We start from the raw sequence: 224,037 nt of genomic DNA, 5'->3' as shown, positions 1-224,037 counted from the left end.
CGGTACCGGCGCCACCTGGTTGCCAGGCCTTGAGCTTGAAGCCGTCGCGCATACCGCCGGCGTAGTCTTCGAACAACTCGCGACCGGTGACGCCGAATGGCAGCTCCCACAGGCCCGGATTCTTGACCTTGCCGGAGAAGCCCATGAGCTTGGTGCCCATGTCTTCGCTGCCTTCGCGGGCCAACGATTTGTACCAGTCAACGCCGTCGGCAATGATCGCCGGCACGTTGCACAGGGTTTCGACGTTGTTCACGCAGGTCGGCTTGCCCCACACGCCGACGGCGGCAGGGAAGGGCGGCTTGGAGCGCGGGTTGGCGCGGCGGCCTTCGAGGGAGTTGATCAGTGCGGTTTCTTCACCGCAGATATAACGCCCGGCGCCGGTGTGGACGAACAGCTCGAAATCGAAGCCGCTGCCGAGAATGTTCTTGCCCAGCAGGCCCGCAGCCTTGGCTTCTTCCACGGCACGGTTGAGGTGCTTGGCGGCGGTGGTGTATTCGCCACGCAGGAAGATGTAGCCACGGTAGGTTTTCAGCGCGCGAGCACTGATCAGCATGCCTTCGATCAGCAGATGGGGCAGTTGCTCCATCAGCATGCGGTCTTTCCAGGTGTTCGGCTCCATTTCATCCGCGTTGCACAGCAGGTAGCGGATGTTGATGGATTCGTCTTTGGGCATCAGGCCCCACTTCACGCCAGTGGGGAAGCCTGCACCGCCGCGACCTTTAAGGCCTGCGTCTTTCACGGTCTGGACGATGGCGTCCTGATCCATGTCGGCGAAGGCTTTGCGCGCAGCGGCGTAACCGTTCTTGGCCTGGTACTCGTCGAGCCACACGGCTTCGCCGTCATCACGCAGACGCCAGGTCAGCGGGTGAGTTTCGGCCGAACGCTGAATGCGGTTGGCCGGGCCGAAAGATGTCAGGGTCATACGTAGCCCTCGAGCAGTTTGGCGACGCCAGCAGGCTGCACATCACCAAAGGTGTCGTCGTCGATCATCAGCGCCGGTGCCTTGTCGCAGTTGCCGAGGCAGCAGACCGGCAGCAGGGTGAAACGACCGTCGGTGGTGGTTTGACCCAGGCCGATGCCCAGATTGTTCTGGATTTCGCTGACCACCGACTCGTGGCCGCCGATGTAGCAGACCATGCTGTCGCAGACGCGAATGATGTGACGGCCAACCGGCTGACGGAAAATCTGGCTATAGAACGTCGCCACACCTTCGACGTCGCTGGCCGGGATGCCGAGGATCTCGCCGATCGCGTACAAGGCGCCATCCGGCACCCAGCCGCGTTCTTTCTGAACGATCTTCAGGGCTTCGATCGACGCCGCGCGCGGGTCTTCGTAGTGATGCAGCTCGTGCTCGATGGCCGAGCGCTCGGTTTCACTGAGGGTGAAACGGTCTGTCTGGATAAGCGTGCTGTTCATGCTTAGCGGTCCACGTCGGCCATAACGAAATCGATACTACCCAGGTACGCAATCATGTCCGCGACCATGCTGCCTTTGATCACCGAAGGGATCTGTTGCAGATGCGGGAAGCTTGGAGTGCGGATCCGGGTACGGTAGCTCATGGTGCCGCCGTCGCTCGTCAGGTAATAACTGTTGATGCCCTTGGTCGCTTCGATCATCTGGAAGGATTCGTTGGCCGGCATCACCGGGCCCCACGAAACTTGCAGGAAGTGCGTGATCAAGGTTTCGATGTGCTGCAGCGTGCGCTCTTTCGGCGGCGGCGTGGTCAGCGGGTGATCCGCCTTGTACGGGCCTTCCGGCATGTTGCGCATGCACTGGTCGATGATCTTGATGCTCTGGCGCATTTCTTCGACGCGAACCATGCAGCGGTCGTAGGCATCGCCGTTGGCAGCCAGCGGTACTTCGAACTCGAAGTTCTCGTAGCCGGAGTACGGACGCGCCTTACGCAGGTCGAAATCGCAACCGGTCGAACGCAGGCCAGCACCGGTGACACCCCATTCCAGGGCTTCTTTGGTGTTGTACTGGGCGACGCCGATGGTACGACCCTTGAGGATGCTGTTCTGCAGGGCAGCCTTGGTGTATTCGTCGAGGCGTTTTGGCAGCCATTCAACGAAGTCTTTCACCAGTTTTTCCCAGCCGCGCGGCAGGTCGTGGGCAACACCACCGATGCGGTACCAGGCCGGGTGCAGACGGAAACCGGTAATGGCTTCAATCACCGTGTACGCCTTCTGGCGGTCGGTGAAGGTGAAGAACACCGGGGTCATGGCGCCGACGTCCTGGATGTAAGTCCCGAGGAACAGCAGGTGGCTGGTGATCCGGAAGAACTCGGCCATCATGATGCGGATGACGTCGACCTTCTCAGGCACCTTGATGCCGGCCAGCTTCTCGACCGAGAGCACGTACGGCAGGTTGTTCATCACGCCGCCGAGGTAGTCGATACGGTCGGTGTACGGGATGAAACTGTGCCACGACTGACGCTCGGCCATCTTCTCGGCACCACGGTGGTGGTAACCGATGTCCGGCACGCAGTCGACGATCTCTTCACCGTCCAGTTGCAGGATGATGCGGAACGCACCGTGCGCCGAAGGGTGGTTCGGGCCGAGGTTGAGGAACATGTAGTCCTCGTTCGGGCCGGAGCGCTTCATGCCCCAGTCTTCCGGACGGAAACGCGCGGCTTCTTCCTCAAGCTGTTGCTTGGCGAGGTTGAGGCTGTACGGATCGAATTCGGTGGCGCGCGCAGGGAAGTCCTTGCGCAGCGGGTGACCTTCCCAGGTCGGCGGCATCATGATGCGCGACAGGTGCGGGTGACCTTTGAAGTCGATACCGAACATGTCCCAGACTTCACGCTCGTACCAGTTGGCGTTCGGCCAGATGCTGGTGACGGTCGGCAAGCTGAGGTCGTTCTCGGACAAGGCGACCTTGATCATCACGTCACTATTACGCTCCAGCGACATGAGGTGATAGAACACGGTGAACTCAGCGTCACTCGGCAGCCCTTGACGCTTGGTGCGCAGACGCTCGTCCACGCCGTGCAGGTCATAGAGCATGACGTACGGCTTGGGCAGGTTGCGCAGGAAAGTCAGGACTTCAACGAGCCTGGCGCGCGCGACCCACAGTACCGGCATGCCGGTACGGGTCGACTGAGCGGTGAACGCTTCGGCGCCAAAACGGTTGTTCAATTCAACGACCACATCCTGGTCGTCTGCCTTATAAGGCGGGATGTACAGAGCACTGCCTGTAGTCATGGTTATTTTTTCGCTTTCGGTCAACGTAAAGAATGAAGCCAGCTTCTCGTTTCTTTTGTAAGAACAGATCTGGATCAGACTTCGTCAGGGCTGCGCAGGTTGGTGACTGCGATTCGCTGTTCGCGGCGCTCTTCTTTTTGCGAAGGCATGTCGGCGCGATAAACGCCTTGATCGCCAACGACCCAGGAAAGCGGACGACGCTCCTTGCCGATCGATTCCTGCAACAGCATCAAGCCTTGCAGAAATGCTTCCGGACGAGGAGGGCAGCCAGGTACGTAGACGTCCACGGGCAGGAACTTGTCCACCCCTTGAACCACAGAGTAGATGTCGTACATGCCACCGGAGTTAGCGCACGAACCCATGGAGATAACCCATTTCGGCTCGAGCATCTGCTCGTAGAGACGCTGGATGATCGGCGCCATCTTGATGAAGCAGGTACCGGCGATAACCATGAAGTCGGCCTGACGCGGCGATGCCCGGATCACTTCGGCGCCAAAGCGCGCGATGTCGTGGGGCGCCGTGAAGGCGGTGGTCATTTCCACGTAGCAGCACGACAAGCCGAAGTTGTACGGCCACAGGGAGTTCTTACGTCCCCAGTTGACCGCGCCACTCAGCACGTCTTCCAGCTTGCCCATGAAAATGTTTTTGTGGACTTGATCTTCTAACGGATCGGAAACGGTTTCCCGTTCGCCAATCGGATATTGCTCGTTAGGAGCATCGGGGTCGATCCTGGTGAGATTGTATTGCATTGCCAAAGCCTCATTGTTTCAGCTTCGCCTGCCGCTTGCGACGAGCTTCCGGAGCCCAGTCAAGGGCGCCCACTCGGAACAGGTAGACAAGACCTGCCAACAGAATTGCTATGAAAACGAGAGCTTCGACGAATCCGGTCCAGCCGCTTTCGCGGACGGACACAGACCATGCAAAGAGAAAGAGGGCTTCGATATCGAAGATCACGAAGAGCATCGCGACCAGATAGAATTTGGCTGAGAGCCGCAAGCGGGCGCCACCGGTAGGTAGCATGCCGGACTCGAACGGTTCGTTTTTGCTGCGACCCCAGGCTTTTGACCCAAGGAGGCTGGAGACGCCAAGCATGAAGGCACACAGGCCGACGACACCCAGAAGGAAAATGGCAAAGCCCCAGTTGTGGGCCATGAGTCCTGTCGCTTCGGGCATGCTGGTAATCCTTAACAGAGAGCAAAGGTCTCTGAGCTTGATAAAGAAATAGGCAGTGACGATATGTCGCAGCAATCAATCGCGCTGATTTTATGGCTAAACACCCTGCAAGTAAAATTCCTATAGCGAAATTATTTATTGGAATAAGGACATGGCGCATCTCCAATGCCCTGCAGCCCATGCGTTGCGGGCATTAGGCGGGTTTATGCAAATAATGTTTTGTAGGGAATGTAACGAACATAGTTGCGGCTAAATGATAATTGATATCGTTTGCAGGGGTTTTGTAACTGTTTAACGGGATGTCAGTTGGGAAGTTGTCTTACTTGCACGTTACTGCAAGTAGCGACGGCGCCCGTTTTAGCGGATTTTTCTGACGGATGTACCGCGCTGGATCAATGTTTTGGCCGAACGACGCCGATCCCTGTAGGAGTTGCCGAAGGCTGCGATCTTTTGATCCTGCTTTTGATTCTGAAAAAACAAAGTCAAAAGATCGCAGCCTTCGGCAGCTCCTACAGTGGAGGGTGTGTTTTCCGGGGGCAAAAAAAACGCCCCGAACCAGTCGGGGCGTCAGTTTTGCGGCTCTGCGGTTAGCTTTCTATACGATCCGCAAAGGCCGTTTGCTCAGCGAAGCCGAATCAGTGGAACTGTTCTTCTTCAGTCGAACCGGTCAGTGCGGTTACCGAGGACGAGCCACCCTGGATCACAGTGGTCATGTCGTCGAAGTAGCCGGTGCCCACTTCCTGCTGGTGAGCCACGAAGGTGTAACCCTTGGCGGCGTCAGCGAACTCCTGCTCTTGCAGTTTCACGTAGGCAGTCATGTCGTTGCGGGCGTAGTCGTGCGCCAGGTTGAACATGCTGTGCCACATGTTGTGAATGCCGGCCAGGGTGATGAACTGGTGCTTGTAACCCATGGCGGACAATTCGCGCTGGAACTTGGCGATGGTCGCGTCGTCCAGGTTTTTCTTCCAGTTGAAGGAAGGCGAGCAGTTGTACGACAGCAGTTGGTCCGGGTATTCCTTTTTGATCGCTTCGGCGAAGCGACGAGCCTCGTCCAGATCCGGCTTGGCGGTTTCGCACCAGATCAGGTCGGCGTATGGAGCGTAAGCCAGGCCACGAGCGATGGCTTGATCGAGGCCGGCACGGACCTTGTAGAAACCTTCCTGAGTGCGCTCGCCAGTCACGAACGGCTGGTCGTACGGGTCGCAATCGGAGGTCAGCAGGTCAGCAGCGTTGGCGTCGGTACGGGCCAGGATGATGGTCGGGGTGCCGGCAACGTCAGCAGCCAGACGCGCAGCGGTCAGCTTCTGTACGGCTTCCTGAGTCGGAACCAGTACTTTGCCGCCCATGTGACCACACTTCTTCACGGAAGCCAGTTGGTCTTCGAAGTGAACGCCGGCGGCGCCTGCTTCGATCATGCTCTTCATCAGCTCGTAGGCGTTCAGCACGCCGCCGAAACCGGCTTCAGCGTCAGCCACGATCGGTGCGAAGTAGTCGATGTAGCCATCGTCGCCCGGGTTCTTGCCGGCTTTCCACTGGATCTGGTCAGCACGACGGAACGAGTTGTTGATGCGCTTGACCACGGTTGGAACCGAATCCACCGGGTACAGCGACTGGTCCGGGTACATGGATTCTGCGGAGTTGTTGTCCGCAGCCACTTGCCAGCCCGACAGGTAGATTGCCTGGATACCGGCTTTAACCTGTTGAACAGCCTGGCCGCCGGTCAGGGCGCCCATGCAGTTGACGAAATCTTTCTCAGGACGGAAGGACGGCTTGGCACCCTGGGTGACCAGGTTCCACAGCTTGTCGGCGCCCATTTTTGCAAAGGTGTGCTCAGGTTGAACCGAGCCACGCAGACGGACGACGTCAGCAGCGGAGTAAGTGCGTGTCACGCCTTTCCAGCGCGGGTTTTCAGCCCAGTCTTTTTCGAGGGCTGCAATTTGCTGTTCGCGTGTCAGTGCCATGGAGATAAACCTCGTCGCGTCTTTATGAAAAGTTGTTCTGCGGTGGAAAATTCCTGCGCTCGCTGACCAGAAGCTTAGGTGGTCAAGTCAGATTCGGCGGGGTAGGCGACGGGATGAACGATGGGCTCGAGGGGAAGTGAGCAGGTAGTGGCGGACTGCGGGCGCATTCGGGCGTCGTGGGCCTTTATACGGTCTACAGTGTGAAGCCGGGTTACCTAAATACGCTTCCGTCCCTCGGGACAACTTCGTTCCAGTCGGCAACCTCGTCAAACACACCTTGTGGGCGGTACAGACACGAAGCGGTTCGCGGGGTAGGTGCGAACGTCGCTTCGAAGGCCCTTGCCAGGGCCTCTGATTAGCGGGAGCGAGGCCATCATGCCTTCGCTTTTTTACCCCGTCAAACGTTTTGTAGTGCTTTTTTTAAAGCACTACATCTTTCGTCTAATACGACTAATCAGTCAGTTTTCGGTGCTTTAGTCCAAGGCGTCGACTTTCACCCGCAAGGTCATGTCATCCCGGCCTTGAGTCGAGTAGCTGCGGGTCAGGCCCTGTTTGTCGGCCTGGGTCTGGCGATTGACGCCGGCAAGGGTGATCCATTCGCCGAGACGTCCGCTGACAGTTGTGTCGGTGCTTTGCACGTTCACTACATCGGGACGTTCCTGGCTCATACGGTCACGGTTGGTACTGATCGCCAGGTGAACGATGTCGCCGGTGACGCTGGCGGTGACGTAGAAACCCTGGGTGACGTTGCGGTATTGCGTCTGGCTGTTGTAACCGCCGTAGGAATCGCTCTGAACATTGGTGAGCGGCACGCTTTGGCCGACTTGAATCAGCGCCGGCATGCCGTCAGTGGCTTGCACCTGTTGCACGCCGCCTTCACGGCTGGTGGTGCTGCGGCTGATGATGCGGGTCTGGTTCGGCTGGGCGCCGTTGACCGAATAGCCTTCGTCGCCACGGCCATTGTTTTCATTGGTGTCGACGGTGATCAGCAAGCGTTTGGGCGCAGTATCCAACTGTGTGATCAGTGCCTTGAGTTCCTGAATCTTGTCCGGCTCGGCCTTGATGATCAGTTGGTTGCCGTAGGCGCTGACCTGACCGTCCTTGCCGAGGAAGTCTTGCGCCATCGGCAGCATGTCGGTGCTGGTGCGGTAATTGAGGGGCACGATTTCTGTGGCTGCCATCACCGAAAAACTGCAACCGAGCAGCAGGGTGGTGAGCAGGGTGCGTAGGGACATGTCCGTTATCTCCGCTTTCGAAAGGCTTGATATTGCCAGTTTGTCGGCCTTGGGTGGGGCAAGTTGAATCGTAGACAGCAAAACGCCCCGGCATCGGCGGATGTCGGGGCGTTTTGTGGTGTTCTTGCGGGCGCCATCGCGAGCAGGCTCACTCCTACAGGGAATCGCATTTCAATTGTAGGAGTGAGCCTGCTCGCGATCGCCGCGCCGCGGTCTTAAGCCGAATGGCGAACCATATCGACATGCGGAATCCCGGCTTCGAGGAATTCCTCGCTGACCAGACTGAAACCCAAGCGCTCATAGAACGCCGTGGCTTGAACCTGAGCACTGAGCATCTGCTGCTTCAACCCACGTTCTTCAGCTTCGGCGATCACCGCTTGCATCAGCGCATCACCGACCTTCATCCCGCGCCAGTCTTTCAGCACCGAAACCCGGCCGATGTGCCCGTCAGGCAGTAGGCGCGCAGTGCCGATCGGAAAGTCGCCTTCAAACGCCAGAAAATGCACGGCGGTCGCGTCGTCCGCGTCCCATTCCAGCTCAGGTGGCACCGATTGCTCGGCGATAAACACCGTTTCACGAATGCGCCGGATCTCGGCGATGTCCTTCTGCCAGTCTGCGACACGTACGCGAATCTTATTCATCGGCGAACCCCAGGCTCCCTTGCTTGACCAGTTGGCACAGCAGGCCGCAGGCGTCTTCGTCGTTCAGCCACTCACCGAGGTTGTCGGTGTGCAGGGCGTCAGCGGCGCAGATCAGCTTCAGCAGTTCGCGCAGCTTGCCCGGCAGGTAACGGCTCTGGCCGCTGGCGAACAGCAGCAGGTCGTCATCGACCTCCGACCAGGCCAGGCGCGCACTCGGGTTGCGGATCAGGATGGCGCCATCCTGCAGGGCGGCGAGGAAGTCTTCTTCTTCGATTTCTTCCGGGCCAGCCACCAGCTCCGGATAACGCGGCTCGGTCATGTACTGGCCGAACCAGGTCAGCAGCAGGCGCTCGTCGCTCATGTGCTCGGCGAGCAGCGCTTTCAGGCGATCCAGTGCGTCGTGTTGAATCTGGTGCGGATCGGCTGCTGGCTGTGCGTCGGCATCGGTGTAGCGCTCTTCGTCTGTCAGGAACTGGCTGAGGAAGTCGGTGAAGTGAGTTAGCACTTCGGAAGCGCTTGGCGCACGGAAACCGACCGAGTAGGTCATGCAGTTGTCGACCGCGACACCGCAGTGAGCCAGGCGCGGCGGCAGGTAGAGCATGTCGCCCGGTTCCAGTACCCACTCTTCGGTCTCGTGGAATTCAGCGAGGATGCGCAGGTCCGCGTGTTGCAGCAGCGGGCTCTCGGAGTCGCACATCTGGCCGATTTTCCAGTTGCGCTTGCCGTGGCCTTGCAGCAGGAACACGTCGTAGTTGTCGAAGTGCGGACCAACGCTGCCACCCGGGGCGGCGAAGCTGATCATCACGTCATCGACGCGCCAGCTCGGCAGGAAGCGGAAGTTTTCCAGCAACTCGCTGACTTCCGGGACGAATTGGTCGACCGCTTGCACCAGCAAGGTCCACTCTTTTTCCGGCAATTTGCTGAATTCGTCTTCAGCGAACGGGCCGCGACGCAGTTCCCAAGGGCGCTCGCCGTGCTCAATCACCAGGCGCGATTCGACTTCTTCTTCCAGGGCCAGGCCGGCCAGTTCGTCGGCGTCGATCGGGCTTTCGAAGTCAGGAATCGCCTGACGGATCAGCAGTGGCTTTTTCTGCCAGTAGTCGCGCAGGAATTCGCGTGCAGTGAGGCCGCCCAGAAGTTGAAGAGGAATATCGGAATTCATATGTAACCTATTGAAAAAAAGCACTTTTCAGACGGGAATAAAAACGCCCGGCGCGGCCGGGCGTCTCAAACGGATCAAGCGGTCGATCAGATGCGTTTGGCTTGCGCTACAGCGTTGCCGATGTAGTTGGCCGGGGTCAGTTGCTTGAGCTCGGCTTTCGCTTCGGCAGGCATGTCCAGACCATCGATGAAAGTCTGCAACGCTTCCGGGCTGATGCCCTTGCCGCGGGTCAGTTCTTTCAGCTTCTCGTACGGGTTTTCGATGTTGTAGCGGCGCATCACGGTCTGGATCGGCTCAGCCAACACTTCCCAGCAAGCGTCGAGGTCAGCGGCAATCTTCTGCTCGTTGAGCTCCAGTTTGCTGATGCCTTTGAGGCTGGCTTCGTAGGCGATCACGCTATGGGCGAAGCCAACACCGAGGTTGCGCAGTACGGTGGAGTCGGTCAGGTCGCGCTGCCAGCGGGAGATCGGCAGTTTGCTCGCCAGGTGCTGGAACAGCGCGTTGGCGATGCCCAGGTTGCCTTCGGAGTTTTCGAAGTCGATCGGGTTGACCTTGTGCGGCATGGTCGACGAACCGATTTCGCCAGCGATGGTGCGCTGCTTGAAATAACCCAGGGAGATATAGCCCCAGATGTCACGGTCGAAGTCGATCAGGATGGTGTTGAAGCGCGCGATCGCGTCGAACAGTTCGGCGATGTAGTCGTGCGGTTCGATCTGCGTGGTGTACGGGTTGAAGCCCAGGCCCAGCTCGTCTTCGATGAAGGCGCGGGCGTTGGCTTCCCAGTCGATCTGCGGATAGGCCGACAGGTGTGCGTTGTAGTTGCCGACGGCGCCGTTGATTTTGCCCAGCAGCGGCACGGCAGCGACTTGAGCGATCTGACGCTCGAGACGGTAAACCACGTTCGCCAGCTCTTTACCCAAAGTCGTCGGGGAGGCTGGTTGGCCGTGGGTGCGCGACAGCATCGGCACGTCAGCGAAACGGATGGCCAGTTCGCGGATGGCGTTGGCGGTCTGACGCATCAGCGGCAGCATCACGTCGTCACGGCCTTCGCGCAGCATCAGGGCGTGGGACAGGTTGTTGATGTCTTCGCTGGTGCAGGCAAAGTGGATGAACTCGCTGACCTTGGCCAGTTCCGGCAACTTGGCCGCCTGCTCTTTGAGCAGGTATTCGATCGCTTTGACGTCGTGGTTGGTGGTGCGCTCGATCTCTTTGACGCGCTCGGCGTGCTCCAGCGAGAAGTTTTCAGCCAGTTCATTGAGAACGGCGTTGGCCTCGGCGGAGAAGGCTGGCACTTCAGGGATACCCGCGTGGGCGGCCAGGCGCTGGAGCCAGCGCACTTCAACCAGAACACGGGCACGGATCAAACCGTACTCGCTGAAAATCGGGCGCAGGGCCTGGGTTTTGCCGGCGTAGCGGCCGTCAACAGGGGAAACCGCAGTGAGCGAAGAAAGCTGCATGGGGTGTTCTCGGACAGTCGGGCAACGAAATGGGGCGCGTATCATACATGAAAAAATCCGCCGGTCCGTTGCCAACTGACCGGCGTATTACGCGTTACAGACTACAAAGCTTTTATTGCGCGGCGTTTTACTCGCTGCGCATCAACGGATACAGCTCTTTGAGCAGCTTGCGTCGGCTGATCACCAACTGCCAGCGATGGCCGCCGAGCTGCCGCCACAGACGTGCCGAACGGATACCGGCAAGGAGCAGGGCGCGGATTTTCGAGGCATTGCTCGGCTGCTGCAGGTTGCGCATGTCGCCGTGCACCTGAATACGTTGGCGCAGGGTGCTCAGGGTGTCCTGATACAGCGCGCCGCAAGCCGCGACCACGTTTTCGTGGGCCGGGCCGAAATGCTCGACCTGCGACTGGATCTGCGGCAAGCGCTTGCCGATGGTGTCGAGCATGTCGTCGCGCTTGGCCAGTTGACGTTCCAGGCCGAGCATCGACAGGGCGTAGCGCAATGGCTCGCGTTGCAGCGTGCTTGGGTCGCGTTCCAGTGCACCGATCAGCGCTCGATAGCCTTCGCGCAGATTGAGGTCATCGCCGCCGTAGACGTCCAGCGTGTCTTTCGGGTCGCGCACCAACAGGCTGCCGAGCATGCAGGTCAGGCCGGCCTCGCTGGTCTGCCCGGTCTTGGCGATCCGGTCGACCAGTACGGCGGCGAGAAACACACCGCCCAGCGCCGTCAGTTGCTCCTGAGTCGGGCTCATGCCTGGCCGCTCCACGGTTCGGCCACTTCGATCACGCCGCCACCGAGGCAGATTTCACCGTCATAGAACACCACGGATTGGCCCGGCGTCACCGCGCGTTGCGGCTCGTCAAACACAGCGCGGTAGCCGCTGGCGGTTTTTTCCAGAGTGCAGGCCTGGTCGCTCTGGCGATAACGCACTTTCGCGGTCAGGCGCAGCGGCTGGCTCAGGTCGATCGGGTTGACCCAATAGATTTCCGAAGCGAGCAGGGCGCTGGAGAACAGCCATGGATGGTTGTTGCCCTGGCCGACGATCAGCTCGTTGCTGTCGAGATCCTTGCGCAGCACGTACCACGGCTCATCGCCGGCGTCTTTCAAACCGCCGATGCCGAGGCCCTGGCGCTGACCGATGGTGTGGTACATCAAGCCGTGGTGACGGCCAATGACTTCACCTTCGGTGGTTTTGATTTCGCCCGGTTGCGCCGGCAGGTATTGCTTGAGGAAGTCGCTGAAGCGACGCTCGCCGATAAAGCAGATCCCGGTGGAATCCTTCTTCTTGGCGGTCGCCAGCTCGTACTTCTCGGCAATTGCGCGCACTTCCGGCTTTTCCAGTTCGCCGACCGGGAACAGGGTCTTGGCAATCTGTTCGCCGCCAACGGCGTGCAGGAAGTAGCTCTGATCCTTGTTCGGATCGAGGCCCTTGAGCAGTTCGGTGCGGCCATCGATGTCGCGGCGGCGCACGTAGTGACCGGTGGCGATCAGGTCGGCGCCGAGCATCATGGCGTAGTCGAGGAACGCTTTGAACTTGATCTCGCGGTTGCAGAGGATGTCCGGGTTCGGCGTACGGCCGGCCTTGTATTCGGCCAGGAAGTGCTCGAACACGTTGTCCCAGTATTCAGCAGCGAAGTTGGCGGTGTGCAGCTTGATGCCGATCTTGTCGCAGACAGCCTGAGCATCCGCCAGGTCGTCCATGGCGGTGCAGTATTCCGTTCCGTCGTCTTCTTCCCAGTTCTTCATGAACAGGCCTTCCACCTCGTAACCCTGCTCGATCAGCAGGAGAGCGGAAACGGAAGAGTCCACGCCGCCGGACATGCCGACAATGACGCGCTTCTTGGATGTGTCAGAAGGGGCTGGATCACGCATAGGGATTCAATGAGTGTCTTGAAAAAGGACGCGATTCTAGCAGGCTCGCGGCCTCAAGGCTAAAGAGAAGGGCGGATCAGTTCGAGGCTGAAGTGATGGCCGGCCAGATAATCGTCGATGCAGCGGATGATCAGCTCGCTGCGCCAGTTGTCGCGCTGAGCAATTAATTCGTCGCGGGTCAGCCACTTGGCGCCGACGATACCGTCGTCGAGTTGGTAATCAGCGTGATGTTGCACGGCTTTGGCGCTGAAGCACACGCGCTGATAGGTCACGCCGTTGCTTGGGGCGGTATACAGATAAATGCCAATGACGCCGGTGGGCTCGACGTCCCAGCCGGTTTCTTCGAGAGTTTCGCGGATGGCAGCGTCGATCAGGGTTTCGTCTGGGTCGAGATGGCCGGCGGGCTGGTTGAGCACATTACGCCCGGCCTTGTGTTCCTCGACCATCAGGAAGCGGCCGTTGTCCTCGACGATGGTGGCGACGGTGATGTGGGGGAGCCATTCCATAATACCTTCCTCAATTCTGGGATTGAAATGCAATCCAATGTAGGAGTGAGCCTGCTCGCGATAGCGCATTGTCAGTCACCATAATTGTTGAATGGTATACCGCTATCGCGAGCAGGCTCACTCCTACAAGGGAATTGTGTGAACTCTGGAAACACAAACCCCGGCACGAGGCCGGGGTTTGTGATGTTCCCTTTACAACCTTAAACCAGCGCAGCAATCGCCGCGTTGAGGGTTGCGCTTGGGCGCATGGCCTTGCTGATCAGCTCGGCATTGGCGTGGTAGTAACCGCCGATGTCGACTGGCTTGCCCTGAACGGCGTTGAGCTCGGCAACGATGGTTGCTTCGTTCTCGGTCAGGGTTTTTGCCAGGGTCGCGAACTGCGCTTGCAGTGCAGCGTCTTCAGTCTGGGCAGCGAGGGCCTGAGCCCAGTACATCGCCAGGTAGAAGTGGCTGCCGCGGTTGTCGATGTTGCCGACTTTACGCGATGGCGACTTGTTGTTGTCGAGGAACTGGCCAGTGGCCTGGTCCAGGGTTTTCGACAGCACCAGTGCTTTCGGGTTGTTGTAGTTCACGCCCAGATGCTCAAGGGACGCTGCCAGTGCGAGGAACTCGCCCAGCGAATCCCAGCGCAGGAAGTTTTCTTCAACCAGTTGCTGCACGTGCTTCGGAGCCGAACCGCCGGCGCCGGTTTCGAACAGGCCGCCGCCGTTCATCAGCGGCACGATCGACAGCATCTTGGCGCTGGTGCCCAGTTCCATGATCGGGAACAGGTCGGTCAGGTAGTCACGCAGTACGTTGCCGGTCACCGAAATGGTGTCCTTGCCTTCGCGGGTGCGCTGCAGGGTGTACTTCATCGCGTCGACCGGCGCCATGATCTGGATGTCCAGACCGGCAGTGTCGTGATCCTTCAGGTAAGCCTGAACCTTCTCGATCACTACGCCGTCGTGAGCGCGCATCGGGTCCAGCCAGAAGATTGCTGGAGTTGCGCTTGCGCGAGCACGGTTGACGGCCAGTTTGACCCAGTCCTGGATCGGCGCGTCTTTGGTCTGGCACATGCGGAAGATGTCGCCGGCTTCAACAGCCTGTTCCATCAGCAGCTTGCCCTTGCTGTCGGTGACGCGAACAACGCCGTCAGCCTTGATCTGGAAAGTCTTGTCGTGCGAGCCGTACTCTTCGGCTTTCTTCGCCATCAGGCCAACGTTTGGCACGCTGCCCATGGTGGTCGGATCGAAAGCACCATTGGCTTTGCAATCTTCGATCACAGCCTGGTAGATGGTCGCGTAGCAACGATCCGGGATCACCGCCTTGGTGTCGTGCAGCTGACCGTCGGTGCCCCACATCTTGCCGGAGTCACGGATCATCGCTGGCATCGAGGCGTCGACGATAACGTCGCTCGGCACGTGCAGGTTGGTGATGCCTTTGTCGGAGTTGACCATCGCCAGCGATGGACGAGCGGCGTAGACGGCGGCCATGTCAGCTTCGATCTGCGCTTGCTGCTCGGCCGGCAGGGCCTTGATGCGCGCGTACAGATCGCCGATGCCGTTGTTCAGGTTGAAGCCGATCTCGGCCAGCACGTCAGCGTGCTTGGTCAGGGCGTCTTTATAGAACTCGGCAACGATCTGGCCGAACATGATCGGGTCGGAGACCTTCATCATGGTCGCTTTCAGGTGCACCGAGAGCAGCACGCCCTGGGCCTTGGCGCTTTCGATTTCAGCTGCGATGAACGCGCGCAGGGCGTTTTTGCTCATCACGGCGCAGTCGAGGATCTCGCCAGCCTGAACGGTGGTTTTTTCTTTCAGAACGGTTGCGGTGCCGTCTTTGGCGATCAGCTCGATCTTCACGGCGTCAGCGGCGTCGATCAGGGCAGCTTTTTCGCTGCCGTAGAAATCGCCGGTGCTCATGTGAGCGACGTGGGACTTGGAGTCTTTGGCCCAGGCGCCCATTTTGTGCGGGTGCTTGCGCGCGTAGTTCTTCACCGACAGCGGAGCGCGACGGTCAGAGTTGCCTTCGCGCAGAACCGGGTTCACGGCGCTGCCCTTGACCTTGTCGTAACGCGCCTTGGCGTCTTTGTCGGCGTCGCTGGTCACGGTTTCCGGGTAGTCCGGCAGGTTGTAACCCTGAGCTTGCAGCTCTTTGATCGCGGCTTGCAGCTGTGGCACCGAAGCGCTGATGTTCGGCAGCTTGATGATGTTGGCTTCAGGCGTAACGGCCAGGTCGCCCAGTTCGGCGAGGTGGTCGGCTACGGCTTTGTCGCCCAGTTGCTCGGGGAAGCTGGCCAGAATGCGCGCTGCAAGAGAGATATCGCGGGTTTCCACGGCGATATCGGCCGAGGCGGTGTACGCCTCGATGATCGGCAGCAGGGAATAGGTGGCGAGGGCTGGAGCTTCGTCGGTGAAGGTATAGATGATCTTCGAGCGGGTGGGCATATTCGGATTAACTCTCTCTTCTTTGCTAAAGCGTGCGCAGAAACTCGAGGGGCGCCGGGTAAGCGCGTTCGTTCAAAGTCATCCATGAACCGAATGTCGAGATTCTTCGCGGTGATGTTGGGTGCATCAGTAGAGCGTCAAGCAGTCGGACTGCGGTAACAACCCGACCAATCAGGCGGAAAGTCTCGTGCTAGAGAGGCCAGCCGTCGTGACCCTGTGGTCAGCGGGCGGCATTATACATAGGTAGCTGGCAATCTGCCGATGGTTCATATGCAACGATTCTCGTCCATTGGTCTAAAGGTCGCAGGGCGGGGTGGGGCGTAGAGTCGTCGCGAATGCTTGAGTTTGGCGCTTTTCCCTTTGCTTTCAGGCTTGTACGAAACGAGATGTAGCCGCGCCACGAACAGAGGGTTTGCGTGTTGATTTAACTGGGTTACGCTCGAACCAAGCCAGATGTTCAATCCAAACAATGGAGTTCAGCATGGGTTACAAGAAGATTCAGGTTCCAGCCGTCGGCGACAAAATCACCGTCAATGCAGACCATTCTCTCAATGTTCCTGATAACCCGATCATCCCCTTCATCGAAGGTGACGGCATTGGTGTCGACATCAGCCCGGTGATGATCAAGGTTGTCGATGCTGCAGTTCAAAAGGCATACGGCGGTAAACGCAAGATTTCCTGGATGGAAGTCTACGCCGGGGAAAAAGCCACTCAGGTTTACGATCAGGACACCTGGCTGCCTCAGGAAACTCTCGATGCAGTCAAGGATTATGTGGTTTCCATCAAAGGCCCGCTGACCACGCCGGTCGGTGGCGGCATCCGCTCGCTGAACGTGGCCCTGCGTCAGCAACTCGACCTGTACGTCTGCCTGCGCCCGGTGCGCTGGTTCGAAGGCGTGCCAAGCCCGGTGAAAAAGCCTGGCGACGTCGACATGACCATCTTCCGCGAGAACTCCGAAGACATCTATGCCGGCATTGAGTGGAAGGCCGGTTCGCCGGAAGCCACCAAAGTCATCAAATTCCTTAAAGAAGAAATGGGCGTCACCAAAATCCGTTTCGACGAAAACTGCGGCATCGGCGTCAAGCCGGTTTCGCTGGAAGGCACCAAGCGTCTGGCGCGCAAGGCTCTGCAATATGTGGTCGATAACGACCGCGATTCGCTGACCATCGTGCACAAAGGCAACATCATGAAGTTCACCGAAGGTGCCTTCAAAGAGTGGGCCTACGAAGTGGCCGCCGAAGAATTCGGCGCGACCCTGCTCGACGGTGGCCCGTGGATGCAGTTCAAAAACCCGAAAACCGGCAAGAATGTTGTGGTCAAGGATGCCATCGCCGACGCCATGCTCCAGCAGATCCTGCTGCGCCCGGCCGAATACGATGTGATCGCGACCCTCAACCTCAACGGCGACTACCTCTCCGACGCTTTGGCGGCGGAAGTGGGCGGTATCGGTATCGCGCCGGGCGCCAACCTGTCCGACACCGTGGCGATGTTCGAAGCGACCCACGGTACGGCGCCGAAGTACGCCGGCAAGGATCAGGTCAACCCGGGTTCGCTGATTCTCTCGGCAGAAATGATGCTGCGGCACATGGGCTGGACTGAGGCGGCGGATCTGATCATCAAGGGCACCAACGGCGCTATTTCGGCCAAGACTGTGACCTATGACTTTGAGCGTCTGATGGACGGGGCCAAGCTGGTTTCGTCTTCGGGCTTTGGCGATGCGCTGATTTCGCATATGTAAAACGCGGGCACATAAAACCGCCTGATTCTTCATTGAGTCAGGTGGTTTTTTATTGCTTGGGATATTCAGGTGAAGATCAGTCAGCTCACGCTTTGGCAATTGCGGCAGCGGCAGCAGCGCTGACAGCTGCACTATCAATGGCACTGGATGGTTCGACTGACTGGATGTTTACGGCATGCAGCCCCTTGGGGCCTTGGATAATGCTGAAAACCACCGCCTGCCCGGCCTTAAGGGTTTTGTATCCGTCCATCTTAATCTGAGAAAAATGAGCAAAAAAGTCGATCTCTTTGCCATCCTCATCGCGGCCTTCACGGGCGTCGGTATTGATAAAGCCGAATCCCTTGGCATTGTTGAACCATTTCACCTTGCCGACAGCCATGCTCAAATCCCTCTGCAACAGACTCCATCGCTGGAGTATCATCCAATTCATCCGCAATCTAATCCGTTAAAAGGATTGACTCCGCGGATCTTTTTTACCCACTGTGGGCTCTATTGGTTGTAACACCGTTTTCCCGATAGTCAAGGTGACCGGGCAGTCGGAGTTGAAAACGCGTACAACCGCCCCCACCACTGTATTTGCACAACTGACGAACCTTTCTTTCCATGCATGCAATCAGCCAGATTCGACTAACATTCAATCAGGATCGCCCGCTTCTCCAAAAGGATCTTCCACAGGAGCACGACGACGATTCGGCAGGCGTTGCTGTTCAGGAAGCAAAGCCTGCGTTACAGGCGCCGCCGATGTACAAGGTGGTTTTGTTCAACGATGACTACACACCGATGGATTTCGTCGTCGAAGTGCTCGAGGTGTTTTTTAACCTGAATCGCGAGCTGGCGACCAAGGTCATGCTGGCCGTCCACACAGAAGGACGGGCAGTATGTGGAGTGTTTACCCGCGACATCGCCGAGACAAAGGCCATGCAGGTCAACCAGTACGCCAGGGAAAGCCAGCATCCGCTACTCTGTGAAATCGAGAAGGACGGTTAATCGCCGACCACTTGGGTATGAGGTGAAGCTATGTTAAACCGCGAGCTCGAAGTCACCCTCAATCTAGCCTTCAAGGAGGCTCGTTCGAAACGTCATGAATTCATGACCGTCGAACACCTTTTGCTGGCCCTATTGGACAATGAGGCTGCCGCCACCGTTTTGCGTGCCTGCGGCGCAAACCTCGACAAACTCAAGCATGACCTGCAGGAGTTCATCGACTCCACCACGCCATTGATCCCCGTTCATGACGAAGATCGCGAAACCCAGCCAACCCTGGGCTTCCAGCGTGTACTGCAACGTGCTGTTTTCCACGTACAGAGCTCGGGCAAACGCGAAGTAACCGGCGCCAACGTGCTGGTTGCCATCTTCAGTGAGCAAGAGAGTCAGGCGGTATTTCTGCTGAAACAGCAGAGCGTTGCGCGCATCGATGTCGTCAATTACATCGCACACGGCATTTCCAAAGTGCCGGGGCATGGCGATCACTCTGAAGGTGAACAAGATATGCAGGACGACGAGGGCGGTGAGTCTTCTTCTTCAGGCAATCCTCTGGATGCTTATGCCAGCAACCTCAACGAACTCGCGCGCCAGGGTCGTATCGATCCGCTGGTCGGTCGTGAATCGGAAGTCGAACGTGTCGCGCAGATTCTCGCGCGTCGGCGCAAAAACAATCCGCTGCTGGTCGGTGAAGCAGGCGTGGGTAAAACCGCGATTGCCGAAGGTCTGGCCAAGCGCATTGTCGACAACCAGGTGCCGGATCTGCTGGCCGGTAGTGTTGTTTATTCGCTCGATCTCGGTGCTCTGCTCGCGGGCACCAAGTATCGTGGTGATTTCGAGAAGCGCTTCAAGGCGTTGCTCAATGAATTGAAAAAACGTCCGCAAGCCATTCTGTTTATCGACGAGATCCACACCATTATTGGTGCGGGCGCTGCGTCGGGCGGAGTCATGGACGCTTCGAATCTGCTTAAGCCGCTACTGTCGTCTGGCGACATTCGCTGCATCGGTTCGACCACGTTCCAGGAGTTTCGCGGCATCTTCGAGAAGGATCGTGCCTTGGCGCGTCGCTTCCAGAAGGTCGATGTCGTCGAGCCATCGGTGGAAGACACCATTGGTATCCTGCGCGGCCTGAAAGGGCGTTTCGAACAGCACCACAACATCGAATACAGCGACGAAGCGCTGCGTGCCGCTGCTGAACTGGCGTCGCGCTATATCAATGACCGGCATATGCCGGACAAAGCCATTGATGTTATTGACGAGGCGGGCGCCTATCAGCGTCTGCAACCGGTCGAGAAGCGCGCCAAGCGTATCGAGGTGCCGCACGTCGAAGACATCGTCGCGAAAATCGCGCGGATTCCGCCTAAGCACGTCACCAGCTCCGACAAGGAGTTGCTGCGTAACCTTGAGCGTGACCTGAAGCTGACGGTGTTTGGTCAGGACGCGGCGATCGATTCGCTGTCAACCGCGATCAAGCTGTCTCGTGCCGGCCTCAAGTCGCCTGACAAGCCAGTCGGTTCGTTCCTGTTCGCAGGCCCGACCGGTGTCGGTAAAACCGAGGCCGCACGACAACTGGCCAAGGCGTTGGGGATCGAGTTGGTGCGTTTCGACATGTCCGAGTACATGGAGCGTCACACCGTATCGCGTCTGATCGGTGCGCCTCCAGGTTATGTCGGTTTCGATCAGGGCGGTCTGTTGACCGAAGCGATCACCAAGCAGCCGCACTGCGTATTGCTGCTCGATGAAATCGAGAAAGCGCATCCGGAAGTCTTCAACCTGCTGCTGCAGGTGATGGACCACGGTACGCTGACTGACAACAACGGGCGCAAGGCGGACTTCCGCAACGTGATCGTGATCATGACCACCAACGCCGGTGCCGAAACGGCTGCGCGGGCTTCGATCGGTTTCACCCATCAGGACCACTCGTCTGATGCGATGGAAGTGATCAAGAAGAGCTTCACGCCGGAGTTCCGTAACCGTCTGGACACCATTATCCAGTTTGGTCGCCTCAGCCATGAGGTCATCAAAAGTGTGGTGGACAAGTTCCTTACCGAGCTTCAGGCGCAGCTGGAAGACAAGCGCGTGCTGCTTGAGGTCACTGATGCCGCGCGGAGTTGGCTGGCGGCGGGTGGTTATGACTCGGCAATGGGCGCACGTCCGATGGCGCGTCTGATTCAGGACAAGATCAAGCGTCCGTTGGCGGAGGAGATTCTGTTTGGCGAGCTGGCCGAGCATGGCGGTGTGGTGCACATCGACATCAAGGATGGTGAGTTGACATTTGACTTCGAGACTACCGCAGAAATGGCCTGATGGCCTTGGATCAAGAGGGCGCCTTCGGGCGCCTTTTTGTTATTTGTCGTTTGGGGTTTTTGGGTGAATATCCGTTGCTGCGGTGATGGCTTATTACGGTTTCGCCCTTACGGCGACTCACTTTTTTTCAAACGCCAAAAAAAGTAAGCAAAAAACGCTTGCTCCTACGTGCGGCCCGCTCGCTGGGGCTCGGGGTTCCTTCGCTCCGGGATCGATCCGGGCGCAGCGCCTACGGTTTGCTTCGCTGCACCTCCTCTCGCTGTGTTTGGCTGCGCCAAACGGTCGCTGCGCTCCCACGCCCGGATCAATCCCTCCACTCAGCCTTCCGACGTCGCCCGTGGATCAAGATCAAAAGCAGGCGAGCTGACACTCGGCCTTGAGTGGTGAAGAGCGGGTGTTCGGCTTTTGATTTGTGGTGTGTTTGCCCCTCACCCCAGCCCTCTCCCGAGGGAGAGGGGGCCGATTTTTGGGCGTTTCAAAACCTGAGTTCGCCGCGGTATCGCATGTCGGCGTACCTCGCCCAAACACCACGGTCAGTTCCCTCTCCCTTCGGGAGAGGGCTAGGGTGAGGGGCTCTTGATCTGGCTCTGGCTCTGGCTCTTGATCTGGCTCTGGCTCTGGCTCTGGCTCTTGATCTTGCTTTGGCTTTTGATCTTTTGCCCCTTCGGCAGGCCGAGCGTAGGTGTCCATCCGGGGGTTAGGCGCGCAGCGCCGTGCGGCGAAGCCGCATACATCGAGAGGAGGTGCAGCGAAGCAAACCGTAGGCGATGCCCCCGGATGGACACCGTAGCGAGGGAACACTGAGCCTCAGCGAAGTGCCGTACGCCGGGGCAAAGCCTTTTGGGTTACCTTTTCGGCGTTTGGAAAAGGTGACTCGCTGTAAGAGCGAAACCGCCAGCGGCAGCACCCGCAGCAACGGATATGCCCCCAAACCCAAACCAACCCCCAAAACGCACAAACAAAAACGCCCGGCATAAACCGGGCGTTTTGTATTGACTTGATTAACGAGCGCGGTAAGTGATGCGCCCTTTGCTCAAGTCATAGGGCGTCAGCTCGACGCGCACTTTGTCACCGGTAAGAATACGAATGTAGTTCTTGCGCATCTTGCCGGAAATATGCGCGGTTACGACGTGCCCATTTTCCAACTCCACACGAAACATGGTGTTGGGCAGGGTGTCGACGACAGTGCCTTCCATTTCGAAGCTGTCTTCTTTCGACATGCAGTAAAGCCCTCGGTATCCAATGAATGGCCCGGTGCAACTGCGCCAGGCAAAAGCGGCGTGCATTGTGCCCGAAAAATGGGGTTTACGCCAAGGGGTTTACGGCTTGGGTTTAGTTGAGGATGACCCAGCGCTGATTAATCAGCAATTCGATGGGGCGATATTGCGTCTTGTAGTTCATCTTTTTGCAGTTCTTGATCCAGTAACCGAGGTACACCGCCTCAAGTCCGAGGCGCTGTGCCTCGGCGATTTGCCAGAGGATGGCAAATCGGCCAAGGCTACGGCGTTCCTCGGCCGGTTCGTAGAAGGTGTACACCGCCGACAAACCGTTCGGCAGTAAGTCGGTCACAGCCACGGCTAGCAACCGTCCGTCGAGTCGGAACTCATAGAAGCGCGAGAAGGGCAGATCGCGCACCAGAAAAGTCGAGAATTGATCGCGGCTCGGCGGGTACATATCGCCGTCGGCGTGGCGTTGTTCGATATAGCGCTGGTACAGATCGAAATATTCTTCGCTGAACTGCGGTTTGGCCGGGCGCACCTGCAAATCCGTGTTGCGTTTGAAAATCCGCTTCTGCTGACGATTGGGTGTGAACTGCGCCACCGGAATGCGCGCAGGCACGCACGCATTGCAGTTCTGGCAATGCGGGCGGTACAGATGATCGCCGCTGCGACGAAAGCCCATTTCCGACAGGTCTGCGTAGACATGCACATCCATGGGCTGACTCGGATCGAGAAACAGGGTCGTGGCCTGCTCCTCGGGCAGATAACTGCAAGAGTGAGGCTGAGTGGCATAGAACTTCAAACGCGCCAACTCGGTCATGATCAACCCTCGGGATAAGCTGGTGAATTAAGTGTAAGCCACGCGCGCAAAAGTCGCTCAGCAAACCCAGTTGGCACGATTGGGTTGATCCAGGTGATGTGCCAGATAATCGGCGAATTGCTGACGAGGAATTGCCCGCGCGCCGAGGCTGTGCAGATGATCGGTCGGCATCTGGCAATCGATCAGCACGAATCCCGAGTCTTTCAGATGGCGCACCAGGGTGGCAAAGCCGAATTTGGAGGCATTGTCGGCGCGGCTGAACATCGATTCGCCGAAGAACAGTTGGCCCATCGCCAGGCCGTACAGGCCGCCGACCAGTTCGTCTTGATCCCAGACCTCGACCGAATGCGCGAAGCCGCGGCGATGCAGTTCAACGTAGGCGTCCTGCATGGCTTGGGTGATCCAGGTGCCGTCGGCGTAATCCCGTGGTGCAGCGCAGGCGCGGATCACTGCGTCGAAGTCCTGATCAAAGGTCACTTGATAGCGTTGTTGGCGCAGCAATTTGCCGAGGCTGCGCGAGACATGCAGTTCGTCGGGAAACAACACCGTGCGCGGATCCGGCGACCACCAGAGAATCGGCTGGCCTTCGGAAAACCATGGAAAGCAGCCATGGCGATAAGCCTGAATCAGTCGATCGGCCGACAGATCGCCACCGGCGGCGAGCAATCCGTTGGGGTCGCGCATGGCCTTTTCCAGTGGTGGAAAAGTCAGGGAATTACGTTGTAACCAAGTCAGCATGGCATCCAGGCTTGCAGAAGGGGAGGGCGGTGCGGGCTGTTCGCCCGCGATAAAGTGTGCCGTTAAATGACCGGAATGTCGTCCAGATACTTCTCGGCATCGAGTGCGGCCATGCAGCCAGCACCTGCCGACGTTACCGCCTGGCGGTAAACGTGGTCGGCCACGTCGCCGGCGGCAAACACCCCGGGAATCTCGGTGGACGTAGCATCACCGTCGCTGCCGCCCTTGACCAGTAAGTAACCGTCGCGCATCGGCAGTTGCCCTTGAAACAGATCGGTGTTGGGTTTGTGGCCGATAGCGATGAACACGCCGGCCAGCGGCAGTTCAGCGGTTTCACCCGTGTGGCTGTCACGCAGTCGCGCGCCGGTGACACCGCTAGCATCGCCCAGCACTTCGTCGAGATTCTGATTCCAGTGCAGACGCACATTGCCTGTGGCGGCTTTCTCGAACAGTTTGTCCTGAAGGATTTTCTCCGAACGCAGTTTGTCGCGGCGATGGATCAGGTGTACCTCTTTGGCGATGTTCGACAGGTACAGTGCTTCCTCGACGGCGGTATTGCCGCCGCCCACGACCGCGACCACCTGATTGCGATAGAAAAAGCCGTCACAGGTCGCGCAAGCAGAAACACCTCGGCCGGCAAAGGCTTCTTCCGAGGGCAGGCCCAGGTATTGCGCCGAGGCGCCTGTGGCAATGATCAGCGCGTCGCAGGTGTAAGTGCCGCTGTCGCCAGTGAGCTCGAACGGTCGCTGCTGCAACTTGGCGGTGTGGATGTGGTCGTAAACGATCTCTGTGGCAAAGCGTTCGGCGTGTTTCTGCATGCGCTCCATCAGTACCGGGCCGGTGAGGCCTTCGATGTCGCCGGGCCAGTTGTCGACTTCGACGGTAGTGGTGAGCTGGCCACCAGCCTGCAGGCCGGTAATGACCACGGGTTTGAGGTTGGCGCGGGCGGCATACACGGCAGCGCTGTAACCGGCCGGACCGGAGCCGAGGATGATCAGGCGTGAATGCTTCGCTACGTTCATCAAATACACCTCATAAGCCTTTGTCACAAAAGGTAATGCATGCTCAAATTGAGTCGCGGCTTCTGTGTGCTTGACTATGCTCAATCCTGGGGCTTGAAGCATGGCATCAGACGCACAAACCCGTACAATGCCGGGCTGTTACAGAATATTCGCGCTGCGCTGTGTTTATAAAATGCGCGACGCAGTGTTAAAAGTAGTCTCAGTTGCGCTCGTTCACTTTTTTACCTGCCTGGATTGGGCAGTTTTTTATCGTCATTCAATAGATGGACGCGCCTTGGGCGCAGGAAAAGAAGCGTTTTGAAGAAATCCACCGAAGCACCAAAAACAGTCGTTCCGCTCTGGCGCCAACAGTTGCACTACCGGCTCAAGGAAGGTGCATTGATCGCCATCGGTGCCTTGTGCCTGTTCCTGATGATGGCTTTGCTGACCTACGGCAAGGACGATCCAGGCTGGAGCCACAACAGCAAGATCGACGACGTACAGAATTTCGGCGGCCCGGCGGGCTCCTACAGCGCCGATATATTGTTTATGGTGCTGGGTTACTTCGCCTACATATTCCCGCTGCTGTTGGCGATCAAGGCCTACCAGATCTTCCGTCAGCGCCACGAACCGTGGCAGTGGAGCGGCTGGCTGTTCTCCTGGCGTCTGATCGGTCTGGTGTTTCTGGTGCTGTCCGGCGCGGCGCTGGCGCATCTGCATTTCCACGCAGCGTCGGGTCTGCCGGCAGGTGCGGGCGGCGCGCTGGGCGAAAGTCTCGGCAATCTGGCGAAGAATGCGCTGAACATTCAGGGCAGCACGCTGTTGTTCATTGCGTTGTTCCTGTTTGGCCTGACGGTGTTCACTGACCTGTCGTGGTTCAAAGTGATGGACATCACCGGCAAGATCACCCTTGATCTGTTCGAACTGTTTCAAGGCGCGCTCAATCGCTGGTGGTCGGCACGTACCGAACGCAAACAACTGGTTGCGCAACTGCGTGAAGTCGACGATCGCGTCCACGACGTGGTCGCGCCGACGGTGACCGACAAACGTGAGCAGGCCAAAGTCAAAGAACGCCTGATCGAACGTGAGCAAGCCCTGAGCAAGCACATGTCCGATCGCGAGAAACAAGTGCCGCCGGTGATCGCCCCGGCTCCGGCCAAGGCGCCCGAGCCAAGCAAGCGCGTACAGAAAGAAAAACAGGTGCCGTTGTTCGTCGACAGCGCCGTGGAAGGCACCTTGCCGCCGATCTCGATTCTTGATCCGGCGGAAAAGAAACAACTCAATTACTCACCGGAATCCCTGGCGGCGGTCGGCCACTTGCTGGAGATCAAGCTGAAGGAGTTCGGGGTCGAGGTCACGGTGGATTCGATCCACCCAGGCCCGGTGATTACCCGTTACGAAATCCAGCCGGCTGCCGGCGTCAAAGTCAGCCGTATCGCCAACCTCGCCAAAGACCTTGCGCGTTCCCTGGCCGTGACCAGTGTGCGTGTGGTCGAGGTGATTCCGGGCAAGACCACCGTCGGTATCGAGATCCCCAACGAAGACCGGCAGATCGTACGTTTCTCCGAGGTGCTGTCGACGCCCGAGTACGACAACTTCAAATCGCCGGTCACCCTGGCACTCGGTCATGACATTGGTGGCAAGCCGGTCATCACCGACCTGGCGAAGATGCCGCACTTGCTGGTGGCCGGTACGACCGGTTCCGGTAAGTCGGTGGGTGTGAACGCGATGATTCTGTCGATCCTGTTCAAGTCCGGCCCGGAAGACGCCAAGCTGATCATGATCGACCCGAAAATGCTGGAACTGTCGATCTACGAAGGCATTCCGCACCTGCTGTGCCCGGTCGTCACCGACATGAAGGATGCCGCCAATGCCCTGCGCTGGAGCGTCGCCGAGATGGAGCGCCGCTACAAGCTGATGGCGAAGATGGGTGTCCGAAACCTGTCCGGCTTCAACGCCAAGGTCAAGGAGGCCCAGGACGCCGGCGAGCCGTTGAGCGATCCGCTGTACAAGCGTGAAAGCATCCACGACGAAGCGCCATTGCTGCAAAAGCTGCCGACCATCGTGGTGGTGGTCGACGAATTCGCCGACATGATGATGATCGTCGGCAAGAAAGTTGAAGAACTGATCGCCCGTATCGCCCAGAAGGCCCGTGCCGCCGGTATTCACTTGATCCTTGCAACCCAGCGGCCGTCGGTGGACGTGATCACCGGTCTGATCAAGGCCAACATTCCGACCCGTATGGCATTCCAGGTATCGAGCAAGATCGACTCGCGGACCATCATCGACCAGGGCGGCGCCGAACAATTGCTCGGCCACGGTGACATGCTCTACATGCCGCCGGGCACCAGTCTGCCGATCCGGGTTCACGGTGCATTCGTTTCCGATGACGAAGTCCATCGTGTGGTCGAGGCGTGGAAACTGCGCGGCGCGCCGGAATATAACGACGACATCCTCAACGGTGTCGAAGAAGCCGGCAGCGGTTTTGAAGGCAGCAGCGGTGGCGGTGATGGCGATGATCCGGAAGCCGACGCGCTGTATGACGAAGCCGTGCAGTTCGTACTCGAAAGCCGTCGCGCCTCGATTTCCGCTGTACAGCGCAAGCTGAAGATCGGCTACAACCGCGCCGCACGGATGATCGAAGCCATGGAAATGGCCGGGGTCGTCACCTCGATGAACACCAACGGTTCCCGTGAAGTCCTGGCCCCGGGCCCGGTACGCGACTGATTGCAAACGCAAGAGGCGGGACAATGATGTGCCGCCGCTCTCCCAACGAGTATTCAAGAGGACTCCCATGCGTCTTATCCGCATGCTGTTGCCAGTACTGGCGCTGACCACGCTCACGGCCCACGCCGATGACAAGGACGTGGCGCGTCTGACCCAATTGCTGGAAACATCCAAGACCCTGAGCGCGAACTTCTCGCAGCTGACCCTCGACGGCAGCGGCACGCAGTTGCAGGAAACCACCGGCGACATGACCCTGCAGCGTCCGGGCCTGTTCTACTGGCACACCAATGCGCCGGCCGAGCAGACCATGGTCTCCGACGGCAAGAAAGTCACCCTGTGGGACCCGGATCTGGAACAGGCGACCATCAAAAAGCTCGACGAGCGTCTGACCCAGACCCCGGCGCTGCTGTTGTCCGGTGATGTGTCGAAGATCAGCCAGAGCTTTGATATCACCGCGAAAGAGGCGGGCGGCGTGATCGACTTCACTCTGAAGCCGAAAACCAAGGACACCTTGTTCGATAATCTGCGCCTGTCCTTCCGCAATAATCTGCTTAACGATATGCAACTGATCGACAGCGTCGGCCAGCGCACCAATATCCTGTTTACCGGGGTGAAGGCCAATGAGCCGGTTCCAGCGTCGAAGTTCAAGTTCGACATCCCCAAGGGTGCCGACGTAATCCAGGAATAAACCCAAAACCCTTTGTAGGAGTGAGCCTGCTCGCGATTCGATTTGTCAGTCACATCTTCATCGTCTGACCCACCGCTATCGCGAGCAGGCTCACTCCTACAGGGTCAATGATCGGCAAAATAGAGGTTTCAACGCTACGTGATGGATCTGTTTCGCAGTGCACCGATTGCCCAGCCACTGGCCGCGCGTTTGCGTGCGATCAATCTGGATGAGTACGTCGGTCAGGAGCACGTGCTCGCTCGCGGCAAACCTCTGCGTGAGGCGCTGGAGCAGGGTGCCCTGCATTCGATGATCTTCTGGGGCCCGCCGGGCGTGGGTAAAACCACCTTGGCGCGGTTGCTTGCGGAAGTCTCCGATGCGCACTTCGAAACGGTCTCGGCGGTGCTCGCCGGGGTCAAGGAGATCCGTCAGGCCGTTGAAATCGCCAAGCAGCAGGCCGGCCAGTACGGCAAGCGCACAATTCTGTTCGTCGATGAAGTGCACCGCTTCAACAAGTCCCAGCAGGACGCATTCCTGCCGTACGTTGAAGACGGCACGCTGATCTTCATCGGCGCCACCACCGAAAACCCTTCGTTTGAACTAAACAACGCTCTGTTGTCGCGCGCCCGCGTCTACGTGCTAAAGAGCCTCGACGAAGCGGCGCTGCGCAAACTGGTGCACCGCGCGCTCACCGAAGAGCGCGGGCTGGGCAAACGTAACTTGACCCTCAGCGATGAGGGTTTTCAGATGCTGCTATCGGCCGCCGATGGCGATGGCCGGCGTCTGCTCAATCTGCTGGAGAATGCCTCCGATCTGGCCGATGACAACAGCGAGATGGGCATCGATCTGCTGCAAAGCCTGCTCGGCGACACGCGCCGGCGTTTCGACAAGGGCGGCGAAGCGTTCTACGACCAGATCTCGGCGCTGCACAAATCCGTGCGCGGCTCCAACCCCGATGGCGCGCTGTACTGGTTTGCGCGGATGATCGACGGCGGTTGCGATCCGCTGTACCTGGCCCGACGCGTAGTGCGCATGGCCAGCGAAGACATCGGCAACGCCGACCCGCGCGCATTGAGCCTGTGCCTCGCCGCGTGGGAAGTGCAGGAACGCCTCGGCAGCCCCGAAGGTGAGTTGGCGGTGGCTCAAGCCATTACTTATCTGGCCTGTGCGCCAAAAAGCAACGCGGTATACATGGGCTTCAAAACCGCGCTGCGTGCCGCCGCCGAAAACGGCTCGCTGGAAGTGCCGCTGCACCTGCGCAACGCGCCGACCAAACTGATGAAACAATTGGGCTACGGCGACGAATACCGCTACGCCCATGACGAACCAGACGCCTACGCCGCCGGCGAAGACTATTTCCCGGAAGAACTCGAGCCGATACCGTTTTACCAACCGGTGCCGCGCGGCCTGGAGTTGAAGATCGGTGAGAAGCTCAACCACCTCGCTCAACTTGATCGTTTAAGCCCTCGGCAACGGAGAAAATAGTGCTTCCATTGATCATTGCGGTCTCCGCCGGCGGGGTTGCCGGCACCTTGTTGCGCTTCGCTACCGGCAATTGGGTCAACGCCAATTGGCCGCGGCACTTCTATACCGCGACGCTGGCCGTTAATATCGTGGGCTGTCTGCTGATTGGCGTGTTGTACGGCCTGTTTTTGATACGCCCGGAAGTGCCGATCGAGGTGCGTGCCGGGTTGATGGTCGGCTTCCTCGGGGGGCTGACGACTTTTTCATCCTTTTCACTGGATACGGTGCGCCTGCTGGAAAGCGGGCAAGTGCCGCTGGCCCTGGGCTATGCGGCGCTCAGCGTATTCGGCGGGCTGCTCGCGACGTGGGCTGGCCTGTCTTTGACCAAACTTTGATAACGAGAAACCGACATGCTCGATTCCAAACTGTTACGTAGCAACCTTCAGGACGTAGCGGACCGCCTGGCTTCCCGTGGCTTTGCCCTGGATACCGCGCGCATCGAAGCGCTGGAAGAACAGCGCAAGACCGTCCAGACCCGCACCGAAGCACTGCAGGCTGAGCGTAACGCGCGTTCCAAATCCATCGGTCAGGCCAAGCAGCGCGGCGAAGACATCGCGCCGTTGATGGCGGACGTCGAGCGCATGGCGGGCGAACTGAGTGCCGGTAAAGTCGAACTGGACGCGATCCAGACCGAACTGGACTCGATCCTGCTCGGTATCCCGAACCTGCCACACGAATCCGTTCCGGTCGGCAAAGACGAAGACGACAACGTTGAAGTCCGCCGCTGGGGCACGCCGACTGCATTCGATTTCGAAGTGAAAGACCACGTGGCGCTGGGCGAGAAGTTCGGCTGGCTGGATTTCGAAACCGCCGCCAAGCTGTCCGGCGCCCGTTTTGCCCTGCTGCGTGGCCCGATCGCCCGTCTGCACCGCGCACTGGCGCAGTTCATGATCAACCTGCACGTCAACGAGCACGGCTACGAAGAGGCGTACACGCCTTATCTGGTTCAGGCCCCGGCACTGCAAGGCACCGGTCAACTGCCGAAGTTCGAAGAAGACCTGTTCAAGATCGCTCGCGAAGGCGAAGCCGATCTGTATTTGATCCCGACAGCCGAAGTATCGCTGACCAACATCGTGGCAGGTGAAATCGTCGATTCGAAACTGCTGCCGATCAAGTTCGTCGCGCATACTCCGTGCTTCCGCAGCGAAGCCGGCGCGTCGGGTCGCGACACGCGCGGCATGATCCGTCAGCACCAGTTCGACAAAGTTGAAATGGTCCAGATCGTTGAGCCATCGACTTCGATGGAAGCGCTGGAAGGTCTGACTGCCAACGCTGAAAAGGTGCTGCAATTGCTCGGTCTGCCTTATCGCACCCTGGCACTGTGCACCGGCGACATGGGCTTCAGCGCGGTCAAGACTTACGATCTGGAAGTGTGGATCCCGAGCCAGGACAAGTACCGCGAAATCTCCTCGTGCTCGAACTGCGGCGATTTCCAGGCCCGTCGCATGCAGGCGCGCTTCCGTAACCCGGAAACCGGCAAGCCTGAGCTGGTGCACACCTTGAACGGTTCCGGTCTGGCTGTTGGCCGTACGCTGGTTGCTGTGCTGGAAAACTACCAGCAGGCCGATGGTTCGATCCGTGTGCCGGACGTGCTGAAGCCGTACATGGGTGGCCTTGAGGTCATCGGCTAAATGAAATATCTGCCGCTGTTTCACAACCTGCGCGGCAGTCGTGTGTTGGTCGTCGGTGGGGGGGAAATTGCCTTGCGCAAATCCCGCCTGCTGGCCGATGCCGGTGCGCTGCTGCGGGTGGTCGCACCTGAAATCGAAACGCAACTGCGTGAGCTGGTCGCTGCTTCTGGCGGTGAATGCCTGTTGCGTGGTTACGTCGAGGCAGATCTGGACGGTTGCGGGCTGATTATTGCCGCTACCGACGATGAGACACTGAACGCACAAGTCTCCACCGATGCTCATAAGCGCTGCGTGCCGGTCAACGTGGTCGACGCGCCGGCCTTGTGCAGCGTGATCTTCCCGGCGATCGTCGATCGCTCGCCGCTGATCATTGCCGTGTCCAGCGGCGGCGATGCACCGGTGCTGGCGCGTTTGATCCGCGCCAAGATCGAAACCTGGATTCCGTCGACATACGGCCAATTGGCCGGGCTCGCCGCGCGTTTCCGTAATCAGGTGAAAGGCCTGTTTCCGGATGTGCAGCAGCGTCGTGGTTTCTGGGAAGACGTCTTTCAGGGACCGATTGCCGATCGGCAACTGGCCGGGCAGGGCGCCGAGGCCGAACGTCTGCTGCAAGCCAAGATCGATGGCGAAGCCATGGTCACCACCGGTGAGGTGTATCTGGTCGGCGCGGGCCCGGGCGATCCGGACCTGCTGACCTTCAAGGCCTTGCGCCTGATGCAGCAAGCCGACGTGGTGCTGTACGACCGTTTGGTTGCACCTGCGATTCTTGAGCTATGCCGTCGCGATGCCGAGCGGGTTTATGTCGGCAAACGTCGTGCTGATCACGCCGTGCCGCAGGATCAGATCAACCAGCAACTGGTCGATCTGGCCAAGGCCGGCAAACGTGTGGTGCGGTTGAAGGGCGGTGATCCGTTTATCTTCGGCCGTGGCGGCGAAGAGATCGAAGAACTGGCCGCTCACGGCATTCCGTTTCAGGTGGTGCCGGGTATCACCGCAGCCAGCGGTTGTGCGGCGTATGCAGGGATTCCGCTGACGCATCGTGATTACGCGCAGTCGGTGCGCTTTGTCACCGGGCATTTGAAGGACGGTTCCACCGATCTGCCATGGGCCGACCTCGTCGCCCCGGCGCAGACGCTGGTGTTCTACATGGGCCTGGTCGGCTTGCCGGTCATTTGTGAACAACTGATCAAGCATGGTCGTTCAGCAGATACCCCGGCGGCGTTGATTCAGCAGGGCACCACGGTCAATCAGCGGGTCTTTACCGGCACGCTGGCCGATCTGCCGCGATTGGTGGCGGAGCATGAAGTGCATGCGCCGACACTGGTGATCGTTGGTGAAGTGGTGCAACTGCGCGAGAAACTGGCGTGGTTCGAAGGGGCTCAGGCGCAGGTCTGAGTCAGATCAAAAGATCGCAGCCTTCGGCAGCTCCTACATGAGAATGCGTTCCCTGTAGGAGCTGCCGAAGGCTGCGATCTTTTGCTTTTTGCTATTAACCCTTCAACCAAACCCCTTTCCCAGCCAACCGCGCCCGATCATGCGCCACGGTGAAATCCTGCTCCGGCCCCTTCGGCACAACCCCCGTCGGGTTGATCGTCTTGTGACTGCCGTAGTAGTGATTCTTGATGTGCTGGAAATCCACCGTCTCGGCAATCCCCGGCAACTGATACATCTCCCGCAGCCAGTTCGACAGGTTCGGATAATCGGCAATGCGCCGCAGATTGCACTTGAAGTGCCCGTGATACACCGCATCAAACCGGATGATCGTAGTGAACAGGCGCACGTCAGCTTCAGTGAGGTATTCGCCGCTCAGATAGCGGTTTGCGCTTAAAACGCCTTCAAGGTGATCGAGTTCGGCAAACACCTCATCGAACGCTTCTTCATAAGCCTGTTGCGACGTTGCAAAACCTGCGCGGTACACGCCGTTGTTCACCGCCGGATAAATCCGCTCGTTCAGCGCATCGATTTCACCGCGCAACGGCGCCGGGTAGAAATCCAGATCATTGCCGGTCAGATCATCAAACGCGCTGTTGAACATGCGGATGATCTCCGCTGATTCGTTGCTGACGATGCGTTTGAGCTTCTTGTCCCACAGCACCGGCACAGTAACGCGGCCGGTGTAATCGGCCGTGTCGGCGGTATAGCGCTGGTGCATGAAGTCGAAGCCATCGAGCTTGTCGCCGGTTGAGCCGAGTACCGTGTCGAAGGTCCAGCCGTTTTCCAGCATCAGCCAACTGACCACCGAGACGTCGATCAGACTTTCCAGGCCTTTGAGCTTGCGCAGGATTAGCGTGCGATGCGCCCATGGACAGGCGAGGGAAACGTAGAGGTGATAGCGCCCGGCTTCAGCGGCAAAACCGCCTTCACCGCTGGGGCCGGGTTCACCGTTGGCGGTGACCCAGTTGCGGCGTTTGGCCTGTTCACGCTGGAACGCGCCGTCCTTGCTGCTTTCGTACCACTTGTCCTGCCAGTGGCCATCGACGAGTAAACCCATGATCAAGACTCCGTAAACCAATAATCGTTGGAGTCGAGTCTATTCCGATGAGTTCGAACAAAAAGCGCAAAGATCGGGCGTGAATGATCGGTTAAATCGATTTGTTCCGCGCGGCCCAGTACTGCTCGGCGGTTGCGAAGGCTTGTTCGCGGTTTTGACCGAGGCCGCGCAAGGCCAGGGCCATGGTCGCAATCAGGGCCATTTGTGGGTAGCTGTCGACCACGTCGCCACGCCACACGGCTTTCAGATGTTCAACGTCCAAAGTTGCCGGTTTGACGTGGCGTTGCGCCGACAATTGCGGCCATTCCTCGTCCCAGCTCTCGCCGCCAGTGGTGCCGTACAAGTGACTGTCGGCATCCGGGTTGATCTCGATTTCGCCACCGTCACCCTTGACCACAATCGCGGTGTCGCCGAGCAGACCGCTGGCATCGCGATGCACCGCCTGATAGCCGGGGTGGAAGATGCTTTGCAGGCCGCAGCGTGCGCCCAGCGGATTGAGAATCCGCGCCAGGGAATGAATCGGCGAACGCAGGCCAAGGGTGTTGCGCAGGTCGATCATCTTCTGCAGTTGTGGCGCCCAGTCCACCAGCGGCATGAACGCCAGTCCGCCGTTGTCCAGCGCCGTGCCGGTCTGCTGCCAGGTCCGGCACAACGGGATGTTCAATTCGCCGAGCAATTGCTCGCTGTACAGCCGCCCGGCCGTGTGCGCGCCGCCGCCGTGCATAAAGATGCGCACTCCGTTCTGTGCCAGACACTTGGCTGCCAGCAGGTACCACGGCAGATGGCGCTTTTTGCCGGCATAGGTCGGCCAGTCCAGATCGACGTTCAGCTTGGGGGCCTGCAAGCGCTCGCGCAGGGCTTCGGTGAAACCGGCCATCTCCTCGGCGCTTTCTTCTTTGTGCCGCAGCAACATCAGGAACGCGCCGAGCTGGGTGTCTTCGACCTTGTCGTCGAGCACCAGGCCCATCGCTTCGCGGGCTTCTTCACGGGTCAGGTCGCGGGCGCCGCGTTTGCCCTTGCCGAGGATGCGCACGAATTGAGCGAACGGATGTTCGGCTGGCGTTTCGAGGGTCAGCGCTGGAAAGTCGGTCATAAGCAATTCGTCGGTTTGGGCAGGCCCGCCAGTTTCGCGGCGAGTTTGGCGGGGGTGCCTTTGAACAGTCGGTTCAGGTGCAGGCTGTTGCCTTTGTCCGGGCCGAGTTTCAACGCGGTGTACTTGATCAACGGCCGGGTGGCCGGTGACAGCTGGAATTCGGCGTAGAAGCTGCGCAGCAGCTCGAGGACTTCCCAGTGCTCCGGAGTCAGCTCGATCTCTTCGGCAGCGGCGAGGGCGCTGGCGACATCAGCCGACCAGTCGCTGAGGTCGACGAGAAAGCCATCCTTGTCCAGTTCGATGGCGCGGGCGCCGACGGTCATGGAATTCATAGCCAGCTGTTGACCTTGTCGTGGTGTATCGACAGTTCGACGAAGGCCGGGTAATCGATCGCTTCGGCCCAGTCCGGGACTTCGATGGCGCGAGCCTGTGCATCTTCGGCCAGAACCCACAGTTTGATCTGGCGGCTTTGCAGATCGGTGAATGGCGCTGTGCCCGGTTGCAATGCATAGACGGCATCGCCGGACAGCAGCAGGGCATCAGCGCTGCCGATCAGGCGCAGGCAACTGCTCAGGCGATCGTCGCCGAACGGGGAATGAGACAACACATGCAAAGTCGACATCAGAGGGTGATCACCTGGTCGTAACGGTCAATAAGGGCGGTGATTTGTTCGGCGGCCAGCGGCTGCGCTTCGGCCAGCGACAGATTGCCGAGACCGCGTGTGCTGGCGCTGTCGGCGCAGTAAAACAGTTCTTCTACGCCGAACATCGGCAGCGCCTGCAGGTTGGCGCTGAGGTCTTTCTGTTGCAGGGCCTTGGCGTTTTGCCCGGCGGCGAGTTGCAGCACGCCATCATCCAGAAACAGCAAGCCAACGGGCAGATCGAAGGCGCCACCGGCCAGCACGATGTCCAGCGCTTCGCGAGCGCCGGGGCCAGACCACGGCGACTGGCGGCTGATGATCAACAGGGACTTGGCCATCTCACGCACCTCCAAAGCAGATCAAACGGTCGGCGTCTTGCACCGCGTCATGCAACTGACCGAGGCCGGACAATTCCCACGGCGCGCTGACTGAGACGGCGTCACGTTGATAGCGTTTGGCTTCTTCAGCGTTGAGCGCACCGCGACGCAGGGCGGCGGCGATACACACCACGCCATCCAGATTCTGCTCGGTTATGAAGCTGCGCCATTGTTTGGGCAAATCCAGTTCGTCCTGCGGAGTGACGAGCGCATCCGAGGCGTTATAAACGCCGTCCTGATAGAAAAACAGCCGGACGATCTCATGCCCGCCGGCCAGCGCAGCCTGCGCAAACAGCAGGGCGCGGCGCGAGGAGGGCGCATGGGCGGCGGAAAACAGCGCGATGGCAAACTTCATGACGGACTCGATCAGCAAAACTGCGGCCATGATAAAGCATTGCAGGCCGCAAAGGATCGCAGCGCTTACAGGGAAACACGATCTCTGTAGGAGCTGCGGCACGCTGCGATCTGTTGATTTTGATTTTGAAAAACAAGATCAAAAGATCGCAGCCTCGTTTCACTCGACAGCTCCTACAGGGAGCACGGGGCGGGCGTTGATTAGCGAGGCATGTAGCCCAGTTGCCAGCGCCGCGGAATTTTCAGGGAGAGCAGCCCGATCATCGCGGCCAGCAACCCGCTGACGAACATCGCCTTGAGTCCAAGATGATGCTCCAGCACTGCGCCCAGAATCGCGCCGAGAAACATTCCGCTCCAGGGCACCAGCTGCACCCGCCAGCCGCTGCGCCGTTCGCCAAGCATCCAGCGGCCCAATCCACGGCCGAACCGCGACAACGCGCCAGTCACGTAAGTCAGCCCGACCGGCAAGCCATTCACTTCTTCGACCGCCGCGTTGAGCATGCCCATCGCTATGATCGCCGCCAGCAGCGCTGGCAGTTGCGTGTCGAATGGCCAGGCCGCCGCCGCGCACAGCAGGGTGGCGATACACAGCAGCAGAGGCAGCGCCCGGCGTCCGCCAAAACGTGCGACGACAACCCCCAAGGCATTGCCGACAATAAATGTTGCGACGAGGATCAACAATCGCGCAGTCAGCCCGACATCGCCATCGCTGATTGCCACGGCAAGTCGGGTGGTGTTGCCGCTCATGAACGAGACGAAGTCGCCGCTGGCCATAAAGCCAATGGCGTCGGTCATTCCGGCCAGTACCGAGAGGCTGGCCACCAGCGCCAGACCAATCCGCCCGCGCCACTTCTGTGTGTGCAGGTGGCCGGGGCTGGCGCGGTGAGTCGAGGCGGATGGCAGCATGAGTGGCGGTGTCCTTAGGCGGAGGTTACGGCTCTATGCCATACAGATCGCAATATTCCAGCCAATCCATTCCGGCCATTTCCGCGACTTCGCGATGCACTTCCAGACGCTGCGCCTGGTATTCCTCAGACGAATCAGCGGTCAGTTGCAAGGTGAGCTCCCAGGCAAACAGCCCGAGACTTTCCGCTTCAGCCTCAAACGCTTCATGCAGTCGCTCTTCGCGATACTGCGCTTGAGTTTCGCCTTTGGCCTGGGCCAGCAACGGGTTGAGGTGATCGAGGGTTTCGCGCAGTTCGGGACGCGCGTCGAGAAACACTTTCAGGGCATGTTCATGTCGCTGGTCGGTAGGCGCCATGTGTTTTCCTTGTGAGGCTGATGAGCTTAGGTTGCCGCAGCGACCTGCGCGTGTCGCGCTATAAATGCAGTAAAGCAGAACGATTCCTGCTGCTGCGATGATACAGTCCGCTTTTTTCTGAATGAGCGAATGCAATGCGAATTCTGATGGTAGCGCTGGCCGCGACATTGCTGGCCGGTTGCGCAGGCTCGGTGATGGACGATGCTCGCACGAAAACCCCGTACAAGGTGTTGACGTCGGACAAGGCTGAAAAAGTCGTGGCGCAGTGTGTGCAGTTTGGTTGGCAGGACGAAGCGGTGTTCGGTGTGGATGCGGCGGCGTATCTGGAACCGCGCAAGTCCGGCGGGACGACGGTGTACACCCGTTCGGCAGAGTCGTTTGTCGACGTGATTACCCAGGCATCGGGCACGACGTTGAATTACTACGCGCAGAAGGATGACTTTGTCGCCAAGCGCCGGTTGGCGGCTTTAGCGACTTGCCTGTAGGGGCAATTGTCGCAGTGATGCTCAACCCGCCTTCGTCGGAAGGCCGCCCGGAGCAGGCTCGCTCCGGGTGGCCTTCCGACGAAGGGGCCGCAACATTCAACCGATCAATCGCTTCTGGAAGAAATGCCGCTTATGCCCCAGTGGATAATCCAGAATCTCTCCGCATTCGCTAAATCCAAGCTTCTTGTAAAACTCCGGTGCCTGGAAGGAGAAGGTGTCGAGCCAGATGCCAACGCAGTCTTTTTCCCGTGCCAGATCTTCCGCCCTCTGCATCAACTGCGAGCCGATACCCTTGCCGCGACCTTGCTCCGGCACGGCCAGTAACTCAATGAACAGCCAACGATAGAACGTGTGGGCATACAAACCTCCGAGGATCGCGTCGTGTTCATCACGCACTAACAGAGCGATCGGCTCGAAGGTCGACGGTCCGGCGTTGGCAACGTTGTGCGCACGCAGCGGCGCGAGGATGGCTGTGCGTTCTTCTTCGGTCGGGTTTTGTGACAGCTCGATGCGCAAGTTCATGCATGACTTCCTTGTTGTTTGAATTCGCAGCCTATCCTGCCCCGCGGCCATCTTCCAAGCCCTTCTTCAACCCGGTGGAACTGCCGCTCTCGCCTCGGGGTCTAGGCTTTACAGCGTCATTCCAGCACGCGGTTGATGAGGAACCCCCATGAATATTTTCGAAGCCCTTCGCGAAAGCCATGACCGCCAGCGTACTTACGCCAAGACCTTGATCGAAACCAGCGGCGATACGCCGGAGCGGGTCGAAGCCTACAAACAGCTCAAGGCAGAACTCCAGGCCCATGAAACCGCCGAAGAGCGCCATTTCTACATTCCGTTGATGGAGCTTGATGACGGTGTCGATTTGAGCCGCCATGCCATCGCGGAACATCATGAAATGGACGAGATGATGGAAGAACTCGATGAGACCGAGATGTCCAGCCCGGCCTGGCTGGCCACCGCCAAAAAGCTCTCTGACAAAGTTCACCATCACCTGAAGGAAGAGGAACAGAAGTTCTTCCAGATGGCTGGCAAATTGCTCAGCGAAAAACAGAAAGAACAACTCGCCGGGCAATACGAAAAGGAGTTTCAGGAACAATTGCCGTAATCACTGAATGGCAGTCTTTGTAGCATTGGCGTGTAATCTTTTGTTGTCATCTCTGGTGGGCGTTGTCGCAAAAGACTGTATATGCATCCAGTGTTTGCGCTGTTTTTACGGTTCAAGGCTGCTGACTGCGACAAAACCGCCGATGGACAAAAAATCCGTCTCCGTTAGCTTGAAGGCCTCTCCTCGGAAAGGAGAGTTCTTAAATCAACGGAGTGAAAAACATGAATCAACCACAAACCCAACTGCGACACGGTCGTGTCATTTCCCCTGCAAGCCGCGGTGCGGTAGCGATTGAGCAAGGATTGCTCGGCGCCTGGCAGGTCAACGAAATGGAAGGCGGCAAGAACTTCCCGGCGCTGGCGGCGGGGCCATTTCCGGCGCCTTACCAGAGCGACTCGGACAGCGTCACGCCACCGGCCGATGGCTACATCCTCAGCGGCGGCAAGACCGATGCCCGCGACTGTGTGAACTTCACCAATGACGAAATGAGCAAGAAACTCGCTCGTCCGTTCACTTGGCCGCTGCTCAATGTCACCCCGGGACAAACCCTCGAAATCAAGTGGGAATACACCGCACCGCACACCACCCGCGGCTACCGCTGGCTGATCACCAAGGACGGCTGGGACCCGAAACAGCGCATTACCCGTGCGCAACTGGAAGCCCAACCGTTCTTCGAGGACTTCTACACTCAGGTGCCTTATTACAGCTACCCGAATGAGTTGAAGGCCAAGGTCAATCACGCGGTGAAACTGCCGGCCAACAAAAGAGGCCATCACGTGATCGTGCTGATGTGGATCGTCGCCAACACCGGCAACGCCTTCTATCAGGCTTTCGACGTCGACTTCAAATAACGGCGCAGCGTCGCCAAACCCACACGTTCTGAAGGATTAGAACATGTCAAAAATCGATTTCTCTTTAGTGCAAAACGCGGCGAGCGATGCCGCCTCGCTGATGCCGAGCATTGCCGGCAAAAAGGTCCTTATGGGCTTCTGGCACAACTGGCCCGCAGGCCCGAGCGATGGTTACCGCCAGGGCCGCTTTGCCAGCCTCTCGCTGGAGGACGTACCCAAGGAGTACAACGTGGTTGCGGTCGCTTTTATGAAGGGCAGCGGGATTCCGACCTTCAAACCGTTCAACGTTTCCGATGCCGAGTTCCGCCGCCAGGTCGGCGTACTCAACAGCCAGGGACGGGCCGTGTTGATTTCCCTCGGCGGCGCCGATGCGCACATCGAATTGCGCAGCGGTCAGGAACAACCGCTGGCCAATGAAATCATTCGTCTGGTGGAAACCTACGGCTTCGACGGTCTGGACATCGATCTTGAACAGAGCGCGATTGATTTCGCTGCCAACAAGACAGTTCTGCCGGCCGCACTGAAACTGGTCAAGGATCACTACGCAGGCCAGGGCAAGCACTTCATCATCAGCATGGCTCCGGAGTTTCCGTACCTGACCAGCACCGGGAAATACATCAGCTATTTGCAGGCACTGGAAGGCTACTACGACTTCATCGCCCCACAGTTCTACAACCAGGGCGGTGACGGCGTTTGGGTACCGGAGGCGAACAACGGCGCGGGTGCGTGGATTGCGCAGAACAACGATGCGCTGAAGGAGGATTTCCTTTACTACCTGACCGAAAGTCTGGTGACCGGCACACGTGGCTTCACGCGGATCCCGGCGGACAAGTTCGTCATCGGTCTGCCGGCCAATAACGATGCGGCAGCCACCGGTTATGTGATCGACAAAACCGTGGTCGGGAATGTCCTCAAGCGTCTGGCGATCAAGGGGATACCGATCAAAGGCCTGATGACCTGGTCGGTGAATTGGGATAACGGTACCAGCAAGGATGGCGTGCCATACAACTGGGAGTTCAGCCGGCGTTATGGGCCGTTGATTCACGGGGTACCCGCCGCAGGGCAAGCTTTCGATGATAAGCAATCGTTTATCGCTCGTTAGTTGCAAATGAAGAAGCCCGGTAGCGCTGCCGGGCTTTTTTTGTTTGCGCAATTATTCGACCATGGCGACTTACTCAGGAACAGGATCAGGCGTCATGTCCAACACAGCCGAGCGGGTCAACATTGTCGACACTCAAGTGTTGTCCCATGACTGGTATCTACTGAAGAAAATCACCTTCGACTATCACCGCAACAATGGCGAGTGGCAGCGTCAGACCCGTGAGGTCTACGACCGTGGCAATGGCGCTGCGATTCTGTTGTTCAACCGCGAGCAGCGCACGGTGGTGCTGACCCGGCAGTTTCGTTTGCCGGTATTCGTCAATGGCCACGATGGTTTGTTGATCGAGGTGGCGGCCGGGTTGCTCGAAGGTGCAGCGCCGGAGCAACGGATTCGCGATGAAGCCGAAGAGGAAACCGGGTATCGCGTGCACGATGTGACGAAGGTGTTCGAGGCTTACATGAGCCCTGGCTCGGTGACCGAGAAACTGCATTTTTTCATTGCCGAATACGACGCCGCATCGAAGGTTAGCGACGGTGGTGGTCTGGAAGAGGAGACCGAAGAACTGGAAGTGCTGGAGTGGCGATTCGACGACGCGTTGGCGGCGTTTCAGCGCGGCGAGATCTGCGACGCCAAGACCATCATGCTGTTGCAATATGCGGCGATGAATAACCTTTTTGCCCAATAAATCAAAAGATCGCAGCCTTCGGCAGCTCCTACAGGAAAACGCATTCCAGGTAGGAGCTGCCGAAGGCTGCGATCTCTTGATCTGTATTGACTGACTAAAACAAATCCCCGGTTTTGCCAATCTGCGACCAGTCGCCACCTTCAAGTGTCAGCAGGCGCTCTTTCGCCTCTAGCCCACCGGCAAACCCGGTGAGCTTCCCCGACGCGCCGATCACTCGATGACACGGCGCGACAATGGAGATCGGGTTGCGTCCGTTCGCTGCGCCCACTGCCCGCACGGCGCTGGGATTGCCTATCTGTTCGGCAATCTGGCTGTAGGTCCGCGTCTCGCCGAATGGAATGGTCAGCAGCGCCGCCCAGACCTTTTTCTGAAAGTCGGTGCCAGCGAAATCCAGTTCCAGATCAAAACAGTCACGCGTCCCGGAAAAATATTCTTCAAGTTGTCGAGCCGTTCGAATCAGGATCGGATTGTCGGGGGCCTCACTCATCGGCCCGAGGCGCACGCGATTCGGTTTGTCGTTTTCCCAGAGGATGGCCGCCAGTCGTGAACCGTTCGCGACCAGCTTCAGCTCGCCGACGGGCGAGGGCAGGGTGATGAACGTGTAAGGCATGACGGCAGACTCCGGATCAGGGCGGCAACAGCGGCCAGCATACTGCCTGATCGGGGAGGCGCAATACGCAAAGCCGACCATACTGCTTGGTGCTCTTGCAGCGTTCCCCCTCTGTTTTGCACAGACCCTGAAAACAACAAAAAAGAGATCGACTCATGAAGTACGAACCTTTGGCCAAGTCGCTGATAGCGACCTCACTGGCACTCAGCTGTCTCATGGCTCACGCGGCGTCAGTCGCTCCGGTTGCCGCCGAAAACGGCATGGTGGTCACCGCGCAACATCTGGCCACCCATGTCGGCGTCGACGTACTGAAAAGTGGCGGCAATGCCGTCGACGCGGCGGTCGCCGTGGGTTACGCGCTGGCGGTGGTTTACCCCGCAGCGGGCAACCTCGGTGGAGGCGGCTTCATGACCATTCAACTGGCGGACGGGCGTAAGACCTTCCTCGATTTCCGCGAAAAAGCGCCGCTGGCGGCCACCGCCAACATGTACCTCGACAAGGAAGGCAACGTAATTCCCGATCTCAGCACCCGTGGACATTTGGCGGTGGGCGTACCGGGCACGGTGTCCGGCATGGAACTGGCGCTGAGCAAATACGGGACCAAGCCACGCAAGGAAATGATTGCACCGGCGATCAAACTGGCGGAAGACGGTTTCGAACTGGAGCAGGGTGACGTCGAGCTGCTGGAGTACGCCACCGACGTGTTCAAGAAGGACATGCGCGATTCCGGCTCGATCTTCCTCAGCAAAGGCGAGCCGATGCAGGTCGGGCAGAAACTGGTGCAAAAGGACCTCGGCAAGACCCTGCGGACCATTTCCGAGAAAGGCGCCGATGGCTTCTATAAAGGCTGGGTAGCGGATGCCATCGTGACGTCGAGTCAGGCCAACAAAGGCATCATCACTCAAGCTGACCTCGACAAATACAAGACCCGCGAACTGGCACCGGTGGAGTGTGATTACCGTGGTTACCACGTGGTCTCGGCGCCGCCGCCAAGCTCTGGCGGGGTGGTGATCTGCCAGATCATGAACATCCTCGAAGGCTATCCGATGAAGGACCTGGGCTTCCATTCCGCTCAGGGCATGCACTACCAGATCGAAGCGATGCGTCACGCGTATGTCGATCGCAACAGCTATCTCGGCGATCCGGATTTCGTCAAAAATCCGATCGAGCACCTGCTGGACAAGAACTACGCGACCAAACTGCGCGATGCCATCCAGCCGCAAAAGGCCGGCGTGTCGGCTGAGCTCAAGCCTGGTGTAGCGCCCCATGAAGGCAGCAACACCACCCACTATTCGATCGTCGACAAGTGGGGCAATGCAGTGTCGGTCACCTACACCCTCAACGATTGGTTCGGCGCCGGCGTGATGGCAAGCAAGACCGGGGTGATCCTCAACGATGAAATGGACGACTTCACCTCCAAGGTCGGCGTGCCGAACATGTACGGTCTGGTGCAGGGTGAAGCCAATGCGATTGCCCCGGGCAAGGCACCGCTGTCATCGATGAGCCCGACCATTGTCACCAAGGACGGCAAAGTGGTGATGGTGGTCGGCACGCCGGGCGGGAGCCGCATCATCACCGCGACGTTGCTGACCATGCTCAATGTCATCGACTACGGCATGGGCTTGCAGGAGGCGGTCGACGCGCCACGCTTCCACCAGCAGTGGATGCCGGAAGAAACCAACCTCGAAGACTTCGCCGCCAGCCCCGACACGAAGAAGCTCCTCGAAAGCTGGGGCCACAAATTCGCCGGGCCGCAGGACGCCAATCACATCGCCGCGATTCTGGTCGGCGCACCGTCGCTGGGGGGTAAACCCGTCGGGAAAAACCGTTTCTACGGCGCCAACGATCCACGCCGCAACACTGGCTTGTCACTGGGTTACTAAGAAGCGTAAAAAAGGGGGCGGGCTCACATCCGCCCCCGTCTCAAGGACTGATCAAGGAAGGCTCATCATGACCACCGCATTGCTGATCATCGACGTCCAGCGCGCCCTCTGCTCGGGCGAATACCAGTGCCATGACATTCACCGTGTAATCGACACCATCAACGGCCTCAGCGCCCGCGCGCGCAAGGCAGGTGTGCCAGTGGTGCTGATCCAGCATGAAGAAAAGGACAGCCCGTTGGCCCATGGTGCCGAAGGCTGGCAGCTGGCCGAAGGGCTTGATACATCGCCGAAAGACTTGCGCGTACGCAAGACCACCCCGGATTCGTTCTACCAGACTGACTTGCGCAAACTGTTGCCGAGCGAAGATTTCGAAAAACTGCTCATCTGCGGTCTGCAAACCGATTACTGCGTCAATGCCACCGTGCGCCAGGCCCATCAACTGGGTTATGACGTGGTGCTCGCCGCCGACGCGCATTCCACCGTCGACAACGGCAACATGAGCGCCGAAGACATCATCACCGAGCACAACAAGGATCTGGCGCACCTGACCGGCTCCGTGGCGCGCATCGACGTCAAACCCGCCGCCGACATCAGGTTCTGACTACCCACTCCTACAGTGATTGCGAAACCCTGATTGCTATGTACATCAGGGATTTCCGCTGGCAGCACTGGCATACTGCGCGCCGTCCGAAGAATGGAATCTCTCGATGTTCGCGATCTCCCTGCGTTATGCCTTGCTGCTGACGTCCCTTGCGTTTGCCTCTGTTACCCACGCCAGCAGTTTCGATTGCTCCACGGCCAACAACAAAACCGAAAAAGCCGTTTGTGGCGACCCGCAGATTTCGCTGCTCGACGAGAAGCTGGGCAAGCTCTGGCATTCGACATTGGCCAGTGTCCCCGATGCCAAAGCCCTCAAGGCTGACCAGCGGCAGTGGCTGAAAAGTCGCAACGCCTGCGGCGATCAGACGGCCTGTTTGCGCCGCGAGTATTTGATGCGGCTGAGCGAGCTCGAACACGCTACCCAGCCGTTCAGTTGGGACGCAACCTGGCAACTCATACCGCCGGGGACTTCAACCTCGGCAACGGTGATAACCCAGCGCCGCGATGCCACGCACATCAGCATCGACATCACGGCGGCTGAGGGTGCCAACTCCGGTGATCTGGATGGCGTTGCCACACTCAACGACGGTAAAGCCGTTTACTCGGAAGATGAGTGCACCCTGTTGTTCACTCCCATCAACGGTGTGCTGGATATTTCGCTTGCAGGGGAAGGCGGGTATTGCAGTGCCGGATTGGGCGTCTACTACACCGGCCGTTTTGTCGCCTCGGAGCACCCGCTGACACTGGATTACGACATGCTCAGCCTGGGCCTGGCACAAACACCGGAAGAGAACCAGGCACTGCACACCTTGCTCAAAGGTGATTATCAGACACTGGTGGAAAAGTCCGGCTCCCTGATGACGGGTGAGCCAGGCACCGATGTGCCGGGCAGTCAGGTCTGGGAGATGTGGATGCGCGGTCTGGGTGGCACCGGCATCGTGATGCGCTCATCCGATGGCCATTTCTGGGTGTTGTTGGTGACCTACGACAGTTCCGGCCATTCGCGTCTGCGCTACTACACCAACGTGGCGAAATGGAAAAAAGTTCTACCCGATGCCTTGCACGACTGGAATGAGCGCATGAAAGCTCATCTGGAGCTGCCCGTAGACTTCATGCCCTGATCTGCGCGGTAGCCCATCCGCTCACGTCGCAAACAAAACCCCACGAATCCCGCCCACCCGCGGCGTCACCACGACACCCTCCAGCACCATTCGCGTAATCGTCTGCGCCGCCGTTTGATAATCCTCATCCTGCGGCACTTCGCGCCCCATGATCCGACCCATCTGCCAGCCAATGTTGGTGTACGTGCGCGTCGCCGACCAAATGAACAGCATCAGATGCTCAGGATCCACCGGCGCCAGCAAGCCGCGCTCAATCCAGCTGCGCAGGCATTCAACGTTACGCCGCGCTTCGGCATACAACAGATCGCGGCACTCATCCGGCAGCTGTCGACCGCCCAGCAGCAGCTCGCCACTGAATACCTTGGCAATCGCCGGATGCTCGCGAGCAATACGAATCCGCGCGGCAACGTAAGCACGCAGCCCCGTCAGCGGATCATCGCTTTCACGCAGCGCCGCTGAAGCTTCCAACAGTGGCTCGACAAACCCCAGCAGTACTTTGCAGTAGAGGTTTTCCTTGGTCTGAAAGTAATAATACAGATTGGCCTTGGGCACCCCGGCACGCGCCGCAATATCGCGAGTCTGGGTGGCGTCGAAGCCGTTGGCGGCGAACTCTTCGCGGGCAGCGGCGAGGATCAACTGCTCGTTGCGGACGCGGATGGCACTCATGGCAATACAGGTTGGCTGGACGGCATGGATAGATTCTGGCGATTTCGGTCTCGCAATATACAAAACTATATAGCGATGAGGCCAGCACACTCGAAGGACAGCGCTATGCTGTTTCGATCAACGAGTGGAAACGGAGCGGGCACATGACCCTTCAGGCAGTGCGAGCCGACGCGACACATTTGGATGCGGTGGCGCCGTTGTTCGACGCTTACCGTGGTTTTTACCAACAGCCGTCGAATCTCGAGCAATCGCGAACCTTCATCGCTGAACGCATGGCTGCCAGCGAATCGGCGATATTTCTCGCGCAGGATGAACACGGCGAGGCGCTGGGATTCGTGCAGTTGTACCCGACGTTCTCGTCCATCGATGCCCACTGCACCTGGCTGCTCAGCGACCTGTTCACCACGCCCGCCGCACGTGGACGCGGGGTGGGTCGATTGCTGATGAACACGGCGCGTGACTTTGCCTTGGCGAGCGGTGCCAAGGGGCTGGTGCTGGAAACCGCCACCGACAACCTTATGGCGCAAGGTTTGTACGAATCCCTCGGCTACGTGCGTGACAGCGGTTATTACACCTACATCCTCGACTTGCGGCAGGGTTGAGCAAATTTTTTTGCGATTTCCCGAATTCAGGCTTTCGCCCGACCGCCGCTCTCTCTAGAATCCGCCCGGCCTTCAAAATGAAGGCGCAATGCCATCATCTGGATGTGTATACATAGGGACGGATCATCATGCAATTCGGGAAAATTCTGGCGCTGGGGCTGGTACTTGCGCTGGGCGGTTGTGCCAGTTTCACCAAAGACGAAGTGGCGCCGGTGACCATGCCGTCGATGGCCAGCTACACCAATAAGCCAAACGTATACGTCGATTTCGATTTCTATCAGGGCGAGCCGAAAAGTGGTTCCGCCGTGGAAGTGCCGCAAGCACGTGATCAACTGAAACCACAGCTGCAAAAAATCCTCACTGACTCGGGTCTGTTCGGCCGTGTCACCCTGGACGAGTTCCAGAAGCAGCCGGGGGACTACAGCCTGCGTCTGAAAATGTACAACCATCCGCCGAATGCCGGTTCCATGGTACTGGGCTTTATTAGTGGTTTCAGCCTGGGGGTGATCCCGGCGTACGGCACCGATCAGTACTCCATGAGCCTGGAAGGCATGGATGGCCAGGGTCAGGCCCTGACCACCGCGAGCAATCATGATGCGATCGGGACCTGGATCGGTATCTGGTTCATCCCGCTGATGGCCAACACACCGAAAGACGCGGTGAATGACACTTTCACCCGTCAGGTCAACGCGCTGCTCAAGCAACTGGTCGATAGCAAAAACCTGAAGTACTCGGCACTCGAAACCGCTATTCCAATGGCCTGAAGAAAAAAAGAGCCGCAATCGCGGCTCTTTTTTTGCCCTTACTTCAGGGCCTGAATGAACTGTGGATCGCTGTACAGTTCCTTCAGCAGGTCACGCACCATCGGGTTGTAAGCGTTGACCGCGTTCGGAATCGCAATGAAGCCGAAAAAGCTGCTGCTCCACTGGCTGCTGACATTCTTGGTGGCGTCGTACACCACATCGTTGCCGTTGAGCAGGGTGAAGCGAGCGGCGAGTTTGCCGTCGCCCGTGCCCATGCCTGCGGACAGTTCGTTCTTCACCACCAACACTTTCAACTGACGCTGCGCCTGCGGATCGAGCAGGCCGGCCTTGCGCAGTTCTTCAGTGATCGCATCCTGAATGTGCGCCGGGATGCTGCCGGACGGCGAGCGAACCGGGTTGGCGCGAACCACCAGCGAACCTTCACCGGATTCGGCCGTGACCTGAGGATTGCTGATCGCGTGGAGCGGCGGGGTTTGCTTGAGCTTCTGCACGTTCTCGAAGCTTGGCTCGTAACGAGTCATGGTCATGCCACAGCCTTGCAGTAGCAGGGCCAGCATCGGGATCAACAACAGCGACTTCTTCACGGCAGTTCCTTGCGTGGGAATAGAGGAGGGCGCGAATTATGGGCAGAGTGCCATCATTGGGCAACCTCGTTCGTCTGCGTGTTGAGCAATCGCTCGATCTGCGCCAATTCCCAGGTACTGAGTAAACTTACCGGATCGGTGCCATAACGCTGCCAACTGTCCAGCGCACCTTCCTGCCCATCACCATTGCGGGCGAATTCACAGTGATGTAACCGGCTACCTTCAAAGTCCAGCAGCAGGTGCCAGCCCTCGATATCGACCGCGACCCGCCCCGCCTCGTCAGGCATCTCGCAGACTTTGAAAGTGAGGACACCCAGCGCCGCTTCACGCAAACGCTGGCACACCTCGCGGGCGCTCAGAAAGGCAGACATGTTCAACTCAATGGATACAGGAACGCGCCAGCATAAAGCCCGAGCCGACAAGTGTCAGCGTTCACTGGCCCGATCCCGGACAATTCCGTAACATCCGCAACCCTCTTTTCTCCGAACACCTGCAGTCGCGCTCGACGGCTGCTCAATCAGGTAAGCCATGAAACCGATTCGTCTGCGCGCCGATGTCCTGGCCGGACTCACCACCTCGTTTGCCCTGTTGCCCGAATGCATTGCGTTCGCGCTGGTGGCGCACCTCAATCCGCTGATGGGTCTGTATGGCGCCTTCATCATTTGTACACTGACGGCGTTGTTCGGCGGCCGGCCAGGCATGGTCTCCGGTGCGGCGGGTTCGATGGCCGTGGTCATCGTCGCGCTGGTGGTGCAACACGGCGTGCAGTATTTGCTGGCGACGGTGTTGCTCGGCGGTCTGATCATGATGGCGTTCGGGCTGCTGCGCCTGGGCAAACTGGTGCGCATGGTGCCGCACCCGGTGATGCTCGGCTTCGTCAACGGCTTGGCGATCATCATTGCATTGGCGCAACTGGAGCATTTCAAGAGCGGTGAGGACTGGCTCAGCGGTACGCCGCTGTACCTGATGACCGGGCTGGTTGCGCTGACCATGGCCATCGTCTACATCCTGCCGCGTCTGACGAAAGCGGTGCCGCCGGCACTGGTGGCGATTCTCGGCGTCGGTCTGCTGGTCTACCTGTTCGGCCTGCCGACCCGCACCCTTGGCGACATGGCACACATCGCCGGCGGCTTGCCGACGTTCGCCTTGCCGGACATCCCGTGGAGTCTGGAAACCCTGCGCATCATCGCGCCTTACGCAATCCTGATGGCGCTGGTCGGTCTGCTGGAAACCTTGCTGACCCTCAACCTCACCGACGAAATCACCGAAACCCGTGGCTACCCGGATCGCGAGTGCGTGGCGCTCGGCGCGGCCAACATGGTCAGCGGCGCGTTCGGTGGCATGGGCGGGTGCGCGATGATCGGCCAGACCGTGATCAACCTCAGTTCCGGCGGGCGCGGGCGCTTGTCCGGCGTGGTTGCTGGCGTGCTGATTCTGTTGTTCATTCTGTTCCTGTCGCCGCTGATCGAGCGTATTCCGCTGGCGGCGCTGGTCGGCGTGATGTTCGTGGTGTCGCAGCAGACCTTCGCCTGGGCGTCGTTGCGGGTGGTGAATAAAGTGCCGCTCAATGATGTGCTGGTGATCATCGCCGTGACCACCATCACCGTGTTTACCGATCTGGCCACTGCGGTGCTGTGCGGCATCATTATTGCGGCGCTCAACTTTGCCTGGCAGCAGGCCCGTGAGCTGTATGCCGATGAGCATCTGGAGGCTGACGGCAGCAAGCTCTATCGTCTGCACGGCACGCTGTTTTTCGCCTCGACCACGCCGTTCCTCAATCAGTTCGATCCGGCCAATGATCCGGCTCGGGTGACGCTGGATTGTCGGCATTTGAGTTTTGTCGATTACTCGGCGATTGCGGCGTTGAAGACTTTGCGCGAGCGATATGCCAAGGCGGGTAAGCATTTGCAGGTGTTTCATTTGTCTGAGCGCTGCAAAAAATTACTCAAGCGTGCCGGTGTCGACCACGACTGAAGGCGCTGGCGCTGACGCCTTCAACCAGATCTTGCTGAGAATCCGCGAGACCTGATCGGCTGAGTAGGGCTTGGCGAGAAACTCGAAACCCTCGTGACCGTAGCGCGCCAGTTCTTCGCTGTAGCCGGAGGTCAGTATCACGGGCAGATCCGGGCGGCGACGGCGCAATTCCCTGGCGAGCGCGACTCCCGTGATACCGGGCATGACGACATCGGAAAACACTGCGTCGAAAGCCCTTGCGTCTTCGCCTGCCAACTTCAAGGCTTCTTCGGCGTTGGTGGCCCACGTCGTGTCATAGCCCAGATCCTGCAGGATCTGATTGGCGAAGCGGCCAACGTCCAGATTGTCCTCGACCACCAGCACCCGGCGCTTTTCATGCGGCGCCTGCAGTTCGCCTTCGTCCGACGTCTCGCTGGCCTGCGGCGCAACCGCCGGTACCTGGGGCAGGTACAGCGTAAACTGCGTTCCGTGACCGACCAGGCTGGACACATCGACATTACCGCCCGATTGCTTGGCAAAGCCGAACACTTGCGATAACCCGAGCCCTGTGCCTTTGCCGACATCTTTAGTGGTGAAGAACGGTTCGAAAATATGCTCAAGAGTATGCGCATCGATACCGCCGCCGGTGTCCGACAGTGCGATGGACACAAACGGGCCGCTGGCGCCGGCATGGCCGCGTATCGCTGGCAGTGGTTTGTCGCACTCAAGGCGCAATTTCAGCAGGCCTTGGCCATTCATCGCGTCACGGGCGTTGAGCGCGATATTGATCACTGCGGTTTCGAACTGACTCAGATCGACGCGGATGTAGCAGGGTTGGTCCGGCCGTTCGACGCTGACATGAATTTGCGCGCCCGTGACAGACTCGAGCATTTCACCGATGTTCGCCAACCGTTCGCCCGCATCGACCACTTGCGGGTTGAGCGGCTGACGCCGGGCAAAAGCAAGTAATTGGCTGGTCAGCTTGGAGGCGCGCTCGACGGTGTCGGAAACCGCGCGCATATAGCGCTGACGACGCTCCTGCGGCAGGTTGGGCTGGCGCAGGAAATCCACTGACGAGCGAATGATAGTCAGCAGATTGTTGAAATCATGGGCCACACCGCCGGTCAACTGGCCGATGGCTTCAAGCTTTTGTGACTGGCGCAGCGCCGACTCCGTTTCGGCCAGACGCAAGCTGCGTTCCTCGACCCGTTGTTCCAGCGTGGCATTCAGTTCCGCCAGCGCCAGCAGGCCTTCACGCACGTTGGCATCGGCGCGGACCCGTTCGATGTGCGCCCAGCAACGCTCGGTGACTTCGCTCAGCAGTGACTGTTCGAAGCGCGACCAGGCTCGCGGCACATTGTCGTGCACCGCCATCAGTGCGGTCAGTCGTCCTTGCTTGATCAACGGCACGCAAATGGTTGCAGTGATGCCGATGGCCTGGAAGGTTGCCGATTCTTCAGGGGCGAGTTCGCTGCGGTTGTCATGGATGATCAGCGGTTCGCCGGCACGTAGCAAGGTCACGGCTTTCTCACCGAAGTCGCGCAGTCGATAGTGGCCGACGATGCTTGGCGAGCCGGGCGCCGCCCAATCGCCGCGAATGGTGAAACCGTCCTCATCGGCGTCCATGTCGGCGTAGGCACAGTTTGATAGCTGCAGATGTTCGACCATCAGACGCGTGGTGATGGCGAGAATGGCTTGGGCATCGGTCGCGTTGGCAACGGCGTTGCCGAGCGCCTCAAGCACGGCCAGACGCTGGTTGAGAAAAACCGTCTGGGTGGTTTCCGTGACGGTATCGAGCATGCCGACCACGTTGCCGAGCGAATCGCGGATCGGGCTGTAGCAGAAGGTAAAAAACGCCTGCTCCGGTCCGCTGCCTCGCTCGATGGTCAGCGCAAAGTTTTCGATGTAAGTGGCTTGCCCGGCGTACGCCGCATCGGCAATCGGGCTGATCTCGCTCCAGGCTTCTTCCCAGATCTTGCTGAAAGGTCTTCCCAGAGCGTTCGGTTTAGCGCCGAGAATCGGCAGGAAGGCGTCGTTGAACAAGGTGATCAGTTCTGGCCCCCAAACGATGGCTTGAGGAAAGTGCGAGGCAAGACTGAGCGAGACCGTGGTCTTGAGCACATCGGGCCAGTTTTGCAACGGACCCAGCGGGGTGCTTGCCCAATCATGGCGTCGAATCTGCTCGGCCATCTCACCGTTGTCTTGCAACCAGTCTGTCATGGGAATCGTGTCTTTCCGGGCATCTGCGTGTGAAGAAAGACCTTTGCGCGCGGTGTTTGGTTTCAGCACGCCCGCTCGCAGTGAAACTGTTTTTTCAGGTCTGCGCACATCATTGCACGATGCGTGAGACAAAACGATTTGTGACAAGGGCGCCGGCTCCCGCCGGAGACGAGACGCCCCACAAAATATTGAGGGGCTGCTGCGCATTCCGGCGGGAGCAAGCGCCCTCGCCACAGTGTTTGTCAGGTTTTGATCAGGCATCGATGGCCGGGAAATCGATATCCGTCAGCGCCGCGTTGTTCAGGTAGTTGGTCAGGCTCTGCACGGCCACCAGTGCAATCACTTCAATGATCTTCACATCGTCGATACCGGCAGTGCGGGCGGCGGCGATCTGTTCGTCACTCAAATGGCCGCGGCTTTCGGTCAACTGACGGGCGAGGGTGGCGTAGGCGTTGAGTTCGCCCTGACGTGCGGCGACGATGTCCTGCGCCGAGAGCCCGGCCTTGCCGGCAAACAAAGTGTGCGCCGCCAGGCAGTAATCGCAACCGTTGACCTGCGAGGTGGCGAGGTAAACGGCTTCTTTTTCCTGGGCGCTCAGCGAAGTCTTGCCGAGGATTGCCGAGGCTTGCACGTAGGTTTCGAGGGCCACTGGCGCTTTCGCCAGGGTGGTGAACACGTTGGGCAGGAAACCGATTTTCTTTTTCACGCCTTCCAGCACTGGGCGGCTGGCGTCGGCGGCGGTTTCGAGGCTGATAGCGTGGATGCGGCTCATGGTGATTCTCCGAAAGTCCGGTGCGAAGTGCGCCGGGGATGGAGGTCATGTTATGGAACCGGGCTGGTGGATTGGCGGCAAATCGTCGAGGATATGCGGCAGATCGTCCAGACTTACCCTTGGAGTCGTCCATGGATCGCCTTTCCACGTTGCTCAGCCATTTCGGCGTGTCTGCCGGGACCTTTCACAGCGGCACGTTTTGCGGCCTCAGCGTTCACGACGGCGAGCCATGCGGCCATGTGCATTTGTTGCAGGCCGGTGAGTTGCTGCTCAAGCCGGGCAGTGAGCGTGAAATTCGTCTCTGTGAACCGTCGCTGATCTTCTTCCCCCGGCCCTTTGCCCATCGCATGTTCGCCGACGAGGCGATGGACACCCGAGTGGTCTGCGCCACGCTGACGTTTGACGGCGGCTCCGGCAATGCACTGGCGGCGGCACTGCCGGATTATTTGGTGCTGAAGCTGACGGACATCCCGGAATTGGGCAGCACCGTGGAATGGCTGTTCAAGGAAGCCTTCGAAGGGCATTGCGGGCGGGTGGCGGTGATGGATCGCCTGTTCGAACTGCTGGTGATTCTGCTGTTGCGGCACTTGATCAGCAGCCGCGAGCAACAACCGGGGATGATCTCCGGGCTAGCTGATCCGCGTCTTTCGCGCGCCTTGAACCTGATGCACGAGCAACCGCAAAAACCGTGGAGCGTGGCGGATCTGGCCGCTGTCGCCAACCTGTCCCGCGCCGGGTTTGCCGAGCAGTTTCGCCGGGTCGTCGGGCAGACACCGGCCGATTATCTGCTGAGCTGGCGCGTCAGCCTGGCGCAGAAACGCTTGCGCGAAGGCAAGCCGATTGCGCTGATTGCCGAGGAGGTCGGTTACGAAAGCCCCTCGGCGCTAGCCCGGGCGTTTCGGCGCAAGACCGGGCTCAGCCCGCGCGAGTGGAAGGCGGGCGCCTGAGGATCATTTGGCGAATTTCTTCGCCCCGGCCACGCACAGAATCACGCCCAGCGTCACCGCGAGCATGCCGATGCTGACGTGTTCATGCAGCAGCGTCGCCGCCAACGCCAAGCCGAAAAACGGTTGGAGCAATTGCAACTGACCGACCGCGGCAATCCCGCCCTGGGCCAGGCCGCGATACCAGAACACAAAACCGATCAGCATGCTGAACAGCGACACGTAGCCCAGGCAAAGCCACGCCGACAGACTGATCGTGCTGAACGAGGCGGGCGCCAAGCACAGACTCAACACCGCCATGAGCGGTAGCGACAGCACCAGCGCCCAGCAAATCACCTGCCAGCCACCGAGGGTGCGCGACAGCTTCGCGCCTTCGGCATAGCCGAGGCCGCAGGCCAGAATGGCGGCGAGCATCAGCAGGTCACCGGTGGGCGAGGCCGTCAGACCTTGTGCCAGGGCGAACCCGACGACCAAAGCGCTGCCGAGAATCGAGAAAATCCAGAACACCGGTCGCGGCCGCTCACCGCCGCGCAGCACGGCAAAAATCGCCGTGGCCAGTGGCAGTAATCCGACAAACACAATCGAATGTGCTGACGTCACGTGTTGCAGCGCCAGGGCGGTCAGCAGCGGGAAGCCGAGCACCACGCCCATCGCGACTATCAACAGCGACAGCCACTGATTGCGCGCCGGGCGCCGTTCGCGAAACAACCACAACAGCGCCACCGCCAACACCCCGGCGATGGCGGCGCGGACCACGGTGAGAAACACCGGATCGAACTCCAGCACCGCCACACGCGTGGCCGGCAGTGAACCGCTGAAAATCACCACGCCGATAAAACCGTTGATCCAGCCGCTGGTTTTTTCCAGTGCCGGGGTCGTCAGATTCGAGGTCCGTTCCATCACCGTTCACGCTCAGAAGTGGGTTGCGTTGCGGTCATGCTAGAGCTGAGAATCAGCACAATCAAAAAATTGTCATGGATACATCCGGCATGCCCCGTTCGCGCTACAAGACACTGGTTGACGCCTTTGCCGCAGACATTCGCTCGGGCCAATTGCCGCCGGGTACGCGGTTGCCGACTCATCGGCAATTAGCGGCTCAAGAAGGGTTAGCGCTGGTCACGGCCTCGCGGGTGTACGCGGAGCTGGAGGCGATGGGCCTGGTCAGCGGCGAGACCGGGCGCGGCACGTTTGTCCGCGAAACCTCGCTGTCGCCGGGGCAGGGCATCGATCAGAAACAGGTGGCGGTCGGCATGATCGACCTTAACTTCAACTACCCGTCGCTGCCCGGTCAGGCCGATTTGTTGCGCAGCGCGTTGCGCCAACTGGCGTTGTCGGGTGATCTGGAGGCGTTGCTGCGCTACCAGCCGCACGCCGGTCGTACCCACGAGCGTGCGTCCGTCGCTCGGCATCTGCTGACGCGCGGCGTGCAGGTCGAGGCCGAGCAAGTGCTGATCGTCAACGGCGCCCAGCAAGGTCTTGCGGTGACGCTGATGGCGCTGCTCAAACCCGGTGATGTGATTGCCGCCGATGCGCTGACCTATTCCGGGTTCAAGGTGCTGGCCGAAGCGCTGCACCTGGAGGTCGTGGCGATTGCATTCAACGAGCATGGGCCGGATCTCGCCGCGCTGGACAAACTCTGTCGCAGCCGCTCGGTGCGCGCCGTGTACAGCATGCCGACGTTGCACAATCCGCTGGGCTGGGTGATGCCTCCGGCGCAGCGCGAGCAGTTGGTGGCGATTGCCCGTCAGCATGATCTGACGATCATTGAGGACGCAGCCTACGCATTTCTGGTGGACAACCCACCGCGTACGTTGATCGATCTGGCGCCGGAGCGCACGGTGTACGTGTCGGGCCTGTCGAAAAACATCGCCACGGGCCTGCGCGTCGGTTTCATCGCTGCACCGACAGAGACCGTGCCGGCGCTGGAACGCATCATTCGCGCCACGACCTGGAATACGCCGGGCATCATGACTGCCATCGCCTGTGGCTGGCTCGATGACGGCACGGTGACGCTGCTGGAGGAACAGAAGCGCAACGACGCCAAGGCGCGTCAGGCGCTGGCGGCCGAAGTGTTGAAAGGACTGCCGAGCCTTGGCCATCCGGCGTCGTATTTTTTGTGGCTACCGTTGCCGGAGGATGTGCGCGCCGATCAGATTGTCGTCGAGCTGATGCACGAACAGATTTCCGTCACCACCGCCGAGCCGTTTTCGGTGTCGGGCCATGCGCCGCATGCGATTCGTCTGGCATTAGGCTCGGTGGACATGGACGTGTTGCGTCACGCATTGATTAGAATCAGAAAGGTCGTTGGCGCTTACCGGTAAAAACAAAATGCTACCCTTGCGCCGCCCGATGCAGACCGACCCGGAACCCTCGATGAAAAACACCGCAGCACTGTCACTCGCCCTGATGCTCGGCACCAGCCTGTTCAGTACGCTCTCCCACGCCGCGGGCGACCCCGAGGCCGGCGCGAAAATCTTCCCGCGTTTGTGCGGCGGCTGCCATCAGGTCGGCGAATCGGCCCGTCCCGGATTCGGCCCGCAGCTCAATGGCATCATTGGTCGGCCTGCCGGGACGTCAGAGAATTACGTGTATTCCGATGCGATGAAGAACTCGGGGGTGACTTGGGATCGTGAGACGCTTATCGCTTATCTGAAGGATCCGAAAGGTGTGGTGCCGGGTACGCGGATGATTTTCTGGGGGCTGAGCGACGAAGAGAAACTCGACAATCTGCTGGCATACCTCCAGACCTTCACGCAATAACGGCAGGAGCTGGCGCAGGCTGCGATTGATTGTTCCCATGCTCTGCGTGGGAATGCAGCCCACAGGGGTCATAACCGTCACGGCCACGCCTTGTTCGCGATTCAAGTTGGTGTGTTCGGGCGATATGCCGGGCACCCAAGTCCCTGATTGAAAAATGACATGCAAAAGCTATTCGGTGTTTTTGCCGCCTTCAAGGAACCCACCATGAAATCTTTGCTATTGGCAGCGCCGCTGTTGTTTGCCACCGGACTGGCCCACGCTGGCATCCCCCTGCTCAACGCTACGTGCCCGGGCAAGATCGAAGTGCACGCCGATGAGGGTGGCCCGATTTATATCAATGGCAAGGAAGGCCAGTTGAAGAAATTCAACGACAACTACTTCGAAGCCAAAGGCGCGGGCGTGACCATTTCCCTGAGTATCAATCCCGATGGTTCGCCTGCTGTGTCCTACACCGGGAAGAACAAGGCCAACGGGATTTGCGAAGTGAAGAAGGCCTGATTACGCCACTTGGTTACGGCCCGCTGCTTTGGCTTGATAGAGCTGCTGATCAGCGCGTTTGATCAGAGCACTGTGGCTGTTGTCGGCCGGATCCGCCAGGCCGACGCCGATGCTCACCGTCACATTCCCGACCACAGGAAAATCGGCCTCGGCAACCGCCGCGCGAATTTTCTCGGCGACAACTTCCGGGGTGTCGGGTTTGGCGATTTCCGGCAACAGCACAGCGAACTCTTCGCCGCCGTAACGGGCGACGAAGTCGGTGGTGCGCAAGCTGCTCTGAATCAGTTGCGCCAACTGCTGTAGTACCTCATCCCCCACCGCGTGACCGTGCGTGTCATTGATTCGTTTGAAGTGGTCGGCATCGATCAGCAGCAGGGAAAACGGGCGTCCGGTGCGGCGGAACAGCAGTGTGTACTCGGTGAGCTTCTCATCGAAACGGCGACGGTTGTATACGCCGGTCAAGGCATCGTGGGTCGCCAGATTCAGCAGTTCGGCGTTGGCCAGTGTCAGGGCTGCGGTGCGTTGTGCCACGGTGGCTTCCAGCGAGGCATTGGCCTCTTGCAGTTCGCGCTCTTTACCGAGCAGCGATTGCGTCATTGCATCAATGGATTGCCCGAGCTGGGCAATTTCCAGCACCGGGTGCTGCAGTGGGAATTGTGCGCCGGGCTGCTGGTTTTGCACCTGTCGGGCTGAGCGCGCGAGTTGTTCGATCGGTCGGCTCAGGTACAGCGCCAGATAGTAGGCCACCAGCCCGAACAACACCGCTGCGACGACACCCAGTATCAGCAATTTGTACATCAGCAGGCGCGCCGGTTGCAGCGCGGTTTCCAATGGCTGGCGCACGGCAATCGACCACGACAGCGCCGTACTCGATGGCGTCGGGACGGTGACCATGCTGGTGAGGAAGCCGTTACCCGCGGTCCAGCCCTGCAACTTCGAATCAGTCGCCGCCAGTTGCTGGCCCATCAGTGCTTCGGGATAGAGAATCTTGCCATCGTGATCGATGATCAACGCTTCGATATCCGGCATTGAGTTTTTATGCGAAAACGCCGCCGACTCAACAATGCGCGTGACCCAGCTCCAGTGTGCATGGGCGCCCAGGACACCAATCACCTGACCGTCGGCGTTATGGATCGGCGCGGCGAAATCGATGAAACGCAGCGGTTCACCGTTCGGCAGCCCCGGCAGCAATTTCGCCAGTAACACCGCTTCGTGAGGGTCGCCGGTGTACTCACTGCGTAAACCGGCCTGGAACCACGGCCGTTGTTGCACTGATTGACCGACCAGCAACTCGTTGACGGCCTGATGCACCTTGCCCTCGGCATCGGTGACGCCCATCCACGCATACTCAGCGCGGGCCTGGGTGCGCAGTTGCATCGATTTCAGAATCGCCGGGTTGTCCAGATCGCCACGCTCAAGATGCGGCGCGCGGCTGAGCAGATAAACCTCCAACTGGCGTTCGCGCAGTTGTTCACCCAGCAACGATGCGGCCGAGCGCGCGGTGTTGAGCAAGGCATTGCCGCTGGCCTGCTTCATCTGTTCCGTGGCGATGTGACCGACATAGAAGCCAACGCTGAGCAGTGTCAGCAGAGATAAACCGGCAAACCAAAGGGTGAGGTGGCTACGCAGACTGGCTTTGAGCATGGGCAGGCGAGGTCTGTTTTGGAGTTGTGCCCGCATGGTATGCGCAATGGGCGGTGGGTGGCCAGTCGGGGAATGGATGGCGGCGGACGTGAAAAAGCCCGGCTGATCAGGCCGGGCTTTTATTGCGATTGTGATGAAGCCGCAGCGTTAAGCGACGCGGCGTTCGATCAGACGATCGGAACCACCTTCGGCAACACGGCGTTCGAGCAGGCGATCGGAACCACCTTCGGCAACGCGGCGTTCGATCAGACGATCGGAACCACCTTCGGCAACACGGCGTTCGAGCAGGCGATCGGAACCACCTTCGGCAACGCGGCGTTCGAGCAGACGATCGGAACCGCCTTCGGCAACGCGGCGTTCGATCAGACGATCAGCGCCACCTTCGGCAACACGGCGTTCAAGCAGACGATCAGCGCCACCTTCGGCAACGCGACGTTCGAGCAGACGATCGGAACCGCCCTCGGCAACACGACTTTCAATCAGCTTGTCCGAGCCGCCTTCAGCGACCTGGGTGTGTGCCGCAGTGGCGGCAAAAGCGTTAATGGCGAAAACCGAGAAAGCGATGCCGAGAAGGGTTTGGCGTTTCATGATCGTGTGCTCCAAGGGGTAGTTGTTTGTCTGGAGCCGATGTTACGCCGTGGATTATTTATGAGAACTTCATTGACGTGATGGTGACTATCGACGCCAGCAATGTATGCCCGAACCCCCGTTTCATGGGGCTGTTGATCGCACACACAGCTCACCGGTCGCCCGCGTCAGGGCCAGTTCATGCAACGCATCGTGGGCCAGGCCACTGCGCGCCTTGGCCAGCCACGCCGGGCAATTGGCGTCATGGCGATACGGCGTGAAGGCGGCGTATTGCTGCAGCAGGCGGGTTTGCAGTTCATCCAGGCGCGGGCGGATCTGCTTGCCCAGGTCGGGGCGCGGGGTGTCCGGCGCGCTACCGGCCGCCTGCCACTGTGCGAGCAAACCGTACTGCACCAGTTTGTTCGCCTCCATTTGCGCAGCAATCAGTTGCGCCACGTCCTCCGGGTCGAGTTGGCGCTCGGTGGCCAGCGTACGGGCATTGGCGATGACCTGCGCCTCGCGAGGGCTGTCCTGAATCGGCTTGCCGCTGTCCCATTTGGTCAGCGCGACGAGGTCGCCGATGTTCAGACGTTCGTTGAGTGTTTCCAGCAACGGCTTCAACGATTCGGCGGGCGCGGCGGCGTGAGCGCTGGTGGCGAGCAGGGCGAGGAGGGTGCCGGTCAACAGATTGGCAAAGTGCGGCATGAACAGAGCCTCAATGAGAGAGATGAAAGTGGGCAGTTGTTTACCACAGCCCTGAACCGGGGCCTACAGATGCGTGGCAATTACACAGGCACGGGCACCGCTGATAAACACCGATTTGAAATGTTAATTGCGCCCCGCGTGCAACTCATCGAAGCTATCCTCCATCAGCCCTCCCGCCGTCGAGATGGACCTCTATTCAATGCAAGCCGTCGCCCAACGCCCACTCTGGCACGCCTACCTGCTGTTCCTCGCGCCGATGGTGCTGTCCAATTTTCTGCAATCGATGTCGGGCACGGTCAACAGCATCTACATCGGCCAGATGCTCGGCACCCAGGCGTTGGCAGCGGTGTCGGGGATGTTTCCCATCGTGTTCTTCTTTATCGCACTGGTGATCGGCCTCGGCGCGGGCGCCGGGGTGTTGATCGGTCAGGCATGGGGCGCGCGTGAGCCGCACATGGTCAAGGCGATTGCCGGGGCGACGCTGTTGCTCGGGGTGTTGATCGGTCTGGTGGCTGCGGTGCTGGGCAGCGTGTTCGCGCGACAGGCGCTGACCGGGCTGGGCACGCCGGCAGATGTGCTCGACGATGCGGTGGCGTATGCCCATGTGATGATGTGGATCTTGCCGTCGCTGCTGGTGTTTGTGTTATTCACGCAGCTGTTGCGCGGGGTCAGCGATACGCTGTCGCCATTGCTGGCGCTGATGGTCTCGACCTGCGTCGGGCTGGCCCTGACACCGGCGCTGATTCGCGGCTGGTTCGGCTTGCCGCAACTGGGCATTCAGAGCGCGGCGTATGCGGGGCTGGCCGGTAACCTGGCGGCGATGGCATGGCTGGCGTGGCGCCTTATTCGCAAGGGCCATCCACTGGCGCCGGACCGCGAGTTCTTTGCTGCGTTGCGCCTCGACGGGGTGATTCTCGGCAAGGTGTTGCGCATCGGCCTGCCGACCGGCGTGCAGATGATTGTACTGTCGCTGTCGGAGTTGGTGATTCTGGCGCTGGTCAACCAGCACGGCTCGCAAGCGACGGCGGCGTATGGCGCGGTGACGCAGATCGTCAACTATGTGCAGTTCCCGGCGTTGTCGATTGCAATCACCGCGTCGATCCTCGGTGCACAGGCCATCGGCGCCGGGCGGCTGGAGCGCATGGGGCCGATCCTGCGCACCGGGCTGTTGATCAACGTATGCCTGACCGGCGGCCTGATCGTGCTCGGTTACCTGTTGTCGCACTGGTTGCTGGGACTGTTCCTGACCGAGGATTCGACCCGGGCAATGGCTGAGCATCTGCTGCACATCATGCTGTGGAGCCTGTTGGTCTTTGGCTTCCAGGCCATCATCGGCGGGATCATGCGCGCCAGCGGCACGGTGTTGGTGCCGGTGATCATTGCGATCATTTGCGTTGTCGGTGTGCAACTGCCGGCGGCGTACTGGCTGGACGGCCAATATGGTTTGCAGGGCGTGTGGATGGCGTTTCCGGTGGCGTATCTGAGCATGCTGGTGTTGCAGACCCTGTATTACAAACTGGTCTGGCAACATCAGAAGATCGAGCGTTTGGTGTAGGCGCTGGCGTAACAGTCGGATGTTTGCTTAAGTCAATCGAGGCCCTCGACGGCAAGCCCCGCCTGGAGAATCCGATGTCGATCCGATTGCTGCTGGCTGCCGCGAGTTCGCTGTGCGTCGTCTCTGTCGCACAAGCTGTCGAATACACCCGGGTCAACACCACCGCCAGCCAGATCAGTTTTACCTACAACCAGATGGGCTCGCGGATGTACGGCACCTTCGGCAAGTTCGAGGCGACGCTGGACTTTGACACCGACAACCTTGCCAACGCCCACACCACGTTGCATATCGACCTCACCAGCATCGATGCCGGCAGCGAAGACGCCAACACCGAGCTGGTGAAACCGGCGTGGTTCGACACTGAAAAATTCCCGGTCGCGGTGTTCGAATCCAAGCGTTTTACCCAAGATCCAAAAATCAAATATCTTTACTTGATCTACGGCCAGCTCACCCTCAAAGGCATCACCCGTGAGGTTCAGGTACCGGTGGAATTGAAACCGGACAGCGCCATCGGCGTTTTCGACGGTGAGCTGGTGCTCCACCGCGATGAGTTCGGCCTCGGCGCGGGGGAGTGGGCGGACACCGTGGTGTCCAAGGACATCGCCATCAAATTCAAAGTGGTGGCGCCACAGCAGTGACGCTACCGGTTCCACTTCATGCGCATTGGCTGCGAGATTGGACGATCGTGACCGGTGACGTAAACATCGGTGTACCAGCAAGTGCTGCGAAGTTCAAAACCACGTCAAAACTTTCCATACCCCCCACACATACATTGCGAAAGCCACGAGGCTGGTCCAATGGGCATGACTCAGGGACAGCAGCGGCGCCAATAGGATGTAACCGCCCCACAACACCAGAAACAGCGCCAGCAGCACTAGCTGCGGCGCATAATTGCCTAATTGAACCGTCCATGACTGGCGCTTGTGCGCCAAGTCAGGTTCTGCCGGTTTACTGCCATCGAGAATGAACGTCGCAATCACGTCCCAGTTTTCCTCGCGTAATGCTGCGCCATGACCGCCTTTCACGTACTCGGATTTGAACAGTGCGGCGTTTTCCTGTTGGAATCCATCGTGTCCGGCGCTCCCCAGATCCTGGAGTTCAAGCATCTGAAAGGTGCGCGGAAAAACGGCGACGACCCAGTCGGCACTGGCAACAAAGTTGACGACACTTTTTACTCGGCCGAGGCTGATCAGAGTGCTCCAGTCATATCGCGTGCTGACAACACTGCCAGCGAACGCAATATGTTTGAAGCGAAGGCAAGCATAATCATCAAGTGCTTTGGCCAGCATGTAGGTCCCGTGGCTGTGGCCTACATAGGAAAATTGTGCATCCGGATAAAGGGCCCTGTTTTCAGCATAACGATCCATCAGCCATTCCACACGTTTGCGGCGGATGTGGGGTAATAGAAAGGGCAGCATGGCGAAATACCCATAACTGGATGTCTCGGTTTTGATGATCTGTTTTTTTTCCGTCTTGGTGGTATCCGGCGCCTTCTGGCGATCGATAAACTTGTTGCGCTGGCGAGCCATGGCAACCACCCGGCGCGCTATTTTTTGAGTCCAGTAGCCTTGATCGCGTATGCCGTGAATGACAAAGACCACATCGGTTACATCACTTTCGGCTTTGGGCAGATCCTGATCGGTCGGTAAGATCGACCCCTCTTTCAGGCTGTCAGGCGTGCCAGTGAGTGCCAGAGATATGACACGTGAACGCTTTTGGCCCGCTTCGCTCCCATCTGTCTCGACGACATTCACATGGCCGGACATGGGGACGTCGAGGTAATAAAAATCATCCCCCGCCACCAGGTCGATATTGTCTTCGGGAGAGACCAGATCGTCAGTGGACCCAAGCAACTGGATGGTGATGACCGGATCACAGGACCTGGCTTTGAATGACCTGCGCATTGCCATCCACTGCAAACGCAAGTTGGTCAGAAAAGGCGCGCCATAGTGAATATGAAAAACCAGTGGAGTGTATCGCCCCAGTGTCAGCGCCATGATGGTGTTGCCAAGGAGAACGCCCGCGCCCCAACGAAGAAAATTGCTGATCGACAGATGGGGGGACAGGCGCCAGCCGCGATTGATAGCGGCGAGCAGGACTATGCGCTTTACTCGATTGGCCCAGATTCGCGGCGATTGCCCGCTGAGCTGAGGCTCGAATGGAGCCTCTGGCGTTTCCCCGCAAGCACACACATATACCTTGCGTGCAAGCAGGGCACCCATGCTGTGCCCCACCAGATATATCCCCGAGTACGCACCGTTTGATGTTTGCCAAATCTCATCAATCTGACGCATCACCGATAGCGTGATGTCGCAGGGATCGGCGAACGACATCATGCTGGTGTCGAGGGTAGGGTAGAAAAAGTCAGGAACTGATTGGTTGTTTTCGATGCAGGCGCTCAATACGGTAGCTTCAAGATCGGCCAGCTTAGCCTGGGATCCTCCGATTGAATGGAACAGGATGACTAATTCCTTTGAAGACGTATGCGTATGCGCTTGCCTGGTCATTCAAACGGTGCTCCTTGGGATTACTAAGTTGTAGTCTGTCCTTTGGTCAGGCACTGATTTAATCAGCATAAATAATATAGCCAACAGATAATGAATGGCGGCGAGCTCATTGAGCTTAAATCTCCCCATGGATGCCCCGTAGGGGCGGATTATGCTTTTGGCAGACAGTCGACGGTGGCACGGTATGATGTCGCTGTTCACCGATTGCAGTCGTCGGGGACGTGTTTTTTCTGCCGGAGTTTGCCCGCCATGCCACGCATCACCCACTACAAAACCCCATGCCCCGAAGGCGTCAACAGCCAGATCCTGCAAATGGTCGTCGATTACCTGACCGACATCAGCGCGGTCGGTCTCGGCCCGAGCAACCTGCTGTACAACGTCTATCAGTACGCGGTCGGCTATGAGGTGCATCTGTATCTGGAAGCGTTGAATGGCGAGAAGGGCACCGACGTCGAGTTGCTGGTCGCCACCGACGAGGATGATCCAGAGCAAGTGATCGGTTTTCTGTTGTACCTGCCGGTGCAGGGCGATTGGGAAGCCTGCAGCGTGGCTTATATGGCCGTGCGCGAAGGGCATCGGCGTCAGGGCGTGGCGCGGGCGCTGATCGGCGAAATGCTCGGGCGTTATCCCCACGCGGAACTGGCCTGCACCGTGGGTAAAGTCCCGTACTTCGAAGCCTTGGGTTTTGAAGTGATCGGTTCACGGGAAACGCAGGTATTGATGAGCACCCGGCATTACCGCAGCAACGGCCTGCGCGGATTTATCGACACCACGCCGATTTACCGGTCGCTGGAAGTCCAGCAGATCCACACCTATCTGCTGCAGAAAAACGGCAAGCGGGCGATGCTCGATGCTGAGAAACAGCGCGATCGACACCTCGATCAGACCACCCGCCACACCGAAGAATTTGTCCGGCAACGCCTGACCGTACACTGAACTCACATCGCTGAAAAAGCCCTTGCTGTGAATGGCGCAGCAAGGGCTTTTTTGTGCGCGTCATTCAGCCGAGTTTGACGTTCATGGTGATCCGCGCCGTGAACACGTGCTTGCCCTCGGTATCGCGAATATCCACGGTGACGATCTTGTCGCCCTCGCTCTGCCAATCAACGCCCTCACCACTGGCCACCGCCGTTACATCAGTTTTCGCCTTGGCCAGATATTCCACGGTCATGCCTTTGGGGATCCAGCGTGCGCCGCCCGGGATCGATACATCGGTCATCATCCCGGCGGCGAGTTCTGCGGCGTTGCACATGGCAATGGCATGCACGGTGCCGAGGTGATTGGTGATCTCTCGACGGAACGGCACTTGCACCGTCGCCGCATTGGCGCGCAACTCGGTCACCAGCGGGTTGATGGTGCTGAAGTACGGCGCGACCTGGCAGGCCATCTGGCTGAAGGCTTGCGGACCTGCGCTGTTGAACATGCTGAGAAACTGACTCATGGAAACGCCTCGCGAAAAGTGAATTTGCAGAATTATGTTCCGTTACAGAATAATATTCTGTAACGGAACGGTATTCGGTCTGCGGGAAATCTGTCAACCTGTGCGTGTTTTTTTCATGGGCACGACGTGTGCCTTTCAATCCGATTTTCAGGCAGTCAGCCGCATGGACACCGCAGATCTACTGGAACGCAGTTACCCCGGCCGTCGCGCCGAACTCAAGCGCGATATCTTTCGCAAGGCGCTGAGCCTGTTCAATGAACAGGGGATCGAGGCCACCACCATCGACATGATTCGCGCCGAGTGCGACACCAGCGTCGGGGCGATCTATCACCATTTCGGTAACAAGGAGGGCTTGGTCGCCGCATTGTTTTTCACCGCGCTGGAGGATCAGGCGCGCCTGCGCGATGCCTATCTGGAGGCTGCGAAAACCACCGAGGAAGGTGTGCAGGCGCTGGTGTTCAGCTACGTCGATTGGGTCGAACGTCAACCGCAGTGGGCGCGCTTCCAGTACCACGCACGATTTGCCGTGACCAAAGGGCCGTTCAAAGACGAACTGACCGAGCGCAACAAGACCCGCAATCTGCGTCTGCGCGACTGGCTGGCCGAATCGGGACGCGCTGCCGAAATCAAGGCGCTGCCCGCCGAACTGTTGCCGTCGTTGATCATCGGCCAGGCCGACAGTTACTGCCGCGCCTGGTTGGCCGGACGAGTGAAGGGCAGCCCGGCGGACTATCGCGAGTTGCTGGCACAAGCGGCCTGGCGCTCGATTTGCGCCGACGCACCGCCGGACTGCTGATTTACGCAGACAAAAAAAGAGCCTCAAAGCTCTTTGATGGGGAGGAAGTGGAGCCCGTGAGGCTCAAGGTGCGCATGAAGCAAGGCACGGGCTTGATTGGGGTTCAGAGCACCCGTGCCTACGCAGTGCTCGAAGAGCGGAGCTACTGCGTGATTCCATCGTAGGAGTGTGCAAGTGGCGGCTCAAGTACCGCCAGTCGCCCGGGCGGCGGCGCGTTCGACCATGGCCAGGAGGGTCGCAAACAGTTCGTCGCTGGCCTCTTGCGCGCTGATTTCACCGTTGGCCGCCGCGTGCGACAGCGCTTCGGCGGCGCCGAGCATCGCCCGCAATGCGGCCTGGCTGATCTGCCCGCCGCTCGCGTGCGGCGCCAGATCGCGGCGGCATTTTTCAAGGAAGATTGCTTCATATTCGCGCTTTATCTTCTCCAGTTCCGGGGTGCTCGCCAGCGCGGCGATGATCCCGGGTATCTCGTTGCCCTGCAGCATCACGCAATCAACGTACGCGGTGGCAATCACCGCAGCGATGCCGGTCAGTGTCGGCTCGCTTTGGGCGACGGCGGCGTCCATCAGCAACGTTTGTCGTGCATCGAAATCCCGATAGAGCGCTGCGAGCAATCCGGAGCGCGTGACGAAATGATCGTACACCACCGGTTTAGTCACCCCGGCCATTTCGGCGAGATAGCCGAGGGTCAGGGCGTCGGTGCCTTCGGCGCGGATGATTTGCCAGCCGACATCGAGCAATTGGCGCAGGCGATCTTCACGGGACAGGCGACGCCGCGGAGCGGGGGGGACGGGTTGGCTGATTTCAGTGGTTGACATCGTTTATATACCAAACGTAACTTACTGTTCGTAACTTACCAAGAGTATATAAGCCTTGGTGAGCAATCACCAACCGGAGAATTGCCATGCACGCCTTGATCGTCGTCGCGCATCACGACCCACGCTCGCTGACCCACAGCGCCGCCGCGCAAATTGCCGAAAGCCTTGTTCAGGCTAACCCGGCCAACACTTTTGAAATCGCCGATCTCTTTGCCGAAGGCTTCGAACCACGTTTCGGCGCGGCCGATTTCGCCGTACATCACCGTGAGTCCGCGCCGCCCGCCGATGTTCTGGCCGAGCAGGCACGCATCGACCGCGCCGATACCTTGGTGCTGGTGTACCCGGTGTACTGGTGGTCGATGCCGGCATTGCTCAAAGGCTGGATTGATCGGGTGTTCAGCAATGGCTGGGCTTTTGATTTCAGTGGTGACCTCAAGCATGTGAAGCTGCTGCAGCGCCTGCGTGTGCACCTGGTCGGCCTCGCCGGCGCGGATGCGCGCACCTATGAACGCCATGGCTATGGCGCGGCGATGAAAGCGCAGATTGAACACGGGATTTTCGATTACTGCGGGGCGACAGTGCTGAGTTCGACGTTGCTGCCGGAATCGGAGTTGCGCGATCCACGGGAGCAGTTGGCGGTTGCAAGGGAACTCGGCAGCCAAATCTTCACATAACCCCTGTAGGAGCTGCCGAAGGCTGCGATCTTTTGATCTTGTCTTTTAAAAGCAAAATCAAAAGATCGCAGCCTTCGGCAACTCCTACAGTGTTTTTACGGTGTCAGCGGGCGCCGGGCCAGCCTGATTTTTCGAGGGCAGCGAGCAGGGTTTCGGCATCCAGTCCCGGCACCGAATGGCCGTTGCCCTCGGTGCTGTCGCTGGTCAGCAACGCATTGATGATCGCTTCTTCAACCGCTTCGGTCGCGGCCAGGAACAGCTCGCTGATGTGGTCATTGTTGACCATGCGCAAACCATCGCAGGTCGGCGCGCCTTTGCCTTCGTAGGCCGCGGGCGGCACGTGAGCGTTGCCGGTGGCGAAGGCGATGAAGATGTCGCCGCTGTGATCCTCGTTACCGCCGCCGGTGCGCGCCAGGCCCAGGCTCGCGCGTTGCGCCAGACGTGTGCACTGGTGCGGCAACAGCGGCGCATCGGTGGCCAGGCAGACGACGATCGAACCCATGCCCGGATGCGGTAATGAGGCGCGCAAGAACGGCGAATCTTTCTGCTCCATGTAACGTCCGACCGGGTAGCCGTCGACCCGCAACTCACTGCGAATACCGTGGTTGGCCTGTACGATTGCGCCGACAGTCCAGCCGCCCTGAGCACTGCTCAAACGGCGCGACGCGGTGCCGATGCCTCCCTTGAATTCATGGCAGATCATGCCGCTGCCGCCGCCGACGGCGCCTTCCGTGACGGGACCATCCACGGCGGCGAAGAGCGCTTCGGCGACGTGTTCAGGCTGGACGTGAAAACCGTTGATGTCATTGAGCAAGCCGTCAAAGGTTTCCAGCACCACCGGCATGTTCCAGTAGAGGCGACCGTCGTCCGGTTGTTGCTGGCGATCCAGTGCAATCAATGCATCGCGCACCACACCGAGGCTGTGGGTGTTGGTGAACGCAATCGGGCTGGTCAGCAGACCCGCCTCGCGAATCCACTCAAGTCCGGTGGCGTCACCATTGCCGTTGAGCACATGCACGCCGGCAAAACACGGTTGCTGATTGGTCGAACCCGGACGCGGTTCGATCAGCGTGACGCCGGTGCAGATGTCGCGTCCGGCACTGCTGCTTCCGCGCACATTGCTGTGGCCGACGCGCACGCCGGGGACATCGGTGATGGCGTTGAGCGGGCCGGGAGGTAGTTGGCCAATGCGGATGTTGAGGTCACGGGCACGAGGTTTCATTGATTTCTGTCTCTCTAAAAAATGTCTGGTGAATCACAAAACCTGTAGGAGTGAGCCTGCTCGCGATAGCGGTTTGTCCGGCAAAACAGTGTTATCAGGCAGACCGCTATCGTGAGCAGGCTCGCTCCTACAGGGGGAATGCGTTGTTCTTACTGGCCGTTCTTGACCTTGCTCCACACCCGCGTGCGCACTCGTTCGCTGGCTTTCGGCAGGGGTTCAAGGGTGTACAGCGTGGCCATCGCTGCAGCGGAGGGATACACCGCCGGATTGTCCCGAGTCGCGGCGGCCACCAGCGCTGTCGCCGCACGATTGCCATTGGGATAAGACAGATGATCACTGACCGGCGCGATCACTTCGGGGCGCAGCAGATAGTCGATAAAGGCCAGACCCTGAGGACGATTCGGCGCGTCCTTGAGCAGCACCAGCGTGTCGAACCACACCGGCGCACCTTCCTTGGGCAGGCTGTAGGCGATTTTCACGCCGTTGTTGGCTTGCTCGGCATTGGTCTTGGCTTCCAGCATCGCGCCCGACCAACCGACCGCTACACAAATGTTGCCGTTGGACAGGTCGCTGATGAATTTCGACGAGTTGAAGTAGGCAATGTGCGGGCGCAGTTTCAGCAGCAACACTTCGGCTTTTTTATAGTCTTCAGGATCGGTGCTGTTCGGTGGCAGACCGAGATAGTGCAGGGCGACCGGCAGCATTTCCGACGGTGAATCGAGCATCGCCACGCCGCATTGGCCGAGTTTGGCGAGGTTGTCTTCGTTGAACACCAGATCCCACGAATCCACCGGCGCCTTGTCGCCTAACGCCGCGCGCACTTTGTCGACGTTGTAACCGATGCCGTTGGTGCCCCACAGGTACGGCACCGCGTACTGATTGCCGGGATCGTTGTTGGCCAGTTTCGCCAGCAAGTCGCTGTCGAGATTCTTCCAGCCCGGCAGTTGCTCGCGCGGCAGCGGGGCGAGGGCGCCGGCCTTGATCAGCGTCGGCAGGCTGAAGTTGCTCGCCACCACCACGTCATAGCCGCTGCGGCTGGTCATCAGTTTGCCTTCAAGGACTTCGGCACTGTCGAAGGTGTCGTAGACCGGCTGGATACCGCTGTCGCGCTGGAAATCGTGCAGGGTGTTCGGGCCGATGTAGTCGTACCAGTTGTAGACATGCACGCTTGGTGCGTCGGCGGCCATGGCAATTGAGCTGGCGCTGAGACCGGCCAGCAGGCCCAGTTTTATGCTGAGGTTGATACAGCCTCGGTGACGACGCATGATGCGGCACTCCTGGCCTGTGCAGGCCGGTGATGAACAGGAGTGCTCAGCCTATCGGGCCGGTCACGCCTGACCCATTCCCATCATGGGTTACTCAAAAGGGGTAGTGCGTGGACGCGTTACTGCAGGAACTGCCGGTGCATCAAAGTCTGGCGCGGGTATTCGCCGGTGTTGGCCAAGAGGGTTTCTGGCGTGCGCTGGTGGACACGTTGCGTTTGCTGGTGCCGCTGGACAACGCGCTGGTGGCGCTGATGAAAGCCGGGCAGGCGCCGCAGTTGCTGATCGACTTCGACAGCCAGGGCCGCGCCGACGAGCAGGAAGAACTGGCCAGTTACAGCGCCGGCATGTACCTGCTCGATCCGTTTTACCAGGTCGCATCGACCGGCATTGCCGACGGCTTGCACAGCCTCGCCTCGGTGGCGCCGGACCAGTTTCTGCACAGCGAGTACTACCAGAGCTATTTTCGTTCAGTGGTGGGCGAGGACGAGTTGCAGTTCATGATCAATGTCGAGGGCGGCGTGCTCGGTTTGTCCTTGGGCCGTTCGACGCCGTTCGGCATGGCCGAGCAGGGTCGACTGCTGTGCGTGCGTGACTGGGTGTTGGCGGCGATGCGTCGGCATGTGCAGTTGCTGCCGCCGCAGGGCGCGGTGGCGGAAACGCCGGTCGGTGATCTGGCAACGTTGCTTGATCGTTTCGATGCGCGGCTGACGGTGCGCGAGGTCGATACGGCGCGGCTGATCTTGCAGGGATTCTCCAGCAAGGCGATGGCCCAGCAAATGGGCATCTCGCCGGAGACGGTCAAGGTGCATCGGCGCAATCTGTATCACAAGCTCAATGTCACCGGGCATGGTGAGTTGTTTGCGCTGGTGTTGCGCCCGCCAACTCCCTGATTCACCACAATCCCCTTGTAGGAGTGAGCCTGCTCGCGATAGCGGTCTATCAGTAAAATAGGTGATATCTGACACACCGCTATCGCGAGCAGGCTCACTCCTACAAGGGATCTTCGGGGGTGTCAGGGGGTGCGCTGGAAGACCAAAGCCTTGAGTCCGCTTTCAGGATCAATGTCCGGAAACTCCGGCGGATTCTCCAGCCGCTCTACAAAACGCAGACTCGGCGCTTCCTGCGTCACGCCATCAATCAGAAAGTCCGAACCGAACGCCGGGTCATTCATGCACGCCAGTACCGTGCCCTGCGCGGTGAGCAATTCCGGCAAACGGCGCAGCACGCGCTGGTAATCCTTGGTCAGCAGGAAACTGCCTTTCTGGAACGACGGCGGATCGATGATCACCAGATCATACGGGCCGCTGTTGATCACCTTGCCCCAGGACTTGAACAGGTCGTGGCCGAGGAAACTGACTTTGCTCAGGTCATGGCCGTTCAAGCGATGGTTGTCGCGGCCACGGCTCAGCGCGGCGCGGGACATGTCCAGATTGACCACATGGCTCGCGCCACCCTCGATGGCGGCCACGGAAAAACCGCAGGTGTAGGCAAACAGGTTGAGCACGCGTTTGCCGCTGGCCTGTTCGCGCACCCAGTTGCGCCCGTAACGCATGTCGAGAAACAACCCGGTGTTTTGCTTGCGGCCCAGGTCGACGCGGTATTGCAAGCCGCCCTCGACGATGCTCATTTCGTCGATCTCATCACCCAGCAGCCATTCGGCAGTGCTCTGCGGCAAGTAGCGATGCTGGATCAGCAAGGTGTGCGCGCCAGACTGTTTCCATTCGGCGGAACCGGTGAGCTCCAGCAGCAACGCCTTGAGATTGTCCAGTTGCTCAGGCGCTGGTTCCTTGAACAGCGACACCAGCACCACGCCTTGCAGCCAGTCCACGGTCAACTGCTCCAGCCCGGCCCAGCAGCGTCCGCGCCCGTGGAACAGGCGACGGGTTTCGCTCGGTGCTGCAGCGAGGGCCGGCAGCAGATGGGCGTGGAGAATGGCGAGGGCTTCAGGGTTCATCAGTCAGGATCGGCAAGCAAAAGGGCCGGCATTTTAACCACAAATACGCCGTCGCGAACGATTGCCGGCGACGGGCAAAAATGGCCTTTCGCAAAAGACCTGTATCAAAAATGAATTTCTGCAGAGCCCGCTGCTCATACCAGTTAAGCAGCGGATTCAAGCCGCTAAATCGTTAATGCAATTCAGGGAGTGCAGTTCCATGTGCCCAACACCGACGGCGAGCGCGCACCTTCCTGACGGATTGATTCTGGTGGTTGAGGACGATCCGTTGATTCTGGAGTTTCTCTGCGAAATTCTTCAGGAGGAAGGTTTCAAGGTCGAGCCGCAGACCAGTGCCGACGCCGCATCACTTTACCTTGAGCAAAACGCCCCGAACGTGGCGTTGCTGCTGACTGACATCACCATGCCCGGCACCCTTAATGGCGCGGATCTGGCCAACCTGGTCGGCGACCGCTGGCCGGACAAACCGGTGATGGTCATGTCCGGCTATGAAACGCCCGAGACCTCCGGGGTCAAGCATCCGGTGGCGTTCATCAAAAAGCCGTGGGCCATTGGGCAGTTGCTCGACTGCGTCGACAGCGCCTTCAAATCCAAGGCACCGCGCCTGCACTGACACGCTGGGTGAATCGGCCGGGCAAGTGCTACATTGCCCGCCCGGTCTTTTGCCAGAGGATGCGAACCTTTGTCTGCTCACGATGCTGTATTCGATCGCGCGTTCGGCGCGTTTCTGTTCGACATGGACGGCACTGTCCTCAACTCCATTGCCGCCGCTGAGCGAATCTGGTCAGCCTGGGCCGTGCGCCATGGCGTCGATGTGGAGACCTTTTTGCCGACCATTCATGGCGTGCGCGCCATCGACACCATCACCCGTCTGAACCTGCCGGGGGTGGATGCTGATGCCCAAGCGGCGTTCATTACCGAGGCGGAAATCGGAGACGTTGAAGGCATTGTCGAGATTCCCGGCGCGGCGAAGTTTCTCAACAGCCTGCCCAAAGATCGCTGGGCGATGGTGACCTCGGCGCCACGGGATCTGGCCTTGCGGCGCATGGCGGCGGCGGGGATTCCAGAGCCTGCGGTGATGATCACCGCTGAAGATGTGAAGGCGGGTAAGCCCGACCCGGCCGGCTATTTACTGGCGGCCAAACGACTGGGCCTGGAGCCGCATGATTGCCTGATCTTTGAAGACGCCACCGTCGGTATTCAGGCTGCCGAAGCGGCCGGTGCACCGCTGATGATCATCACCACCACGCATCAGCATCCGCTGGAAACGGCCCATACGACGTTGGCCAGTTATGCTGCGGTGCAGGTCAAGGTCGACAACGACGGCAAACTTCACCTGCAAAAAAACTGACACAACACAGTCCCTTGTAGGAGTGAGCCTGCTCGCGATAGCGGTGTGTCAGACACACAGATTTGACTGACACACCGCTATCGCGAGCAGGCTCACTCCTACAGGGGGACTGTGTTCGCAAATCAATAAACGCCGGGCAGCAACCGCCAACTGCGCGCGCAATAAGCGTCGTACTCCGCCCCAAACTGCGCTCGCAGCAGCGCCTCCTCCGAATGAATCCGGGCAATCAGCGGAATCAACGTCAGCGCCGCCAGCATCAAGCCGACCACCGAGCGAAATGCCAGCGCCCAGCCCACGGCATTGACCACCAGCCCCAGATAACTCGGATTACGCAGGTGTTGATAAATGCCATCGGTGACCAACCGATGCCCCGGCTGAATCGCCACCAATCCACTAAACCGCCGCCCCAGCACAAACACCGGCCACAATCGCAGCGCGCCGCCGATGATGAACAGCAAAGTGCCGAGCCAGCGCACGCCTTCGCCGCCCACCGTCCAGAAGTTCACCCGGTCGCAGTAGGCCGGCAAGAAACCACTGACCAGTCCGATCACCCCAAACGCCGGAATCACCCAGCGATTGGCGCGATCTTCACGCTCACCGGAGCTGAGGTTGACCTCGCTGAACAGTGAGGCGATCACCATGGCCACCGTCGCCAGTGCGACGATCACCAGCGAGCCATGGGAAAAGAACATCGCCACACCGCCAATGCCCCACACGGCCAGACCCAGATAAGCGAGGGTGGCGAGTACCGCGACGACGGTCATTTGTGCGGACATTTTCATGGTCAACTCACGGCTGGGTGCGTATCCGCTGAGTGTAGAACGCCCGAGGGCAATGGTTGTGGCTGCTGGCCTCATCGCGGGCAAGCCCGCTCCCACAGGGATTTGCGGCGTACACAAAGTTCAGGCTCACCCATGAACCTGTGGGAGCGGGCTTGCCCGCGATGAGGCCCGTTCAGTCAGCGGAAATCTCATTACCTGTCAAAACGGTGCGGAAAGTCTCGACCAATGGCCGCAAATTGATCCGGTGCCACGCCGCCCACAATGGCGTGGTCAAGGTCAGCCACGGCAGCTCGCGCAACACCACGCCCGGCGGCGCGTTATGGCTCAAACCCTTCTGAATCATCGCAATCCCCAACCCCGACGCCACCAACCCCAGCGCGGTAAACGGTTCGGTCGCCTGCATGCGCACATCCGGGGTGAAGCCGGCGCGGATGCAGGCGCTGACGAACTCATCATTGGCATCCTGACGCGGCTGCACGCCGATCCATTCCTGATCAGCCAGATCATCGGGACTCAACGCCGCTTGTTGCGCCAATGGATGGTGTTCCGGCAACGCCAGCAGCATCGGATCATCCAGCACCTGAAAGCCCAACAGATCAGGGTCGTCATCGGTCGGCGGCTCACTCACCAAGGCGATATCGAGACTACGCTGTCGCAAGCCTTCCAATTGCTCGGCGGAGCTGAGGTTGTACAGCGCGACATGGACGTTGGGACGATCCGCACGCAACACGCGCAAGGCATTGGGCAGGACGCCGGCGTGCATGGCGTTCTCGATATAGCCGATGCACAAACCGCCTTCTTCACCGCGACCGAGGCGTTTGCCGAGGGACTCGAGGCGATTGGCGTGGGTGAGCAGGGCGCGGGTTTCGGCAAGAAAAGTCTGGCCGTCGCGAGTCAGGCGAATACGTTGCTGGCTGCGCTCGAACAGCGTCAGACCCAGGCGCTCTTCGAGCTGGGCGATCTGCCGGCTCAGTGGCGACTGGGAAATATGCAGCCGTTCGGCGGCGCGACCGACGTGTTCTTCCTCGGCGACGACAACGAAGTAGCGCAATTGGCGGATGTCGATCATGTCAGACCTTTAGGGACTCAAGTGCTGCGCATTATGTCTTGGACGGTCTCGGTGTCGCAATCTAGGATCTGCTCAACGGTCACACAGACCCAGAACCTATTGAGGAAAAACCCATGAGCTTGAAAGACAAACTGCCCGGCCAACTGGGCTTCGGCACCGCGCCACTGGGCAACATGTTCCGCGCCATCCCCGAAGACGAAGCGCAAGCTACCGTGCATGCCGCGTGGGATGCCGGCGTGCGTTACTTCGACACCGCGCCGTTCTACGGCTCCGGGCTGTCGGAGATCCGCCTCGGCGAAGCGCTGAAGCAATACAAGCGCGACGACTACGTGCTGAGCAGCAAGGTCGGTCGGGTCATCCTCGATGAAGTCGAAGACGCCGCCGCCCGCGATCTCGGCGAAAAAAGCGGGGTTTTCGAACACGGTCGTCCGAACAAGATCGTCAATGACTACAGCGCCGACGCGACTATGCGTTCGATCGAAGACAGCCTCAAACGCCTGCAAACCGATCGCCTCGACATTGTCTGGGTGCACGACATCGCGCAGGACTTTTACGGTGATCAATGGCTGGAATACTTCAATCAGGCCCGCACCGGCGCGTTCAAAGTCCTTACCCGCTTGCGCGAAGAAGGCGTGATCAAAGGCTGGGGCCTGGGCGTGAACAAAGTCGAGCCGTGCGAACTGACCCTCGACCTCAGCGAAGCGCAGCCGGATGGCTTCCTGTTGGCCGGCCGCTACACGCTGCTGGATCACGAGCGCCCGTTGCAACGCTTGATGGATTCGGCGCTGGCGCAGAACGTTGAAATCGTTGTCGGTGGCCCTTACAGCTCGGGCATTCTGGCCGGTGGCTCGCACTTCGAATACCAGCAGGCCAGCCCTGAGGTCATCGCCAAGGTCGAGCAGATCAAGCGCATCGCCGCCGCTTACAACGTCGATATCAAAGCCGCTGCGCTGCAGTTTTCGCTGGCCAATCCGGCGGTCGCTGCAGTGATTCCCGGCGCTAGCAAACCCGGTCGTATCGCTGAGGATGTCGGCGCATTGTCAGCCGTTATTCCTGCCGGTTTCTGGCAGGCGATGCGCGACGCCAAACTGGTTTCCGAACGTGCACCATTGCCAATCGATGAGGTGAAAGCATGAAGATTGATCTGAGTGGAAAACTGGCCATCGTCAGCGGCAGCACCGCTGGCATTGGCCTGGGCATCAGCCAGTCGCTGGCCGAATGCGGCGCCACGGTAGTGGTGATCGGTCGCGATACCGGCAAGGTCGAGCAAGCGCTGGCGAGCATTCGCGAGAAGGTGCCGGGCGCGCAATTACGTGGTTTGACGGCCGATCTGGGCACCGCCGAAGGCGCGCAGAAACTGTTCGCCGCCGAACCGCGTGCCGACATTCTGGTGAACAATCTCGGCATCTTCGACGCCGTGGATTTCTTCGAAGCGCCGGACAGCGAGTGGACGCGCTTCTATGAGGTCAACGTGATTTCCGGCGTGCGCCTGTCTCGGCATTACGTGCCGGCGATGGTCGAGCAGGGCTGGGGCCGGGTGATTTTCCTGTCCTCGGAATCCGGCGTCGCCACACCGGCCGACATGATCAATTACGGCGTGACCAAAAGCGCCAATCTGGCGGTGTCGCACGGTCTGGCCAAACGTCTGGCTGGCACCGGGGTGACGGTCAATGCGATCCTGCCGGGGCCGACCTTCACCGATGGCCTCGAAGACATGCTCAAGGATGCCGCTGCCGAATCCGGGCGTAACCTGCGCGATGAAGCCGACGCCTTTGTACGCAAGGCCCGCCCGACCTCGATCATCCAGCGCGTAGCGGATGTCGAAGAGGTCGCGCATCTGGTGACCTACATTGCTTCGCCGCTGTCGTCGGCCACCACTGGCGCCGCTTTGCGCGTCGATGGCGGCGTGGTCGACAGCCTGACTATCTGAATTCTGGAGAGACGTTTATTTATGCCAACAGCATCTGCAACCATCGATATTCCGGCTTCGGCCGATCAGGTCTGGCAATTGATCGGCGGCTTTAACACGCTGCCCGATTGGCTGCCCTTTATACCCAACAGTGAACTGAGCGACGGCGGCCGCGTGCGCACCTTGCAAACCGCTGACGGCGCTGTGGTGGTCGAGCGTCTGCAAGCGTTCGATAACGCGGCGAAGACTTACAGCTATTCGATTGAACAGGCACCGTTCCCGGCGACTGACTATCTGGCGACGATCAAGGTTGAAGCACAGGGGCAGGGCGCACGGGTGACGTGGTCGGGGCGCTTCAATGCCAAAGGCGTGAGCGATGAGGAGGTGGTGGCGCTGTTCAGCGGTATCTATCAGGGTGGCCTCGAGGCACTGCGAGCCAATTACCCAGCCTGAGTTGATGATCGTTCCCACGCTCTGCGTGGGAATGCAGCCCGGGACGCTCTGCGTCCCTTTCGCAAGCTGGAACGCGGAGCGTCCCTTGAGGCGTTCCCACGCAGAGCGTGGGAACGCTCATGTCAGGGATCAGGAATTCTCGATCAGGCTCTGCCGGCAATCGAGCAGCAGTTTCGCCCCGCCCAGATCGCTGCTGCCGACTTCAAGACTGAAGCCATGCAAGCTGACAATCGCCGCCACAATCGACAGCCCCAAGCCAAAGCCACCCTGCGGTTGCCCACCCTCGGCGCGATAGAAACGCTGGAACACCGCCTCACGCTCAGCCTCGGGAATTCCCGGTCCTGAGTCATGCACTTCAATGCGCGTCTGCCCACCTGCGTTCACCCCGCGCAGCATCACCGTACCGCCCGGCGGGGTGAACTTGATCGAGTTGCTCAGCAGATTCGCCAGCGCCTCGAACAGCAACGCCCGATCGCCATTGAGCGGCGGCAACGTCTCCGGCATGTTCAGCTCGAAACGCAGTTCGCCTTCCTCAGCCAGTGGCAGATAAAACTCATGCAGTTCTTCCAGCAACTGCACCGGGTCGAGTTCGACAAAACCTGAGCGGCGCTGGCGATCTTCCAGTTCGGAAATCCGCAGCAAACCGCGAAACCGCGCCATCAGCGTGTCGGCTTCGGCCAGCACCAGATCCAGTTGCGCTGCTTCCTGCGAGCCTTCGCCGGCCTGCTGCTGCATGCGATACAACTGCGCGCGCAGGCGCGTCAGCGGGGTGCGCAAATCATGGGCGATGTTATCGCAGACGCCTTTGACTTCATTCATCAAACGCTCGATGCGCTCCAGCATGGCGTTGACGATGGCCGCGAGCATGTCCAGTTCATCGCGGCGATTGGACAGTGGCAGGCGATGGGTCAGGTCGCCGGCCACGATCGCCTGGGCGCTGTCCTGAATGGCTCTGATCCGCCGCAGTGGCCGACGCCGGAGCAAATGCCAACCGGCGATTCCAGGCAGAATCGTCAGCGATACGCCCCAGAACAACGCATGCAAAATGATCCGCGTGACGGCGAACAGCGAGCCGTTGTCGCGCAGCAGCACCAGCCAGCGGCCGTCGCGGGTTTGCGTGGCCACCGCGTCGCAGCTGTCATTGGGCAGGGTCGGGTCGTCGGAGTCGGCGCATTCGGCAAGCATGTGGATCTTGCCGTCCAGCGGCAGGCCTTCGGGGATCTGCTGGAGCGCACCGCCGAGGTAAACGCCGTTGGCATCGAACAGGCCATAAGCGTCGATGCCACGAATGTCGAAGGTCATGCTGGCGGCGAGGGCGTCTTCCAGCTGTTCGCCGCGAAAGTGCGAAAACAGGTGCTGGCGTTGCATCAGCGAGTGTTTGGCGAGGTTATCGAGGTAGCCGGAGACCTCGTAATACATGACCCCCATAAGGATCGCGCTCCAGGCCACGAACAGCGAACTGTACAGCGCCAGCAAGCGGCTGCTGGAGGAACGCCAGCCGTCAGACGGGTTCGGCAATGACATAACCCGAACCCCGTACCGTGCGGATCAGCGGCACATGGCCGGCGGCATCGATCTTCTTGCGCAGACGGCCGATGTGCACGTCGATCAGGTTGGTGCCGGGGTCGAAGTGATAGCCCCAGACCTCTTCGAAAATCATCATGCGCGAGAGGATCTGGCCACTGTTGCGCATGAGGAATTCGAGCAATTTGTATTCGGTCGGCAGCAGCGTCAGCACCTGTTCGGCACGTCGCGCTTCGTGGCTGATCAAGTCGAGTTCGAGGTCGGCGACCTGCAGCGTCGTGGCCTGAGTGGCGCCGCTGTTCTGCCGACGCAGCAACACTTCAACCCGCGCGGCCATTTCATCGGTGGCGAACGGTTTGGTCAGGTAGTCATCGCCGCCGGCGCGCAAGCCGCGTACGCGCTCGTCGACATCGGAGAGCGCGCTGATCATCAGAATCGGCGTGGCCACGCCCATGGTGCGCAGGGTAGTGACGATGGCTAGGCCATCGAGTTCGGGCAACATGCGGTCGAGGGTGATCAGGTCGTAGTTGCCGCTCACGGCGCGGTCGAGGCCTTCGCGGCCATTGTCGACCCAGTCGACTTCCAGCCCGTGGCTGCTCAGTTCGGCGACGATTTCCCGGGCGGTCACGGCGTCGTCTTCGATGGTCAAGATACGAGTCATAGGCAGGCCTGCTGATCGGTTCAAACGGAATGGCAGCATTTTGCCAAGAAATTCCGGCGACGCTTTAAATTAACTTTCATGTTGTAGCTGTCATTTGCGCGCTTTGGGGATTAATTTGCCGGAACGTTGATATCATCTGGCCATAATTCTCTACAGGAGTTGTCCCGTGCGTATTTCCATTCGCCGTGGCTGGATGCCAATTACCGGTCTGTTGCTGGTGCTGTTCAGCGCTTCGGCATGGGCGGCCAATACGCCGTGTTCCGGCAAAAAAGGCGGGATCGCTCGCTGCGATGGCGACCTGTTCCTGTGCAATGACGGTTCCATCAGCGGCTCGAAGAAAAGCTGCGCGGCGATGTTTGGCGAGCCCCAGCAGGCCCGTCCACAAAACCTCCTGCAAAGTGATGATGGTTGCGCCTGCGGCACGGGTTCGTTTTGTACTGGCCCACGTGGCGGGGTGTATTGCCTGACGCCTAGCGGCAACAAAAGCTACAAACGTAAATAACTGGCATTTGTGCCAATGCATAAAACCCGCTGTTATTCGGCCCTTGTTGCAATTTGCATGGTCCGAGGAAGTTCATTCTTTCTAACTGATTGAAAATAAAAGATTTATTTATTTCTCGCGACTGGCACGGTCACTGCAATTCATCTGCTGACGAGTTGTAACACCATTTTTCATGCCTGGAGCAGAACAACAATGAATAGATCCCCTGATGGGTTTTATCCCGCCGTTGAAGAGTCGAGCAGCGTTTCGGGCGTGTCCTGGGGCGCGATTTTCGCCGGTGCTGCGGCTGCCGCTGCACTGTCGATGATTTTAGTCCTGCTCGGGTTTGGTTTGGGTTTCTCTGCCGTTTCACCGTGGGCCGGAGAGGGCGTCAGCGCCAAGGGCCTGGGCATTTCGACAATCGTCTGGCTGGCGGCGACGCAAATCATCGCTTCCGGCATGGGTGGCTACATCGCCGGTCGCCTGCGGGTGAAGTGGGCGAACATGCACGGTGACGAAGTGTATTTCCGTGACACCGCGCACGGCTTCCTTGCCTGGTGTGTGGCGACGTTGGTCACCGCGGTGCTGGTGGTCGGCTCGGTCAGCAGCGTGATCAGTGGTGGTGTGCAGGCCGGTGCCAGTGTCGCTGGCGGTGCTGCCAGCGCCATGACCCAAGCGGCCGGTTCTGCGGCGGCCAACACCGACAGCAACCAGTACGGTTACTACATCGACAGCCTGTTCCGCGATGACCGTCCAGCCTCGGTCAGCGATGACGCAGCGCATGGCGCCGTGGCGCGGATCTTTGCACAGAGCCTGGCCAACGGTCAGATGAGTGCCGAAGACCGTACCTACCTGGCGCAACTGGTCGCCCAACGGACCAACCTGACTCAGGCCGATGCCGAGCGCCGCGTCGATGAAATCTACGCCCGCACTCAGAAAGCCCTGGCCGACGCCAAACTGAAAGCTCAACAAGCCGCCGACACCGCTGCGAAAGTCGCTGCCTGGACCTCGCTGTGGATGTTCATCTCGCTGTTGGCCGGTGCGTTCTTCGCCAGCCTCGCGGCCACCTACGGCGGTCGTCGTCGGGATGCCGTTGAGTACGTAGAAGTCGACACCTACACCACGACCACTCCAGTCCGTTAAACAAGGAGCATGACCATGCGCTCATTACTGCTGTTTTTCCTCGGTGTACCGATCCCGATCATCATCCTGATCGCCCTGTTCGTGCACTGATTGCTCCATTGAGGCCCATGCCTCGGCCGTTTCCACCTTCGGGTGGAAGCGGCTTTTTGCTTTCTGACGGGCAACAAGGGGAAAATCCGCGTCGGCAACGGGGCGGCCGTTGCGCGCACGTTTAAGGATGAATACGTTGAACAAGCAAGCAATCAAACGAAAAGTCGTCGAAATGCTCGATAGCGGGCATTCCAGGGCCGAAACCTTCAAGGCGTTTTCGGGTGGCAAGGTCAAGGATCGAGTGCTGGCGGGCTGGATCGGGGCGCATCCGGATCCCGCCCTGAGAAAACGACACGCCGTTAAAGTCAACATTCTGGTCGCACTGATGGGTATCTGGGGACTTCTCGGGGCGATAGCCGGGCTGCTTCAAATCAATGACGGTGGCATCGCTATGGCATTGACCATGGTCTTGATTATTGGCGTGATTCCGCTCTTGTTTGCGTGGGGCTTTTACAAGGGCATCGCGGTGATTTACACAATCTATGTCACCTTCACGATCAGCCAGATTCCTCGTGAATTCTACGGCTTCAGTGAAGAACCCGTGTCGACTCTGCTCGGCGTGGCGTTCATTCTGGCCATGGTGTTCTACGCCGCCTGGGTCAAATCGCTGCTGTTTCCGGACCTCGCTTTGGTCGGTACAAGGAAGATCAAAGGGCAGTACGTCTTCTCCAATTGATCGTTGGACAATCCAGCCGCTTTCACTGGCCTGGATCAATATTTCGCCGGGCGAGATCGCCTAACGTAAATGATCCAGGCCTTTGCTGAGGTATGAACTACAGTGCTTCACGCGCACCTTGTTGCGCTGACGGAGTACCCGTGTCGACGCCCCAATCACAGCAACAATAAACGCGTCGACCCGGTGTAGTGCAGCAAGGAGCTGACACCACCTCAACCGAACTTTCACGGATGAACATCGCAATGCACTGCCAAGAAAGAACTTTCGATATCCAGCCGTTGGCGCAGGCGGATATGACCGTCCATATCAACGGCCAAGCGGTCACCGCCGCCATTGGTGAAACCGTCCTCAGCGTTATCCAGTCCCTCGGCGTTCGCCAGATTGCCCGTAATGATCACGACCAGATCACCGGCGCCTACTGCGGCATGGGCGTGTGCCAGTGCTGCCTGGTGAAAATCAATGGCCGGCACAAACGCCGTGCCTGTCAGACCGTCGTGCGTGACGGCATGCAGATTGAAACCCAAGTCAACCGCATCACCGCGCAGGAGGTCGTATGAGCCTGCAACCGGTAATTGTCGGCGGTGGCCCGGCGGGGATGGCAGCAGCCATCGAACTGGCGCGCCACGGCGTGCGCTGCACCCTGCTCGAAGAAGCATCGCGCCTTGGTGGCGTGGTGTATCGCGGGCCGTTGCGTGACGGTGTGCAACTGGATTATCTCGGCCCGCGTTATTCCGAAGCCCTGGGCAAACTGCACGGTGATTTTCAGGAGCAGGCCGGGCTGATCGATGTGCGCCTCAACCATCGCGTGGTTGGCGCCGAAGGCACTCGCGCGCTGGTGGTGCTCGATGGCGACGAGCAACTGCACGAAATCGAGTACCCGCAATTGCTGTTGTCCGCCGGATGCCACGAACGCAGCGTGCCGTTTCCGGGCTGGACCGTGCCGGGAGTGATCATGCTCGGCGGCCTGCAACTGCAAATCAAAAGTGGCGTGGTCAAGCCGCAGGGGCCGGTGATCATCGCCGGCACCGGGCCGTTGTTGCCGTTGGTGGCGACGCAGTTGCATGCCTCGGGCGTCAGCGTCGCGGGCGTGTATGAGGCTTGCGCGTTCGGCAAGATCGCCCGTGAGAGCCTGGCGCTGCTGAACAAGCCACAACTGTTCCTCGATGGCTTGAGCATGCTCGCCTACCTGAAACTGCACGGTATCCCGATGAATTACGGCTGGGGCGTGGTCGAAGCCCACGGCGAGGACGAACTGAAAAGCGTCAGCGTCGCGCCGTACTCGGCCACGTGGGAACCGGACATGAGCCGCGTCGAGCGCTTCGAGGCCAAGACCCTCGCGGTCGGTTACGGCTTTATTCCGCGCACCCAACTGAGTCAGCAGATGGGCCTGGATCACGGCTTCAGCGACGACGGTTATCTGCGCGCCAACGCCAATCTCTGGCAGCAAAGCAACGAAGCCCACGTGCATCTGGCCGGCGACATGGGCGGGATTCGCGGTGGTGAAGCGGCAATGCTCGCCGGCAAGATCGCGGCGACCTCGATTCTGCTGCAGCGCGGAGTGCTCGAAGAGGAATTGGCGCGTGTGCGTCGCGACCGCTACTTGAGCAAACTCAAAGCCATCGTGCGATTTCGCGCCGCTGTGGATCGCTACACCGAACGCGGCGTTGGCCAGACTGCATTGCCTGCTGCCGATACGGTGATTTGCCGTTGCGAACACGCCACCCGCGCCGACATCGACCTGGCGCTGGAGCAGGGCGTGCAAGACATCGCCAGCCTGAAAATGCGTACCCGCGTGAGCATGGGCGATTGTCAGGGCCGGATGTGCGTCGGCTACTGCAGCGACCGCCTGCGCCAGGCCACCGGACGCAAGGACGTTGGTTGGCTGCGCCCGCGTTTCCCGATCGATCCGATTCCCTTTTCCGCGTTCCAGTCCATCGGCACGGAGGCCGCTGCCCATGAGTAAGTTCTACGACGTGGTCATCGCCGGTGGTGGCGTGATCGGGGCGTCCTGCGCCTATCAACTGTCCAAGCGCAAAAACCTCAAGGTCGCACTGATCGACGCCAAGCGCCCGGGCAACGCGACCCGGGCCTCGGCCGGCGGTTTGTGGGCGATCGGTGAGTCGGTCGGCCTCGGTTGCGGGGTGATTTTCTTCCGCATGATGTCGGCCAACCGCAAACGCGAAACCCAGGGCGCGGCGGTCGCCGTGGACGCGAGCACGCCGCACATTCTGCCGGAGTCGTTTTTCGATTTTGCCTTGCAGTCCAACGCGTTGTACCCGGCGCTGCACCGTGAGCTGAAAGACAATCACGGGATGGATTTCAAGTTCGAAAAGACCGGGCTGAAATTCGTCATCTACGACGACGAAGACCGGCTCTACGCCGAGCACATCGTCGGCTGCATTCCGCACCTGGCCGACCAGGTGCGCTGGCTTGATCAGGCGGCGCTGCGCGAGGCTGAACCGAGCGTCAGCCATGAAGCACGCGGGGCACTGGAATTTCTCTGCGATCACCAGGTCAGCCCGTTCCGCCTCGCCGATGCCTACATGGAAGGCGCGCGGCAGAACGGCGTCGACATTTTCGTCAACACCAACGTCACCGGCGTGTTGCACCACGGTAGCCGCGTCACCGGTGTGCAGACGGCTGAGGAGGGCGTATTCCACTGCAAGACGCTGATCAACGCCGGCGGTGCCTGGGCGGCGGATCTGAGCGAATGGGCGACGGGGATTCGCATCCCGGTGAAACCGGTGAAAGGCCAGATTCTGCTCACCGAGCGCATGCCGAAAATCCTCAACGGCTGCCTGACCACCAGCGACTGCTACGTGGCGCAAAAGGACAACGGCGAGATCCTGATCGGCAGCACCACTGAAGACAAAGGCTTCGACGTCACCACCACCTACCCGGAAATCGCCGGGCTGGTGCAGGGCGCGGTGCGCTGTTTACCGGAGCTGAAAGACGTCAACCTCAAGCGTACGTGGGCGGGGTTGCGCCCGGGTTCGCCGGATGAGTTGCCGATTCTCGGGCCGATGCGCGAGGTGGAGGGTTATCTGAATGCCTGCGGGCATTTCCGCACCGGGATTCTGACGTCGGCGATTACCGGCGTGCTGCTGGACAAACTGGTCAACGATGAACCGCTGCCGCTGGATATCACACCGTTTCTGGCGGATCGGTTTGAAGTCGCGCCGGTCAAACAGGAGCTGGAACTGGAACTGGTCTGACCTTGGCAAGATGATCATTCCCACGCTCCGCGTGGGAATGCCTCAAGGGACGCTCCGCGTTCCAGCTTGCGAATTGGAACGCAGAGCGTCCCGGGCTGTATTCCCACGCGGAGCGTGGGAACAATCGGGTGTGGCTCAGGTTTTGCGGGATTCTTCTTCGAGCTGATCCGATTCGAACAACCGCGCCAGTTCCGCCCGGGCTTCCTGGGCGGTTTGCAGGACTTTGGCCGCGTCGTCGTAGATCGCGTGCTGTGCCTCCAGCACCTGTTCGTCGTGGTGCTTGAAGCGCTTGATCCGTGCATCGGCCTGGGCCTGGGTCAAACCGAGGCCGACCAAGGTGCGTCGACTCATTTCCAGACTCGAGTAATAGGTTTCACGAATCGCTTCCGCGCCGACATCGACCAAGCGGTGCACATGCTGACGGTTACGTGCCCGAGCGATGATCTTCATGTGCGGATACAGCTTGCGCACCACCTCGGCGGTCTTGATGTTGGTGTCCGGGTCGTCCGTGGCAATCACGAAATACTCCGCCTCGCCAACCTTGGCCGCATTGAGGATTTCCGGGCGCATCGGGTCGCCGTAGAACACCGGCACACCGCCAAAGCTGCGCGACAGTTCAATGGTTTCCACCGAGGTGTCCAGCGCGACGAACTTGATGTTCTGCGCACGCAGAATCCGCGCCACAATCTGACCCATCCGGCCCATGCCGGCGATCACCACACGGGGGGTGTCAGTGTCGATCTCACGATATTTCTCCGGCACTTCCACCGGCTGCACTTTCGGGCTGACCAGCCGCGCGCAGATCAGCAGCAACAATGGCGTCACCGCCATCGACAGCGTGATGGTCAGCACTAGCAAGTCATACAAGCGCGGTTCGAACAGACCCTGATCACGACCGATCTTGAACACCACAAAGGCGAATTCACCACCCGCCGCCAAGACGATACCGAGGCGAATCGCACTGACCTTGTTCAAGCCACCGGCCAGACGCCCGACGACAAACAGCAACGGCAATTTCAGACCGATCAACAGCAGCGTCAGCCCCAACACGGTGATCGGCGCACTCAGCAGCAGGCTGAGATTGGCGCCCATGCCGACACTGATAAAAAACAACCCGAGCAGCAGCCCCTTGAACGGCTCGATCTGCGCTTCCAGCTCATGGCGATATTCCGAATCCGCCAACAGCAAACCGGCAAGAAACGCACCCAGCGCCATCGACACACCGACCAGATCCATCAACCACGCCGTGCCGATCACCACCAGCAACGCCGTGGCCGTCGACACTTCCGGCAGACCGGTTTTCGCCACCACGCGGAACACCGGACGCAGCAGATAACGCCCACCGACCACGACCACCGCGATACCGCCGAGCACTTGCAGTGCGTGATTCAGACTCTCGGCGTTGCTGGTGTCGTGCGCACCACCGGCCAGCATCGGCACCAGCGCAATCAACGGGATCGCGGCGATGTCCTGGAACAGCAGAATCGCAAATGCCAGCCGCCCGTGGGGGCTGGTCAGTTCCTTGCGTTCGGCCAGACTTTGCAGACCGAATGCCGTGGATGAGAGCGCCAGACCGAGGCCAAGCACAATCGCACTGTTCAGCGGTTGGCCAAACACCGACAACGCCAGCACGCCGATCACCGAAGCGGTCAGCAGCACTTGCGCCAGGCCGACGCCGAACACTGATTTGCGCATCACCCACAAGCGTCGCGGCGACAACTCAAGGCCAATTATGAACAACAGCAACACCACACCGAGTTCGGAAATATGCGCGACGCTTTGCGGATTGCCGATCAGGCCGAGCACCGACGGGCCGATGATCACCCCGGCAAACAGATAACCGAGCACGGCACCCAATTGCAGACGTTTGGCCAAAGGCACGGTGAGCACGGCCGCGAACAGAAAGACGACGGCGGCTTGCAACAGATTGCCTTCATGGGGCATGGGGGGTTACTCCTGACAACGGTACGGCGGGGGTGACAAGGATAAGGGCTACAGCGACTTTTCATCCACCGAAGATCCCCTGTAGGAGCTGTCGAGTGCAACGAGGCTGCGATCTTTTGATCTCGCTTTTGCCTTCGAAGAATCAAGATCAAAAGATCGCAGCCTGCGGCAGCTCCTACAGGAGATCTTCATGTGGCCTGTAATAATATGCATCAATTGGTTACATTTATAACCCAAGCGAATCAATCCCCCGAGTCCCTCCATGGCCATCAACTTCGACCTCAACGACCTGCAAGCCTTCCGCGCCGTGGTCGAGCAGGGCAGTTTTCGCAAGGCCGCTGACACCGTGCGCCTGTCGCAACCCGCATTGAGCCGGCGCATAGAAAAGCTCGAAGACGCCCTCGGCGTTAAACTCTTCGAGCGCACCACACGCAAGGTCAGCCTGACCCAGGCCGGGCGCGGTTTCATGCCCAGTGTCGAGCGTTTGCTCGATGATCTCGATGTCGCGTTGCTGGGCATCAGCGAAGTCGCTTCGACCCGTTTAGGCCACGTCACCGTCGCCTGCGTGCCCTCGGCGGCGTACTACTTCATGCCCCGCGTGATCGCGCGCTATCACCAGCAATTTCCACGGATCAAAGTCAAAGTGCTCGACTCCAGTGCGCACGATGTCTTGAGTGCGGTGGTCAATGGCGAGGCGGATTTCGGCTTGAGTTTTCTCGGTACGCAGGATGCCAAAGTCGAGTTCGAACCGCTTGTGCAGGAGTGCTACGTCGTCGCCTGTCGCCGCGATCACCCGTTGGCCGGGCGCAGCAGCGTGAGCTGGGACGAGTTCTATCAGCAGGATTACATCTCGCTCGACAAGACCTCCGGCAACCGCTTTCTGCTCGATCAGGCGTTGAGCACGGTGGTGCCGCAGCGCTCGAGCATCTGCGAAACCCGCCATGTCACGACGATGATCGGTCTGGTGGAAGCGGGGTTGGGCGTGGCGGCGGTGCCGCTGATGGCGATGCCCGGGCCGGATCATCCGATCCTGACGCGAGTGCCGCTGACCGATCCGCAAGTGATGCGCAGTGTCGGCATCATCAAGCGCCGGGGTCGCACGTTGACCCCGGCGGCACTGGAACTGGAGCGGCTGGTGGTGGAAATGAAGGTCCAGCCGCCGATTGTCATTGCTTGACCGAGTCCAGTCCGGTGGCCTGCACATCAGCTTGTGCGGCCGGCGCGGCGAGGTAGGCGAGCAGGGCTTTGGCTTCTTCAGGATGCTGCGCGCCGACCGGAATCCCGGCGGCAAAGCGCGTCACCGACTGCACCGATTCCGGGATCTTCGCGACGAAACTCACGCCCGGCACTGGCAGTAATTCGCTGACCTGCTGGAAGCCCAATTGATAGTCGCCGGTGGCAACCACCGAGCCGACCGGGATTTTCGGGATCATTTTTGCCTTCGGTTTCAGTTGCTCTTCGATGCCCAGTTTCTTGAACAACTGCTGCTCGATGTACACGCCGCTGGCGCTGTCGGAGTAGGCCACGGACTGCGCGTCAAGCAAGGTTTTCTTCAGGCTGTCGACACTGCTGATGTCCGGTTTTGGCGCACCTTCGCGCACCACCAGGCCGATCCGCGAGTCCGCCAGCTCAACGCGCGAGGCCGGGTCGACCTTGCCTTGTTTGATCAAGTCGTCGAGGGCATAGCCGACCATGATCACCACGTCGGCGTGTTCACCGCGGGCGAGGCGATTGGGGATCGCCTCGGGTGCTTTGCCCATCGACGGACCGAGGCTGGTGGTCAATGTGTTGCCGCTGGTGGCAGCGAATTTCGGCCCGAGAATCTTGTAGGCGGCAGTGAAGCCCCCGGAGGTCATCACGCTCAATTCTTCGGCCTGGGCCGCGAGGTTGAACGCGAGACCGGCGAGCAGGGCGGTGACAGTAAACAGTTTTTTCATGGCGAGTTTTCCTCAGGCCGCGACAGGTTGCAGACGACCACCGGCACGGCGGTACAGATAAAGAGTGGCGCACAAGGCACACAGCGCACCGATGCTCATCCAGTAACCCGGCGCGGCTTTGTCGCCGGTGTACTGAATCAGGAAGGTCGACATCGCCGGGGTGAAACCGCCGAAAATCGCCGTGGCCAGGCTGTAGGCGAGGGAGAAACCGGCAACCCGCACTTCAACCGGCATGATCTCGGTGAGCGCTGGAATCATTGCGCCGTTGTACAAGCCGTAGATAAACGACAGCCACAACAGCGACAACAACATGTGGCTGAAGCTCGGCGCCTGCACCAGATACGACAGCGCCGGATAGGTGGTGGCCAGGGCCAGCAGCGACATGGCGATCAACACCGGACGACGGCCGATACGGTCGGACAACATGCCACCAATCGGCAACCAGAAGAAGTTCGACACGCCGACCAGCAGCGTCACCAACAGTGCATCGGAGGTGCTCAGGTGCAGCACGGTTTTGCCGAAGGTCGGCGCGTACACGGTGATCAGGTAAAACGCGGTGGTGGTCAGCGCGACCATCAACATGCCGCCGAGTACCACGCCCCAGTTCTGGCCGAGAGTGCGGAACACTTCGCCCATGCTCGGGCGGTGTTTGCGTGCGGCGAACTCTTCGGTTTCCGCCAGGTTACGGCGCAGAAAAAAGATGAACGGCACGATCATGCAACCGACGAAAAACGGAATCCGCCAGCCCCAATCGGCCACCACATCCGGCGCCATCCACGCGTTCAGCGCATAGCCCAAAGCAGCGGCGACAATGATCGCCACTTGCTGACTGGCCGACTGCCACGCGGTGAAGAAACCTTTGCGACCCGGCGTGGCGATCTCGGCGAGATACACCGACACACCGCCCAGTTCCGCCCCGGCCGAGAAGCCTTGCAGCAAGCGCCCGATCAACACCAGTGCGGGGGCAAACAGGCCGATGCTTTCGTAACCGGGCACCAGCACAATCAATATCGTGCCGCTGGCCATGATCGACAGCGTGACGATCAAACCTTTGCGTCGGCCGACATCATCGATGTACGCACCGAGCACGATGGCGCCCAGTGGACGCATCAAGAAGCCTGCGCCGAATACCGCAAAGGTCATCATCAGGGAAGCGAACTCACTGCTCGCCGGAAAGAACACTGCCGCGATCTGCGTGGCGTAGAAGCCGAACAGGAAGAAGTCGAACTGTTCGAGGAAGTTGCCCGAGGTCACCCGGAAAATGGCACCGGCCCGCGAGCCGTTGTGTGGGATTGAGGCTGTCATAGAAAAGTACTCCACCGCTTTTATGACGTGCGCGACGGGAGGGCGGCGCACGGTTTTTATTGAGGTGGATGGTGGCGCAGGTGTAACTGGATGTTAATTGCATTGTTGGCATGGATTGATGTGCAAAGTGGATCAATCATTTCAGGTTATTGATAAACCTGGGGAGCCAGCCTGCTGGCGATAGCGGTTTGTCAGTCAATGAAGATGTTGAATGTGCCGACGCCATCGCTGGCAAGCCAGCTCCCACAGTTTTTGCGGTGTACCTACTGTTTCTGCAACACCAAGAAACCTTGTGGGAGCTGGCTTGCCAGCGATGGCGGCCTCACAGACAACTACAATCCCCCAGCCTGCTCACGGAAAAAACAAGGAATGTTTCCCGAACCCGGCAGTCCGAGTTCAGGTAGCACACATCACAGGAGGTTCACCGATGAACAGCAAAACCCTAATCGCCAGCCTGGCCCTCGTCGCCGGCATTGCCGGGATCAGCCCACTTGTTCAAGCGGCGCAAACCTCAAATGAACAGGCCGTGCAATCCCCGGTCAGCGATCGCGAACTGAAGGTCAACGACCGCGCCCCGGATATTTATCAGCGCAGTGAAAAAGCCATCGACTGGAAAACCAAGGGCCTGAAAAAGCCTGTTGATCAGGCGCAATGGGTACAGATCAATGACCAGTACGTCATGGTGATGATCACCAACGGGACGATTGTCGAGATGAAACCGGTCCCGCGTTAAATCTCCGGCAATAATCAGCCATGGACGGTTGATTGCAATCGAGCGCCGTTCGGGTAAAACCCGTGGGGCGTTTCGAGTGAAGGGAAGTCAGGAGCAACAGGTTGGAAAAGAAACCGCTGTATCGCAAAGAAAACACGACCGCCCATAACGTCTGGCGCAACAACCCAGGCGGGCACTACCGCGATCAACGAAACACCAAAGCGCAGAGCCGCAGCGAGGCCATGCGTGGCTCGATGCACGGCATCAAACACCACGGCTATGACTACACGCCGTTGTTTCGTTTTCTGTTATCCCGCGTCGGTGGTCATTGGGATGAGATTTTCAGCGAAGCGGTATCTCGCCTTGATCGGCCAGAGCCGGTGTTCTGGATGGTTGCCATCCACGAAGAGGATCGCGAGGACATTGTGCGACTGGGCGAGTCGGCCTACTTCAACGGCCTGTTCGTCGATGGGCAAAAGCAGTTGCAAATCGTCAACCCGCAGTTGACTGCCGAGGATATGAAACCTCATTGCCGTTGCTGCACGCATACCTTCAATGGTGTTCCGTTTGGCCTGCCCGCAGACTGATCGAGCTAATCGACCCGAACCTGATTCATCACCTGCCCACCCCCCAGCCGATACTGATTATTGCCACTGCGCTTGGCCTCATACATCGCCAGATCTGCGACGTGCAGCAAGCGATCCATGGCTGTCGCATGGTCCGGAAACACCGCCACGCCAAGGCTGGTGCCGATGTGGCGCTGGTCGTTGCCGATGCTGATCGGTGGCGACAGTTCGATGAAGATTTTCTGGCAGATGCTGCGGGCTTCGTCCTGCAAACTCAGGCTCGGCGACAGGCCTTGCAGGATCACCACAAACTCATCGCCGCCAATGCGCGCGACGGTGTCGGTGGCACGCAGGATGCGTTTCAGCCGCGTGGCCATGGTGATCAGCACCCGGTCGCCGGCGGCATGGCCGTAGCGGTCGTTGATGGTTTTGAAACCGTTGAGGTCGACGAACACCAGTGCGACACGAGTCTCGGTCTGGCGAGCTTGATCCAGCGCTTCGGACAAACGTTGTTCCAGCACCAGGCGATTGGGCAGGCCGGTCAGCGGATCGAAGTGAGCGAGGTGTTGCAGGTAGCTGGCCGAGGCTTTTTCTTCGGTGATGTCGCGCACCACACCCATCATTTTCACCACCGCGTCGTGGTCGTTGCGCACCACGTTGCCGGTTTCCCGTAACCAACGAATGGTGCCGTCGGGCCACACCACGCGGTATTCCTCATCGTGATTTTCGCCGGTCTCCAGGCAGCGTAGTTCGCCTTCGCGCACCTTGGTGCGGTCGTCTGGATGGACACAAGAACAGAACAACGCGTAGGACGGCATGATCTCGCCGATCTTGAAGCCGAACATGCCGTAAATCGCATCCGACCAGTACAGCCGATCCGTGTCGACTTCCCAGTCCCAAGTGCCGATGCGCGCAAAGTACTGGCTGCGTTTGAAGCGCTCGACGTCGCCGTCTTGCTGAATGTGTTGGCCATCGGCGGCCCGTCTCAGCAGATCCCGATACTGCGCGAGCTGCCTGCGCAAATCGCGTTCGCGCCACAGCAGCAATGCGATGACGGTCAGCATGATCACGCCCACGGCGAGGCTGATCCAGAACAGAGTCATTCGGGTGCTGCCAGCATGGCGAATCGATCCGTAGAGTAGTGGCGGTTGGCTATGTTAATGCTTCAATACTCGGTTCGGATACATGTTGATCTGCGCTGGCAGGTTGCCAATCCCCGGCATTTCTGGGAAAACGGCGGCCGGCTGAACAATAGAGTGAATGTTATGAATGATGAACTGCAGGTAATCGACCTTCAGGTCGGCGAAGGCAAAGCCGCCGTCAAAGGCGCGCTGATCACCACCCAATACACCGGATGGCTGGAAGACGGCAGCGAGTTCGATTCTTCCTACAGCCGTGGCAAACCTTTTCAGTGCGTGATTGGCACGGGGCGGGTGATCAAGGGTTGGGATCAAGGTTTGATGGGGATGCAAGTGGGTGGCAAGCGTAAATTGCTGGTGCCGGCGCATCTGGGCTATGGCGAGCGGACGATGGGCAAGATCCCGCCGGGTTCGAATCTGGTGTTTGAGATTGAGTTGTTGGAAGTGTTGACGCGGGAGGATTGAGGTAGGGGACGTCGATTTGGATGAAGTCCGTTACTTCATCCAAATGCCGTCAGGGTGGATCAGGTGAATACGTCTATATCGTCAAGCGTGTCTTCGATGATTCCTTGCAGTGAAGGGTGCATTTGCTTGGCTGATTCGAGTGCCGCAAAAACTGTTTCAGTATCCAGCTCGCCATGTCCGCGAGCGATGTGCCCGAGTGCAGTAGCCGCAGCGGCCACAATTGCTTCGGTTTTGCTGGTGAGGTATTTCAGGCAGATGTCCTGAGCCCAATTTCTGTCGGTTTCATTTAGGCCAATGGATACGAGTGCGGCGATTACGTTTGCATCTATGCCGCTGGAAAGTAGGCGGACGGCCTCATCGTGGTTTATCGATGGGTTTTGGTAGATGAGGCTCATTGCCGAAGTTAACCCCTGATGCCGATAAAAAGATCGAGTTCCGCTGGCAGTTGTTCGTTAACCGCCATGCCGATTTTTTGAGCTTGATCCAGTGTCAGCAGCCACTCGCCGTCGGGACTTTCGTCAAGGCTTTTCCAACCCATTGCAGCCAGAACTGCCGGTTCAAATTTCGGCCCAACTGTAAGTTGGTATTTTAAGGTGTCGTCTTCGTCGTCACCCTTTAAGAAACCGCTAATCCATAAAAACATCTGTAGCCTCCTGTTTACTTCGGGGTTGATCTTTCGGGGTCTGCGGGATCGATTTGTTCCCCGGTCTCGTGGTTAAACTCGCCAAGATGCTTGCCTTGCTTGTTATAAAGCTCGATAGCACCGGTTTTACTGTCCCATTCAAAGATCCGGCCTTTTCTATCCTTCCATCGGCTGCGTCTACCGCCTCCACCTTGAACACTGCTTTTGGATTTGACAGGAAAAGCATCCGGGAATGCGGGAAGTGTTGCGGGAGGTCTGTGGTACTTGATATCGCCGCCGAGAGCGCGCCTTGAAATCACAACATACAGGGGCGACACCCCGGAGTCAGCCGGAAAAACCAGGATGAAATCGTGGTATTCAGGCGGGTAAACCGGATTAACGATGATCTTGTCTGCTTGCTCAGTCGGCGGGTAAATCCAGATCTGGGGTATTTGCGGTGCGCCTTCCAGCGGTGGAATTACCGTTGTCTTGGTGGGGTCTACGGCGGGTGTCCAGATCAATTTTGCGCCATTACCGAAATCTGCGACTTGCTGGGTGCCTTGCTTCACGAACCGTACGACAGGAATCATCTCCCAATCGCTGCGCGTCTGGGTGTTGTACCCATATCCTTTCAAGGTGCCGTCGGCTTGTTGTTCTAAACGCAATCGGACACGAGTGCGACCTTTCTCAAGCGATTTAAGTTGTTCTTCTGTGTATAGCGAGCTGTCGCCCAAACTCGAAGGCCAAAGCAGAGCAACCATGCCGAGCAATGCACCAGCGACAACACCTCCCGTCACTGCACTTGCACCACTCACCGCACTTGCGCCTGGGCTTGCAGTGGTAGTCGTAGCTAATAGAAGCGTTCCTGCCTCAGCAGGAAAATTACGGCCTCCTACTTTTTTTAGCGGAATGTTCCCAGCAGTGTCTCGCTCGCGGCCGCCCAACAAAGACAACTCTCCAAAATCAGCCAACTTCTCGACCGGAATAAATCCGGTACTACTGACATGGTTGATTACACCATCCGGAAGCTGGCAGCTTTTAGCGAACACGCAACCTTTTGCATCGGGCATAGGCTGTTGTGGTTGTTTGATTAGGCTATTTTCGTAGGCTTGCTGTCTGGCAAGCATATCGTCATAGGCGGTTTGTCTAGCTTCCCGCTCTGCCAACTCGCTGTCGGTCATATAGCGGCTAGTGATGTGGTGTCCGTCACCGGCCGGTGGGTTTTGAACCCGAGGTCTGTCTGTCTTTCGCGCCATGAGCGTCCTTGTTCTTTCGTCAGAAAACGATGCGGACGCTAAATGAATGGACGTTTGATGGATGTAGGACGGGTCTGAAATTTCGACAGTTGTTACAAGTGTAAAAAATCAGGATTGGTACATCGGCAGGTACGCCAACTCGCTCGGGCCTTCCTATGGTCTGGTTTTCAGATATTTGTTAGCAGAAAGAAAGCCATCGCGAGCAGGCTCACTCCTACTGTTGATCGCGGATGCTCATGGGATTTGAGTGCACCACCGATCTAGTGTGGGAGCGAGCCTGCTCGCGAAGAACGATCACGCGGTCAATCAGGCTGCGTGGGCCATTTCGGCCAGTGTGTCGGCCACGGTTTTTTGCAGTGAGGGGAACCGGCGGGTTACGCGGCGCAGAGCGGGTAGAACGGCGTCGATTTCCAGTTCATCGAGTTGGGGAAGGACGGTGACGGCGGAGGCGACGATGGTTTCGCGTTCGCTTTCGAACAGCACCAGGCAGGCGTTCTGTGCCCAGCGTCCGTCCCGTTCGTTGAAACCCATCGCCACCAGTGCCGCGACGACTTGTGCATCGGTTTTGTTGGACATGATTATTGCCTCAGTGCGGGGTCGATTTTGTCGAGGGCGCGGTTGACCGCGAGTTCGCCGAGCATGACCACTTGTTGAATGCCGAGCACGGTGTTGCGGTAGGGCGAGTCGAGCAGGGCGGCGAAGTCGCTGAGCATGATGCTGGCCGAAGCCATGGATTCGCAGGCGTGGGCCATGAGGTCTTCGGCGCCGGTGTTGGGGTCGACGAGGAACATGGTGCTGGGTCTGCGCGGTGGTGAAGGCGGTGTGGGTTTCAGGTAGTGGTCGAGGGCGCGTTCGGCGGCTTCGTGGAGTTTTCTGGAGCCCGGTGCGGAGTAGGGGGATGTTGGGTTTGGATCGACTTCCGCTTCTGTTTCAGGTGGATTCGGCGTGACTTTGAACATTGTGTAGGTTTCCAAATTGATGCCGACACCACCTCGCGACTAAACGAAAAGGTGGCAGCTGTACACAGGTTAGTCGACCGGTAAACCCACCAAAACCGGCGCACCCGAAGGCGCCCTGCGCACAGCTACCATTGAGTGAGGTATCGAAATACCTACTGTCTGGAACGTTGTGCAGTTTAAGTGGATTACCGAGCGACTAAACCCGATCACTGAACATTCAGTGACGCGAACCAAGTTACCGGCAGCCCCCAAGCCGCACAAGCCGGCGGATTCTGGCGTAGTTGTAGGCAAAGGCGCAAGGCGCTGTAGCCTCATGGCTGATGTCTAAATAATGCTGCGTTTGACTGGGCGCCTACGCGAGCAGGCTCGCTCCCACCTTTGAAATGCGTACCCCCTGTGGGAGCGAGCTTGCCCGCGAAGGCGCCTTCAAAATCACCTCAGGATTCAACCCTCACGCCGCGCCCAAACCGCTCCCTATAAACAGAAGGCGGCACCCCCACCACCCCACGAAACGCCACACGAAAACTCTCCACCGACCGATAACCGCAACGCTCGGCAATCTGCTCGGTGTTATGCGGCGTACTCTCCAGCAACTCCCGCGCCCGCGCTAACCGTTCATGCTGCAACCACGCCTTCGGCGACTGCCCACTGGCCTCGGTAAAACGCCGCAGAAACGTGCGCTCACTCATCGCCGCTTCACTGGCCAGATCACGCACTTCCAGCGGTTCATGCAAGCGCTCGCGCGCCCATTGCATCACCCGCGACAGATCGTTGCGCGGTGTCGGGCTGACCGGGGTCGGAATGAACTGCGCCTGACCGCCGGTGCGTTGCGGTGACATCACCAGACGCCGCGCCACCGAGTTGGCGACTTGCGTGCCGAAGTCCCGCGCCACCAGATGCAGGCAGGCATCGATTCCGGCAGCGCTGCCGGCCGAGGTGATCAACTGGCCGGAATCGACGTAAAGCACATCGGCATCGACGGCAATCGCCGGGAAGCGCTGCGCCAGTTCCGCCGTGTAACGCCAATGCGTCGTCGCGCCATGCCCGTCAAGCAGGCCGGTGGCCGCCAGCACAAATACACCGGAGCAAATCGACAGCAACCGCGCACCCCGGGCATGGGCCTGACGCAATGCATCGAGCAGTTCATTCGGCACCGCCGCGTTACGGTCGCGCCAGCCGGGAATGATGATGGTGCGCGCCTCGGCCAACAATTCCAGGCCGCCATCGGCCAGCACCTGAATCCCGCCCAAGGCACGCATCGGGCCTTGATCGACCGCCGCGATGGCGTGGGTGTACCACGGGAAATCGAACTCCGGCCGGGTCAGGCCAAAGACCTCCACGGCGATGCCGAACTCGAATGTGCAGAGGCCGTCGTAGGCCAGAATCGCGACCAGACCTGGTGATGTCGGCATTTGGCGGAAAATTCCCGGTGAGTGTCTTGTGCGCCACTGTAGCCGCAAGCGGCCGCTCGATAAAGTCTGTTCACACCCGTTCAGATAAAGGAGCAACACCCATGACCAGCCTGGTTCGCGACATCCCTGCGGCGCCGTCGGCGATCGCCCTGATGCACTTCAGCAATCGTCTGACCTTCGAAACTGATTGTTCCGACGTCTTCAGTAGCCAGGAGGCTGGCGAGATTGATTTTGTTCTGGTCGATGTCCGTGGACCACTGGCCTATGAGCGCGGGCATGTGCCGGGCGCGATCAATATCCCGAACCGTTTGCTGACGGCGGCGGAGTTGGCGAGTTACCCGAAAACCACGCTGTTCGTGGTCTATTGCGCCGGCCCGCACTGCAACGGCGCGAACAAGGCGGCGGTAAAACTGGCGGCGCTGGGTTACCCGGTCAAGGAGATGATCGGTGGCGTGACCGGATGGCTGGATGAAGGTTTTCAACTGAGCGTTGAACAAGCCGCCAAAACCGCCATCGGCTGCGAATGCTGATCCCCTTGTAGGAGCAGCCGCAGGTTGCGATCTTTTGATCTTGATGTTTAAAAAGCCAGATCAAAAGATCGCAGCCTGCGGCAGCTCCTACAGGAAAGTCAGCGTTTTTCTGCGCTGGAAAAGCACTTGTCCTACAGCCCTTGCACCACGACGGCGCACCCGTTGACCCCGGTCAATCGGTGCGCCGATCTTTCATAAGTATTTGTCGCTTAAACACAATTTACCCTGTGCGCGCCGCCATAGACTGCCGGCCACTTCGGTTTTTGTAGCCAATTGGCCATGACCGAACGCTGAATCGAAAGCTGCCAATAAAAGCCTCCGCACACAGGAGTTATAAATGAAGAAGCTAGTGATGTTCGGTGCCCTGGCACTGTCGATGTTGTCCCTGACCGCCGTGGCCGAAGACGCCAAGCCGATCCGCATCGGTATCGAAGCCGGTTACCCGCCATTCTCGATGAAAACCCCTGACGGCAAACTGACCGGTTTCGACGTTGATATCGGCGATGCGCTGTGCGCGCAGATGAAAGTCAAATGCACTTGGGTCGAGCAGGAATTCGATGGCCTGATCCCGGCGCTGAAAGTGAAGAAGATCGACGCGATCCTGTCGTCGATGACCATCACCGACGACCGCAAAAAGAACGTCGATTTCACCATCAAGTACTACCACACCCCGGCGCGCTTCGTGATGAAGGAAGGCTCCGGTGTCAAAGACCCGCTGACCGAGCTCAAAGGCAAGAAAGTCGGCGTGCTGCGTGCCAGTACTCACGACCGTTACGCCACCGAAGTACTGGTGCCGGCCGGTATCGACCTGGTGCGTTACGGCTCGCAACAGGAAGCCAACCTCGACATGGTTTCCGGGCGTATCGACGCGATGCTGGCCGACTCGGTCAACCTCAGCGACGGTTTCCTGAAAACCGACGCCGGCAAAGGCTTCGAATTTGTTGGCCCAACCTATGAAGACGCCAAGTACTTCGGCGGCGGCGCCGGCATTGCGGTGCGCAAGGGCGATACCGCGCTGGCCGAGCAATTCAACAAAGCCATCAGCGAAATCCGCGCCAATGGCGAGTACAAGAAAGTCCAGGACAAGTACTTCGACTTTGACGTGTATGGCCATTAATACGCCGTAGAAAAAAGTGGCCCCGTTTGCGCGGTGGCCACTTTTTTTGCGCCCATGATTTATCCTGTTTCACACATTTCCCATGTAGGAGTTGCCGAAGGCTGCGATCTTTTGACTTTGCTTGTGAAAAACAAGATCAAAAGATCGCAGCCTTCGGCAGCTCCTACAGAAACATCGGAGTCTTCCCATGCAACGCATCGACCATGTTCTGCCTTGGAGCCACTTGGGCAGCGAGCGCTCGCTCAGCGTGTTCCGCTATGGCGCGGGCGCCCGCAAGGTGTACATCCAGGCCAGCCTGCACGCCGATGAACTGCCGGGCATGCGCACCGCGTGGGAACTCAAGCAACGCCTCAATGAGTTAGAGCAGCAAGGCCGTTTGCAGGGCGTGATCGAATTGGTGCCGGTGGCCAACCCGATCGGCCTCAATCAACACGTGCAAGGTGCGCACATGGGCCGTTTCGAACTCGGCAGCGGCAAAAACTTCAACCGCGCCTTCGTCGAACTCAGCGCGCCGGTCGGGGCGTTGATCGGTGAACGATTGGGCACTGATGCCGAGGCCAACGTTGCACTGATCCGCCAAGCCATGGGTCAAGTGTTCGAAGACCTGCCGGCCCCGGCGTCGCAACTGGAAGCGTTGCATCGTTTGTTGCTGCGCCATGCCTGCGATGCCGACATCACCCTCGATCTGCATTGTGATTTCGACGCGGCGATTCATTTGTACGCGCTGCCGCAGCACTGGCCACAGTGGCAATCATTGGCGGCACGTTTGCAGGCCGGCGTGGCGCTGTTGTGTGAAGACTCCGGCGGCAGTTCGTTCGATGAATCCTGCTCGACACCGTGGCTGCGTCTGGCGCGGGCGTTCCCCAACGCCGCGATTCCGGCGGCGAATCTGGCGACCACGCTGGAACTGGGCAGCATGGGCGACACTCGAGTCGATCAGGCGCAGGCCAATTGTGAGGCGATTCTCGGTTTCCTTGCTGAGCAGGGTTTTATCAGCGGCGAATGGCCGGCGGCGCCAAGCGAGTGCTGTGAAGGTCTGCCGTTCGAGGGCACCGAATACCTGTTCGCGCCGCACCATGGCGTGGTGAGTTTTCTGCGCAATGCTGGCGAATGGGTGGAGAAGGGCGATGCGCTGTTTGAGGTGGTCGATCCGTTGCAGGATCGCGTGACCACCGTGCGCGCGGGCACCAGTGGCGTGCTGTTTGCGCTGGATCGCGGGCGCTACACCGAGCCGGGGATCTGGCAGGCGAAAGTGGCGGGGCGGGTGGCGTTTCGGACGGGCAAGTTGACCAACGACTGATGGATCTACGCTGGGTTCACTGGCCTCATCGCTGGCAAGCCAGCTCCCACAGTGATTGAAGGTGTTCACAAACATTGTGTTCACACAAATCCTGTGGGAGCTGGCTTGCCAGCGATGGCGGCATCGACATCACCACCGAATTTGGATCCTCGCCGCAGGATGTTAGGCTCCCCCCCGAACCCGACACTCCGTGAAGGAAGGCTCTATGTTGAAGGTCTTTGCTCTCTTGACCCTGCTGGCGTCCACTGCTGTGCAGGCGCAAACCACGCTGCAATCCGATCTGCCGCTCAAGTACCTCGAACTGGTTCACGCCGATGCCGAACCGCGGCCGCTGGTGATTTTTCTGCACGGCTACGGCAGTAACGAAGCCGATCTGATCGGCATGAAATTTCAGCTGCCGGCGCAATACAACTACTTGTCGGTGCAGGCGCCGCTGTCGCTCGGTGAAGGACGTTTCCAGTGGTTTCGCAAGAAAGGCGAAGGCGCCTACAACGGCGAGACCGATGATCTGAAGGTCAGTGGCCAGAAGCTGCGCGACTTTATCGCGCAAGCAGCGAAGAAATATCACACCACACCGGACAAGGTGTACCTGATCGGTTTCAGCCAGGGCGCGATGATGACCTACGAGGTCGGGCTGCGGCCGCCAGTGGCGGTCGGTGGGATCGCGGCGTTGAGCGGGCGTTTATTGCCAGTGTTGAAGGCTGAACTTAAAAGCGAACAGCAGCCGTTGCCGCTGAACATCTTTATCGGCCACGGCACCGCCGATGATCCGGTGCCGTATAAGAACGGCACCGAGGCCAACGCTCAGTTACAGAAACTCGGTTATAAACCGCAGTTCCATGCCTATCCCGGCGTCGGCCACAGCATCAGTGCGGCCGAGCTGCGCGACTTGAACGGCTGGTTGCAGCAGCTCAATCCTTGAGGATGGTTTTCACCAGGGCATCGTGACCCTTCTTGTCGCTGGCGCGGGAGATCACCTGCACCAGCGCCATCTTTGTGCCGGAGCCGGCCATCAGCGTGGTGTTGAGGGTCTGGCCGCCGCCCTGGGTGGCGGTGCTGTCGACCTGACGCAAGCCAAGGCCGGTGCCTTTCTGGGTCAGGCTCTTTTCGCTGAGCTTGTTGAAGTCCGGCAGCGCTTTGCGCTGGTCTTCGATGAAGCTCGACACGCTGCCGTCGAGGAACTGCCCGTCGTTGTCCTTGACGTGCTGGCCTTCGGGAATCTTGTTCTCAGCGGTAATGACCACGGTTTTTGTGGCCTCGTTGGTGTACATCGTGCCCGTGGTCCCGCTCGGGCTGGTCGGCAGCGGGTCGGCGACGAAACCTTTAGGTAGCACGAAAGTAAACTTGCCCTCGAGCATCGAGACTTTCTCGGTGCCGGCATTTTTCTTGGCCGCTTGCGCGTGGAGGGCGCCGAAACCGGCGAGGGCCGCCACCAGCAGAACGACGGCTTTTTTGCTCAACAATGACATGTGAATCTCCGGTGGATGGTCGCGCGAGGCGGGCGATCATCCCACGGAGGGGGCCGGGCGTTCCAGCGCGAATCATCCGAGTGGTTATTGCGCCTGCGCTTTCGCCAGCGGACGGGCCAACAGGCGTTTGGTCACGCCGAGCATGGCCACCGACACTGCGACACCGACGGCGAATCCACTCAGCCCCATGCTTGGCAAGGTCAGCGCCGAGACCAGACAAAACGCCGAAAACGAATACATGCCGGTCGCCGTCGCCCGTAACAATGCAGCGGTAAATGCCGGGCCGCGCGTTTGTTGCGAGAACACCGCCATGACACTGCCGAGCACCGGAAACACCGCGAGCAAACCGCTCCAGCGCTCGCCGACGGTACTGGCGAGCATCGTCACCACCAGGGTCAACGCGGCGCCGGCGATCATCCGCCAGATCAGTTTGTCCGACTTCGGCGCCGTGCCGCTGAGCACCGGTTGCACTGTGGGAAACAGATACGGCGATGCCAGCAACGCAATCGCCGCCGCCGCCACGGAAAACGGCAGCGACGCCGGAATCAGTGACAACACCCCAGCGATCACGGCCCACACCGACAGCGACGCGGCCAACGCCAACGGCCAGTTCGCCCGCTGCGCGACTTGCGCGTAGGTAATGCAGAACGCAATCATCGCGAACATCGCCGATAACGCCGCTACCGCCGACTGCGCGGCAAAGCCCGGACCCTGCTCGATGGCGAGGAAAAACAGAATCGGCCCGACCACCACCGGCAACCCCGACAGCCACCCGGCCACGCTCGGCCCCCAGCGTTTGCCCGCCAGGGAAATGAGCAGCAGAAAACCGGGAATCAGCAGCAGTTTGAGGATCAGCACGCAGGAGTCTCCATCCGTTGAAGGTTCGCCACGTTAGCATTGTCGATCGGCGATTGCTGCCTATGTGCGCAGTTTTTGTATACAAAGTGTCGGGAGCAATACCCGACTATGCTCTGATTATCAGGGCTTGCCGGAGTCGATAACGCGATGAACAGAACACCGAAGGTGTTGCGCGGATGTTGCGGCATCGGTTTGTGGGCGTTGTTGCTGACGCCGACCTGGGCCAATTGGCAGGACGCGGTGCCCGGCGCGCAGATCATCGGTACCGGCGATTTCAGTGTGTTCGGTTTCGATGTCTACAACGCGCGCCTGTGGAGTGCCGCGCGGCCCCTGGTCGACGGCCAGCCGTTTGCGTTGGAGTTGATTTACCGCCGTAACATTTCCCGCGACGATCTGGTCAAGGCCAGCGTCGATGAAATCAAACGTCTGGCCGGTGCCCGCGTCAGCCCGGCGCAATTGGCCGGGTGGCAGGTACAGATGCAGCAATCGTTCGTCGATGTGCAGGCTGGCACGCGGATTACCGGCGTGTATTTGCCGGGGCAGGGCGCGCGGTTTTTTGTCGGCCAGCAATTGCAGCACGAGATTGATGATCCGCTGTTTGCCCGGGCGTTTTTCGATATCTGGCTCGATCCGCGCACACGCAATCCTGAGCTGCGCGAGCAGTTGTTGGGGGTGAGTCGATAGATTCTTTTGCGCTTCAAGGCTGTGGCGGAAACCTCTAAGCTGCGTCTTTCGACTTGTTTCTGGATGTGTGCGTGAAATTCAGCTTGCCCAAAATCGCCACCGCGCCGTTTTGCCCGCCGGAAGTGGCCGGCAGTGTTGCGGTTGATCCCAATGCCTCATTCTTCAAACGCGTGCTGCGTTTCGCCGGCCCCGGGTTGCTGGTGTCGATCGGTTACATGGATCCGGGCAACTGGGCCACCGCCATCGAGGCCGGTTCACGCTTCGGTTACAGCCTGTTGTTTGTGGTATTGCTGGCGAGTCTGGCGGGCATGGTCGTGCAGTGCCTGTGCTCGCGACTGGGCATCGCCACCGGGCGCGATCTGGCGCAGCTGTCCCGCGAGCGCTACAGCACACCGACCGCGCGCCTGCAGTGGGTGTTGGCGGAAATCTCGATCATCGCCACCGATCTGGCCGAAGTGCTCGGCTGCGCATTGGCGTTCCACTTGCTGCTTGGTTGTTCGTTGACCTTCGGCATTGCCCTGACGGCGTTCGACACCTTGCTGGTGCTGGCCCTGCAAAATCGCGGTTTCCGCAGACTGGAAGCGATCATGCTGGTGCTGGTTGCAACCATCGGCGTGTGTTTTTTCGTTGAACTGTTGCTGATCAAACCGTACTGGCCCGACGTCGCCCAGGGTTTCAAACCGTCGCTGGCGGCGATTGGCGAGGCGGCGCCGTTGTACCTGGCGATCGGTATTCTCGGCGCGACGGTGATGCCGCATAACCTTTATCTGCATACCTCGATCGTGCAGACGCGGATGATCGGCAAGGATCTGGCGAGCAAGCAGGACGCGGTGAAACTGGCGCGCATCGACACTATCGGTTCGCTGGCCTTGGCGTTGCTGGTCAATGCGGCGATCCTGATTCTCGCGGCAGCGGCGTTTCACCAGTCCGGGCACACCGACGTGGTGGACATTCAGGACGCCTACCACTTGCTCGATCCGCTGGTCGGCGGTGCGCTGGCCAGTGTGTTGTTCGGCGTGGCCTTGCTCGCATCGGGGCAGAGTTCGACCTTCACCGGTACCATCGCTGGCCAGGTGATCATGGAGGGTTACCTGAATCTGCGGATTCCGTGCTGGCAGCGACGCTTGATCACTCGCGGGCTGGCGTTGATTCCAGCGTTTATCGGCGTGTGGCTGATGGGCGATAACGCGATTGGCAAGTTGCTGGTGCTGAGTCAGGTGGTGTTGAGTCTGCAGTTGCCGTTTGCCCTGTATCCATTGATTCGCATGACCAATGATAAAAAGCTGATGGGGCCGTTTGTGAATCGCTGGCCGACACGGGTGTTGGCGTGGGGGTTGTTTGTGGTCATCAGTGGCGCTAACAGCTGGCTGATTTTGCAGTGGGCGGTTTGAGCCAGCATTTGCAGTGACTGGGCTGGCCTCTTCGCGAGCAGGCTCGCTCCCACAATTGCTATCGGGTGACCACAATAGTGTGCACATCCGATAACCCTGTGGGAGCGAGCTTGCTCGCGAAGGCGGACTGTCAGGCGCCCACGTTGCTGAACAGCGGAATGCGCCCATTGAGCGAAGGCTTGTAGTGCCAGTTCAGGCGATTCAGATCGGTACCGTTTTCGAGTATTTCCCTCACCGTCGCCCCGGCAATGCTCATCGCCACCGCTTGCCCCGGACACTGATGCCGACCACTGCCAAAACTGAAACTGCGGCGGTTGGCGCGCTGTGGCACAAATTCCTCCGGTCGTTCGTTAAGCGCCGGATCACGATTGGCCGAGGCCAGCAGCACCAGAATCACATCGCCTGCTTCGACCCGCACACCGGCAATCTCACAGGACGCGGCGACAAAGCGCCGGGTGTTCTGTACGGGCGGGTCGAAGCGCTGCACTTCGCTGAGTAGCGCCTCAATGGATTCGCCGTGCAGTGCTGGCTGACGACGTAGCGCCAACAACGTGTTGCCGATCAGGCCGGCGCAGGCTTCGAACGTCTGCGAACAGAGGCCGATCAGGTTGGCGATCAGGGTGTCTTCATCGCCGCTAAAGCGCTGCTGGATCGCGCCGAGGAAGTCGCTGGCGGGTTCGGCGAGCAGTTCGATGAAGTAGCCGCGCAGGTGTTCGGCCGCCGCATCTGCTGCGGCCAATTGCAGGTCGTTGCTCAACGGCGACAGGCAGGCGACGAAGTCCGCCGTCAATTCACTGATCGCCCGCGCTTGCGCAGGGCTGAAACCCAGTAGCGCCGCGACCACGCACACCGGGCCTCGAAACATTGCCTTGTACACACCGTCGGCGTCCGCTGTGATCAGCCGCGTGGCAACCAGTCTGTCGACGGCCTCAAGGTCGAGCGCGGCCAACTCAGGCTCAATCGCAGAACGCGGGCAGCGCTGGCGCTCACCGTCATTCATGCGCATCAATTGGCCGAAGACCTTGCCAGCCATGCCTTTTGCAATCGCTTTGGGTACGGGTTCTTGCGCCGGACGCACCCGACAATCGGCGTAGGCCAACACCGCAGACACCGCGCGGGCGCTGCTGGCGACCCACAGTTTCAACTCCGGATGAAACGTCAGCCCACCTGCTGCGCGCAGTTCGGCGTAGTAGGGATAAGGATCGACATGCGTTGCGGCGCTGATCGGGTTCATGGTTTGCATCCTTGTCGGCGGTGAAAGTGTTGCTACTATCTCCATTGCGCGACGACGATGATTCGTCCGGGAGCGAACTATGCACGCAGAACATCAAGACATCGGCGTTTCCCAAGTGGCCGCCGCCATCGCCGAGCCGGCGCGGACAAAAATCCTCTGTTCGCTGATGGACGGCCACGCCCGCACCAGCACTGAATTGGCGACGATCGCCGAAGTCAGCGCTTCTACCGCCAGTGTGCACTTGGCGAAACTCAAGGACCTGGCCCTGCTGCGCCTGCATGTGCAGGGCCGCCATCGTTATTACAGCCTTGCCGATCAGCGCGTGGCGCAGGCGCTGGAAGCGTTGATGGTGATTGGCCAGAACGCCGCGCCGACGTTCAAGCCTCACACCCCGGATCGCCTGCAATTCGCGCGCACCTGCTATGACCATATGGCCGGGACGCTGGCGGTGATGCTGCATGACCGCTTGATCGCAGCCGGTTGGCTGGTGGCAACCGACGAGCAGGCCTATCGCTTGAGTGACAGTGGCGAGGCGTTGTTTCTTGGTTTGGGAATAGACGTGCAGGATTTGACGACGCTGCGCCGCAAATTTGCCTGCCCGTGCCTGGACTGGAGCATGCGCCGGCCGCATCTCGGTGGCTCGCTAGGCGCGGCGTTGTTGCAGACTGCGTTGAAGCGCAACTGGGTGACCCAGGATCTGGACAGTCGGGCGTTGGCGTTGACGGCGCTGGGGCGCAAGGAGATCAGCGCGCGGTTTGGTGTTGAGTTGCCGATTGAAAACCACAAGATCAAAGGATCGCAGCCTTCGGCAGCTCCTACATGGATTGGGTAGGGCTGAGATTTATTGGGTGTACGCGACTCCTGTAGGAGCTGCCGAAGGCTGCGATCTTTTGATTTTGCGTTTCTGACCGACGAGGGGCGCATCTGCCACCTTGTATCACCGCAGACGACCCTATACTGTATATGCAAACAGTATAGAGCCCGCCCCATGCAAATCATCGACAAGCTGAGCATCCTCGCCGACGCCGCCAAGTACGACGCCTCTTGCGCGAGCAGCGGCGCGCCCAAGCGCAGCTCCGAGGGCAAGAGCGGGCTGGGTTCGACCGATGGCATGGGCATCTGTCACAGCTACACGCCGGACGGGCGCTGCGTGTCGTTGTTGAAGATTCTGCTGACCAATTTCTGCCTTTACGATTGCCAGTACTGCGTCAATCGCCGCTCCAGTGATGTCCCGCGCGCACGCTTCACTCCCGAAGAAGTCGTCGCGCTGACCATGGATTTCTACCGGCGCAACTGCGTCAGCGGGCTGTTTCTCAGCTCCGGCATCATTCGTTCGGCGGATTACACCATGGAGCAACTGGTGCGGGTGGCGAAGCTGCTGCGCGAAGAGCATGAGTTTCGCGGGTACATCCATCTCAAGACCATTCCCGAAGCCGATCCTGCATTGATTGAGGAGGCGGGGCGCTACGCCGATCGCCTGAGCGTCAACATCGAGCTGCCGACCGATGCCAGCCTGCAAGTGCTGGCGCCGGAGAAGGACATCAAGTCGATCAAGCAGGCGATGAACACCATCTACACCGGCGTGCAGACCGTGTTGAACGAACCGCGCTCGGCGAAATTCGCTCCAGCCGGGCAGAGCACGCAATTGATTGTCGGCGCCGACGACACTGATGACAGCACCATCCTCCACAGCGCCCAGGCCTTGTACGGCAACTTCCGTCTGCGCCGGGTCTACTATTCGGCCTTCAGCCCGATCCCCGACAGCCCGAAAAGCGTGCCGCTGGCCGCGCCGCCGCTGATGCGCGAGCACCGTTTGTATCAGGCCGATTTTCTCCTGCGCAGTTACGGCTACAGCGCTGATGAATTGCTCAAGGGGCCGGGCAATCTGGCGTTGGACATCGACCCGAAACTGGCTTGGGCGTTGCAGAATCGCGAGGTGTTCCCGCTGGATCTGAACCGTGCCGAAGCCTCCTTGATCGCGCGTATTCCCGGTATCGGCTTGCGCACCACCGAACGTCTGGTCGAGCTGCGCCGACAGCGGCGCATTCGTTACGAAGACGTCGCGCGTATGCGCTGTGTGCTGGCCAAGGCCAAGCCGTTCATCATCACCAGCGACTACCACCCGCAGCAGGCCGAAGTCACCAGCCATTTGCTCTATCAGCAATTACGCGACCGGCCGATGCCGCAGCAGATGGGGCTGTGGGGATGATCAATCTCGATTGCGACGATTTGTTCGACACGTGGCGCCAGCAGGCGCGCTGGCTGCTGAGCCATGAAGTCGATCCGAGTCTGGTGAGCTGGGCTTCGCAAGGCGTGGCTGATCTGTTTGCCAGTGATGAGCCGGTGCCTGAAGGGCAGGGGCCGTTTATGGCGAGAATCCCACGTGCGCTGATCGACACCTTGGAACAAGCCTCATGCTATCGCGGCGATCAACGCTGGAGCCTGTTGTATGAAGTGTTGTGGCGCGTCAGCCACGGCGACCGCACGGCGATGATGGCCGGTGACAAACTCGGCAGTGAGTTGCAGCGACGGATCAAACAAGTGAATCGAGAAGCCCATCATCTGCATGCGTTTGTGCGTTTCATCGAACGCCCGTCATCCAGCGCAGGTCCGCAATACGTGGCGTGGCATGAGCCGGCCCACGACATACTGCACAGCGCCAGTGAGCATTTCATCGGGAGGATGGGCCGGCATCGCTGGTTGATCGCCACGCCGCGCGATGGGGTTTATTACGATGGCGAGCAACTGATCCATCAGCGTCAATGCCCGCTGGAATGGCAGCAGTTGGCGCAGAATGTCGACGATCCTCATGGTGATCTGTGGCTGACTTATTACAGCCACATCTTCAATCCGGCGCGGTTGAACGAGAAGGTCATGCAGGGGCATTTGCCGGCGCGGTTCTGGAAGAATTTGCCGGAGGGGGAGTTGATTCCAGGGTTGATTACGCAGGCGCGGATGGGCAAGCAGCAGAATGGGCAGGCGAGTGGGATTGCCAGTCGCGCAGGTAAACGGATTGCCTTGAAGAGCTAAGAGCTTACCCTCACCCCAGCCCTCCCGAAACGTCGGACCGCCCGTAGGGAGAGGGGGCCGACCGAGGTGTTCTCGCGTACTACATCGACCTGAACGATCAAGTCGAACTCAGGTTTTGAAAAGCACAAAAATCGCCTCCCTTTCCCCCTCGCCCCCCTGGGGGCGGTCCGACGTTTCGGGAGGGCTGGGGTGAGGGGGAAAGAATCTCAAGCACGCCACAAATACTGCGCCAAGCGCCATAAAAAAGCCCCCCACCAATCACTCGGTGGAGGGCTTTTCTACATAAGCAGCCGTCAGATCAAACCTTGACGATCCAGCCCGCTGGCGCTTCGATGTCGCCGGTCTGCACGCCAGTCAGCTCTTTGTAGAGCTTCTGGGTCACAGGGCCCACTTCGGTCTCGCTATGGAACACATGCAGATGGTCGTTGTAGCTGATACCACCGATCGGCGTGATTACCGCAGCAGTACCGCAAGCGCCGGCTTCCTTGAAGTCCGACAGCTTGTCGATCAGCACGTCGCCTTCAACCACTTCCAGGCCCAGACGGGTCTTGGCCAGTTCGATCAACGACAGGCGGGTGATGCCTGGCAGCACCGACGGCGAGTTCGGGGTGATGAACTTGTTGTCGTGGGTGATCCCGAAGAAGTTGGCCGAGCCGACTTCTTCGATCTTGGTGTGGGTCATCGGATCGAGGTAGATCGCGTCGGCGAAGTTGGCTTTCTTCGCTTTCGAGCCCGGCATCAGACTGGCGGCGTAGTTGCCGCCGACCTTGGCTGCGCCGGTGCCTTGCGGGGCAGCACGGTCGTAGCTGGAGATCTGGAAGTTGTGCGGGGTCAGGCCGCCCTTGAAGTAAGCACCGACCGGAATGCAGAAAATCGAGAAGATGAACTCGGGTGCGGTGCGCACACCGATGTTGTCACCGACGCCGATCACGAACGGACGCAGGTACAGCGCGCCGCCAGTGCCGTACGGCGGGATAAAGCGCTCGTTGGCGCGAACCACGGCTTTGCACGCTTCGATGAACTGCTCGGTGTCGACCGTCGGCATCAGCAGACGCGCGCAGCTGCGTTGCATGCGCAGGGCGTTCTGGTCCGGGCGGAACAGGTTGATCGAGCCGTCCTTGCAACGATAGGCCTTCATGCCTTCGAAGCACTGCTGGCCATAGTGAAGGGCCGTCGAGCCTTCGCTGATGTGCAGCACGTTATCTTCGGTCAGGGTGCCTTTGTCCCACTCGCCATCGCGAAAGTACGACAGATAGCGCTTGTCGGTCTTGATGTAGTCAAAACCCAGCTTGTCCCAATTGATGCTTTCGTTACCCATGACACCCTCTATCACTGAACAACCGTCGAAACGGTTCAAGGCTTCTGACGTTTTTTGGATGGGCACAACAATACTTCATTCTTGAGCGGTTTCGCAGCCGGAATTCGCTCCACTGATCGTTCCCACGCTTGATCGTTCCTACGCTCTGCGTGGGAATGCTTCATCGGACGCTCCGCGTTCGACTTTTGGGACGCAGAGCGTCCCCGGCTGCATTCCCACGCAGAGCGTGGGAACGATCACCGCAGCTACAGGTGCAACGCATGCCCGAGGGCACGCAACGCCGCTTCCTGCACTGCTTCACCCAAGGTCGGATGCGCATGAATGGTGCCGCCAATGTCTTCCAGCCGCGCGCCCATTTCCAGGCTTTGCGCAAACGCTGTCGACAACTCCGACACGCCAACGCCCACAGCCTGCCAGCCAACAATCACATGATTATCCCGACGAGCGACCACGCGCACGAAGCCGCTTTTCGACTCCAGCGTCATCGCCCGACCATTGGCGGCGAACGGGAAGCTGGAAACAATGCAGTCCAGACCCGCAGCTTTAGCCTCGTCCGGGGTCTTGCCGACCACCACCAGTTCCGGGTCGGTGAAGCACACGGCAGCGATGGCGGTCGGGTTGAATTCACGGGTCTTGCCGCTGATCAACTCGGCAACCATTTCGCCTTGGGCCATGGCGCGGTGGGCCAGCATCGGCTCGCCGCTCAGATCGCCGATGGCGTAAACGTTGCGCATACTGGTCTGGCAGCGGCTGTCGATCTTGATCGCCGAACCGTTCATATCCAGATTCAGCGCTTCGAGGTTCCAGCCCTGGGTATTCGGTTTGCGGCCGACGGCGACCAGCACCTGATCGGTTTCCAGGTTGAGGGTTTCGCCCTCAGGGTCGCGCACCTGCAAGGTGCCATCGAAACCCAGCACGCTGTGTTTCAAATACAACTTAACGCCCAGTTGCTTCAACGCGTCATGCACCGGTTGCGTCAGCTCCGCATCATAGGCCGGCAAGATACGATCCTGCGCCTCGACCACACTGACCTCGGCGCCAAGCTTGCGATAAGCAATGCCCAGTTCCAGACCGATGTAACCACCGCCAACTACGACGAGGCGTTTCGGCACGGATGTCGGCGCCAGCGCTTCGGTGGAGGAGATGATCGGCCCGCCAATCGGCAGGATCGGCAGATTGACGCTGGTCGAACCGGTGGCCAGCACCAAGTGCTCGCACTGGATGCGCGTGTCGCCGACATCCACGGTTTTACCGTCGATGACTTTGGCCCAGCCATTGATGACCTGAACCTTGTTCTTTTTCAGCAAGGCAGCGACGCCGGTGGTCAGGCGATCAACAATGCCGTCCTTCCACTCGACGCTTTTAGTGATGTCGAGGCTCGGCGCGGCAACGCTGATGCCCAGCGCCGAATGCTGGCTGTGGTGCTGGGTCTGGTGAAACTGCTCAGCCACATGAATCAGCGCTTTCGACGGGATGCAGCCGATGTTCAGGCAGGTGCCGCCCAGCGATTGGCCTTCGACCAGAATCGTTGGAATGCCCAGTTGCCCGGCGCGGATCGCCGTCACATAACCGCCAGGGCCGCCGCCGATGATCAGCAGCGTAGTGTTCAGAGATTGCATGCGCGCCTTACTCCACAAACAAAGTGGCAGGTTGTTCGATCAAGCCACGAATGGCCTGGATGAAGAGTGCCGCGTCCATGCCGTCGACCACGCGGTGATCGAAGGAACTGGAGAGGTTCATCATCTTGCGGATCACTACCTGGCCTTTGACGACCATCGGCCGTTCGACGATTTTGTTGACGCCGACGATCGCCACTTCCGGCAGGTTCAGCACTGGCGTGCTGACGATGCCGCCCAGCGCACCGAGGCTGGTCAGGGTGATGGTCGAACCAGACAACTCGTCGCGGCTGGCCTTGCCATTGCGGGCGGCGTTGGCCAAACGCGAGATTTCCGCGGCGCTGTCCCACAGGCTGCGCGCCTCGGCGTGACGCACCACCGGCACCATCAGGCCAACATCGCTTTGCGTGGCGACGCCGACATGCACCGCACCGAGGCGGGTGATGACCTGGGCTTCGTCATCGTAACGTGCGTTCATCTGCGGGAAGTCGCGCAGGGCCACAACCAGAGCGCGGACGAGGAACGGCAGCAAGGTCAACTTGCCACGGCTGGCGCCGTGTTTTTCATTGAGATGCGCGCGCAGTTCTTCAATCGCGGTGACGTCGATTTCTTCGACGTAGCTGAAATGCGCGGCACGCTGGGTAGCGTCCTGCATGCGCTGGGCGATCTTGCGGCGCATGCCGATGACTTGAATCTGTTCTTCGTCGTTACGTTGGGCGTAAGCGGCGGCGACTGGCGCTGAAACGTTGGACTGACCTTGTGCCAGATAGGCTTCAAGGTCTTCGTGCAGCACGCGACCGGCCGGGCCAGTGCCGCGTACCAGGCGCAATTGAATCCCCAGATCCAGCGCGTGTTTGCGCACGGCTGGCGAAGCGAGCGGGCGTTCGTCCGCTTCGCGAGCAACCATCGGGCCTTGGCAAACAGCAGCCGGACGCGGGGCGGCTGGAGCAGGTTTACTTTCAACAACTGCTTCAACTTTCGGCGCCGCAGGTGCTTCTTTGACCGGCGCGGGTGCGGCGGACTCTTTCAAGTTACCGGCACCTTCGACCTCAATGCTGATCAGCACACTGCCAACCGCCATCACCTCACCCGGCTGACCGCCGAGCGCAATCACTTTCCCGTGCACTGGCGACGGAATATCGACCATCGCCTTATCAGTCATCACGTCCGCCAGCACCTGATCTTCAACCACCAGATCGCCAACCTTGACGTGCCATTGCGACAGTTCTACTTCTGCGATGCCTTCGCCGATGTCCGGCATCTTGATAACGTGCGTGCCCATTCAGACCTCCATGACCCGTTTCAACGCCGCGCCCACTCGGGACGGCCCTGGGAAATACGCCCACTCCTGCGCGTGCGGGTAGGGGGTGTCCCAACCGGTGACGCGTTCGATCGGCGCTTCCAGGTGATGGAAGCAATGCTCTTGCACCAGCGACACCAGTTCGGCGCCGAAACCGCAGGTGCGGGTGGCTTCGTGAACCACCACGCAGCGGCCGGTTTTTTTCACCGATTTGACGATGGTTTCCAGGTCCAGCGGCCACAGGCTGCGCAGGTCGATGACTTCTGCATCCACGCCGCTTTCTTCGGCAGCGACTTGCGACACGTAAACGGTGGTGCCGTAAGTCAGCACGGTGACGTCCTTGCCCGGACGGGTAATCGCAGCAACGTCCAGCGGCACGGTGTAGTAGCCGTCCGGAACCTGGGCTTGCGGGTGTTTCGACCACGGCGTTACCGGGCGGTCGTGGTGGCCATCGAACGGGCCGTTGTACAGGCGTTTCGGCTCGAGGAAGATCACCGGGTCATCGTTTTCGATGGAGGCGATCAGCAGGCCTTTGGCGTCATACGGATTGGACGGCATCACCGTGCGCAAGCCGCACACCTGGGTGAACATCGCCTCGATGCTCTGGCTGTGGGTCTGACCGCCGTAGATGCCGCCGCCGCAAGGCATGCGCAGGGTCATCGGCGCGGTGAACTCGCCGGCCGAGCGATAGCGCAGGCGCGCCGCTTCGGAAATGATCTGGTCGGAGGCGGGGTAGACGTAGTCGGCGAACTGGATCTCGGCGACCGGACGCAGACCGTACGCGCCCATGCCGACGGCCACGCCGACGATGCCACTTTCCGAGATCGGTGCGTCGAATACGCGGGAGGTGCCGTACTTGGTCTGCAGGCCCTCGGTGCAACGGAACACGCCGCCGAAGTAACCGACGTCCTGACCGAACACCACGACATTGTCGTCACGCTCAAGCATCACATCCATGGCCGAGCGCAGGGCCTGGATCATGGTCATGGTGGTCGTGGTCATAGCGGTTTCCAACTGAATATTGTTGTTGTGATCGTTCATGTCAGATCCCCAACTGCTGACGCTGGCGCTTCAAGTGCTCCGGCATCTCTTTGTAGACGTCTTCGAACATGGTCGCGGCGCTTGGAATCTGGCCGCCGGCGAGGGTGCCGTACTGTTCGGCCTGTTTCTGCGCGGCAATCACTTCGGCTTCGAGCTCGGCGCTGACGGCAGCGTGCTCTTCGTCAGACCAGTGACCGACCTTGATCAAGTGTTGCTTGAGGCGGGCGATCGGGTCGCCGAGCGGGAAGTGGCTCCAGTCATCGGCCGGGCGGTATTTCGACGGATCGTCGGAGGTCGAGTGCGGACCAGCGCGGTAGGTGACCCATTCGATCATGGTCGGGCCGAGGTTGCGGCGGGCGCGTTCAGCGGCCCAGGCAGAGGCGGCATAAACTGCGTAGAAGTCGTTGCCATCCACGCGCAGCGAAGCGATGCCGCAACCGACGCCGCGTCCGGCGAAGGTGGTGGCTTCACCACCGGCGATGGCCTGGAAGGTCGAAATCGCCCATTGGTTATTCACGACGTTGAGGATCACCGGCGCACGATAAACGTGAGCGAAGGTGAGGGCGGTATGGAAGTCCGATTCGGCGGTGGCGCCGTCGCCGATCCATGCCGAGGCGATTTTCGTGTCGCCCTTGATCGCTGAGGCCATGCCCCAGCCGACGGCCTGAATGAACTGGGTCGCGAGGTTGCCGGAGATGGTGAAGAAACCGGCTTCCTTGACCGAGTACATGATCGGCAACTGGCGGCCTTTGAGCGGATCGCGCTCGTTGGACAGCAGTTGGCAGATCAGGTCGACCAAAGGCACTTCGCGGGCCATCAGAATGCTTTGCTGGCGATAGGTCGGAAAGCACATGTCGTCGATGTTCAAGGCCAGGGCCTGAGCGCTGCCGATGGCTTCTTCGCCAAGGCTTTGCATGTAAAACGACATTTTTTTCTGACGCTGGGCGACCACCATGCGGTTGTCGTAGATGCGCGTCTTGAGCATGGCGCGCATGCCTTTACGCAGAATCTCGACCGGCACGTTTTCGGCCCATGGGCCGAGGGCGTTGCCCTGATCGTCGAGCACGCGAATCAGCCCACGCGCCAGGTCGGCGGTGTCGGCAGGTTCGACGTCGATGGAAGGTTTGCGCACCGTACCGGCATCGGTCAGATGCAGGTAGGAAAAATCGGTTTTGCAGCCTGGACGGCCCGAGGGTTCAGGGACGTGCAGACGCAGCGGTTCATACGCTTGGGTCATGGCTTCTACGCTCGATCTTGTGAATTTCTTGTAGTGAGCTGGCAGTCATTCTTCGGTAGAAGAAATCTTGTCCTACAACAATCATAGGCCCGGGCAAGAAGAATATTTATCTCTGTTTCGTTGCGCTGGAGACGATTTGCAGATAGAAATTCTGCATAAACATAAAAAACAGGTGGTTTTGTCTCATGCGCAAACTGGACCGTACCGACATCGGCATTCTCAACAGCCTTCAGGAGAATGCGCGCATCACCAACGCCGACCTCGCACGCTCGGTGAATCTGTCGCCGACGCCGTGCTTCAATCGGGTCAAGGCGATGGAAGAATTAGGCCTGATTCGCGAGCAGGTCACGCTGCTGGATGCCGACCTGCTGGGGCTGCATGTGAACGTGTTCATTCACGTCAGCCTGGAGAAGCAGGTCGAGGAAGCGCTGCAGCATTTCGAAGAGGCGATCTCCGATCGCCCGGAAGTGATGGAGTGCTACCTCATGGCCGGAGACCCGGATTACCTCATCCGGGTCCTGGTGCCGACGATTCAGTCGCTGGAACGCTTCATGATGGACTTCCTCACCAAGGTTCCCGGTGTGGCGAATATCCGATCGAGCTTTGCGCTCAAACAGGTGCGCTACAAGACTGCATTGCCCTTGCCAGCGAACGGCCTGACGCTAGGTAACTGAAGTCAGATGTAGTCATATCGGTAATCGAGTTCCGCGGTATAGAGGGTTTGTTGGACGGTAAAGGTTTGCTCCCAGGGCGCCAGTTCATTGGCCGGATGAAATACCAGCACGGTTTCGTTGGTGGCCGAGCCAGCCTCATTGGTAAAGCCTGGGGTTCCAGCATGCTGATGTTTCCAGCGCTCCCACAGCAAGTCGAGGTAGCAGTGGTGCAGGAAGAATATCGGATCGTTGGGTGAGGAGGCTTGTGCCATGCTGCCGCCAATCCAGGCATGTACCGGATTGTGCAAAAGGCTTTCCGAAATGTTTTCCCAGCCGCTTTCATTCATCCAGTAAGGCGTTCTGTTCAGGGCCGAAATAACATCCAGCGGGGTGGGCAGTGCGCCGCTTGCCCCCAGATTTCGACGAATGCCGGTGTTGCCAACGCCCTCGTCCCAGACCCTGACATCGAATTGCGAGTGCTCCCTGGAAAACGCGCCGCTGGTGACACGCTGATCTTGCAGGTTGTCACCGTTTGACCCCATGAAGTCCGAGGTGAAGGGGTTGTCCGCTCCGGTCAGTTGCCAGTTCCAGTAGGGCAGGGTGATGGTCGTGTCACTGGCGGCGGACTGCAGGGCCAGTTCGAACTGGCGAATCAGAACTCGATGCCACGGATAGAACAGCGGACTCAGATGCGGATTGGGTACCAGCGGATTGCCCCGGCCCATCGAATTCTTGTGGATCTGCACAAAGTCATCGTAGCGGCTCTGCTGTCCGGGGCGCAGGACGCTGTCGACGTTGTTTTTCAGCCTCAGGATGGCATCGATGAATGCGGATTTCTGTTGCGCGGTCATGTCACGGTGATTACGACGAATATCCATATTGCGAAAACTCCATTGAATGTTTGCCCAATGGAGTCTGCTCGCTTACAGGATTTTCACCAGTTCATCACTGTCGCCAGTGTTCGTAGGAAAAATAATCCTGCAATGGGGCGGGTGGTTTTTTCCTATAGGGAATTGAGCGGAATCTTCAGGTAAACCACACCGTTTTCCTCCGCCGGTGGCAAATTCCCCGCTCTCACATTGACCTGAATCGCTGGCAGCAGCAGCGTCGGCATGCCCAGCCCGGCGTCACGTTTTGTGCGCATCTCGACGAACGCTGCCTCATCGATCCCGTCATGCACATGAATATTGCCTTTGCGCTGCTCACCGACGGTGGTCTGGCATTGTGAGGCGCGTCCCTCGGGCGGGTAATCGTGGCAAACGTAGAGTTTCACACTGGCGGGGAAGGCCAGCAGTTTGTGAATCGAATTGAACAGCTGATGAGCGTTGCCACCGGGAAAGTCGCAGCGCGCGGTACCGACATCGGGCATGAACAGCGTGTCACCGACCAGGATCTGTTCACCGTCGATGAGGTAAGCCATGTCAGCCGGTGTATGCCCCGGCACATGCAGGGCAGTGGCTTTGAGATTGCCGATCCGGAATGATTCGTTCGGCGCAAACAGGTGATCGAACTGCGAGCCGTCAACGCAGAACTCAGGCTCCAGATTGAACAGCGCCTTGAACACGTTCTGCACTTTGCTGATCGATTCGCCAATGGCGATTTTCCCGCCCAGCTCTCGGCGCAGATACGGCGCGGCGGACAGGTGATCGGCGTGGGCGTGGGTTTCCAGCAGCCACTGCACTTGCAGGTTGTGGGCGCGAACGAAGGCGATGATTTTGTCGGCCTGGGCGGTGCAGGTGCGCCCGGCGGCGCCGTCGTAATCGAGTACCGGATCGACGATTGCACATTGCCCGCCGTCGGCTTCATAGACCACATAGCTGTAAGTCGAGGAGGCGGGGTCGAGGAAAGCTTCAATCTGCGCGGGCATGGACACCAACCTGAACGAGGAAAATGGGTTGCAACACTTTATCTAAAAACATAATGTTCGCAGCTTAAGTGACCTTGAAGGCATCGTGCAAATGCAATCCAGTCTGACCGAATGTGAAGTCGCCCAACTGCGCGCTTCGGCCTCCAAGGCCTGCGCCTTGCTCAAGGCCATGGCCAATGAGGATCGCCTGCTGATCCTCTGTCAACTGACCCAGGGCGAACGCAATGTCGGCGAACTGGAAAAGATGACCGGTGTGCGCCAGCCGACGCTGTCGCAGCAACTGGGCATCCTGCGCGATGAAGGGCTGGTCGCGACCCGTCGTGAGGGCAAATACATTTTCTACGGCCTCGCCAGTCCGGAAGTCATTCAGGTCATGAAAACTCTCTCCGGACTGTATTGCGGGGCAGTGCTGAAAAGTCTCGGCCATCAATAAATGCCAGCCAACACACAACCCCTACAATGGATTTGTGTGAAGGCTGAGAAATCCTTGCGTGCAGCAAAAGGAACAAGCAATGAACGATCAACACTGGGGCCCATCCATCAGTGCGGACATCGTGGTCATCGGCGGCGGTACGGCCGGTATCGGTTTCGTCGCCAGTCTGCTCAAACGTGATCCGGCTCTGAAAGTTACCGTGATCGAACCCAGCGCCCAGCATTACTATCAACCGGCGTGGACGCTGGTCGGCGGTGGTGCCTACGACGTCAAAGACACCGCACGGCCGATGAACAAGGTCATGCCAAAGCAAGCGAACTGGCTGCAAGCGGCAGTCACCGCGATCGACCCGGACAAACGCCAACTCACCCTCAATGATCAACGTACCGTCAGCTATCAGAACCTGATTGTCTGCCCCGGCCTGCGTCTGGCCTGGGAGAAAATCGAAGGTTTGCAGGAAAGCCTCGGCCAGCACGGCGTCACCTCCAATTACAGCTATCAGCATGCGCAGTACACCTGGGATCAGGTGCAGAAACTGCGCGGCGGCAAAGCGCTGTTCACCCAACCGGCGATGCCGATCAAATGCGCCGGCGCGCCGCAAAAGGCGCTGTACCTGTCCTGCGATCACTGGCGTAAAAACGGTGCGCTGAACAATATCAATGTCGAATTCAACCTGGCCGGCGCCGCGCTGTTCGGTGTGGCGACGTTTGTTCCGCCGTTGATGAAGTACATCGAAAAGTACAACGCGCAGTTGGCGTTCAATTCGAATCTGGTCAAGGTCGACGGCCCGGCGAAAACCGCGTGGTTCGAGATCAAGGATGCCGATGGCAATGTCATCCGCGAGGCGAAAACCTTCGATCTGCTGCACGTCGTGCCGCCGCAGGTTTCGCCGGATTTCATCGCGCAAAGTCCTTTGGCTGACGCGGCTGGCTGGTGTGAGGTCAACCCTCACAGCCTGCAGCACCCGCGTTACTCCGAAGTGTTTGCACTCGGTGATATCTGCGGCACGAGCAACGCAAAAACCGCCGCAGCGGTGCGCAAGCAAGTGGTGGTGGTCGCGGAAAACCTGCTGGCCCTGCGCAAGCAACAACCGCTACCGCTGAAGTACGACGGCTATGGTTCCTGCCCGCTGACGGTGGAGAAGGGCAAGGTGATCCTCGCCGAGTTCGGTTATGCCGGTAAGTTGCTGCCGACCTTCCCGATAGACCCGACAGTGGCGCGGCGTTCGGCGTGGTTTCTCAAGGCGTCGCTGCTGCCGTGGTTCTACTGGAACGGCATGCTCAAGGGCCGCGAGTGGCTGACTGGTCTGTCCAAGGTTGACTGAGAAAACCCTATGTTGCTGGCAAGTCTGTTTGGCGTGGTGATGGGGTTGGTCCTTGGCTTGACCGGGGCCGGCGGCGGGATTCTTGCGGTGCCGGCACTGGTGCTCGGGCTTGGCTGGACGATGACGCAAGCGGCGCCGGTGGCGCTGTTTGCGGTCGGCAGTGCGGCGGCGGTCGGTGCCATCGACGGCCTGCGTCATGGCCTGGTGCGCTATCGCGCGGCGTTGTTGATTGCGGCGTTGGGTGCGGTGTTCTCGCCGTTGGGAATCTACTTCGCGCATCAGTTGCCGGAGAAAATCCTGATGATTCTGTTCAGTCTGCTGATGGTCATGGTGGCCTGGCGCATGCTGCGCCGCGAGCGTCAGCAGGAGGGGCCGAGCGATCACGGTCACGCCAGCTGGGGTCAGAAAAATTGCATGCTCAATGAACAAACCGGGCGCTTTGACTGGACCGCCAAATGCACCGCAACGTTGGCTGCGTTAGGCGCAATTACCGGCGTGGTGTCCGGATTGCTCGGTGTCGGTGGCGGGTTTCTGATTGTGCCGGCGTTCAAGCAACTGACCGACGTGCAGATGCGCGGGATTGTTGCGACGTCGTTGATGGTGATCAGTCTGATTTCGGCGATTGGCGTGATCGGCTCGTTCCACGCCGGTGTGCTGATTGACGGGCAGGGCGCGGCGTTCATCGTCGCCAGCATTGTCGGCATGATCATCGGCCGTAAGCTCTGTGCACGGGTGCCGGCGCGGGCGTTGCAGGTGGGATTTGCCAGTGTCTGTCTGGTGGTGGCGGGGTATATGTTGTTGCGGGCTTGAGTATTGGAAGATCAAAAGATCGTCCGATCGCGGCCCGAGCCTTCGGCAGCTCCTACAGGGATTGCGTTTCCCTGTAGGAACTGTCGAGTGAAACGAGGCTGCGATCTTTCAGGTTGTTACAACACCAAGTGCGGCAACCACAGCGAAAGTGCCGGCACGTAAGTCACCAGCATCAACACCAGGAACAGCACGGCATAGAACGGCAGCAGCGCCTTCACGGTGCTCTCGATACTGACCTTGCCCACCGCCGAACCGACAAACAGCACCGCACCCACCGGCGGCGTTATCAATCCGATCCCAAGGTTGACCAGCATGATCATGCCGAACTGCACCGGATCGACGCCGATGCCGAGAATCACCGGCATCAGGATTGGCGTCAGGATCAGGATCAGCGGCGCCATGTCCATCACCGTGCCGAGCAACAGCAGCATGACGTTGATGCACATCAGGATCACGTAGCGGTTGTCCGACAGGGTCAGGAACAGCGTGGTGATCTTCGCCGGGATCTGCATCAGGGTCATGATGTAGCCGAAGCTTGCGGCGAAACCGATCAGGATCATCACGATCGAAATCGTCCGTACTGTGCGGTGCATCAGTTTCGGCAGTTCGCGCCACTTGTAGTCGCGGTAGATGAACATGGTGACGAAGAACGACCACAGCACGGCGATGGCCGCCGATTCGGTAGCGGTGAAGATGCCCGAGAGGATGCCGCCGAGGATGATCACCATCGCCATCAGGCCCCAGAGGGCTTCGCCGACGATTTTCAACGCCTGGCGCATCGGGATCACTTCACCCTTGGGATAGTCGCGTTTTCTCGCGAAAATCAGGCACAGCACCATCAGGCAGGCGCTCATCAGCAAGCCCGGCACGATGCCCGCCATGAACAGCGAGGCAATCGAAACCGTGCCACCGGCGGCCAGGGAGTAGAGCACCGAGTTATGGCTTGGCGGGGTCAGCAGCGCTTGCACCGAACCGCTGACAGTCACGGCGGTGGAGAAATCCCGTGGATAGCCCTTGCGTTCCATTTCCGGAATCAGCACCGAACCCACCGACGCGGTGTCGGCCACCGACGAACCGGAGATCGCGCCGAAAAAGGTCGAGGCGACAATGTTGACCAGTGACAGACCGCCGCGGACAAAACCCACCAGCACCCCGGCACACGCCACCAATCGACGCGACATGCCGCCCTCGGCCATGATCGCCCCGGCCAGGACGAAGAACGGAATGGCCAGCAGCGAGAATTTGTTCACCCCCGAAGCGACCTGGATCATTACCGCCTGGAACGGAATGTCGATCCACCATGCACCGATCAGGGCGGCCGCGCCGAGCGCGTAGGCGACCGGCATGCCGATCAGGATCAATACGATAAAACTGCCCAGCAGAATCAGAGCGTCCATTAAGCGGCACCTTCACTTTCTTCAACCAGATCGAACTGCACGACCCGCCGTTTGCTCTGGTCACCGAGCAAGAGTTTTTCCAGCACGAAAACCAGCGTCAGCAAGCCGCCCACAGGAATTGGCAGATAGGTCACGCCAACGCGCAGATCGGGCAGGGCTGCCATGAACTGGTTCCAGGTGGACATGCACAGCTTGGCGCCCCAGATCGTCATGAAGATGCAGATCGCCGCCATCAGCAGCTGGGAAAAAATCGCCGCTGCAGATCTCAGTTGTGGAGGCATGCGATCGGTGAGCATGGCCACGGCCATGTGCGCGCCGGCGCGGTAACTGGCGGCGGCACCGATGAAGGTAAACACCATCATCAACAGGATCGCCGTGGGCTCGGGCCAGCTCGAACCGGTGCCCAGCACGTAGCGGGCGAACACGCCCCAGGGAATCATCAGGGAAATCGCCAGGACGGAAAGGCCGGCGACCCAGATGCACGTCATGTAGATCTTGTCGTTGATACGCAGCAGTAGATTCTTCATCGGGTTCCACCGTAACCGGGTGCGCCGCAGTCATCGGGCGCACCGGGCCTTGTTCATGAGGACGGAGCGGGAGGCGTTACTGAACGGCTTCGATTTTCTTGATCAGGTCGGCATACTTCGCGCCGTACTTTTCCCGCACCGGTGCGGTGGCGTCGTAGAAGGGTTTTTTGTCGACCTCGATGAATTCGACGCCGGCGGCCTTGAGTTTTTCTTCACTGGCAGCGGACTTCTTGTCCCACAGCACGCGCTCTTCGGCCTGGGCAGCCTTGGCGGCAGTCTTGACCAGCGCCTGTTGATCCGGGGTCAGTTTTTCCCAGGTGATTTTCGACATCACGATCGGCTCTGGCAGGATCAGGTGGCCCGTGAGGCTGTAGTACTTCGCATTCTGGAAGTGGTTGTGTTCGAGCAGGGTTGGCGGGTTGTTTTCCGCGCCGTCGATCACGCCGGTCTGCAGGGCACTGAAGATCTCGCCGGTATCCATGGCGATGCCGTTACCGCCCATGGCGTTCATCATGTCGATGAACATCGGGTTGCCTTGCACGCGGATTTTCATGCCCTTGAGGTCTTCGAGCTTGCGCACCGGTTTCTTGGTGTAGACGTTGCGCGTGCCGCCGTCCATCCAGGCCAGGGCCACCAGGCCGAATTCGGAGTTGGTGATCTTGTCGAGAATCTCGTCGCCCACTGCGCCGTCGATGACGTTACGCATGTGTTGATGGTCGCGGAAGATGAACGGCATGTTGAACACGTTCACGTCCGGGACCACGGGGCCGACGATACCCAGGCTGACGCGAGACAGCTGTACGGCGCCGACTTGCATCTGCTCGATGACTTCCTTTTCGGAGCCCAGCACACCGCCGGGGAAGTATTGGAAGGTCAGCTCGCCGTTGGTCTCCTTGGTCAGGGTCTTACCCATGTTTTCTTCGGCCACCACGGTTGGATAACCGGCGGGGTGAATGTCAGCGAATTTGAGTTGCAGGGCCTGAGCGGCGCCAGTGAAGGTAACCATCAGCGGGAGTGCAGCGGCCAGCAAGGTGCGTTTGAAGTTCATGGGGGTGAGTCTCCAGTCTTGTTATTTTTGTGTTCAAGGCGCAGCGGTGCAGTACAAGCGGGTATTACAGGGAATCGTTGAACAGCGGCTCCGGCAGGCCTTTGACGTTGGGGTTGAGGGCGAAAACGCCGCCGGCCAGGGATTGCGGATCGTGGTCCTCGCCGGGACGAATCGAGGTGACGAAAAGGGTGTCCATGCGGCTGCCGCCGAAGGCACACATCGTCGGTTTCTTCACCGGCACTTCCAGCGAGAAATCAAGACGACCGTCCGGGGCAAAGCGGTGGATGAGGCCGGCATCGTTGGCGCAGATCCAGTAGAAACCTTCGGCGTCCACGGCGGCTCCATCGGGACGGCCGGGAAAGTGGTTCATGTCGACGAAGACGCGGCGGTTCGACGGTGTGCCGGTCTCGGTGTCGTAATCGAACGCCCAGATCAGTTGTACGTCGGGATGCGAATCTGACAGGTACATGGTCTTGCCGTCAGGGCTGAAACCGAGGCCGTTGGGCACGATGAAACCGTCGAGCTGCGCTTCGATGACGCCAGACTGCCCGGCACCGTAGCGGTAGAGCCGGCCTTCGGGCGCGTTCAGGCCCATGTTCAGCACCATGCTGCCGGCCCAGAAGCGGCCCTGACGGTCGCAACGACCATCGTTCAGGCGCATGTCGTCACGGTTGTGCTCGACACTCGCGAGCAGCTCGCTGTCGAGGCTGCCGTCGCTGTGCGGATGCAGATGGAAGAAGCCGCTTTCCATGCCGGCGACCCAGCCGCCACGGCTGTGGCGGGCGATGCAGGCGAGCATCTGCGGGGTTTTCCAGGCATGCACATGGCCGGTCTCGGCGCTCCAGCGTTGCAGCCCGCCGTTGGCAATATCCACCCAGTACAGTGCGTTTTCCTCTGCTACCCAGACCGGGCTTTCGCCCACGGCGTTGCGCGCATCGACGATCAAATCGGCTTGCATACTCATTCCCTTGCGTCGTTGTCAGAGTGATCAGTCGCCGAACGGACCTGCGGCGACAAACGCGCCGCCCTGATAGATCCGCGCCGGATCATCGGCGGCCGGCATTGGCTGCGCTTCGACCTTTTCGCGGAACACCTCGGAGCTGTCCTTCGCGGCAAAACCGAGGTGGCTGGCGAATTTGTTGTCCCACCAGACGTCCTTGTTGTCGGACATGCCATAGACCACGGTGTGACCGACGTTTGGCGTGTATAGCGCGCGTTCGAGCAATTGCGTGAGGTCGTCGAAGCTCAGCCAGGTGTGCATCATTCGACGGTTTTGCGGCTCGGGGAACGAGGAGCCGATGCGGATGCTCACGGTCTCGATGCCGTAGCGATCGAAATAGAAACTGGCCATGTCTTCGCCGTAGGACTTGGACAAACCGTAGTAGCCGTCGGGGCGGCGCGCGGAACTGGCGTCGAGTGGTTCATCCTGTTTGTAGAAGCCGATGACGTGGTTGGAACTGGCGAAGATCACCCGCTTGACGCCATGCCGGCGCGCGGCTTCGTAGATGTGAAACACACCGCAGATGTTGGCGCCGAGGATTTCTTCGAAGGGCCGCTCGACGGAGACACCGCCAAAATGCAGGATCGCATCGACGCCTTCGACCAGTTGGTGCACGGCGTGTTTGTCGGCCAGATCGCAGACCACGATTTCTTCACGATCATCAATGGCCGGGGTGAGGGCGGCGATGTCCGACAGGCGCAGGACATTGGCATAAGGGCGCATCCGTTCGCGCAGGACTTTGCCCAGGCCACCGGCGGCGCCGGTCAGCAGCAGACGGTTGAACGGGGCGCGGGGAGTAGAGGTAGACGTCATGGCAATCCCTTACACGTTGTTATTAGGTTTGTTGTAGGTTGTCGTATGACTGCGCTGAAGTATCGGTAGGGTTTCCGGAACTTGTCAACGCGACTTTTGGTGTAAATGACGGAAGGGGGTCATTCACTTTTCAATCACCGCGACTCCTTCGTTGCAATGCAATCTCCTTGTGGGAGCGAGCCTGCTCGCGAAAGCGGTGTGTCAATTAACATCAATGGTGAATCTGCCGCCGCCATCGCTGGCAAGCCAGCTCCCACAGGTATCAGCGTTGTTTTCAATTACCGCATTCACCACAAAATCCTGTGGGAGCTGGCTTGCCAGCGATGAGGCCGGTCCAGGCAACTCTTGTATCGACTGACACGCCGCCTTCGCGAGCGGGCTCGCTCCCACAGGGAAGCTCGGTGTGGCGACTGGCTTTACAACAACGAAATCGGATAACTGATAAAGATCCGGTTCTCGTCAAACTCGTTGGTGCTGAAGTCCCGGCGAATCGTCGCGTTGCGCCATTTCACGTTGAGATTCTTCAGCGGGCCGCTTTGCACGGTGTAGGCCAGTTCCGACTCGCGGCCCCATTCCTTGCCGTCAGTGATTGTCCCGGTGTGCACGTTATCGCCGCTGATGTAACGGTTCATCAGGGTCAGACCGGGAACGCCAAGGGCGACGAAGTTGTAGTCATGGCGCAGCTGCCAGGAGCGCTCTTTGGCGTTGTCGTAGCTGGCGTTGTAACTGTCGTTGGCGAGGGTGCCGCCGCTGGTGCCGTTGACTCGCATCCACGCGTCGTCGCCACTGAGCTTTTGCAGACCGACATAGAAGGTGTTGCCGCCGTAGCGGGCCGAAAGCAGGGCGAACGCGGTTTTGTTGTCGAGGTCGCCGGCCTGAGCGCTGCCGTCTTCCTTGCCGGTGAAGAAACCGAGGTTGGCGCCCAGCGTCCAGTCGCCCAACGGCTGGCTGTGGCTGAGGTTGAAATACTGCTGCTGGTAGATGTCCGTGAGTTCGGCGTACCAGACACCAACCTGCGTGCGCTTATCGTTGAAGCTGTACTCGCCGCCGCCGAAGTTGAAGCGATCGGAAGTGAACGCGCCACGGCCGTTCATCGACATGTCTTCCATGCTCGCGTCGTTGCGCGGGCTGTTGCCACGGAACTGGCCACCGTAGACAGTCAGGCCATTGATCTCGGTGGAGGTGATCTGGCCGCCGCGAAAGGTCTGCGGCAGCGAGCGGCCATCGTCGGAGCGCAGGATCGGCAGCACCGGCATCCACTCGCCGACCTTCAATTCGGTCTTCGATACCTTGGCTTTCAGCGCTACCCCGAGGCGGCCGAAGTTGTCGGCCGGGCGTCCGTCATCGTGGATCGGCAACAGTTGCGTGCCGCCCGTGCCTTTGCCGCCATCGAGCTTCTGCGAATACATTCCCAGCACATCGAGGCCGAACCCCACAGTGCCCTGGGTGAAGCCGGATTTGGCATCGAGGATGAAGTTTTGCGTCCACTCCTCAGCCTTGCCTTGCGGGTAGGCCGGGTTGACGAAGTTGCGGTTGAAGTAGGCGTTGCGCAGGTTCAGCGTGGCTTTGCTGTCTTCGAGAAAGCCTTCGGCATCGGCGCTCATCGGTAAGGCCAAGGCAAGGCTGCTGCAGCCGATCAGGCCGAGGGTGGAACGCGGGCGAAGCGTGGCAAAGCGGGAAGGGCGGACGGAACTGCAGACGAGTGTGCTCACTGTGACGCTCCCTGTTTCGTTTGTTGTTTTTATTATTTGTCATACGTCGTCGTACAACATGGGTGCGGATATTTCCTAGGTTTTACGGGAATGTCAACAGCAAGTTATACGATGACTTGCCGTCGCGACGCAGATCACTTTGTAGGAGCTGCGGCACGCTGCGATCTTTTGATCTGGCTTTTTAAATAAAAACAGGATCAAAAGATCGCAGCCTCGTTTCACTCGACAGCTCCTACAAGTATCTGTGTTGTCCATGGGATGTGTGTTGCCGGTGAATTTGCGGCAAACTTCACCCACCTTCCGCACAAGGCCTTGCAATGGATCAATACGCCCCGCGCAACTGGCAGCCCCACGAAAAGCCCAGTCTGCCCGGTTCCCCCTCAACGCCGTTGCATTCCAATCCCAAGCGCCTGGCCTATGCGCTGGTCGGTGTGCTGGTGGCGGTCACCGGTGGTTTGGGCAACTCGCTGGTGGTGGCCAACCTGCCTTACCTGCAAGGCGCACTCGGTGCGACCACCGCGGAAATGGCCTGGCTGCCGGCAGCGTTCGTGATGACCAACGTGTCGATGAACCTGCTGCTGGTGAAGTTTCGCCAGCAGTTCGGGTTGCGTGCGTTCACCGAAGTGTTCCTGGTGTTGTACGCGCTGGTGACCTTCGGCCATTTGTTCGTCAATGACCTCAATTCGGCGGTGGCGGTGCGCGCGGCCCACGGCATGGTCGGCGCAGCGCTGAGTTCGCTGGGTCTGTATTACATGGTTCAGGCGTTCCCGGCGAAGTGGCGGATGAAGGCGTTGGTGCTCGGCCTCGGCACTTCCCAACTGGCGCTGCCATTGGCGCGATTATTTTCCGAAGACTTGCTGCAGATCGCCGAATGGCGGGGCTTGTATCTGTTCGAACTGGGCATGGCACTGCTGTCGCTGGGCTGTGTATTGATGCTCAAGTTGCCGCCGGGCGACCGCTTCAAAACCTTTGAAAAACTCGACTTTCTCACCTTTGCCATTCTCGCCACTGGCGTGGCGTTGCTGTGTGCGGTGTTGTCGCTCGGGCGGATCGATTGGTGGCTGGAGGCCGACTGGATCGGCTATGCGTTGGCTGCTTCGATTGCCTTGATCATCGCCGGTCTGGCCATCGAACATAACCGCAGCAACCCGCTGCTGATGACTCGTTGGCTGGGCAGCGGGACGATGATCCGCCTGGCGCTGGCGGTGACCCTGATTCGTATGGTCACCTCGGAGCAGTCCACCGGTGCGGTGGGTTTCATGCAGAACCTGAACATGGGCTATGAGCAGTTGCACAGCCTGTACGTGGTGATGCTGATCGGCAGTGTTGCGGGACTGTTGACCAGCGCACTGACTATCGACCCCAAGCACCTGCTGATGCCGTTGATCATCTCGCTGGGTCTGATGGCCACCGGGTCGGTGATGGACAGCTTTTCCAACAACCTGACGCGCCCGGAAAACCTCTATTTCAGTCAATTCCTGCTGGCCTTCGGCAGCACGTTTTTCCTCGGCCCGACCATGGTTTTCGGTACTCGTAACGTGCTGACCAATCCGCGTAATCTGGTGAGCTTTTCGGTGCTGTTCGGGATCTGCAATAACCTCGGCGGCCTGCTGGGCGCGGCGCTTCTGGGCACCTTCCAGATCGTCCGGGAAAAATTTCATTCCAGTCACATCGTTGAGCACCTGACGCTGTCTGACCCGTTGGTGGCTGCACGCGTGCAGAGCGGCGGCTCGGCCTACGGTTCGCTGTTGGCCGACCCGAGTCTGCGCAACCTGGCGGGTATTCGCAGCCTGTCCAATGCCGCCACCCGTGAGGCCAACGTGCTGGCCTACAACGATGTGTTCATGTTGATCGCCGTGATTGCGGTGCTGACCATGATCTGGCTGTCCATTCGTGCGCTGTGGCTGATGAGCACCACCAAAGCCGTCGCCCCAGCGCCATCCACACCTTCGAGCGGTGCCACTTCTTCATGACCGAACCGACCACCACGACCACCAATGCCATTGCCGCCACACCTGAAGGTGTGGCGCCGCCGTCATCACCGAACACCGAGCCGCGCTCGCTGCGGGTGCGGATCATCTCTTCAATGGGCTTCGCGGCGATTGCCATCGTGGGTGTGTTGATCGTGCTGTATGCCTGGCAACTGCCGCCATTCAGCAGTGCCGTCGAGACCACCGAAAACGCCCTGATTCGCGGCCAGGTAACGATCATCGGCCCGCAACTCGCCGGTTATGTCTATGAAGTGCCGGTGCAGGATTTCCAGTACGTGAAGGCCGGGGATTTGCTGGTGCGCCTGGACGACCGCATCTATCAGCAGCGCCTTGACCAGTCGCTGGCGCAACTGGCGGTACAGAAAGCCGCATTGGCCAATGTCGTGCAGCAACGCAACAGCGCCGAGGCGACGATCAAATTGCGTCAGGCCGTACTGGCCGACAGCGAAGCGCAGTTGCGCAAGAGCGAGGCCGATCTGCGCCGTAACCAGGAATTGGTGCGCGACGGTTCGGTGTCCAAGCGTGAGATGGATGTAGCACTGGCGGCGAATGCGCAGAGTGTTGCGGGGGTGGCGCAGGCCAAGGCCAATCTGGAAATCGCCCGCCAGGATCTGCAAACGGTGATCGTCAATCGTGGCTCGCTGGAAGCGGCCGTGGCCAGCGCCGAAGCAGCGGTGCAACTGGCGCGGATCGACCTGTCGAACACGCGCATCGTTGCCCCGCGTGACGGTCAGCTCGGGCAGATCGGCGTGCGTCTCGGCGCCTACGTCAACTCCGGGGCGCAGTTGATGGCGTTGGTGCCGAACCAGAAATGGGTGATCGCCAACATGAAGGAAACCCAGATGGACAATGTGCGCGTCGGGCAACCGGTGCGCTTCACCGTCGATGCCTTGAACCACCGTAAATTCACCGGGCATGTGCAGCATATTTCGCCGGGGACTGGTTCTGAATTTGCGTTGTTGCAGGCGGATAACGCGACCGGCAACTTTGTGAAAATTGCCCAGCGGGTGCCGGTGCGGATCACCATCGATCCGGATCAACAGGAAGAGGAACGGTTGCGTCCGGGGATGTCGGTGGTGGTCAGCATCGACACCGCAGCAGGCAACACCCAACCTCACTGATCAACACAGAGATCCAATTGTAGGAGTGAGCCTGCTCGCGATAGCGGTGTGTCAGTTAGTGATATTTGACTGACACACCGCTATCGCGAGCAGGCTCACTCCTACATTGGATCTCCATGATTTTTAGGTTGTGATCATCGGGGGCAGGGTGCCTAGCAGCGAGACCGCCGCCACCGCACCGATCCCCAGCAACCATTCCAGCATCACACTGCGCCGGAGCGCGCCCATCCGCTGTTCACAATCTTCAACCCGCAAGCGGTTGAACAGCGCTAGCCCAAGCATCCCCAGCACGATCATCGCCTTGATCAACAGGATCAAGGCAAACCCGCTGAACAATGGTGTCGGCCACCACTGGCCGGTCAGCACACGCACATTGATCAAACCCGTAATCAGCAACCCCGCGACCAAGGCATAGCCGACCCCGCTGAAACGCTGCAAAATCGCCGGCATCGGCTCCGTCGGCTGACGCAGAATCATCACCAGCAACAACAGCCCGCCCAGCCACGCCGCCACACAGATCAGATGCACGATCTGGTTGAGAATCAGCAATTGCCCGCTCACACCATCGAGCATGGCGCCATGCCCGACCGGTGCGAGGGTTGCCAGTAGCAAGACGCTCAGGCCCAGCCGCAACGGCATGTTCGAATGCCAAGGCGTAAGCAGCAACGCCAACAGCGCGGCATTGATCAGCAGATGCCAGCGCCACACCTGACCGAAAAACGTATTGCCCAACACCAGTGCAACCGTGTCCGGATCAAACGCCGCCGTTGTCGAACTGGCCATGCTCGCAGTAATCAAAAGTGCCCAGGCAATTCCGCTGACCAGCGCCACAGCAGCCAGCCAACGCGTCAGTCGCGCCAGGTGCCGGTCCACTTGCAGCGCTTCATCCCTGAGCAGCAACGGCCTGAACAACCAGGCCCCGAACAGCATCAACACCACGATGAAATGCACAAAGCGGCACAGCACCAGCGCTTCACTCATGAATTACTGACCAACCTTGAACTGATAAGCGCCTTCGCTTTTGTGCGTATCGACCGACACCGCGTGCCATTCGACTTTGTACTCGCCGGCGGTCAGCGGAGCGGCCGGGGTGACGATCAGGGTTTTCTTGTCGCCTTCGGTGGTCAACGGCTTAACGGCGACCGGCGCACCATCCTTGGTCACGGTGACTTTGGTGAAACTGGCTTCGACGCCTTCAGAAAAGGTCAGGCGCAGATCGGCGGGAGCGGCGACTGTGCTATCGGCGGCCGGGGTCTGGCTTTTCAGGTGGGCGTGGGCAAATACCGAGGATGCGGCAAACAGCGAAGCGAGCAGGGCAGTGGTGGTCAGGACGTTCTTGAACAGCATCGCGAATACCTCTGAGGCAGGATTGAAGAAGCGTCAGTTTAGCCATCCGCTCACGCCAGCACGAAGTTTTGTTTGCAGCGGTCGCCCGCGGAGCAGAGCGGATGCTAGTCTTGGGCAACGCTGTTGTCAGGGAGCCCTCATGGGCAATCACAAGATCGAGATTCGTCGCAACAACGTCGAGAAAATTCTCCTCGCGGCGGAAAAAGTCTTCGCCGAAAAAGGCTTTGGCGGCACAGCCATGGCCGACATCGCGGCTGAAGTGCAACTGCCGCGTTCCAACCTGCATTACTACTTCAGCACCAAGAGCGAGCTGTACAGCGCGGTGCTGTTCGACCTGCTGGAAGTGTGGAAGCAAGACGCACTGTGCTTCGAAATGTTCGACGATCCGCGCGTGGTGCTGAGCAGTTACATCCGCGCCAAGATGAACCACTCGCGCAGCCGGCCGTACGGTTCGAAAGTCTGGGCCAATGAGATCATTCACGGCGCGCCAACGTTGGGTGAGGCGCTGGATGTCAGCCTGTATGACTGGGCGAAAATGAAGGAAGCGAAGATTCGTCAATGGGTCGAGGACAAGCGGATTTTGCCGGTGGAGCCGTCGAGTCTGCTGTACATGATCTGGGCGTCGACTCAGCACTATGCTGACTTTGATCATCAGGTGAATATTCTGAATGAACATCAGCCGTTGTCGGACATGCAGTTCGAGCGGGCGGTGCAGACGGTGACGAGTGTGATATTGCGGGGGATCGGGTTGGAACCCTGAAGCAAAAGCTGACCCTCACCCCAGCCCTCTCCCAGAGGGAGAGGGGGCCTACCGAGGTGTCTTTCGGGTTACATCGACCTGAAAAATCCAGTCGAATAAGGATTCAAGGCTGTTCGTGCCTATGCATGTATCGATTATGGATTCAAAGCAAATCGTTCAGGTCGGTGGATTTCTGGAATATACCCCAATCAGTCCCCTCTCCCTTTGGGAGAGGGTTAGGGTGAGGGGCTAGACCGCAACGTGATACGGATTCCGCGGATCATGATTCCAGTCCAGAAACGGCTTGCCAGTCTCCATCGGCACCATCTCGATGCAATCCGCCACCGGGCAAGTGATCTGGCACAAGTTACAACCCACACACTCCTCATCAATCACTTCATATTTATGCGTGCCGTCCGCTTGCTTCAGACTACCGATCGCCTGGTGTGAAGTGTCCTCACAAGCAATATGGCAACGCCCGCAACCAATGCACGCCTCCTGATCAATCTTGGCAATCACCTGATAGTTGATGTCGAGGTACTTCCAGTCCGTGGTATTGCCCACCGCACGCCCGGAAAACTCGGCAATGTTGGCGTAGCCCTGACTGTCCATCCACCGCGACAGCCCGTCCTTCATCTCCTCGACAATGCGGAAACCATGCAGCATCGCCGCCGTGCACACCTGCACTGCGCCGCTGCCCAGCGCCATGAATTCCGCCGCATCACGCCAACTGCCGATGCCGCCAATGCCGCAGATCGGCAAGCCTTGGGTTTCTGGATCGCGGGCAATCTCGGCGACCATGTTCAGCGCAATCGGCTTCACCGCCGAGCCGCAATAACCGCCGTGAGTGCTTTTGCTGCCGACGGTGGGCAGGGCGACCATGTGCTCCAGATCGACGCTGGTGATCGAGTTGATCGTATTGATCAGCGACACCGCATCGGCGCCACCGCGATGGGCCGCGCGGGCGGCGACGCGGATGTCGGTGATGTTCGGCGTCAGTTTGACGATCACCGGCAGCGAGCAATAGGTCTTGCACCAGCGTGTGACTTGCTCGACATACTCCGGCACCTGACCGACCGCCGCGCCCATACCACGCTCGGGCATGCCGTGCGGGCAGCCGAAATTCAGCTCGATGCCGTCAGCGCCCGTAGCTTCGACCAGCGGCAGGATGTGTTTCCATGACTCCTCGACGCACGGCACCATCAGCGAAACGATCAGCGCGCGATCCGGCCAGTCCTTCTTCACCTGAGTGATTTCGCGCAGGTTGATTTCCAGCGAACGGTCGGTGATCAGCTCGATATTGTTGATGCCGAGCACTTCACGGTTATTGCCGTAGTGCGCCGAATAACGCGACGACACGTTGACCGCCGCCGGATCCTCACCGAGGGTTTTCCAGACCACGCCACCCCAGCCCGCTTCAAACGCGCGGACCACGTTGTAAGCCTTGTCAGTCGGTGGCGCGGAGGCCAGCCAGAACGGATTCGGCGCTTTGATGCCAGCGAAGACAATCGACAGATCGGCCATTTACGCAGCCTCCACGTTAAGCATCAGTTGAGCGTTGATCGCCTCGGCGGCGAGTTTGCCGTGCTGCACGGCTTGCACGGTGAGGTCTTGATCGAGGCTGGTGCAATCGCCGCCGGCATACACGCCGGGGATGCTGGTGCGCAGGTTTTCGTCGACCTGAATGCGCTCGCCCTGGCGCTTGAGTTCGCGGGCTAGCGGGTCGGCGAGGGCGCTGCCATCGAACGCTTGGCCGATGGCTTTGAAGATCGCGTCAGCAGCCAACTCGAAAGTTTCGCCGGTGGTTTGCAGGCGTCCTTCGACCAGATCGGTGCGGGCGAAACGCATGCCGCGCACATGGCCCTGAGCGTCGAGCAGTACCTCTTCCGGTTGCGCCCAGGTCAGCAGGCGTACCTGATTGGCTTTGGCGATGTCTTGCTCATGGCCGGTGGCGCCCATGTCCGCCGCGCCACGGCGATACACCAGATTCACATCACGGGCACCGAGGCGGGCCATTTGCACGGCCATGTCGATCGCCGTATTACCGGCGCCGAGCACGATGCAGCGCTCGGCCAGCGGCAGTTGCGTGAGGTCATCGGCCTGGCGCAATTCGCGAATGTAATCGGTGGCGGCGAGCAAGCCCGGGGCATCTTCATGGGCCAAACCGAGTTGCTTGCTGGCGTTGAGGCCGAGGCCGAGGAACACCGCGTCAAACTGCTGATGCAGTTCGCTGAGGGTCAGATTCTCGCCGAGTTTTTGCCCGTGACGAATCTCGATGCCGCCAATCTGCAGGAGAAAATCCAGTTCCTTCTGCGCGTAGTCGTCGACCAGTTTGTACTTGGCGATCCCGTATTCGTTGAGACCGCCAGCCTTCTCCCGTGCTTCGAAAATCACCACGTCGTGGCCGTGCATGGCACTGCGGTGGGCGCAGGACAAACCGGCCGGTCCGGCACCGACCACGGCGATGCGCTTGCCGGTGGTGGCAGCGCGCTGGAACGGGTGTTCGGTGAAGTGTGCGTTGTCGACGGCATAGCGTTGCAGCAGGCCGATCAACACTGGCGCGCATTCGTGGGCGTTGTTGCGCACGCAGGCTTGTTGGCAAAGGATTTCGGTCGGACAGACTCGTGCGCAACTGCCACCGAGGATGTTCGCCGAGAGGATTTTCTGCGCCGCACCCGGAACGTTGTCCTGATGGATATTGCGGATGAACGACGGGATGTCGATCTCGCTCGGGCACGCATTCACGCACGGTGCGTCGTAGCAATACAGGCAGCGCGAGGCTTCCAGATGCGCCTGCCGGTCGTTGAGCGGCGGCGCCAGATCGGTGAAATGCCCGGCGAGGGCGGCCGCGCTTTCGTGCGGGTGGGGGAGATGGTTCAGGGTCTCGATCACGGTTTTGTGCCTCACGGTTATTGAGGATCTCTGCCTCTGATGGGCAGTGGTTTGATCGTTCCCACGCTCTGCGTGGGAATGCCTCTAGGGACGCTCCGCGTCCAGTGACGCGGAGCGTCACGGGCTGCATTCCCACGCAGAGCGTGGGAACGATCATCTTCGGGGGATCAGCGTTTCACAGCAGTCGGCTTATGCAACTCAGCCCGCTTGCTCAGCAAATCAAACACCGCCGGGTACGCCGGCCGTTCGATGTACCGACCGGCGCCACGCTCGGCGCGCAGGTCGCCATCGGCCCAGACCAGCCGGCCCTGGCTGACGGTATGGCTCGGCACACCGCGCACGGTCTTGCCTTCGAAGATGTTGAAGTCCACCTGCTGATGGTGGGTCTTGGCGGAAATGGTGCGGTTGCCTTGTGGATCCCACAGCACCAGATCGGCATCGGCGCCGACGCGAATCGCGCCTTTGCGCGGATAGAGGTTGAAGATCTTCGCGGTGTTGGTGGAGGTGAGAGCGACGAAATCCTGCATCGACAAACGACCACTGTTGACGCCTTCATCCCACAACACCGCCATGCGATCTTCGATACCCGCCGTACCGTTGGGAATTTTGCTGAAGTCATCGCGCCCGGCGGCTTTCTGCTCGGCGCAGAAGCAGCAGTGGTCAGTCGCGGTGGTGTGCAGATTGCCGTTTTGCAGCCCGTGCCATAGCGCCTCTTGATGACCGCGCGGGCGGAACGGCGGGCTCATCACGTAACCGGCAGCGGTCTGCCAGTCCGGATGTTGATAGACGCTGTCGTCGAGCAGCAAATGCCCGGCAAGCACCTCGCCGTACACCGGCTGACCCTTGCTGCGCGCATAGGTGATTTCGTCGAGGGCTTCCTTGGTCGAAACGTGCACCAGATACAACGGTGTGCCGATGGTTTCAGCGATACGAATCGCCCGACTGGCCGCTTCGCCTTCAACCTGCGACGGCCGCGACAGCGGATGCGCCTCCGGCCCGGTGATGCCTTGGGCCATCAACTTGCGTTGCAAGTGATAAACCAGCTCGCCGTTTTCCGCGTGCACGGTCGGCACCGCGCCGAGTTCCAGGCAGCGCTCGAAACTCGCCACCAGCGTGTCGTCGGCGGCCATGATCGCGTTCTTGTAGGCCATGAAATGCTTGAAACTGTTGATGCCGTGATGGCTGACCAACTCGGCCATTTCCTCACGCACCTGCTCGCTCCACCAAGTAATGGCGACGTGGAAGCCATAGTCGGAGGCGGACTTTTCCGCCCAGCCGCGCCACTGATGAAAGGCTTCCATCAGCGACTGCTGCGGATTGGGAATCACGAAATCAATGATCGATGTGGTGCCGCCGGCCAGACCGGCCGCCGTGCCACTGTAGAAATCCTCACTGGCCACAGTGCCCATGAAGGGTAGTTGCATGTGGGTGTGCGGATCGATGCCGCCGGGCATCAGGTATTGGCCGCTGCCGTCGAGTACTTCGGCGCCGGCGGGAATATCAAGGTTTTCACCGATGGCTTTGATCACGCCGTCGGCGCAATAGACGTCGGCGCGATAACTTTCATCATGGGTAACAACGGTGGCGCCACGGATCAACAGAGACATTCCGAGTTCCTCGCAGGCATTGACCGACTTGTGTCGGTTCTAGATGTTTTATTGATGTACGGCGTTGCAGGGTGTATTCCTGTCAGCGCTGTCAGGAATAGAAACTAGTCGCAGATTTGCAATAGATCAAGATTATTTTTTATAAGCTTATGACTGTTTTAAGTCTATGATAAATAACGATAAAAAACGTAAATCACCAAAATGGTGAGCCCGTTCACCATTTTGACGCACTTGACAGGATGGAAATATGAGCAAGATTTCCTATGTGAAATCAGCCGCTTGAAGTTGAGCTGCGGTTGCTCGCTCACGATGAAAATAAATGCAGTGCACCAGATTGAGTCCTGTCTGTTCGGACAACTTGCCAGGTGTTTAGCCTGAGCACCCAGACAAGTTTCCGCGAACTCACCCGGTGAATAATTAAAACTGATGAATATCAGAAAGTTGCAAAGCGTTTAACGCTCGGCCCGATGCGCAAGCGGGGCACCCGGCACGTTTATTGATGCCGCCGCTGACACCATGGCCGGTGCACGAAAGTTGTCAGTTCCTCCGGCCATCGTCCGGCTCGCACCCTCGTGTGCAAGCCGCCTGATGAGCAAAAAAATAATCAGAAGAACAGTGGAGCGGCCATGCAACAGAACAGATCGCAAGTGACCGAGCGCGACGGCTTGTATGAACTCGAAGCCGGCAGCGACGTCCTCGACAGTCCCCGTTACAACCACGACATGGCACCGACCAAGGTGCGCGAACGAACCTGGAACAAATGGCACATCACCGCGTTGTGGGTCGGCATGTCGATCTGCGTGCCGACCTACACCCTCGGCGGTGTCCTCACGGCTTACTTCGGCCTGACCGTTGGCGAGGCGTTGCTGGCGATTCTGTTTGCCAACGTTATCGTGCTGATTCCGCTCACACTGAACGCCTTTCCCGGCACCAAGTACGGCATTCCGTTTCCGGTGTTGCTGCGCTCATCGTTCGGCATTCTCGGTTCCAACGTGCCGTGTTTGATTCGGGCATTGGTGGCGTGTGGCTGGTTCGGCATTCAAACGATGTTCGGCGGGCTGGCGATACACCTGTTTCTCGGCTCGGTGTTCGAGGGCTGGAAATCCCTCGGCGGCACCGGGGAGGTGATTGGCTTCATGATCTTCTGGGCGCTGAACCTGTGGGTGGTGATTCGTGGCGCCGAGTCGATCAAATGGTTGGAAACCTTGTCGGCGCCGTTGCTGGTAGCGGTGGGCATCGGCCTGCTGGTGTGGGCGATGCCCAATGTGTCGATGACCGAGCTGCTGGCGATTCCAGCGAAACGTCCGGAGGGCGCCAGTGTGGTGAGTTACTTCGCCGCCGGGCTGACCGCGATGGTCGGGTTTTGGGCGACGTTGTCGCTGAACATTCCGGACTTCAGCCGTTACGCCAAGAGCCAGAAAGATCAGATCCTCGGGCAGATTTTCGGTCTGCCGCTGACCATGTTTCTGTTCGCTTCCCTTGGCGTAATCATGACCGCTGCGTCGGTGAAACTGGTCGGCGTCACCGTGTCTGATCCAGTCAGTCTGATCGGCCACATCCAGAGCCCGGTGTGGGTGGCGGTGGCGATGGCGTTGATCATCATCGCCACGCTGTCGACCAACACTGCTGCCAATATCGTCTCGCCGACCAACGACTTCCAGAACATCGCGCCCAAGGTGATCAACCGCACCAAAGCGGTGTTGCTGACCGGGTTTGTCGGGCTGGCGCTGATGGGCCATGAGCTGCTGAAAAAACTCGGTTTGATTGTTTCCGATGTCAGCCTGGAAACCGTTTACTCCAACTGGTTGCTGGGCTATTCGAGCCTGCTCGGGCCGATCGCCGGGATCATGGTGGTGGACTATTTCCTGATCAAGAAACAGCAACTGGACCTGGCCGGGTTGTACCGCGACGACGTTTATCCAGCGTGGAACTGGGCCGGTTTTGTTGCGTTTGGCGTGCCGGTGGTGCTGACCTTGTTGTCGCTGGGCAGCGATGCGTTCAGCTGGTTTTACAGCTATGGCTGGTTCACCGGCTCGGCGCTGGGCGGGATTATTTATTACGGGTTGTGCGTGATGCGTGCACAGCCCTCTGCCGTGAAAACAGCGGTGTGAATGAGGGCCCCATCGCTGGCAAGCCAGCTCCCACAGGGATCGAGTCGTACACAAATTGTGTGTTCAACCCAAAACCTGTGGGAGCTGGCTTGCCAGCGATGTCGGCCTGACAGACACCACAGCAGTATCCATAAGAAAAGCAGCCTGAGGAGATCCCCATGAACGCAGCCGTAGACGTTCTGCAATCGAGCCATCAGCACATCAACCGCGATCGCCTGTGGGCGTCGCTCATGGAGCTGGCCAAACTCGGCGCCACGGTCAAAGGCGGGGTGTGTCGCCTGGCCCTGACCGATCTCGACCGCCAGGCCCGCGACCTGTTTGTGCAATGGTGCAAGGACGCCGGATGCAGCGTCACGGTCGATGCTGTCGGCAACATCTTCGCCCGTCGCCCCGGGCGCAATCCGAATCTGCCACCGGTGATGACCGGCAGCCACATCGACACCCAACCCACCGGCGGCAAATTCGACGGCTGCTTCGGCGTGCTCGCCGGCGTCGAAGTCCTGCGCACGCTCAACGACCTTGGCGTGGAAACCGAAGCGCCGCTGGAAGTGGTGGTCTGGACCAACGAAGAAGGCTCGCGCTTCGCCCCGTGCATGATGGGCTCCGGGGTGTTTGCGGAGAAATTCACCCTCGAAGAAACCCTCGCCAAAGTCGATGCCGACGGCGTCACCGTTGGCGAAGCGCTCAACGCCATCGGCTACGCCGGCCCGCGCGAAGTCAGCGGGCATAAGGTCGGCGCTTATTTCGAGGCGCACATCGAACAAGGCCCGATCCTCGAAGACGAACAGAAAACCATCGGCGTGGTACTCGGTGCGTTGGGGCAGAAGTGGTTTGATCTCAAGCTGCGCGGGGTCGAAGCGCATGCCGGCCCGACACCGATGCACCTGCGCAAAGATGCACTGGTCGGCGCTTCGGTGATCGTCGGCGCCGTCAACCGCGCCGCCCTCGGCCATCAACCCCACGCCTGCGGCACAGTCGGTTGCCTGCAAGCCTATCCCGGCTCGCGCAACGTCATCCCCGGTGAAGTGCGCATGACCCTCGACTTCCGTCACCTGGAACCGGCGCGCCTCGACTCGATGATTGCCGAGGTAAAACAAGTCATCGAGGCCACCTGTGAAGAGCACGGTCTGACTTATGAACTGACGCCGACAGCGGACTTCCCGCCGCTGTACTTCGAAAAAGGTTGCGTGGAAGCGGTGCGCGGCGCGGCGAAAGGGCTTGGCTTGTCGAATATGGACATCGTCAGCGGCGCCGGGCATGACGCGATTTTCCTCGCCGAACTCGGCCCGGCCGGAATGATCTTCGTGCCGTGCGAGGGCGGCATCAGCCACAACGAAATCGAGAACGCCGCGCCGGATGATCTGGCGGCCGGCTGTGCGGTGTTGTTGCGGGCGATGCTGGCGGCTTCGGCGATGGTCGCGGGAGGACAGCGCGCAGCCTGAAGATCAAAAGATCGCAGCCTTCGGCAACTCCTACAGGGAAACCATAGATCCTGTGCAGGAGCTGCCGGAGGCTGCGATCTTTTCGCTGTCACCACAACGTCATGAAAATGTGCGATTTTGCCGGCCCATGAAAATCATCACCTCCGGCGCGTCCTATCTGGACATCGACGCCTACGCCTGCTGCATCGCCTACGCAGAATTGCTCAACCTGCAAGGCATTCCCGCCCGCGCCGCCAGTAACGCACAACCCAACGCCAGCGTTTCGCACACTGTGCTCGGCTGGGCTGCTGCTTTTGACGATTACCCGCCGACGCTGGACGATGAGTTTGTCCTGGTCGATGTCTCGGACTATCACCATTTCGACCCGATGGTGGTGCTCGAGCGGGTGGTAGAAATCATCGATCACCATCCAGGATACGAAACCTATTGGCAGCAGAAGCTTGGGTCTGCCGCCGATATTCGTCCGATCGGCGCTGCGGCAACCCAGGTTTTTCAGCGCTGGCAGACGGCCGGTGTGCTGCCGCAGATCAGCGTACAAAGTGCCGCTTTGCTGGCCACCGCGATTCTCGACAACACGCTGAACTTCAGCGGGCAGATGACCACACCAGCGGACATTGAGGCTTACGTCGACCTCGCTTCACGCTCAAAGCTGACGTCAGACTGGCCCCGACAATATTTTCTCGAATGCCAGACCCGCATCGAATCGGACCTGGCCGCTGCATTGGCAGCCGACTCGAAGCGCATGAAACCCGAGAGCAACCTGCCTGGCTTCTTCGCACAAATGACGGTGTGGGATGCCGATGCCTTGCTGCAAAAACACCGGCCGATGATCAAGCGCTGGATGGCAGAGCAGGGCGATGACTGGCTGCTGAATGTGATCAGTATTCGCGACCGCAAAAGCTGCTTTCTGGCGCCAGACGAGGTCAGCCAGCAAAAGCTCAATCGCTTATTGCCACTTGACTGGCAGGCCGGATTGGCCGTGCGATCGCCGTCAATGCTGCGCAAGGAACTGTTGAGGTTGGGGCTGGACGCTGGCAGTCACTGCGCACCAAACACCATCGTCCAGTAAACCCCTTCATCACTGCGCGCCTCACTGGCAAACCCGGCACCAACCTGGGTAAACATCGGGTTCATCAGGTTGGCGCAATGCCCGGGACTGGCCAGCCATCCGGCCATGGCCTTGCCCGGTGAACTCTGCCCGGCAGCGATGTTTTCGCCAATTTGCCGACCACGACCCGCCGCACGGGCACGATCGGCGGGCAGGTCACCATCCGGATCGCGGTGGGCAAAATAGTTGCCGTAAGCCATGGCTTTGCTGTGTCCCTGTGCGGCGGCGCCCAGCGCGGCGTTCCAGCTCAATGGCCGGGCGGCGGCGAAGCGCTGGCGTCCACACATCCGTGGCCGGGCGCGCGCGGCGTTGACCTCAGCGAGCAGCGCCTTGCCGACGCTGCGGTTATCGCCAACGCGGCTGTCGAGCACCGGTTGCGCCAACACCACTTGCCATTCATTGCGCGAACGACTGATGCCGATATCGGCGTAGCTCGCATCCAACAGCGCGGCGCAGTGCTCGTCTTGCAGCAGGTCGAAGGCCTCTTCGGCGTCCTCGGCGCCGACCACGCGAATACTGCGCACCGCGATGGCGGAATAGCCTGACGACTTCAACGCTTCACGCATGCCGCCGGCGTAGCGATAACCAATCGGCAAGGCCAGGTTCGACTTCAGCGCCAACGGTGCCAGCCGTTGCGCCGGGCGTCGATCACAGCGTTGTGGATGGGCGCGATAGTCGTTGATGGCGGCCACCAGTTGTCGCTCCGCACCGGCATGGGCGGTTGCAGCGAACAGCGGCGAAAGGATCAGCAGGCACAGCGAAACCAAGCGAGACGAGCGAACGGCGTGGCGCATGAGACGGGCAGCTCTGAAGAGGGACAGCGCAAAAGTTGAGTGAACCGCAGAAAGCGGCGCGGATAGGACTGGGCTTTTTGGACTTGGTTCAAGGGGCGGGGAGAGGTTTTGTTGTGGGGCGACGAGGCGCTGGTTGTTTCAGGAAGATCAAGCGTGGTTGGACTGGCCTCATCGCTGGCAAGCCAGCTCCCACAGGGTGCGGCGTCGTACACAAAATTGTGCTCGCCACAAAAACTGTGGGAGCTGGCTTGCCAGCGATGGCGCCCGCCCAGCCAACACATCAGCGATTCAACACATCCGCCATCCACTGCAAATACTGCGCACGGTCGGAGATCGAGTTATGCCCCGAGTCCGGCACCACCCTGAGCACCGCTACGCCTTGCGGGAAACTCTCCTGCAAACGCTGGGTGCTGGCGCGCGGAATCACCTCGTCGTCACTGGCCGCCAGCAACAGCGTCGGCACGCGAATATGCGCGGCGTACTTGCCTGACTCGAAACGATCCTTGAGTAACCACTTCACCGGCACCCATGGATATTGCCGCGTCGCGATTTCTTCGAGGCTGTTGTAAGGCGTCACCAGAATCAACTGTTGTACTGGGCGCTGACTGGCCAGACGTACCGCGACGCCGGAACCGAGACTGCGCCCGACCACTGCCACTTGCGGATGACTGGCGTAGACCTGATCGAACAGCGCCAGCGCATCCTCGGCAATCGCCGCCTCTGACGGTGAGCCGCCGCTGCCACCAAAGCCGCGGTAGTTCAGCAGATATACCGCGTAATCGGGAAACGCCTCGGCAAACTCCGGCAGATTGCGCGACACATCCTCGGCATTGCCGCCGAAATAGATCAGCGCCCGTGGCCCGACACGTTCGCGGGTGAGCACCGAAACCTGCGCGTCCGGCATCGACAAGGTCAGTTGTGAGTCGGTGCTTGTGACGGCATTGGGCTGCGGAAAATAGATCAGCGAGCGCTGAAAAAAGAACAGCGCTGCGCACAGCACCAGGTACACGGCAACGATCAATGCGACGAGTGACATCAGGGTTCGGGACATTCGGCTACTTTTAACGGTGTGTGAAGGATCGCTGTCGCAGTGTAGTCCAGCCCTGCAAGCGGGCGGCCCGCACACACAACCAGCAACAGATCCACGCAGCAGGGGAACCAGCATGAGCCACACTGAGGGTTACTCCCGTCGCCGATTGCTCACGCTGGCCGCCGGGGTTTCGGCGGTCTTCACCTTTGATCGGGCGCTGGCCACCGCCACGACGTCCGCGACTTCCGGAGGCCACGCCATGCAGACCCGCGCCATCCCGTCCAGCGCCGAGTCGCTGCCAATCGTGGGTCTGGGCACCTATCGCGGCTTCGACGTCGCCCCCGGTGATCCGGCCTACAGGCAATTGCCTGCAGTGCTGGATGAGCTGTTCAGCAAGGGCGGCACGCTGATCGATAGTTCACCGATGTATGGCCGGGCAGAGGAAACCACCGGTGAGCTGCTGTCGATCCACGAACCGCGTTCGCCGGCGTTTCTGGCGACCAAGGTGTGGACGCGCGGGCGCAAGGAAGGCATCGCGCAGATGGAGCAGTCGTTCAGCCTGCTGCGCACCGAACACATCGACCTGATGCAGATCCACAACCTGCTCGACTGGCAGACCCACTTGCCGACCCTGCGTGAATGGAAAGCGCAGGGGCGCATCCGTTACATCGGCATCACCCATTACACGCCCTCGGCTTACGACGAAGTTGAGGCGGTGCTGAAGGCCGAACCACTGGATTTTCTGCAAATCAATTACGCCCTCGATGACCGTGGCGTGGAGAAACGCATCCTGCCGCTGTGCCGTGAGCGCGGTGTTGCGGTGATCTGCAACCGGCCGTTTGGTGGTGGTGATCTGCTCGCGCGGTTGAAGGGCAAACCGTTACCAGGCTGGGTTTCCGATGTGCAGGTCAACAGTTGGCCGCAATTGGCTTTGAAGTTTCTGCTCTCGCATTCAGCGGTGACTTGTGTGATCCCGGGCACGGGTAATCCGCGTTACATGGCCGACAACGCCAGGGCCGGGTTCGGGCCGATGCTCACCGATGCGCAGCGGCATCAGTTGATTGCGTTGGCAGGTTGAGCGAGCCGGGATCTTCCGTTTGCTTCGATGGCTGAGGTTTTTAGTTTCCAAATGGTCTTGGAAACTGTCAGATCTGACAGTTGGAGGGGCTTTGTTCGCACGTAATCATGATGACACTACTTCGCTCAGGAAGAATCATCATGGATGCGCAAAGCCGTCGATTCGCCTGTTTTACCGGAGTTTGCCTCGTGTTCATTCTGTTTGCTGCTTACGCGCTTGATGAAAAATACATGTGTATGGGAGCGCAGCGTGGACAGTTTGCAACCGTGACTGCGAATTCTGTGAAAGAGGCGGCGACGTTAGCCAAGGCGTTTTGGGGCGCTGCGGGTTGTTATAAAAAATGACAAGCCATCAACCGCGATAGCGCAACGCCTCCAGCAACAACGCAAACGCCGGCGCAGCCTGACGTCGGCTCGGGTAATACAGGTGATACCCGGCAAACGTCGGGCACCAATCCTCAAGCACCTGCAGCAAACGGCCGTCGGCCAGATACGGCGCGACGACGTTCTCCGGGATGTAGCTCAATCCGAAACCGTCCAGCGCAGCGTCGAGCAACGGGTAAACGCCGTTCAGGGTGATCTGGCCGGACACCCGCACTTTCAGGCTTTCACCATCCTTCTCGAATTCCCAGCTGTACAACCCGCCGTTGGTGGGCAGGCGCAGGTTGTTGCAGGCGTGCTCGGTCAGATCGCGTGGCGTTTGCGGCGGGGTGCGTTTGGCGAAATAGGCGGGTGAGCCCACCACCGCCATGCGCATGTCGGGGCCGATGCGGGTGGCGATCATGCCTTGTGCGACGTCTTCGCCCAGGCGTACACCGGCGTCGAAACCCTGGCCGGCGATGTCGACGAAACCATAATCGCAGCAGACCTCGATGGATATGTCCGGGTACTGCGGCAGAAAATCCTTGAGCACCGGGCGCAGCAACCAGTTCAGCGAGTGATCGGTGGCGCTGATGCGGATCTTGCCCGCCGGGGTGTCGCGCAGGTTGCTCAGCGCCGCCAGTTCCAGTTCGATTTCTTCGAAGCGCGGGCCGATGGTTTGCAGCAGGTGTTCGCCGGCTTCGGTGGGCGAGACGCTGCGAGTCGTGCGGGTCAGCAGGCGCAAGCCCAAACGCGCTTCAAGCGCGCGAATCGTGTGACTGAGCGCCGATTGCGAAACGCCGAGTTTGGCCGCCGCTTTGGTGAAACTGCGCTCGCGGGCCACGGCGAGGAAGGCGAGGAGGTCGGTGGCGTTTTCCCGAAGCATTGATGAGTGTCCTGCATAAGTTTTTTTGAATTCTAGTCGATTATCGGAAGAGTTCGGCTGGGTAAAGTAGTGGCATTGATTCTCTGGAGGAATTGCCATGAACCCGATTGCCGCTTCTGCGTTGACCCTTTCCCTGTTGGCGGGTGAGGTGCAGGCCAATGACAATCCGCGCGTGACCGTGACACCCAATGGCTCACAAGCTTCGGCCAGAGGCCCGGCCGATTGGTTCACTGGCACTGTGCGTGTCGATGCGCCGTTCAAAGGCTCCGACGCGGCACGGGTCAGTGGCGCAACGGTGACGTTTGAGCCGGGCGCGCGCACCGCGTGGCATACGCATCCGTTGGGACAGACCTTGATCGTCACGGCGGGGTTTGGGTTTGTACAGGAATGGGGGCAGCCGGTGCGTGAGATTCGTCCTGGCGATACCGTGTGGATTGCGCCGGGGGCCAAGCATTGGCACGGCGCGGCGCCGACCACGGCGATGAGTCATATCGCTATCGCTGAAGTACTGGATGGCAAAGTAGTGGATTGGATGGAGCAGGTGAGTGATGAGCAGTATTCGCGTTCCGAGTGAAGCGCTTCCCTCACCCCAGCCCTCCCGAAACGTCGGACCGCCCGTAGGGAGAGGGAGCCGACCGAGGTGTCTGGCGTTATCCATCGACCTGAGAGACCGGGTCGATTATGGATTCACAGCAAAGCGTTATCCATCGACCTGAAAATGCTCTATCGATTATGGATTCACAGCAAGACGTTCATGTCGGTGCAGCCCTCAAATATTCCCGGATCAGTCCCCTCTCCCTTTGGGAGAGGGCTAGGGTGAGGGGCTCTTTTCAGGCGTTTAGATCATCTCCGGCAGTGAAGAGAGGATTTTATCGAGGGTGATCGGATACTCCCGCACCCTAGCCCCCGTGGCGTTGTAAATCGCATTCGCCACCGCCGCACTGACCCCGCAAATCCCCAACTCACCAACCCCCTTGGCCTTCATCGGCGAAGACACCGGATCAGTCTCATCAAGGAAAATCACCTCCTGATGCGGAATATCGGCATGCACCGGCACTTCATACCCGGCCAGATCATGGTTGACGAAAAAACCCAGCTTCTTGTCCACCGCCAACTCTTCCATCAACGCCGCACCGACGCCCATGGTCATCGCGCCAATCACCTGACTGCGCGCCGCTTTCGGGTTGAGAATCCGCCCGGCCGCACACACTGCCAACATCCGGCGGACACGCACTTCACCGGTCGCGGCATCCACCGCAACCTCAACGAAGTGCGCACCAAACGTCGATTGCTGATACTGCTTGGCAAGGTCGCCGAATTCGATGCTGTCCTCGGCCACGATAACGCCATTTTGCGCAGCATTGCGCAGCGGCACGTGCTTGTCGCCAACCCGCACCTGACCGTCGACAAACTCCGCCTGATCCGCCGCCATGCCCAACTTGCCCGCCACCGCTTCACGCAGCTTCATGCACGCGGCATACACCCCAGCCGTTGAGCAGTTAGCGCCAAATTGCCCGCCGGAACCTGCCGACACTGGAAAGCTCGAATCGCCCAGATGCACGCTCACATCCTTCAAACCAACACCCATCATCTCAGCGGCTGTTTGCGCGATGATCGTGTAACTGCCAGTGCCGATATCCGTCATGTCAGTCTCAACGGTGATTTTGCCGTCACGCTCCAGCCGCACCCGCGCGCCCGACTTGACCAGCAGGTTGTTGCGGATCGCCGCTGCCACGCCCATTCCGATCAACCAGCGACCTTCACGCCGTGTTCCCGGTTGCGCATTACGCTTGTCCCAACCGAACTTCTCCGCGCCGGTTTGCAGGCATTCGATCAGGCGCCGCTGCGAGAATGGCCGCTCGGTTTTCACCGGGTCGACCTGGGTGTCGTTGAGAATGCGGAACTGGACCGGATCAAGCTTGAGCTGCTCGGCCATCTCGTCCATGGCGATTTCCAGCACCATCAGCCCCGGCGTTTCACCAGGTGCACGCATGGCGTTGCCTTCGGGCAGATCCAGCGGCGCGAGGCGCATGCTCACTAGTCGATTTTCAGCGGCGTATAACAACTGACTCGGTTGCGCCGCGACCTCGACCTTGCCTTCAGCCAAGTTGCCCGACCAGCCTTCGTGGGCGATCGCGGTGAGTTTGCCGTCCGCCGTCGCACCCATGCGAATGCGCTGAATCGTCGCCGGGCGGTGGGTGGTGTTGTTGGCGATCTGCGGGCGGGCGAGGGCGACTTTCACCGGTCTGCCAGCCATGCGCGCACCCAGGGCGGCAAGAATCGCATCGGCGCGAATGAACAACTTGCCGCCGAAACCTCCACCGATGTACGGCGAAATCAGCCGGACTTTTTCTTTAGGCAAACCAAGCGTAGTGGCGATGTCGTCGACGCTCCAGGCGATCATCTGGTTCGATGTCCACAAGGTCAGTTGATCGCCTTTCCAAGCCGCTAACGTGGCGTGCGGCTCCATCATCGCGTGGGTCTGATCCGGCGTGGTGTAGGTCTGATCGAACTGCACCGGCGCGGCGGCGAATGCCTTGGCGAAATCACCGTGGCTGACGTCGGGCAATTCGTCTTTCGGCTCGACACCTTGGTCGCGCACGCTGGCCAGATCGAATTCGCCTTTGGCCGCGACGTAGTCGACCTTGACCATTTGCGCAGCGGCGCGCGCCTGTTCAAAGGTCTCGGCAACCACCAGCGCAACCGCCTGGTGGTAGTGCTGAATCTCCGGCCCGGCCAACAAATGCGCGGCGTTGTATTGGCCTTTGCCGAGTTTGCCGGCGTTGGCGGCGGTGACGATGGCCAGCACACCTGGCGCGGCTTTCGCCTGTTCAAGATCGATATTGTTGATGCGCCCCTTGGCGATGGCCGAGCCGACCATAAAGCCGTAAGCCTGATTGGCCACCGCTTCATGCTGCTCATAGGCGTAAGGCGCCTGACCGCAGGTTTTCAACGGCCCTTCGATGCGGTCGGTGGGCTGGCCGACGACCTTCAACTGGTCGATCGGGTTGGTGGTGGCGGGCGTGTCGAATTTCATGCTTCATCCCTCGCTTGCGCCAACACCGAACCGAGCGTGCGCTCGACCAGGGTCAGTTTGAATTGGTTGTCGTGGGTCGGCGTGGCGCCGTCGAGCAGGCGTGCACTGACGGCTTTGGCGCCTTGGGGCAGCAACGCTTCGGCGGCTTCAACCCGCCATGGTTTCGGTGCGATGCCGCCGACGGCGATGCGGCCGCTGCCGTCCTTTTGCAGGATCAGGCCGACCGAGACCAGCGCGAACGCATAGGACGAGCGATCTCGCACCTTGTGATAAACGTGGGTGCCGCCGACGGGCGCGGGCAGTGTCACCGAGGTGATCAACTCGCCAGGCGTCAGGCTGGTTTCGATGTTCGGCGTGGTGCCCGGCAATTGATGAAAATCGGCCATGGCGATGCTGCGTGTCGTGCCATCGGGTTTCACCGTTTCAATCTGCGCATCGAGCGCGCGCATGGCAATTGCCATGTCACTCGGGTGTGTGGCGATGCACGCGTCGCTGACGCCGATGATGCCCAGTTGCCGACTGACCCCGCCGATCGCTGCGCAACCGCTGCCGGGTTGGCGTTTGTTGCAGGCCTGATGGGTGTCGTAGAAGTATGGGCAGCGCGTGCGTTGCAGCAGGTTGCCGGCAGTGGTCGCCATGTTGCGCAACTGCCCGGAAGCCCCGGCGAGCAACGCGCGGGAGAGCAGAGCGTAGTCTTTGCGGATGCGCGCATCGGCAGCCAGATCGGTGTTGCGCACCAGCGCGCCAATGCGCAATCCGCCTTCGGGGGTGGCTTCGATCTGATCCAGGCCGAGGTGATTGACGTCGATCAGATGCAGCGGGGTTTCGATGTCGAGCTTCATCAAATCCAGCAGGTTGGTGCCGCCAGCGATGAAGCGTGCGCCTTCGACCTGTGCCGCTTGCGCAGCGGCAGCGGCGGGGGAGTCGGCGCGGCTGTAATTGAACGGTCTCATGCCGGCACCTCCGCGACTTCAGTGATCGCTTCAATGATGTTCGAGTAAGCCCCGCAGCGGCAGATATTGCCGCTCATGCGCTCCTGAAACTCACTGGCGATCAGTTGCGGTTGCTCGGTCAGGCTGGGGCTGACGTGGCTGGGAATGCCGTCGCGGATCTCTTTGATCACCGCCACCGCCGAACAGATCTGGCCTGGTGTGCAATAGCCGCACTGATAGCCGTCATGCTTGATGAACGCGGCCTGCATCGGGTGCAGATTGTCGGGCATGCCGAGGCCTTCGATGGTGGTGATCTCACTGCCTTCATGCATCACCGCCAGGGTCAGGCAAGAATTGATGCGTCGACCATCGGCGATCACCGTGCAGGCGCCGCACTGGCCGTGGTCGCAACCTTTTTTACTGCCGGTCAAGTGCAGATGCTCGCGCAGGGCATCGAGCAGGGTGGTGCGGGTGTCGACGTCAAGCGCACGCGGCTTGCCGTTGACGTTGATCGTCACTTTGCTCATGGCCGGTTGCTCCAGATTGGCCGCGTAGGCCTTGAGGCTGATAAACGGCGGCATCGCGAAGGCGGTGGCGGTCACGGCGCCGAGGATCAGAAATCCGCGTCGGGAAATCGTCATGGTTCGATTCCTTTTCTCTCTTCATCAGGGCAGCAGGGTCGTGGTTGGCCCAAGCGGGCAGCCAGCGTCATCGCCGGTCTCGTTAAGGAGTGACTGCCGGAGGGAGGAAAAGGTTTTGTCGGATTTTCGCTATAGAGTTATGCGTGTGGCTCATTAATCGACGGTACGACACAATCCCCTGTAGGCCTTCGCGTGCTCGCGATGGCGTCTTGTCCGTCAACATGAGTGTTGAATGTCAGTGCCTCATCGCTGGCAAGCCAGCTCCCACAGGTTTCGATGTTGTGAACGAAATTTTGTTTACAGCATGAGTTCCTGTGGGAGCTGGCTTGCCAGCGATGGGGCCAGATCATCCAGCCTCAATGCCCGCCGACCACCATCGAGGTAAACGGCGCCACATACGCCTGCAATGTCACCAGCCCGCCGACCAGAATCGCCAGCACGATCGAGTGGAAGAACACGTAGCGCAGAATCTCGCCCTCATGCCCATACCAGCGGGTCGCGGTGGAGGCGACCACGATCGATTGTGCATCGACCATTTTGCCCATCACCCCCCCCGAACTGTTCGCTGCCGCCATCAGCACCGGACTGATCCCGAGCTGTTCCGAGGTCACCCGCTGCAAGCCGCCAAACAATACGTTTGACGCTGTATCGGAGCCGGTCAACGCCACACCCAGCCAACCGAGCAGCGTGCCGAACATCGGATAGAAAATCCCCGTCGCGGCAAACGCCAGACCCATGGTCGCGTCGAGTCCGGAGTAACGCGTGAGAAACCCCAGCGCCAGCATCGCTGCAATGGTGATCAGCGAAAACCGCACCACCCACAATGTGCGCAGGTATTGCTTGATCAGTTGCGGAATCGAGTAGCCCATCAGCAAGCCACCAACAATCGCCGCCAGCAGAATCCCGCTGCCGGTAGCGGTGAGCCAGGTGAATTTGTACACCGCTTCTTCAGCCTTCGGTGCCGCGACCACCGGCGGGACTTTTTCGATTTGCAGGTGCAGGCTGGTGAACGTCACGGCCGGGGCGAAAATCGGGTTGGCCTCGCGCAGCGGTTTGCCGGTGGGATCAAGCTTGGCTGACTGGGTGACCGGATCAATCGCCGGACGGGTGTCGAACATGTTCTTGAAGCCCTGCGTGCCCCAGGCAAAAACGAACACGGTGAGGATGATCCACGGCATCCACGCGCGCATCACCGCCGGGCGCGCCTGATCGCTGAACGCGGCGCTGGCGGTGATTTTTTCTTCATCGACCTTGGAGTTGTCTACGCGCCCCGAAAGCGCAGCGGAGGTGTGAATGGTCGCCGGTTTCCACACCTTCAAAAACAGCGTCAGACAGGCCATGGAAATCAGCGCGGCGATCACGTCCACCAGCATTGGCCCGTGGTAGTTCGACACCAGAAATTGGGGGATCGCGAAGCTGACGCCGGCCACCAGAATCGCCGGCCAGATCTCGAGCATCTTGCGCCACCCGGCGAATGCCCAGATCAACCAGAACGGCACCAGCACCGAGAAAAACGGCAATTGCCGACCGACCATCATCGACAATTCCATTTCATCCAGCCCGGTGACTTTGGCCAGGGTGATGATCGGCGTACCTAGTGCGCCAAAAGCCACGGGCGCGGTGTTGGCGATCAGTGCCAAGCCGGATGCGGCCAGCGGCGAAAAGCCGAGGCCGATCAGAATCGCCCCGGTCACCGCCACTGGCGTGCCGAATCCCGCCGCACCTTCGAAAAATGCACCGAAGCAGAACGCAATCAGCAGCAACTGCAAACGTCGATCATCAGTGATGCGTGCAAGTGAGTCCTGCAGCACTTTGAACGAGCCGTTCTCGGTGGTCAGGCGATGCAGAAAGATGATGTTGAGGACGATCCAGCCGATCGGCAATAAGCCATTGGCCGCGCCAAACAACGCCGCAGAGCCAGCCATGCTCGCCGGCATGCCGAAGGCGAAAATCGATATGAGAAGGGCGGAAGCCAGCGCCAATAACGCTGCCAGATGCGCCTTGACGTGGAAAAACGCCAGTGCCGCTAGCATCACCACCACCGGTACGGCGGCCATGAGCGTGGAGATCACCGGGTTGCCGAACGGGTCGTAAATTTGCTGCCAGACCATGGTCCACCTCTGCTTGTTGTTATTGAGGGCGCAGATCCATTGCGTGGGGCTTGGTTGCAAGCAGTATAGGTGGCATTTCGCCGCCGCTCGGGCAGCGCGGGCGGGGCGACAAACGGTCGCTAGTGGCCATTGAATCAACGGCGTTTTGCCCGGTCGTATCTGCGGCTGCGCGCACTGCGTCCTGAAGGCGCGGGCAGTGTGGCCGATTCCGTCGTCAAGACCTTGGTTTTAGGGAAGTGTTGAATGAAGCGCGCAACAACGATGCTGCTGACCGTGACCGCCGCCGTAATGCTCGGTGGCTGTGTCGCGGATTTTGATGATGACCACCGCCATGGCCGGCATTACGACCGCGATCATGGCCGCAATTACGACCATGACCGGCGCTGGGATGACCGCGATGATCGCCGCGACGGGCGTCGTTACTATCGTGATCGGGATGATGACTGATTGAACGCAAGAGGGCGTCCCGCGATGGGACGCCCTCTTTGTTTAGCCCTCGATACTCAAGAAAAGTGAGCGCTCGCCCGGACGCTGGATCGCGCAGGCACGGAGGCCTCGATGTCCAGCAAATGGGTGGCGAGAATGTCGCTCAGAAAACGGAATTGATCGTTGATGCCGACCACTTCATTGCTGAAGTGATTGGTCGCAGCGGGCATCAACAGATCTTCGAAATCTTCGTTGAACACCAGTGCCTGCGCTTTGTGCGACACGGCGTGCTGGTCGTAATAGTTGCTGCCGAACACCGGGAAACTCACGGAGAGTGTGACGTGGGTGTGAATCATGTTGTGAACTCCTCGCTGTGTTTCGGATGGCTCAATCGTGCCTTTGATGGGCGGTGGGCGGAAGGCAATCGTGGCGATGGTGAATATCGATGGCAGTGATGGTTGGGGTTTTTTGGGTGTTGCTGATGGCCTCATCGCTGGCAAGCCAGCTCCCACAGGTTCTGAGGTGATCACAAAATCTGCGGCCGCTGGAAATCCTTGTGGGAGCTGGCTTGCCAGCGATGAGGCCGGTACTTCCAACATCAGGCTCAATTGACCCACCTATACTCAAATCTGCATCCCACTCATCTCAAGGACACCGCTACCGTGAACCCGCGTGCGCTGCTCGTCGCCGCACTGTTGTTGCTGGCCGGCTGCGCCACCTCGGCGCGGGCCCCGGTGTCAGCGCCGCAGGCCGTGGTGGTGTCGCCTGCGACCTGGCAGCAGATCGACCGGGAAATCGTCAGCGCCTCGCAGCAGTCCACCGAGCAAGTCAAAGTCTTCGCCCGTGGCTCGATGGAACATTGGCGCACTCGGGTCTATCAGCAAACTGAAGAAAATTTCATCCCGTGGTTCAGCAGCTATTGGACCCAGGAATGGCTGTCGATGAAGGTCAGTTGGTACACGATCAATGCCGGTGGCGAGCAGGATGCGTCGGCCAAGCGTCTCGCGGCGTATCTGCTTGAGCAGTATCAGGAAAGGGTGCTGGCGCCGGTGGCGGTGGAGATCGATCCGGATGCGATTCTTGGTCAGGCCACGGCGTTCTATGCGCAGTTGATGGCGCAGCAGATGCCGCTCATCGCCCAACGCCATGGTGTGCCCGTTGGTCAGCTCAATGGACGTTTGCAGAAAGTCCCGGCCATTGCGCTTGGCCCGCCACCGGCGCGGGATGCCTCGCTGTTTCAGGTCATCAGCACCGAGCCGCTGAATACGCTGCCGGCCTACGCTGCGCTGATCGACAAGATCCACACTGAGGGCGGCGCAAAGGGGATTGCCTCGACCGATGCCGGCATGGCCCCGGTGGCCAAGCGCGCCAGTCAGCGGATGGAAGCGGAAATGGCCCCGCGTGGGGCTGCCAGCGCAGTCGCAGCAGCGGCCGGAAAACTGGCTGGCGGACTGATTTCGGTCGGTGTGGCCGGCATTCGCGCGATCATTCAGGCCAATGACCGCCCTGACAGCGAAGCGCTGATCCGCAGCAGTCTGGGCAGCACCTTCGACAAGGCCTGGATGAAACTGGTGCAGAACCCGACGACTGGCGTCATGGCCGGCACGTTGCACATGGCCGGGCAGGTCGAGCGCAATCTGGGTGGGGGCGATGAGCCGTCGGTCGGCTTGGGCGTGAATCCTGTCGAATGGCAGCCACCGCAATCGACTAACCAGCAGATCGAAACCAACATGCAGGGAGAGTGATCATGGCTTACATCGATATTTTTGTCGCACCGGTGCCGAATGCAAATCGTGAGCAGTACAAAAAACACTGCGCAATCGCGGCGAAACTTTTCAAGGAATACGGTGCGCACGACGTGGTTCAGTGCTGGGGCGATGACGTACCGGAGGGCAAGGTCACCTCATTCCCGATGGCGGTCAAACTCAAGGAAGGCGAAACGGTGTCGTCCGGCTGGCTGATCTGGCCAGACAAAGCCACGCGCGACGCCGGCATGGCAAAAATGATGGACGACCCGCGCATGCAACCGGACGTCAACCCAATGGGATTTGATGGCCAGCGCATGATCTTTGGTGGTTTCAAGAACATTCTTGAATCCTGAGGCCTGCGCAAAATCTCTTGTAGGCTTTCGTCTACTCGCGATGGCGCCCGTACATTCAAAATCATCATTGCCTGACCTACCGCTATCGCTGGCAAGCCAACTCCCACAGGTTTTGTGTGAAACCAGCAATGGTGGGCGCACCGCACGACCCTGTGGGAGCTGGCTTGGCAGACCTGCCGCTATCGCGAGCAGGCGAAGGCCTACAGGTACTGTGTTCACTCGGGTGAGGGGGTGATGCGGCAGCTTTTGCGCTCGCGAATCTGTTCGTCAGTAGGCCGCTCGCGGACGAACTCGAAACGCGGCTCCCCCTCGCTGTAATGCACCAGCCAGCCCCATTCCAGCTCCTTTTCATCCTGCCCGGGATGCGGTGGTCGTGCCCACCAGGGTTCTTTGCTGAGGATCGCGCGCATGGCGGCCTCCGGTTGATGGCAATCCTTGAACTATAGCTTCCTGTCACGAGTCGTCTGATCAGGCTGTGTAGAATCCGGCGAATAACGATGGACAGGGGAGCAGGGCCATGACCGATGAAGCGAAGCGACTGTTTTTCGCCCTCGATTGCCCGCCGGCGCAACGCAAGGCGATCGCTCAGTGGCGCGGGGAGTTGGGGTTGCGCACCGGTAAGCCGGTGCCGGCGGACAATTTTCACCTGACGCTGCTGTTTCTCGGCGCGGTGCCATTGGCGCAGATCAACGACGTCTGCGAGGCGGCCGGACAAGTGCGCACGCCGGGAGAGGCGTTGAAGATTTCGTTGAACCACTTGCAGGTCTGGCATCGCGCCGGGGTGTTGTCGCTGGCGCCGGAGCAGGCGCCACAAGCGCTGCTGCGGCTGGTCTACGCACTAGAGCAGGCGATGTTGCCCTTTGGCTTTGAAGAAACAACCCGCGAGTTTCGCCCGCATCTGACGCTGGCCCGTGACTACCGTGCGCCGGAGCCTGAGTCGGCCACGCCGCCGGAGTTCTTCCTGCGCGCCGAACGCTTCGCCCTGTTCGAATCGCACAAGGGGCGCTATCGGATCCTGCAAGATTGGTCGCTGATGTGAACGCACAAAAAAAGGCGCCCGAAGGCGCCTGAGAATTCACCTGAGCCGAGGGAGCCAGGTGAGGCCGTTCATAGCAGGGTGCAGCGGTGGTAAGGCGCTGCGTGAACGGGAAATCATTGAATTATTTAAGCTAAGAAATCCTGGGCCTGGCACTGTCTGAATGTGATCACAAAACCCTGTGGGAGCTGGCTTGCCAGCGATGGGGTCAGCACATCCGAATCACCTTTGCCTGACCCACTGTCATCGCTGGCAAGCCAGCTCCCACATGTTCATCAGGGTTGTTGGAACTCCAACTCCGTAGTCTTACTTACCGAGTTTCACCCGGGTCCAGCCACGGGTCATGATCCGCTGCGTGGCAATCGGCTGATCCGGCACCGCATACAACGTCGCCATTACCGCTTGCGACGGGTACGAACCCGGGTCATTGCGGATCGCTTCATCCACCAGTGGCGTGGCCGCCGCGTTGGCGTTGCTGTAGCCGTTGCTGTTGGTGATCTCGGCGATGATGTCCGGACGCATCAGGAAGTCCATGAACAGGTAGGCGTTCTCGACGTTCGCCGCATCACGCGGAATGGCGACCATGTCATAGAAACTGCCGGCGCCTTCCTTGGGAATGCTGTAGTCGATCACCACGTTGTTGCCCGATTCCACCGCGCGAGCCTTGGCCTGCAGCACGTCGCCGGAGTAACCGACCGCCACGCAGATGTTGCCGTTGGCCAGATCGGAGATGTATTTCGAGGAGTGGAAGTACGCCACGTTCGGGCGAATCTTCATGAACAGCGCCTCGGCTTCCTTGATGTGTGCGGTGTCCTTGTCGTTCACCGGATAGCCCAGGTAGTGCAGGGCGGCCGGGATCATTTCGGTCGGCGAGTCGAGGAAACTGATGCCGCAGGCTTTGAGCTTTTCAGCGTTTTCCGGCTTGAACAGCAAATCCCAGGAATTGGTCGGGGCATTGGCGCCGAGCACTTCTTTGACCTTGGCCGGGTTGAAACCGATGCCGATCGAGCCCCACATGTACGGGAACGCGTGGGCGTTGTCCGGATCACTGGCGGCAGCGTTTTTCAGCAGCACCGGGTTGAGATTCTTCCAGTTCGGCAGCTTCGATTTGTCCAGGGTCTGATAGACGCCGGCCTTGATCTGCTTGGCGAGGAAACTGTTCGACGGCACGACCAGATCGTAGCCGGATTTGCCCGCCAGCAAACGCGCCTCAAGGGTCTCGTTGCTGTCGAAGACGTCGTAGGTCACGCGGATGCCGGTCTCGTCTTCGAACTTCTTGACGGTGTCCGGCGCGATGTAATCGGACCAGTTGTAAACACGCAGCACCTTGTCGTTGGCCTGGGCGCCCATGACCATTGCGCCCATTAAGGACAGTGTCAGCAGAGTCCTGCCAAACATTTTCATCGGTACAACTCCATTCTTTTTATTCAAAAACACAAAGCCAAAACTCGGTTAACAGCGCCAGCATGTGTAGGAGCTGTCGAGTGAAACGAGGCTGCGATCTTTTGATCTTTCACATCAAGATCAGAAGATCGCAGCGTGCCGCAGCTCCTACAGGGTTATGCGGTGGCGGCTTGTTGCTGTGGTTGCCACGACTCGTTTGCGGTCTGATCCATCGCTTCCTGAATTGCCCGCTTGCGGTTGGCCTCTGCCTTGCGGCCGAAGTACCAGACCAGGAAAGTCACCAGCGACACCGCCAGCAGAATCAGGCTGGCCACGGCGTTGATCTCAGGTTTCACGCCCAGACGCACCGCCGAGAACACTTCCATCGGCAACGTCGTCGAACCTGGTCCGGAAACGAAGCTGGCCAACACCAGGTCATCCAGCGACAAGGCGAACGACATCATCCCGCCCGCCGCCAGCGACGGCGCGATCATTGGAATGGTGATCAGGAAAAACACCTTGAACGGTTTCGCACCGAGGTCCATCGCCGCTTCTTCGATCGACAGATCCAGTTCGCGGAGGCGGGCGGAGACTACCACCGCGACATAAGCGGCACAAAACGTGGTGTGGGCGATCCAGATCGTGACGATGCCACGCTCCTGCGGCCAGCCGATCAACTGCGCCATCGCCACGAACAGCAGCAACAGCGACAGGCCGGTGATCACCTCAGGCATTACCAATGGCGCGGTGACCAGACCACCAAACAGCGTGCGACCCTTGAAGCGCGTGACGCGAGTCAGCACGAAAGCGGCGAGGGTGCCCAGCGCGACGGCAGCGATCGCGGTGTAGCAGGCGATTTCCAGCGAGCGCACCACCGAGCCCATCAGTTGCGTGTTATCGAGCAAGCCGACGTACCACTTCACCGACCAGCCGCCCCAGACTGTCACCAGTTTGGATGCGTTGAACGAGTAGATCACCAGAATCAGCATCGGCAGATAAATGAACATCAGGCCGAAGATCAACATGAACTTGGAAAAACCGAAGCGTTTCATCCCCGTGCCTCCATCTCTTTGGCCTGGCTGCGGTTGAACAGCAGAATCGGCACAATCAGGATCAACAGCATCACCACCGCCAGCGCAGACGCCACCGGCCAGTCGCGGTTATTGAAGAACTCTTGCCACAGCACGCGACCGATCATCAGCGTCTCCGGGCCACCGAGCAGTTCCGGAATCACGAACTCACCGACCACCGGAATGAACACCAGCATGCAGCCGGCAATAATCCCGTTCTTGGCCAGCGGCACGGTGATTTTCCAGAAGTTGTTGAAGTTGCTCGAGCCCAGATCCTGCGCGGCTTCCAGCAAGCTGCCATCGTGCTTGACGAGGTTGGCGTACAGCGGCAACACCATGAACGGCAGGTAGGCGTAGACCACGCCGATATACACGGCCGTGTTGGTGTTGAGGATCTCGATCGGGTGATCGGTGAGCCCCGTCCACATCAGAAATGCGTTAAGCAAACCGTTGTTGCTGAGGATGCCCATCCACGCGTAAACGCGGATCAGGATCGCGGTCCAGGTCGGCATCATGATCAACAGCAGCAAGACGTTTTGCGTTTCCTTGCCGGTCTTGGTGATCGCGTAGGCCATCGGGAAACCGATCAGCAGGCACATCATCGTGCTCAGCGCCGCGACCTTCAGCGAACCGAGGTAGGCCGACAGGTACAGCTCGTCTTCGCCGAGCATGGTGTAGTTGCCGATGTTCAGCAGCAGCTGGAATTTCTGTTCGGCGTAGGTGTAGATCTCCGAGTACGGCGGGATCGACAGCGCGGCTTCCGAGAAACTGATCTTCATCACCAGAAAGAACGGCAGCATGAAGAACAGGAACAGCCAGATGAACGGGATGCCAATGACCAGTTTTCGCCCGCTGGGCACCAGGCGCAGGAATTGCTGATTGAAGGTTCTCATGAGCGCAGTACCACGCCGCTGTCGTCTTCCCACCAGACGTAGACTTTGTCGTCCCAGGTCGGGCGCGCGCCACGGCGTTCGGCGTTGGCCATGAACGACTGGACGATTTTGCCGCCGGGCAATTCGACGTAGAACACCGAGTGACCGCCGAGGTAGGCGATGTCATGCACCTTGCCTTCGGACCAGTTGTAGCGGAACTCCGGTTGGGTGGTGCTGACGAGCATTTTTTCCGGACGGATCGCGTAGGTGACCGACTTGTCCTGCACCGAGGTGCTGACGCCGTGACCGACGTAGATCTTCTGCTGCAAGTCCGGACTGTGGATGATCGCGTGCCCTTCAAGGTCTTCCACCACGGTGCCGTCGAAGGCGTTCACGTTGCCGATGAATTCGCAGACCATGCGGCTGACCGGTGCTTCATAGATGTCGACCGGGCTGCCGATCTGGGCGATCCAGCCGAGGTGCATGATCGCGATGCGCTCGGCCATGGTCATGGCCTCTTCCTGGTCGTGGGTCACCATCACGCACGTCACGCCGACGCGTTCGATGATCTGCACCAGTTCCAGTTGCATCTGCGAGCGCAGCTTTTTATCCAGCGCGCCCATCGGCTCGTCGAGCAGCAACAGCTTCGGACGCTTGGCCAGCGAGCGGGCGAGGGCGACGCGCTGGCGCTGGCCGCCGGACAACTGGTGCGGGCGGCGTTTGGCGTATTGGGTCATGTGCACCAGACGCAGCATTTCATCGACACGGGCGTCGATTTCGCTGGCCGGCAAACGATCTTGCTTGAGGCCGAAGGCGATGTTCTGCGCGACGGTCATGTGTGGGAACAGCGCGTAGGACTGGAACATCATGTTGATCGGCCGCTCGTACGGCGGCATGTCGGTGATGTCCACGCCGTCGAGCAGAATCCGCCCTTCAGTCGGGCGCTCGAAACCGGCGAGCATGCGCAGCAGGGTCGATTTGCCCGAACCGGAGCCACCGAGCAGAGCGAAGATTTCGCCCTGATGGATCTCCAGGGACACATCGTCCACGGCCACGGTTTCGTCGAACTTCTTGGTGACACGATCGACTTTCACCAGCACCTTTTTCGGTTGCTGATGACCTTCAAGTGCCTTCCTGTAAGTGCTGGAGGCGTTTGCCATGTGAAACTCCCAACAGGTTTCGTTCGCCTGGCCAATGTGGCCGGGCTTAAGTGGATTGCAAGCCTGTAAGCGCAATCTCAGTCATTACACATCCCCTGTAGGAGTGAGCCTGCTCGCGATGAGGCCATGTCAGTCGACATCTCTGTTGACTGGTCTATTGCTATCGCGAGCAGGCTCACTCCTACAGGGGAATTGCGCATGCCTGACTGACCTTGCACTGCCGAGGGCTTGGTCGGCGCCGCCGTCCTGGCTGCCTGGGTCGTACTTGTTGTTATTACGGGTGTTGCTGTTCACGAATGACGGATGTGCGCAGGCACACCCGACGTCCGTGGGGGCAGTAAATCGTTGTGATCTTTTGGGTTGTGTCAGCGTTTGTTGCGCCGCGCCGCCCGTTGCCGGCAAGCCGCGCCGAATGCCTGGAAAATCTTCAGGTAGTTCGGGTTGTCCAGCACTTGCCATTCCGGGTGCCATTGCACGCCGAGGGCGAAAGTCGGGCTGTGCTCGACCGAGATCGCCTCGATCAAACCGTCCGGCGCCACCGCTTCGGCGCGCAGGCCGGGCGCGAGGCGGTCGATGCCCTGGCTGTGAATCGAGTTGACCTGGAACTCGCCCGGCAGCTCCAGTGCTTCGAACACACCGCCAGCGAGTACGGTCACGGCGTGGGCCGGTGCGTATTGCACCGCCACGTCCGGGCTATCGGCTTCGCGGTGATCGAGCATGCCCGGCAGCTCATGCACCTTCTGATGCAGGCTACCGCCGAACGCCACGTTCATTTCCTGGAAGCCTCGGCAGATACCGAGCACCGGAACGCCCGCCGCAATGGCTGCACGCAATAAAGGAAGGGTGGTGGCATCTCGCGCCGGATCGTGATCCGTGCCGGGGGCGCTGGCCGGGCCTTGATAGTGGAAGGGTTCCACGTTCGAGGGCGAGCCGGTCAGCAACAGGCCGTCGAGTTGACCGAGCAGGTCTTCGATTTCAGTCAGGTTGCCAAGAGAAGGAATGACCACTGGCAGCCCTTCAGCGCCAACGCTGACAGCACGTACGTACTTGTCGCCGCTGATGTGATAGGGGTGCAGGCCAATCTGTTTGACGCACGCAGTAACGCCGATCAATGGCTTGAATGCCATTTTTATTCACCTCGAAGTTTGACACTTGAACGAGCTTTTCCGGAGCTTAGCCTCGTTGATTTTAATTAACAACTGTCATGTAAAAAATTCTAAACGTCGTTCATCATATCTTCATGATTTCAGGGCCTTTGGCGCCTGTATTGGCACGCGGGTGTTAAAAAAAGCCCGAAAAATAAACCCTGAGCGGCCATCTGTTCGCTATTGACTTCACTTTGCCGTTCGGGTTGACTGGCTCGGCGAAACAGCAGTGAACATAATAATTAACAGCTAAATAGGTGCATCATGTCGGTCCCTCTGCGTACCGTTCAACTCAACGAAGCAAACGCATTCCTTAAGAAATATCCTGAGGTTTTGTACGTCGACCTTCTGATTGCGGATATGAACGGTGTGGTGCGCGGCAAGCGCATCGAACGCACCAGTCTTCATAAGGTTTATGAGAAAGGCATCAACCTGCCGGCCTCGCTTTTCGCGCTCGATATCAATGGCTCCACGGTGGAAAGCACCGGCCTGGGTCTGGACATCGGCGACGCTGACCGCATTTGCTATCCGATCCCCGGCACCCTGAGCATCGAGCCGTGGCAGAAGCGCCCAACCGCACAACTTCTAATGACCATGCACGAGATCGAAGGCCAGCCGTTTTTCGCTGACCCGCGTGAAGTGCTGGCCAACGTCGTACGCAAATTCGACGACCTCGGTCTGACCATCTGCGCCGCGTTCGAACTCGAGTTCTATCTGATCGATCAGGACAACGTGAACGGTCGTCCGCAATCGCCACGTTCGCCAGTGTCCGGCAAGCGTCCGGTGTCGACTCAGGTGTACCTGATCGACGATCTCGACGAATACGTCGATTGCCTGCAAGACATCCTCGAAGGCGCGAAAGAGCAGGGCATTCCGGCTGACGCGATCGTCAAGGAAAGCGCCCCGGCGCAATTCGAAGTCAACCTGCATCACGTCTCCGACCCGATCAAGGCGTGCGACTACGCCGTCCTGCTCAAGCGTCTGGTGAAGAACATCGCCTACGACCACGAGATGGACACCACCTTCATGGCCAAGCCGTATCCGGGCCAGGCGGGCAACGGTCTGCACGTGCACATTTCGATCCTGGACAAAGAAGGCAACAACATCTTCGCCAGCGAGGATCCCGAGCAGAACGCCGCACTGCGTCACGCGATCGGCGGTGTGCTGGAGACCCTGCCCGCGCAAATGGCGTTCCTCTGCCCGAACGTCAACTCGTACCGCCGCTTCGGCGCGCAGTTCTACGTACCGAACTCGCCGAGCTGGGGCATCGACAACCGCACCGTTGCGGTCCGTGTGCCAACCGGTTCGGCCGACGCCGTGCGTATCGAGCATCGCGTCGCCGGTGCCGATGCCAACCCCTACTTGCTGATGGCGTCGGTGCTGGCCGGTATTCACCACGGTCTGACCAATCAGATCGAACCGGGCGCCCCGGTGGAAGGCAACAGCTACGAGCAGAACGAACAGAGCCTGCCGAACAACCTGCGTGATGCACTGCGCGAGCTGGACGACAGCGAAGTCATGGCCCGCTACATCGACCCGATGTACATCGACGTGTTTGTCGCGTGCAAGGAAAGCGAGCTGGCCGAGTTCGAGAACTCGATTTCAGACCTTGAGTACAACTGGTATCTGCATACGGTGTGATTGGCTGAGGCCCTCAAAAGCTGAAGAGCCCCTCACCCTAACCCTCTCCCCGAGGGAGAGGGGACTGACCGGGTTGTCTTGAGATGTTCAGCGACCTGAACGATCCAGTCGATTATGGAATCGGCAAAGATTTTTCAGGTCGGCGGAGATTCTGAGCATCCCCCGATCGGTCCCCTCTACCCCTGGGAGAGGGCCAGGGTGAGGGCAGCCACCTCAAGCCAGACATCGCAACCAGACAGCCCCCCAATTCCCCCTTGTCGAGCCACAACAATGACAACGACCCGCAACGACTGGGAACAACGCTTCCAGTCCCTGACCATCGAAGCCCGCGCGTTCATCAACGGTGAATACCGCCCGGCCATCAGTGGCGATACCTTCGAATGCCTGAGCCCCGTCGATGGCCGTTTCCTCGCCTCCGTGGCCAGCACCGATGAAGCCGACGCCAACCTCGCCGTTGACGTCGCGCGTCAGTCTTTCGAATCCGGCATCTGGGCGAAAAAAGCCCCGGCCGAGCGCAAGCGCATCCTGATTCGCTTCGCCGATCTGATCCTGCAGAACCAGGAAGAACTGGCGCTGCTGGAAACCCTCGACATGGGTAAACCGATCAGCGATTCGATGAGCATCGACATCCCGGCGACCGCCAATGCGATTCGCTGGAGCGCCGAAGCCATCGACAAGATCTACGACGAAGTCGCCGCGACGCCGCACGACCAACTAGGCCTCGTCACTCGCGAGCCGTCCGGTGTAGTTGCGGCCATCGTGCCGTGGAATTTCCCGCTGATCATGGCCAGCTGGAAATTCGCTCCAGCACTGGCGGCAGGCAATTCGTTCATTCTGAAACCTTCGGAAAAATCGCCGCTGACCGCAATCCGCATCGCTCAACTTGCGCTCGATGCTGGCATTCCGAAAGGCGTGTTCAACGTTCTGCCAGGCTTCGGCCACACCGTCGGCAAGGCGCTGGCGTTGCACATGGACGTTGACGTGCTGGCCTTCACCGGCTCCACAGCGATTGCCAAGCAACTGATGATTTATGCCGGCCAAAGCAACATGAAACGCGTCTGGCTCGAAGCCGGGGGCAAGAGCCCGAACGTGGTGTTTGCCGACGCTCCGGATTTGCGCGCGGCAGCACAAGCGGCGGCCGGCGCCATTGCTTTTAACCAGGGCGAAGTCTGCACTGCCGGTTCGCGCTTGCTGGTCGAGCGCTCGATTCGCGAGCAATTCATTCCGCTGTTGGTGGAAGCGCTGCAAGCGTGGAAACCCGGTCATTCACTCGATCCGGCTACCACCGTCGGTGCCGTGGTCGATCAGCGTCAACTCGACAACGTGCTGCGCTACATCAGCATCGGTCGCGAGCAGGGCGCCGAACTGATCGCCGGCGGCCAACGCACCCTCGAAGAAACCGGCGGCCTCTATGTGCAACCGGCGCTGTTCGACGGCGTGACCAACGCGATGACCATCGCTCAGGAAGAAATCTTTGGCCCGGTGCTGTCGCTGATCACCTTCGACACTGCGGAAGAAGCGCTGCAGATCGCCAACGACAGCATCTTCGGCCTCGCCGCCGGCGTCTGGACCAGCAACCTCAGCAAGGCGCACACCTTCGCCCGTGGCCTGCGTGCCGGCAGCGTCTGGGTCAACCAGTACGACGGCGGCGACATGACCGCACCGTTCGGTGGTTTCAAACAATCGGGCAACGGCCGCGATAAATCGCTGCACGCGTTCGACAAGTACACCGAGCTGAAAGCGACCTGGATCAAGCTCTGATTTTCGACAGCGGTGGTCGCTCTTGATGAGCGACCTTCGGAGAACAATAAAATGAAGCAACAACACGTAAACAGCTACTACGCCGCCACCCGCAACGAAGTCATCGACTTTCCGGTTCTGGAAGAGTCAGTCGAGTGCGACGTCTGCATCATCGGCGCCGGCTACACCGGTCTGTCCTCGGCGCTGTTCCTCACCGAAGCCGGCTACAAAGTGACGGTGCTGGAAGCGGCGAAAGTCGGCTACGGCGCCAGCGGGCGCAACGGCGGTCAACTGGTCAACTCCTACAGCCGTGACGTCGATGTGATCGAAGAGCGCTACGGCGACAAGACCGCAGAAATTCTCGGCAGCATGATCTTCGAAGGCGCCGACATCATTCGTTCGCGCATCAAGGAATACGACATCAAATGCGACTACCGCCCGGGCGGCATCTTCGCAGCGATGAACAAAAAACAACTCAACGGTCTGGCTGAGCAAAAGCGCAGCTGGGAGCGTTACGGCAACCGCAATCTGAAGATGCTCGACGCGGCTGACATTCGTCGCGAAGTCGGCTCCGATGCTTACGTCGGTGGCCTGCTGGACATGCAGGGCGGCCACGTTCACCCACTGAACCTGGCGCTCGGTGAAGCGGCTGCGATCACCCGTTTGGGCGGCAAGATCTACGAGCAATCGGCGGCCGTGGAAATTAAATACGGCGAGCCGAACGTTGTGCGCACCGCCAAAGGCCAGGTCCGCGCCAAGTACCTGTTGATCGCCGGCAACGCTTATCTGCCACAAGGTCTCGACAACCGCGTGACCGCGAAAAGCATGCCGTGCGGTTCGCAGATCGTCGTCACCGAACCGTTGACCGAAAAACAGGCGCGCAGCCTGATCACCAACAACTACTGCGTCGAAGACTGCAATTACCTGCTGGATTACTACCGCCTGACGGCCGACAACCGTCTGCTCTACGGCGGCGGCGTGGTCTACGGCGCGCGTGAACCGGACGACATCGAACAACTGATCCGCCCGAAGATCCTCAAGACCTTCCCGCAGCTCAAAGACGTCAAGATCGACTACCGCTGGACCGGCAACTTCCTGCTGACCATGTCACGCATGCCGCAATTCGGCCGCATCGAAAAGAACGCCTACTACATGCAAGGCTACAGCGGCCACGGCGTCACCTGCTCGCACCTCGCCGGCAAACTGATCTCGGAAATGATCCGCGGCGACGCCGAACGCTTCGACGCCTTCGCATCGCTGCCGCACATGCCAATGCTCGGTGGTCGCACCTTCTCCGCGCCACTGACCGCCCTCGGCGCGGTCTACTACTCACTGCGCGACCGCTTTGGCATCTAAGTTACCTCCCCGGCGGCGGCCCAAGACCCCGCCGGTTTTTTTACCTGACACACCAAAGATCAAAATGTAGGAGTGAGCCTGCTCGCGATGAGGCCAGTCCAGCCACCATCCCTCCCACAGAAACACCAAAAAACCTGTGGGAGCGAGCTTGCTCGCGAAGGCGGCCATCCAGTCAAAAATAATGTTGAATGTGCCACCGAATCGCGAGCAGGCTCACTCCTACAGGTCCGTATTACCAAGGCAAGAAGGACTTTTGCCGCACCGTCCATCGAACCTGCTGAGCAACACCGGCAAACGTGATTTAATAGCCGCCTTTCACGGTTCCGGGACAAGGGAGCAACGTGATCCGCGCCCCTCGCGCGGCACCCGCCACCCACCCCCATTACCCTTAAGTACTACTCACATAAGGCTGTCATGGATACGGGTTCTCGACTCAAACTAGTACGCGAAAGCTACAAACTCTCCCAGCGCGAGCTGGCCCGGCGTAGCGGCGTGACCAATGCCACCATCTCCCTGATCGAACAGAATCGCGTCAGCCCCTCCGTCAGCTCACTGAAAAAGCTGCTCGAAGGCATACCGATGTCCCTGGCCGACTTCTTCACCTTCGACCAACCCCCGCGCGAACACCAATACGTCTTCCGCGCCAACGAACAACCTGATCTTGGTCGCCATGGCCTGCGCCTGCTGTTGATCGGCGCCTCGGTGCCAAGTCGCCAGATGCGTTTACTGCGTGAGCAATACGCACCGGGCGCGAGTTCCGGGGAAGAGCCGATTGTGCATGCTGAGGGTGAGGAGTGCGGGCTGGTGACGCGGGGCACGGTGGAGTTGACCGTGGATGGGTCGGTGAGTGTGTTGAATGCGGGGGATGGGTATTACTTTCCTACGACGCTGCCGCATAAATTTCGGAATATCGGGGCGGATGAGGCTGAGATTATTAGTGCGAATACGCCGGCGAATTTTTAATCATAAGTGGCTAGGCCAACCCTTTGAACTATCTTGATTCGTTCGAATACTTCACTTTAGGAGGATTGATAAGATAAGTGACTCTTCGGTAATCTTGTACATAGGAGTCACTTATCTCAGAAGCTTTTACATTAGAATTTTTTTCCTATCGCGATCAAAAAAATCAGCAACAACTCCTAAGTATGATTGAGCATGGGCTGGCAGTGACGAGGGTAGGGGCACATCTGCTTGGTAGCCGTATCCTTCGAATAGTTTGGCGGAATCGAATAAAGATGCAAAAACCTGTGACTTAGAGAAGAACTCTGCAAGAACATCGGCTTTGACATCGGATGCTTGATCGGCAAGTTCTCGCTCAAGAGTTTGTGATAAGCCCGGTTGGGTGACAACACTTCCTACCAAAGCGGATGCCATTTTTCCAACTTTTAGTGTGAATGATTTTCCTGCGGATCCATATCTAAAGCCATTGTCTAGTAATTGTTTTCTTTGGTCGTGCTCAGCGGCAACATGTTCGCGCAAAATAAAATCTATACATATCAGTAAATGAGAAACTGATATGTATATCATTCGCCAAGTGGGCGCAGAGTCAGAGTGGTTGTTGATTTCGCTCATGTAGTAATCGATGTCGTTTAGCCAAGCATTGGCACCATCGAAGTTTAATGAGTCGAGTATTCTTGATTTGCTTGATTCATATCTGCCGCGCCAGTCGCCTCCAAGCTTTCCTAGAGAGTGTTTTTCAATTTCAGATACGAGATCTTCTTCGTTAATTCGTGCTAAGTGGCTTCTTTCACTTTTATTTAATCGGGTGAGAAATCTTCCATCTAATACTTTGACTTTATGTTCGAGTCCGAATTCTCGTACATCAGGGCGTAAGTCAGTAGTTGCAACCATGCATCCGTCTAAACCTAATACTTGCTGTAGACCTTTTGCCCAAAATATACGCTCTATAGCTTGAGGCGTTTTTTTGTTTTTTATATCAACATTAAGCCGCTCGCGACCAAAGGCAGAGCTTTTGCCGTAAATAAATAGATCGATATCCGTAATGTCAAATTGATTGTATTTGAATTTGCATCCTCTGACGACAAAGTAACCAATACTCAAGAAGTAATTTCGTACGGTTTCTTCTGCGGCAGAGCCTTTCAGGAGTTGCTGGCTCATCGATTAAGTCCACCTGTCCTGATTTCGTTTAGTAAGTTGCGCGTCTTGAGTTTGACAGCATCTGTCGAGTTTTTTCTGCATACGTCGCGTGTTGTCTCAGGCGCGGTATACGAAGTTACTTTTGCTCCTGGCAGATTATCAACCGCTTCGCCAGTAATATTTCCGCTTTGAATGACTGAGAGTGCTAGGCGCCCGACTTCTGGTTTCAAAAGTTTCATGTTAAACATGCCACCTGTGGCTGGAATTACCTTGACAACGCCTTTATATTCCAAGGCTTGGTAATCATTGCCGATCGCAGTTGCGGGGCCCACTGTTCCACCGTCAATTAATTTTTGCATCAATAATGATATTGCGGTTATTTTTCCGCGATAGTAAGTGCTTACAGTCATTCCGTATGTAAGTGAAGCAACCAAGGCCTTAGCTAAATCAAGTGCATCATCGGCAATTGTACTAGTGAATTTTGAGAACGCAGCTGGTCGAGTTACAAAAGAACTTTTCCCACTTTCATTTCCAACGACGTTTACATCAAACATACCTATCGAATGTAGTTGGGAGAAAAGCTTTTCTCCTAGAATTTTTGTGATTGAGGCTAATGGAAGGCAGCCTGATGCATTCAATCTTGCATTCACTTCATTTAGGTTCTGTGTTTCGCTTGCGTTGAGTGTGCTTAATACAGCACTGATTTTTCGTGCGTCCTCTCTGCGAAACAAGTTCCCATTGAAAATTAGTTTTTCCGTAGCGGAAATAGCTTCCGTATCAAAAAAGCCTATGTTGCTGCCAAGTTGCAGGGTCGACTCTGCATCTGCTTTAGCTATTTTAAAAGTGTCAGAGATGAAGTCTACCGCTAGTGTGCTAGTGATTGGTAAGTCAGACGTAGTTTCAGAAAGGCTGATGACTGCGTCTTCGTAACTTTCTCTGTCGCTCTCTTCGAATATTGTAGCTGTGTGACTTAAGACTTCTTTTCCTGTAAGTCCCAGAACTTCAATGGCGCCTGTACCTGCCAAAATTAATTTTTGTCTTTCGAACTCTGCGATGATTGCCGGGACTTCCGTCTTTGGACTGATGTAATTAGCCCTTGCAAGTGCATCAAGACGCTTATGCGTTATCTTCTCCTGGTTTTCTGCAGATATTGCAGATAAGAATTTACCGCATTTTCCCGCAAACCCTATTGCATCAAAATCTTGATTCGTGGTTGCTTGAAGTTTTTGGCCATGCTGAATAATCCATGCACCTTTAATATTTTTTTCCATTCCCTATCCGCATCCTGTCGTCTGTCAGCGCTTCCTCACCTTTATCTGGTGAGGTTGAATCCCTTATGAACCAGGGGGGCACTTTTGATGATTGCAGATTGCCATCTCCTTATCAATATAGACTTAATGAGGTTCTTCGCTGAAATGGGCTATTGGTGCTGCTAATTTTAGGCCGAGTTAGAGTCTGGAAAACGCATTTCAGATCAACTGCTGGAAGCATCATATTCTCGACCATTTTTTGCGGCTACATCTCTTTCGCATCAAACCCCCGCTGCTCAATCACCCGGAACACATCACTCACGTCCTGCACCATGATTCTGGCGATGTTGGTCACGGTGTTGATGTCATGCTCGGCATGATCGGGGAGGCGGGTACAGGCGATGAGGTCGAGGTATTTGAGGACGGCGTTGAGGCGTTCGGCGGCGCAGGCGTGGAGGTCGCGTAGCGGGGCGTTAGCGTCGATAAGGAGAACGGGGTGGTCGGTGGCGGGGTGGGACATGTGGGCGTAGTGGTGGAGCGGTGTTTTGATCGTCATAGGTTGCACTCTTCAATGGGTCAGGAAGTGCCACCTTTCTGCTGCGAAACAAATCGGTGGCAGCTGTATGCGGGTTCGCAGACCGGAGAAGAGTCAAACCGGCAGACCCGAAGGTCTCCCACACACAGCCGCCATAAAATGAAGCGGTGGCGGATTTTGCCACAGTTGTCATTTGGCGGTGTGTGTCACTTCTGAGGGCTGCGAAACCCATCGCTGACTGCGGTCGGCGACAACCTCACTCTAGGCAGCAATTTCAGCCGCCACAACCGACCTGTAGGACGTGAAACCCGTACCCGTAGCGAGGGCGCTTGCTCCCGCTCGGCGACACATCCGTCGTAATTCGGGGCGTGCGGTATCTCTGAGAGAAACGGACTATCCGGTTTTGGCGCAGCTTCGCAGCCCAGCGGGAGCAAGCTCTCTCGCCACATGGGGTGTTTTCCTACGAAGTTTTCAGACGTCGAAATTGCGCGAGCCTTTTGGGCGATAACCATTCGTCCGACACGCCGGACCTTCGCCGCACACCTCCTTCCAATGCTGTAACTCCCCACGCAAAGGAAGAGCCACCATGCTGAACCATAAAATCGCGGTGTTAACCCTCGCGGCGTTGCTATCCGGCAGTTCGCTGTACGCGATCGCGGCTGGCGAAACGCCGACTCCGACAGCGAACGACGGCAACAGCCAGACGCGTGAACCGGCGTCTCCAGCCACCAATGCCGACCCGGATGCCAATTCGCTGCCCAAGGGTGGTGATGGTGGCAAGACCGACAATGGGCCGGTGCCTTCTGCCTCCAAGCCCAGCCCTGCGGGTCAACCGTCCGGTAGCAGCAGTGGTGGTAATGGCGGTGGTTAATGGATATTGCGCACTAAGAAGCCCGGTTTTTTAAACCGGGCTTTTCTTTGTCTGTCGCAAGCATTGATATCAGTCGTTTACTTGGTTTTCCAATGCCCGCCACCATTCTCACAATCAATTCGCGCCTGCGCCAAATGCTCCACGTCGTAGTAATACGTGGTCACTTGCGCGTTATCGGGGATGTTCAACGCTTTGGCGTTTTTGTCTTTGCTGGTGGAGTGCGGGTTGGCCAGGGATTCCTGGGTTATGGTGGCGATACACGAAGCCTGGTAATGGTCGGCACAGTGTTCGACCTTGGTTTTTGTGCTGCTGAGCATGTCTTTACTTTCGTTGCTGCACGACCAGTCGATGGAGCTGACCGGCATGCCTTCGTATTCGTAGCAACTGTGGGTTTCCACCGCTGGCACCGAGGCGCTGGAGGATTGGGTCTGGACGTCGCAGCCTTCGGCCATGACGCAGGTGGGGATGATGGCGAAGGTGGCGAGCAGAAGCAGGAAGCGAATGTTCATCGGGATTTCCTCTTCAGGGGCGCCGGGTCTGATCGATGATTTTGGCGCTCTAAAGTTTCGAGGCGGCGTAGAGGAGGGAGGTTCCATCGGGTTTTTGATTTGCTCCCGTGGCGTACACTGCGAAACAATCGGAAACATTCAGCGCCCAAGGATTGGAACATTGCCCATGATCGAAATCGGCAGCCGCAATAACGCGCCCCCCGCACAGCATCCGTTCCACGACATCTATCTGTTTCACATTGACCCTGCAAAGCCAGACACGCCTTTCTGCTTCGAGCAGTCGATGTCCGGCGGGCACATGGAGCATGGCGGTGCGCGATGGTTGGCGCTGGATGAGCTGGACGCCTGGCCTGGCGAGTGGCGTGAGCATCTGCACAAGGCTGATTGCGCGTGGGTTGCCGAGTTGATCGATGCCCATCCTAAAGCCGATCAGGCCACATTGGTGTCGCTGATTCTTCAGCGCCATTCGGGGCCAGCCAAACCAGTCAGTCGCCTAAAGGCCATCGGCAACTGGCTCAAACGCAATATTCATGTTGGCGGCCGCTACGGCGTCTAACCCTCGGAGACTCTCATGACCCAGACCCTCGAACGCGCTATCGCCATCGCCGCCACGGCTCATGCCGGGCAGGTGGACAAGGGCGGTGCGCCGTACATTTTGCATCCGCTGAAAGTCATGTTGCGCATGAGCACGCTGGAAGAGCGCATCGTCGCCGTGCTGCATGACGTGGTTGAGGATTGTGGTATCAGCCTCGATGATTTGCGCAAGGAAGGCTTCAGCGAGGAAGTTTTGAGCGCTATCGAATCGGTGACTAAAGTGCCGGGCGAGTCCTACGAGGATTTCGTCGACCGCGCCGCGCAGAACCCTATCGGTCGGGTGGTGAAATTGGCAGATCTGGAAGAGAACAGCGACCTGTCGCGAATTGCCTCGCCAAGTTGGGAAGATCTCGAACGAATCGAAAAATACCGCCGCGCGATTGGCCGGTTGCGCGGGTAAAAACAACTAAATCCCCTGTAGGAGCTGCCGAAGGCTGCGATCTTTTGATCTTGCTTTTAAAAACAAAAGTCAAAAGATCGCAGCCTTCGGCAGCTTCTACACGGGTTGTGGTGTGTCAGGTAAATAGCCAGGAAGGCGACTATGAAATCCATTCTGTGTTTGTTGATTGCCGCCGGTTTCGGCGCACTGTTGCAGTTCGAAGGCGTGCCCCATGGCCTGCTGTTGGGTTCGATTGTCGTCACCGCATTGTTTGCCAGTAAAACCGGTATCGCGCCGGCAACACCTTACGGACTGGGCTACATCCAGGTCACGCTGGGCATCGCCACCGGATTGATGTTCGAAGCGTGGGACAGCGAGACGGCCTCGACGATGTTGCCGAGCCTCGGCGTGTTGCTGATTTGCCTGGCAGTGCAGATCGCATTGGCCGGATGGTGGCTGACGCGCGGCGCTGGCTGGAATCGCACTGATGCGCTGCTGGGGGTTTATCCCGGTGCGCTGGCGGCGGTGTTTGATTTGCTCGAGTCGGAAAAGGCGTCTAGCAAGGTCATCATCGTGCACTTGATGCGCTTGCTGCTCATCACGGTGTTGGTGAGTTTCTTGATTCCCGGCCAAGCAGCCATCGCGGTTGCCGATGGTGATCCACTGACCACAGGCATGGCGTTGACTGCGCTTTCGGTCATCGCGCTGAGCGTGCTGCTCGGGCGCTTGCTGCTGGTGATCGGTGTTCCGGCTCCGTTCATGCTCACGGCAATTATCATCACTGCGGTGTTTGTGAAGTCGGGATGGTTGCACGGGTTTCACATGCCGGACTGGAGCCTGAATCTGGCCGCGCTGATACTCGGCGTGCGGATCGGCTCAAGGTTTCAGGGGCTGGGCGTCGCGGAACTGGGACGTCATGGGCGCACAGCGTTGGTCTCGGTCGGTTTGATGATCGTGGTCGCGGCGGTATTTGCTGAAGTGGCGGCGCGCTGGTTGGGCAGTGATCCGCTGTCGCTGTGGTTGGCGTACATGCCGGGGGCGATTGAGACGATTGCGATTGTCGCGTTTGGTGGGGGGCTGAATGTGGTGTTTATCCTGACTCATCATTTGAGCCGGATGGTGTTGCTGCACTTTGCGCCGGCGTTGTTGGTGCAGGTGCGGCGGGTGCGCGAAGAGGTGTAATTCGCAATTTCCCCTTGCCGAAACTAATCATGATCTGGTCTTCCAGCCAGCAAAACTCTCATATTGTTAATGTTGCGCGGTCATTTTTCGCCGGTCAAACAGGTTGGGTAAACTATGCTTGGGCTTGCGCTTCATCAAGCGAGGAGGGATAAGCTCTTTGGCCTCATAGAAGTTTTCGGCAAGGAATCATCTACATCCTCTACGCGGGCGCCCGCATTTAATGGAGCAGAAAATCGCTGTTGCGTAGGACACTTCAGCTGATGTTCTGATCCCAAGTTTTGATGCGCTATGTCAGTGTGGATATTCTGTTGGAATTGGAATTTACCAAATTGGAAATCGTAATGAACGTCTAGGTCGCCCTAATGGCAGCCCTTTTATAATAACTATTTAAGCTTGTAAAGCTTGATGTATAAATCTTTAAAGTTTACGCCGTCCATCGTGGGCTCAACCTGTATTCCTAATTTCTCCGCAAGTGACTTTTGTGCATCGATTACAAGGTTTCTGCAGTGCTCTTGAACTTCTTTAGTGTTGTCGGCCGACGATAAATACTGATCGCCGTGCCCTCCGCTCAATATACTTTCAAGGTATTCATAAGCGCGCTCAAAAGACCTTTCGTTATTATTCCATGTTTGTTTGCAGTGCTCGTATATGTCATAAAAGGCGCGCAGTCTGTCATTATTCTCTGAATAAAATTCAACTCTCGTCTGGTCGTTATCCAACACTACACTGCAAAGATTTTTTTGTAGTGCTTCGATAGAACTGAGTTGATAAATAGTTGTGTTGAACAGTTCCTCTCTTCCTGAAAACTCAAGTAAATAACTCACGACGTGATTGATGCGAGATAAATCAGAGCTGATATGGAATAGGTTCAATCCGGCGTACTTGTATCCCCGATAACTGATATGACCTTGGAACACTCGTAGCTCACCCTCTCGCTCAATGCGCGACCAATTTATTCCCAATAGGTCATTCAGTCTTCGGAGAGCCCAACCAAATTCTGTCGCTTGATCAAGTCCTTTACATCTAACGAGATTTATCTCGGCGTCTAGCACCTCCTTATATTTTTCGAAAATTGCTTCGCAGAAACTTCCGCCGATGTAAGACATGTGAAAGGCACTGTTTTTCGGAAAGAATAAACGATATATCTGGCTGCGGTCGTTGAAAGAAAATGCGTCATCGAATTTGTCTTCAATGTCATCTAGAGTCTCCATGAATAAAGACCTGTGCTTAATATATTGCTCGAATTGCATCGCGATTATCTGCTTGGCAACTACCGCGTCGGCGTCCTTTTTCTGCCGTATCAAAAGAAGGAGGGTTGCTGTGGTTGCAGTCGCAGCGAGAAGTGTAAAGGAACCCGACATTACTGATCCAAATGCCGACCAGTCCTGAGGTTCGTTAGAAATACTACCGAGATGCTTGTAATAAATTGCCAATACTGCCACGGGAGCCAAAACTCCCAAAGCTAGCAGAGCAACTAATAATGCTAGTAACAGTTTGCCGACAGCGCTATCCGTAAAAAATTTCATCCTTCTTATTCCTCTGCCAAACGTCACGATAACAAGCTCGATCATCGCTACTGTTAAATGTTACATACATATAGCCGCGCTGGTTTGTTTCAACCGTTGATTGCTACGTCCCTTTTCTTGCAGAGCCTAAATCGCATTCTAGCCTGGAATGCTGAGGCTTCGGGTTATCGCCATACGGCCTTCTTTGTAGCAGGGGGACGTCCAAAACTAAAATTTTGCTGAGCATCTGTCCATCAACCCATTACGCATGGCCCAGGGCAATCGCGAACGACACGACGATCATGCAGGCAAACGCAAAATTGAGATTCATGAGGTGTTCATCCTGAGCCTTTTAGAAGTGCGGCCATTCTGAACAGGTTGAAAGCAAAGAAAAAATTCGCCTTGTCGATTCCAATGATCGAAACGATTGATACCCGGTCGGTTTGTGTTTACTTGGGGCTTTCGCTAGTCTTGCGAAACCTGCAATTACAAGCATAAACAGGCATAACCATGCACGATCATTCCGCAGCCGAACTGCCCTCTCTGCGCCGGCAGAAAATCCTTTTGCTCCTCGAACGTGACGGCAAGGTTATGGCCTCCGAGCTGAGTCAGCACTTTGCGGTGTCCGAAGACACCATCCGCCGCGACCTCGCCGAACTGGACAATGCCGGGCTGGTGCAACGCGTACACGGCGGGGCGTTGCCGCGTCCGAAAGACTCCGGCAAGGACTACTTCACGCGGCTGGACGAGACGGATGAGGTGAAAATCCGCCTGGCGCAACGGGCCGCGCAGGAAATTGAAGACGGGCAGATTGTGCTGTTCGATTCCGGCTCGACCACGCTACAAGTGGCGCGCTCGTTGCGTGCAGATATCAGCATCACGGCGGTGACCGCTTCACCGATGACGGCGATTGCCCTGTCTGAATTCAAGGCTGTGAAAGTGATTCTCGCTGGCGGCCAGTTGAACCCGCGGACGATGGCGGCGGGTGGGCATGAGGCGCTACGGCTGCTGGCCGGGATCAGGGCGGATCTGGCGATTACCGGGGTTTGTGCGATTCATCCGGAAGTGGGGATCACTTCGCTGCATTTCGATGAAGTGCCGGTGAAGCAGGCGATGCTCGATGGCGCCGCGCGGGTGATTGCGGTGACCACGGCGGACAAGCTCGGGGCGGTGGAGCCGTTTGTGGTGGCGCCGTGTTCGCGCCTGCATACGCTGATTACCGAGCGGCATGTGGCGTCGGGGAGTGTCGAGGATTATCGGCGGTTGGGGATTGTGGTGGAGCAGTTGCCGGATTGAGGTTTTGGGGTGGGGCTGATGGCCTCATCGCTGGCAAGCCAGCTCCCACAGGTTTTTGCGGTGTACATGAAATTTGGGTACGCCACGGACACTGTGGGAGCTGGCTTGCCAGCGATGGGGTCAGCAGGATCAACACAGGCTTAGCGAAGTCGCTCAAGCATCTGGTAATACCACATCCCCGCCGCCAACAACGGGTTACCGAGCAAATCCCCCATCGGCACACGAATGTGCTGGCACTGGGCAAACGTATCGAACTGCTCCATCTGCCCGGTGATCGCCCGGCCCATGATTTCGCCCATGATGTGCGTGGTCGCGATGCCGTGCCCCGAGTAGCCCTGGCAATACCAGACGTTGTCCGAGAGCTTGCCCAGTTGCGGGATGCGGTTGATCACGATGCCCATTGCGCAGCTCCACTGGTAATCGATCTGCACGCCTTTGAGCGCCGGGAAGGTTTGCTCGATGCACGGGCGCAGTTCGGCGGCGATGTCCCGTGAGTCCTTGCCGCTGTAGTTGGCGCCGCCACCGAACAGCAAGCGGCCGTCGGCGGTGAGGCGGTAGTAGTCGAGGACGAAGCGGCAGTCGTACACCGCGAGGTCTTCGGGGTTGATCTGTTTCGCCAGATCGCCGAGCGGTGCGGTGGTGACGATGCCGCCCATGGCCGGGAAAATCTTGCCCTTGAGCTGTCCCGGTTCGAGCTTGTGATAGACGTCGCCCGCGAGCATTACTTGATTAGCGTCGATCTGCCCGTGAGCCGTGCGCACACCGGGTGTAGCGCCGTGAATAATCTCCAGCACTTCGCTGTTTTCGAAGATCAGCGCCCCGAGACTTTCCGCCGCCCGCGCTTCACCGATGCACAGGTTGAGCGGGTGCAGATGCATGTTGCGGGTATTCTTGATTGCGCCGTGGTAGAGGTCGCTTTGCAGCAGATCACGCACCTGACTGCGGTCGAGCAGGCTGACTTCATCGCCTAATCCGCGCCGTACGGCTTCTTCATGATCCTTACGCAAATCAGTCATGTGGCTGGGCTTGTACGCGGCGTGCAAGTGGCCGTGTTTGAGGTCGCATTGAATGCCGTATTTCTCGACGCGTTGCTGGATGATTTCATGTCCGCGCCAGCGCAGGTGCCAGATGAAATCATCGACTTCATTGCCGAGTTTCGCGCGCATCTGTTTGCGCATCGCGCCGTCGCCGGAAAGGCTGCCGGTGACTTGTCCGCCATTGCGCCCGGTGGCGCCCCAGCCGATCTTGTGGCTTTCGACGATGGCGACTTTCAGGCCTTTTTCAGCGAGTTCGACGGCGGTGGCGACGCCGGTAAAGCCGCCGCCGATGATCACCACGTCAACCTTGTGCCGGCCTTGCAGGGTCGGGTAGTCGGTGTCTTGGTTAAGGGTGGCGGTGTAGTAGGAATTGCAGCGTTCGGTCATGTCAGTGTCCACACAAATTCTTCGGTTGTACGCGGTCCCTGTAGGCCTTCGCCTGCTCGCGATAGCGGTGTGTCATTCACCTATGATGTGACTGACATGGCCTCATCGCGAGCAGGCTCACTCCTACAAGGGATAGTGGTGAATATTCAGGCGTCGGTGAGATACCAACGCCAATCCTGCTCACCCACTTCGGCCATGAACTGCCGATACTCGGCACGCTTCACCGCCAGATACACCCCGAGAAATTCCTGCCCCAACGCATCCCGCGCCCACACTGAATTTTCCAGCGCCTGCAGCGACGTCAGCCAATCCGTCGGCAGCAATTCCTTCGCCTGCGCATAACCATTGCCCTCGACCGGCGCACCCGGATCAAGGTCTTCACGAATGCCACGATGAATCCCGGCAAGGATCGCCGCCGCTGCCAGATACGGGTTGGCGTCGGCGCCGCAGATGCGGTGTTCGATGTGCCGGGTGTTGGCCGGGCCACCGGGCACGCGCAGGCTGACAGTACGATTGTCGACGCCCCAGGTCGGCGCCAGCGGCGCGTAGCTGTTGGCCTGAAAGCGTCGATACGAGTTGGCGTTAGGGCAGAACAGCAGCAGCGAATCGAGCAATGACGCGAGCATGCCGCCAATCGCCGTGCGCAGCAGCGGCGTGCCGGCCGGGTCTTCCGAGGCAAACAGATTGTGTCCCGCGCCATCGGCCAGACTGACATGCATGTGCATGCCGGTGCCGGCCAGATCATCGAACGGCTTGGCCATGAAGGTCGCCTGCATGCCGTGCTTGTGGGCGATGGCTTTGACCAGACGTTTGTAGCGCACCGCCTGATCCATCGCCTCCAGCGCGTCGCCATGTTCGAGGGTGATTTCGACCTGACCCGGCGCGTATTCGGAGATCGCCGTGCGCGCCGGAATGCCGTGCAGTTTGCAGGCGCTGTAGAGGTCGGCGAGGAACGGTTCGATCTGCTCCAGCTCGCGCAAACCATAAACCTGGGTGTGTCGCGGTCGACCACCGTCAGCGTCCAGTGCCGGTTGCGGACGGCCGTTGTGATCGCGTTTGGCATCGAGCAAGTAGAACTCCAGCTCGCAGGCCATCACCGGGTGATAACCCTCGGCCTTGAGCCCGTCGATGACCTTGATCAGCAAGTGTCGTGGGTCGGCGATGCTCGAAGGCATGCCCTCGGTCGGGTGCATGCTGACCTGCACGGCGGCGGTCGGAATCTGCCGCCATGGCAGGCGCACCAGACTGCCTTCCAGCGGATAGGCGCGGCAGTCGATATCGCCGACGTCCCAGACCAGGCCGGAGTTCTCGACGTCTTCACCCTGCACGGTCAGACCGAGGATGGTGCTTGGTAGCGGTCGACCGCTTTGGTACACGGCGAGCAGTTCTTCGCGGTGCAACAGCTTGCCGCGTGGCACGCCGTTGGCGTCGAGAATGAACAACTCGATCATGTCGATATCGGGGTTCTGGTCAAGGAACAGGCGTGCGTCTTCGATGGCTGCGAATTTCATAATCAATCACTCACGATGGCGCCGCACAGGCGCGCAGATTCGGGCCGGACACGACGCGGCAAAAAGGCGTAGGTGTCCTGGCAGGGATATCAAGAAGCAGGGGGCTGTCGCGGTTCTTTAACGGACGCGATCAGATAGACCGGGCGATATCCGGCGGGCGTGCGGAGTGACGCAGCTTGGAACGGCGCAGGGCCATGGGGAGATTGACGATACGATTCATACGCCGCCCTTGTGAGAGAGGGCGCGCAGGGTAGAGACGTTCAACGATTCTGGTTGTTGTAGTGACGTACTCATAACGCGTGTTTCCGTTGGCGGAAAACGTCGGTGGCGGGGGATGCCCGCCGACCGGTGTGCCCGGATAGTAAGGGGGAATTCGCGGGCGTGTAAACGGGAGATTCGCAGGCCAGGGTTCAGCGCATCAGTTCAAAGCCCAGCCCGGCGAGGGCGCAAACGATCAACACACTGATCACACCGCGTTTGAAAACGAACAAGGCCAATGCCGCCGCAACGGCCAGCGCCACTGAAAAAACATCTGTCGCCCCGTTAAAGCCATTCGGCCAGAACACGTGATAAGCGAAGAAACACGCCAGATTCACAATCACCCCGACCACGGCGGCGGTGATTGCCGTCAGCGGCGCGGTGAACTTCAGTTCGTTGTGCGTCGATTCCACCAACGGCCCGCCGGCGAGGATGAACAGAAACGAGGGCAGGAAGGTGAACCAGGTCACCAGCGTTGCTGCCAGTGCGCCGGCGGCAAAGGCATGTTCGGGGCCGAACGCCGGTTGCACGTAGGCACCGACGAAACCGACAAACGCCGCCACCATGATCAGCGGGCCGGGGGTGGTTTCGCCGAGGGCGAGGCCGTCGATCATCTGTGTCGGCGTCAACCAGCCGTAATGCCCGACGGCACCCTGATAAACGTAAGGCAGCACCGCGTAGGCGCCGCCAAACGTGAGCAGGGCGGCTTTGGTGAAGAACCAGGCCATTTGCGTGAACGTGCCGTCCCAGCCGAATAATGCGGTCAACAACGCCATCGGTAAACACCAGAGCACTGCGCCGATCAAAGCCAGACGCAGCAGCTTCGGCAGGCTGAAACGGGCATGTTCGGGGGCCGGCGTATCGTCATCGATCAACGCCGGGCCGAAGGATTTCTCGCTGTTGCGCGCACCTGCGTTGCTGAACCGCTGCGGCGCGAACCGTCCGCCCAGATAGCCGATCAACGCAGCCCCGAGGACGATCAAGGGGAAGGGCAGATTGAAGGCGAAAATTGCCACGAACGACGCCCCGGCAATCGCCCACAGCCAGGCATTCTTCAATGCACGCGAGCCGATGCGATGTGCGGCGTGCAACACAATCGCGGTGATTGCCGGTTTGATCCCGTAAAACACCCCGGCCACCGCCGGCACGTCACCGAAAGCGACGTACAGCCACGACAAGCCAATCAGAATGAACAGCGACGGCAGCACAAACAGCGCACCGGCGATGACACCGCCCCAGGTGCGATGCAGCAGCCAGCCGATGTAAGTCGCCAGTTGCTGAGCCTCGGGGCCGGGCAGCAACATGCAGTAGTTGAGTGCGTGCAGAAAACGCTTTTCGGAGATCCAGCGCCGACGTTCGACCAACTCCTGATGCATGATCGCGATCTGCCCGGCCGGCCCGCCGAAACCGATGCAGCCGAGTTTCAGCCAGAAGCGCCAGGCCTGGCGCAGGGTGACGGGATCGGGGCGGGGCAGGTTGTTCGGCGCTGTGCTCAAGCGAGACTCCGGAGTTGAATCCTGGCGGAGTGGCTATCTAATCAGACTTTTAACCCTCACCCCAGCCCTCTCCCAGAGGGAGAGGGGGCCGACCGAGGTGTCTGGCGTTATCCATCGACCTGAAAAATCGAGTCGATTATGGATTCAGAGCCAATCTTTCAAGTCGGTGAATCTCTGCAATATCCCCCAATCAGTCCCCTCTCCCTTGGGGCGGTCCGACGTTTCGGGAGGGCTAGGGTGAGGGGCTTTTGCTTTTCAGGCATGCGCCAGGCTCCAGCGCAACGCCGCATCCCTATCGCTCTCACGGCCCTCGACCCAGTGAGAACCCTCAGGCGTAGTCTCGCGCTTCCAGAACGGCGCACGGGTCTTGAGCACGTCCATGATGAACGCGCACGCCTCGAACGCCATATGCCGATGCTTGCTGCTGACCCCGACAAACACAATCGGCTCACTCACCGACAACGCACCGACCCGATGCACAATCTCCACACCCAACAGCGGCCAGCGCTCGCGGGCCTCTTCGGCGATCTGTTCGAGGGCTTTTTCGGTCATGCCTGGATAGTGCTCCAGAAACAATTCATTCACGCTCTGACCAACATTCAGATCACGCACATAACCAACGAAATTCACCACCGCGCCGACCCGTGGATTGCGCGCGTGCAGATCAGCCGTCAACTGGCCGACGTCGAAGCTTTTGTGCTGGACGCGAATAGCCATCGATCAACCTCCGGTCACTGGCGGGAAAAACGCGATTTCATCGAAATCCTCAATCACCTGACTCGGCTGACACAACTCCTGATTCACCGCGCACATCAGGTTGCCGGCGCCGAGCACTTCACGCCACAGATCGCCGCGCTGCATGAGCATTTGCCGCACGTCTTCCACGCAGCCCAGCGTGTCAGTCAGCGGAATTTTTTCACCGCCCAGATTGAGCCGGTCACGGTAGCTGGCGAAGTAGTTGATCAGGATCATTGCGCGTCCTCCCATTGAAAGTGTCCCGAGCGACCGCCCTGTTTGCTGAGCAGGCGGATATCGCCGATAACCATGGCCCGGTCCACCGCTTTGCACATGTCGTAAATGGTCAACGCGGCAACGCTGGCGGCGGTCAACGCTTCGAGTTCGACGCCGGTCTGGCCGGTGAGGCGGCAGGTGCTGGTGATCTGCACGCGGTCCGGTTCGCAGGCCGTGAGTTCGACGTGAATCGAACTGAGCAGCAGCGCATGACACAGCGGGATCAGCTCGTGGGTACGTTTGGCGGCCTGGATGCCGGCGATCCGCGCCACCGCGAAGACATCGCCTTTCGGGTGACCGTTGGCCTGGATCATTTGCAGGGTTTGCGGGCGCATCTGCACCCAGGCTTGCGCGCTGGCTTCGCGGCGGGTCGCGGCTTTGTCGCTGACGTCGACCATGTTGGCGCGGCCCTGATCGTCAAGGTGGGTGAGGGTGTGGCTCATGCGGAAAACTCCTGGATCGGGCTGTAAATTCGCGGGGCGTTGCGGTGCGGTACATGGATCAGATTGAGTCGGTGTTTGAGTGCCCAGCGCACGGTCAACGCGGTAGGCGCGGACAGACTGACGAGGGTGCCGAGGCGGGCGCGCACGGCTTTGTGAATCAGTTCGAGGCTGCAACGGCTGGTGACCACGACGAAACCTTCAGCGGCGTCGATGGCATCGAGTTGCATCGCGCCGATCAGCTTGTCGAGGGCGTTGTGGCGGCCAATGTCTTCGCGGCACAACAGCGCTTCACCGTCGGCGTCGAAGTACAGCGCGGCATGCAAGGCACCGCTGCTGCGCGCCAGTTGTTGAGCGGCTTCGATGCGTTGGCGGATGCCGTCGAAATGTTCGGCCGGCGGCAGTGCTGACGGTTGCAGAATCTGCAGTTGCGGCAACGCCTGCTCAAGCGCTTCGACGCCGCAGATGCCGCAGCCACTGGTGCCGGTCATTTGCCGACGATGATCCTTGAGGGCCCAGAACGCCCGGCTGGAAATCTGCACATCGGCCTGACAGGCCTGATCGAAATGCGTGAGGCGGATGTCGTAGATCTCGTCGACGCTGTCGATGATCGCGTTGCTCAGGCTGAAGCCACGGATGAAGTCTTCGAGGTTACCGGGCGAGACCATCATCACCGCTTGGCTCAGGCCGTTGTAGGTGATGGCGAGGGCGATTTCCGAAGCCAGCGCGGCGTGGGAGATGGCTGCGGCGGGCAGGTATTCGCGAAACGCCACTTGCGCCGGTTGTGGCGCGGGGGCGTTGGGTTCGCTGGTGGATTCTGTGAGGGTTTCGACGTGGCAGAGCATCTGAAAAGTCCCGAAGCGCTGAAGAGTGTTCAGGCTACGGGGGCGTTAAAAGTGCGTCCAATCGCTTGTTCCGATGTGGTGATTGCTTTGGTCGATCAACCAGGATTTGTCTTGGCTGGTCAGGCCCCATCGCTGGCTTGCCGGCGATGAGGCCGGGACATTCACCCTTGCTTATTCGGCAGAAACCTCAACCCCAAACAACTTCCGCGCCTCGGCAAAACACTTCTCGGCAATCGCCGAACGCGGCTCGGTCTTGCGCATCACCAGGCCTAGCGGCGCCAGCACGCTGGCATCCGGCAACTGCATGAACGACAGGTGCTCGATCGGCTCCTCAAGCCCGCTGTCCAGCGGCATGATCGCGCAGCAGAAGCCTTGGTGAATCGCCTGCAACAGCTGATAGGTCGAGTCGCTTTCCATGATCGGCTGCGGGCTGAGCCCACGGCTGCGGAAGCTCAAGTCGATGGATTTACGGTAATGCATGCCGGCGGTGATCATCCCCAGCGGTAACTCGGCGGCGTCTTCCCAGCTCATTTCCGAGCCTTCGAAATGGAAGTGGCGGTTGTCGTAGAGCAGGCCGACGCGGGTCTCGCCGATTTCGAAAAATTCGAAATAGTTCGGGTTGACGTGGTCCAGATAGCAGACGCCCAGATCAAGCTGATTGTTGCCCAGCCCGGCGATGATCTCGTCGGAACTGAGCGATGACAGGCTGAACTTCAACTCCGGATACGTCCCCGACAAACCCTGAATGTAATTGACCGGGTTGAAGCTGCTCAGCGGCACCAGACCCAGACGCAAGCTACCCACCAGTTGCCCGCGACACGCCGCCGCTTCGGCGAACAAACCGTCATGCGCGGCGAGCAAGGTGCGCGCCCAGGCCAGCACGCGTTCGCCGGCCTGAGTGAACCCTTCAAAGCGCTGGCCACGGTTGACCAGCACCAGATCCAGCTCATCTTCGAGATTACGCAGGCGCATCGACAACGTCGGTTGGGTGATGTGGCAGCGTGCGGCGGCCTGGCCGAAGTGGCGGGTTTCGTCCAGCGCGATCAGGAACTTGAGTTGTTTGATGTCCACGATGGCACCTGCTCGATGGGGATTTTTTGATTGAGTATTGACGCGGATGCGCGAGACGCACGAAACGCGCAGGGTGCGACGATCTCACTTGAACAGTTGTTCGTCCAATCGGAAGTATTTAAGGCACTATCGATCAGCTCTATCAGGCCCGGTTTTACTGGCCCTGAACAACGTGAAAGGCACCGATAGAGCCGGTCGATAATGTGGTTGGCCAGAGTGATTAGACAGTACTCATAAGTGGCACTTAGGCTGCTCGGCAATGTTGATTGACTGCTGCCGGAGAACTGCCATGAGTGCCAAAGCCGATGCCCTGTTTGTCCCCCTGAATATTGCCGTGCTGACGGTCAGCGATACGCGCGATTACGCCAGCGATACCTCGGGCCAGTTGCTGGTCAGTCGGTTGCTGGAAGCCGGTCATACGTTGAGCGAGCGCAACTTGCTCAAGGACGATCTGTACAAGATCCGCGCTCAGGTAGCGAACTGGATTGCCGACGAAGGTATTCAAGTGGTGCTGATCACCGGCGGCACGGGTTTCACTGGTCGCGACAGCACGCCGGAAGCGGTGGCCTGCTTGTTTGATAAGCAGATTGACGGCTTCGGCGAACTGTTCCGGGCGATTTCGATTCTGGATATCGGTACATCCACCGTGCAAAGCCGCGCGCTGGCCGGGCTGTCGAACGGCACGCTGGTGTGCTGCCTGCCGGGCTCGACCGGCGCTTGCCGCACGGCGTGGGAAGGCATTCTTGCCGAGCAGCTGGACAACCGTCATCGCCCATGCAACTTCGTCCCGCACCTGAAAGCCGTGCAAGCCTGCGGGTCACGCGGATGAGCAAAGCACCGTTGATGCCGGTCGAGGACGCCCTCGACCAATTGCTGTGCATGGCCAATGAGCAACGTCTGGCCGACAGCGAACTGTTGGCGCTCGACGATGCGCGTGGGCGGGTGCTGGCCAGTGATCTGGTGGCGACCCTCGACTTGCCGCCGTGGCCGAACAGTGCCATGGACGGTTACGCGCTCAATCTCGCCGATCTGCACCGACAGCCGCTGAAGGTCTCACAGAAGGTTTACGCCGGGCTGGCACCGGACACGTTGCTGCCCGGCACCTGCGCACGGATTTTTACCGGCGCGCCGCTGCCGCCCGGCGCCACCTGCGTCGAAATGCAGGAGAACGTCGAAGTGCTGGAGGACGGCCGCGTGCGCTTCTTGCAGCCGCTGAAGGCGGGGCAGAACATCCGCGCGCAAGGTCAGGAAAATCGCGTCGGCGACATCCTGCTGCGCGCCGGCAAGCGCCTTGGGCCGTTCGAACTGGCAGTCGCCGCCGGACAAGGGCTGGCGCAACTGCACGTGGTGCGTCGCCCGCGTGTGGCGCTGCTGTCGACCGGTGATGAACTGGTCGAACCGGGTCAGCCGTTGCGCCCCGGCAGCATCTACAACAGCAACCGCGTATTGCTCGGCCACTGGTTGCGGGAATTGGGCTGCGAGGTGATCGACGCCGGCATCCTCCCGGATCGCCCGGCGCAGACGCGGCTCAAACTTGAGCAACTGCAAGTAAGCGTTGATCTGATTCTGACTACGGGCGGCGTGTCAGCCGGGGATGCCGATTGCCTCGGGCAAGTGCTGCGCGACAGCGGCAAACCGCTGTTGTGGAAACTGGCGATCAAGCCTGGCAAACCGTTGACGGTCGGGCATTTTGGCACGGTGCCGGTGATTGGTTTACCGGGCAATCCGACCTCGGCGCTGGTGACGTTTGGCTTGTTGGCGCGGCCGTATTTGCTGCGTATTCAGGGTGTGGAAGATGTCATGCCGCTGAGTTTTACGGTCAATGCAGGTTTCGACTGGCACAAGGCTGGCGGCCGCCGTGAATACCTGCGGGTGAGGCTGGAGGCGGGGCGTGCGGTGCTCTATCCCAATCAAAGCTCCGGCGTCCTGCTTGGCGCGACCTGGGCCGATGGCCTGGTGGAAATCCCCGAGAACAGCACGCACAACCTCGGCGACCCGCTGCGCTTTATCCCGTTCAACGAACTCTTCTGACCTCACCACCAATCAAACTGTGGGGGCATCAATATCCGCGGTGTACACAGAACGTGTGGGAGCTGGCTTGCCAGCGATGGCGGCATGTCAGTTGGCATTGACGTTGGCTGATACGGCCTCATCGCTGGCAAGCCAGTTCCCACAATGATTTGTGGTGATGCTTGATGTTGAGGATGTACACAGAACCTGTGGGAGCTGGCTTGCCAGCGATGGCGGCAGGTCAGTTGGCATTGATGTTGGCTGACACAGCCTCATCGCTGGCAAGCCAGCTCCCACAATGATTTGTGGTGATGCTTGATGTTGAGGATGTACACAGAACGTGTGGGAGCTGGCTTGCCAGCGATGGCGGCAGGTCAGTTGGCATTGACGTTGGCTGACACTGCCTCATCGCTGGCAAGCCAGCTCCCACAATGATTTGTGGTGATGCTTGATGTTGAGGATGTACACAGAACCTGTGGGAGCTGGCTTGCCAGCGATGGCGGCAGGTCAGTCACATTGACGTTGGCTGACACGGCCTCATCGCTGGCAAGCCAGCTCCCACAATGATTTGTGGTGATGCTTGATGTTGAGGATGTACACAGAACGTGTGGGAGCTGGCTTGCCAGCGATGGCGGCAGGTCAGTTGGCATTGACGTTGGCTGACACGGCCTCATCGTTGGCAAGCCAGCTCCCACAGGGTTTTGAGGTGTACGGATCAGCTCAGCACATAATCCACTGGCTTCAGCGCCGGCGGCACTTCGGCGCCCAGTTCGGCGAGGATGTCGCGCTCGATGGTGCGTACCAGCGCATCAGTCGGCAGGTCGTTTTCGTCGCGGCCAAACGGGTCTTCCAGTTCATCGGCAATCGCATCGAGGCCAAAGAACGTGTAGCTGACGATCGCCGTGAACAGCGGTGTCAGCCAGCCCAGCGGTTCGGCCATGGCGAACGGCAGCAGGATGCAGAACAGATAAATCGTTCGGTGCAGCAACAGCGTGTAAGGAAACGGCAGCGGCGTGGTCTTGATCCGTTCGCACACGGCTTGCGCCTGGGTCAGGCTGGTCAGGTGATTGGCCAGCAACATGTAGCGCCACTCAGTCAGCTCACCGTTCTGGTGCAGATCGGAACACTGCTGGCCAACCGTCTGCAAAATGCGGCCGCTGTAATCCGGCGTCTGCGGATCAGGTTTCGGCATGATCCATTGGCTGCTCGCATCCGCTTCGCTTTCTTTACGCAACCGCGCGTTCAACGCATGGGCAAAACCACAAAGATTGAGCAACAACGGCTTGCGCTCAGCCGATTCACGGATCACATGGGTTTCACGAATCACCGAGCGAATGTGCACGATCACTTCGCCCCAGGCTTTACGCGCCTCATACCAGCGGTCATAACAGGCGTTGTTGCGAAAATTCATGAAGATCGACAGCGACAAACCGAGCAAGGTAAACGGCGTGGCATTGACCTTGGTGAAGTTGCTCGGATGGAGGATTTCCACCAGCACGATGGCCGAAGCCAGCAGAGTGACCATCAACGTGCGCAGGGCAATGCGCTTGGCGATCGAACCCTTAAGGGTGAAGAGGATGGCGAACTGGTTGACCTTGGGTCTGATGATCATGCTGTGCGGTTCCGATAACCGATGAAACTGGCGGGATCAGCCGCCGGTCATGTTCATGAAGCGCACAACCTGAACATCGTCGTTCACTTCGAAATTATGTCGATACGGCTTGAGCTTCATCGCCTCGACAATGGCTTTCTCCAGCCGCTGCGGTTGGCCCGGGTGGGCGCGCAGCAGCGCTTTCAGATCCACCGAATGCTCGTTACCCAGACACAGTAGCAGGCGCCCTTCGACGGTGAGGCGTACGCGGTTGCAGGTGCCGCAAAAGTTGTGGCTGTGCGGTGAGATAAAACCCAGACGAATCTCCGGCGCTTCGGCCAGCCGCCAGTAGCGCGACGGGCCTTGCGTCGACTCGGCCGAGTCGATCAGGGTATAGCGTTCGGCAATCTTTTCCCGCACCTGGGCGCTGGAGAAAAACGACTCGGCGCGACTGTGTTCACTGATGATCCCCAGCGGCATCTCTTCGATGAAAGAGACGTCGAGCTGACGGTCAATGGCGAAGCTGACCAGATCGTTGATCTCCTGATCGTTACGGCCCTGCATCACCACGACATTGAGTTTAGTGCGGGTGAAACCGGCCTTGCGCGCAGCATCGATGCCGTTGATCACCTGCGCCAGATCGCCGGTGCGGGTCATCTGTTTGAAGCGCTGCGGATCAAGACTGTCGAGGCTGATGTTCAGGCGTTTGACCCCGGCGTCGAACAGCGGCGCGGCGAGTTTGCCCAGTTGCGAGCCGTTGGTGGTCATGCACAGTTCGCGCAGGCCGGGCAGGGCGGCGATCTGCTCGCAGAGCTTGACCACGCCCGGGCGGATCAACGGCTCGCCACCGGTCAGGCGAATCTTGCGCGTCCCCAGCGCCACAAAGCTCTGCGCCAGTTGATAGATTTCCTCCAGCGTCAGCACTTGTTGCCGTGGCAGGAACTGCATGTCTTCGGCCATGCAATAGACGCAGCGGAAGTCGCAGCGGTCGGTCACCGACATGCGCAGATAGTCGACGCGGCGGTTGTAACCATCGATCAAGACACGCTCTGACATGACAGCCTCGCAGGAATGAAAACCCCGGTTGAAGGAGTTTGGTCAGCGCAGGTTATGGCTAACTTTAAGTGCCGTCCAATCACTGTTAATGAACAGCTGATTGATGCCGTCGATGATGAATTATTTTGCGCAAAAAGTTGCTTCGTTAGTTTCGCAAAGCCCCGTAAATAAAGGGTTTTAATCCGTGATAGATGCTTTCGATAAGTCGGTCATTAATAGCGATTAGACAATGTTTTGTAACGGTTCATATCCTTGCCCCGGCAAACCCAACGACCCCTTTTCAACCTTGAAAGTCGGCCGTCGCTGTTTAACCGAATCAGGTTCATGCCTGTGTGCATCGTCATGGAGAGTCCCATGTCACAAGTCGACCGTTACAAACCCTACAAAGGCGCCGCTGCCGGTTGGGGCGCTGTCATCAGCCTGACCAAAAGCTGGCTGGGCAGCGAAAACGCCCTGAAAAACATCCGTGCCATGCTCAAGACCAACCAGAACGGCGGCTTCGACTGCCCGGGTTGTGCCTGGGGTGAAGCGCCCGGCGCGAGCATGTTGAAGTTCTGCGAAAACGGCGCGAAAGCGGTGAACTGGGAAGCGACCGGGCGTTTGGTCGACCCGGCGTTCTTCAACAAGTACACGGTGTCGAGCCTGGCCGAGCAGAGCGACTACTGGCTGGAATATCAGGGTCGTCTGACCCACCCGATGCGCTACGACGCGCGGGTCGACCGCTACGTGGAAATCAGCTGGGAAGATGCTTTTGCGCTGATCGCTGATCATCTGAAAAACCTCAAATCGCCGCACGAGGCCGAGTTCTACACCTCCGGCCGTGCGAGCAATGAAGCGGCGTTTCTCTATCAATTGTTCGTCCGCGCCTTCGGCACCAACAACTTCCCCGACTGCTCGAACATGTGCCACGAAGCCAGTGCGGTGAGCATGATCGAGACCCTCGGTGTCGGCAAAGGCACCGTGGTCTACGAGGATCTGCATCACGCCGATGCGATTTTCGTTATCGGCCAGAACCCCGGCACCAACCACCCGCGCATGCTCGAACCGTTGCGTGAAGCGGTGAAGCGCGGCGCCCAAGTGGTCTGCATCAACCCATTGAAAGAGCGTGGCCTGGAGCGTTTCCAGAACCCGCAAAACCCGATCGAAATGCTCAGCAACGGCTGGGAAGCGACCAACACCGCGTACTTCCGTCCGGCCCTTGGCGGCGACATGGCGATGATTCGCGGCATGGTCAAATTCCTTCTGCAGTGGGAGCGCGAAGCGCAGGCAACGGGCGGCGAGCCGGTGTTCGATCGTGCGTTCATTGCCGAGCACACCACAGGGCTCGACAGCTATCTGGCTGAAGTCGAGGCGACAAGTTGGGAGCACATTCTCGAGCAGTCCGGCGTGCCGTTGCATGACATCGAACTGGCCGCGCGCATGTATGGCCGCGCCAAAAGCGTGATCATGTGCTGGGCCATGGGCCTGACCCAACACGTGCATTCAGTGGCAACCCTGCAGGAAGTCATCAACCTGCAACTGCTGCGCGGCAACGTCGGCCGTCCGGGCGCGGGGCTGTCGCCGGTTCGCGGCCACAGTAACGTGCAGGGCGACCGCACCATGGGCATCAACGAACTGGCGCCGAAGGACTTGCTGGACGCGCTGCAAAAACGCTTCAACTTCGACGTGCCGCGCATGCACGGCCACAACACGGTGATGGCGATCGGCGCCATGGAACGTGGCGAAGCCAAGGTGTTTATCGGTCTGGGCGGCAACTTCGCCCAAGCCACGCCGGACACCCCGCGCACCCACGCGGCCATGCGCAAACTCGACCTGACCGTGCATATCGCGACCAAGCTCAACCGCAGCCATTTGGTCACCGGTCGCGACGCGCTGATCCTGCCATGCCTCGGGCGTACCGACATCGATATCCAGGCTGAAGGCCCGCAAGGCGTGACCGTCGAAGACACGTTCAGCATGGTGCATTTGTCGTTCGGTCAATTGAAACCGAAGTCGGCGCAGTTGAAATCCGAGCCGGCGATCATTGCTGGGATCGCCGCCGCGACGTTGGGCAAGCACCCGATCGATTGGGAGTGGGTGGTGGGCGACTACGGGCGCATCCGCAACCTGATTGCCGACGTGATTCCGGGCTTCGAAAACTTCAATGAAAAGCTGCTGATTCCGGGTGGCTTCCACCTCGGTAACGACGCTTCGGATCGGGTCTGGAACACCGCCAGCGGCAAGGCTCAATTCACCCCGTGCGTGCTGCCCGAGCACTTGATCAGCGAGGGCGTGCGCAACCTGCCGGTCAAGCCGCATCTGATTCTGCAAACCATGCGTTCCCACGATCAGTACAACACCACGCTGTATGGCCTCGATGACCGTTATCGCGGTGTTTACGGCATGCGCGATGTGATCTTCGCCAACGAGCAGGACATCCAGCGCCTGGGCTTTGAACCGGGGCAGAAGGTTGATCTGGTGGCGCTGTGGGATGACGAGCGCGAGCGTCGGGTCAGCGGTTTCACCCTGATTGCCTACGACATTCCGCCAGGGCAGGCAGCGGCGTATTACCCGGAGACTAACCCGCTGGTACCGCTGGAAAGCTACGGCGACCGCACGTATACGCCGACCTCCAAGTTCGTCGCGATCCGCCTCGAAGCCGCGAAGGTCAGCAACCTGATCCCGTCGTCGCTGGCGTAACCCGCGACTCATAAAAACCATAGCAATTTGACTGGCTGCAGGCGTTCGCGTCTGGCGGTGGCCCGGATTCGTGCTGCCGCTTTTCAGCCTGGATGAGGACATCATCATGTTCAATCTGGAGGCACTGGACCTGGCGCGAATTCAATTCGCGTTCACGGTTTCGTTCCACATTATTTTCCCGGCGATCACCATTGGCCTGGCGAGTTTCCTCGCGGTACTCGAAGGCCTGTGGCTGAAAACCCGTAATGACACGTACCGTGATCTCTACCATTTCTGGTCGAAGATTTTCGCGGTCAATTTTGGCATGGGCGTGGTTTCGGGACTGGTCATGGCGTACCAGTTCGGCACCAACTGGAGCGGCTTCTCGGATTTTGCCGGGAGCATCACCGGGCCGTTGCTGACCTATGAAGTGCTGACTGCGTTCTTCCTTGAGGCCGGTTTCCTCGGGGTGATGCTGTTCGGCTGGAACCGTGTCGGCCGTGGCTTGCACTTCTTTGCCACGGTAATGGTCGCCATCGGTACGTTGATTTCGACGTTCTGGATTCTTGCGTCCAACAGCTGGATGCAGACGCCGCAAGGCTTTGAAATCGTCGACGGTCGGGTGATGCCGCTGGACTGGCTGGCGATCGTGTTCAACCCGTCGTTCCCGTTCCGGCTGGCGCACATGGCGATTGCCGCGTTTGTCGCCACGTCGTTCTTCGTCGGTGCCTCGGCTGCCTGGCATTTGCTGCGCGGCAATAACACGGCGCCGGTGCGCAAGATGTTTTCCATGGCGTTGTGGATGGCGTTGATCGTTGCGCCGATCCAGGCAGTGGTCGGTGACGCCCATGGCTTGAACACGCTGGAACATCAACCGGCAAAAATCGCCGCCATCGAAGGTCACTGGGAAAACGCCGACAACGGCCCGACGCCGCTGGTGCTGTTCGGCATCCCTGATATGCAGGCGGAGAAGACCAAGTATGCGCTGGAGATTCCCTATCTCGGCAGCCTGATCCTCACCCACAGCCTCGATAAGCAGATCCCGGCGCTGAAGAGCTTTCCGAAAGAAGACCGGCCGAATTCGACCGTGATTTTCTGGAGCTTCCGCGTCATGGCCGGGTTGGGGATGTTGATGATCCTCGTTGGTTTGCTGGGGTTGGCGCTGCGCCGGGGCGGCAAGCTTTATCAGCATCGCGGCTTCCAGCGACTGGTGTTGTTGATGGGGCCGAGCGGGCTGATTGCGCTGCTGGCCGGTTGGATTACCACGGAAGTCGGGCGTCAGCCGTGGGTGGTTTATGGCTTGTTGCGCACTCACGACGCGGCATCGCATCACTCGGTGGCGCAGATGAGCACGTCGCTGGCGCTGTTCGTGGTGATCTATTTCACCGTGTTCAGCGTGGGCATCGGCTACATGATGAAACTGGTGAAAAAAGGCCCGCAGCCGCACCACGAACATCCGCCTGCGGGCGATGAGTTGCAGGCGCCGCGTCGACCGATTTCGGCGGCTACCGCCCCTATGAAGGAGCATTGAGTCATGGGTATTCAAGGTATCGATCTCTCGTTGATCTGGGGAGTGATCATCGCCTTCGGGGTGATGATGTACGTGATCATGGACGGCTTCGATCTGGGCCTGGGGATCCTGTTTCCGCTGATCCCGGATGAGCAGGAACGCGATGTGATGATGAACACCGTCGCGCCGGTGTGGGACGGTAACGAGACGTGGCTGGTGCTCGGTGGCGCGGCGTTGTATGGCGCGTTTCCGCTGGCGTACGGGGTGATTCTCGAGGCGTTGTATCTGCCGCTGATCCTGATGCTCTGCGGGCTGATTTTCCGTGGCGTGGCGTTTGAGTTTCGCTTCAAGTCTTCGCCGCAAAAACGTCATTGGTGGGACAAGGCGTTTATCGGTGGCTCGCTGTTGGCGACGTTCTCCCAGGGTGTGGTGATTGGCGCGTACGTGTCCGGGATTCCGGTAGTCGATCGGCAGTTTGCCGGCGGCGGTCTGGACTGGTTGGCACCGTTTCCGCTGGTGTGTGGCGTGGGGCTGGTGATCGCGTATGCGTTGCTCGGCAGTACGTGGTTGCTGGTCAAGACCGAAGGCATGCTGGAGTCGCGGATGCGTCTGTTCACCCGGCCGCTGGCCTTGCTGTTGATGGCGATGGTGCTGGTGATCGGCGTGTGGACCCTGCAACTGCATCCGGAGCTGGCGACACGTTGGTCGACACACGGGCATCTGCAGGTGTTTGCCGGATTGGTGGTGTTGGCGTTGCTGGCGCTGTTCGGGCTGCTGCGTACGTTGCGTCAGCGCCATACGCACTGGCCATTCGTGTTTACGCTGGTGCTGATGTTGCTCGGTTACATCGGCCTGGCGCTGAGTATCTGGCCGAACATCATCCCACCGTCGGTGAGCATCTGGGCCGCCGCGTCACCGCCGTCGAGCCAATTGTTTGCACTGATTGGTGCACTGTTCATCCTGCCGGTGATCCTGATGTATACCTTCTGGAGCTACTACGTATTCCGCGGCAAAGTGAGGATTGGCGATGGCTACCATTGATTCGCGCGAAGTGAAGAACAGCCGCTGGTACAAGCGTCTGGGCTGGCTGTTGTTGATCTGGCTGGGCAGCGTGGTGTCGCTGGCGGTGGTCGCCAGTGTGCTGAAACTGGCGATGTATGCAGCGGGGATGAGGACCCACTGAGCCTGAAAAACCGCAGCCAGGCTGCGGTTTTTTATTGCCTCAATCTTCCGAGCGACTGCTGACCCTGTGGGAGCTGGCTTGCCAGCGATAGCGGTGGGTCAGTCGACATCAATGTTGAAGGGGCGGGCCTCATCGCTGGCAAGCCAGCTCCCACAGGGTTTTGTGTTGTTCAGGGATGATGAGCATTACACCGATCATTGTGGGAGCGAGCCTGCTCGCGAAGGCGTCAGGTCAGACAATGTTGATGTTGAATGTAAGGGCCTCTTCGCGAGCAGGCTCGCTCCCACATTGGATCTCGGTTTGGCCGAAGATCTACTGATCAACTCAAGCCCCTGTGGGGGCGGTGTGTTTGAGATTTGAGTTACTGGGCGCCGAACATCGCGGTCCAGTAGATCCCGGCACTGCTTTTCGGGTCGGTCGCGTAGGCGGCGCCGAGTTCCTGGTATTGCGGGTTCATCAGGTTGGCGCAGTGGCCGGGACTGGCGAGCCAGCCTTCGACGACTTTGTGCACGGTGTCTTGTCCGGCGGCGATGTTTTCGCCGACCTGTTGGCCGCTGTAGCCGGCGAGTTCGGCGCGATCGCCGGGAGTACGGCCGTCGCGGTCCTTGTGGTCGAAGTAGTTGTTGTTGGCCATGTCGCGGCTGTGATCCTGGGCGATCGTGCCCAGCGTCGCGTTCCACGCCAGCGGTGCGGCAGCGGCGAACGCCTGACCACCACACTGACGCGCCTGACTACGGGCGACATTGAGTTCACTGAGCAACTTCTGTCCCTCACTTTGCGCGTCACCGAGCTTGGCCGACAGCAGCGGCCGCGCCAGCACGATGCGCCAGTCACGGTCATCGCGGCTGACACCGACATCGACGAACTGCGGATCGAGCACCACCTGGCAGAAACTTTCCTGAATTGCCTTCATCGCCGACGCCGCATCACGCGGGCCGTTGAGCGTGATCGCCTGCACATTGACCATCGGGTAACTGGCGCTGGCCATGGCTTGCTGCAGATCGACGGCACCGGTAGCGCGTAATCTCAGCCGTGGATCAGCTGACAGCGGTGGCAGTTCATTCGACGCCTGACTGCCGCAACGCTGCGGCTGGCTGCGGTAGCTGTTGATCGACTCGATCAGTTGCGATTCATCGCCAGCCATGGCCGGAATGGCAAACATAACGCTCACGGACAAAACGGCAAGACGCAAAACGGATGGCATGAAGCGCATGGAAATCTCCCTGGAGCTGAATGCGCCCATGATGCGCGAAAGGCCCCCGGGGAGTGCAATGTCTTTTTTCTTCATTCAGCGGTTTTTCTGCGCAACTTTGCCGATGGATTTGCCGTCTACACTCACCGAAGGCCCCGGAAACCGGGTGTCTCCCCGACGTAACACCTTGCCCGACTCGGGCGCTGCCGGAAGAACAGACATGGGATTGAAAGGCTGGGCGGGTTGTCTCGTATTCACCCTGTTGGCAGGCTCTGCTTGGGCCACCGATCAGGCCCCGATCAAAGCGAAGGCTGAAGAAAAAGCCCAAGTGCTGGAAGAGAAAGCGGCGGACAAAGTCAGCGCCGCACCGGCACCGAAAGCCGAAGCCATTACCCCCACCGAAGTGCAGGCAGTGGACCCGGTCGGCGCCGCGCCGCTGGATGATCCGATCACTTGCCTGGCGCGCAGTATCTATTGGGAAGCCAAAGGCAAAGACACGCCGGAAATGGAGGCCGTGGCCAGTGTGGTGATGAATCGCCTCGGCCACGAAGGTTTCCCCGATACGGTATGCGCTGTCGTCAAACAAGGCTCGGAAACCAAGAGCTGCCAGTTTTCCTGGTGGTGCGACGGGCGTCCGGATCAGGTCAAGGAAGATGCCGAATACACACTGGCCAAGGACATCGCCCGCAAAGCGCTGAACCGCCAACTCAAGGATCGCACCAACGGCGCGCTGTATTTCCACGACCGCAACGTGCATCCGAGCTGGGCCAAGGAGTACCGCAAGACTGCCGAAACGAAAAAATTCCTCTTCTACAAACCAGCGGGTGACGACGCGCGTTAAGCGCAGACCTGCCGCACACAATCGCGCAACCAGCGATGCGCCGGGTCGGCGTCCATGCGCGGGTGCCAGAGCATCGACACGCTGATGTCCGGCATCGCGAAGGGCAGGGCGAAACTGTGCAGGCCCGTGCGCAGTTTGCTCGTATGACGTTGTGGAACGGTGGCAATCAGGTCTGATTCCCGCACCAGCGTCAGCGCTGCCGAGAAGCCACCGAACGAGGTGACGATGTCCCGCGTCAGTCCGAACGCGAGCAGTGCTTCGTCGACCGGGCCGCTGCTGCGCCCACGTCGGGAGATAAGAATGTGCTGGCCACCGGCAAAGCGCTTGCTGGTTATTTTTCCCGCGCTCAACGGATGCCCCTCACGCACTACACCGATCCACTGATCTTGAAACAGGATGCGGCTGTGCAGCGTCGGGTCGGTGCTGTCGTCGACCACGCCGGTTTCCAGATCGACACGGCCTTCGCGCAACGGCGTGCTGTCCTTGTCGGCTTTCTGCACAAAACGCAGGCGCACGCCGGGTGCTTCTTCGGCGATCCGCGCGAGCAGAGCGGCGGCAAAGGTTTCAACAAAACCGTCGGTGTTGCGCAGGGTGAAGGTGCGTTGCAAGCGGCCGGGGTCGAGCACTTCGGCAGGTCGTAAAACCGCCTCGGCGTCTTGCACCAGATGGCTGACTCGTTCGCGTAATTCCAATGCGCGGGGTGTTGGCACCAAGCCACGACCCGCTCGCACCAGCAACGGATCTCCGGTGGTTTCGCGCAGACGGGCAAGGGCGCGGCTCATGGCCGACGGGCTCAACCGCAAGCATTGGGCGGCGCGGGCGACGCTGCCTTCACGCAGTAACACGTCGAGGGTAATCAGCAGGTTCAGATCCGGGGCGCTCATGACATGGCGTTCCATGCAGGTATTGAGTGCAAAGCATGCGTCTTGCGCCGTGTGTTGTCGAGGCTCAGGCTATGGCCGGTCACCTTTGCACTGTGAGCCTGCCATGTCCCAAGAATCCCTGAGCACTTCGGCCCGATGGGCGCTGACCAGTCTGGCCCTGTCGATGTTGATGCCGTCGCTGGACACCAGTATTGCCAACGCAGGGTTGCCGATTCTGGCGACGGCGTTCGAGGCGACGTTTCAACAGGTGCAATGGATCGTGCTGGCTTACCTGCTGGCGATCACCACGCTGATCGTCAGTGTCGGGCGGCTGGGCGATGGCTTTGGTCGACGTCGATTGCTGTTGATCGGGATCGGCATTTTCACCAGCGCTTCGTTGGCCTGCGCGCTGGCACCGGGACTGGGCTGGCTGATCGGTGCGCGAGCGGTGCAAGGCGTCGGCGCGGCGATCATGTTCGCCTTGACCGTGGCGTTGGTGGCCGATGCGGTGCCCAAATCGCGGGCGGGCAGCGCGATGGGGTTGCTGGCAACAATGTCGGCGACGGGCACCAGTCTCGGGCCGTCGCTGGGCGGGCTGTTGATGACGCATATCGGCTGGCAGGCGATATTTTTGCTCAACGTACCGCTGGGCTTGCTCAATGCGTGGCTGGTGTACCGCTATTTGCCGGCGGATCGGGCAACAGGGCCGCGAGTCGCGTTCGATTATTCTGGCAGCGTGGTGCTGGTTTTGACGCTGGCGGCCTATGCGCTGGCAATGACCCTTGAAGGTTTCACCGTGCCCTTGCTGCTGGCCAGCCTGGGCGGCGCAGGATTGTTCATCGTGGTCGAGATGAAGGCCAAGTCGCCGCTGATTCGTTTGTCGCTGTTTAGCGACGCGCGATTGAGCAGCAGTCTGACGCTGACGTTGCTGGTGACCACGGTGATGATGACCACGCTGGTGGTGGGGCCGTTTTACCTGCACCGGGGTTTGGGTCTCAGCAGCACAATGGTCGGCGTGGCGTTATCGATCGGACCGCTGTTGTCTGCGTTTGGCGGTGTGCCGGCCGGGCGTCTGGTGGATCGTTTCGGCGCGCGCCGGATCGTGCCGGGCGCGTTGCTTGGCATGGCCTGCGGTTGTGGCTTGCTGGCGCTGTTGCCGATGAGTCTGGGGTTGCCCGCCTATTTGCTGCCGATTGCAGTGGTCGCCGTTGGCTATGCGCTGTTTCAGGCGGCGAACAACACCGGGTTGATGGCCGGAGTTCGTCAGGAGCAGCGCGGCGTGGTTTCGGCGATGCTCGGGCTGGCGCGCAATCTTGGCTTGATTACCGGGGCGGCAGTAATGGGTGCGGTGTTTGCGCTGGCGGCGGGGGATCCGACGCAAGCGCCGGCAACGGCGATTGCCAGTGGATTGCATATCACTTTCGGCGTCGCCTCAGCACTGATGCTGACAGCCCTGATCATCAGCCGAGCCGAGATCAAGCTGTGGGAGCGACAGCGCGCCGATTCGACCTGCTCGCGGTAGCTGCGGGTCAGGGAAAGTTGATGTTGATCAAGCTGACCTCATCGCTGGCAAGCCAGCTCCCACAGGGTTTTGGGTTGGCCGGAAGTCTGGATTCAGCGCCAATCATTGTGGGAGCTGGCTTGCCAGCGATGACGGCGGAAAAGTCGATGAAGGTGATTGCCGGGCGGGGAAGAACAATTCGAAGCAGGTGATGCCATCGACACTGCTGACGCTATAGCGGCCCTGATGCAACTGCATGATGGTCGCGACAATCGACAGGCCCAGACCATTGGATTGCGCCGAGCGTTCACGGGACTGATCGACCCGGTAAAAACGTTCGAACAGTCGTGCCAGATGTTCCGGCGCAATGGTTGTGCCGTGGTTGCGTACCCGCAGATAGCTGCCATCCGCCTCGGCAATCGCTTCCACCTGCACCGTCGAATCCGCCGCGCCGTACTTGATCGCATTGGCGCACAGGTTGGCCAACGCGCGGCGCAACAGCATCGGCTCGGCCCAGATCACACCGCTGCCGCGCGCCTCGATGCATACCCCGACATCAGCCGCCAATCCTTCAAAATAATCGGCAATGCGCTGCATCTCATCCGCTGCATCCAGTTCCTGGCGCTGACTCAAGGCACTGGCCGGATCGGTGCGCGCCAGAAAGAGCATGTTGTCGAGCATCCGCGTCAGGCGTTCCAGCTCCTCGACGTTGGAGGCGAGCAATTGCTGATAGGCCTCGATGCTACGGTGCTGCTGCAGCGCGACCTGGGTTTCGCCGAGCAGGTTATTGATCGGCGTGCGCAGCTCATGGGCCATGTCGGTGGACACCTGACTCAATTGCGCAAAACCCGTGGCGAGGCGGTCAAGCATGGCATTGAACGCTTCGATCATCGGCTGCAATTCTCGTGGCGCACCGCTGCTGGCAAGGCGTTCGCCAAGGTTGCCGACACCAATGCCATGAGCGTGCTTCGCCAGTTGCCGCAACGGCAGCAAACCGCGATACACCAGCAAACAACCGACCACCGCCAGTAACAGCGCCGCCAGCGAGGCGAGGCCATAAACACTCAAACGGTAATTGGCGAGCATCGCCGTGCGCTCGCTCATCAGGCGCCCGGTGGTGACTTGCAAGCTGCCCAGTTCACCTGAATCGATACTGGCTGCCACCGCCGAAAACGGTACGCCGTCGACGCTGGGCAGATGCTGCACATCGTTCAGCGTCATCGCATGATCGATGGGTACTGCTGGCAACGTCGGGGCGTTCAGATTGCCCGGGTTGACCACCAGCAGCGGCGGTTGCCCCGGCGCGCCGATGGTCAGCAGTGCTTCGCGGTTGCCGAGCATGTTCTGGAACAGTGCCGGTTTGTTCTTGATCAGCTCCAGGGTGTTGCTGTCGTTGAGAAAGGTGCGCAATTGATCGACGCGACTGACCAGTGAGATGTCATCGCGGCGAATCAGTTGTTGCTCCAGTTCGTTGTACAGCGCGGCACCGAGGCCGGCCAGCGAAGCGAACGCAAGCAGGGCGAACACCAGCGCCAGGCGCAGGGTCAGCGAGTACGGACGGCGTCTGCTCATGGTTGTGTATCGAAGCGATAACCGATGCCGCGCACGCTGTGGATCAGCTTGAGCTGGAATGGGTCATCAATCTTCGCCCGCAAGCGGCGCACGGCGACATCGACCACATTGGTGTCGCTGTCGAAATTCATGTCCCACACCCGAGAGGCAATCAGCGAACGGGCGAGGACCTGCCCGGTATGGGTGGCGAACAATTGCAACAACGCAAACTCCTTGTTGGTCAGCGTGATGCGCACCCCGGCCCGCGTCACGCGGCGCTTGAGCACGTCGATCTGCAGGTCGGCCACTTGCAACTGTTCGTCTTCATGGATCGGCCCGCGCCGGGTCAGGGTGCGCAGGCGCGCCACCAGTTCGGCAAAGGAAAACGGCTTGATCAGGTAATCATCAGCGCCCAGTTCCAGGCCTTTGACGCGGTCAGCGATGTCATCGCGAGCAGTGAGGAACAGCACCGGCGTGTCAGCCTCCTTGCGCAACCGGCGCAGGACTTCCCAGCCATCCATTTTCGGCATCATCACATCGAGCACGATCACATCGAAACTGTGTTCCAGCGCCAGGTGCAGCCCGTCGGCACCGTCGCGGGCGAGGCTGACGCTGTAACCCAGTTCCTGTAATCCGTTGAGCAGGTAATTGCCGGCCTTGGGTTCGTCTTCGACAACCAGAATATTCATCGATCAGTCTCAATGGTCATTGATGCAACCGCTGCCTTGTACCTGATAGTCCAGCACATGCTCGCGGCCCTGATGGTCGAGATAATTCAATTGCGCCGGGACCACGCCACACGCTTGTGAAATATCAGTGCTGGACAGGACTTTGTCGACATCCAGATTGACGTAGAAGCCGGATTTGTCATGAATCACGGCGGTGTCGGGCATGTTCGCGGCGAACGCGCTGCCGGTGGCGAGGAGGGCGGTGAAGGCGAGCAGGAGGCTTTTCATGATCAGTCACTCAGTGGTCAAAGTTGATCGGCATTGGCGCCGGGACAACTTCAGGCTACCGAGCGATCCGCACGGCAAACCGACAGCTGAATGACAAAGTTGTAATGAAAGTGACTGCGAATCTCCCTGTAGGAGTTGCCGAAGGCTGCGATCTTTTGATCTTGCTTCTAAAAGTCAAAGTCAAAAGATCGCAGCCTTCGGCAGCTCCTTCAGGGATTTGTGGTGGTCGGTCAGCTCGCGTGGGTATTGAGGATGCTCGCCACCTGCTGCGGCTGGCAGTTCAGATAAGGCGAAGACTTCAACCAGCGCTGATCCGGGTACCACGAAAACATGAACTGGCCGTTCTTCAAGCGGTCGATCACCTGTTTGGCAATCTGTGGCCGTACCGCCGGGCAACCCTGGCTGCGGCCGATGCGCCCCTGTTTCTTGCTCCACAGCGGATTCACATAACTGGCCGCGTGAATGACGATGGCGCGATCACGGGCCATGTCATTGAAACCCGGCTCCAGACCGTCCATGCGCAGCGAATAACCGTGGGTGCCGCTGTAGCTTTCTTGCGTGCGGAACAGGCCGAGGCTGGACTGGTAACTGCCTTCGACATTGGAAAACTGCGTGGCGAAGTTTTCCCCGGAATTGGAACCGTGGGCGACCAGATCGCGCAGCACCAACCTCTTTTTACTGAGGTCGAAAATCCACAGTCGGCGTTCGGTGGACGGCTGCGAATAGTCGATGATCGCCAGATGGCGGGACGGTTTCGCACCGTTGTTGACCGCGCATTGCATGGCGTTCAAAGCACCTTTCAGCGCTTGGGGATTGAGTTCTGGCGCGGCGTGCGCGAGGCTGGTGTAGAGAACCGGCGATGGTTTGCCGGCGGCAAAAACTGGACTGGTCACGACGATAGCGGTGGCAGTCAGCAGAAGTCGGCGCAAAAACGTCAACATTTTATAAAGTGTCCTCACTTGCTACATATTTGGCACTTTGGCTCCTGACTCCCAGTCAATACCCGCAAGCCCGCAGATCGAGCCTGACTGTTCAGCGCACCTGATGTAAGGTTGGCCATCATCTAGACGGCCATGGATTGGAGTAAAGCAGTTGTTCAAAAAGTACGCATGCTACTTGAGCATTTGTTTGCTCGCTGCGCCGTTTGTCGCTTGTGCCGATGAGCCGCTGCCACCGCTGGAGACATTGCCAACACCACCGGCGGAAATGCCGGTCGAGCCGCAAAGTCCGTTGCAGGCAGTGTTGATCAGTCTGGCGCAGTCGTGTCCGGCGATTGCCACGCGCCTCAACGGCCCGGCGCTGACGCAACTGCAAGCGTTCTACCAGCAGCAGGACTGGATGCCGGTGTGGGCTAACGAATCCGCACGATTGCCGGTGTTGCATGCGCAATTACAGCTGTTGGCCGATGATGGCCTCAATCCAAAAAACTATCCGATCGCCACCACGGCGCCTCAGGATGGCGAGTTGTGTGCCGACATCGACATCAGTCGCAACTATCTCCAGGCCCTGCAGGATTTGCACTACGGTCTCCTGCTGCAATCGCACTTCGAACCGCTGTGGCATGCCGACGCCACTCCGCGCGACCGTCAGGCGGAATTATTGGCCATCGCCGTTCCCGGCCTGCACGACATTCCCGCTGCGTTCGACCTTGCCCGTCCGCGTCTGGCGCAATATCAGGACCTGCGTCAGCTCTATGCGGCGCAACGGCTCAAAACCTTGCCGCAATGGCAAGCGGTGGGCAACGGGCCGCTGCTGCGCCCGGCCATGGAAGACAAACGCGTACCGGAACTGGCCCAGCGTCTGTACAGCGAGGGCTATCTGACCCAGATCATTGGCACGCCCGGCAATGCGTATGACGGCGTGCTGGTCGACGCCGTGAAGAGTTTTCAGGCCAACCATTCCTTGCAGGCTGACGGGGTGGTCGGGCCGGGAACGATTGCTGAACTCAACATCAGTCCGCTGACCCGCCGCGAACAGTTGCGGGTCAACCTCGAGCGTTTCCGCTGGATGGCCCAGGACCTGGAGCCCAATGGCTTGCTGGTCAACGTCGCCGCCGCTGAACTGACGCTGTATCAGGGCGGCGTGGCGGTGTGGCAAACGCGCACTCAGGTTGGCCGCGCCGAGCGCCAGACGCCGTTGCTCAAATCCCGGGTGACACGCCTGACCCTGAACCCGACCTGGACCGTGCCGCCGACCATCTGGAAAGAAGACAAACTGCCGGAAATCCGCAAGGACCAGACCTTCCTCAGCCGCCAGAACCTGCAAGTGCTCGACGCCAACGGTCAGCCGCTTGCGGCAGCGGACATCGACTGGGACAACCCCGGCAACATCATGCTGCGTCAGGATGCCGGGCCGCGTAATCCGTTGGGGCAAATGGTCATCCGCTTCCCCAACCCGTTCTCGGTGTATCTGCACGACACGCCGAGCAAGGCGCTGTTCGAAAAAGGCCCGCGCGCCTTCAGCTCCGGCTGCGTGCGGGTCGAGCATCCGATGCAATTGCGCGACTTGTTGCTCACACCCGCAGAAAAGGCCCGCACCGAAACCCTGCTGGCCACCGGCACCACCCACGAATTTCGCCTGTCAGCGCCGGTGCCGATCCTGATGACTTACTGGACGGCACAGGTCGACAGCAGCGGCCGCGTGCGTTACTCACCGGACATCTACAGCCGTGACAGCGCCTTGCTCGCCGGCCTTGATCGGGCGCATTGAGCCTCAGCGGGTGCTCCGGTTCCAGAACACCCGCGCCAACCACGCATCGACACTCAACTTGCCAGCGCCAGCGAACACCAGCGGCAGCAGCGCCGCCAGGTAAATCGCCGGCAGCTTGAAGTTGCCGAAGCCTTTGTTAGTGATCGCATACCCCTGCGCCAGCTCGCTCAGTGACGACCAGTCAGCCGGCCAGTGCACGGCGGCGGTGGCGACAACAGTGACCACGATCAGTGAGATCGCCGAGATCCGCGTGCCGAAGCCCACCAGAATCGCCAGTGCGCAGATAAGTTCGGCCCACATCGACAATTCCCAGTTGAGCGTTGCCGGCAGGTGATCGAACGGGAAGGGGAATTTGTCCTGGATGTCTTCGAACCAGTTCTGTCCGTTGAATTTCTCCAGTCCGGACTCGAAGAATTCCCAGGCGATGAACAGGCGCAGGGTCAGTGGGGCGATCCACGTGCCGGCGCGGTCGAGGTTCAGGTGCAGGGATTTGACCGCAGTTGAAAGGGTGGTGGTCATGAGGCGTCTCCGGTGAATTGAGTGAAATCGACCGGGTCATTTCAGCTTTGGGGTGTATCGGTGATGTGTCGGCAGGATGGGGAATTGTGCGTTGGGTGTGTCTGCGGCTTCCGGGTATACAGTGCGATACAGGCAAAAGCCCCTCACCCTAACCCTCCCGAAACGTCGGACCGCCCAGAGGGAGAGGGGACTGACCGAGTTGTCTTGCGTCATCCATCGACGTGGGAAATCCGGTCGATTATGGATTCACCCAAGCACGTTCAGGTCGGCGTACATCGTCAATATCCCCCGATCGGCTCCCTCTCCCTCCGGGAGAGGGCTGGGGTGAGGGTAACGGGCTGGACTCATATCGACGAGCCAGTCAGCATGACAAAAAAAACGGACCCCCCCACATGCGACGACTTCCCTCCCTGGCCGCCCTGCGCACCTTCGAATGCGCCGCCCGCCACGCGCATTTCGGTCGGGCAGCCGCCGAACTGTGCGTCACCGACAGCGCCGTCAGCCATCAGATCCGCCAGCTCGAAGAACAACTCGGCGTCTCACTGTTCATCCGCGAAGGCCGACAAATCCGCCCGACCATCGCCGCCGGGCGGCTGATGCAAAGCCTGCAACAAGCCTTCGAACTGATCGGCGATGCCTGCGATGAATTGCGCGATCCGTCGTCGCTGGCCGTGCTCAGACTGGCCGTCACCGCCGAACTCGCGCAGAAATGGTTGATGAGTCGCCTCACTGATTTCTACGCGCGTTATCCGCACATCACCTTGCACCTCTACGAACAACCGATCGACGCCACGGCGCCCGGCGAAGACATCGACCTGGCGATCACCTATGGCACCGGCCCGGTGGACAGCAGCGCCTACTTCGTGCGGCCGCTGCCAGCCTTGCAGTTCTTCCCGGTGTGCAGCCCCGGCCTGTTCAACCAGGGCAGCTTGAAAACCCCGAAGGATCTGGCCCGTCACTGCCTGCTGCACGACGATCAGGACGGCAAGACCTGGACCGCGTGGCTGACCAGCCACGCCGGTGATCTACGCCCGCAGCGTCAGTTGTATTTCGCCCACGCTGGTTTGGCGTTGGAAGCGGCGGCGCAAGGGCAGGGCGTGGCCATGGGCGATAACCTCACCGCGCAGGAGGATTTACAGAGTGGTCGCCTTGTGCGGCCCTTCGCCTCCAGCATGACTGCCCTCGGCCAATACGCGTTGGTCTGCGAGCGGCTGCGGCTGGAGCGTCCGGCGGTGGCGCAGATGCTCGAATGGTTCAACGATCAACTGGCCGATTGATGAGTTGAATTCAACTGTTCCGCAATAATCATCGTTGGCGGGCGTACTGCGTGCGCCCTTAGCCTGTGGTCATTCCCATCGCGAAGACGAGGTTTGACCATGGCACGTTTGCTCGACTCCACCCCCAAACAGGACGGCTTCCGTCTGCCCGGCGAATTCGAAACCAAGTCCGGCTGCTGGCTCGGCTGGCCGGAGCGCACCGATGTCTGGCGCAACGGCGCCAAACCGGCGCAGAAAGTCTGGGTGCAGATCGTCACCGCCATCTCCCACAGCGAACCGGTCACCGTGTGCGCATCGGCCGCGCAGTTCGCCACGGCCCGCCGGCAGTTGCCGCCGCAAGTGCGCGTGGTCGAGATGACCTGCAACGACACCTGGTTTCGCGACAGCGGCCCATGCTTTGTGGTCAACGATCAGAGCGGTGAAGTGCGCGGCGTCGACTTCGAATTCAACGCCTATGGCGGTCTTGACGGCGGCCTGTATTACCCGTGGGACAAGGACGACCAGATCGCCAGCAAGATCCTCGAAATCGAGCGCTTCGACCGCTACCGCGCGCCGCTGATTGCCGAGCTGGGCGGCATCCAGAGCGACGGTCAGGGCAGCATCCTCACCACCGAACAATGCCTGCTCAACCGCAATCGCAACCAGCATCTGGGCAAGGACGAAGTGACCCGACGCCTGACCGATTACCTCGGCGCCGAGAAAGTCATCTGGCTGCCACGCGGCTGCAAGTTCGACGAAACCGATGGCCATGTCGATGACCTCGCCTGCTTTGTGCGTCCCGGTGAAGTGGTGTTGCAATGGACCGACAACCGCGACGATCCGCAGTGGGAAATTTATCAAGAAGCCTACGACATCCTGCGCAGCACCCGCGACAGCCGTGGCCGCGAGTTGATCGTGCACAAGCTGCCGCAACCGGACGTGCTCGAGTGGACCGCCGAAGAAGCCGACGGCCTCGATCAGCAGGACAGCACCCACACTCGTCAGGCCGGCACGAAAATCTGCGCGTCGTACATCAACTACTACGCCGGCAACAGCTCGATCGTTGTGCCGCTGTTTGGTGATCGTAACGACAAGGTTGCCATGGCGACGCTGGCCGAACTGTTCCCGCAGCACAAGATTGTCGGCATCGAGAACTCCCGGGAAATCCTTCTCGGCGGCGGCAACGTCGCGTGCATCACCATGCCGCAATACGCCGGCCTGAAAAAAGGAGCCTGACCATGCGCCTGCACAAACTGACTCAAGCCTTGATGCTGGTGCTCGCCCCCTTGTGTGTGCAGGCTGCCGACACCGCCAAACCGGTAGTAAATCTGTACATCTGGGGCGAGTACCTGGCGCCGGATACCCTGAAGAATTTCGAGGCGCAGACTGGCATTCATGTGGTCGCCGATCACTTTGATTCGCTGGAAACCGTCGAGACCAAACTGCTTACCGGGCGCAGCGGTTACGACTTGGTGTTGACCGCCGGACAGCACCTGTCGCGGGCCATCGAGAGCGGCGCGATCCAGCCGTTGGACAAGGCCCGGGTGCCTCACTTCGCCGGGGTTGGTGAAGAGTTTCGCCAGCACATGGCGGTGTTCGATCCGGGCAATCGCTATGCCGGGATTTACGCCTGGGGCACCACTGGCTTCGGCTATCAGGAGGAGGCGATAAAACAGCGGTTACCCGAGGCGCCGACGGACAGTTGGGCGATGTTGTTCGATCCGGCGGTGGTTTCGAAATTCGCCGATTGCGGGGTCAGTCTGCTCAACGATCCCAACGAAGTGTTCGCCGCTGTCATGAAGTACATGGGGCTGGACATCAACCGGCAGAACCTCGATGACTTGAAACTCGCCGAGCAGCAACTGGCGAAGATCCGGCCGTATATCCGCTATTTCGACAATGATCTGAATATCAGCGATCTGGCCAATGGCAATACCTGCGTGGCGATGTCGTGGAACGGCAATGTCGCCATTGCGGCGGGGCAGGCGGAGGCGGCGAAGAAGCCGTTCACATTGAGTTACCGGATTCCGAAAGAGGGTGCGTTGATCTGGTTTGATGCCATGGTCGTGCCCAAGGACGCGCCGCATCCCCAGGCCGGGTTGGCGCTGATGGATTATCTGATGACGCCGGAAGTGATTGCGCCGATCACCGACACCATTCACTACGCCAATGCGATCACGGCGGCGGATGGTTTGGTGGACGCGTCGATTCGTAATGATCCGGGGACGTATCCGTCCGCGCAGGTCAGGGCTTCGCTGTACAGCAAAAATGACAATGGCAAGGCGTTCAATCGGGCTTTGATCCGGGCGTTCAGCCGGTTGAAATCCGGGCTTTGAAAAGCGGGCCCTCACCCCAGCCCTCTCCCTTCGGGAGAGGGGGCCGACCGAGGTGTCTTGCGTTATACATCGACCTGAAAGACCGAGGCGATTATGGATTTAAGCCTTGGCGGTCATGGATTCACAGGCGCTATTTCAGGTCGACGTAAAATCTCCAATATCCTCCAATCAGTCCCCTCTACCTTTGGGGGGGCCGACGTTTCGGGCGGGTTAGGGTGAGGGCAGTCGATTATGGAATTGAGAAGTCTTGGCGATCATGGATTCACAGGCGCTATTTCAGGTCGACGTAAATCGCCAATATCCCCCAATCAGTCCCCTCTCCCTCTGGGAGAGGGCTAGGGTGAGGGCAGCGGTTTAGGCACCCGCCACAAATACCACGCCGCCACCGTCCGAAAAGGACTCCAGGCCAACCCGATCTCAACCATCTGCCTGCGCGTTGGCTGCACCTCCAACCCCTTCAAACGCCGATACCCCTCACGCACACCAAAGTCATCGGCCGGCAGAATATCCCTGCGTTCCAGGCTGTAAATCAGCAACATCTCCACCGTCCAGCGACCCACCCCGCGCAAACTGACCAAACGTTCGATCAACGCCTCATCGTCCATCGCCAGCGCCGTGGCGTAATCCGGCACCACGCCATCCAGCGTCGCCTGGGCAATCCCCTGAATCGTCGCAATCTTGCCCGCGGAAAACCCGCAACTGCGCATGCGCTCAAAATTCGTCGCAAGGATTTGCTCCGGCCGCGGAAACGACTGCCCAGGAAACAACCCCACCAGCCGCCCGACAATCGCATCGCCGGCCTTGGCATGCAGTTGCTGATAAGCAATCGCCCGCACCAGCGACTCGTAGGGATCACGCGCCGGATGCGGTTGATGCCGGCACGGGCCGACCGCTGCGATATGGCGTTGCCAGTCCGCATCGAGCGCGGCCAGAAACTCGCTGGCCGCTTGATAGGCATCAGGCATGTTATTTCAGCAAGCCGTTGACTTCGCCGTAGGTGAAAGCCTTGAGATCATGGGTATCGAGTTTGCCGCTGGCCAGAAAGCTTTTTACCAGCCCACCCATGGCGCCATAGAGGAATTCGGCGATGCCGGAACCCGCGCTCAAGCGGCGCACGCCCAGCGCTTGCAGTTCTTGCGGCGAAGGCAGGCAAGCGAAACCCAGGACATTGACCGGCAGCGTCGTGCCTTTGCAGATGGCCTCGATTTCATAGGCCGAGGTGACGCCCGCCGCGAACAAACCATCCGCGCCGGCCGCTTGATACAGCGCCGCGCGGTGCAGGGTTTCGGCGACGCGATCCTCGGCCGGCACAAGGCTTTTCAGATAGACATCGGTGCGTGCATTGATGAACAGCTGCACCTCGCGCTTGTTGGCCACCTGTCGCGCCACTTCGATCTTGCGCGCGAGCAACTCGGGGTCGGCAGAACCGTCCTCGATATTGATGCCCACGGCCCCCGCTGCGATCACCGCATCCAGCACTTCGGCGACGCGCCCGAGGTCATCGGAATAGCCGGCCTCGACATCCACGGTCAAGGGAATGCTGATCACCCGGGCGATGGATTCCACCGTCGACACCAGACGTTCAAGGGGCAGGGTGTTGCCGTCCGGGTAACCGTGAGCCCAGGCCACTGCCGCACTGCTGGTGGCCACGGCTTTACCGCCCAGGTGCTCGACCAGTCGCGCACCGGTGGCGTCGGCGACATTGGTCAGAATCAACAGACCTTGCTGGTGCAACTGGTGAAACTGCGTAGCGAGCGCGTTCATCAAAAATCCTTCTTGTCAGTTGATTCGGTGGGTCAGAATGCCAGTTGTTGGGTGAGCTGCACGGCGGCGTTTTCCAGCCGCAGCAGAAACGCCTTGCGCGGTTGTCCACCACCATAGCCGGTGAGCGAGCCATCCGCGCCGATCACCCGATGGCAGGGCACCACAATCGATAACCGATTGTGCCCGTTGGCCAAGCCGACCGCGCGACTGGCGCCGGGTTTGCCCAAACCGGCGGCGATGGCGCCGTAGGTGCTGGTGTGGCCGTAAGGTATCTGCAGCAGCGCCGACCAGACCTGCCGGGCGAACTCGCTGCCGGGCAGGTGCAGTGGCACGGTAAAGGTCGTCAGTTGACCGGCGAAATACTGCGCCAGTTGCTGCTCGATCTGTTGCAGATGTGGGTTGTGCCCCGGCGCGACCGCATAGCCGTAGCGGTGTTGCAGTTCTTCGACTTCGCGGGTCAGCGCCGGGCGATCAAGAAACTCCAGCAGTACCAGGCCACGCCGCTCGGCCATGGCAATCATCGGCCCCAGCGGGGTGGTCAGTCGGGTGAACAGCAGCGGCTCGCTGTGTTCGGCGCGACCGGGGGTGATGTGGAATGACTTCTGGAAAGCATCACGAAAACCGCTGAGCGATTCATAACCGGAATCAAACGCGGCGTGATCAATCGAGGTGCCTTGCTTGATCCCGCCCAGCGCCATGCCCAAGCGGCGCGTTCGCAGCCACGCATGGAAGGTCATGCCGAAGTGCTGCTTGAACCAACGGCGCAGCTTTAGCGGCTCGATGCCTTCAGCGAGCAATTGTGCGTCGCTCCAGCGCAGCTCTGGATCGGCCTCCACGGCGGTGAGCAGGCGCTGCACCCAGTCCGGCGCGATGGCCGCCGCGTCCAGCGGTTTACAACGCAGGCAGGCGCGATAGCCCGCCGACAGACAGTCATCAGCCTGGGCGAAGAACTCGACGTTCTCCGGTTTCGGCTTGCGCGCCGTGCAGCTGGGGCGGCAGAAGATTCCGGTGGTTTTCACGGCCGTAAAGAACACGCCTTCATAGGCAGTGTCGCGTTCGAGCATGGCGCGAACCATTTCGGCGTGGGGCGGCAGGACAGCGGTTTGTATGTTCATGGCTCGAGAGTAAAACCAGTTTGTCGATGGCTCCACCGAAAAATCGACAGTGAATTTTCAAATCCCCTGAACTACCGTGTAGGAGCTGCCGCAGGCTGCGATCTTGATCGTTCCCACGCTCTGCGTGGGAATGCAGCCTGGGACGCTCCGCGTCCCAAAATCCCAGATCGCCGCTATCGGCAGCTCCTACCGTTTGTTGAGGTGTGCCCGATGCATCCATTTTCCATCCAACATATCGATCACATCGTCCTGCGCGTCGCGGATCTGCAACGCAGCATCGACTTCTACGGTCAAGTCTTCGGCGCCGAAGTGGTCAAACGCAACGAACCGCTGGGCGTGATACACCTGCGCGCCGGCACTTCGATGATTGATCTGGTCGACCTGCAAGGCGAACTCGGCCGCAAGGGCGGCGGGGCGGCCGGGGCCGAGCGACGCAACGTCGATCACTTTTGCCTGCGCATTGAGCCATTTGATGAGGCTGCACTGATTGCACATCTGCAAACCTTCGGCCTCACCGCCGCAAAAGCCGAATCACGCTTCGGCGCCGAAGGCAAAGGGCTGTCGCTGTACTGCTTCGACCCGGACGGCAATCAGGTCGAACTCAAAGGCCCGTCCGAGGCTTAAGCGCGTTTGGCCATCAACAGCACCGAAGCCGCCGCCGACAGCAGGCCTGCGCAGCAACGATTGAACATTCGTTTTCCGCGCGGCTCGGCGAACCAGCGGCGCATGTGCAGGCCCATCCACGCGTAGGCGCTGATGGCGATCCACTCCAGCAGCAGAAACAGCACGCCCAGCACCGCAAACTGCGCCGGCACCGGGCGTGCCGGGTCGACGAACTGCGGCAGAAACGCGGTAAATAACAGGATCGCCTTCGGATTGCCCGCCGCCACCAGAAACTCCTGCCGCGCCAACGCAAAGAAGCCAACGGTCGCGCCCGTCATCTGCTGCTCGGCCTCAGGATTGGCCCGCCATAACTGCCAGGCCAAGTACAGCAAATACGCCGCGCCAATGATCTTGATCGCATGGAACAACCATTCTGAAGTTTGCAACACCACCGACAGACCGGCACCGGCCAGCGCGATCATCCCGGCAAACGCCAGAATCCGCCCGATACCCGCCGTGCAGGCGCGGCGAAAGCCATAACGCGTGGCGTTGCTGATCGATAGCAGGTTGTTCGGCCCGGGGGCCATGTTCAGGGCGAAACAGGCCGGGAGAAACAGGATGAGCGTGGCGAGATCCATGACAGCACTCCAGAAACGAGAGCGATATTTTTATCACAGCCTCCGGGCGCCCAGACCCATACAGTCACGCGGCGCTGTCGCGGTACAGCGCCCGGCGCCGTTGGGCAACGCGGTCGAACTTTTTGCAGATGCCTTCACTCTGAATGACTCAGAGGGTGATGGTTTCGGCAGAAATAACTATCCGGCCGGTCAGAAACCGCGATAGCCGTGTAAAATTTCGCCGACGTTGCACTCACCCCGTTTGGCCCCAGGCGGCCCCACCAAGAGCGATCTACATGCAAGCAAAGGCCCGTGAAGTTTATGTGCCACCGGTGCTGCAAGATCTGCGAGCCGGCACTGCCGAGCTGCACATCGCGCTGGAAAAACGCCTTCCCTTTTTCTCCGATACCCTCGATACCCAGGCCTTTGTCCGGCTGGTGCAGGCCTATTACGGCTTCTATTTACCGCTGGAAAACGCACTGCAGCAAAGCGATGCAATCCCCACCGATTTTGATCTGGCGCCCCGCCTCAAAACGCCAACCCTGCGCGCCGACCTGCTAGCTCTGGGCGTATCCGCCGCAGCGCTGCAAAGCCTGCCGCACTGCCAGCAGTTGCCGATCATCGACTCAAGCGCTGCCTGCCTGGGCGTGCTCTACGTCCTCGAGGGCGCGACGCTCGGCGGGCAGATTCTGCGCCGCGAAATCTCTTCACGGTTAGGCCTGGAAGCCAACAACGGCGCGGCCTTTCTCGATATCTACGGCGCCGCCACGGGCCGGCGCTGGCGCGATTTCATCGAATATCTGGGCAATCAGCCGATGAGCGCCGATGAGCGCGCCGCCGTCGTCACAGCGGCACAAACCACATTCAGTTGTTTCGAGCGCTGGCTCGAAAGCCGGGAGGTACTGGCATGAACCCGCAAGACAAAGAAGCCTTTGAAGAACTGCTGGCCAACTGTGCCGATGAGCCGATCCGTTTTCCCGGCGCGATCCAGCCCCACGGTTTGTTGCTGACCCTGAGCGAGCCTGAGTTGGTGATCATTCAGGTCAGCGCCAATGTTGAAACGTTGCTGGCCCGAGAGCCGCAAAGCCTGATCGGCCAGCCGCTGGAAAGCCTGATCGGCGACGCCGAAGCGGCAAAAGTGCGCGAGGCCTTGCTGCAACCGTCGCTTTCCGACTTGCAGCCACTGCGCTTCAGGCTCAACGGCACCGCGTTCGAGGGTTTGTTGCATCGTCATCAGGGCGTATTGATTCTGGAGCTGGAAATCCACGTCGAGAACTTCCAGCCGCGCAACGTCGCCGGCAACCAGACTCATCTGGGGCGCATGCTTCAGCGTCTGCAAGCGGCGACCACGTTGCAGGCGCTGTACGACATCAGCGTCAAGGAAATCCAGGCCATGACCGGTTACGACCGGGTGTTGATCTATCGTTTCGAGGAGGAGGGCCACGGTCAGGTCATCGCCGAAGCCTCCGACCCGTCGATGGAAGTGTTCAATGGCCTGTTCTTCCCGGCCTCGGACATTCCCGAACAAGCGCGCGAGCTGTATCGCACCAATTGGCTGCGGATCATCCCCAATGCCGACTATCAACCAGTGCCGCTGCTGCCAAAGTTGCGCCCGGACACGAACACGCCGCTGGACCTGAGTTTCGCCACCCTGCGCAGCGTGTCGCCGATCCACTGTCAGTACATGAAGAACATGGGCGTGCTGTCGTCGATGAGCATTTCCCTGCTCAAGGGTGACAAGCTCTGGGGCCTGATCAGTTGCGGCAATCGTCAGCCACTGCACGTGCCGCACGAATTGCGCGCGGCGTGTCAGACCATCGGCCAGGTGCTGTCGCTGCAGATCAGCGCCATGGAAGCGCTGGAGATCAGCCGTCAGCGCGACGAAAAAGTCGAAGCCTTGGCGCTGCTCAATCAAGCGATGATCGACTCGCCGCAGAATGTCTTCGACGGCCTCGCCAATCAGCCGCAGACCCTGATGGCGCTGACCAATGCCGGCGGTATTGCAATCATCGAAGACAAACAACTGCACCGCTACGGCAACTGCCCGGAGCCGGAAGACATTCGCGCCTTGCACAAGTGGCTGCAGGACAGCGGCGAGGCGGTGTTTGCCAGTCATCACCTGGCCAGCGTCTATCCGCCGGCCGCGCAGTTCCAGCAGGTGGCCAGCGGCGTGCTCGCCATGAGCCTGCCGAAACCGGTGGACAACGGCGTGTTCTGGTTCCGCCCCGAGGTCAAGGAAAACATCAATTGGAGCGGCGATCCGCGCAAGCCGCTGGACCTGGAAAACTCCGACGCCGGCCTGCGCTTGCGCCCGCGCACCTCGTTTGAAATCTGGAAAGTCGAGATGGCCGGGATCTCCACCAAGTGGAGCCACGGTGATCTTTTCGCCGCCAATGATCTGCGCCGTTCGGCACTGGAAAACGATCTGGCCCGGCAGGTGCGCCGCGAGCAGGAAGCGGTGCGCGCCCGCGATGAGCTGGTGGCGGTGGTCTCCCACGATCTGCGTAATCCGATGACGGTGATCTCGATGCTGTGCGGCATGATGCAAAAGGCCTTCAGCTCCGACGGCCCGCACACTTCGCGGCGCATCTCGACGGCCATCGACACCATGCAGCAGGCTGCCGGACGCATGAACACGCTGCTGGAGGACTTGCTCGACACCTCGAAAATCGATGCCGGGCGCTACTCCATCACCCCACAAAAGCTCGATGTCGCGCAGATGTTCGAAGAGGCGCAGGCACTGCTTGCACCGTTGGCACTGGACAAGGACATCAGCATTTCCTTCGCGGCCGATCCTGATCTGCGCATTCATGCTGACCCGGAGCGGCTGTTCCAGGTGCTGTCGAACTTGGTCGGCAACGCGATCAAGTTCACCCCGCGACTGGGCAGGGTGGGCGTGCATGCCACCTCCGTCGGCAATGAAATCGTCTTCACTGTTCGCGATAGCGGCGAAGGCATTCCCAAGGAGCATCTACCGCATGTGTTCGACCGTTACTGGACGGTGAAAGAGGGCAACCCGACCGGTACCGGCCTTGGTTTGTACATCACTCAAGGCATCGTCGAAGCCCACGGCGGACGGATTTTCGCCGAGAGCGAACCGGGGCAGGGCAGCGAGTTCCGCTTCACCGTGCCGCGTCTGGACTAAGCGTAGATTTTAATGTGGGAGCGAGCCTGCTCGCGAAAGCGGTGGGTCATGTGATCGTTCCCACGCTCCGCGTGGGAATACCTCAACGGACGCTCTGCGTTCGGCTCTGAAGGGGACGCGGAGCGTCCCAGGCTACATTCCCACGCAGAGCGTGGGAACGATCAGGATCACAGGGGCATTTTCTTCAATACCGGGGATCGGGTGCTGGTTAGGGTGAGCACCTTGTTCCTCGATTTGAAGCAGGTGTGCGATGAGTCTGATTGTTTCGATGGCGGCGTTTGCGCTGGCGGCGTCCATCACGCCGGGGCCGGTGAATATTGTGGCGTTGAGTTCCGGGGCGCAGTTCGGTTTTCGCGCCAGTCAGCGGCATGTTGCCGGGGCCACGTTGGGGTTTGTGTTGCTGCTGGTGCTGATGGGGCTGGGCTTGCATGAGGTGCTCAAGCTTTGGCCGTTCATGACCCGGGTGGTGCAACTGGCCGGCGTGGCGTTTCTGCTGTTCATGGCGTGGAAACTGGCCGTGGATGACGGGCAATTGAATGCCGGTGATTCCGGACGGGCGCCGTCGATGCTGTACGGCGCGGTGATGCAATGGCTCAACCCGAAAGCCTGGCTGGCCTGCGTCGCGGGCATGGGCGCGTTTGTCGCCGATGGCGAGGCGCGCTTGGTGTGGCAGTTTGCGGCGGTGTATCTGGTGATCTGTTATCTGTCGGTCGGCTGCTGGGCGTATGCCGGGACGTGTTTGCGCGGGTATCTGGGCAACGCGGCGGCGATGCGCTGGTTCAATCGGGTGATGGCAGCATTGTTGGCCGTCAGCGCGATATACCTGCTGCTACCGTAAACCCTGTAGGAGTGAGCCTGCTCGCGATAGCGATGTATCAGTCAATATAGATGTCGACTGATACGCCGCTATCGCGAGCAGGCTCACTCCTACAATGAATCGCGGTGTAGCCGAGAGATTATTAGTCGAACGGCTGCTGAAAGGCGCCGCCCTCAATGTGATAAACCTTCGGCTCTTCGGAAAAATAATCCTCCAGCCCCAGCATGAAAACCCGATGGTCCTCACTTGCTTCAAACCCCGGCGTGTGATCCTCAAGGGATTGCCAGCGCACAATCAGATTGAACACCTCCGGTGTTTCGATTCCTGGCGCGAGCAGGTGGCCGCAATAACCCTTGGCGCGTTTGAGCAACGGCTCGACCTCGGTAAACGCATGCCGAAACGCCGCAGTTTGTTCTGTGTGAACGGGCAGTAAAGCGATCTCATAAATCATGGTGTTCTCCTCGGGACTGAGTTCAGCGATTGGCGAGTTCGGGCGACGGCACGACAGCAATCGCAATTTTCCCTTGAACGCCGTTGTTGGGCGTTTCCAGTCGGGCATGGGCGAGACCGATGTCGGCCAGCGGATAGACCGCGCCGACGTGCGGGCGCAACTGACCGTTGGCGATCAGTGCGCTCAACTCGTCGAGTTTGCCGCGATTCTGTCGGGTGAACACGAAGTGGTAGCTGGCGTTCTTGCCCCAGGCCTGAATCAGGTTTTGCGGCTGGGCAAGGTCCACGATCGACACCACGCGGCCAAGCTGTGCGAGGGCGTCGGGGCTGCGCTCCAGGGTGTTGCCGCCGATGGTGTCGAAGACGACATCGACGCCACGACCCTCGGTTTCGCGCAGGATCGCGGCGACATAATCTTCCTTTTCGTAATCGATCAGCACATCGGCGCCCATACGCTGGGCGAACTCGAAATTGCCTTCACGCACAGTGGTGAAGACCTTCGCGCCGATGGCTTTGGCCAGCTGAATCGCGACATGACCAACGCCGCCCGCGCCGCCGTGGATCAGAATGCTCTCGCCGACTCTGAGCGCCGCCCGCACGACCAGCGCTTCCCACGCCGTGCCGCCAACCAGACTCAGGCTCGCCGCTTCAAGATGGCTCAGTGTGGGCGGCTTCTTGCCGACAATGTTTTCGGCCGCGACGTGGTATTCGGCATAACTGCCTGGACCGTCGAAAATCTGCGGGGTGTACCAGACTTCGTCACCCGGCATGAACGCTGTCACCCCCGGGCCGACCGCTTCGATAACGCCAGAGACGTCGTGCCCGGTGATGGCTGGCAGGGGCACCAGATCGGCATAGTCGCCACGGCGCACCTGATAATCCAGCGGATTGATGGAGGTGGCGTGCACCCGGACCAGCACTTCTCCCGCGTGTGGCACTGGTTTGGGCACTTCACAAAGTTCGAACGATTGTGCGCCGCCAAATGAAGTAAGGATCATCGCTTTCATTGCATTTCCTCGTTTCGGTAAAAAGGGATATCGGGAATTATCGATATCTTGGGGCAAAAAATTACAGCTCGCTGCCGATGATCTCGGCCAGCGCACTGATCGCTGCTTCGTTACGTTTGTAATAGGTCCACTGCCCAATGCGCCTGACCTCGACCAGGCCTGCGCGTTGCAGCGTCGCCAGGTAATCGGACACCGTCGACTGCGACAGCCCGACGCCTTCCTGAATACTGCTGACGCAAACGCCCACCGTGTGCACGTCACCTTCATCCTGGGGAGGAAAGTGCTTCTCGGGATCCTTCAGGCCTTTGAGGATTTCCAGGCGTGTGCGGTTCGAGAGGGCTTTGAAGATTTCGAGTAGGTCCATGCTGCGAAGATATCGGAATTTACCGATATGTCAATATCTGAATGTGTTGGCCAGCGATCAATCGGGGCAAACCATCAGCCGCGATATTGGCCGGGCGTTGCCGCCAAATGCTGCTTGAACGCTCGCTGAAAATGCGCCTGATCGGCAAACCCGGCTTCCAGCGCGACATCCGCGATCAACTGCCCGCTGCGCAAACGCTCGCGGGCGAACTGGATGCGCTGGTTGACCAAAAAGGCGTGGGGCGTCATGCCGTAATGCTGTTTGAAGGCGCGGATCAGGTACGAAGGCGACAGTTGTGCCGCCGTGCAGATGTCGTCGAGGTTCAGCAGCTCGGTACAGTGTTCGCGGATGAAATCGGCCGCGCGTTCCAGCTTGAAATTGGGTTCGCGCAGCGAGGGGCCGGCGGGATTCAACCGCAGTTGCAGGTCGCTGAAAAACTCCACCGCAGCGCTTTGTTTGCGCAGTACGTCCTGCTGTTCGTCGACCAATGTTTCATAAAATCCATTCAGGTCGTTGAACAGCGCGGTGTCGTCGAGATGAGTAGTGGAGAAACGCCGAAACTCAAGATCACTGGCGAACCCCAACTGATGCTGCAAATCCGTCAGCCATGGCGTCTCGACATACAGCATCACATACGACCAGGGCTGATCATCGATCGGATTGCACGCATGCACATCGCCGGGATTCATCAGCACCACGGTGCCTGCCGCGACTTCGAACTGCGCCTGCTCATGCACATAGGTGCTGCGACCGGCGGTGATCGCGCCGATGGAAAAGTGCGCGTGGGAATGGCGCGCATAGCAGACCTCGCGGCCATCGGCGATGGCCCGCGCTTCAATGAACGGCAGCGCCGCGTCACGCCAGAAACGCGGGGCTTTTTCAGGGTTTTTGGCGGCAGCGTGTTTCATCGTTGTTATTCCCGGCAGGCCAGCGCGCCAGTGTATTAGCTCTGGCCGGCAAAGGCGCGTTCGAGTTCGGCAATGTCGAGTTTTTTCATCGTGAACATCGCCTGCATCGCTCGCTGCGATTTGCTGGTGTCGGCATCCAGCATCATGTGCATAAAGGCCACCGGCACGATCTGCCACGACACGCCGAACTTGTCCTTGAGCCAGCCGCATTGCTGGGCTTCGACCGGGCCACCCTCGGACAGGTTGCCCCAGAAATGGTCGACTTCTTCCTGATTCTGGCAGTTGACCTGAAACGAGATCGCCTCGCTGAATTTGAACATCGGCCCACCGTTGAGGCCGGTGAAGGTTTGGCCATCGAGTTCGAAACTGACGGTCATCACCGCACCTTCCGGCTTGCCGTGAAATTCCTGACCGACCTTGCTGTAGTGGGTCAGGCCGGTGATTTTCGAATGATCGAAGATCGAGCAATAGAACTTCGCAGCGGCTTCGGCCTGATCGTCGAACCACAGGCAGGGCGTGAGTTTCTGAAAGCGTTGCATGGCAGTCATCCTCGGCAGGTTAGACACGCAGGATTAACAGCGTAGTCAGTCCTTGGTCGATTGCCGGTGCCGTAGATCGACAAGTTAGCGGGCGTCAGATCGTAGTCATAACGACTAGCGATTGAGTCAAATTGACCGGCATCTACGGCGCTTATCTCTACAACGGTCAGACGCCGATTGCGCTGCTGGTGGCGATGCATTCGCTGACCGTCCTCGGCCCGACCCTGATCAAGATCGGCTACGTCATGCGCCTGCTGGCGCAGCACCGCATCCGTGGTCCCGAAACCACTGTGGGAGCTTGCCTGCAAGCGATTGCGGTCTGATATTCAACATTGATGTCGCCTGAAATACCGTCATCGCGAGCAGGCTCACTCCCACAGGTTTGTATGGTGGTCGCAAATTCCTGGCACACCCAAAACCACTGTGGGAGCTGGCTTGCTAGCGATTGCGGTCTGATATTCAACATTGATGTCGCCTGAAATACCGTCATCGCGAGCAGGCTCACTCCCACAGGTTTGTATGGTGGTCACAAATTCCTGGCACACCCAAACCACTGTGGGAGCTGGCTTGCCAGCGATGAGGCCAGCACCTTCAACATCAATGTTGACTGACCCGACGCCATCGCTGGCAAGCCAGCTCCCACAATGATTGATGGTGTTTCTGAAATCTCAGCGGCGCTCGGCAACCATCAGCAACGACTGCGGCACTGGACTTTGCGGATGCTGTGGCTCCTGCAAACCGGCCAATTGGAACCCGGCCATGTCCAGCGCATTCAGCCAACTCGACAACGTGCGGAAATACCACGGCATCGGCTGCCACTGACCTTTGAATCCCGCGAACGATTCTTCGCGCCAGCCATCCTGATAATCGCCTGCCGCGACAGACCATGGATGCAGTGTCTGAATGACCACAACACCTGTGGGAACAAGCAAGGCATTCATCGCGGCAAGCAGCGGAATTATGTCTTGATGCAGTAGCGAGAAATTCGCGCACACCAGGTTGTAGTCACGACCGATATCGACCTTGCCATCGACCAGCGCTTCGTAACTCGCAACATGCACCCGCGCCGCCCCCGCCAGATGCGCCGCCTCGATCAGCCGCGCATCGCCATCCACACCGACAGCTTCAATCCCGCGATCCGCCAGCGCCCGCAACAACCAGCCTTCGCCGCAACCCAGATCAAGTACGCGCTGCGGTTGGCGGCCCATGATCGCCAGCACAATCGCCTGATCGGTAACCTGCTGACGACTTTCGATGGCGCCGCTGCGGATCACTTCGATCCAAGCGTCAGCATTGTCGTGCCAGCTCTGCAACAGGCTGGATTCGGGGGAAGGCATGGCGGTGTCCCGACTTTTGAAAACCACAGTATGGACGCTGAACGCGGGCAAGGGCTTGTAGATCAGCGCATTCACCACAACCCCGAACGCCGATTTTCTTTAAGACATCGATATCAGGTCCATTTTCAGGTCATTTTTTCGAAGCCGCCAAAACCTCCTTGAGCGCTGCATTCGCACGTTCGGCAGTCTGCGCATCCTCGTGTTTTTTCAACTGCTCAGTGACCTCGCCCAACTGTGCCGCGCTGAGCCCGACGCGCAAGCTTGCCGCCATATGCGCGCGCAGTTGCGGTTCCACGCCCGGCGTCGCTGCCAGCGCGCCGACAGTGGCCAGTTCACGGCTTTGCCAGTCGAGGTTGTCGCGCTCGAAGATGTCGCCGAACAGGTGGGTTTGCAAAAACTGGTTAATCACTGGGGCGAACTCGAACACCGGGCCTTTGACCGGAGCGCCCGAGATCTTCGTTTGATTCGCGGTGCCGGCGGCCAGCAGTTCATCCCCGACTGGAATCGCCCGGCCCGGCTCACGCCCCGGCGCATCTTCGATGCCGCGTTGTTGGCGCGCCTGCACCACGGTCATGAGCTCATTCAAGGCATTGAGGCTGCGCGGGAAGCCCACATAGGCGTAGAGCTGCACGAGAATTTCCCGGGTTTCGCTGATCGTCAGGCCAGCGTCCAGTCCTTGGTTGAGGGCCGCGTTGAGGTTGGGCATGTCGCTGGTCGCCATGAACGCAGCAATCAGTGGAATCGTCTGTTGTTTGCTCGAAAGGGCTTGTCCGGTGGTTTGCGGGGTGGTCATGGATTTCGGTGCCTCGGCTGCTTGGGTGGTAAGGCTGAACATCGCGCCAACGCTCAGGCAGAGCGCCATGAGTGCGGGGAGGGCAGCGCTGCTGCGTGTGTCAGTGGCCATCGTGAAAGGCTCCGTCCACTGTGGTTCTGCGATTCTCTGGGTATCCGTGGTCGGGCCATAACCACGGCTCAGGCCCATGCAGCCAAAGCCGAGGGCGGATACTTCGAGTGAACGGATGCCGAATGTGCGCTTGTGCATGTCGATCTCCCATTGGGCGTGGGGAGAAGACTAAGCGAGGTGACTGGTGAGGACTAGACGGGTAAATCGGGATGGCTTGATGAGTGCTGCTCATCAATCGACGGTAGGCGGAAGAGCGAAAGTGAGGGTGTGACCCCTCACTCAGTCCGTCTGTTGACTACTGCGGGATGCGCAGCTTGTCCAGCAGTCGGTTGACCAACAGCTCGTTCAGCATGATCACCTGTTGCAGCGCCAGCAGCGGTTTGCGCTCCGGGCCGCCTATCGAGTTGGCGATGTTACCGGCCATGGAGTGGGCGTAGGAAAGCGACTCACAGGCTTCGACCAACAGGGTTTCTTCATCCAGCGTGGGGTCGACCAAATAGACCGGGCGAAACTTGGGTGAGCTTGGCGGAGCCCCTAGTGCTTCGGGCCGGAGGTAGTAGTCGAGGGCGCGGTCGGTTGCCTCTTTGACCTTTTGCGGGTCAAGCGCGGGGTCGTGAGGGATTGGATCGGTGGGCGGTGGATTTGGCGTGATCTTGAACATAGATAAAGCTCCAATTTGAAAAAATGGGAGCCATCACCCTCGCTACCAAACGGCGGGTGGCGGCCATGCGCGGGTTGGTAGACCGGTCAAATTGGGTAACCCGGCGCTCACGGATGAGCCCCACGCATGCCCACCATTCAAAGCCATACCTCAAAAAAAGGAGACAGCATCGACGGTGTCGCAACAACGACAATTTAAAGCGGGCTACCAAACCCGATCACTGTTTTGCAGTGACAGGCCAACGATATAGCCCGGCCCATAGCCGTGTAAGCCGGCGGATTCTGGCGTACGCGTAGGTAACGACGCAAGGTGTTGTAGGGGGGATGGCGTAACGGTTTGTGTGTTTTAAACGCGATCACGGCTTAGTGTTTATTGATGAAAATACTGGATGGCGGGGGCTTTGTGTTTTGCGGTGTGTCAGTGCGATTCCCCCCTCACCCCAGCCCTCTCCCCCAAAGGGGGCGAGGGGGAAAGGGAGCAGATCTCCAGGCCTTTCAAAACCTGAGTTCGACTCGGTATCTCAAGTCGGTGCAACTTGCACATTCAGCGCGGTCAGTTCCCTCTACCTCTGGGAGTGTATGTACCGGAGACATGGTGGACAGGTGTTCGGAGACATGGTGGACACATTTTAATAGACACATTGCTCATCGCGAAGGAGATGGCCTGTGTCTTGGGAAGAGGTGTCCACCGTGCAGCTTCGTT

224 protein-coding genes and 2 pseudogenes (1 of these 226 only partly in view) are annotated in these 224,037 nt (G+C 59.4%); 98 read left to right on the top strand and 128 right to left on the bottom strand.

The window, feature by feature from the left end:
* The 14 genes from nuoF to CKW38_RS20195 all read right to left on the bottom strand — a co-directional run.
* Positions 1–922: the 5' portion of an NADH-quinone oxidoreductase subunit NuoF gene (gene nuoF / locus CKW38_RS20260; RefSeq protein ID WP_007920184.1), read on the bottom strand. The gene continues 434 nt to the left of window position 1, outside the view; only the first 922 of its 1,356 coding nucleotides appear in the window; the start codon lies at positions 920–922; its stop codon lies off the left edge, out of view.
* Positions 919–1,416 carry an NADH-quinone oxidoreductase subunit NuoE gene (gene nuoE, locus CKW38_RS20255; RefSeq protein WP_007920186.1) on the bottom strand — a complete coding sequence of 166 codons (498 nt, stop codon included), beginning with the start codon at positions 1,414–1,416 and terminating at the stop codon, positions 919–921. Before nuoE ends, nuoF begins: the two co-directional genes overlap by 4 nt.
* Before the next feature lie 2 nt (positions 1,417–1,418).
* Positions 1,419–3,203 (bottom strand): NADH-quinone oxidoreductase subunit C/D, encoded by a 1,785-nt coding sequence (gene nuoC / locus CKW38_RS20250; RefSeq protein ID WP_095113687.1) that lies wholly within the window; start codon positions 3,201–3,203, stop codon positions 1,419–1,421.
* A gap of 74 nt (positions 3,204–3,277) precedes the next feature.
* Complete coding sequence (locus CKW38_RS20245; protein WP_007920192.1) at positions 3,278–3,952, bottom strand: NADH-quinone oxidoreductase subunit B family protein; 675 nt, start codon at positions 3,950–3,952, stop codon at positions 3,278–3,280.
* Between the two features lie 10 nt (positions 3,953–3,962).
* Positions 3,963–4,376 carry an NADH-quinone oxidoreductase subunit A gene (locus CKW38_RS20240; RefSeq protein WP_003223812.1) on the bottom strand — a complete coding sequence of 138 codons (414 nt, stop codon included), beginning with the start codon at positions 4,374–4,376 and terminating at the stop codon, positions 3,963–3,965.
* Positions 4,377–5,011: 635 nt separating this feature from the next.
* Positions 5,012–6,337 carry an isocitrate lyase gene (aceA, locus tag CKW38_RS20235; RefSeq protein ID WP_007920195.1) on the bottom strand — a complete coding sequence of 442 codons (1,326 nt, stop codon included), beginning with the start codon at positions 6,335–6,337 and terminating at the stop codon, positions 5,012–5,014.
* Between the two features lie 473 nt (positions 6,338–6,810).
* Entirely contained in the window at positions 6,811–7,572 is a 762-nt protein-coding gene (locus tag CKW38_RS20230; protein ID WP_095113686.1) for a secretin N-terminal domain-containing protein, read from the bottom strand.
* A gap of 215 nt (positions 7,573–7,787) precedes the next feature.
* A complete protein-coding gene (locus CKW38_RS20225) occupies positions 7,788–8,213 on the bottom strand; it encodes a GNAT family N-acetyltransferase (protein WP_034155132.1) in 426 nt (141 codons plus the stop codon).
* The gene (locus CKW38_RS20220) at positions 8,206–9,375 is read right to left on the bottom strand and encodes a cupin domain-containing protein (protein WP_007920198.1); all 1,170 of its coding nucleotides are present in this window, start codon (positions 9,373–9,375) and stop codon (positions 8,206–8,208) included. The genes CKW38_RS20225 and CKW38_RS20220 overlap by 8 nt, the downstream gene beginning before the upstream one ends.
* An 86-nt stretch (positions 9,376–9,461) precedes the next feature.
* Positions 9,462–10,832: an adenylosuccinate lyase gene (gene purB, locus CKW38_RS20215; RefSeq protein WP_003223822.1), complete on the bottom strand. Its 1,371-nt coding sequence runs from the start codon at positions 10,830–10,832 to the stop codon at positions 9,462–9,464.
* Between the two features lie 127 nt (positions 10,833–10,959).
* Complete coding sequence (hflD, locus tag CKW38_RS20210) at positions 10,960–11,583, bottom strand: high frequency lysogenization protein HflD (RefSeq protein WP_007920199.1); 624 nt, start codon at positions 11,581–11,583, stop codon at positions 10,960–10,962.
* Complete coding sequence (mnmA, locus tag CKW38_RS20205) at positions 11,580–12,704, bottom strand: tRNA 2-thiouridine(34) synthase MnmA (RefSeq protein ID WP_007920201.1); 1,125 nt, start codon at positions 12,702–12,704, stop codon at positions 11,580–11,582. The genes hflD and mnmA overlap by 4 nt, the downstream gene beginning before the upstream one ends.
* Before the next feature lie 59 nt (positions 12,705–12,763).
* Entirely contained in the window at positions 12,764–13,210 is a 447-nt protein-coding gene (locus CKW38_RS20200; RefSeq protein ID WP_095113685.1) for an NUDIX hydrolase, read from the bottom strand.
* Positions 13,211–13,410: 200 nt separating this feature from the next.
* Positions 13,411–15,636, bottom strand: coding sequence for an NADP-dependent isocitrate dehydrogenase (locus tag CKW38_RS20195; RefSeq protein ID WP_095113684.1), 2,226 nt, complete (start codon positions 15,634–15,636; stop codon positions 13,411–13,413).
* A 481-nt stretch (positions 15,637–16,117) separates the two neighbouring features.
* Here CKW38_RS20195 and icd point away from each other — a divergent pair, with 481 nt between their 5' ends.
* Positions 16,118–17,374 carry an NADP-dependent isocitrate dehydrogenase gene (gene icd / locus CKW38_RS20185; RefSeq protein ID WP_007920207.1) on the top strand — a complete coding sequence of 419 codons (1,257 nt, stop codon included), beginning with the start codon at positions 16,118–16,120 and terminating at the stop codon, positions 17,372–17,374.
* Positions 17,375–17,459: 85 nt separating this feature from the next.
* Here the strand turns inward: icd and CKW38_RS20180 are convergent, their stop codons facing one another.
* Positions 17,460–17,753, bottom strand: a complete 294-nt coding sequence (locus tag CKW38_RS20180) for a cold shock domain-containing protein (protein WP_095113732.1) — start codon at positions 17,751–17,753, stop codon at positions 17,460–17,462.
* A gap of 224 nt (positions 17,754–17,977) precedes the next feature.
* Here CKW38_RS20180 and clpS point away from each other — a divergent pair, with 224 nt between their 5' ends.
* Both clpS and clpA read left to right on the top strand, forming a co-directional pair.
* Positions 17,978–18,361 (top strand): ATP-dependent Clp protease adapter ClpS, encoded by a 384-nt coding sequence (clpS, locus tag CKW38_RS20175; RefSeq protein WP_011334948.1) that lies wholly within the window; start codon positions 17,978–17,980, stop codon positions 18,359–18,361.
* Positions 18,362–18,391: 30 nt separating this feature from the next.
* On the top strand, positions 18,392–20,662 hold the full coding sequence (gene clpA, locus CKW38_RS20170; RefSeq protein ID WP_007920210.1) for an ATP-dependent Clp protease ATP-binding subunit ClpA: 2,271 nt from the start codon (positions 18,392–18,394) through the stop codon (positions 20,660–20,662).
* 1,001 nt (positions 20,663–21,663) lie between these two features.
* Here the strand turns inward: clpA and infA are convergent.
* The 4 genes from infA to trxB all read right to left on the bottom strand — a co-directional run bounded on the left by infA (position 21,664) and on the right by trxB (position 24,462).
* Entirely contained in the window at positions 21,664–21,882 is a 219-nt protein-coding gene (gene infA, locus CKW38_RS20160) for a translation initiation factor IF-1 (RefSeq protein ID WP_002553999.1), read from the bottom strand.
* Positions 21,883–21,994: 112 nt separating this feature from the next.
* Positions 21,995–22,702 carry an arginyltransferase gene (locus CKW38_RS20155; RefSeq protein ID WP_007908064.1) on the bottom strand — a complete coding sequence of 236 codons (708 nt, stop codon included), beginning with the start codon at positions 22,700–22,702 and terminating at the stop codon, positions 21,995–21,997.
* Between the two features lie 57 nt (positions 22,703–22,759).
* Positions 22,760–23,440 carry a leucyl/phenylalanyl-tRNA--protein transferase gene (gene aat / locus CKW38_RS20150; RefSeq protein WP_095113682.1) on the bottom strand — a complete coding sequence of 227 codons (681 nt, stop codon included), beginning with the start codon at positions 23,438–23,440 and terminating at the stop codon, positions 22,760–22,762.
* Positions 23,441–23,502: 62 nt separating this feature from the next.
* Complete coding sequence (gene trxB, locus CKW38_RS20145) at positions 23,503–24,462, bottom strand: thioredoxin-disulfide reductase (protein ID WP_095113681.1); 960 nt, start codon at positions 24,460–24,462, stop codon at positions 23,503–23,505.
* A gap of 297 nt (positions 24,463–24,759) precedes the next feature.
* On the opposite strand from trxB, the gene CKW38_RS20140 reads away from it, so the two are divergent.
* From CKW38_RS20140 to cysG, 6 genes are all read left to right on the top strand, one after another.
* Positions 24,760–27,168, top strand: coding sequence for a DNA translocase FtsK (locus CKW38_RS20140; RefSeq protein WP_034155142.1), 2,409 nt, complete (start codon positions 24,760–24,762; stop codon positions 27,166–27,168).
* A 67-nt stretch (positions 27,169–27,235) separates the two neighbouring features.
* Positions 27,236–27,856: an outer membrane lipoprotein chaperone LolA gene (lolA, locus tag CKW38_RS20135; protein WP_007908077.1), complete on the top strand. Its 621-nt coding sequence runs from the start codon at positions 27,236–27,238 to the stop codon at positions 27,854–27,856.
* Positions 27,857–27,997: 141 nt separating this feature from the next.
* Positions 27,998–29,320: a replication-associated recombination protein A gene (locus tag CKW38_RS20130; protein WP_095113680.1), complete on the top strand. Its 1,323-nt coding sequence runs from the start codon at positions 27,998–28,000 to the stop codon at positions 29,318–29,320.
* The gene (gene crcB, locus CKW38_RS20125) at positions 29,320–29,694 is read left to right on the top strand and encodes a fluoride efflux transporter CrcB (protein ID WP_007908079.1); all 375 of its coding nucleotides are present in this window, start codon (positions 29,320–29,322) and stop codon (positions 29,692–29,694) included. Before CKW38_RS20130 ends, crcB begins: the two co-directional genes overlap by 1 nt.
* A gap of 15 nt (positions 29,695–29,709) precedes the next feature.
* Positions 29,710–30,990, top strand: a complete 1,281-nt coding sequence (gene serS, locus CKW38_RS20120; RefSeq protein WP_007908080.1) for a serine--tRNA ligase — start codon at positions 29,710–29,712, stop codon at positions 30,988–30,990.
* On the top strand, positions 30,991–32,385 hold the full coding sequence (cysG, locus tag CKW38_RS20115) for a siroheme synthase CysG (RefSeq protein WP_095113679.1): 1,395 nt from the start codon (positions 30,991–30,993) through the stop codon (positions 32,383–32,385).
* A 94-nt stretch (positions 32,386–32,479) separates the two neighbouring features.
* Here the strand turns inward: cysG and CKW38_RS20110 are convergent, their stop codons facing one another.
* From CKW38_RS20110 to CKW38_RS20075, 8 genes are all read right to left on the bottom strand, one after another.
* Positions 32,480–33,481 (bottom strand): glutathione S-transferase family protein, encoded by a 1,002-nt coding sequence (locus CKW38_RS20110; RefSeq protein WP_095113678.1) that lies wholly within the window; start codon positions 33,479–33,481, stop codon positions 32,480–32,482.
* A gap of 91 nt (positions 33,482–33,572) precedes the next feature.
* Positions 33,573–34,574, bottom strand: coding sequence for a glycosyl transferase family protein (locus tag CKW38_RS20105; protein ID WP_095113677.1), 1,002 nt, complete (start codon positions 34,572–34,574; stop codon positions 33,573–33,575).
* Complete coding sequence (locus CKW38_RS20100; protein ID WP_038369683.1) at positions 34,571–34,906, bottom strand: TusE/DsrC/DsvC family sulfur relay protein; 336 nt, start codon at positions 34,904–34,906, stop codon at positions 34,571–34,573. The genes CKW38_RS20105 and CKW38_RS20100 overlap by 4 nt, the downstream gene beginning before the upstream one ends.
* On the bottom strand, positions 34,903–35,196 hold the full coding sequence (gene tusB, locus CKW38_RS20095; RefSeq protein WP_007908088.1) for a sulfurtransferase complex subunit TusB: 294 nt from the start codon (positions 35,194–35,196) through the stop codon (positions 34,903–34,905). Before tusB ends, CKW38_RS20100 begins: the two co-directional genes overlap by 4 nt.
* Positions 35,196–35,552, bottom strand: coding sequence for a sulfurtransferase complex subunit TusC (gene tusC / locus CKW38_RS20090; RefSeq protein ID WP_007908091.1), 357 nt, complete (start codon positions 35,550–35,552; stop codon positions 35,196–35,198). The genes tusB and tusC overlap by 1 nt, the downstream gene beginning before the upstream one ends.
* A gap of 1 nt (position 35,553) precedes the next feature.
* Positions 35,554–35,946: a sulfurtransferase complex subunit TusD gene (gene tusD / locus CKW38_RS20085; protein WP_007908093.1), complete on the bottom strand. Its 393-nt coding sequence runs from the start codon at positions 35,944–35,946 to the stop codon at positions 35,554–35,556.
* A 200-nt stretch (positions 35,947–36,146) separates the two neighbouring features.
* Positions 36,147–36,851, bottom strand: a complete 705-nt coding sequence (locus CKW38_RS20080; RefSeq protein WP_095113676.1) for a YoaK family protein — start codon at positions 36,849–36,851, stop codon at positions 36,147–36,149.
* Positions 36,852–36,876: 25 nt separating this feature from the next.
* Positions 36,877–37,206, bottom strand: coding sequence for a DUF6388 family protein (locus CKW38_RS20075; protein ID WP_007908101.1), 330 nt, complete (start codon positions 37,204–37,206; stop codon positions 36,877–36,879).
* A gap of 134 nt (positions 37,207–37,340) precedes the next feature.
* Here CKW38_RS20075 and CKW38_RS20070 point away from each other — a divergent pair, with 134 nt between their 5' ends.
* A complete protein-coding gene (locus CKW38_RS20070; RefSeq protein ID WP_095113675.1) occupies positions 37,341–37,691 on the top strand; it encodes a hypothetical protein in 351 nt (116 codons plus the stop codon).
* 96 nt (positions 37,692–37,787) lie between these two features.
* On the opposite strand, the gene CKW38_RS20065 is transcribed toward CKW38_RS20070, so the two are convergent.
* Positions 37,788–38,213 carry an N-acetyltransferase gene (locus tag CKW38_RS20065; protein ID WP_007908103.1) on the bottom strand — a complete coding sequence of 142 codons (426 nt, stop codon included), beginning with the start codon at positions 38,211–38,213 and terminating at the stop codon, positions 37,788–37,790.
* Between the two features lie 148 nt (positions 38,214–38,361).
* Between CKW38_RS20065 and CKW38_RS20060 the strand changes: the two genes are divergently transcribed.
* The 4 genes and pseudogenes from CKW38_RS20060 to CKW38_RS20045 all read left to right on the top strand — a co-directional run bounded on the left by CKW38_RS20060 (position 38,362) and on the right by CKW38_RS20045 (position 41,437).
* Positions 38,362–38,799, top strand: coding sequence for a hemerythrin domain-containing protein (locus tag CKW38_RS20060; RefSeq protein ID WP_007908104.1), 438 nt, complete (start codon positions 38,362–38,364; stop codon positions 38,797–38,799).
* Between the two features lie 221 nt (positions 38,800–39,020).
* Positions 39,021–39,650 carry a lytic polysaccharide monooxygenase auxiliary activity family 9 protein gene (locus CKW38_RS20055; protein WP_095113674.1) on the top strand — a complete coding sequence of 210 codons (630 nt, stop codon included), beginning with the start codon at positions 39,021–39,023 and terminating at the stop codon, positions 39,648–39,650.
* A gap of 43 nt (positions 39,651–39,693) precedes the next feature.
* Positions 39,694–40,695: pseudogene (locus CKW38_RS20050) on the top strand (chitinase); the annotation flags it as partial.
* A gap of 151 nt (positions 40,696–40,846) precedes the next feature.
* On the top strand, positions 40,847–41,437 hold the full coding sequence (locus CKW38_RS20045) for an NUDIX domain-containing protein (RefSeq protein ID WP_095113673.1): 591 nt from the start codon (positions 40,847–40,849) through the stop codon (positions 41,435–41,437).
* A gap of 94 nt (positions 41,438–41,531) precedes the next feature.
* On the opposite strand, the gene CKW38_RS20040 is transcribed toward CKW38_RS20045, so the two are convergent.
* Positions 41,532–42,047, bottom strand: a complete 516-nt coding sequence (locus CKW38_RS20040; RefSeq protein ID WP_007908110.1) for a methylated-DNA--[protein]-cysteine S-methyltransferase — start codon at positions 42,045–42,047, stop codon at positions 41,532–41,534.
* Between the two features lie 155 nt (positions 42,048–42,202).
* On the opposite strand from CKW38_RS20040, the gene ggt reads away from it, so the two are divergent.
* The 3 genes from ggt (at position 42,203) to CKW38_RS20025 (ending at position 45,651) form a co-directional block, all read left to right on the top strand.
* Positions 42,203–43,930, top strand: a complete 1,728-nt coding sequence (gene ggt / locus CKW38_RS20035; RefSeq protein ID WP_007908112.1) for a gamma-glutamyltransferase — start codon at positions 42,203–42,205, stop codon at positions 43,928–43,930.
* Positions 43,931–43,997: 67 nt separating this feature from the next.
* Positions 43,998–44,531 carry a cysteine hydrolase family protein gene (locus CKW38_RS20030; RefSeq protein ID WP_007908113.1) on the top strand — a complete coding sequence of 178 codons (534 nt, stop codon included), beginning with the start codon at positions 43,998–44,000 and terminating at the stop codon, positions 44,529–44,531.
* A 106-nt stretch (positions 44,532–44,637) separates the two neighbouring features.
* Positions 44,638–45,651 (top strand): lysozyme inhibitor LprI family protein, encoded by a 1,014-nt coding sequence (locus tag CKW38_RS20025; RefSeq protein WP_095113672.1) that lies wholly within the window; start codon positions 44,638–44,640, stop codon positions 45,649–45,651.
* A 21-nt stretch (positions 45,652–45,672) separates the two neighbouring features.
* Here the strand turns inward: CKW38_RS20025 and CKW38_RS20020 are convergent, their stop codons facing one another.
* Positions 45,673–46,317, bottom strand: a complete 645-nt coding sequence (locus CKW38_RS20020; protein ID WP_095113671.1) for a TetR/AcrR family transcriptional regulator — start codon at positions 46,315–46,317, stop codon at positions 45,673–45,675.
* Positions 46,318–46,460: 143 nt separating this feature from the next.
* On the opposite strand from CKW38_RS20020, the gene CKW38_RS20015 reads away from it, so the two are divergent.
* Together CKW38_RS20015 and CKW38_RS20010 are read left to right on the top strand one after the other, a co-directional pair.
* Positions 46,461–46,919 carry an N-acetyltransferase gene (locus tag CKW38_RS20015; protein ID WP_095113670.1) on the top strand — a complete coding sequence of 153 codons (459 nt, stop codon included), beginning with the start codon at positions 46,461–46,463 and terminating at the stop codon, positions 46,917–46,919.
* Positions 46,920–47,047: 128 nt separating this feature from the next.
* The gene (locus CKW38_RS20010) at positions 47,048–47,683 is read left to right on the top strand and encodes a hypothetical protein (RefSeq protein ID WP_095113669.1); all 636 of its coding nucleotides are present in this window, start codon (positions 47,048–47,050) and stop codon (positions 47,681–47,683) included.
* 38 nt (positions 47,684–47,721) lie between these two features.
* Here the strand turns inward: CKW38_RS20010 and CKW38_RS20005 are convergent, their stop codons facing one another.
* Both CKW38_RS20005 and CKW38_RS20000 read right to left on the bottom strand, forming a co-directional pair.
* A complete protein-coding gene (locus tag CKW38_RS20005) occupies positions 47,722–48,267 on the bottom strand; it encodes a hypothetical protein (RefSeq protein ID WP_007908120.1) in 546 nt (181 codons plus the stop codon).
* Positions 48,268–48,320: 53 nt separating this feature from the next.
* Positions 48,321–48,638, bottom strand: coding sequence for a hypothetical protein (locus tag CKW38_RS20000; protein WP_095113668.1), 318 nt, complete (start codon positions 48,636–48,638; stop codon positions 48,321–48,323).
* Between the two features lie 157 nt (positions 48,639–48,795).
* Between CKW38_RS20000 and CKW38_RS19995 the strand changes: the two genes are divergently transcribed.
* Positions 48,796–50,241 carry a SulP family inorganic anion transporter gene (locus CKW38_RS19995; RefSeq protein ID WP_007908122.1) on the top strand — a complete coding sequence of 482 codons (1,446 nt, stop codon included), beginning with the start codon at positions 48,796–48,798 and terminating at the stop codon, positions 50,239–50,241.
* Here CKW38_RS19995 and CKW38_RS19990 read toward each other — a convergent pair.
* Complete coding sequence (locus CKW38_RS19990; protein WP_095113667.1) at positions 50,209–52,440, bottom strand: GAF domain-containing protein; 2,232 nt, start codon at positions 52,438–52,440, stop codon at positions 50,209–50,211. The genes CKW38_RS19995 and CKW38_RS19990 overlap by 33 nt on opposite strands.
* A gap of 253 nt (positions 52,441–52,693) precedes the next feature.
* Positions 52,694–53,212, bottom strand: a complete 519-nt coding sequence (locus CKW38_RS19985; RefSeq protein ID WP_095113666.1) for a carboxymuconolactone decarboxylase family protein — start codon at positions 53,210–53,212, stop codon at positions 52,694–52,696.
* Positions 53,213–53,343: 131 nt separating this feature from the next.
* Here CKW38_RS19985 and CKW38_RS19980 point away from each other — a divergent pair, with 131 nt between their 5' ends.
* On the top strand, positions 53,344–54,159 hold the full coding sequence (locus CKW38_RS19980) for an AraC family transcriptional regulator (RefSeq protein WP_095113665.1): 816 nt from the start codon (positions 53,344–53,346) through the stop codon (positions 54,157–54,159).
* A 3-nt stretch (positions 54,160–54,162) separates the two neighbouring features.
* Here CKW38_RS19980 and CKW38_RS19975 read toward each other — a convergent pair whose 3' ends face one another.
* Positions 54,163–55,056, bottom strand: a complete 894-nt coding sequence (locus CKW38_RS19975; RefSeq protein ID WP_095113664.1) for a DMT family transporter — start codon at positions 55,054–55,056, stop codon at positions 54,163–54,165.
* A gap of 89 nt (positions 55,057–55,145) precedes the next feature.
* On the opposite strand from CKW38_RS19975, the gene CKW38_RS19970 reads away from it, so the two are divergent.
* The 3 genes from CKW38_RS19970 to CKW38_RS19960 all read left to right on the top strand — a co-directional run bounded on the left by CKW38_RS19970 (position 55,146) and on the right by CKW38_RS19960 (position 57,414).
* The gene (locus CKW38_RS19970; RefSeq protein WP_095113663.1) at positions 55,146–56,477 is read left to right on the top strand and encodes a PLP-dependent aminotransferase family protein; all 1,332 of its coding nucleotides are present in this window, start codon (positions 55,146–55,148) and stop codon (positions 56,475–56,477) included.
* A 52-nt stretch (positions 56,478–56,529) separates the two neighbouring features.
* The gene (locus CKW38_RS19965; RefSeq protein WP_095113662.1) at positions 56,530–56,916 is read left to right on the top strand and encodes a cytochrome c family protein; all 387 of its coding nucleotides are present in this window, start codon (positions 56,530–56,532) and stop codon (positions 56,914–56,916) included.
* Between the two features lie 204 nt (positions 56,917–57,120).
* Positions 57,121–57,414 (top strand): hypothetical protein, encoded by a 294-nt coding sequence (locus CKW38_RS19960; RefSeq protein ID WP_007908133.1) that lies wholly within the window; start codon positions 57,121–57,123, stop codon positions 57,412–57,414.
* On the opposite strand, the gene CKW38_RS19955 is transcribed toward CKW38_RS19960, so the two are convergent.
* From CKW38_RS19955 to CKW38_RS19945, 3 genes are all read right to left on the bottom strand, one after another.
* A complete protein-coding gene (locus CKW38_RS19955) occupies positions 57,415–59,058 on the bottom strand; it encodes a diguanylate cyclase (RefSeq protein ID WP_095113661.1) in 1,644 nt (547 codons plus the stop codon).
* A 147-nt stretch (positions 59,059–59,205) separates the two neighbouring features.
* Positions 59,206–59,646 (bottom strand): phage infection protein, encoded by a 441-nt coding sequence (locus CKW38_RS19950; protein ID WP_095113660.1) that lies wholly within the window; start codon positions 59,644–59,646, stop codon positions 59,206–59,208.
* Positions 59,647–59,769: 123 nt separating this feature from the next.
* On the bottom strand, positions 59,770–60,330 hold the full coding sequence (locus CKW38_RS19945) for a chorismate mutase (RefSeq protein ID WP_095113659.1): 561 nt from the start codon (positions 60,328–60,330) through the stop codon (positions 59,770–59,772).
* Between the two features lie 199 nt (positions 60,331–60,529).
* Between CKW38_RS19945 and CKW38_RS19940 the strand changes: the two genes are divergently transcribed.
* The gene (locus CKW38_RS19940; RefSeq protein ID WP_095113658.1) at positions 60,530–61,885 is read left to right on the top strand and encodes an MATE family efflux transporter; all 1,356 of its coding nucleotides are present in this window, start codon (positions 60,530–60,532) and stop codon (positions 61,883–61,885) included.
* A gap of 74 nt (positions 61,886–61,959) precedes the next feature.
* Positions 61,960–62,523 (top strand): YceI family protein, encoded by a 564-nt coding sequence (locus tag CKW38_RS19935; RefSeq protein WP_095113657.1) that lies wholly within the window; start codon positions 61,960–61,962, stop codon positions 62,521–62,523.
* 93 nt (positions 62,524–62,616) lie between these two features.
* Here CKW38_RS19935 and CKW38_RS19930 read toward each other — a convergent pair whose 3' ends face one another.
* On the bottom strand, positions 62,617–64,392 hold the full coding sequence (locus tag CKW38_RS19930; protein WP_095113656.1) for a hypothetical protein: 1,776 nt from the start codon (positions 64,390–64,392) through the stop codon (positions 62,617–62,619).
* A gap of 249 nt (positions 64,393–64,641) precedes the next feature.
* On the opposite strand from CKW38_RS19930, the gene CKW38_RS19925 reads away from it, so the two are divergent.
* Positions 64,642–65,328, top strand: a complete 687-nt coding sequence (locus tag CKW38_RS19925; RefSeq protein WP_007908154.1) for a GNAT family N-acetyltransferase — start codon at positions 64,642–64,644, stop codon at positions 65,326–65,328.
* A gap of 64 nt (positions 65,329–65,392) precedes the next feature.
* Here the strand turns inward: CKW38_RS19925 and CKW38_RS19920 are convergent, their stop codons facing one another.
* Positions 65,393–65,833, bottom strand: a complete 441-nt coding sequence (locus tag CKW38_RS19920) for a hotdog fold domain-containing protein (protein WP_007908162.1) — start codon at positions 65,831–65,833, stop codon at positions 65,393–65,395.
* Between the two features lie 163 nt (positions 65,834–65,996).
* On the opposite strand from CKW38_RS19920, the gene CKW38_RS19915 reads away from it, so the two are divergent.
* A complete protein-coding gene (locus CKW38_RS19915; RefSeq protein WP_095113731.1) occupies positions 65,997–66,629 on the top strand; it encodes a TetR/AcrR family transcriptional regulator in 633 nt (210 codons plus the stop codon).
* 182 nt (positions 66,630–66,811) lie between these two features.
* Here the strand turns inward: CKW38_RS19915 and CKW38_RS19905 are convergent, their stop codons facing one another.
* Entirely contained in the window at positions 66,812–67,447 is a 636-nt protein-coding gene (locus tag CKW38_RS19905; RefSeq protein ID WP_095113654.1) for a TetR/AcrR family transcriptional regulator, read from the bottom strand.
* An 86-nt stretch (positions 67,448–67,533) separates the two neighbouring features.
* Between CKW38_RS19905 and CKW38_RS19900 the strand changes: the two genes are divergently transcribed.
* Positions 67,534–68,121 carry an NAD(P)H-dependent oxidoreductase gene (locus tag CKW38_RS19900; RefSeq protein ID WP_007908167.1) on the top strand — a complete coding sequence of 196 codons (588 nt, stop codon included), beginning with the start codon at positions 67,534–67,536 and terminating at the stop codon, positions 68,119–68,121.
* A gap of 103 nt (positions 68,122–68,224) precedes the next feature.
* Here the strand turns inward: CKW38_RS19900 and CKW38_RS19895 are convergent, their stop codons facing one another.
* Both CKW38_RS19895 and CKW38_RS19890 read right to left on the bottom strand, forming a co-directional pair.
* Positions 68,225–69,343, bottom strand: a complete 1,119-nt coding sequence (locus tag CKW38_RS19895; protein ID WP_095113653.1) for a P1 family peptidase — start codon at positions 69,341–69,343, stop codon at positions 68,225–68,227.
* Positions 69,344–69,492: 149 nt separating this feature from the next.
* Positions 69,493–70,608 (bottom strand): extracellular solute-binding protein, encoded by a 1,116-nt coding sequence (locus CKW38_RS19890; protein ID WP_095113652.1) that lies wholly within the window; start codon positions 70,606–70,608, stop codon positions 69,493–69,495.
* Between the two features lie 110 nt (positions 70,609–70,718).
* On the opposite strand from CKW38_RS19890, the gene CKW38_RS19885 reads away from it, so the two are divergent.
* Positions 70,719–71,498 carry a helix-turn-helix transcriptional regulator gene (locus CKW38_RS19885; RefSeq protein WP_095113651.1) on the top strand — a complete coding sequence of 260 codons (780 nt, stop codon included), beginning with the start codon at positions 70,719–70,721 and terminating at the stop codon, positions 71,496–71,498.
* Positions 71,499–71,620: 122 nt separating this feature from the next.
* Here the strand turns inward: CKW38_RS19885 and CKW38_RS19880 are convergent, their stop codons facing one another.
* Positions 71,621–72,562: a class I SAM-dependent methyltransferase gene (locus CKW38_RS19880; protein WP_095113650.1), complete on the bottom strand. Its 942-nt coding sequence runs from the start codon at positions 72,560–72,562 to the stop codon at positions 71,621–71,623.
* A 199-nt stretch (positions 72,563–72,761) separates the two neighbouring features.
* On the opposite strand from CKW38_RS19880, the gene CKW38_RS19875 reads away from it, so the two are divergent.
* Positions 72,762–73,175, top strand: a complete 414-nt coding sequence (locus CKW38_RS19875) for a response regulator (RefSeq protein WP_095113649.1) — start codon at positions 72,762–72,764, stop codon at positions 73,173–73,175.
* Positions 73,176–73,244: 69 nt separating this feature from the next.
* Positions 73,245–73,913, top strand: a complete 669-nt coding sequence (locus tag CKW38_RS19870) for an HAD family hydrolase (protein WP_095113648.1) — start codon at positions 73,245–73,247, stop codon at positions 73,911–73,913.
* A gap of 122 nt (positions 73,914–74,035) precedes the next feature.
* Here the strand turns inward: CKW38_RS19870 and CKW38_RS19865 are convergent, their stop codons facing one another.
* Both CKW38_RS19865 and CKW38_RS19860 read right to left on the bottom strand, forming a co-directional pair.
* The gene (locus CKW38_RS19865; RefSeq protein WP_095113647.1) at positions 74,036–74,695 is read right to left on the bottom strand and encodes an isoprenylcysteine carboxylmethyltransferase family protein; all 660 of its coding nucleotides are present in this window, start codon (positions 74,693–74,695) and stop codon (positions 74,036–74,038) included.
* 172 nt (positions 74,696–74,867) lie between these two features.
* Positions 74,868–75,764 carry a LysR substrate-binding domain-containing protein gene (locus CKW38_RS19860; RefSeq protein ID WP_095113646.1) on the bottom strand — a complete coding sequence of 299 codons (897 nt, stop codon included), beginning with the start codon at positions 75,762–75,764 and terminating at the stop codon, positions 74,868–74,870.
* A 113-nt stretch (positions 75,765–75,877) separates the two neighbouring features.
* Here CKW38_RS19860 and CKW38_RS19855 point away from each other — a divergent pair, with 113 nt between their 5' ends.
* The 3 genes from CKW38_RS19855 to CKW38_RS19845 are packed head-to-tail and all read left to right on the top strand — an operon-like array spanning position 75,878 to position 78,126.
* On the top strand, positions 75,878–76,900 hold the full coding sequence (locus CKW38_RS19855) for an aldo/keto reductase (protein WP_095113645.1): 1,023 nt from the start codon (positions 75,878–75,880) through the stop codon (positions 76,898–76,900).
* Complete coding sequence (locus CKW38_RS19850; RefSeq protein WP_095113644.1) at positions 76,897–77,694, top strand: SDR family NAD(P)-dependent oxidoreductase; 798 nt, start codon at positions 76,897–76,899, stop codon at positions 77,692–77,694. The genes CKW38_RS19855 and CKW38_RS19850 overlap by 4 nt, the downstream gene beginning before the upstream one ends.
* A gap of 21 nt (positions 77,695–77,715) precedes the next feature.
* The gene (locus CKW38_RS19845) at positions 77,716–78,126 is read left to right on the top strand and encodes an SRPBCC family protein (protein ID WP_095113643.1); all 411 of its coding nucleotides are present in this window, start codon (positions 77,716–77,718) and stop codon (positions 78,124–78,126) included.
* Positions 78,127–78,255: 129 nt separating this feature from the next.
* Here the strand turns inward: CKW38_RS19845 and CKW38_RS19840 are convergent, their stop codons facing one another.
* Positions 78,256–79,650, bottom strand: a complete 1,395-nt coding sequence (locus CKW38_RS19840; RefSeq protein WP_007914995.1) for a HAMP domain-containing sensor histidine kinase — start codon at positions 79,648–79,650, stop codon at positions 78,256–78,258.
* Complete coding sequence (locus CKW38_RS19835; protein WP_007914996.1) at positions 79,628–80,311, bottom strand: response regulator transcription factor; 684 nt, start codon at positions 80,309–80,311, stop codon at positions 79,628–79,630. Before CKW38_RS19835 ends, CKW38_RS19840 begins: the two co-directional genes overlap by 23 nt.
* 193 nt (positions 80,312–80,504) lie before the next feature.
* Between CKW38_RS19835 and CKW38_RS19830 the strand changes: the two genes are divergently transcribed.
* Together CKW38_RS19830 and CKW38_RS19825 are read left to right on the top strand one after the other, a co-directional pair.
* Positions 80,505–80,813 (top strand): hypothetical protein, encoded by a 309-nt coding sequence (locus tag CKW38_RS19830; RefSeq protein ID WP_042704902.1) that lies wholly within the window; start codon positions 80,505–80,507, stop codon positions 80,811–80,813.
* Positions 80,814–81,005: 192 nt separating this feature from the next.
* A complete protein-coding gene (locus CKW38_RS19825; protein ID WP_095113642.1) occupies positions 81,006–81,935 on the top strand; it encodes a hypothetical protein in 930 nt (309 codons plus the stop codon).
* Between the two features lie 24 nt (positions 81,936–81,959).
* On the opposite strand, the gene CKW38_RS29835 is transcribed toward CKW38_RS19825, so the two are convergent.
* Positions 81,960–82,169, bottom strand: coding sequence for a hypothetical protein (locus tag CKW38_RS29835; RefSeq protein ID WP_141232676.1), 210 nt, complete (start codon positions 82,167–82,169; stop codon positions 81,960–81,962).
* Between CKW38_RS29835 and CKW38_RS19820 the strand changes: the two genes are divergently transcribed.
* The 4 genes from CKW38_RS19820 (at position 82,162) to hcnC (ending at position 85,916) form a co-directional block, all read left to right on the top strand.
* On the top strand, positions 82,162–82,701 hold the full coding sequence (locus CKW38_RS19820) for a hypothetical protein (protein ID WP_007915001.1): 540 nt from the start codon (positions 82,162–82,164) through the stop codon (positions 82,699–82,701). The two genes, CKW38_RS29835 and CKW38_RS19820, sit on opposite strands and share 8 nt — an antisense overlap.
* A 242-nt stretch (positions 82,702–82,943) precedes the next feature.
* Positions 82,944–83,258 (top strand): cyanide-forming glycine dehydrogenase subunit HcnA, encoded by a 315-nt coding sequence (gene hcnA / locus CKW38_RS19815; protein WP_042704901.1) that lies wholly within the window; start codon positions 82,944–82,946, stop codon positions 83,256–83,258.
* A complete protein-coding gene (hcnB, locus tag CKW38_RS19810) occupies positions 83,255–84,664 on the top strand; it encodes a cyanide-forming glycine dehydrogenase subunit HcnB (protein WP_095113641.1) in 1,410 nt (469 codons plus the stop codon). Before hcnA ends, hcnB begins: the two co-directional genes overlap by 4 nt.
* On the top strand, positions 84,657–85,916 hold the full coding sequence (gene hcnC, locus CKW38_RS19805) for a cyanide-forming glycine dehydrogenase subunit HcnC (protein WP_095113640.1): 1,260 nt from the start codon (positions 84,657–84,659) through the stop codon (positions 85,914–85,916). Before hcnB ends, hcnC begins: the two co-directional genes overlap by 8 nt.
* 135 nt (positions 85,917–86,051) lie before the next feature.
* On the opposite strand, the gene CKW38_RS19800 is transcribed toward hcnC, so the two are convergent.
* Entirely contained in the window at positions 86,052–87,860 is a 1,809-nt protein-coding gene (locus CKW38_RS19800) for a monovalent cation:proton antiporter-2 (CPA2) family protein (RefSeq protein WP_095113639.1), read from the bottom strand.
* A gap of 262 nt (positions 87,861–88,122) precedes the next feature.
* Between CKW38_RS19800 and CKW38_RS19795 the strand changes: the two genes are divergently transcribed.
* A complete protein-coding gene (locus CKW38_RS19795; RefSeq protein WP_095113638.1) occupies positions 88,123–89,037 on the top strand; it encodes a LysR family transcriptional regulator in 915 nt (304 codons plus the stop codon).
* Here the strand turns inward: CKW38_RS19795 and CKW38_RS19790 are convergent.
* Both CKW38_RS19790 and CKW38_RS19785 read right to left on the bottom strand, forming a co-directional pair.
* Complete coding sequence (locus CKW38_RS19790) at positions 89,027–89,797, bottom strand: substrate-binding domain-containing protein (protein ID WP_095113637.1); 771 nt, start codon at positions 89,795–89,797, stop codon at positions 89,027–89,029. The genes CKW38_RS19795 and CKW38_RS19790 overlap by 11 nt on opposite strands.
* Before the next feature lie 12 nt (positions 89,798–89,809).
* The gene (locus tag CKW38_RS19785; protein ID WP_007915042.1) at positions 89,810–91,102 is read right to left on the bottom strand and encodes an MFS transporter; all 1,293 of its coding nucleotides are present in this window, start codon (positions 91,100–91,102) and stop codon (positions 89,810–89,812) included.
* A 427-nt stretch (positions 91,103–91,529) separates the two neighbouring features.
* On the opposite strand from CKW38_RS19785, the gene CKW38_RS19780 reads away from it, so the two are divergent.
* Both CKW38_RS19780 and CKW38_RS19775 read left to right on the top strand, forming a co-directional pair.
* Complete coding sequence (locus tag CKW38_RS19780; RefSeq protein WP_034156152.1) at positions 91,530–91,835, top strand: RcnB family protein; 306 nt, start codon at positions 91,530–91,532, stop codon at positions 91,833–91,835.
* Between the two features lie 101 nt (positions 91,836–91,936).
* Positions 91,937–92,401, top strand: a complete 465-nt coding sequence (locus CKW38_RS19775) for a hypothetical protein (RefSeq protein WP_095113636.1) — start codon at positions 91,937–91,939, stop codon at positions 92,399–92,401.
* A 5-nt stretch (positions 92,402–92,406) separates the two neighbouring features.
* Here the strand turns inward: CKW38_RS19775 and CKW38_RS19770 are convergent, their stop codons facing one another.
* On the bottom strand, positions 92,407–93,483 hold the full coding sequence (locus tag CKW38_RS19770) for a sensor domain-containing diguanylate cyclase (RefSeq protein WP_095113635.1): 1,077 nt from the start codon (positions 93,481–93,483) through the stop codon (positions 92,407–92,409).
* 162 nt (positions 93,484–93,645) lie between these two features.
* On the opposite strand from CKW38_RS19770, the gene CKW38_RS19765 reads away from it, so the two are divergent.
* Positions 93,646–93,984, top strand: a complete 339-nt coding sequence (locus CKW38_RS19765; protein ID WP_095113634.1) for an FKBP-type peptidyl-prolyl cis-trans isomerase — start codon at positions 93,646–93,648, stop codon at positions 93,982–93,984.
* A gap of 59 nt (positions 93,985–94,043) precedes the next feature.
* Here CKW38_RS19765 and CKW38_RS19760 read toward each other — a convergent pair whose 3' ends face one another.
* From CKW38_RS19760 to ftrA, 6 genes are all read right to left on the bottom strand, one after another.
* Positions 94,044–94,379 carry a hypothetical protein gene (locus tag CKW38_RS19760; protein WP_095113633.1) on the bottom strand — a complete coding sequence of 112 codons (336 nt, stop codon included), beginning with the start codon at positions 94,377–94,379 and terminating at the stop codon, positions 94,044–94,046.
* Between the two features lie 8 nt (positions 94,380–94,387).
* Positions 94,388–94,627, bottom strand: coding sequence for a pyocin S6 family toxin immunity protein (locus CKW38_RS19755; RefSeq protein ID WP_095113632.1), 240 nt, complete (start codon positions 94,625–94,627; stop codon positions 94,388–94,390).
* A 14-nt stretch (positions 94,628–94,641) separates the two neighbouring features.
* Complete coding sequence (locus CKW38_RS19750) at positions 94,642–95,862, bottom strand: colicin E3/pyocin S6 family cytotoxin (RefSeq protein WP_095113631.1); 1,221 nt, start codon at positions 95,860–95,862, stop codon at positions 94,642–94,644.
* A gap of 306 nt (positions 95,863–96,168) precedes the next feature.
* A complete protein-coding gene (locus CKW38_RS19745; protein ID WP_007915053.1) occupies positions 96,169–96,438 on the bottom strand; it encodes a hypothetical protein in 270 nt (89 codons plus the stop codon).
* 2 nt (positions 96,439–96,440) lie between these two features.
* Positions 96,441–96,821 (bottom strand): DUF6124 family protein, encoded by a 381-nt coding sequence (locus tag CKW38_RS19740; protein WP_095113630.1) that lies wholly within the window; start codon positions 96,819–96,821, stop codon positions 96,441–96,443.
* Positions 96,822–97,258: 437 nt separating this feature from the next.
* Positions 97,259–98,233, bottom strand: coding sequence for a transcriptional regulator FtrA (ftrA, locus tag CKW38_RS19735; protein ID WP_095113629.1), 975 nt, complete (start codon positions 98,231–98,233; stop codon positions 97,259–97,261).
* 101 nt (positions 98,234–98,334) lie between these two features.
* On the opposite strand from ftrA, the gene CKW38_RS19730 reads away from it, so the two are divergent.
* The 4 genes from CKW38_RS19730 (at position 98,335) to CKW38_RS19715 (ending at position 102,102) form a co-directional block, all read left to right on the top strand.
* Positions 98,335–98,763 (top strand): rhodanese-like domain-containing protein, encoded by a 429-nt coding sequence (locus tag CKW38_RS19730; protein ID WP_095113628.1) that lies wholly within the window; start codon positions 98,335–98,337, stop codon positions 98,761–98,763.
* A 337-nt stretch (positions 98,764–99,100) separates the two neighbouring features.
* Positions 99,101–99,880: an ABC transporter substrate-binding protein gene (locus tag CKW38_RS19725; protein ID WP_095113627.1), complete on the top strand. Its 780-nt coding sequence runs from the start codon at positions 99,101–99,103 to the stop codon at positions 99,878–99,880.
* A gap of 187 nt (positions 99,881–100,067) precedes the next feature.
* Positions 100,068–101,180, top strand: a complete 1,113-nt coding sequence (locus CKW38_RS19720) for a succinylglutamate desuccinylase/aspartoacylase family protein (RefSeq protein ID WP_095113626.1) — start codon at positions 100,068–100,070, stop codon at positions 101,178–101,180.
* Positions 101,181–101,385: 205 nt separating this feature from the next.
* On the top strand, positions 101,386–102,102 hold the full coding sequence (locus CKW38_RS19715; RefSeq protein ID WP_095113625.1) for an alpha/beta hydrolase: 717 nt from the start codon (positions 101,386–101,388) through the stop codon (positions 102,100–102,102).
* Here CKW38_RS19715 and CKW38_RS19710 read toward each other — a convergent pair.
* Positions 102,092–102,649 (bottom strand): hypothetical protein, encoded by a 558-nt coding sequence (locus tag CKW38_RS19710; protein ID WP_034156140.1) that lies wholly within the window; start codon positions 102,647–102,649, stop codon positions 102,092–102,094. The genes CKW38_RS19715 and CKW38_RS19710 overlap by 11 nt on opposite strands.
* Before the next feature lie 84 nt (positions 102,650–102,733).
* The gene (locus tag CKW38_RS19705; RefSeq protein WP_095113624.1) at positions 102,734–103,507 is read right to left on the bottom strand and encodes a hypothetical protein; all 774 of its coding nucleotides are present in this window, start codon (positions 103,505–103,507) and stop codon (positions 102,734–102,736) included.
* A gap of 147 nt (positions 103,508–103,654) precedes the next feature.
* Here CKW38_RS19705 and CKW38_RS19700 point away from each other — a divergent pair, with 147 nt between their 5' ends.
* Positions 103,655–104,191 carry a chalcone isomerase family protein gene (locus CKW38_RS19700; protein WP_007915066.1) on the top strand — a complete coding sequence of 179 codons (537 nt, stop codon included), beginning with the start codon at positions 103,655–103,657 and terminating at the stop codon, positions 104,189–104,191.
* Positions 104,192–104,262: 71 nt separating this feature from the next.
* Positions 104,263–105,582: an Nramp family divalent metal transporter gene (locus CKW38_RS19695; protein ID WP_095113623.1), complete on the top strand. Its 1,320-nt coding sequence runs from the start codon at positions 104,263–104,265 to the stop codon at positions 105,580–105,582.
* A gap of 130 nt (positions 105,583–105,712) precedes the next feature.
* On the opposite strand, the gene CKW38_RS19690 is transcribed toward CKW38_RS19695, so the two are convergent.
* Positions 105,713–106,816: a cytochrome P450 gene (locus CKW38_RS19690; RefSeq protein WP_095113622.1), complete on the bottom strand. Its 1,104-nt coding sequence runs from the start codon at positions 106,814–106,816 to the stop codon at positions 105,713–105,715.
* Between the two features lie 79 nt (positions 106,817–106,895).
* On the opposite strand from CKW38_RS19690, the gene CKW38_RS19685 reads away from it, so the two are divergent.
* From CKW38_RS19685 to CKW38_RS19675, 3 genes are all read left to right on the top strand, one after another.
* Positions 106,896–107,648, top strand: a complete 753-nt coding sequence (locus CKW38_RS19685; protein WP_095113621.1) for a helix-turn-helix transcriptional regulator — start codon at positions 106,896–106,898, stop codon at positions 107,646–107,648.
* Between the two features lie 156 nt (positions 107,649–107,804).
* Positions 107,805–109,025 carry a putative DNA modification/repair radical SAM protein gene (locus tag CKW38_RS19680; protein WP_007915071.1) on the top strand — a complete coding sequence of 407 codons (1,221 nt, stop codon included), beginning with the start codon at positions 107,805–107,807 and terminating at the stop codon, positions 109,023–109,025.
* Positions 109,022–109,846, top strand: a complete 825-nt coding sequence (locus CKW38_RS19675; protein ID WP_095113620.1) for a TIGR03915 family putative DNA repair protein — start codon at positions 109,022–109,024, stop codon at positions 109,844–109,846. Before CKW38_RS19680 ends, CKW38_RS19675 begins: the two co-directional genes overlap by 4 nt.
* Before the next feature lie 298 nt (positions 109,847–110,144).
* Here the strand turns inward: CKW38_RS19675 and CKW38_RS19670 are convergent, their stop codons facing one another.
* From CKW38_RS19670 to CKW38_RS19650, 5 genes are all read right to left on the bottom strand, one after another.
* Positions 110,145–111,164 (bottom strand): branched-chain amino acid aminotransferase, encoded by a 1,020-nt coding sequence (locus tag CKW38_RS19670; protein ID WP_007915073.1) that lies wholly within the window; start codon positions 111,162–111,164, stop codon positions 110,145–110,147.
* A gap of 245 nt (positions 111,165–111,409) precedes the next feature.
* Positions 111,410–112,783 carry a dihydrolipoyl dehydrogenase gene (lpdA, locus tag CKW38_RS19665; RefSeq protein WP_095113619.1) on the bottom strand — a complete coding sequence of 458 codons (1,374 nt, stop codon included), beginning with the start codon at positions 112,781–112,783 and terminating at the stop codon, positions 111,410–111,412.
* A 7-nt stretch (positions 112,784–112,790) separates the two neighbouring features.
* On the bottom strand, positions 112,791–114,062 hold the full coding sequence (locus CKW38_RS19660; protein ID WP_007915075.1) for a dihydrolipoamide acetyltransferase family protein: 1,272 nt from the start codon (positions 114,060–114,062) through the stop codon (positions 112,791–112,793).
* The gene (locus CKW38_RS19655; RefSeq protein WP_003224000.1) at positions 114,063–115,121 is read right to left on the bottom strand and encodes an alpha-ketoacid dehydrogenase subunit beta; all 1,059 of its coding nucleotides are present in this window, start codon (positions 115,119–115,121) and stop codon (positions 114,063–114,065) included. It lies immediately after the preceding gene.
* A 1-nt stretch (position 115,122) separates the two neighbouring features.
* Entirely contained in the window at positions 115,123–116,358 is a 1,236-nt protein-coding gene (locus tag CKW38_RS19650) for a 3-methyl-2-oxobutanoate dehydrogenase (2-methylpropanoyl-transferring) subunit alpha (RefSeq protein ID WP_007915086.1), read from the bottom strand.
* Between the two features lie 185 nt (positions 116,359–116,543).
* Between CKW38_RS19650 and bkdR the strand changes: the two genes are divergently transcribed.
* A complete protein-coding gene (gene bkdR, locus CKW38_RS19645; protein ID WP_007915088.1) occupies positions 116,544–117,032 on the top strand; it encodes a Bkd operon transcriptional regulator BkdR in 489 nt (162 codons plus the stop codon).
* A 2-nt stretch (positions 117,033–117,034) separates the two neighbouring features.
* Here the strand turns inward: bkdR and CKW38_RS19640 are convergent, their stop codons facing one another.
* Entirely contained in the window at positions 117,035–117,889 is an 855-nt protein-coding gene (locus tag CKW38_RS19640) for a tyrosinase family protein (RefSeq protein ID WP_007915089.1), read from the bottom strand.
* A 125-nt stretch (positions 117,890–118,014) separates the two neighbouring features.
* Positions 118,015–118,878, bottom strand: a complete 864-nt coding sequence (locus CKW38_RS19635; protein ID WP_095113618.1) for an MBL fold metallo-hydrolase — start codon at positions 118,876–118,878, stop codon at positions 118,015–118,017.
* A gap of 91 nt (positions 118,879–118,969) precedes the next feature.
* On the opposite strand from CKW38_RS19635, the gene CKW38_RS19630 reads away from it, so the two are divergent.
* The 3 genes from CKW38_RS19630 (at position 118,970) to CKW38_RS19620 (ending at position 121,445) form a co-directional block, all read left to right on the top strand.
* Positions 118,970–119,311 (top strand): helix-turn-helix transcriptional regulator, encoded by a 342-nt coding sequence (locus CKW38_RS19630; RefSeq protein WP_007915092.1) that lies wholly within the window; start codon positions 118,970–118,972, stop codon positions 119,309–119,311.
* 79 nt (positions 119,312–119,390) lie between these two features.
* The gene (locus CKW38_RS19625) at positions 119,391–120,635 is read left to right on the top strand and encodes an FAD/NAD(P)-binding oxidoreductase (RefSeq protein WP_095113617.1); all 1,245 of its coding nucleotides are present in this window, start codon (positions 119,391–119,393) and stop codon (positions 120,633–120,635) included.
* Positions 120,636–120,644: 9 nt separating this feature from the next.
* Positions 120,645–121,445, top strand: a complete 801-nt coding sequence (locus CKW38_RS19620; protein WP_095113616.1) for a sulfite exporter TauE/SafE family protein — start codon at positions 120,645–120,647, stop codon at positions 121,443–121,445.
* Between the two features lie 116 nt (positions 121,446–121,561).
* Here CKW38_RS19620 and CKW38_RS19615 read toward each other — a convergent pair whose 3' ends face one another.
* The 6 genes from CKW38_RS19615 to CKW38_RS19590 all read right to left on the bottom strand — a co-directional run bounded on the left by CKW38_RS19615 (position 121,562) and on the right by CKW38_RS19590 (position 127,942).
* Positions 121,562–122,842, bottom strand: coding sequence for a TRAP transporter large permease (locus tag CKW38_RS19615; protein WP_095113615.1), 1,281 nt, complete (start codon positions 122,840–122,842; stop codon positions 121,562–121,564).
* Complete coding sequence (locus CKW38_RS19610; protein WP_007915101.1) at positions 122,842–123,369, bottom strand: TRAP transporter small permease; 528 nt, start codon at positions 123,367–123,369, stop codon at positions 122,842–122,844. The genes CKW38_RS19615 and CKW38_RS19610 overlap by 1 nt, the downstream gene beginning before the upstream one ends.
* A 76-nt stretch (positions 123,370–123,445) precedes the next feature.
* Positions 123,446–124,417, bottom strand: a complete 972-nt coding sequence (locus tag CKW38_RS19605) for a TRAP transporter substrate-binding protein (protein WP_007915104.1) — start codon at positions 124,415–124,417, stop codon at positions 123,446–123,448.
* A 64-nt stretch (positions 124,418–124,481) separates the two neighbouring features.
* Positions 124,482–125,375: an SMP-30/gluconolactonase/LRE family protein gene (locus CKW38_RS19600; RefSeq protein ID WP_095113614.1), complete on the bottom strand. Its 894-nt coding sequence runs from the start codon at positions 125,373–125,375 to the stop codon at positions 124,482–124,484.
* Between the two features lie 30 nt (positions 125,376–125,405).
* Positions 125,406–126,230: an NAD(P)-dependent oxidoreductase gene (locus tag CKW38_RS19595; RefSeq protein WP_095113613.1), complete on the bottom strand. Its 825-nt coding sequence runs from the start codon at positions 126,228–126,230 to the stop codon at positions 125,406–125,408.
* 416 nt (positions 126,231–126,646) lie between these two features.
* Positions 126,647–127,942, bottom strand: a complete 1,296-nt coding sequence (locus tag CKW38_RS19590) for an OprD family porin (protein ID WP_007915112.1) — start codon at positions 127,940–127,942, stop codon at positions 126,647–126,649.
* Positions 127,943–128,259: 317 nt separating this feature from the next.
* Between CKW38_RS19590 and CKW38_RS19585 the strand changes: the two genes are divergently transcribed.
* Positions 128,260–129,915, top strand: coding sequence for an MFS transporter (locus CKW38_RS19585; RefSeq protein ID WP_007915115.1), 1,656 nt, complete (start codon positions 128,260–128,262; stop codon positions 129,913–129,915).
* On the top strand, positions 129,912–131,054 hold the full coding sequence (locus CKW38_RS19580; RefSeq protein WP_095113612.1) for an HlyD family secretion protein: 1,143 nt from the start codon (positions 129,912–129,914) through the stop codon (positions 131,052–131,054). Before CKW38_RS19585 ends, CKW38_RS19580 begins: the two co-directional genes overlap by 4 nt.
* Before the next feature lie 123 nt (positions 131,055–131,177).
* Here the strand turns inward: CKW38_RS19580 and copD are convergent, their stop codons facing one another.
* Together copD and copC are read right to left on the bottom strand one after the other, a co-directional pair.
* Entirely contained in the window at positions 131,178–132,035 is an 858-nt protein-coding gene (copD, locus tag CKW38_RS19575; RefSeq protein WP_095113611.1) for a copper homeostasis membrane protein CopD, read from the bottom strand.
* Positions 132,036–132,038: 3 nt separating this feature from the next.
* Positions 132,039–132,401 carry a copper homeostasis periplasmic binding protein CopC gene (gene copC, locus CKW38_RS19570; protein WP_007950238.1) on the bottom strand — a complete coding sequence of 121 codons (363 nt, stop codon included), beginning with the start codon at positions 132,399–132,401 and terminating at the stop codon, positions 132,039–132,041.
* 139 nt (positions 132,402–132,540) lie between these two features.
* Between copC and CKW38_RS19565 the strand changes: the two genes are divergently transcribed.
* The gene (locus CKW38_RS19565) at positions 132,541–133,161 is read left to right on the top strand and encodes a TetR/AcrR family transcriptional regulator (protein ID WP_007919317.1); all 621 of its coding nucleotides are present in this window, start codon (positions 132,541–132,543) and stop codon (positions 133,159–133,161) included.
* 228 nt (positions 133,162–133,389) lie between these two features.
* Here the strand turns inward: CKW38_RS19565 and preA are convergent, their stop codons facing one another.
* The 3 genes from preA to hydA form a co-directional block, all read right to left on the bottom strand.
* Entirely contained in the window at positions 133,390–134,664 is a 1,275-nt protein-coding gene (gene preA / locus CKW38_RS19560; protein WP_007918798.1) for an NAD-dependent dihydropyrimidine dehydrogenase subunit PreA, read from the bottom strand.
* Positions 134,665–136,032: an NAD(P)-dependent oxidoreductase gene (locus CKW38_RS19555; RefSeq protein WP_095113610.1), complete on the bottom strand. Its 1,368-nt coding sequence runs from the start codon at positions 136,030–136,032 to the stop codon at positions 134,665–134,667.
* Positions 136,033–136,199: 167 nt separating this feature from the next.
* Entirely contained in the window at positions 136,200–137,639 is a 1,440-nt protein-coding gene (hydA, locus tag CKW38_RS19550) for a dihydropyrimidinase (protein WP_095113609.1), read from the bottom strand.
* A gap of 626 nt (positions 137,640–138,265) precedes the next feature.
* Here hydA and CKW38_RS19545 point away from each other — a divergent pair.
* The 3 genes from CKW38_RS19545 (at position 138,266) to CKW38_RS19535 (ending at position 142,261) form a co-directional block, all read left to right on the top strand.
* Entirely contained in the window at positions 138,266–139,750 is a 1,485-nt protein-coding gene (locus CKW38_RS19545; protein ID WP_095113608.1) for an NCS1 family nucleobase:cation symporter-1, read from the top strand.
* Positions 139,751–139,908: 158 nt separating this feature from the next.
* A complete protein-coding gene (locus tag CKW38_RS19540; RefSeq protein ID WP_007918780.1) occupies positions 139,909–141,192 on the top strand; it encodes a Zn-dependent hydrolase in 1,284 nt (427 codons plus the stop codon).
* Between the two features lie 127 nt (positions 141,193–141,319).
* Positions 141,320–142,261, top strand: a complete 942-nt coding sequence (locus CKW38_RS19535; protein ID WP_095113607.1) for a DHH family protein — start codon at positions 141,320–141,322, stop codon at positions 142,259–142,261.
* Here CKW38_RS19535 and CKW38_RS19530 read toward each other — a convergent pair.
* Positions 142,231–143,094, bottom strand: coding sequence for a CAP domain-containing protein (locus CKW38_RS19530; RefSeq protein ID WP_095113606.1), 864 nt, complete (start codon positions 143,092–143,094; stop codon positions 142,231–142,233). The two genes, CKW38_RS19535 and CKW38_RS19530, sit on opposite strands and share 31 nt — an antisense overlap.
* A gap of 280 nt (positions 143,095–143,374) precedes the next feature.
* The gene (locus CKW38_RS19525) at positions 143,375–144,145 is read right to left on the bottom strand and encodes an alpha/beta hydrolase (RefSeq protein ID WP_095113605.1); all 771 of its coding nucleotides are present in this window, start codon (positions 144,143–144,145) and stop codon (positions 143,375–143,377) included.
* A gap of 112 nt (positions 144,146–144,257) precedes the next feature.
* On the opposite strand from CKW38_RS19525, the gene CKW38_RS19520 reads away from it, so the two are divergent.
* Both CKW38_RS19520 and CKW38_RS19515 read left to right on the top strand, forming a co-directional pair.
* Complete coding sequence (locus CKW38_RS19520) at positions 144,258–145,202, top strand: aldo/keto reductase (protein ID WP_176472354.1); 945 nt, start codon at positions 144,258–144,260, stop codon at positions 145,200–145,202.
* 140 nt (positions 145,203–145,342) lie between these two features.
* Positions 145,343–145,546 (top strand): hypothetical protein, encoded by a 204-nt coding sequence (locus CKW38_RS19515; RefSeq protein WP_095113604.1) that lies wholly within the window; start codon positions 145,343–145,345, stop codon positions 145,544–145,546.
* Positions 145,547–145,553: 7 nt separating this feature from the next.
* On the opposite strand, the gene CKW38_RS19510 is transcribed toward CKW38_RS19515, so the two are convergent.
* Positions 145,554–146,447 (bottom strand): LysR family transcriptional regulator, encoded by an 894-nt coding sequence (locus CKW38_RS19510; RefSeq protein ID WP_095113603.1) that lies wholly within the window; start codon positions 146,445–146,447, stop codon positions 145,554–145,556.
* A gap of 97 nt (positions 146,448–146,544) precedes the next feature.
* Here CKW38_RS19510 and CKW38_RS19505 point away from each other — a divergent pair, with 97 nt between their 5' ends.
* Positions 146,545–147,021: a cupin domain-containing protein gene (locus CKW38_RS19505; RefSeq protein ID WP_007918765.1), complete on the top strand. Its 477-nt coding sequence runs from the start codon at positions 146,545–146,547 to the stop codon at positions 147,019–147,021.
* 264 nt (positions 147,022–147,285) lie between these two features.
* Here CKW38_RS19505 and paoC read toward each other — a convergent pair whose 3' ends face one another.
* From paoC to CKW38_RS19485, 4 genes are all read right to left on the bottom strand, one after another.
* Positions 147,286–149,484, bottom strand: coding sequence for an aldehyde oxidoreductase molybdenum-binding subunit PaoC (paoC, locus tag CKW38_RS19500; RefSeq protein WP_095113602.1), 2,199 nt, complete (start codon positions 149,482–149,484; stop codon positions 147,286–147,288).
* The gene (locus CKW38_RS19495; RefSeq protein ID WP_095113601.1) at positions 149,481–150,437 is read right to left on the bottom strand and encodes a xanthine dehydrogenase family protein subunit M; all 957 of its coding nucleotides are present in this window, start codon (positions 150,435–150,437) and stop codon (positions 149,481–149,483) included. Before CKW38_RS19495 ends, paoC begins: the two co-directional genes overlap by 4 nt.
* Positions 150,434–151,057 carry an aldehyde dehydrogenase iron-sulfur subunit PaoA gene (gene paoA / locus CKW38_RS19490; RefSeq protein WP_007918834.1) on the bottom strand — a complete coding sequence of 208 codons (624 nt, stop codon included), beginning with the start codon at positions 151,055–151,057 and terminating at the stop codon, positions 150,434–150,436. Before paoA ends, CKW38_RS19495 begins: the two co-directional genes overlap by 4 nt.
* 356 nt (positions 151,058–151,413) lie before the next feature.
* Entirely contained in the window at positions 151,414–153,168 is a 1,755-nt protein-coding gene (locus CKW38_RS19485; RefSeq protein WP_095113600.1) for an L-lactate permease, read from the bottom strand.
* 243 nt (positions 153,169–153,411) lie between these two features.
* Here CKW38_RS19485 and CKW38_RS19480 point away from each other — a divergent pair, with 243 nt between their 5' ends.
* Positions 153,412–153,615: a hypothetical protein gene (locus CKW38_RS19480; RefSeq protein ID WP_064120858.1), complete on the top strand. Its 204-nt coding sequence runs from the start codon at positions 153,412–153,414 to the stop codon at positions 153,613–153,615.
* 56 nt (positions 153,616–153,671) lie between these two features.
* Here the strand turns inward: CKW38_RS19480 and CKW38_RS19475 are convergent, their stop codons facing one another.
* A complete protein-coding gene (locus tag CKW38_RS19475) occupies positions 153,672–153,950 on the bottom strand; it encodes a hypothetical protein (protein ID WP_007918828.1) in 279 nt (92 codons plus the stop codon).
* 70 nt (positions 153,951–154,020) lie between these two features.
* Between CKW38_RS19475 and CKW38_RS29820 the strand changes: the two genes are divergently transcribed.
* Genes CKW38_RS29820 through CKW38_RS19465 form a run of 3 tightly spaced genes read left to right on the top strand, consistent with a single transcriptional unit; the run spans position 154,021 to position 155,695 of the window.
* Positions 154,021–154,206: a hypothetical protein gene (locus tag CKW38_RS29820; protein WP_141232675.1), complete on the top strand. Its 186-nt coding sequence runs from the start codon at positions 154,021–154,023 to the stop codon at positions 154,204–154,206.
* Positions 154,207–154,256: 50 nt separating this feature from the next.
* Positions 154,257–155,339, top strand: coding sequence for a hypothetical protein (locus tag CKW38_RS19470; RefSeq protein WP_095113599.1), 1,083 nt, complete (start codon positions 154,257–154,259; stop codon positions 155,337–155,339).
* Between the two features lie 2 nt (positions 155,340–155,341).
* Entirely contained in the window at positions 155,342–155,695 is a 354-nt protein-coding gene (locus tag CKW38_RS19465; protein WP_095113598.1) for a DUF1428 domain-containing protein, read from the top strand.
* Between the two features lie 215 nt (positions 155,696–155,910).
* Here CKW38_RS19465 and CKW38_RS19460 read toward each other — a convergent pair whose 3' ends face one another.
* Positions 155,911–156,105, bottom strand: a complete 195-nt coding sequence (locus CKW38_RS19460; RefSeq protein ID WP_095113597.1) for a hypothetical protein — start codon at positions 156,103–156,105, stop codon at positions 155,911–155,913.
* 107 nt (positions 156,106–156,212) lie between these two features.
* On the opposite strand from CKW38_RS19460, the gene thpR reads away from it, so the two are divergent.
* On the top strand, positions 156,213–156,734 hold the full coding sequence (gene thpR, locus CKW38_RS19455; RefSeq protein WP_095113596.1) for an RNA 2',3'-cyclic phosphodiesterase: 522 nt from the start codon (positions 156,213–156,215) through the stop codon (positions 156,732–156,734).
* A 303-nt stretch (positions 156,735–157,037) separates the two neighbouring features.
* Here the strand turns inward: thpR and CKW38_RS19450 are convergent, their stop codons facing one another.
* From CKW38_RS19450 to CKW38_RS19430, 5 genes are all read right to left on the bottom strand, one after another.
* Positions 157,038–158,135 carry a polyamine ABC transporter substrate-binding protein gene (locus tag CKW38_RS19450; protein ID WP_034155530.1) on the bottom strand — a complete coding sequence of 366 codons (1,098 nt, stop codon included), beginning with the start codon at positions 158,133–158,135 and terminating at the stop codon, positions 157,038–157,040.
* A gap of 155 nt (positions 158,136–158,290) precedes the next feature.
* Positions 158,291–159,166, bottom strand: coding sequence for an ABC transporter permease subunit (locus tag CKW38_RS19445; RefSeq protein ID WP_095113595.1), 876 nt, complete (start codon positions 159,164–159,166; stop codon positions 158,291–158,293).
* On the bottom strand, positions 159,163–160,044 hold the full coding sequence (locus CKW38_RS19440; RefSeq protein ID WP_371042493.1) for an ABC transporter permease subunit: 882 nt from the start codon (positions 160,042–160,044) through the stop codon (positions 159,163–159,165). Before CKW38_RS19440 ends, CKW38_RS19445 begins: the two co-directional genes overlap by 4 nt.
* A gap of 29 nt (positions 160,045–160,073) precedes the next feature.
* Entirely contained in the window at positions 160,074–161,216 is a 1,143-nt protein-coding gene (locus CKW38_RS19435; protein ID WP_007919249.1) for an ABC transporter ATP-binding protein, read from the bottom strand.
* A gap of 365 nt (positions 161,217–161,581) precedes the next feature.
* On the bottom strand, positions 161,582–162,343 hold the full coding sequence (locus CKW38_RS19430; RefSeq protein WP_007918691.1) for a gamma-glutamyl-gamma-aminobutyrate hydrolase family protein: 762 nt from the start codon (positions 162,341–162,343) through the stop codon (positions 161,582–161,584).
* A gap of 282 nt (positions 162,344–162,625) precedes the next feature.
* On the opposite strand from CKW38_RS19430, the gene CKW38_RS19425 reads away from it, so the two are divergent.
* The 4 genes from CKW38_RS19425 to CKW38_RS19410 all read left to right on the top strand — a co-directional run bounded on the left by CKW38_RS19425 (position 162,626) and on the right by CKW38_RS19410 (position 168,061).
* Positions 162,626–164,002 (top strand): glutamine synthetase family protein, encoded by a 1,377-nt coding sequence (locus CKW38_RS19425; RefSeq protein WP_007918694.1) that lies wholly within the window; start codon positions 162,626–162,628, stop codon positions 164,000–164,002.
* A 270-nt stretch (positions 164,003–164,272) separates the two neighbouring features.
* Positions 164,273–165,763, top strand: a complete 1,491-nt coding sequence (locus CKW38_RS19420) for an aldehyde dehydrogenase (protein ID WP_007918696.1) — start codon at positions 164,273–164,275, stop codon at positions 165,761–165,763.
* A gap of 51 nt (positions 165,764–165,814) precedes the next feature.
* Positions 165,815–167,098, top strand: coding sequence for an FAD-binding oxidoreductase (locus CKW38_RS19415; RefSeq protein WP_095113594.1), 1,284 nt, complete (start codon positions 165,815–165,817; stop codon positions 167,096–167,098).
* Positions 167,099–167,512: 414 nt separating this feature from the next.
* A complete protein-coding gene (locus CKW38_RS19410; RefSeq protein WP_007950154.1) occupies positions 167,513–168,061 on the top strand; it encodes a cupin domain-containing protein in 549 nt (182 codons plus the stop codon).
* A 126-nt stretch (positions 168,062–168,187) separates the two neighbouring features.
* On the opposite strand, the gene CKW38_RS19405 is transcribed toward CKW38_RS19410, so the two are convergent.
* From CKW38_RS19405 to CKW38_RS19395, 3 genes are all read right to left on the bottom strand, one after another.
* Positions 168,188–169,216 (bottom strand): hypothetical protein, encoded by a 1,029-nt coding sequence (locus CKW38_RS19405; protein ID WP_095113593.1) that lies wholly within the window; start codon positions 169,214–169,216, stop codon positions 168,188–168,190.
* A complete protein-coding gene (locus CKW38_RS19400) occupies positions 169,213–170,466 on the bottom strand; it encodes a hypothetical protein (protein WP_095113592.1) in 1,254 nt (417 codons plus the stop codon). The genes CKW38_RS19405 and CKW38_RS19400 overlap by 4 nt, the downstream gene beginning before the upstream one ends.
* A 244-nt stretch (positions 170,467–170,710) precedes the next feature.
* Positions 170,711–171,001, bottom strand: a complete 291-nt coding sequence (locus CKW38_RS19395) for a fructose-bisphosphate aldolase (RefSeq protein WP_095113591.1) — start codon at positions 170,999–171,001, stop codon at positions 170,711–170,713.
* 565 nt (positions 171,002–171,566) lie between these two features.
* On the opposite strand from CKW38_RS19395, the gene CKW38_RS19390 reads away from it, so the two are divergent.
* A complete protein-coding gene (locus CKW38_RS19390) occupies positions 171,567–171,851 on the top strand; it encodes a hypothetical protein (RefSeq protein WP_095113590.1) in 285 nt (94 codons plus the stop codon).
* A 77-nt stretch (positions 171,852–171,928) separates the two neighbouring features.
* Here CKW38_RS19390 and CKW38_RS19385 read toward each other — a convergent pair whose 3' ends face one another.
* Positions 171,929–172,360, bottom strand: a complete 432-nt coding sequence (locus CKW38_RS19385) for a hypothetical protein (RefSeq protein ID WP_095113589.1) — start codon at positions 172,358–172,360, stop codon at positions 171,929–171,931.
* 166 nt (positions 172,361–172,526) lie between these two features.
* Between CKW38_RS19385 and CKW38_RS19380 the strand changes: the two genes are divergently transcribed.
* The 3 genes from CKW38_RS19380 (at position 172,527) to CKW38_RS19370 (ending at position 174,515) form a co-directional block, all read left to right on the top strand.
* Positions 172,527–172,916 (top strand): hypothetical protein, encoded by a 390-nt coding sequence (locus tag CKW38_RS19380; protein ID WP_095113588.1) that lies wholly within the window; start codon positions 172,527–172,529, stop codon positions 172,914–172,916.
* Positions 172,917–172,931: 15 nt separating this feature from the next.
* Positions 172,932–173,354 carry an HD domain-containing protein gene (locus tag CKW38_RS19375; protein ID WP_095113587.1) on the top strand — a complete coding sequence of 141 codons (423 nt, stop codon included), beginning with the start codon at positions 172,932–172,934 and terminating at the stop codon, positions 173,352–173,354.
* 141 nt (positions 173,355–173,495) lie between these two features.
* Positions 173,496–174,515: an AbrB family transcriptional regulator gene (locus tag CKW38_RS19370; protein ID WP_095113586.1), complete on the top strand. Its 1,020-nt coding sequence runs from the start codon at positions 173,496–173,498 to the stop codon at positions 174,513–174,515.
* A 383-nt stretch (positions 174,516–174,898) separates the two neighbouring features.
* On the opposite strand, the gene CKW38_RS19365 is transcribed toward CKW38_RS19370, so the two are convergent.
* Positions 174,899–176,041, bottom strand: coding sequence for a hypothetical protein (locus tag CKW38_RS19365; protein WP_095113585.1), 1,143 nt, complete (start codon positions 176,039–176,041; stop codon positions 174,899–174,901).
* 489 nt (positions 176,042–176,530) lie between these two features.
* On the opposite strand from CKW38_RS19365, the gene CKW38_RS19360 reads away from it, so the two are divergent.
* Positions 176,531–177,316, top strand: coding sequence for a DeoR/GlpR family DNA-binding transcription regulator (locus tag CKW38_RS19360; RefSeq protein WP_095113584.1), 786 nt, complete (start codon positions 176,531–176,533; stop codon positions 177,314–177,316).
* Positions 177,317–177,456: 140 nt separating this feature from the next.
* Here the strand turns inward: CKW38_RS19360 and CKW38_RS19355 are convergent, their stop codons facing one another.
* The 8 genes from CKW38_RS19355 to CKW38_RS19320 all read right to left on the bottom strand — a co-directional run bounded on the left by CKW38_RS19355 (position 177,457) and on the right by CKW38_RS19320 (position 185,372).
* Positions 177,457–178,740 carry an FAD-binding oxidoreductase gene (locus CKW38_RS19355; protein WP_095113583.1) on the bottom strand — a complete coding sequence of 428 codons (1,284 nt, stop codon included), beginning with the start codon at positions 178,738–178,740 and terminating at the stop codon, positions 177,457–177,459.
* 146 nt (positions 178,741–178,886) lie between these two features.
* Entirely contained in the window at positions 178,887–180,251 is a 1,365-nt protein-coding gene (locus tag CKW38_RS19350) for a glutamine synthetase family protein (protein ID WP_095113582.1), read from the bottom strand.
* A 410-nt stretch (positions 180,252–180,661) separates the two neighbouring features.
* Positions 180,662–182,005, bottom strand: coding sequence for a chromate efflux transporter (gene chrA, locus CKW38_RS19345; RefSeq protein ID WP_095113581.1), 1,344 nt, complete (start codon positions 182,003–182,005; stop codon positions 180,662–180,664).
* 255 nt (positions 182,006–182,260) lie between these two features.
* Entirely contained in the window at positions 182,261–182,722 is a 462-nt protein-coding gene (moaE, locus tag CKW38_RS19340; RefSeq protein ID WP_095113580.1) for a molybdopterin synthase catalytic subunit MoaE, read from the bottom strand.
* 3 nt (positions 182,723–182,725) lie between these two features.
* Positions 182,726–182,977, bottom strand: coding sequence for a MoaD/ThiS family protein (locus CKW38_RS19335; RefSeq protein ID WP_007918946.1), 252 nt, complete (start codon positions 182,975–182,977; stop codon positions 182,726–182,728).
* Complete coding sequence (moaC, locus tag CKW38_RS19330) at positions 182,974–183,459, bottom strand: cyclic pyranopterin monophosphate synthase MoaC (protein ID WP_007918944.1); 486 nt, start codon at positions 183,457–183,459, stop codon at positions 182,974–182,976. Before moaC ends, CKW38_RS19335 begins: the two co-directional genes overlap by 4 nt.
* Positions 183,456–184,301 (bottom strand): formate dehydrogenase accessory sulfurtransferase FdhD, encoded by an 846-nt coding sequence (gene fdhD, locus CKW38_RS19325; RefSeq protein WP_095113579.1) that lies wholly within the window; start codon positions 184,299–184,301, stop codon positions 183,456–183,458. Before fdhD ends, moaC begins: the two co-directional genes overlap by 4 nt.
* Before the next feature lie 171 nt (positions 184,302–184,472).
* A complete protein-coding gene (locus CKW38_RS19320; RefSeq protein WP_007918939.1) occupies positions 184,473–185,372 on the bottom strand; it encodes a LysR family transcriptional regulator in 900 nt (299 codons plus the stop codon).
* Between the two features lie 289 nt (positions 185,373–185,661).
* On the opposite strand from CKW38_RS19320, the gene moaB reads away from it, so the two are divergent.
* Positions 185,662–186,201 (top strand): molybdenum cofactor biosynthesis protein B, encoded by a 540-nt coding sequence (gene moaB / locus CKW38_RS19315; protein ID WP_007918937.1) that lies wholly within the window; start codon positions 185,662–185,664, stop codon positions 186,199–186,201.
* Positions 186,198–187,403 (top strand): gephyrin-like molybdotransferase Glp, encoded by a 1,206-nt coding sequence (glp, locus tag CKW38_RS19310; RefSeq protein ID WP_007918936.1) that lies wholly within the window; start codon positions 186,198–186,200, stop codon positions 187,401–187,403. Before moaB ends, glp begins: the two co-directional genes overlap by 4 nt.
* A 694-nt stretch (positions 187,404–188,097) precedes the next feature.
* On the opposite strand, the gene CKW38_RS19305 is transcribed toward glp, so the two are convergent.
* Positions 188,098–188,994, bottom strand: a complete 897-nt coding sequence (locus tag CKW38_RS19305) for a bestrophin family protein (protein ID WP_095113578.1) — start codon at positions 188,992–188,994, stop codon at positions 188,098–188,100.
* Positions 188,995–189,030: 36 nt separating this feature from the next.
* Positions 189,031–190,029 carry a GTP 3',8-cyclase MoaA gene (moaA, locus tag CKW38_RS19300; RefSeq protein WP_007918429.1) on the bottom strand — a complete coding sequence of 333 codons (999 nt, stop codon included), beginning with the start codon at positions 190,027–190,029 and terminating at the stop codon, positions 189,031–189,033.
* Positions 190,030–190,383: 354 nt separating this feature from the next.
* Between moaA and CKW38_RS19295 the strand changes: the two genes are divergently transcribed.
* The 4 genes from CKW38_RS19295 to CKW38_RS19280 all read left to right on the top strand — a co-directional run bounded on the left by CKW38_RS19295 (position 190,384) and on the right by CKW38_RS19280 (position 195,380).
* On the top strand, positions 190,384–192,708 hold the full coding sequence (locus tag CKW38_RS19295) for an FdhF/YdeP family oxidoreductase (protein WP_095113577.1): 2,325 nt from the start codon (positions 190,384–190,386) through the stop codon (positions 192,706–192,708).
* Between the two features lie 106 nt (positions 192,709–192,814).
* Positions 192,815–194,218, top strand: a complete 1,404-nt coding sequence (locus tag CKW38_RS19290) for a cytochrome ubiquinol oxidase subunit I (protein WP_095113729.1) — start codon at positions 192,815–192,817, stop codon at positions 194,216–194,218.
* Positions 194,219–194,221: 3 nt separating this feature from the next.
* Entirely contained in the window at positions 194,222–195,238 is a 1,017-nt protein-coding gene (gene cydB / locus CKW38_RS19285; protein ID WP_007918423.1) for a cytochrome d ubiquinol oxidase subunit II, read from the top strand.
* Positions 195,225–195,380: a DUF2474 family protein gene (locus tag CKW38_RS19280; RefSeq protein ID WP_007918422.1), complete on the top strand. Its 156-nt coding sequence runs from the start codon at positions 195,225–195,227 to the stop codon at positions 195,378–195,380. The genes cydB and CKW38_RS19280 overlap by 14 nt, the downstream gene beginning before the upstream one ends.
* A gap of 361 nt (positions 195,381–195,741) precedes the next feature.
* Here CKW38_RS19280 and CKW38_RS19270 read toward each other — a convergent pair whose 3' ends face one another.
* On the bottom strand, positions 195,742–196,593 hold the full coding sequence (locus CKW38_RS19270) for a CAP domain-containing protein (protein ID WP_095113575.1): 852 nt from the start codon (positions 196,591–196,593) through the stop codon (positions 195,742–195,744).
* 199 nt (positions 196,594–196,792) lie between these two features.
* On the opposite strand from CKW38_RS19270, the gene CKW38_RS19265 reads away from it, so the two are divergent.
* Positions 196,793–197,413 carry a cell wall hydrolase gene (locus CKW38_RS19265; RefSeq protein ID WP_095113574.1) on the top strand — a complete coding sequence of 207 codons (621 nt, stop codon included), beginning with the start codon at positions 196,793–196,795 and terminating at the stop codon, positions 197,411–197,413.
* Here the strand turns inward: CKW38_RS19265 and CKW38_RS19260 are convergent.
* Complete coding sequence (locus CKW38_RS19260; RefSeq protein WP_095113573.1) at positions 197,410–198,297, bottom strand: LysR family transcriptional regulator; 888 nt, start codon at positions 198,295–198,297, stop codon at positions 197,410–197,412. The genes CKW38_RS19265 and CKW38_RS19260 overlap by 4 nt on opposite strands.
* Positions 198,298–198,400: 103 nt before the next feature.
* Between CKW38_RS19260 and CKW38_RS19255 the strand changes: the two genes are divergently transcribed.
* Positions 198,401–199,798 carry an MFS transporter gene (locus tag CKW38_RS19255; protein ID WP_095113572.1) on the top strand — a complete coding sequence of 466 codons (1,398 nt, stop codon included), beginning with the start codon at positions 198,401–198,403 and terminating at the stop codon, positions 199,796–199,798.
* Between the two features lie 102 nt (positions 199,799–199,900).
* Here CKW38_RS19255 and CKW38_RS19250 read toward each other — a convergent pair whose 3' ends face one another.
* The 4 genes from CKW38_RS19250 to CKW38_RS19235 all read right to left on the bottom strand — a co-directional run bounded on the left by CKW38_RS19250 (position 199,901) and on the right by CKW38_RS19235 (position 203,225).
* The gene (locus tag CKW38_RS19250) at positions 199,901–201,349 is read right to left on the bottom strand and encodes a heavy metal sensor histidine kinase (protein WP_095113571.1); all 1,449 of its coding nucleotides are present in this window, start codon (positions 201,347–201,349) and stop codon (positions 199,901–199,903) included.
* The gene (locus CKW38_RS19245; protein ID WP_016985270.1) at positions 201,346–202,017 is read right to left on the bottom strand and encodes a heavy metal response regulator transcription factor; all 672 of its coding nucleotides are present in this window, start codon (positions 202,015–202,017) and stop codon (positions 201,346–201,348) included. The genes CKW38_RS19250 and CKW38_RS19245 overlap by 4 nt, the downstream gene beginning before the upstream one ends.
* 9 nt (positions 202,018–202,026) lie before the next feature.
* On the bottom strand, positions 202,027–202,284 hold the full coding sequence (locus CKW38_RS19240) for a DUF2790 domain-containing protein (protein ID WP_038366121.1): 258 nt from the start codon (positions 202,282–202,284) through the stop codon (positions 202,027–202,029).
* 230 nt (positions 202,285–202,514) lie between these two features.
* Complete coding sequence (locus CKW38_RS19235) at positions 202,515–203,225, bottom strand: murein L,D-transpeptidase catalytic domain family protein (protein WP_038366118.1); 711 nt, start codon at positions 203,223–203,225, stop codon at positions 202,515–202,517.
* 151 nt (positions 203,226–203,376) lie between these two features.
* Between CKW38_RS19235 and CKW38_RS19230 the strand changes: the two genes are divergently transcribed.
* Positions 203,377–204,993: a murein L,D-transpeptidase gene (locus CKW38_RS19230; RefSeq protein WP_095113570.1), complete on the top strand. Its 1,617-nt coding sequence runs from the start codon at positions 203,377–203,379 to the stop codon at positions 204,991–204,993.
* A 3-nt stretch (positions 204,994–204,996) separates the two neighbouring features.
* Here the strand turns inward: CKW38_RS19230 and CKW38_RS19225 are convergent, their stop codons facing one another.
* Positions 204,997–205,512 (bottom strand): DoxX family protein, encoded by a 516-nt coding sequence (locus CKW38_RS19225; protein ID WP_095113569.1) that lies wholly within the window; start codon positions 205,510–205,512, stop codon positions 204,997–204,999.
* A 392-nt stretch (positions 205,513–205,904) separates the two neighbouring features.
* Between CKW38_RS19225 and CKW38_RS19220 the strand changes: the two genes are divergently transcribed.
* The 3 genes from CKW38_RS19220 (at position 205,905) to CKW38_RS19210 (ending at position 209,104) form a co-directional block, all read left to right on the top strand.
* Positions 205,905–206,789 (top strand): LysR substrate-binding domain-containing protein, encoded by an 885-nt coding sequence (locus CKW38_RS19220; RefSeq protein WP_007915644.1) that lies wholly within the window; start codon positions 205,905–205,907, stop codon positions 206,787–206,789.
* Between the two features lie 99 nt (positions 206,790–206,888).
* On the top strand, positions 206,889–208,004 hold the full coding sequence (aguA, locus tag CKW38_RS19215) for an agmatine deiminase (protein WP_095113568.1): 1,116 nt from the start codon (positions 206,889–206,891) through the stop codon (positions 208,002–208,004).
* A gap of 2 nt (positions 208,005–208,006) precedes the next feature.
* Positions 208,007–209,104 carry an extracellular solute-binding protein gene (locus tag CKW38_RS19210; RefSeq protein ID WP_095113567.1) on the top strand — a complete coding sequence of 366 codons (1,098 nt, stop codon included), beginning with the start codon at positions 208,007–208,009 and terminating at the stop codon, positions 209,102–209,104.
* Positions 209,105–209,439: 335 nt separating this feature from the next.
* Here the strand turns inward: CKW38_RS19210 and CKW38_RS19205 are convergent, their stop codons facing one another.
* Genes CKW38_RS19205 through CKW38_RS19195 form a run of 3 tightly spaced genes read right to left on the bottom strand, consistent with a single transcriptional unit; the run spans position 209,440 to position 211,983 of the window.
* Complete coding sequence (locus CKW38_RS19205) at positions 209,440–210,069, bottom strand: DNA-3-methyladenine glycosylase (protein WP_095113566.1); 630 nt, start codon at positions 210,067–210,069, stop codon at positions 209,440–209,442.
* Position 210,070: 1 nt separating this feature from the next.
* Entirely contained in the window at positions 210,071–210,868 is a 798-nt protein-coding gene (locus CKW38_RS19200; protein ID WP_095113565.1) for an isocitrate lyase/phosphoenolpyruvate mutase family protein, read from the bottom strand.
* A 32-nt stretch (positions 210,869–210,900) separates the two neighbouring features.
* Positions 210,901–211,983, bottom strand: a complete 1,083-nt coding sequence (locus CKW38_RS19195; protein WP_007915654.1) for a bifunctional transcriptional activator/DNA repair enzyme AdaA — start codon at positions 211,981–211,983, stop codon at positions 210,901–210,903.
* A 210-nt stretch (positions 211,984–212,193) separates the two neighbouring features.
* Between CKW38_RS19195 and CKW38_RS19190 the strand changes: the two genes are divergently transcribed.
* Positions 212,194–212,607, top strand: coding sequence for a VOC family protein (locus tag CKW38_RS19190; RefSeq protein ID WP_095113564.1), 414 nt, complete (start codon positions 212,194–212,196; stop codon positions 212,605–212,607).
* Here the strand turns inward: CKW38_RS19190 and CKW38_RS19185 are convergent.
* Entirely contained in the window at positions 212,604–213,224 is a 621-nt protein-coding gene (locus CKW38_RS19185; protein WP_095113563.1) for a LysE family translocator, read from the bottom strand. The two genes, CKW38_RS19190 and CKW38_RS19185, sit on opposite strands and share 4 nt — an antisense overlap.
* A gap of 275 nt (positions 213,225–213,499) precedes the next feature.
* Between CKW38_RS19185 and CKW38_RS19180 the strand changes: the two genes are divergently transcribed.
* From CKW38_RS19180 to CKW38_RS19170, 3 genes are all read left to right on the top strand, one after another.
* Positions 213,500–214,114 (top strand): biliverdin-producing heme oxygenase, encoded by a 615-nt coding sequence (locus tag CKW38_RS19180; RefSeq protein WP_007915661.1) that lies wholly within the window; start codon positions 213,500–213,502, stop codon positions 214,112–214,114.
* On the top strand, positions 214,111–216,348 hold the full coding sequence (locus tag CKW38_RS19175) for an ATP-binding protein (protein ID WP_095113562.1): 2,238 nt from the start codon (positions 214,111–214,113) through the stop codon (positions 216,346–216,348). The genes CKW38_RS19180 and CKW38_RS19175 overlap by 4 nt, the downstream gene beginning before the upstream one ends.
* 250 nt (positions 216,349–216,598) lie before the next feature.
* Positions 216,599–217,186, top strand: coding sequence for a LysE family translocator (locus CKW38_RS19170; protein ID WP_095113561.1), 588 nt, complete (start codon positions 216,599–216,601; stop codon positions 217,184–217,186).
* A 121-nt stretch (positions 217,187–217,307) separates the two neighbouring features.
* Here the strand turns inward: CKW38_RS19170 and CKW38_RS19165 are convergent, their stop codons facing one another.
* The 5 genes from CKW38_RS19165 to CKW38_RS19145 all read right to left on the bottom strand — a co-directional run bounded on the left by CKW38_RS19165 (position 217,308) and on the right by CKW38_RS19145 (position 220,433).
* A complete protein-coding gene (locus CKW38_RS19165) occupies positions 217,308–217,616 on the bottom strand; it encodes an antibiotic biosynthesis monooxygenase (protein WP_007910622.1) in 309 nt (102 codons plus the stop codon).
* Between the two features lie 22 nt (positions 217,617–217,638).
* Positions 217,639–218,622, bottom strand: coding sequence for a zinc-dependent alcohol dehydrogenase family protein (locus CKW38_RS19160; protein ID WP_095113560.1), 984 nt, complete (start codon positions 218,620–218,622; stop codon positions 217,639–217,641).
* Between the two features lie 61 nt (positions 218,623–218,683).
* Positions 218,684–218,986, bottom strand: a complete 303-nt coding sequence (locus CKW38_RS19155) for a helix-turn-helix transcriptional regulator (RefSeq protein ID WP_007910618.1) — start codon at positions 218,984–218,986, stop codon at positions 218,684–218,686.
* Between the two features lie 74 nt (positions 218,987–219,060).
* Positions 219,061–219,894, bottom strand: coding sequence for an AraC family transcriptional regulator (locus CKW38_RS19150; RefSeq protein ID WP_095113559.1), 834 nt, complete (start codon positions 219,892–219,894; stop codon positions 219,061–219,063).
* A 35-nt stretch (positions 219,895–219,929) separates the two neighbouring features.
* Positions 219,930–220,433 (bottom strand): VOC family protein, encoded by a 504-nt coding sequence (locus CKW38_RS19145; RefSeq protein ID WP_038366082.1) that lies wholly within the window; start codon positions 220,431–220,433, stop codon positions 219,930–219,932.
* Between the two features lie 131 nt (positions 220,434–220,564).
* Between CKW38_RS19145 and CKW38_RS19140 the strand changes: the two are divergent.
* Positions 220,565–220,756 (top strand): annotated as a pseudogene (locus CKW38_RS19140) (hypothetical protein); the annotation flags it as partial.
* Positions 220,757–221,101: 345 nt separating this feature from the next.
* On the opposite strand, the gene CKW38_RS19135 reads toward CKW38_RS19140, so the two are convergent.
* From CKW38_RS19135 to CKW38_RS19125, 3 genes are all read right to left on the bottom strand, one after another.
* Positions 221,102–221,770 (bottom strand): bifunctional 2-polyprenyl-6-hydroxyphenol methylase/3-demethylubiquinol 3-O-methyltransferase UbiG, encoded by a 669-nt coding sequence (locus CKW38_RS19135; RefSeq protein ID WP_095113728.1) that lies wholly within the window; start codon positions 221,768–221,770, stop codon positions 221,102–221,104.
* A 130-nt stretch (positions 221,771–221,900) separates the two neighbouring features.
* The gene (locus CKW38_RS19130; RefSeq protein WP_256588412.1) at positions 221,901–222,812 is read right to left on the bottom strand and encodes a carboxymuconolactone decarboxylase family protein; all 912 of its coding nucleotides are present in this window, start codon (positions 222,810–222,812) and stop codon (positions 221,901–221,903) included.
* Positions 222,813–222,969: 157 nt separating this feature from the next.
* Positions 222,970–223,335, bottom strand: a complete 366-nt coding sequence (locus tag CKW38_RS19125) for a DUF6124 family protein (protein WP_095113557.1) — start codon at positions 223,333–223,335, stop codon at positions 222,970–222,972.
* Positions 223,336–224,037: the final 702 nt, after the last annotated feature.

The sequence above is a fragment of the Pseudomonas sp. Irchel 3H7 genome (assembly GCF_900187605.1).
Taxonomy (GTDB): Bacteria; Pseudomonadota; Gammaproteobacteria; order Pseudomonadales; family Pseudomonadaceae; genus Aquipseudomonas.
This window is presented reverse-complemented; position numbering and strand designations above follow the sequence as displayed.

Coding starts and splice junctions, on each gene's coding strand:
- nuoE (WP_007920186.1), bottom strand. CDS start 1,416: ATGAACAGCACGCTTATCCAGACAGACCGTTTCACCCTCAGTGAAACC.
- nuoC (WP_095113687.1), bottom strand. CDS start 3,203: ATGACTACAGGCAGTGCTCTGTACATCCCGCCTTATAAGGCAGACGAC.
- CKW38_RS20245 (WP_007920192.1), bottom strand. CDS start 3,952: ATGCAATACAATCTCACCAGGATCGACCCCGATGCTCCTAACGAGCAA.
- CKW38_RS20240 (WP_003223812.1), bottom strand. CDS start 4,376: ATGCCCGAAGCGACAGGACTCATGGCCCACAACTGGGGCTTTGCCATT.
- aceA (WP_007920195.1), bottom strand. CDS start 6,337: ATGGCACTGACACGCGAACAGCAAATTGCAGCCCTCGAAAAAGACTGG.
- CKW38_RS20230 (WP_095113686.1), bottom strand. CDS start 7,572: ATGTCCCTACGCACCCTGCTCACCACCCTGCTGCTCGGTTGCAGTTTT.
- CKW38_RS20225 (WP_034155132.1), bottom strand. CDS start 8,213: ATGAATAAGATTCGCGTACGTGTCGCAGACTGGCAGAAGGACATCGCC.
- CKW38_RS20220 (WP_007920198.1), bottom strand. CDS start 9,375: ATGAATTCCGATATTCCTCTTCAACTTCTGGGCGGCCTCACTGCACGC.
- purB (WP_003223822.1), bottom strand. CDS start 10,832: ATGCAGCTTTCTTCGCTCACTGCGGTTTCCCCTGTTGACGGCCGCTAC.
- hflD (WP_007920199.1), bottom strand. CDS start 11,583: ATGAGCCCGACTCAGGAGCAACTGACGGCGCTGGGCGGTGTGTTTCTC.
- mnmA (WP_007920201.1), bottom strand. CDS start 12,704: ATGCGTGATCCAGCCCCTTCTGACACATCCAAGAAGCGCGTCATTGTC.
- CKW38_RS20200 (WP_095113685.1), bottom strand. CDS start 13,210: ATGGAATGGCTCCCCCACATCACCGTCGCCACCATCGTCGAGGACAAC.
- CKW38_RS20195 (WP_095113684.1), bottom strand. CDS start 15,636: ATGCCCACCCGCTCGAAGATCATCTATACCTTCACCGACGAAGCTCCA.
- icd (WP_007920207.1), top strand. CDS start 16,118: ATGGGTTACAAGAAGATTCAGGTTCCAGCCGTCGGCGACAAAATCACC.
- CKW38_RS20180 (WP_095113732.1), bottom strand. CDS start 17,753: ATGGCTGTCGGCAAGGTGAAATGGTTCAACAATGCCAAGGGATTCGGC.
- clpS (WP_011334948.1), top strand. CDS start 17,978: ATGCATGCAATCAGCCAGATTCGACTAACATTCAATCAGGATCGCCCG.
- clpA (WP_007920210.1), top strand. CDS start 18,392: ATGTTAAACCGCGAGCTCGAAGTCACCCTCAATCTAGCCTTCAAGGAG.
- infA (WP_002553999.1), bottom strand. CDS start 21,882: ATGTCGAAAGAAGACAGCTTCGAAATGGAAGGCACTGTCGTCGACACC.
- CKW38_RS20155 (WP_007908064.1), bottom strand. CDS start 22,702: ATGACCGAGTTGGCGCGTTTGAAGTTCTATGCCACTCAGCCTCACTCT.
- aat (WP_095113682.1), bottom strand. CDS start 23,440: ATGCTGACTTGGTTACAACGTAATTCCCTGACTTTTCCACCACTGGAA.
- trxB (WP_095113681.1), bottom strand. CDS start 24,462: ATGAACGTAGCGAAGCATTCACGCCTGATCATCCTCGGCTCCGGTCCG.
- lolA (WP_007908077.1), top strand. CDS start 27,236: ATGCGTCTTATCCGCATGCTGTTGCCAGTACTGGCGCTGACCACGCTC.
- CKW38_RS20130 (WP_095113680.1), top strand. CDS start 27,998: ATGGATCTGTTTCGCAGTGCACCGATTGCCCAGCCACTGGCCGCGCGT.
- serS (WP_007908080.1), top strand. CDS start 29,710: ATGCTCGATTCCAAACTGTTACGTAGCAACCTTCAGGACGTAGCGGAC.
- cysG (WP_095113679.1), top strand. CDS start 30,991: ATGAAATATCTGCCGCTGTTTCACAACCTGCGCGGCAGTCGTGTGTTG.
- CKW38_RS20110 (WP_095113678.1), bottom strand. CDS start 33,481: ATGGGTTTACTCGTCGATGGCCACTGGCAGGACAAGTGGTACGAAAGC.
- CKW38_RS20105 (WP_095113677.1), bottom strand. CDS start 34,574: ATGACCGACTTTCCAGCGCTGACCCTCGAAACGCCAGCCGAACATCCG.
- CKW38_RS20100 (WP_038369683.1), bottom strand. CDS start 34,906: ATGAATTCCATGACCGTCGGCGCCCGCGCCATCGAACTGGACAAGGAT.
- tusB (WP_007908088.1), bottom strand. CDS start 35,196: ATGTCGACTTTGCATGTGTTGTCTCATTCCCCGTTCGGCGACGATCGC.
- tusC (WP_007908091.1), bottom strand. CDS start 35,552: ATGGCCAAGTCCCTGTTGATCATCAGCCGCCAGTCGCCGTGGTCTGGC.
- tusD (WP_007908093.1), bottom strand. CDS start 35,946: ATGAAGTTTGCCATCGCGCTGTTTTCCGCCGCCCATGCGCCCTCCTCG.
- CKW38_RS20080 (WP_095113676.1), bottom strand. CDS start 36,851: ATGCTGCCATCCGCCTCGACTCACCGCGCCAGCCCCGGCCACCTGCAC.
- CKW38_RS20075 (WP_007908101.1), bottom strand. CDS start 37,206: ATGGCGCCTACCGACCAGCGACATGAACATGCCCTGAAAGTGTTTCTC.
- CKW38_RS20070 (WP_095113675.1), top strand. CDS start 37,341: ATGCGAATTCTGATGGTAGCGCTGGCCGCGACATTGCTGGCCGGTTGC.
- CKW38_RS20065 (WP_007908103.1), bottom strand. CDS start 38,213: ATGAACTTGCGCATCGAGCTGTCACAAAACCCGACCGAAGAAGAACGC.
- CKW38_RS20060 (WP_007908104.1), top strand. CDS start 38,362: ATGAATATTTTCGAAGCCCTTCGCGAAAGCCATGACCGCCAGCGTACT.
- CKW38_RS20055 (WP_095113674.1), top strand. CDS start 39,021: ATGAATCAACCACAAACCCAACTGCGACACGGTCGTGTCATTTCCCCT.
- CKW38_RS20045 (WP_095113673.1), top strand. CDS start 40,847: ATGTCCAACACAGCCGAGCGGGTCAACATTGTCGACACTCAAGTGTTG.
- CKW38_RS20040 (WP_007908110.1), bottom strand. CDS start 42,047: ATGCCTTACACGTTCATCACCCTGCCCTCGCCCGTCGGCGAGCTGAAG.
- ggt (WP_007908112.1), top strand. CDS start 42,203: ATGAAGTACGAACCTTTGGCCAAGTCGCTGATAGCGACCTCACTGGCA.
- CKW38_RS20030 (WP_007908113.1), top strand. CDS start 43,998: ATGACCACCGCATTGCTGATCATCGACGTCCAGCGCGCCCTCTGCTCG.
- CKW38_RS20025 (WP_095113672.1), top strand. CDS start 44,638: ATGTTCGCGATCTCCCTGCGTTATGCCTTGCTGCTGACGTCCCTTGCG.
- CKW38_RS20020 (WP_095113671.1), bottom strand. CDS start 46,317: ATGAGTGCCATCCGCGTCCGCAACGAGCAGTTGATCCTCGCCGCTGCC.
- CKW38_RS20015 (WP_095113670.1), top strand. CDS start 46,461: ATGACCCTTCAGGCAGTGCGAGCCGACGCGACACATTTGGATGCGGTG.
- CKW38_RS20010 (WP_095113669.1), top strand. CDS start 47,048: ATGCAATTCGGGAAAATTCTGGCGCTGGGGCTGGTACTTGCGCTGGGC.
- CKW38_RS20000 (WP_095113668.1), bottom strand. CDS start 48,638: ATGTCTGCCTTTCTGAGCGCCCGCGAGGTGTGCCAGCGTTTGCGTGAA.
- CKW38_RS19995 (WP_007908122.1), top strand. CDS start 48,796: ATGAAACCGATTCGTCTGCGCGCCGATGTCCTGGCCGGACTCACCACC.
- CKW38_RS19990 (WP_095113667.1), bottom strand. CDS start 52,440: ATGACAGACTGGTTGCAAGACAACGGTGAGATGGCCGAGCAGATTCGA.
- CKW38_RS19985 (WP_095113666.1), bottom strand. CDS start 53,212: ATGAGCCGCATCCACGCTATCAGCCTCGAAACCGCCGCCGACGCCAGC.
- CKW38_RS19980 (WP_095113665.1), top strand. CDS start 53,344: ATGGATCGCCTTTCCACGTTGCTCAGCCATTTCGGCGTGTCTGCCGGG.
- CKW38_RS19975 (WP_095113664.1), bottom strand. CDS start 55,056: ATGGAACGGACCTCGAATCTGACGACCCCGGCACTGGAAAAAACCAGC.
- CKW38_RS19970 (WP_095113663.1), top strand. CDS start 55,146: ATGCCCCGTTCGCGCTACAAGACACTGGTTGACGCCTTTGCCGCAGAC.
- CKW38_RS19965 (WP_095113662.1), top strand. CDS start 56,530: ATGAAAAACACCGCAGCACTGTCACTCGCCCTGATGCTCGGCACCAGC.
- CKW38_RS19960 (WP_007908133.1), top strand. CDS start 57,121: ATGAAATCTTTGCTATTGGCAGCGCCGCTGTTGTTTGCCACCGGACTG.
- CKW38_RS19955 (WP_095113661.1), bottom strand. CDS start 59,058: ATGCTCAAAGCCAGTCTGCGTAGCCACCTCACCCTTTGGTTTGCCGGT.
- CKW38_RS19950 (WP_095113660.1), bottom strand. CDS start 59,646: ATGAAACGCCAAACCCTTCTCGGCATCGCTTTCTCGGTTTTCGCCATT.
- CKW38_RS19945 (WP_095113659.1), bottom strand. CDS start 60,330: ATGCCGCACTTTGCCAATCTGTTGACCGGCACCCTCCTCGCCCTGCTC.
- CKW38_RS19940 (WP_095113658.1), top strand. CDS start 60,530: ATGCAAGCCGTCGCCCAACGCCCACTCTGGCACGCCTACCTGCTGTTC.
- CKW38_RS19935 (WP_095113657.1), top strand. CDS start 61,960: ATGTCGATCCGATTGCTGCTGGCTGCCGCGAGTTCGCTGTGCGTCGTC.
- CKW38_RS19930 (WP_095113656.1), bottom strand. CDS start 64,392: ATGACCAGGCAAGCGCATACGCATACGTCTTCAAAGGAATTAGTCATC.
- CKW38_RS19925 (WP_007908154.1), top strand. CDS start 64,642: ATGCCACGCATCACCCACTACAAAACCCCATGCCCCGAAGGCGTCAAC.
- CKW38_RS19920 (WP_007908162.1), bottom strand. CDS start 65,833: ATGAGTCAGTTTCTCAGCATGTTCAACAGCGCAGGTCCGCAAGCCTTC.
- CKW38_RS19915 (WP_095113731.1), top strand. CDS start 65,997: ATGGACACCGCAGATCTACTGGAACGCAGTTACCCCGGCCGTCGCGCC.
- CKW38_RS19905 (WP_095113654.1), bottom strand. CDS start 67,447: ATGTCAACCACTGAAATCAGCCAACCCGTCCCCCCCGCTCCGCGGCGT.
- CKW38_RS19900 (WP_007908167.1), top strand. CDS start 67,534: ATGCACGCCTTGATCGTCGTCGCGCATCACGACCCACGCTCGCTGACC.
- CKW38_RS19895 (WP_095113653.1), bottom strand. CDS start 69,343: ATGAAACCTCGTGCCCGTGACCTCAACATCCGCATTGGCCAACTACCT.
- CKW38_RS19890 (WP_095113652.1), bottom strand. CDS start 70,608: ATGCGTCGTCACCGAGGCTGTATCAACCTCAGCATAAAACTGGGCCTG.
- CKW38_RS19880 (WP_095113650.1), bottom strand. CDS start 72,562: ATGAACCCTGAAGCCCTCGCCATTCTCCACGCCCATCTGCTGCCGGCC.
- CKW38_RS19875 (WP_095113649.1), top strand. CDS start 72,762: ATGTGCCCAACACCGACGGCGAGCGCGCACCTTCCTGACGGATTGATT.
- CKW38_RS19865 (WP_095113647.1), bottom strand. CDS start 74,695: ATGAAAATGTCCGCACAAATGACCGTCGTCGCGGTACTCGCCACCCTC.
- CKW38_RS19860 (WP_095113646.1), bottom strand. CDS start 75,764: ATGATCGACATCCGCCAATTGCGCTACTTCGTTGTCGTCGCCGAGGAA.
- CKW38_RS19855 (WP_095113645.1), top strand. CDS start 75,878: ATGAGCTTGAAAGACAAACTGCCCGGCCAACTGGGCTTCGGCACCGCG.
- CKW38_RS19850 (WP_095113644.1), top strand. CDS start 76,897: ATGAAGATTGATCTGAGTGGAAAACTGGCCATCGTCAGCGGCAGCACC.
- CKW38_RS19845 (WP_095113643.1), top strand. CDS start 77,716: ATGCCAACAGCATCTGCAACCATCGATATTCCGGCTTCGGCCGATCAG.
- CKW38_RS19840 (WP_007914995.1), bottom strand. CDS start 79,650: ATGTCATTGCCGAACCCGTCTGACGGCTGGCGTTCCTCCAGCAGCCGC.
- CKW38_RS19835 (WP_007914996.1), bottom strand. CDS start 80,311: ATGACTCGTATCTTGACCATCGAAGACGACGCCGTGACCGCCCGGGAA.
- CKW38_RS19830 (WP_042704902.1), top strand. CDS start 80,505: ATGCCAATTACCGGTCTGTTGCTGGTGCTGTTCAGCGCTTCGGCATGG.
- CKW38_RS19825 (WP_095113642.1), top strand. CDS start 81,006: ATGAATAGATCCCCTGATGGGTTTTATCCCGCCGTTGAAGAGTCGAGC.
- hcnA (WP_042704901.1), top strand. CDS start 82,944: ATGCACTGCCAAGAAAGAACTTTCGATATCCAGCCGTTGGCGCAGGCG.
- hcnB (WP_095113641.1), top strand. CDS start 83,255: ATGAGCCTGCAACCGGTAATTGTCGGCGGTGGCCCGGCGGGGATGGCA.
- hcnC (WP_095113640.1), top strand. CDS start 84,657: ATGAGTAAGTTCTACGACGTGGTCATCGCCGGTGGTGGCGTGATCGGG.
- CKW38_RS19800 (WP_095113639.1), bottom strand. CDS start 87,860: ATGCCCCATGAAGGCAATCTGTTGCAAGCCGCCGTCGTCTTTCTGTTC.
- CKW38_RS19795 (WP_095113638.1), top strand. CDS start 88,123: ATGGCCATCAACTTCGACCTCAACGACCTGCAAGCCTTCCGCGCCGTG.
- CKW38_RS19790 (WP_095113637.1), bottom strand. CDS start 89,797: ATGAAAAAACTGTTTACTGTCACCGCCCTGCTCGCCGGTCTCGCGTTC.
- CKW38_RS19785 (WP_007915042.1), bottom strand. CDS start 91,102: ATGACAGCCTCAATCCCACACAACGGCTCGCGGGCCGGTGCCATTTTC.
- CKW38_RS19780 (WP_034156152.1), top strand. CDS start 91,530: ATGAACAGCAAAACCCTAATCGCCAGCCTGGCCCTCGTCGCCGGCATT.
- CKW38_RS19770 (WP_095113635.1), bottom strand. CDS start 93,483: ATGACTCTGTTCTGGATCAGCCTCGCCGTGGGCGTGATCATGCTGACC.
- CKW38_RS19765 (WP_095113634.1), top strand. CDS start 93,646: ATGAATGATGAACTGCAGGTAATCGACCTTCAGGTCGGCGAAGGCAAA.
- CKW38_RS19760 (WP_095113633.1), bottom strand. CDS start 94,379: ATGAGCCTCATCTACCAAAACCCATCGATAAACCACGATGAGGCCGTC.
- CKW38_RS19755 (WP_095113632.1), bottom strand. CDS start 94,627: ATGTTTTTATGGATTAGCGGTTTCTTAAAGGGTGACGACGAAGACGAC.
- CKW38_RS19750 (WP_095113631.1), bottom strand. CDS start 95,862: ATGGCGCGAAAGACAGACAGACCTCGGGTTCAAAACCCACCGGCCGGT.
- CKW38_RS19745 (WP_007915053.1), bottom strand. CDS start 96,438: ATGTCCAACAAAACCGATGCACAAGTCGTCGCGGCACTGGTGGCGATG.
- CKW38_RS19740 (WP_095113630.1), bottom strand. CDS start 96,821: ATGTTCAAAGTCACGCCGAATCCACCTGAAACAGAAGCGGAAGTCGAT.
- ftrA (WP_095113629.1), bottom strand. CDS start 98,233: ATGCCGACATCACCAGGTCTGGTCGCGATTCTGGCCTACGACGGCCTC.
- CKW38_RS19730 (WP_095113628.1), top strand. CDS start 98,335: ATGACCAGCCTGGTTCGCGACATCCCTGCGGCGCCGTCGGCGATCGCC.
- CKW38_RS19725 (WP_095113627.1), top strand. CDS start 99,101: ATGAAGAAGCTAGTGATGTTCGGTGCCCTGGCACTGTCGATGTTGTCC.
- CKW38_RS19720 (WP_095113626.1), top strand. CDS start 100,068: ATGCAACGCATCGACCATGTTCTGCCTTGGAGCCACTTGGGCAGCGAG.
- CKW38_RS19715 (WP_095113625.1), top strand. CDS start 101,386: ATGTTGAAGGTCTTTGCTCTCTTGACCCTGCTGGCGTCCACTGCTGTG.
- CKW38_RS19710 (WP_034156140.1), bottom strand. CDS start 102,649: ATGTCATTGTTGAGCAAAAAAGCCGTCGTTCTGCTGGTGGCGGCCCTC.
- CKW38_RS19700 (WP_007915066.1), top strand. CDS start 103,655: ATGAACAGAACACCGAAGGTGTTGCGCGGATGTTGCGGCATCGGTTTG.
- CKW38_RS19690 (WP_095113622.1), bottom strand. CDS start 106,816: ATGAACCCGATCAGCGCCGCAACGCATGTCGATCCTTATCCCTACTAC.
- CKW38_RS19685 (WP_095113621.1), top strand. CDS start 106,896: ATGCACGCAGAACATCAAGACATCGGCGTTTCCCAAGTGGCCGCCGCC.
- CKW38_RS19680 (WP_007915071.1), top strand. CDS start 107,805: ATGCAAATCATCGACAAGCTGAGCATCCTCGCCGACGCCGCCAAGTAC.
- CKW38_RS19675 (WP_095113620.1), top strand. CDS start 109,022: ATGATCAATCTCGATTGCGACGATTTGTTCGACACGTGGCGCCAGCAG.
- CKW38_RS19670 (WP_007915073.1), bottom strand. CDS start 111,164: ATGGGTAACGAAAGCATCAATTGGGACAAGCTGGGTTTTGACTACATC.
- lpdA (WP_095113619.1), bottom strand. CDS start 112,783: ATGCAATCTCTGAACACTACGCTGCTGATCATCGGCGGCGGCCCTGGC.
- CKW38_RS19660 (WP_007915075.1), bottom strand. CDS start 114,062: ATGGGCACGCACGTTATCAAGATGCCGGACATCGGCGAAGGCATCGCA.
- CKW38_RS19655 (WP_003224000.1), bottom strand. CDS start 115,121: ATGAACGATCACAACAACAATATTCAGTTGGAAACCGCTATGACCACG.
- CKW38_RS19650 (WP_007915086.1), bottom strand. CDS start 116,358: ATGACCCAAGCGTATGAACCGCTGCGTCTGCACGTCCCTGAACCCTCG.
- bkdR (WP_007915088.1), top strand. CDS start 116,544: ATGCGCAAACTGGACCGTACCGACATCGGCATTCTCAACAGCCTTCAG.
- CKW38_RS19640 (WP_007915089.1), bottom strand. CDS start 117,889: ATGGATATTCGTCGTAATCACCGTGACATGACCGCGCAACAGAAATCC.
- CKW38_RS19635 (WP_095113618.1), bottom strand. CDS start 118,878: ATGCCCGCGCAGATTGAAGCTTTCCTCGACCCCGCCTCCTCGACTTAC.
- CKW38_RS19630 (WP_007915092.1), top strand. CDS start 118,970: ATGCAATCCAGTCTGACCGAATGTGAAGTCGCCCAACTGCGCGCTTCG.
- CKW38_RS19625 (WP_095113617.1), top strand. CDS start 119,391: ATGAACGATCAACACTGGGGCCCATCCATCAGTGCGGACATCGTGGTC.
- CKW38_RS19620 (WP_095113616.1), top strand. CDS start 120,645: ATGTTGCTGGCAAGTCTGTTTGGCGTGGTGATGGGGTTGGTCCTTGGC.
- CKW38_RS19615 (WP_095113615.1), bottom strand. CDS start 122,842: ATGGACGCTCTGATTCTGCTGGGCAGTTTTATCGTATTGATCCTGATC.
- CKW38_RS19610 (WP_007915101.1), bottom strand. CDS start 123,369: ATGAAGAATCTACTGCTGCGTATCAACGACAAGATCTACATGACGTGC.
- CKW38_RS19605 (WP_007915104.1), bottom strand. CDS start 124,417: ATGAACTTCAAACGCACCTTGCTGGCCGCTGCACTCCCGCTGATGGTT.
- CKW38_RS19600 (WP_095113614.1), bottom strand. CDS start 125,375: ATGCAAGCCGATTTGATCGTCGATGCGCGCAACGCCGTGGGCGAAAGC.
- CKW38_RS19595 (WP_095113613.1), bottom strand. CDS start 126,230: ATGACGTCTACCTCTACTCCCCGCGCCCCGTTCAACCGTCTGCTGCTG.
- CKW38_RS19585 (WP_007915115.1), top strand. CDS start 128,260: ATGGATCAATACGCCCCGCGCAACTGGCAGCCCCACGAAAAGCCCAGT.
- CKW38_RS19580 (WP_095113612.1), top strand. CDS start 129,912: ATGACCGAACCGACCACCACGACCACCAATGCCATTGCCGCCACACCT.
- copD (WP_095113611.1), bottom strand. CDS start 132,035: ATGAGTGAAGCGCTGGTGCTGTGCCGCTTTGTGCATTTCATCGTGGTG.
- copC (WP_007950238.1), bottom strand. CDS start 132,401: ATGCTGTTCAAGAACGTCCTGACCACCACTGCCCTGCTCGCTTCGCTG.
- CKW38_RS19565 (WP_007919317.1), top strand. CDS start 132,541: ATGGGCAATCACAAGATCGAGATTCGTCGCAACAACGTCGAGAAAATT.
- preA (WP_007918798.1), bottom strand. CDS start 134,664: ATGGCCGATCTGTCGATTGTCTTCGCTGGCATCAAAGCGCCGAATCCG.
- hydA (WP_095113609.1), bottom strand. CDS start 137,639: ATGTCTCTGTTGATCCGTGGCGCCACCGTTGTTACCCATGATGAAAGT.
- CKW38_RS19545 (WP_095113608.1), top strand. CDS start 138,266: ATGCAACAGAACAGATCGCAAGTGACCGAGCGCGACGGCTTGTATGAA.
- CKW38_RS19540 (WP_007918780.1), top strand. CDS start 139,909: ATGAACGCAGCCGTAGACGTTCTGCAATCGAGCCATCAGCACATCAAC.
- CKW38_RS19535 (WP_095113607.1), top strand. CDS start 141,320: ATGAAAATCATCACCTCCGGCGCGTCCTATCTGGACATCGACGCCTAC.
- CKW38_RS19530 (WP_095113606.1), bottom strand. CDS start 143,094: ATGCGCCACGCCGTTCGCTCGTCTCGCTTGGTTTCGCTGTGCCTGCTG.
- CKW38_RS19525 (WP_095113605.1), bottom strand. CDS start 144,145: ATGTCCCGAACCCTGATGTCACTCGTCGCATTGATCGTTGCCGTGTAC.
- CKW38_RS19520 (WP_176472354.1), top strand. CDS start 144,258: ATGAGCCACACTGAGGGTTACTCCCGTCGCCGATTGCTCACGCTGGCC.
- CKW38_RS19515 (WP_095113604.1), top strand. CDS start 145,343: ATGGATGCGCAAAGCCGTCGATTCGCCTGTTTTACCGGAGTTTGCCTC.
- CKW38_RS19510 (WP_095113603.1), bottom strand. CDS start 146,447: ATGCTTCGGGAAAACGCCACCGACCTCCTCGCCTTCCTCGCCGTGGCC.
- CKW38_RS19505 (WP_007918765.1), top strand. CDS start 146,545: ATGAACCCGATTGCCGCTTCTGCGTTGACCCTTTCCCTGTTGGCGGGT.
- paoC (WP_095113602.1), bottom strand. CDS start 149,484: ATGAAATTCGACACGCCCGCCACCACCAACCCGATCGACCAGTTGAAG.
- CKW38_RS19495 (WP_095113601.1), bottom strand. CDS start 150,437: ATGAGACCGTTCAATTACAGCCGCGCCGACTCCCCCGCCGCTGCCGCT.
- paoA (WP_007918834.1), bottom strand. CDS start 151,057: ATGACGATTTCCCGACGCGGATTTCTGATCCTCGGCGCCGTGACCGCC.
- CKW38_RS19485 (WP_095113600.1), bottom strand. CDS start 153,168: ATGGTCTGGCAGCAAATTTACGACCCGTTCGGCAACCCGGTGATCTCC.
- CKW38_RS19480 (WP_064120858.1), top strand. CDS start 153,412: ATGAAGCGCGCAACAACGATGCTGCTGACCGTGACCGCCGCCGTAATG.
- CKW38_RS19475 (WP_007918828.1), bottom strand. CDS start 153,950: ATGATTCACACCCACGTCACACTCTCCGTGAGTTTCCCGGTGTTCGGC.
- CKW38_RS19465 (WP_095113598.1), top strand. CDS start 155,342: ATGGCTTACATCGATATTTTTGTCGCACCGGTGCCGAATGCAAATCGT.
- CKW38_RS19460 (WP_095113597.1), bottom strand. CDS start 156,105: ATGCGCGCGATCCTCAGCAAAGAACCCTGGTGGGCACGACCACCGCAT.
- thpR (WP_095113596.1), top strand. CDS start 156,213: ATGACCGATGAAGCGAAGCGACTGTTTTTCGCCCTCGATTGCCCGCCG.
- CKW38_RS19450 (WP_034155530.1), bottom strand. CDS start 158,135: ATGAAAATGTTTGGCAGGACTCTGCTGACACTGTCCTTAATGGGCGCA.
- CKW38_RS19445 (WP_095113595.1), bottom strand. CDS start 159,166: ATGAAACGCTTCGGTTTTTCCAAGTTCATGTTGATCTTCGGCCTGATG.
- CKW38_RS19435 (WP_007919249.1), bottom strand. CDS start 161,216: ATGGCAAACGCCTCCAGCACTTACAGGAAGGCACTTGAAGGTCATCAG.
- CKW38_RS19430 (WP_007918691.1), bottom strand. CDS start 162,343: ATGGCATTCAAGCCATTGATCGGCGTTACTGCGTGCGTCAAACAGATT.
- CKW38_RS19425 (WP_007918694.1), top strand. CDS start 162,626: ATGTCGGTCCCTCTGCGTACCGTTCAACTCAACGAAGCAAACGCATTC.
- CKW38_RS19420 (WP_007918696.1), top strand. CDS start 164,273: ATGACAACGACCCGCAACGACTGGGAACAACGCTTCCAGTCCCTGACC.
- CKW38_RS19415 (WP_095113594.1), top strand. CDS start 165,815: ATGAAGCAACAACACGTAAACAGCTACTACGCCGCCACCCGCAACGAA.
- CKW38_RS19410 (WP_007950154.1), top strand. CDS start 167,513: ATGGATACGGGTTCTCGACTCAAACTAGTACGCGAAAGCTACAAACTC.
- CKW38_RS19405 (WP_095113593.1), bottom strand. CDS start 169,216: ATGAGCCAGCAACTCCTGAAAGGCTCTGCCGCAGAAGAAACCGTACGA.
- CKW38_RS19400 (WP_095113592.1), bottom strand. CDS start 170,466: ATGGAAAAAAATATTAAAGGTGCATGGATTATTCAGCATGGCCAAAAA.
- CKW38_RS19395 (WP_095113591.1), bottom strand. CDS start 171,001: ATGACGATCAAAACACCGCTCCACCACTACGCCCACATGTCCCACCCC.
- CKW38_RS19390 (WP_095113590.1), top strand. CDS start 171,567: ATGCTGAACCATAAAATCGCGGTGTTAACCCTCGCGGCGTTGCTATCC.
- CKW38_RS19385 (WP_095113589.1), bottom strand. CDS start 172,360: ATGAACATTCGCTTCCTGCTTCTGCTCGCCACCTTCGCCATCATCCCC.
- CKW38_RS19380 (WP_095113588.1), top strand. CDS start 172,527: ATGATCGAAATCGGCAGCCGCAATAACGCGCCCCCCGCACAGCATCCG.
- CKW38_RS19375 (WP_095113587.1), top strand. CDS start 172,932: ATGACCCAGACCCTCGAACGCGCTATCGCCATCGCCGCCACGGCTCAT.
- CKW38_RS19370 (WP_095113586.1), top strand. CDS start 173,496: ATGAAATCCATTCTGTGTTTGTTGATTGCCGCCGGTTTCGGCGCACTG.
- CKW38_RS19365 (WP_095113585.1), bottom strand. CDS start 176,041: ATGAAATTTTTTACGGATAGCGCTGTCGGCAAACTGTTACTAGCATTA.
- CKW38_RS19360 (WP_095113584.1), top strand. CDS start 176,531: ATGCACGATCATTCCGCAGCCGAACTGCCCTCTCTGCGCCGGCAGAAA.
- CKW38_RS19355 (WP_095113583.1), bottom strand. CDS start 178,740: ATGACCGAACGCTGCAATTCCTACTACACCGCCACCCTTAACCAAGAC.
- CKW38_RS19350 (WP_095113582.1), bottom strand. CDS start 180,251: ATGAAATTCGCAGCCATCGAAGACGCACGCCTGTTCCTTGACCAGAAC.
- moaE (WP_095113580.1), bottom strand. CDS start 182,722: ATGGCTATTCGCGTCCAGCACAAAAGCTTCGACGTCGGCCAGTTGACG.
- CKW38_RS19335 (WP_007918946.1), bottom strand. CDS start 182,977: ATGATCCTGATCAACTACTTCGCCAGCTACCGTGACCGGCTCAATCTG.
- moaC (WP_007918944.1), bottom strand. CDS start 183,459: ATGAGCCACACCCTCACCCACCTTGACGATCAGGGCCGCGCCAACATG.
- fdhD (WP_095113579.1), bottom strand. CDS start 184,301: ATGCTCTGCCACGTCGAAACCCTCACAGAATCCACCAGCGAACCCAAC.
- moaB (WP_007918937.1), top strand. CDS start 185,662: ATGAGTGCCAAAGCCGATGCCCTGTTTGTCCCCCTGAATATTGCCGTG.
- glp (WP_007918936.1), top strand. CDS start 186,198: ATGAGCAAAGCACCGTTGATGCCGGTCGAGGACGCCCTCGACCAATTG.
- CKW38_RS19305 (WP_095113578.1), bottom strand. CDS start 188,994: ATGATCATCAGACCCAAGGTCAACCAGTTCGCCATCCTCTTCACCCTT.
- moaA (WP_007918429.1), bottom strand. CDS start 190,029: ATGTCAGAGCGTGTCTTGATCGATGGTTACAACCGCCGCGTCGACTAT.
- CKW38_RS19295 (WP_095113577.1), top strand. CDS start 190,384: ATGTCACAAGTCGACCGTTACAAACCCTACAAAGGCGCCGCTGCCGGT.
- CKW38_RS19290 (WP_095113729.1), top strand. CDS start 192,815: ATGTTCAATCTGGAGGCACTGGACCTGGCGCGAATTCAATTCGCGTTC.
- cydB (WP_007918423.1), top strand. CDS start 194,222: ATGGGTATTCAAGGTATCGATCTCTCGTTGATCTGGGGAGTGATCATC.
- CKW38_RS19280 (WP_007918422.1), top strand. CDS start 195,225: ATGGCTACCATTGATTCGCGCGAAGTGAAGAACAGCCGCTGGTACAAG.
- CKW38_RS19270 (WP_095113575.1), bottom strand. CDS start 196,593: ATGCGCTTCATGCCATCCGTTTTGCGTCTTGCCGTTTTGTCCGTGAGC.
- CKW38_RS19265 (WP_095113574.1), top strand. CDS start 196,793: ATGGGATTGAAAGGCTGGGCGGGTTGTCTCGTATTCACCCTGTTGGCA.
- CKW38_RS19260 (WP_095113573.1), bottom strand. CDS start 198,297: ATGAGCGCCCCGGATCTGAACCTGCTGATTACCCTCGACGTGTTACTG.
- CKW38_RS19255 (WP_095113572.1), top strand. CDS start 198,401: ATGTCCCAAGAATCCCTGAGCACTTCGGCCCGATGGGCGCTGACCAGT.
- CKW38_RS19250 (WP_095113571.1), bottom strand. CDS start 201,349: ATGAGCAGACGCCGTCCGTACTCGCTGACCCTGCGCCTGGCGCTGGTG.
- CKW38_RS19245 (WP_016985270.1), bottom strand. CDS start 202,017: ATGAATATTCTGGTTGTCGAAGACGAACCCAAGGCCGGCAATTACCTG.
- CKW38_RS19240 (WP_038366121.1), bottom strand. CDS start 202,284: ATGAAAAGCCTCCTGCTCGCCTTCACCGCCCTCCTCGCCACCGGCAGC.
- CKW38_RS19235 (WP_038366118.1), bottom strand. CDS start 203,225: ATGTTGACGTTTTTGCGCCGACTTCTGCTGACTGCCACCGCTATCGTC.
- CKW38_RS19225 (WP_095113569.1), bottom strand. CDS start 205,512: ATGACCACCACCCTTTCAACTGCGGTCAAATCCCTGCACCTGAACCTC.
- CKW38_RS19220 (WP_007915644.1), top strand. CDS start 205,905: ATGCGACGACTTCCCTCCCTGGCCGCCCTGCGCACCTTCGAATGCGCC.
- aguA (WP_095113568.1), top strand. CDS start 206,889: ATGGCACGTTTGCTCGACTCCACCCCCAAACAGGACGGCTTCCGTCTG.
- CKW38_RS19210 (WP_095113567.1), top strand. CDS start 208,007: ATGCGCCTGCACAAACTGACTCAAGCCTTGATGCTGGTGCTCGCCCCC.
- CKW38_RS19205 (WP_095113566.1), bottom strand. CDS start 210,069: ATGCCTGATGCCTATCAAGCGGCCAGCGAGTTTCTGGCCGCGCTCGAT.
- CKW38_RS19200 (WP_095113565.1), bottom strand. CDS start 210,868: ATGAACGCGCTCGCTACGCAGTTTCACCAGTTGCACCAGCAAGGTCTG.
- CKW38_RS19195 (WP_007915654.1), bottom strand. CDS start 211,983: ATGAACATACAAACCGCTGTCCTGCCGCCCCACGCCGAAATGGTTCGC.
- CKW38_RS19190 (WP_095113564.1), top strand. CDS start 212,194: ATGCATCCATTTTCCATCCAACATATCGATCACATCGTCCTGCGCGTC.
- CKW38_RS19185 (WP_095113563.1), bottom strand. CDS start 213,224: ATGGATCTCGCCACGCTCATCCTGTTTCTCCCGGCCTGTTTCGCCCTG.
- CKW38_RS19180 (WP_007915661.1), top strand. CDS start 213,500: ATGCAAGCAAAGGCCCGTGAAGTTTATGTGCCACCGGTGCTGCAAGAT.
- CKW38_RS19175 (WP_095113562.1), top strand. CDS start 214,111: ATGAACCCGCAAGACAAAGAAGCCTTTGAAGAACTGCTGGCCAACTGT.
- CKW38_RS19170 (WP_095113561.1), top strand. CDS start 216,599: ATGAGTCTGATTGTTTCGATGGCGGCGTTTGCGCTGGCGGCGTCCATC.
- CKW38_RS19165 (WP_007910622.1), bottom strand. CDS start 217,616: ATGATTTATGAGATCGCTTTACTGCCCGTTCACACAGAACAAACTGCG.
- CKW38_RS19160 (WP_095113560.1), bottom strand. CDS start 218,622: ATGAAAGCGATGATCCTTACTTCATTTGGCGGCGCACAATCGTTCGAA.
- CKW38_RS19155 (WP_007910618.1), bottom strand. CDS start 218,986: ATGGACCTACTCGAAATCTTCAAAGCCCTCTCGAACCGCACACGCCTG.
- CKW38_RS19150 (WP_095113559.1), bottom strand. CDS start 219,894: ATGAAACACGCTGCCGCCAAAAACCCTGAAAAAGCCCCGCGTTTCTGG.
- CKW38_RS19145 (WP_038366082.1), bottom strand. CDS start 220,433: ATGCAACGCTTTCAGAAACTCACGCCCTGCCTGTGGTTCGACGATCAG.
- CKW38_RS19135 (WP_095113728.1), bottom strand. CDS start 221,770: ATGCCTTCCCCCGAATCCAGCCTGTTGCAGAGCTGGCACGACAATGCT.
- CKW38_RS19130 (WP_256588412.1), bottom strand. CDS start 222,812: ATGCACAAGCGCACATTCGGCATCCGTTCACTCGAAGTATCCGCCCTC.
- CKW38_RS19125 (WP_095113557.1), bottom strand. CDS start 223,335: ATGTTCAAGATCACGCCAAATCCACCGCCCACCGATCCAATCCCTCAC.